Source organism: Parasphingorhabdus halotolerans (assembly GCF_012516475.1).
GTDB lineage: Bacteria > Pseudomonadota > Alphaproteobacteria > Sphingomonadales > Sphingomonadaceae > Parasphingorhabdus > Parasphingorhabdus halotolerans.
In genome coordinates this window covers 1,432,205-1,659,998 of sequence record NZ_CP051217.1, presented here as the reverse complement: position 1 = coordinate 1,659,998, position 227,794 = coordinate 1,432,205, and the positions used below count along the sequence as shown (strand labels likewise).

Sequence of the window (227,794 nt, the reverse complement as noted above, 5' to 3'; positions counted from 1 at the left end):
TTGATCTATATTGTCGCGCAACGCCTGTCAGAGCTGGTCTATGCGAACCACAACACCAGGCGCTTGCTCGCTGAAGGTGGCAAAGAATTTGGTGCGGATCATTACCAGTATTTCATTTTCCTGCACTCCGCCTGGCTTGCGATAATCTTCCTGATGGTCGATCCTCTACGGCCGATCGGCCTTGTAATGCTGGCGGTATTCATCGGCACCCAGATATTGCGGGTCTGGACGCTGGCTTCGATTGGCCGCTGGTGGACGACCCGCATCATCAGCGCGCCGCATTTTGACCGGGTAAACCGCGGACCGTATAAATTCCTCAGCCATCCCAACTACACCGTCGTTGTGCTAGAAATTGCGATCATCCCGTTGATGCTGGGTTTGCCCTGGGTCGCCTTGGTTTTCTCGATATTAAACGCAATATTGTTGCGCCACCGGATCAAAGTCGAGAATGACGTGCTGGTGCCGCGCGGGCGGTGACAAAACGTCTTCCCGTGACCGCTGATCGCGATGCAATCACCGCCCATCACCATCACCATCACCATCACCATTGCCATTATCGGCACCGAGCCTTAGTCATCTCCCTGACATCGGGGAATACACTATGACGAAGCTAGCGGCGATCCTGATCGGCCTGATTGCCTTGCTCCACATTTACATTGCGTGGTTCGGGATATTCCAGTGGGAGACACAGGGGCCGATTGCCTTTCCCGACCTTCCGCGCGATCTTTTTGAACCAACCAGAGCAATGGCCGCCAATCAGGGCGTGTATAATGCGCTGCTGGCTGCAGGGCTGATCTGGACGCTGTGCATCAAGAATGCGCTGTGGCAAAAGCGGATTGCGACCTGCTTTTTGCTATTTGTCGCGGCGGCGGGAATATTAGGTGGATACCGCGTATCGCCCGATGTAGCGATTGCGCAGGCCGGGCCGGCGGTGATTGCCTTGCTGCTGCTGTGGCTGCCCGTGCTGCGGCGGGACTAGGCGTTTGGGTTGCTGATCCATTCCTAAGTTTGTCAAAGTTGGGGCCTATGAGAGCTTTGTTTGAACTTCAGAAAGAGTCTGAACCGCTGGGCGCTATGTAGGATGCCGATATGTCACGGTCGTGGAAGTCTGGATTTTCAAAGAGCCGCACGAGATGATACCGGGGCAGGTGCATGTAGGAAAGGCCTGCCAAATTCGTCATGCTGAACTTGTTTACCCTCGCTGGTCTTGGACTCAGCATTCCATGACTTTCACACACGCCTCCGGAGATCCTGAAACAAGTTCAGGATGACGACCGTAAAATGTCACCTTTAGATTACAGCAAGTCAAATTTGCTCCAATAACAACAAATGACCACAACAGAATTTGACGCTGCGGAATATCTCGACAGCCCGGTCATGATCGCGACCTATTTGCAGGCTGCGTTTGAGGAAAATGACGCGGCGTTGTTCCGCGCGGCGCTAAACGATGTCGCGCGTGCCAAAGGCATGACTGCGATGGCCGAGGAGAGCAAGATCACGCGGCAGGCGCTTTGCTTCATCTGATTTTGGGTAATCCAGCGGACCGCTTGTGCTTGTTCGCCCGCACCGTATAGTGATCCAGCATCGCGGGAGAGGCACAATGAAATTACTGGCATCGATATGCATCGGGCTGATTGCCGCGCTGCATTTATATATCGCCTGGTTTGAGATATTTGCCTGGACCACCAGAGGCCCGGCGGTTTTTTCTGCCTTTCCTGCGGATTTGTTTGAACCGACCACGGCGATGGCGGCCAATCAGGGGCTTTATAACAGCTTCCTTGCTGCTGGCTTGATCTGGTCGCTGTTTATCAAAGACCCTATATGGCATCGCCGCGTTGCGACATGTTTTTTGTTGTTCGTCGCGATCGCCGGAATATTCGGCGCCACCACCGTATCGCCGCGCATCGCATTGGTGCAAACCGTGCCGGCGGTGATTGCGCTGGTGCTGGTTTGGTTGGGGACGGGGCATAATAAATAAGCCCCTCCTCCTTTAGGGGAGGGGGAAGGGGTGGGGCCTCTGGCCTTGATGCCATGTCTCCGGTCGGCGCTTTGATCTGGTTGCCAAGACGAAATTTCTGTTTTTATCGTAACCCAATTTCTTCGACGGCAGCCCCCACACCCCAACCCCTCCCCTGAAGAGGAGGGGCTTAAGGAGAGCAAGATCACGCTGCAGACGCCATGCTTAATTTGCTTTCGGGCGCTCGGGCCGAACGACAATATGACGCTGGAGACTTTCTTGAATATGCTGCGGGCAATGGGAGTGCGGTTGTCGGTTTTGGGGTGACATCGTCGCCCTATGAAAAATCAAGCCACTTTAATCTGATTGGGTAAACTATTCGATTTGTATCCACCTAGGACTGCCTTAACAGATAGCGCAATTTTTCTCGCAAGTTCACAAGGTACCGCATTGCCGATCTGAGAAAACACGGAAGATGTTTTGCCGCTAAATACATGCTTTGATGGGAATGTTTGAATTGTTGCCGCCTCATCAATCGTTAGCCGACGGAGTCTTCTAGGCGCTTCATGATTTGACCAGACCTTGCCGCCTTCTATTAGTTGACGATGATAGACGTCAATCCAAGGACTTAGACCACCGTAAAGTTGCTCCTCATCCACAATTGGCGTTCTATTACCGCCCATGGAGGCAGGAAGTGTCGATGCGTACCCATCGAGATTCAAGGGGCGACCTTGACCGTTGAACATCATTCCAGCGTAGGGTGATTTTCTTAGAATCGGATTCTGCGCAATCGTCACCTTTGCTTTGCAGATTCGAGGATTCGTTTTGGAGCCTGCGCGGCCGAGATGAGAAATCGCTTTACGGAGAGGTTTTGCTGGTTCTCGCTGAGTATGCAAAAAAGATTCAAAATCATCGAATGAATGATTTTGAAAACCAACAATTAACATTCTTTCTCTGGCTTGAGGAACTCCATAATCCGATGACTTCACAACAACGATATCCGTATTGTAACCAGCTGCTCTAGCTTCTCGGATTAAGCGTTCTCGTATGTGACGAAATTTTTCGAGTACCGCGAGAGCTTTCACGTTTTCAAGAATGAAAGCCTTGGGCTTTAAAATACGAAGGGCTTTCATATAGGTAAAGACAAGTTCTGAACGCGGATCATTGAGATCCATATACCCAGCCACGCTAAACCCTTGGCAAGGAGGGCCGCCAATCAACACATCGGGTGATGACAAATTTTTAAGGTCATCAATATGATCAATAATTGACCCTCTAGTAATAAACCCGTCACCAAATTTTTGATCAAAGGAGTCGCAAGCATCAATGTTTAGTTCGTTTGCCCAGACTGTTTGAAATCCAGCTTGATCAAATCCGATATCGAATCCTCCAGCACCGGAAAAAAGTGAGACGACTGACGGTGTATCCATAACTTGCCTCTTCATTTGTTCATGCTTTGTACCGAACTCTATCTCTAATAGCAAATAGATAACTGTTGTTGATTGATCAAGTTCGGCCATAACGGTAGCGAGCAAGTGCAAACATAGGAATGAAAAAGTGAAGCCAGCGGAGCGAAATCAGTTTGTTGCCGATCAATTGGAAGTACTTATTGAGCGAGTAAATGCAGGAGAAGGGCCTGCTGTGGATCGATACAAAAACGAACGGGCCGTTTTGGAGCGATTAATCCCAATTCCTACTGATGGATTTCGAGGGATCACATTGACTGCAATATTAGGGAAAATGGTTCGCGAAGACATAAATTCATCCAACGAATTCGGTTCCATACATCCGCGCGCTATTTTTGAGAGAGGCATCCGGCCGATTTTGAAAAAGTACAGCATTCCTACAGGAGCTAGTGCTCCATTAAATGTGGCCAAGAATGTGCAAGTCATTGATGAAAAGTGGGCAGAGGGTCGAAAGCCGGAAGATGCTGCATTAGCAGCAGTTGACTACATAAGGCGTATAAATAGCCACTGGGGAAACTTGGAATTTAGAGATGATCTAATTCTGATGTTCATCCAGCGATTGCTTCAATATGCCGAGGAAATCGGTCAACTTGAAGTGACATTGCAGAATTTGGACACTGTTGCTCCGATGGAGACAGGTAGCAAATTGGCCAAGTTTGCCGTTTCAACTCCAGAGGGAGGCTCGGTACCCCAATATTTGTTTGGTTTAATTTTAGCATTTCTCAGATCAACGGACACAGACTTTGAGGCTGTATTGGGAGTCAACGAAAGCGTCTTTGGTACAAATACTACTTCGAACAAACCGGCTGACATTTGGGAATCGTTGGCTAACGATGAAGCAGGAAACTATTTTGAAGTGACCTGTAAGCCAGTGGATGAGGAACGATTGGATGCTGCCGTGGAGTCCTTTGCCAAACAAGGATTGAGCAACGCTCCAATCACATTTGTATGCCGAATGCCTAACGACGCAAGTAGTCTCAAATTGACCAATGATGTTTTAGAGTATCGGGGTGCCCAGTTTCAGTTTATTGATTTTTGCAGAACGGTGGAAATCTTGTACCTCCTTCTTACCGAAACGAAAAGAATCGAAGTTATAAAAAGATTCGAAAAGTTCATTGCTGATCCGAATAGAAAAATCTTCACAAAGAAGGCCTGGTCGAAGCAATTTGGAAACAATTGATCCCCTTGACCCCCACCCGAATCCCCGCTAAGGGCCGCGCTCTTGTTGGGGCGGGTCGCATCTGACCCAGCGGGAAAGCTACATAGGCAAAACACTTGCCGTACCAAAATACGGTGAGAGTAACCCCTGCATAATGCAGGACATTCTACTATAAGGTGAAGACTTTATGCCAACGATTAATCAGCTCGTCCGTAAAGGGCGGGTGCCTCAGAAGGTGAAATCCAAAGTTCCAGCGATGGAAGCCAACCCGCAGAAACGCGGCGTTTGCACCCGGGTTTATACCACGACTCCGAAGAAACCAAACTCCGCTCTGCGTAAGGTTGCCAAGGTTCGCCTGACCAACCAGCGTGAGGTCATCAGCTATATTCCCGGTGAAGGTCACAACCTTCAGGAGCATAGTGTTGTTCTCATTCGTGGCGGCCGTGTGCGCGACCTTCCCGGTGTGCGTTACCATGTGCTGCGCGGCGTTCTTGATACGCAAGGCGTTAAAGACCGCAAGCAGAGCCGTTCGAAATATGGCGCCAAGCGTCCTAAATAAGATCAGTTTCGGAGTTATAAGATATGTCACGTCGTCGTCGTCCCGAAAAACGGGTTATCCTTCCTGATCCAAAATTCAAGGATCTGGTCCTTTCAAAATTCATGAACAACCTCATGGTGGATGGTAAGAAATCCACCGCCGAGAAAATTGTTTACGGTGCTTTTGACAGTGTTGAAGCCAAAGCGAAAAAAGATCCGCTGGAGCTTTTTCACGATGCGCTGAACAATATCAAGCCAGGCATTGAAGTGCGCAGCCGCCGTGTTGGTGGTGCGACCTATCAGGTGCCGGTTGAAGTACGTCCCGAACGTGCGCAGGCATTGGCCATCCGCTGGATGATTTCTGCAGCCCGTTCACGCAGCGAAACCACCATGGCGGCTCGTCTGTCGGGTGAAATTCTCGATGCTTCCAACAACCGCGGCAACGCGGTGAAGAAGCGGGAAGATTCGCACAAGATGGCAGAAGCCAACCGTGCGTTCGCGCATTACCGCTGGTAGAAATTGAGGTGCTCCGCACTTGATGCGGAGCCTTCACACCGATCTTGGGAAGCTCCGCATCAAGTGCGGAGCACATTGCAATCACAGGGCTGGCATTTGCTGGCCATATTAACTATAGGGCGGCGCAGAAATTAGGCCCCCGCATTTGGAGTAAAGACTATGGCACGCAGCCATCCGCTCGACAGATATCGCAATATCGGCATTATGGCCCATATTGATGCCGGTAAAACCACGACCACGGAACGCATCCTCTATTATACAGGCAAGTCCTATAAAATCGGCGAAGTGCATGATGGCGCGGCGACGATGGACTGGATGGAGCAAGAGCAAGAGCGTGGGATTACCATTACCTCTGCTGCGACCACCTGTTTCTGGCAGGCCGAAGACCGCAAGGGTCCCGAGCACCGGATCAATATTATTGATACGCCTGGTCACGTTGACTTCACGATTGAAGTTGAACGTTCGCTGCGTGTGCTCGATGGCGCGGTAGCCTGTTTTGATGGCGTTGCCGGCGTTGAGCCGCAGTCTGAAACCGTATGGCGTCAAGCTGACAAATATAAAGTGCCGCGGATGTGCTTCATTAACAAGCTCGACCGCACCGGCGCTGACTTTAAATATTGTGTGCAGTCGATCATCGATCGTCTCGGCGCGACGCCGGCTGTGCTTTATTTGCCAATCGGTATTGAATCCAGCTTGGTCGGTTTGGTCGATCTGGTGAACGAACGTTCGATCACCTGGAAGAACGAAGATCTCGGCGCAGAATATACTTATGGCGAAATTCCTGCCGACATGGCGGATGAAGCGGCTGAATATCGCGAGAAGCTGATCGAACTGGTTATCGAGCAAGATGATGATGCGATGGAAGCGTATTTTGAAGGCAAAATGCCGGATGCTGCGACCTTGAAATCGCTCATCCGTAAAGGCACTTTGAATCAGAGCTTTGTTCCGGTTCTGTGCGGTAGCGCGTTTAAGAACAAAGGCGTTCAACCTCTGCTCGACGCGGTTGTTGATTATATGCCTAGCCCGCTGGATGTTCCGGCGATTAAAGGCGTGAAGCCGGACAGCCTGGACGAAGATTCGCGTCCATCAAGCGATGAAGCGCCTTTTGCTGCCTTGGCGTTCAAAGTCATGAACGATCCGTTTGTGGGGACGCTGACCTTCTGCCGCATCTATTCCGGTAAGCTGGAAAAGGGCACGCTGCTGAACTCGGTTAAGGACAAGAAAGAAAAAGTCGGCCGTATTTTGGAAATGCACTCCAATGACCGGAAGGACATTGATGAGGCATTTGCTGGTGACATTGTTGCTCTGGCGGGTATGAAAACAACCACCACCGGCGATACGCTTTGTGCAACAGAAAGCCCGATCATATTGGAGCGGATGGAATTTCCCGAGCCAGTTATCGAACTGAGCGTGGAACCCAAAACCAAAGCGGACCAGGAGAAAATGGGCGTTGCCTTGAACCGCTTGGCCGCTGAAGATCCAAGCTTCCGGGTGACGACTGACCATGAGTCAGGGCAGACGATCATTAAAGGCATGGGCGAGCTTCACCTCGACATTCTAGTCGACCGTATGCGCCGCGAATTTAAAGTGGAAGCCAATGTTGGTGCGCCGCAGGTTGCTTACCGCGAATCACTCGGCAAAGCTGTCGAAGTTGATTACACACATAAAAAGCAATCCGGCGGTTCCGGTCAGTTTGCGCGGATCAAGTTTGAAGTGACGCCGGGCGAGCGCGGCTCCGGCATCACCTTTGAAGACGAAATCAAGGGCGGAAATATTCCCAAGGAATATATCCCGTCTGTTGAAAAAGGTATGCGTGAAACCGCTGATACCGGAAGCCTGATTGGCTTCCCGATCATCGACTTTAATATCCGCGTTTTTGACGGTGCATATCATGATGTTGATAGTTCGGCGCTGGCTTTTGAAATTGCAGCGCGCGCAGCTATGCGCGAAGCGGCCCAGAAGTCGGGCATTAAATTGCTAGAGCCTATCATGAAGGTCGAGGTTGTTACTCCGGAAGATTATCTTGGTGATGTGATCGGAGACTTGAACAGTCGTCGCGGTCAAATTCAGGGTACTGATTCTCGGGGCATCGCCCAGGTTGTGGATGCTCTGGTCCCACTCGCCAATATGTTTGGTTATGTGAACGAGCTGCGTTCCTTCAGTCAGGGCCGGGCAAATTATTCGATGCAATTCTCTCACTATGAGCAAGTGCCGAATAATGTAGCAGAGGAAATCAAGGAGAAGATGGCTTAGTCGCCGCTTTCTCATAAGATATTGCGCTTCCTTTTTGAGCATTGGGTAAGAAAATTACCCAACTGATAAAAGGGTGTTGACAGATTTGTATAGTCTCGCCAAAGCGCGGCACGGACTATCAAGACGATAGAAATTAGAGGTATTATATAATGGCAAAAGCAAAGTTTGAGCGCAACAAGCCGCACTGTAACGTTGGCACGATCGGTCATGTTGACCACGGCAAAACCACGTTGACCGCAGCGATCACGAAGGTGCTTGCTGAATCAACCGGCGGCGTCGCTGTTGACTTCGCAAATATCGATAAAGCTCCTGAAGAGCGTGAGCGCGGCATCACCATTTCAACAGCGCACGTTGAATATGAAACCGAAAACCGCCACTATGCGCACGTTGATTGCCCGGGCCACGCTGACTATGTGAAAAACATGATCACTGGTGCTGCACAGATGGACGGCGGCATTTTGGTTGTGAACGCTGCTGACGGTCCAATGCCACAAACCCGCGAGCATATCCTGCTTGCGCGTCAGGTTGGTGTTCCAGCGCTGGTTGTTTACATGAACAAGGTTGATCAGGTTGATGATGACGAGCTGATCGAGCTGGTCGAAATGGAAATCCGCGAGCTTCTCTCTTCTTACGACTTCCCCGGCGACGATATTCCTATCATCAAGGGTTCTGCTCTTGCAGCTCTTGAGGGCCGCGACGATGAAATTGGCAAGAACTCCATTCTTGAGCTGATGAAAGCTGTTGATGAAGCCATTCCTCAGCCAGAGCGTCCAGTTGACCAAGCGTTCTTGATGCCAATCGAAGATGTTTTCTCGATTTCAGGTCGCGGTACGGTTGTTACCGGTCGTGTTGAAACCGGCATTGTGAATGTTGGGGACGAATGTGAAATCGTTGGAATCAAAGATACCACGAAGACAACTGTTACCGGCGTTGAAATGTTCCGCAAGCTTCTCGACTCCGGTCAAGCTGGCGATAACATCGGCGCTCTTATTCGCGGCGTTGCTCGTGAAGAAGTTGAGCGTGGCCAGGTTCTTTGTAAGCCAGGTTCGATCACTCCTCACACCGAGTTTGACGCTGAAGTCTATGTGCTTTCCAAAGACGAGGGTGGCCGTCATACACCATTCTTTGCTAACTATCGCCCACAATTCTACTTCCGCACAACGGACGTTACCGGCGAAGTTATCCTGCCAGAAGGTACGGAAATGGTTATGCCAGGCGACAACGTAACAATCGCTGTTAAATTGATTGCACCAATCGCTATGGATCCAGGTCTTCGCTTCGCAATTCGCGAAGGTGGCCGTACTGTTGGATCAGGGGTTGTCAGCAACGTAACGAAGTAATATAGGACTGCTTCGCCGACCGGGTCATTGATTCGGTCGGCCAGTTTTTCAGCCGCTCCGGCCTTTCGCCTTAGAAAATTTAGGGCAGAATCGGGGCGGTTTATTTTTGGCTCTTTGACATTGGTACAGGTTCATGGAAACGCAGAATATTCGCATACGCTTGAAAGCATTCGATCATCGGGTTCTCGATCAGGCAACCGGCGATATCGCTGACACCGCTCGCCGCACCGGCGCGCTCATCCGTGGACCAATACCACTGCCAACGCACATTGAGAAATTCACCGTAAACCGCGGACCCCACGTCGATAAAAAATCGCGTGAGCAGTTCGAGGTGCGGACTTACAAAAGGTTGCTCGATATCGTGCAGCCCACACCGCAAACAGTCGATGCTTTGATGAAGCTTGATCTTGCTGCCGGTGTAAACGTTGAGATTAAGCTGGCTTAGGCCGATTTTGCTCCGCAAATAAAGCGGGGCGAGACATTGGGATACCTCCGGTGCCTTCTTGTGAAGGGATATGCCGGGTAAGCGTCCCCCGTCTGCTTCGCATCATTTGTGAAGCTTTTACAGCCCGGACGGGGTGATGCACGACAATTTGGGTTGGCAAGCCGGGGGGAATGGTCCCGTCGGCCTCTGTGAAGGAGACTGATCGTGCGTACAGGCGTGATCGCGAAGAAAATGGGGATGACCCGCTTGTTTCAGGAGGACGGCCAGCATGTGCCGGTTACCGTTCTTTCCTTGGAAGAATGCCAGGTTGTTGGAGCCCGCAATCAGGAACGTGATGGCTATTTTGCCGTTCAGCTTGGTGCTGGTGCCCGTAAAGCGAAAAATGTAAACAAGCCGCAACGTGAAGCTTTTGCCAAGGCAGAAGTTGAGCCAAAGGCGCGTGTTGCCGAATTCCGGGTTGATAGCGAAGATGCTTTGCTCCCCATTGGTGCAACCGTATCCGCTGACCACTTTTTGGCTGGTCAGATGGTAGATATTCAAGGTGTTACCCAAGGTAAAGGCTTTGCCGGTGCTATGAAGCGCTGGGGTTTTGGCGGTATGCGCGCAACCCACGGTGTTTCTATCTCTCACCGTGCACATGGTTCTACCGGTCAAAACCAGGATCCGGGTAAGGTCTTTAAAGGCAAGAAAATGGCCGGTCATATGGGCGCGAAAAATCGCACCCAGCAAAATCTGGAAGTTGTTCGCACCGATGCGGATCGCGGCCTGATTTTTGTTCGTGGCAGTGTGCCTGGTTCAAAGGGCGGATGGCTTCTGGTGAAGGATGCAGTGAAAGTTGCCGCTCCTGAAGGTCTGCCATTCCCTGGCGCAACGCGCGGCAACGCAGAAGAAAAACCTGCTGATGAGGCTCCGGTCGCTGCAGTAGAAGAAGAAGTTGTAACAGCTGCAGCGGAAACGCCAGCAGAAGCAGCTCCCGCTGAAACACCGGCTGCAGAAGCACCCGCTGCTTCGGATGCAGAAGGGAAGGAGGGCTAAACCATGAAACATAAGGTCATAACCCTCGACGGCGCCAAGGCCTCTGGAGCCAAAGGCGATATCGAATTGAACGATGACGTCTTCGGTCTGGAAGCGCGCGCGGACATCCTGCATCGTGTTGTCAACTGGCAGCGTGAAAAAGCCCGCGGTACGGCCCGTCCGACCCGCGAACGTAGCGATGTAGCACGTACCGGTAAAAAATATGGCAATCAAAAAGGCGGCGGTACTGCTCGTCACGGCGATCGCCGCGCTCCGATTTTTGTTGGCGGTGGTAAAGCCCATGGCGCACGCAAGAGGGATTTCAATCCTTCGCTGAACAAGCGTGTTCGTGCATTGGGTCTGAAAATGGCGCTGAGCGACAAGGCGAAGAACGACAATCTGGTCATTCTTGAAAATCTCGACGTAAAAGAAGCCAAGACGAAGGCGCTGATAGCGACAATTTCGAAACTGGGCTTTGGTAAATCTGCTCTGGTCATGGACGGCGATGCTGTGAACGAGGCTTTTTCAAAAGCATCTTCCAATATTCCGCGTCTGAACGTGATGCCAGCAGCTGGTGCCAATGTTTACGACATTTTGAACCACGAAACTCTGGTGCTGACACGCGCCGCAGTTGAAAAGCTGGAGGCGCGCTTCAATGGCTAAAAAAGAAGCAATCGACATTCGTCACTATGACGTAATTGTTGGCCCGCACATCACCGAGAAGTCTACACTTCTTAGCGAGCATAATGCAGTGGTTTTCAAAGTTGCGAACACCGCAACCAAGCCGCAGATTAAAGCCGCTATCGAGGCGCTGTTTGATGTTAAAGTCAAAGGCGTCAACACGCTGGTGCAAAAGGGCAAGACCAAGAAGTGGAAGGGTCGCCCCTATACACGCAATGATGTAAAAAAGGCTGTTGTGACTTTGGCTGAAGGCCAGACGATCGACATCACCACGGGAGTTTAAGGGACCATGGCATTAAAATCCTATAAACCGACAACCCCCGCACAGCGTGGTCTTATCCTTGTTGATAAGAGCGGCTTGTGGAAAGGCCGTCCGGTCAAAAAACTTGTCGAAGGCAAGAATAAAACCGGCGGACGTAACAACAAAGGCCATGTCACATCGCGCGGCATTGCTGGCGGCCACAAACAAAAATATCGCCTGATCGATTTCAAGCGGCGCAAATGGAACATGGCTGCCACCGTTGAGCGGCTTGAATATGATCCCAACCGTACTGCGTTCATCGCGCTTCTGAAATATGAAGATGGTGAGCTGGCCTATATCATTGCACCGCAGCGTCTCGACGTTGGTGATAGTGTGATTGCGGGCGAAAAAGTTGACGTGAAGCCTGGCAATGCCATGCTTCTGTCGCAGATGCCGGTTGGTACGATCATCCACAATGTGGAAATGAAGCCAGGCAAGGGTGGTCAGATTGCTCGCTCTGCCGGCGCTTATGTCCAGATTGTTGGTCGTGACCGCGGCATGGTTATCGTTCGCATGAAATCAGGCGAACAACGTTATTTGCGCAGCGATTGCATGGCGACAGTTGGCGCGGTTTCAAACCCCGATAACTCGAACCAGAATTTCGGTAAAGCAGGTCGTACCCGCTGGAAGGGCCGTCGTCCTTTGACACGTGGTGTGGCTAAAAACCCCGTCGATCACCCGCATGGTGGTGGTGAAGGTCGGACCTCCGGTGGTCGTCACCCGGTTACGCCTTGGGGTAAGCCAACCAAGGGTGCTCGTACCCGCAAGAATAAAACGACCGACAAGATGATTATCCGGTCGCGTCATTCCAAGAAGAAGAGGTAAGCATGGCTCGTTCCATCAAAAAAGGTCCATTTGTTGACCTCCACCTGCTGAAAAAAGCGCAGACCGCTCAGGAAGAGAATAAGCGTACACCGATCAAAACATGGTCGCGTCGTTCCACCGTTCTTCCGGATTTCGTTGGCCTGACGTTTAATGTTTATAACGGCATGAAGTTCATTCCGGTTTCCGTGAATGAAGACATGGTCGGTCACAAGCTTGGCGAGTTCGCTCCTACGCGTAACTATTATGGCCACGGCGCTGACAAAAAAGGCAAGAAATAATGGGTAAGGCATCATCACCGCGCCGCGTTGGCGACAATGAAGCTTTGGCTGTTGGCAACTCCATCCGTGGATCTGCTCAAAAGCTGAATCTTGTTGCGCAGCTTATTCGCGGCCGCAAAGCGGAAGACGCGCTGAACATTCTTTCTTTCTCCAAAAAAGCAATGGCGAAAGATGTCAGCAAAGTTTTGGCTTCGGCAATCGCGAACGCAGAAAACAACCATAATCTGGATGTGGATGCGTTGATCGTTCAGGAAGCCAGTGTCGGCAAGGGCATCACAATGAAGCGTTTCAAAGCGCGTGCACGTGGTCGCTCTGCTCAAATTCTTAAGCCATTCAGCCGCGTTCGCATTGTCGTTCGCGAGCATGAAGAAGAAGAAAAGGCGTAAACCATGGGTCAAAAGAGTAATCCTATCGGGCTTCGCCTGCAGATTAACCGGACTTGGGATAGCCGCTGGTATGCGGAAGGTTCCAACTATGGCGATCTCTTGATGGAAGACATCAAGATGCGGAAATATATTATTGAGAATCTTTCTCAGGCTGCAATTTCTAAAGTTGTGATCGAGCGTCCTGCGAAAACATGCCGCGTTTCAATCTATGCCGCTCGCCCCGGTGTTATCATCGGCAAAAAAGGCGCGGACATTGAAAAGCTGCGTCGCAAGTTGAGCGATATGTCGAACGGCGATGTGTCTTTGAATATTGTTGAAATTCGCAAGCCGGAAGTTGACGCGCAACTGGTGGCACAGGGTATTGGCGATCAGCTGATCCGACGTGTGGCATTCCGTCGCGCCATGAAGCGCGCTGTGCAGTCGGCTCTTCGTCTGGGCGCTGAAGGTATTAAAATTGTTTGTGGTGGTCGTTTGGGTGGAGCAGAAATTGCCCGCGTTGAATGGTACCGTGAAGGCCGCGTGCCGCTCCATACGCTACGCGCCAATATTGACTATGCTGAATATGAAGCGCTGACCGCTTACGGCATCATCGGCATCAAGGTCTGGATTTTCAAAGGCGAGATATTGGGTCACGACCCGATGGCTCAAGATCGGTTGATGGTGGAAGCGCAGACTTCCGGCGTTCGTCCGCATCACCAACGTTGATTTTTGAGGAATAGGTAGAGCATCATGCTGCAACCCAAGAAACATAAATTCCGCAAGGCTTTCAAAGGCCGGATAAAAGGCAATGCGCCCGGCGGTACGACACTGAACTTTGGGTCTTATGGCCTCAAAGCGATGGAGCCAGACCGGATTACCGCGCGTCAGATCGAAGCGGCTCGCCGTGCGATCACCCGTCACATCAAACGGCAAGGCCGTTTGTGGATCCGTATTTTCCCGGACGTGCCGGTTTCAAAGAAGCCCGCTGAAGTCCGTCAGGGTAAAGGTAAGGGTTCGGTTGAATATTGGGCGGCACGGGTAAAACCAGGCCGGATCATGTTTGAACTTGACGGTGTTCCCGGGCCAATTGCAGCGGTTGCTTTCGAGCGCGCAGCGATGAAGCTTCCTATCAAAACCAAAGTTGTGGCGCGTCTCGGCGACACCTCGCATCTGGAGGGTTAAGGACATGGCTGACAAAAAAAATGGCGGTAGCGCCAAGATCGAAGATATGCGGACGAAAACCGACGATCAATTGACCGCCGATCTGGGTGATTTGAAAAAAGAGGCCTTTAACCTCCGCTTTCAGGCCGCGACCAACCAGCTCGAAAAACCGAGTCGGATGCGTGAAGTCCGTCGGACTATTGCACAGATTAAAACGCTGCAGAACGAGCGTCTCGCCGCTGCGACGTCCAAAACTACCGCCAAAGAAAAGGCGTAAGGAAACAATATGCCAAAACGTATTCTAACCGGCACTGTGGTGTCAGACAAAGGCGACAAGACCGTTGTTGTTAATGTCGAGCGCAAAGTGAAGCACCCGCTGTACGGCAAAATCATGCGCCGGACGAAGAAGTATCATGCGCATGATGAAAATAACGAGATCAAGACAGGTGAAACTGTCCGGATCGAAGAAACCCGCCCGATTTCCAAGCTGAAAACCTGGAAAGTTCTGGAGCGCGTTGGTGCGGCCGCAGGCCTTGCAACGCCGACGGTTAAAGAATTGACGAAAAACGATCCTGCTGATGACAAGATCAAGGCTCCTGAAAAGCCAGCAGCCGAACCCAAGGCAGAAGAAGCAGCGGCTGAAGAAAAAGCCGAGAGTTAATGTAATGCTCCGGGCCACGTTGATTGTGGCTTGGGCGGAATGAAGAAGGAATTGGATCCATGATCCAGATGCAATCGAACCTGGAGGTCGCTGACAACAGCGGAGCCAAACGCGTACAGTGCATTAAGGTGCTCGGCGGTTCAAAACGCCGTTTTGCTGGCGTTGGTGACATTATTGTTGTGTCGATCAAAGAAGCTGCTCCGCGCGGCAAGGTCAAAAAAGGTGACGTTCACCGGGCCGTGATCGTGCGCACGAAGAAAGATATCCGCCGCAAAGACGGTTCGGTTATCCGTTTCGACAGCAATGCTGCAGTTCTGGTCAATAACGCGCAGGAGCCTATCGGCACGCGTATCTTTGGCCCGGTGGTTCGCGAGTTGCGCGCCAAGAAGCACATGAAAATCATCAGCCTTGCGCCGGAGGTACTATAATCATGGCCAATGCAAAGATTAAAAAGGGCGACACCGTTGTTGTCCTGTCCGGCAAGGACAAAGGCAAATCCGGTGAAGTGACGAAGGTCATGCCAAAAGATAGCAAAGTGATTGTCGCTGGTGCGAATGTTGCCATTCGTCACCGCAAACCGACCCAGGCCAATCCGCAAGGTGGTCTGGAACGCCGTGAAGCACCGATGCATATCAGCAAAGTGGCTTTGGCGGATCCGAAAGACGGCAAGCCAACGCGAGTTCGCTTTGAAAAGTCAAAAGACGGAAAAATGCAGCGTGTAGCTGTCAAGTCCGGGGAGAAAGTCGATGGCTGATAAATATGTAGCCCGCATGCGCAAAAAATATGACGACGACATCATCAAGGCGATGCAAGAGAAATTCAACTATTCCAACCACATGGAAGTTCCAAAGATCAGCAAAATTACGCTGAACATGGGCGTCGGTGAAGGTAGCCAGGATAAGAAAAAAACGACCAAGGCGGCTGAGGAAATGGAATTGATTGCTGGCCAGAAGCCGGTGATTACCACGGCCAAAACCTCGATCGCGACGTTCAAGTTGCGTGAAGGCATGCCGATTGGTTGTAAAGTTACCCTGCGCCGTGAGCGGATGTATGAGTTTCTTGATCGGCTGATTACAGTTGCCATGCCTCGTATCCGGGATTTCCGTGGTTTGAACCCGAAAAGCTTTGATGGTCGCGGCAACTTCGCGATGGGCCTCAAAGAGCAGATCGTTTTTCCGGAAATCGCATATGACGACATCGATGTCGTACGCGGCATGGACGTGATCGTTACGACAACGGCGAAAACCGACGACGAAGCGCGCGAACTGTTGAAACTTTTCGGTTTCCCGTTCCCGAAAGAAGAAGAAGCAGAAGCAAAAGCAGCGGCATAGGGCCGAACCATTTTACTCCGTCTCAGGCTGTTGCCGGGACACGCAAGAAAGGAAGAGAACTTAAGTCATGGCGAAACTGAGTTCCATTAATAAAAACGAACGTCGCAAGAAGCTGGTGAAGAAATATGCCGGTCGTTATGCGAAGTTGAAGGCGATGGCCAACGATCAGTCTCTTGACGAGACCGAGCGGTTGATGGCGCGCCTCAAAATGGCGGAAATCCCGCGCAACGGTAACCCAACCCGCGTGCGTAACCGCTGTGAAACCACAGGACGTCCTCGCGGCTATTACCGCAAGTTCCGTCTCTGCCGCATTGAGCTGCGCGACATGGCCAACCATGGCCTGATCCCCGGCGTAACGAAATCAAGCTGGTAAAGGGAAGATAATATGGCTTTTACCGATCCCTTGGGTGACATGCTCACCCGCATCCGCAACGGACAACAGGCACGCAAAGACAGCGTCGTAACCCCTGCGTCCAAATTGCGTGGTGCAGTTCTCGAAGTTTTGCAGCGCGAAGGTTATATTCGTGGCTACAGCGAAGAAGAGGTGAACAAACACCCTGGTCTTCGTATTGAACTGAAATATTTTGAAGGCGAGCCGGCGATCCGCCACGTAGCTCGCGTTTCAAAGCCCGGTCGCCGGATCTACAGTGGCTCTGATGAGCTGCCAACGGTTCGCAATGGCTTGGGCATCACAATCGTATCCACGCCAAAAGGTGTTTTGTCTGACGCAGAAGCGCGCCAGCAAAATGTCGGCGGCGAAGTACTGGCTGAGGTATTCTAATCATGTCCCGTATCGGAAAAAAAGCAGTAGCAATTCCTGATGGCGTAACAGCCAGCATGGAAGACGGCCTGGTCAAGGTCAAAGGACCAAAGGGCGAGCTAACGACCCCGATGGTTGATGACCTGTCCTATGAATTGGGTGATGGCGGTTTGCAGGTAACGCCTGCCAACAAGTCAAAAACTGCGCGTTCCTATTGGGGCATGCAGCGTACCCTGGTTCAAAATCTTGTCGACGGCGTCACCGAAGGCTTTACCAAAGTCCTCGAAATTACCGGCGTTGGTTATCGTGCAGCGGTTCAGGGCAAGACCCTCAACTTGCAGCTTGGTTATAGTCATGATGTGAACTTCCCTATTCCGGAAGGCATTACGATCAAGACTCCAGATCAGACCACGGTCGAGATTTCGGGTATTGATAAACAGCAGGTTGGTCAGGTTGCCGCAGAAATCCGGCGCTGGCGCAAACCCGAGCCATATAAAGGCAAGGGCATTAAATATCGCGGCGAATATGTTTTCCGCAAAGAAGGGAAGAAGAAATAGGTCATGGCCAAAATTTCTCAATTCAAACGGCGCCAGCAACGCGTTCGCAGCAAACTGCGGAAGCGCGGGCTCTCCAAGCCTCGTTTGTCCATTCATCGCACAAGCCGCCATATCTATGCGCAGGTTATTGATGATGCCGAGGGCAAAACTGTGGCTGCGGCTTCGACCATCGACAAGGCGTCTAAAGTAAAAACCGGCGCTGACAGCAAAGCGGCTGCAGATGTTGGCAAACGGGTAGCAGAAGCTGCGAAAAAAGCTGGCGTAAAAGAAGTAATTTTTGACCGTGGCGGGTTTCTGTATCACGGACGTGTGAAGGCTCTGGCCGACGCAGCACGTGAAGGCGGATTGGAGTTTTAATATGGCTGATGAGAAAACAACACCTGAAGGTGCAGCACAGCCGGGGACCACTGGTGAAGGCAATCAGCCTGAAGCAGCTGTAGCACCTGAAAATAAAACTGGCGGTCCTGAACGTCAGGGTCGCGGCGGCGATAATCGCGGTGGAAACCGTGGTGGTGGCCCAGGCGGTAACAACCGTGGCGGTAATAATCGCGGAGGCCGTGATGGCGGACGTGGTGGTCGCGGGAATAATGACGGCGGCGAAGAGCTGATCGAGAAACTGGTTCACATCAACCGTGTTTCCAAAACCGTAAAAGGCGGCAAACGCTTTGGTTTTGCTGCTCTGGTCATCGTCGGTGATGGCAAAGGCCGTGCAGGCTTCGGTAAGGGCAAGGCGCGCGAAGTGCCTGAAGCTATTACAAAAGCGACTGCAGCGGCCAAAAAAGCCATGGTTCGTGTGCCTTTGAAAGAAGGCCGGACATTGCACCATGACGGTACCGGTCGTTTTGGCGCCGGTAACGTGACCGTGCGTTCAGCGCCTCCAGGAACCGGCATTATTGCTGGTGGTCCAATGCGCGCTGTTTTTGAAAGCCTTGGTGTTGCCGATGTGGTTACCAAGTCTAACGGCACTGCTAACCCATATAACATGATCCGGGCGACCTTTGCAGCGCTTGGTGAGCAGACCAGCCCGAAAGCGGTTTCTCAGCGTCGCGGTAAGAAAGTTACCGATTTGCTGGGTCGCGGGGGTGCTTCTGAAGCAGAGGCGAAAGCCGAAGCTGCGGCTGTAACGGAGTAAGCGATATGGCTAAAGTGAAAATCAAACAGGTGGGATCACCCATCCGCCGTCCAAATGACCAGCGCAAAACGCTGATCGGTCTGGGCTTGAACAAGATGCACCGGGTTTCCGAACTGGAAGATTCACCCGAAGTACGCGGCATGATCCGCAAGGTGCATCATCTGGTAGAGGTTGTTGAAGGATAATCATCCCAATTCAACCGTGCGAATAAAAGCGAAAGCGAGTACACGACATGAAATTAAACGAACTTAGAGACAATGACGGCGCACGCAAGTCACGCATGCGCGTCGGCCGTGGTATCGGTTCCGGCAAAGGTAAGACTGCTGGACGCGGCCAAAAAGGTCAAAAATCCCGTTCCGGTGTAGCGATTAAAGGCTTTGAAGGCGGCCAGATGCCGCTTCACATGCGTCTGCCAAAGCGCGGTTTTAACAACCCGTTCGGTACCGATTATGCTGAAGTGAATCTTGGCATGATCCAGAAATTCATCGACAGCAAACGTCTCGCCAACAAAGGCACGCTTGATCACGCGGCTTTGAAAGAAGCAGGCCTGGCGCGCGGCGGCAAAGACGGTGTTCGTTTGCTGGCCAAAGGCGAGTTGACAGCCAAAATAACCATTTCGGTGGCTGGTGCTTCCAAGGCGGCGGTTGAAGCTGTTGAAAAAGCGGGCGGCAAGGTCGAAATATTGGCAGCAGGCGGCGAGCGTCGTCCTAAAGGCGAAAAGAAGGCCACTCCTTCCAAGCCTGCCGCCGAGAAAAAAGCAGCGAAAAAAGCAGCGAACAAAGCCAAAAAGAAGGCTTGAACTCGGTGACTAAAAACCCCGCCTGACTTTGATGTTAGGCGGGGTTTTTCTATTTTTTAGCCCATGTCGTGATGAGCGGTCGCGGCGAGTTGATGCCTAAGAGCCTTGTTTTTGGCGCGGCAACATCCGATATGGGACCGATGCATAGATGTGAGCTGAAACATGCTTACAAGAAGCGGGGCAAGGAAGTTTAACGATGGCATCAAGAGCCGATCAAGTCGCAGCAAATCTCAGTCTTTCCAAATTTGGCGAAGCGACTGAATTGCGTCAACGCATCTGGTTTACACTGGGCGCGCTGGTTATTTTCCGTTTGCTGAGCTTTGTTCCGCTTCCAGGTGTCGATCCCGTTGTATTGGCAGATCTGTACAAGCAGACCCAGGGCGGCGTGCTTGATATTTTCAACACCTTCTCCGGTGGTTCGCTGGAACGTATGAGCCTTATCGCCCTGGGCGTCATGCCATATATTACCGCCTCTATTGTGGTGCAATTGGCAGCAGCACTGTCTCCCACTCTCGCCGCTATCAAGAAAGACGGCGAAGCAGGCCGCAAGAAACTCAACCAATATACCCGCTATGGTACGGTTGGTCTAACCGCCGTGCAGGGTTATTTTATTGCGGTCGGGCTTGAAAGCTTTGCTTCGCAATCCGGTCTTCAAGCCGTGGTTATGCCGGGCATAGGTTTCCGCGTAGGTGCAGTTATCAGCCTTGTCGGCGGAACACTGTTCCTGATGTGGCTGGGCGAACAGATTACCAGTCGCGGTATCGGCAACGGTATCTCGCTGATCATCATGGCCGGTATTGTTGCGCAAATGCCGCGCTTTGTCGGTAACCTTATGGAAGGCAGCCGCACCGGCTCTTATGGCCCCGTACTTATTCTTGGCCTACTTGGTATGGTGATCGGATTGATCCTTTTCATCAGCTTTATGGAGCGAGCCCAGAGACGTGTGCTGATACAATATCCCAAACGCGCCACGCAAAATGGGGTGATGCAGGCGGATCGCAGCCATTTGCCGCTTAAAGTGAACACCGCTGGTGTCATCCCGCCGATTTTTGCTTCGTCGCTACTGCTGATGCCACTGACAATCAGCCAGTTTGCCGGCAACACCACCCAAGGCGAAAGTGCTTTTGGTGATTTCATCATCGCATTGAACCAATATCTCGCCCACGGCCAGCCGCTCTATATGCTGCTCTATGCATCGGGTATTGTCTTCTTCTGTTTCTTTTACACTGCGGTTGTTTTCAACCCCGAAGAGACAGCCGAGAACCTCAAGAAAAATGGTGGTTTCGTTCCCGGCATTCGTCCCGGCAAAAACACAGCCGATTATCTCGATTATGTTTTGACGCGGATCACTGTCGTTGGCGCGGCCTATCTGGCCTTCGTCTGTGTGCTTCCGGAATATGTGATGGCGCAAACCAATTTGCCGCTATTCTTCCTCGGCGGCACCAGCTTGCTGATTGTGGTCAACGTAACGGTTGATACAGTGACCCAAATCCAGAGCCATTTGCTCGCGCTGCAATATGGCGATCTGCTGAAAAAAGCGAAACTCAAGGGCGGTCGGCGCAAACGCTAGGCGAGTCATCAAAACCACCTGACACAAAAATAGGGGCAAACGCATGGACATCATCTTGTTGGGACCGCCGGGGGCTGGCAAAGGCACACAGGCTGGGCGTCTTGAAGATGAGCATGCGATGGTGCAACTCTCTACCGGCGATATGCTGCGGGCCGCTGTCAAAGCTGGTACCGAAGTGGGGCTCAAGGCCAAATCACTTATGGACGCTGGCGAGTTGGTTCCCGATGAAGTGGTTTCCGGCATTATCGGTGACAAGCTGGATGAACTTGGCCCCGATCAGGGCGTTATTTTTGATGGCTATCCGCGTACTGCGGCGCAAGCTGTGTCACTCGATGAAATCCTTTCCGCGCGTGGGCGCAAATTGTCTTATGTCATTGAACTGGCAGTCGATGAAGATGCGCTGGTGGAACGGATTACAGGCCGCTTCACCTGCGGCAATTGCGGCGCTGGCTATCACGACAAGTTCAAGCAACCTGCCCAGGAAGGCGTTTGCGATGAATGTGGCTCGACGGAATTTAAACGCCGGCCGGATGATAACGAGGAAACGGTCCGCACCCGGATGCAGGAATATCGCGGCAAAACCGCGCCGATCCTGCCAATCTACGAAAAGCGCGGCATCGTCCGCAAAGTGGACGGCATGGGCAGCATGGCGCAGGTCACCGATGCTATTGAGGCCGTGCTGAAGACATAATGTATATCGCCCGAGCGATTGAAAACTGGCCGGACGAGTTGAGCGGCTATTAGGGAATGCAGTTATCGCGCCCGGAGCAATTTTGGCCCCGAACGTGGTCGTGCCGCGCCTTGGGTTGATTGATCAGCGCCGCAGTGGCCAATAACATCAGACCGGGTTGATTTCTCATCCTTGATGCCGTTAGCTGGTAGCCGGGAACAGGGAGAAGCAAAATGATAAGAATAGTATTAGCGCTGATTGCGGCGGCTGGCTTTGCGATGCCCGCAAATGCCGAGATAACCAACACTGCGCCCAATGGCTTCACGGTGAAACATCAAGCGTCCGTCCAAGCCACTCCAGATGACATCTGGGCAAATCTGATTGCACCGTCGCGCTGGTGGAGCGGCGCGCATAGTTGGTCGGGCAATGCCGAGAACTTCTATCTGGTTCCACAAGCCGGTGGGTGTTTTTGCGAACTGATCCGCAAGACCAGTGAGGATAATATCAAATCATCCAGCGGCAGCGTTCAGCACATGCGCGTGATTTTCGTCAATAAAAATGAAACACTCCGCATGTCTGGCGCCCTCGGACCGTTGCAGGGAGAAGCGCTCTCAGGCACCCTGACGATTGAGTTAAAGCCCGATGGCGATGCAACCGTGGTGCAATTTACTTACAAAGTAGGTGGCTATATGGAGTTTCCGATGGACCAGATTGCCCCGGCGGTTGATGGCGTTATCGGTGAGCAATTGACCCGACTGGCTGCGCTTTTTGCTTCCGATATTGAGAGCGAAAGTGCAAGCGATGCTGCCCCTGCGCCTAACGAAGACGAGAATTAATATTCGTCTGAATATCAAGGCTTTACCAAATTGGAGAAATGGCTCTATTATAGATTTATAATTTGATGTGATTCGAGGAAATCATGTCAAAAAATCGGGTCCGCTGAATTTCACCTAAGGGAGTGGGGCAATGGCCGTATCCGATCATGTAGATTTAGAAACTTTTATCGGGGGCGTAAAAAAGCGCAATCCCGGACAACCAGAATTCGTGCAAGCGGTTCAGGAAGTGGCGCAGGACGTCTTTGAGTTTATCGAAGATAAAGAACAATATCACAGCGCACAGATATTACGGCGAATTGCCGAGCCCGACAGGGTTATTTCCTTCCGCGTCTGCTGGGAAGATGATAATCACAATGTTCGCGTGCAGCGCGGTTATCGCATCCAGAACAATAATGCGATTGGGCCTTATAAGGGCGGCATCCGTTTTCACCCCAGTGTAACCGAAAGCGTTCTCAAATTTCTCGCTTTTGAGCAGACCTTCAAAAACTCGCTGACCGGCTTGCCCATGGGCGGCGGAAAAGGCGGTGCAAATTTCAACCCCAAGGGTAAATCGGACGCGGAAGTCATGCGCTTCTGCCAATCATTTATGACCGAGCTCTATCGTCATATCGGCCCTGATACAGATGTTCCTGCTGGTGACATTGGCGTGGGCGGTCGTGAAATCGGCTATATGTTTGGCCAGTATAAGCGGATCACAAATCGCTGGGAGGGCGTGCTGACCGGAAAAGGCCTGGAATATGGCGGCTCTCAAATGCGGCCCGAGGCAACCGGCTATGGCGCGGTCTATTTCATGGAGAACATGCTCAAGCACAAGAAGGACGTGATTGAAGGCAAGACTGCGGTGATTTCCGGTTCCGGCAATGTGGCGACCCATGCGGCCGAGCAGATTACCAAACAGGGCGGCAAGGTGCTGACCTTGTCAGACAGCGGCGGCTTCATCCACGATCCTGATGGCATTAATCAGGAGAAGATTGATTGGATCAAGAATCTCAAGAACGTCAAGCGCGGACGGATCTCGGAATATTGTGACGAGTTCAAGGGCGCATCGTATCACGAAGGTAAGCGGCCCTGGAGCGTTGCCTGTGATTTGGCGCTGCCTTGCGCAACCCAGAATGAACTCAATGAAGACGAAGCGAAAATGCTAGTCTCCAATGGTGTGATAGCGGTGTCTGAAGGCGCGAATATGCCGACCACGCTGGAAGGTGTCCATGTGTTCCACGATGCCAAGATTATGTACGGCCCGGGCAAGGCTGCTAACGCAGGCGGCGTTGCGGTTTCGGGTCTGGAAATGAGCCAGAACGCCGAGCGGATCAGCTGGAACCATGCGCGGCTTGGCGAGATGCTGACCGAGCTGATGGAAGGCATCCACGGGAAATGCGTCGAATATGGCGATCAGGGGGATGGCTATGTTGACTATGTGAAGGGCGCGAATATCGCGGGCTTCAAGAAAGTGGCTGACGCGATGCTGGCTTACGGCGTCGTCTAAACGACAATTTTCTTGCGCAAAATAGTGCCATCGGCCACATGATTGGCCGATGGCAAAACCGATAGCAACTGCTCCGAAAAAACTCCGCCGGAAGCTCAAGCAGCCGTGTGAAATAGGCTGGTGTGAACTGGTTGATCTCCCCGATTTCGGTCAAAGAAAACTTCATGCCAAGATAGATAGCGGCGCGCGTACATCTTCCTTGCATGCCGTTAGAATTCAGCCTTTTGAAAAGAACGGAGAGGAGTGGGTCCGTTTCACTATACCGAAATCGCCGGAACACGCTGCGCAAGAGTGTGAGTCAAGGGTTTATGATCACCGGGCGATCAAAAGTTCTAATGGTAAAATCGAGCAAAGATATGTAATAGAGACATTAATAACTCTGGGCCCGCTTACCTGGGCTGGTCACATCACTCTGGCAAACAGGCAGTCCATGGCATTCCCCATGCTGATCGGTCGCCGCGCACTTCGGCGCGGTTTTCTGGTCAATTGCGGTAAACGCTGGATGCTTGGACGGCCAGACAATCGTCCATTAAAGAAAGAAAAAATATGAAAATCGCAATGCTTGCCCGGAATGCAAAACTTTACTCCCATAAGCGTCTGGTCGAGGCAGCCGAGGAACGCGGGCACACGCTGGACGTCATCAACACATTGCAATGTACGATGAATATCACATCCCACCGCCCGACGATTCTCTATCGCGGTGAGACCTTGAGCGGATATGAAGCGGTTATTCCTCGTATCGGCGCGTCCATCACCCACTACGGTCTGGCAGTATTGCGCCAGTTTGAAATGGCCGGTGTCTGGCCACTCAACGAGAGCGTCGCGATCGGTCGTTCGCGCGACAAGCTGCGTTCCATGCAAATTTTTGCCAAGCACGGTCTTGGCCTGCCGGTTACTGCATTTGCGCACGATCCCAAGCAGACTGACGAAGTGATCAAGATTGCGGGCGGTTCTCCTGTGGTTATCAAGCTGCTTGAAGGTACTCAGGGTATCGGCGTGGTGCTTGGCGAAACCCATAATTCGGCGAAATCGGTTATCGAGGCTTTTCGCGGCGTGAATGTGAACATCCTGGTGCAGGAATTTATCAAGGAAGCAGGGTCCAGCGATTTGCGTATTTTCGTGATTGGCGGCAAAGTCGTTGCGGCGATGATGCGGACCGGAGCAGAGGGCGATTTCCGCTCCAACCTGCACCGTGGTGGTTCGGCCAAAATGATCAAGATTACGCCAGAGGAACGGTCAACCGCTATCCGCGCCGCGAAGGTCATGGGTCTTAACGTGGCCGGCGTCGATATTTTGCGCGCCAATCACGGCCCGGTGATCATGGAAGTAAACAGCTCGCCAGGAATTGAAGGACTGGAAGGCGCAACGGGCCTTGATGTCGCGGGCAAAATTATCGAATTTATCGAAAAAAACGCCGTGAAGGGCAAGACCAAGACCAAAGGTAAGGGCTAAATAACCTCATCCTCGTCGAGCAGCTGGTCGCTGGTGATGGCATCTTCAATTTTTTCCAGTCTTTCACCGACCGTATCAAACACGCGTACTTGTGCGATATGCAGTAGCGCATCCCCTTGATTGACCACCGGCAGATTGCTGTGGCCGATTACAATACCGTCAATGGGGGATGTGATTTCTTCCTCACCTTCGCCAAAAATATCGCTGATATAGGCTACGGCATCCCCCACATGCACCTTAGTGCCGGACGGCGCGACGAGTCTGCAAATCCCGCCTTTGCTTGAGCGCAGCCAGAGCGTGCGGGTTGCCTGCGCTGAGGGTGCGCCGCGTTTGCCGAGCCGTTTTGTTTCTATCATCTCCAGCTTTTTGAGTACGCGCAGGATGCCGTTTACCCCGGTAAGCACCGAATATTCATCAAATCGTAGTGCTTCACCTGCTTCCATAAGGAGCATGTCAACGCCCGCCTCTCTTGCCAATGCCCGCAAGGAGCCCGGCCGCAGCTCTGCTTCGATCATGACAGGCGCGCCAAACTCAAGCGCTAGTTCTTTCAGTTCCGCATTGCCCGAAGCGATCCTGATTTGCGGCAGATTATAGCGGTGAAGGGCGGCGCTGTGAATATCAATGCCAAGCGAACAATGCCCTATAATCTCGGTTGAGAAAATATGGGCTAGCTGGGACGCGAGCGATCCCTTTTCGGCACCAGGAAAAGATCTATTGAGGTCGCGGCGGTCCGGTAGGTAGCGGCTATGGGTGATGAATCCGAACATATTGACCACCGGAACGAATATTACTGTTCCAGCCATACGCGCAGGTTTCAGTTTTTTCATAACCCGGCGGATTATCTCCGTACCGATTATTTCATCACCATGGATGGCGGCGCTGACAAAAATCGTCGGGCCAGTGCGCTTGCCATGAAATACGCGGACTTCCAGATTGGCTTGCATACCGGCAGATAGATCACTGATGGGAAGAGATATGCTGCCGACTTTCCCAGGCGCTACGGTTGTTCCACCAATTTCAAAAAGGTCATATTTATTTCTCGTGGCCATCATATCTACCCCGTGCATTCAAGCTGTCTCTATGATGGTTTTTTTGTCCGCTATGCAAGGGAAAAGCAGGGGTGGATCATTATTTGATCTTGCCTCGTAACCTGAGATTAAAACCTGCTGGTCCGCTTCCCGTGTCGGGTGCCAAATAACCGGTTGGAGTGATCCGGATGTGGGTGACTGATGCGTCCGTACTATCACCGGAGTCGATCGGAGTATAATTGAAATTCAACCCATCGGTCGAGAATGAGATAGAATCCGTAGTGCTCCCCAAAGCAATGAAACTGTAAACAAGTCCGCTTGCGGGCGAGCCCTCCTGAAATTGCACAGGCCCGAGCGTGCCGCCGCCAAAATCTGTGACCACCAATGCCATTTGCGCGGGCAAAGCTTCGGTTATAACAAGGCTGTTGTAATTGGGCGGTGCATTACCGCTGTTCTGTACCGATATCAGATATTCGACGGTGGCGCTGGGCAAAGCAAAGCCACCGCCGAGCGTATCAGTGAAGGACACACTGGTTTTGCTCACCGATATGTTCGGGCGCAAATTGGCGTGGAAGCTTCCAGAAAAAGCAATAATCGAAGCTGATTCCGAGATATGGCCGCGTTCGGTATCGCGCGATGTATCCTCATCCACGGTTAACCCGATTGTCGTGCTACTCAGGCTGCATCGACGCAGCCATCCGCCATCGCCGCCATTGTGGGAGTTTTTCTTTGCAATGACGATTGCGCTCGCACTCGTCTGGCCAAAACTGCTGGTGAAACAGCCATTGTCCCAACCCCGGATATTATTGGCGCTGTTGACCGCGCTCCATGTGATGGTGCTGCTGCTGATGTCGGGGAAGGTGCCGCTGAAACCTGCGGGAAAAGCAACCCAACCCACAGTTTCCGATGATGGTATCGGCCCGCCGCTGGTTTCGCTGCGTTCGAGAGCGACTTGAAATCCGGTTGCGCTCAGATTCTGAGTTGTTGCGGTCAAAAAAGGCTGGGAACTCTGGCTCGCCACGGTCCGTGTTTCACTATTGGCGGTCTGGATATGGGAGATGAGACTAGCTGTCCCCTGCAAAGGCGCAGAAAAGGACACCGACGCCCAACTTTCCGGGCCGGCAACGCCGCTACCATGTTGCACCGCCGAAACGCTGGCTAGTCCTGCCTCTATAATCCGGCCGTCGGGAAGGACGTGTCGACCAGGTTCAACCGCAAGATAGTGAATGGTTTCAGCAGCATGGGGACCATCAAAACTATCGGGTTCGAGGATCAGCTCGTCAAACCCGGTGGTAGACACATTTGTGATCCGTATTTTTGCTGCGTCCGAGCCGTTATTACCAAGGAGAGCAACGACAACCGGAACCGTGTCAAACGTCTGCTGGAAATTGACCCGTACCGGCAAGCTATTCGCCGACGTATCATGTGCGGTAAAACTGCCGGCCTCCAGACGCCCGGCATGTGCCGGCATAGCGAGGCAAGCCCCGACCGCGATAAGCAATGGGACCACAAGCACTTTATGTGCATTGGACAGGCAACGTCCCCACATGCCGAAAATCATATCGACATTCGGTTAATAATATTTCTATTTTTATGTTTCTCCGGGTAAAACTTGACGCCAATCTTGATCGGTCGGTATCGGGCAGACCAGCTGAAAACTGCTATTGACAGCGCGCGCGACTCTGCCTATCTGACAGTTATTCGAAATCCAACACAACCGGCAGCGCTTTCTGGGCGTCCGCTGGTTTTGTGCGTTTTGGATGTGTTTTTAACGACTTAGCGATGAGATAGAGGCCGAGAGAATCGCCCTCTGTGGAGCATGGAGAAATATATTGGCACGTATTGCCGGGGTAAATATCCCAACAAACAAGCGCGTAATTATCGCGCTAACCTATATTCACGGTATCGGGCGCACAAAAGCGGCTGAAATTGTCGAAAAATTGAAGATTGATCCGGCCCGCCGGGTTCAGGACCTGACCGATCAGGAAGTTTTGCATATTCGTGAAACCATTGACGCGGAACACACTGTTGAAGGTGATTTGCGGCGTGAAGTTGCAATGAACATCAAGCGTTTGATGGATCTGGCCTGCTATCGCGGTCTTCGTCATCGTAAAGGCCTTCCGGTTCGTGGTCAGCGTACGCATACCAATGCGCGCACCCGCAAAGGCAAGCCAAAGGCGATTGCCGGTAAGAAAAAATAGGAACTGTCTGCTGACAGTTATCTTCAAGATATTAGGTAGGAATTTATCACATGGCACGCGAACCGCAGCGCATAAAGAAAAGCGCGCGAAAAAACATCTCGGCAGGCGTAGCGCACGTCAACGCCACATTTAACAACACGATGGTCACCATCACCGATGCACAGGGCAATGCGATAAGCTGGTCTTCTGCGGGCATGATGGGCTTTAAAGGCTCCCGTAAATCGACGCCTTATGCGGCGCAGGTTGCAGCGGAAGATGCCGGTAAAAAAGCAGCTGACCACGGTGTCCGCACTCTCGAGGTGGAAGTAAAAGGTCCCGGCTCTGGTCGTGAATCCGCTCTTCGCGCGCTTCAGGCAGTCGGTTTTACCATCACATCAATCCGTGATGTTACGCCGATCCCGCATAATGGTGTCCGTCCGTCGAAACGTCGCCGGGTCTAAGCCATTTGAGTTTCCGGACCTTGGCTGGCTGGCCAAAGTCCATTTTTTGCAAATTCAGAGTGGTATCGGTCCAAACCACTCTTTGAAATCACTAGGGGAAGTCCATGACTGTCAATATGAAGAACTGGCAAGAACTGAAGAAGCCCAACGTCCTCGACATTAAACCCGGCGGTGATCCCAAGCGTAAAGCCACTTTTGTTGCTGAACCTTTGGAGCGTGGCTTCGGCCTGACAATGGGTAACGCGCTACGCCGCGTGCTCCTGTCTTCGCTGCAAGGCGCTGCGGTTACCTCGATCAAAATCGAAAATGCGCTGCATGAATTTTCATCGCTGCCCGGCGTTCGTGAAGATGTCACTGACATTGTCCTGAACATCAAGCAGATTGCGCTCAAGATGGAAGGTGAAGACGCCAAGCGTCTGCAGCTTTCCGCAACTGGACCTGCTGATGTTAAGGCGGGCGATATCGCGGTTTCTGGCGATATCGAAATCATGAACCCTGATCTGGTGATCTGCCATCTTGATGAAGGCGCATCGCTGAACATGGAACTGACAGTCAATGTTGGTAAAGGCTATGTTCCTGCGGTTGCCAATCGTCCCGCAGACGCGCCCATCGGTTTGATCCCGGTTGACTCGCTCTATTCGCCAATCCGTCAGGTGTCTTATAAAGTCGACAATGCCCGTGTTGGTCAGGAACTCGATTTTGACAAGCTCAACCTCACCATCGAAACCGATGGCACGGTCACGCCGGAAGATGCGATCGCTTATGCGGCGCGCATTCTCCAGGACCAGTTGCAGCTATTCGTGCATTTCGAAGAAGCGCTGGATGCCGTGTCCTCGCCCATCGGTATGGCAGCAACCCAAAGCCAGCAGGAAAGCGACGCGAACCAGCTCAATCGCTATCTTCTCAAGAAAGTCGACGAGTTGGAACTTTCGGTGCGTTCGGCCAACTGCCTCAAGAACGACAATATCATCTATATTGGCGATCTGGTTCAGAAAACCGAAGCCGAAATGTTGCGTACCCCTAACTTTGGTCGCAAGTCCTTGAATGAAATCAAGGAAGTGCTGTCATCAATGGGTCTGCGTCTCGGCATGGACATCCCCGGATGGCCGCCTGAAAATATCGAAGAAATGGCCAAGAAGCTTGAGCAAGAGCTTTTGGGTTAAACGGGAAACTGGCTGACCCTTTTATCAGCCTGCTACGGGGTACCTGGTACGGCCCCATAACGAACGGAGTATAGAATATGCGTCATAGAATGAAGGGCCGCCGTATGCAGCGGACCGGTGCTCACCGTCAGGCTTTGTTGAAAAACCTGTCTGCAGCACTGATCAAGCACGAACAGATCCAGACGACCTTGCCAAAGGCGAAGGAACTGCGGCCGTATATTGAAAAACTGATTACGCTGGGCAAACGCGGTGGCCTGTCCAATCGTCGCCTTGCGCACGCTCGCTTGCTTGATGAAACGCAGGAAAAGAAGATTTTTGAAGTTTTGGCGGAACGTTATGCGGATCGTAACGGTGGTTATACGCGCATCATCAAAGCCGGTTACCGCGCTTCGGATGCCGCTCCAATGGCGATTATCGAACTGGTTGACCGGGACGAAGATGCCAAGGGTCAGGATAGCGGTCCGGACCAGAATGCGGATGAGGACTTCGCTGAGGCGTAACGCGCTTCATCTGCGATACAGTTTCAATTGATAATGGAGGCTGCGGACGTTACGTTCGTGGCCTCTTTTGTTTTTGGTTTTCTTATTCGGGAATTGTAATGCGTAAGTCCATTTTCCATCTCTTGATACTCGCTCCCTTATCGGGTTTGCTAGCAGTTCCTGCATTGGCCCAGATTGAAACGCCTGCTCCCGGCAATCTCGTAACGGAAGAAACAATTTTGGCATATCCCGAAACCAAAACCGTAGATGTTGTTGATGAACTATTCGGTGAATATATCTCCGATCCTTATCGCTGGCTTGAGAACGATGTTCGCGAAAATGAAGACGTGGCGGCATGGGTCAAAGCGCAAAATGCGGTCACCAACAGTTATCTGGAGACAATCGAAGGCCGTGAAGTGCTTGCGGCATCAATGACCAAGCTGTTTGATTATGATGCGTTATCGGCGCCGACAGAGGCGGGCGGCAAATTCTTCTACGAACGCAAAAGTGGTGGCCAGAATCAGGCCGTCCTTTACGTCCGGGAAGGCAAGGACGGCAAAGAGCGCGTTTTGATTGATCCGGCGAGCTGGTCGGCAGATGGCGCGACCGCGTTGGCCGAGTGGAAACCCTCGGGCGATGGCAAGTTTCTGGTCTATGCTATCCAGGATGGCGGCTCGGACTGGCGGACTTTGAAGGTTATTGATGTCGAAAAAGGCGAAGTACTCACCGACACTGTCGAGTGGGCGAAATTTACCAATTTGGCCTGGATGCCGAAAAATACCGGCTTTTTATATTCGCGTTTTCCCAAGCCGAAAGAAGGCGGGACTTTTCAGTCGCTCAATAAAAATCAGGCGATTTATCTTCACCCGCTCGGGGCCGATCAATCGAAAGACTACAAGGTCTATGACACACCTGATCGCCCGGAACTTAATCATTCAGCGGAACTGACGTCTGACAAGGAATGGATTATCATTACCTCTTCGTCCGGTACCGATGACCGCTATGAAATGACATTGATCAAAGTGGATGCCCCCGAAATCAAACGGCAAACACTGGTGGAAGGTTTTGATTATAGCTGGAGCCTGATCGATGGCATCGGCGACACGCTATATTTCACCACAAATAAGGACGCATCACGTCTGCGGGTGGTTAAAACCGACGTGTCGAAGCTGGAAAGCCGCGATGTCATGTGCGATGGTCCTGACGCCGAAACCACGATCTGCGGGAAAGATGTTTTTGTCTTTTCTGAGGTCGTTCCCGAGCATAGCGCAACTATCGACAGTGCGGCGATCGTCGGCGATAAACTTTATGTCGACTTTATCGACGATGCCAAAAGCCGGGTGGAAGTATTTGCGCTTGATGGAACGCCAGTCGGCCTGATTGATTTGCCGGGATTGGGCACGGTGAGTGAATTGAACGGATCAGCCAAAACCGCAACCGGCTATTTTGCATTCGGCAGTTTTAACCGGCCGACGACGATTTACAGTTTCTCCGATGCAGGAAAGTCAGCGATCTGGGCAAAACCGGATTTCCCCTTTGATCCTGATACCATCGAGGTGAAACAGCAATTCTATCAAAGTAAAGATGGCACAAAGATCCCGATGTTCGTGGTTCACAAAAAAGACCTCGATCTTTCGGAAGGCGCGCCCACGCTGCTATATGGCTATGGCGGATTCAACATTTCAGTGCTCCCGCAATATAAGCCGGCGTGGATGGCGTGGATTGAGGCTGGTGGTGTCTTCGCCTCGGCTAATCTGCGCGGCGGTGGAGAATACGGCAAGGCATGGCATGATGGAGGCCGACTCCAGAACAAGCAGAATGTATTTGATGATTTTATCGCTGCGGGCGAATATCTGATCGCAGAAGGCGTCACGCCGGAGAACGGCCTTGCCATTGAAGGCCGCTCAAATGGCGGTCTGCTGGTCGGTGCGGTTATGAACCAGCGGCCTGATCTATTTGCTGCGGGTCACGCGGCGGTGGGGGTTATGGATATGCTGCGATTTGATCGCTTTACCGCCGGGCGCTATTGGGTCGATGATTACGGCTACCCCGACAAGGAGCAGGACTTTAAAACGCTGCTCAGCTATTCGCCCTACCATAATATCAAAAGCGGAACCGAATATCCGGCGCTAATGGTGACAACCGCAGATACGGATGATCGCGTCGTTCCCGGCCATAGCTTTAAATATACCGCGAGATTGCAAGCACTCGACACAGGGGATAAACCACATCTGATCCGCATCGAAACGCGGGCTGGCCATGGTAGCGGCAAGCCGACAGACAAGCTGATTGAGGAATATGCTGATATATACGCCTTTCTGGCCAAGGCAACCGGGCTTGATGTGGTGAAGTGAATTGCGCGGGATTGCTTTCTTCGTAATGTTTTCGGTGCTGGCAATCGCATCGACTCCCATTCGCGCCCAGATAACAGAAATCGTCAATCAGCGTGGGACGAAGGTAAAAGTCTGTGCGTATCGCTCTGACGACAAAAGCCTGATTCGTCCTCGCGAATGCTGGGTTCTGGGCAAGAACCAGAAGGTGAGATGGAATCGCGGTGAAGACCGCTTCGATCTGGATATCCGGATATTCGAACCCGGTGCATTTGAATTGCCAATTTGCTTCAAGCAAGAGATTCCCCATAGCTACCGGATTACAGTTGCGCCGCGGGAAACCAAAGCATGTGTGGTTGGCTATCAACGGGCCGCAGTGCCGGTGAAACAACGGGTTCAGGGTGAAAAAATACTGGTGAATCGGGCAGGAGATGATTTCTGGTATCCCGCGACCATTCTCGGTGTGACCGAAAACGGCTATCGGGTGTTACTTGCCAATGGCTTTTTGGTGGAGGCTTCAGCAGAACATCTGCTTGATGATGATATCGTTGCGGAATCGCGCGTATTCGTAAACTGGAAAAAGCAAGGCCGCTGGTATCGGGGGAGCGTGTTGTCACGCAAGGGGATCGGCTAGAAATAAAATATGATGACGGATGGACCGAAGAAACCGGTCTGGCCAATGTGCGCCTGACTTCGGAAGATATTATGAAGTTGCCACAGCCCGGGGGGAAGGGATCGTAAACTAGATCTTCTGTCATAGCTCCTTCGAAGGCGAGCAAGCTGAAGTGACGCTTTCCCGCTATAGTCCGAAAGCCTAAATACTGACACTAGTCTTAGCGGATGCGGGATCCCGCCCTGGCGGGACGATTAATCCGCACAGTCTGCTGGCGTGAACTATGTGAACTTTGGCCTCATTCCAATAAAAACCAAAAAACTCCGTTGTTCATAAAATCACCCCTTAACCTTAACAAATCCTGTCGAGCCAGTTCAGTCTCTGCTCAATGGGAATCATTCAGAAGGGCAACACAGCTCGGGAAATGGTTCTTGAGCAGTTATAAAGGAAAGTGGACATGAAGACTCTTAAAACAGCAATAGTCGGAACCGCTGCCGCAACTGCGATGGCCGTTTCAGCAACCCCGGCAACGGCCAAAGGCGGTCATAACAATGATGGGATTAGCGCAGGTGAAGTAATAGCAGGAGCTGTCGTTCTCGGCGGACTGGCTGCGATACTGACGTCGGGCAAGAATGATCGCTACAATAACAATTATGATCGCGGTTATCGCGGTGACCGCTACCAGAATTACGATTATGGCCATAACCAGCGTATCCGTCCGCGTCGAGCCGTGAACAAATGTGTTCGCGCCGCTGAAAACCGGGCGAGCCGTTGGGGCCGAGCCAACGTGACCGAAGTTCGGAAAGTTGATCGGACTCGCTATGGTTACAAAGTGAGCGGCCGGATCGCGGTACAGGATAATCGTCGCAGTCGTCACTATCGGAGCGGATATAACCGCCGCTACAGCAACTATGACACCGGCAAATTTACCTGTTATATCGAAGGCCGTCAGATTACCGATCTTCGTTTGAAAGGTCTTGGCAATTATCACTAAGATACAAACTCAAAATCATGGTTCAGCCTGGCGACAGGCTGGGCCAACTATATTTGTACTAACGCAGATTTCATATTATGATATCTGCTCTTGACAGGGGTATCGATCATGACAATGAGTAGTAAAATTGCAACAGCCACTGCGTCGCTTGCTTTGGTATTTACCGGTTTCACGCCGGCAATGGCGGCTCCAATGAATCCGAATATTGCAACTGCGACACCGTTCGAGGTGGGCGCATTGGGCTGGTCTGCGGACGTCGAGAAAGCAGAGGGCTGGCGTAGTAATCGCGGATATAGAGGTTATCGCGGATATGGGCACCGGCGTCACCGCGACCGGATTGACGGCGGTGATGTGCTTGCGGGTATTCTTATTATCGGTGGGATCGCAGCCATCGCAAGTGCTGCTTCCAAAAATAAAACGGATCGACGCTATGAAGATCGTGATACCAGAGATCGCGATTATCGCAGCGACAACCAGCGATATGATGACCGGCGCTCGGACAGCAGATCTGCTGACCGCGGTGCGGGATCGGTCGATCAGGCGATCAATGTCTGCTCCAATGCAGCAGAGCAGCGCGCGGGTAGCGATGCTAGGGTATCGGAAATTCGTTCGGTAACCAAAGACGGCAACGGCTGGCGTGTCGAAGGTGATTTGAGCAATAGTGAAGAACGGACATTTCTTTGCGGATCAACCGAAGGACGCGTGGATTTTGTTCAGCTGGGTTCGGGTGATCTGGCGTTCGCCAACTAGCTAAACGGCGGTTCTACCAAATTCCTGCCGGGTGACAGGGTGCGAAGCGCTCAGGCCCCCGTCGACCGCAATGGCTTGCCCGTTGACGTAGGATGAACGGTCGGAGGCCAGAAACAAGGCAACTTCCGCCATTTCAATAGGCGCCGCGCCGCGCCGGAGGGGATTAAGATAGCCGAGGCGATCTTCTTTTCCTTTTTCCCGCGCTTTGTCATAGATAAATTGGGTCATGCCGGTTTCGGTGATGCCGGGGCAGATGGCATTGCAACGGACATTGGATGTGGCAAATTGCTGGGCCGCGACTTTAACCAGATTGATTACACCGGCTTTGGAGGCGGAATAGGCCGGGCCGCCTGCGCCCGAACGGATGCCGGCCACACTGGCGGTACAGATGATTGATCCGCCATGACCGCTTTCGGCGATAACCTTGCCAGCATATTTGGTCGCCAGAAATGGACCGATCAGATTGACCCGCAGGACTTCTTGCCACTCAGCGACGCTGCTATTGAAAATGCCTTCAAAGCCTCCGCCAATACCTGCATTGGCAAAAAACACATGCAAGTCACCAAAGCGGGTCTCAGCCGCTTCCACCAGCATTTCGATATCACCTTCGTCGCCCGCATCGGCCTTGATGGCGATGATATTTCCATCGGATCCTTTGGCAGTTTCCTCGACATCATCAGTAATATCGCTGGCAATGACCTTTGCACCATGTTCGGCAAACAGTATCGCCGCCGCGCGGCCTATTCCGCTGCCGGCACCGGTCACTATCGCGACTTTGTCCTGAAGGTCACCCATCACTTTGCTCCTTTATGCGCCAGCGCGTTTCGCAGCTTCCCATCCAGCCTGCGCCAGCGGCGTTACCCGGTCCGACATTTCTGCTGCGGCTGAACTATTCGCGGTGCCATCCACCACGCGTTTTTGAATGCCCTGCAGAATAGCAGCAATCCGGAACAAATTATAGGCGAGATACCAATCCATTGGCGGGAGCTCGTCAATGCCGGATTTCTCGCAATAGCGCGCTATGGCTTCATCGCGGGTCGGTATACCGAGGGCCTTGACATCAAGACCCTTCAGACCGCTGCGGCCCTCCGGCTCCTGTTCATAGGCCATCAGCCAATAAGCAAAGTCGGCAATAGGATCGCCCAGCGTCGAGAGTTCCCAATCAAGCACCGCGATGACCTTTGGTTCGTCGTGCGCAAAAATCATATTGTCGAGGCGATAGTCGCCGTGGACTATCCCGAAATATTTCTGTTCCGGAATGGTTTTGGTCAACCATTCAATCAGCTGATCCATTTCCGGAATGACTTGAAGTTCGGAGAGCCGGTATTGCTGGGTCCAGCGTGAAATCTGGCGCTCGCAATAATTACCGGGTTTACCGTGCTTTTCGAGGCCAAGCTCCGCCGGGTCATAGCTGTGAAGCAAAGCCAGTGTGTCGATCATCTCGTAATAGATCGCGCGGCGTTCTTCCGGATTGCTATCGGGTAAAGTGCCGTCCCACAGCGTCCGGCCATCGGCCATGCCCATGATATAGAACATCGTGCCAATGACATTATCATCGTCGCAAAGGCCATAAGGTTTGGCGACCGGAAAGCCAGTGGGATGCAGCCCGGCAATAACGCGAAATTCGCGGTCTACGGCGTGGGCGGAAGGCAGCAGTTTTCCGAACGGTTTCTTGCGTAGAACATAGTCAGCGCCCGAGGTTTCGATTTTATATGTCGGATTGGACTGGCCACCCTTGAACTTGCTGATTTCCATCGGACCAGCAAAGCCTTCGACATTGGCCTCCATCCATTTCTGAAGACTGGCTTCGTCGAGCTTGTCCTTATCGGGCACCGCCATAGTGCCGGTCATGTCTTCTTGTGGATTCATCAAGTCCCTCGTTCCGTCTATGCGAACGTGATGACGGAGCGCGCCGCATCACCTTTTTTCATTTTCTCAAAGCCGTCATTAATCTGCTCGAGTGGAATCGTCTCTGCCACAATGCTGTCCAGATCAAGCAGTCCACGCAGATAAAAATCGACAAGACGGGGGATATCAACCGGAAAGCGATTACCGCCCATGATAGCCCCCTGCAGTTTCTTGCCCGAGAGCAAATCGATCGCACTCAGACCGACTTTGTGATCAAGCGGCATCATACCCAATATGGTGGCCGTGCCGCCGCGTTTGAGTGATCCGACCGCCAGATCACCAGAGGCCGGACGACCAACCGCTTCAATGGCATGATCAACTCCGCCGCCGGTCATTTCGATAATTTGTGCGGCGGCATCATCGGCCATCGCATCGACCACATCGGTCGCGCCCAGTTTCTTGGCCAGCTCGCGCTTTTCCGGAATGGGGTCAGCGGCAATGATCCGCCCCGCGCCAGCAATTTTTGCAGCATTAATTGTGGCCAGCCCAACACCGCCGCAGCCAACAACCGCAACGGTTTCTCCTGGCGTGACTTTGCAGGCATTGAAAATTGTGCCCGCGCCTGTCGTCACCGCGCAGCCAATGACTGCCGCCCGGTCTAGCGGCATGTCCGGGTCGATCCGGACGCATGCATTTTCGTGGATGAGCATCTGTTCTGCAAATGCGGAAAGGTTGAGCATTTGACCGACCGGCGTTCCATCTGGCCGTGATAAACGCGGTTCGCTGCCCTCTGCTCGCCGCGTATCAGCACCCAAACATAGCGACATGCGGCCGGTCACGCAAAATTCGCAATGGCCACAAAAGGCTGACAAACAGGAGATGACAGCATCGCCAACCGCGACCGTGCGCACCTCGCTCCCGATTGCCTCCACAATACCAGCCGCCTCGTGGCCCGGAATGGCCGGTAGCGGGTGCGGATAGCTGCCTTCGATAAAATGCAAATCCGAATGGCAAAGCCCGCAGGCCGCCGTTCGGATCAGCACTTCATGCGGTCCTGGCTTCGAGATGGTAACGTCTTCGATTTCGAGCGGTTTGCCCACTTCAACCAGAACTGCAGCTTTCATTATTTTATATCCTTATCGAGTAACGGCCAAATCACCGGACGAGATTTCGTCTTTCATTTTGCTGCCATCAGCTGTTTCCGCATATTTGCCATATTCCATTTTGGCGATCGTACGATTGTGCACTTCATCCGGGCCATCAGCGAGGCGCAAGGTCCGTTGATGAGCATAGGCACTGGCAAGGCCAAAGTCATTGCTAACACCGCCGCCTCCATGTGCTTGAATGGCATCATCGATAATTTTAAGCGCCATGTTGGGAGCCTGCACTTTGATCATCGCAATCTCGGCCTTGGCATATTTGTTACCGACCTTGTCCATCATGTCCGCCGCTTTGAGGCAGAGGAGACGGCTCATGTCGATATCGATACGCGCACGGGCAACGCGTTCATCCCAAATGCTATGTTCTGAAATGCGTTTGCCGAAAGCGATGCGTGATTGCAGGCGCTTGACCATTTTCTCGAGCGCTTCTTCAGCGACACCAATTGTCCGCATACAGTGATGGATGCGGCCAGGCCCGAGGCGACCTTGCGCGATTTCAAAGCCGCGGCCTTCACCCAGCAGGATGTTTGATGCCGGTACACGCACGTCCTTCATTTCGACTTCCATGTGACCATGCGGTGCATCATCATAACCAAAGACTGGCAAGTGGCGTATGATGTTCACGCCAGGTGCATCGGTGGGCATCAGGATCTGGGACTGCTGCGTATAGCGGCTGCCTTCGAACGTGGTCTTGCCCATCAAGATTGCAATTTTGCAGCGCGGATCGCCGAGGCCGGAGGACCACCATTTGCGGCCGTTGATGACATATTCATCACCATCGCGGACAATTGCGGTTTCGATGTTGGTGGCATCCGAGGAGGCAACGGCGGGTTCGGTCATCAGGAATGCCGACCGGATTTCTCCGTTCATCAGCGGGCGCAGATATTGCTCTTTCTGTTCGAGCGTGCCGTAGCGATGGAAGACTTCCATATTGCCGGTGTCGGGAGCGGAGCAGTTAAACACTTCGGATGAGAAACCAACGCGGCCCATTTCTTCGGCACAAAGCGCATATTCCATATTGGTCAGACCGGGACCTTCAAACTCGAAAACATCATCAATATGGGTAAGATTAGGATTGGCAGGGGGCATGAAGAGATTCCAGATACCCGCTTCCTTGGCTTTCTTTTTCTCTTCCTCGACAACTTGTAGGACTTTCCAACGTTCGCCCGTGCTTTCTTCTTTGTTAAAGTCAGCGACGCGGGGCCGTAGGTGATTCTCGATATGCTCGCGTACCCGATTGCGCCAATATTCCTGCTTTTCCGTAAGATCGAAGTCCATGCCCAAGTCCTTTTCTTTGTTCTTGAAATTTAACTATGCAATTTACGTATCAGAGGCGGATGGTCATTGCCACCGCGAAACTGACAGGAAAATATGTTTTATGAAACCGGCGGCCGAACCGGTAGCGCGGCCGCCTTAGCAATTTCCGCGACCCGGTCATTGTGGTCCTGCTCACCCAGCGGAAACAGGGTAAAAGTCCATGCGCCGATTAAGCCAATCACCACGGTCAGCGACGCAAAAATCCAGACCAGATTATCAACAATCGCAGGATCGACGGATCCCGGGGAGGCTTTGTCCGGGAGCTGGACCACGGCGATGATCAAGCCGGCGAACAATATACCCAGAGCCCCGACCGATTTTTGCATCAGCCACACGCCAGAAGCGAACACGCCTTCCGAGCGTTTGCCATATTCATATTCATAAGCGTCGGTGACGTCTGCCATCATCGACATCGTGAGGATCAGCACACAAATTCCGCAAGCCGTGCCCAAGATGATGAACACCAGAAAGACTGGCAACAGAAACGACGAACCAGCTTCAGGAAACAATCGGGCGAGGTAAAGCCAGTAAGGGGCGGTCCCCAATATGATCGATGCGACGACCATGAAGCAAGCTGACCGCGACTTGCCAAATCGCCGGGAGATATAGTTGACGATCAAAAAGGCGATGATCGCCGCAATGAACAAAGTGAGTGAATATATTGACAGCTCCGTCTGGCCAAACAACCAGACATGGGTCAATAGATACGGCGAAAGTGCGAAGATTATGCCCTGGTTGGTATAGGCAAACACACCAGCTAGCATTAGCAAGGCGAACGGGCGGAACTTGAACGTGCTGAATATTTCTTTCAGCGATTCCGAGGTTTGGGGCAGTTTATCGGCTTCATTATAAGCGGTTACGATCCGTTTATGGGTGCCACGCGCCGCCACCAAAACAGCAAAAGCCATCACAAATGCACCGATGATCGCGTAGGTTGTATAGCCATCTGCATTGAGCAGAGCGTCGGGATATTCCTCGGTCGGCACCAGCAAAACGGCATATGCAAAAAACATCAGCAGCAATCCGCCCGCCCAGCCAAAAAGGTAGCGATAGCGGGTTATGGCGGTGCGATCATGATAGTCCCGGGACAATTCCGGTAGCAAAGCGAGGGCCGGGACTTCGTTAAGCGATAGCGCCAGTCTTACCAGGATGGCAAAGCCAAGCAGATAGAAAAACTGCACCATCTCGCTGGCTTCCGGCGGATGCCATAGTAATAGCCAAGTTATGCAAATCGGAATCGCAGACGCATAGAGCCACGGATGGCGGCGACCGATTTTTGTTCGTGTTCTGTCGGTCAACTGACCGATGACAGGGTCAATAAAGGCATCGACAAAGAGCGCAATGGCTATCGCGAGACTGACAAGATCCGCGCGAAGCCCGATAACCTGATTATAATAGAATAGCAGGAAGGTCGCGAAGCCGTTGTCTTTAATGCCGTAAGCGATGGAACCAAAACCGTAGAGAACTTTGGTTCTGGTCGGTAGCGGGTCGGTTAAAACGCTCAACGTAAATGTTCCGGTAATATTGCATCCAACATGCCCGGCATTTCGGGATCCCAGCTTGCTTGGGTGCCCACCAGTAAACCGCCGTCAACCAGCAAATGCGTCCCAGTGATGAAACCGGCGGCATCCGAAGCGAAATAGGCGACAGCTTCGGCAATGTCGTTCGGAACACCGGGCCGCGCAACCGGCTGAGCGCCGGCAGCCGCTTGCCCGAGAACCGAATTAATCTGGGCCGCTTCTTCCTTGTTTGCGCCAACGGTGGCGGCGAAAATATTGGTCTGGATAAACCCCGGACAAATCGCATTGACTCGGATTTTATATTGCGCGAGCTCAGCGGCGGCGACTTTGGAGAGGTGCAAAACGCCCGCCTTCGCGGTCGAGTAAGCAATCGGGCCAAAACCTGCCTGAAAAGCACAAACCGACGCCGTGTTGATAATCGCCCCGCCATCGCGTTTTTTCAGATGCGGGGCGGAATGCCTGATACCCATCGCGACAGACTTGAGGAGCAACGCCATAGCGAAATCCCAGTCGTCACCGCTAATCTCGTCTATCGGGTTGCGTGAAGCACCGGCGCCCGCATTGTTGAAAACAATATCAATCCCGCCGGTTTTCTCCGCAGCATGGTCCATCAGTGCCTTGACCTGCTCTTCCTGTGTCACGTCGCACTTCTTGAAATGAAAGCCCTCTCCCAGCGTAGACATCATCGCAGAGCCTTCCGCTTCGTCGATGTCGCCCACCACGACAGTGGCCCCTTCGCGCAAAAACAGATCTACAGTGCCACGGCCGATTCCTGATGATCCGCCGGTGATAACCGCGGTTTTGCCTTCAAATCGCATCCTCATGCTCTCCTGTTTTTCTTTTCAACATAAGCGCCGGGCAATTTATGCGTCAATCGCTTGCATTATTTTTCAAACCTACCGTTACGGAATCTTGCGCTCCGTTTAACGCGCTAAAGTTTTTGTCTTTGCGATCAAGGGAATCATTGAACCACAGACCGCAAATATGATAGTCCAACTTTAATTGATCAATTAAAAGGAAATTCGTCATGTCCGATCTTGATATCTTTCGCGCAGAGACGGCAGCCTGGCTCGAAGCCAACTGCCCGCCAGAAATGCGCGCGCCCGTGGTTGATGAAAGCGATGCTTGCTGGGGCGGGCGGAATCCGACCTTCAAGCCGGGGCAGAAAGAGTGGCTGGACATCATGGCACAGAAAGGCTGGACGGTTCCCGATTGGCCGAAAGAATATGGTGGTGGCGGACTATCCCGGGCGGAAGCGAAAATCCTCGGTCAGGAAATGGCCCGTCTAAAATGTCGCTCGCCGCTATCCAGCTTTGGCATCTGGATGCTTGGCCCTGCGTTGCTGCACTTTGGCACCGAAGAGCAGAAAAAACATTTCCTCCCGCCAATCGCGCGCGGCGAAATTCGCTGGTGCCAAGGCTACTCGGAGCCAGGCTCGGGTTCTGATCTGGCTTCGCTGCAAACAAGTGCAGTTGACGCTGGAGATCACTTTGTCATCAACGGCCAGAAGATATGGACCAGCTACGCCGACAAGGCTGACTGGATTTTCTGCCTGACGCGGACCGACAAGAGCGAGAAGCACAAGGGCATTTCCTTCATGCTGTTCGACATGGCGAGCGATGGCGTAACGACCAAACCGATCGTGCTGATTTCAGGGCAGTCTGCTTTCTGCGAGACTTTCTTTGATGATGTGAAAGTGCCGAAAACTTACGGTGACGGCGTGTCATCTGTCGTATTCGAAGTTAATCGCGGCTGGGATGTCGCGAAATATCTTCTGGGACATGAGCGCAGCATGATTTCTGGTGGAGGCGCTGAAGGGGCAACTTCTCTTGGTGCCAAATTCGCTGATCAATATGGTCGCGATGAAATGGGGCGTCTCGACGATCCTATGCTTCGTGCGCAAATGGCGGAAATGGACATCGAAGTGCTGGCCTTCCGCGCGATGGCGGAGCGTTTTGGTGATACATTCAAGGCCGGTCTTTGCCATCCGGCGCAGCCAAATATGATGAAATATGCGGGTACTGAAATTAACAAACGCCGGCATGAACTGATCATGTCGGCTGGTGGCAGCGAAGTGCTGGAATGGGAAAGTGAGGCAACCAACGGCGGCCTGACCGCGCGAAGCTGGCTCAGGACCAAAGCCAATAGCATTGAAGGCGGCACCAGTGAGGTGATGCTCAACGTGGTGTCCAAGCAAATCCTGCAATTGCCGGGTGCTTGAACGAAATAGATAGCCAAAATTTCCGTACGTTTCGTGTGGTGTCACGACACATTGGGGTTAGGGATTCCCGACTTCGCTCGAAGCGAACGGGACCGAAAGACAAGGACTAGCAAATGCCGCTTTATCTAAATGACGACCAGAAAATGCTGCAAGACAGCGCCGCCGACTTTATGAGAGGCGAGGGCGATGTTGCCCACTTCCGCGAGTTCCGTGACAAGAATTGCAAGGATGGTTTCTCCCATGATCTGTGGAAAAAATTTGCGGAAATGGGTTTTACCGGGATCATGGTTTCAGAAGACGAAGGCGGCCTTGGTCTTGGCCATGTCGAAGCCGGAGTGGTGCTAGAAGAAATTGGTCGCAATCTTACGCCTTCACCGTTTTTGACGACCGCTGTTGCGGGCGTTGAGGCGCTGAACGCCGGCGGCAAAGCGCTACGGGATAAATATTTTCCCGGAATATTGTCGGGCGATAGCGTTTTGGCGCTGGCAATTGACGAGGGCGCAAAGCATCGCCCCGATCAGATCAGTATGGCGGCAACGCGTGAAGGCAATGGCTTCAAGCTCGACGGCAAGAAGCAATTTGTCGTGCAGGGCGGTTCGGCTGATACTTTAATTGTAGCAGCGCGCACCAGCGGCAGCGCTGGCGAAGATAAGGGCCTTACCCTATTTGCGGTTGATACGAACGCTGCCGGTCTTTCACGCAACAGCGTGCGTCTGGTCGATAGCGCGATGGCTGCCCATGTCGAGTTTGACGGTGTGGTTGTCGATGCCGACGCCGTGATTGGTGAAGTAGACGAGGGCGGCACGGTGTTGAAGCGCCTGCTCAATGCGGGCCGGGCTGGCTCTGCTGCGGAAACGCTTGGCGTTGGCGCTGGGGCAATGGATATTACCGTCGACTACATCAAGGGCCGCAAGCAGTTTGATAAGATCATCGCGACCTTCCAGTCATTGCAACACCGCGTTTCGCATCTCTACAGCGAGATGGAAATTGCGCGGGCGACGGTTCTCAAGGCGCAGCAAATGCTCGATGAAGGGTCATCGAAAGCCGAATTGATGGTATCGGTTGCCAAAGCCAAAGCGGGCCGGGCAACGGCGCTTTCAGTGAAAGAAGGTGTCCAGATGCACGGCGGCGTCGGTATGACCGATGAATATGACATCGGTCTCTATATGAAGCGGGACCGGGCGCTTGCCGAGTTTATGGGCGATGCCAATTATCACACTAATCTCGTTGCCGAGATGCACGGATACTAGTGGCCAGCAACCAAGGAACCTGAACAATGGATTTTAATAAACTGTTTTCGCTCGAAGGTCGTGTGGCTCTGGTCACCGGCGGACAACGCGGTATTGGCGCGATGATCACCGAAGGCTTTTTGGCGCAAGGTGCGAAAGTCTATATTTCTGGTCGCAAAGCAGACCAGGGCGAGGCCGCAGCTGCCGAGTTTGGCGAGAATTGTACCTATATTCAGGGCGATATCTCCACTGTGGAAGGCTGCAAAGCACTCGCCGCAGAAATCGCTTCGCGTGAAGAGAAGCTCGACATATTGGTGAATAATGCCGGTGTGGCGTGGGGTGAAGAATATATCAGCTTTCCCGAAAGTGGCTGGGACAAGGTGATGGACACGAACGTCAAAGGCTTGTTCTTTTTAACCCAGGCACTGCATCCGCAACTTAAGGCCGCTGCGAGCTTTGAGCAGCCGGCAAAAGTCATCAACATTGCCTCAATTGATGGACTGAAGGTAAACCCCTGGGAAACCTATAGCTATCAGGCTTCAAAGGCGGCGGTCATTCACCTGACCCGCAAAATGGCTTCCAAGCTGGTGCATGAAAATATCATCATGACCGGTATCGCGCCGGGCGCATTTGCCTCAACGATGAACAAGGCAGCGCGTGATCATGGCGATGCGGTGGCACCCGGAATTCCGGCTCGTCGGATCGGTAAGCCAGAAGATATGGCATCAGCGGCGGTATTCCTGGCCAGTTCTGCAGGAGATTATGTCATAGGCTCGACATTGCCTGTGGATGGCGGCGTGGTGAACGCGCATGCCGGTGCGGGCATTGATGCTACATAACATAGCCCGCGCTTGACGTTATCACTCCATGCTGTATTATTCAGGCAATACAGTTTGGAGTTTATTATGACCTATCGACATTTTATTGCATTGGCCGCGCTGCCATTAGTACTGTCCGCTTGTTCCAGAACAGACAGTGAGAAAGGCGCAGACGATGGCGTGGAATTCTCGGTCGATCTTGGCGGCGATGGTAGTAAAGCCGATAAAATCAAGATTGGCGGTGATGGCGAGGATAGCAAATTCTCGATCAAGGCGGATGGCTTTTCCCTGGATGTGGACCTGCCCTCAATCACGCTGGATAGCGATGATTTCGATCTTAACAATGTGGCGCTTTACCCCGGCACGAAAGTAACCGGACTTGATGTTGAAGATAAGGACGGGAAGGGCGGCAAAGTCACGCTGAGTTTTGTAGCGCCGACAGATACAAAAACGCTGACTTCCTGGTTTGAAGAAAAAATGAAGGCGGAGAGCTTTGAGGTAGCAAAAAGTTCCAATGGCCTGTCTGGCAAAACTGGTGAAGGCGATCCGTTTGATTTAACATTGGACTCGAAATCATCAAAGGAAACAGCCGGAAAGCTGACTTTCTCCGAGAGCTGATTTTTGCTCACGCAGCAACTCCTGTTACCAATGTTTACGCCTATGGCTTGATCTGTTCAGCTTGCGACTGCGCTGCTATGCTATAGTATTGGCGGTTAAACACAGAGGAGCAGGAATGATGTGGAATATTACCAGCAGGACGAAATTTGCTCTGGCAGCAGCGGTGTTTGCAGTGCCGATCAGTTTTTCTCCGATCATGGTTGCTCCAGCGATGGCGCAAAGCGGCGGTGTCAAAAGCTTGCTCGGCAATGCTTCTGATGGCGCGCTCGATAAGTTGTCCCAGCCCGGCGCTTTCTATGCAGACAAGGCGGTGAGAATATTGCTCCCCGGACCACTAAAGAAGGCGAGCAGCATACTGCGGTTCACCAGCAAAGCGGGCCTGACAACAGACATCACCAAGACGCTCAACGATGCGGCTGGCAAAGCGGCGCTGGAAGCGAAACCGATATTTCGTTCGGCAATTGACGATATGACCCTCACGGACGGCGTCGGTATCGTAACCAATGGCGAAACCGGCGGAACCGATTATTTGCGCAAGAGCGCAGGCGAGGATCTAGCGGTTAAGATCCGGCCCCTGGTGGAAAAAGCTCTGGGCGAAACCGGCGCTTATCAGCAGGTGGAGAAACTTGGTTCACTATCATCCCTTGCGTCAATGGCGGGAGCCGATATCTCGCGCGACGGGCTGACCGACAGCGTGACGCAACAAGCGCTGGACGGGATTTTTTCCTATATCGGGCTCGAAGAAGCCAAGTTTCGCAAAAATCCGCTGGATAAGGGACGGAAGCTGCTCAAGGGTATTTTCTAATAATATCAGAAATTCAGGCGCGCATTACCTGGTGAAGCGGAGTAGGATTGGTTGCAAACAATGCAACTGCTTTTACTCCGTTTTCAATTGCAACTTAACTCACTGGAAACCATTTACTCACTATAAGTTAAGCAGGAAAGTTGATGTTTGGCGGGCGTTTTTAACCAAGGAGAAACTCCATGAAAACGCTTTTCAATATCGTAGCCGCCTTTGCCGTCAGCAGCGTCGTTTTGCTGTCTTCGGTTCAGGTCTAAGCGCGAATATAAGTTACGAAAAGTTTCAGTTCCGGTGCCGCTCTCTCCTCCCGGTTGGCGCCGGAATTGCTCCGAAGGTCCGGTCCTTTCCCCATCCCCTCCCGATTGGAAAGGCCGGACCAACGGATATTATGCCGCCCCAACTTGACATAAATTGGCATAGCTATAGTTTTCCACCACAGGCGCAGTGTTTTTCCACTGCTTATTTGATGACCTGTGGATAAGTTGGTTTTTTATATTAGGTCCGACTCGGAGTCATCTGTCATAACAGATTTATCGGAAGGGCTTTGCTCACAACCGGCGACCAGTCAGCAATGACCCGTTGGGGAGAGATAAGGAACGGAAGATAATCAGGACGACCGGTTCGTTATTTGCAAGAATGATAGACTGATCTTTTGATTGATGATTGGACAGAACCAGAAAAGCAAAGGCGTAAGCTGGAGCGGATCTGCGACAGAAAATCATCAGGTGACTGGACCAATATCACGTTTGAAACCGCAGTCCCAAAGCGCAAGCGGCGGAACGGAGAACAGAAAACAGAGATATTGGCCCGGAAACCGGACACCAGAAAAGCGGAAGCGAGCTTCGCAAGAGGGTCGCAGTCCCAAATCAGGTGCAGTGGCAGCCGGAAAGCAGATTTATCTGTGGACCGACTGCCATTTTTTTTGGCATTATTACGCTGAGCGTGATGCTCATCACAACCCTCCATCGAATCATCAGCTACCCAGAATGTGCAACGTCATTCGGCGTCACGCAGATGACGTTGCACCAGACTTCAAGCCTGAATTTTTGGTAGCTTGGAGATATTCCTCTGGGGGACCCGATGGTTTTTGCGACCCAGCCATCGGGTTCTTTGGCGGGTTCTTTGGCGGGTTTTCTGGAGTGAACAAGCACCGCAATCAGGCGTAGCTGACCACTTCGAATTCGATCCCGTTCCAGTCAAAGAAGTAGAATCGCTGACCCGGATAATAATCGTCATGGTTAAATGGTTCCAATCCAGCGGCAATGACGCTTTTTTCCACTCGATCGAGATCATCGACCATCACCCCGATATGGTTCATTGGCTCGCCCTTCTGAAATGTCGGATCTGCAGCCTTTACCTCGTCATTGGAATAAAGCGCGATATATTGCGACTCAGTCCCAACGTGGATCGTGTGGCCCCCCGACATTGATGGCCCCTCCCACCGGATATGCCAGCCAAATAGCTCTTGCATAAGTTCGGCTGAGCGCAGCGGATCGCTGACGGTTATATTGACGTGTTCCAGCGCGGCGGCTGTTGTCTTGATAATCATTTTTCATTTCCTTTTTCTTGATCTTGGGTTGAGAGCCGATGGAAGAGATGGAGGCTCGATGGCCCTGAATTTTCAAGAGTTTATCTGCCGCCAGCTTTCCATGCTTGTGATTCGTACAACCTCAAGCTAAGTTGAGGTCAAGAAAATTCTGCTCTCGTCATTGCGGGCGTGACGAAGCAATCCACAGCGGCACCCGTGGCTCTGGATTGCTTCGTCGCATTTGCTCCTCGCAATGACGGCCTAACTCGAGGAATTGAGACATGCCCCAAACCAAGGCTCTCACCATCGGCGCGCTCGCTGCCCGCACCGGCCTTTCAGTCTCCGCGATTCGTTTCTACGAAGAAAAAGGTCTGGTTGAACCCTTCCGCTCCAGTGGCGGCCAACGACGGTTCCTGCGCTCCGACATCCGGCGATTGAGTTTTGTTCTGATCGCCCAGCAACTCGGGCTCAGCATCGGCGAGATTGAACGCCAACTCGCAAAACTCCCGATGGGTCGAACCCCGACACAGGCAGACTGGACGCGGATCAGCAAAGCGATGCGAAAAGTGATTGATGCACGGATCGCGGAACTGGAACGCACGCGCGACCGGCTGGATGGTTGCATCGGCTGCGGCTGTCTCAGCCTGAAGAAATGCGCGCTTTATAATCCAGAGGACCGGGCGGGGTTGAAGGGGCCGGGGCCGAGGTTGGTTTTGGGGGACTAGGCGCAACGGTAATCAACTTTTACCAGTTTGGTCAGCTCCCACCTCTTCCAAATCAATCGCCATCTGAGAACGCCGAAAACCCTTCCCCCTGAGCAGTCGTTTGAAATCCGCGACATTGTCAAAATGCTGCAATTGCCGATGATAATAGTTCACATATTCCGCCAGCGCGAGGCCGGAGGCAATGCTCGCGACAACCCGGTCAGCAAAGCCAACACTGATAGAAGTATTGAGCCACGCATAAATCGTCCAGCCCAGGGCGGTGATTGTCAGCACCAATGCTGGAGTACGGAGCCTCCGAAATATTGTCAAATGCGGGACAATATCAAAACTGGCATCAGTCAACTGCAACCACTTGGCGTGCCAATAGGCGGCCCCTATAAGCAAGAGCAGTATCATTGGCGCCATTGCGACATAGCTGACTAGGCCGAGGTTTCCGCCGGTGAACCAGAACATCATTGCGGGGATGAGGAAAGCATTGCCTGCTTCCAGCTTCCAGTAGCTCTTCAAGCGCTTTATGATACGCTGCCTGCCGCTCACTCTGCCGCCAGCAACTCTTCCGCCGCATCCAGATCAACCGATACCAGCTGACTAATCCCCCGCTCAATCATCGTCACGCCGAATAGCCGGTGCATCCGGCTCATCGTCACCGCGTTATGCGTCACGATCAGATAGCGCGTGTTGGTTTCGGCCACCATCTTGTCGAGCATATCGCAAAATCGCTCGATATTGGCATCATCCAGCGGCGCATCAACTTCGTCGAGCACGCAGATGGGAGCCGGATTGGTCAAGAATAATCCGAAGATCAGCGCGACGGCGGTCAAAGCCTGCTCGCCGCCGGAGAGCAGGGTCAGCGAGGTCAGTTTTTTGCCCGGCGGTTGCGCCATAATCTCCAGACCGGCTTCAAGCGGATCATCGCTGTCGATCAATGCGAGATGCGCTTGGCCGCCGTCAAACAGCGTCGAGAACAGTCGCTGGAAATGCTGGTCCACTTCCTTGAACGCCGCCAGCAATCGCTGTCGACCTTCTCGGTTCAGGCTTCCGATAGAGCCGCGCAACTGGTTGATCGCCTCGTTCAGCTCTCCGCTTTCCCTGGTCGATTTCTCCCACTCGGTTTCCAGCTCTTCCAGCTCGTCCGCCGCGACCAGATTCACCGGCCCGATCCGTTCGCGGCTCAGGGTGAGGCGTTCGAGTTCTGCCGATTCCAGCGATGCCTCGCCCACTGTGTCTTCGTCAAACGCCAGTTTTTCAGGCAGAAGCGGAGCCGGGCATTCAAATTTCTCAGCCGAAATCCGGCCCATTTCCACACGGCGCAAATCCTGGTTTTCAGAACGCGCTTTGGCGCCGGCGCGTTCTTCGCGCGCCTGGCTTAGTTCCTCGCTGGCCTGATTGAGTCGATCTTCGTGGTCGCGCTGGGCGAGTTCCGCTGCCTGTAGCGCGGCGTCTTTCTCGGCGACGACAGCGTTGAGTGCCTCTTGCGCCTCCTGAAGTTTTTCCACTTCAACATGGATAACGCGCGGGCGATCCGCCAGCTTCTCAACTTCTATCTCGATCTCCGCGGCGCGTTTGGTCATCTGCGCCATTCGCGTTTCGGCCTCGCCGGACCGGTCCTGCCAGGATTTGATCTGCGCCACCGCGACGGCCTTTTGCTCTTTTATGTGAGAAAGCTTCTGATCAAGGCCGGAGAGCGCTGCCTGCGACGACATGACCTGTTGCCGCGCTGCGTCGCGCTGGTTCTGCAACGCCGCGCGCGCCTGTTCCTGCGCCGCGCCATCGGGCTGGCTGGTGCGCGCTTTTTGTGCATCTTCCAATTCGGCAAGTGCCGCCGCAGTTTCCTGTTTGAGCGCCGTTTCGCGTTCGGAGAGGCTGGCTGTGCGTTTTTTTAGCCAAGCCAGGGCTTCCTCAGCTTGATCGGCTTCGCGAAGGGCCTGCCGCAATAAATCTTCCGCCTCGCGCCGCGCATTTCGTGCATCAGACAATTGCTGTTCTACCGTTGCAATAGCGTCTTGCTGCGCCTGCAGAGCGGTTTCCGCATCGGTAACTTTCGCCTGAGCCGGATCAAGCAACCGACCCAGCTCTTCCAGACGATTGATCCGCACCAAACGCTCGGCACTGGCATTGCCATCATCGCGCGCAACAAATCCGTCCCAGCGCCGGAGCGCGCCGGATTTTGTCACCAGGCGCTGACCAACGGAAAGGGATTGCCCGTTGTCGCTATCAACAACAAAAATCTGTGACAGGCGGTTGTGCAATTGTGATGGTGCCTTGACGTGATCAAGCAATGTCTCGCTGCCTGATGGCGCTCCGCCCGAAGTGACCGCATCGCTACCGCCCCAGTACCGGTCGCCATCTTCGCCGACCGCAGCCAGCAGATCGTCACCCAATGCCGCTGCCAGCGCCCGCTCATATCCGGGCGCCGCTTTCACCTGATCAATCGCCTTATGATCACTCTCGGCTTTGGAAAGCTCGCGCTCCAATGCGCCATGTTCGGAAGACAGCCCGGCCAGCTCTGCCTTTAGCGACGCCAGCGCAGACTCCGCTGCATCTCGCGCTTCACTGGCAGATGTGCGTTGTGATTCAAGTTCACCAATCTGCAAGCCGCTACCATCAGCCTGCTTTTGGGCCGTTTCGCGGGCCGCGATCGCCGCGTCACAGGCCGCTTTCAATTCCGTCTCATCACCCATCTCGGCGCGTTCCTGCGCGAGACGTTCCATCTCGTTGGCAAGCCGTGCGTGGCGAACCTCGGCTGCTTCCAGCGCCGCATTGGCGACCCTGATTTCGGCCTGGATACGCGCTTCTTCAGCCACTGCCTTGGCCAGTTCGACTTCGCTTTCGCTGGCAGCGCGCTCGGCTCTCTCGGCCTGCTTCTCAAGTTCCGGCCGTTCCGTTTCCAGATTGATGAGTTCGCCAGAGAGGCGCTTTTCGTCAGCCTCCAGACCAGATAGAGCATTGCTGGCGTCACGGGTCAGCTGATCTTCGCGGGCGTTATCATCGCTAATCCGCTGCGCCTGTGCTTGCAGGTCCAGCAACCGCGATTTCAGATTATCGCGCTCGTTTGTAAGGGTGATCAAGCGATGGCTGGACTCGCTGGCTTCATCCCGCGCGCGCTGCACGTCAGCGCGGAGCAAACCGAGCGTCCTGGCACTGTCATTTTGTGCAGCGACTGCCGATTGTTGGGCGTTTTGTGCCGTGTTGACTTTTGACTCAGCGGCTTCCGCTTCCGCTTTGGCCAAATCCGCTGCCGCCGCCGCCTCGCGCCATCTTGCAAAAATCAGGCGCGCTTCGACTGTGGTAATCTGTGCGCTCAGTTTTTTGTAGCGCTCGGCCTGCTTCGCTTGCCGCCGCAGTGCATTGGCGCGCTGTTCCATATCGCCGAGAATATCATCAAGCCGGGCGAGGTTTTTTTCCGCAGCGCGCAGCTTCTGCTCGGCGTCTTTGCGCCGCACATGCAGACCGGAAATACCAGCCGCTTCTTCGAGCATTTCCCGCCGGTCGGTCGGCTTGGAGGAAATGACGTTGCTGATTTTACCCTGGCTGACAAGTGCAGGGCTATGCGCGCCGGTCGCCGCATCTGCAAAAATCAGCGCAACATCCTTGGCGCGAACATCGGTGCCGTTTGCGCGATACGCAGACCCGGCACCGCGCTCTATTCGCCGGACGATTTCAAGCTCGCTGTCATTGTCACCAACATGGAGCGAGGACACATCGTCGGTTTCACGCTCGGCATGAAGGGCGACTTCCGCGAACTGGCGCTGGGGACGGGTTTCCGTGCCGGCAAAGATCACATCTTCCATACCGCCGCCGCGCATGGATTTGGCAGAGTTTTCTCCCATCACCCAGCGGATGGCTTCGAGCAGATTGGATTTGCCGCAGCCATTGGGCCCGACGACACCGGTCAGGCCTTTTTCAATGCGCAGTTCCGTAGGATCGACAAAGCTTTTGAAGCCCGAAAGTTTGAGCTTCTTTATTTGCATATCGTTACGCTCATTCCGTTCGTCCGGAGCCTGTCGAAGGACGCCTGCCACCCTGCTTCGACAAGCTCAGCATGAACGGGTGTTCGGAATCTGCAAATTCTATATGTCAAATCATCGCTCCCCCAAGCGAGTTGAGATTATTTGCCGTTTGCAACTAGCGCGCGCCAGCCTCTTTCAGTTTGGTTTCTATCATTGGCCAATTTGTGCCTTCAACAACTTTGCCGTTCAGCAGAAAAGTCGGCGTGCCGGAGATGTTAAAGTCTTTAACAGCCACTTGCGTATCGGCCATTAGTTTTTCAGCAGCCGCCTCATCGCTCAGGCACGCTTTGGCCTGATCAGCAGAAACACCGCGCTGCTGGAAAAAGCTTGTGAGTTCAAGCTGCTCGGCGAGCCGCACAAAACGCACGTTTGGATCGGATTTGAGAATGTCGTTGTAAGTTGCTTCGCCCATTCCCTGGGCTTTTTCAAACATAGCTGTCTGGTTGTTCAAAGCCTGTTTGGTCAATGCAAAAAATGGACCTTCGCCACCGCAACGAGACAGAATGGCCGCCGTGAGATCCAGCGGATCGCGAACAAAATTGCGTACTTCAAAGCTCACACGCCCGCTATTCACATAGTCATCGCGGATCGAATCAAACGCTTGCTCGCCAAATGTTGCGCAATGCGAACAGGTGATTGACATATATTCGACCAGCTTGATCGGCGCATCAGGGTTGCCCATCACATAGCCGCCAGCGTCGGTCTTTGCCACAACTTCAGACCATTGCTGACCGGCAGGAGCTGCAACCTCGGCGACCGCTTCGCCTGATGATGCACCCTCTGTTTCTGCCGCGCCGCCACAAGCGGTGAGAGCCATTGCAAGAGCCAATGGAGCCAAATAAGTGATTTTCTTCATGAATATTTTCCTGTTTCTGGAACTTGTTTGTCAGTGAATTTATGAGCCTGGTAGAGCTATTAGTGATTGTTGCAGCCCGGTCCAGTTGTGGACGTTGTCCATAGGCTTGCCGTTCAATACGAAGCTTGGCGTTGCCGCCAGCTTCAACGTCTCGGTCCCATATTTGGTCATGCCTAGAATCTTATCCTGAGCGCTTTTGTCTGCCAGACAGGCATTGGCCTGGCTTTTGGAAATGCCGCGTTTCTGCATGATTCCGTAAAAGCCTGCGATTGTTGCGATTTTCTTGAGCCGCTCCGGCACAGTCCCTTCGGCGAGGGATTTTTGTTGCTCTGCGGTCAGCGATTGAAAGGGTTTGATCCATGTCGATTGCGAGGTCAGAAATGCCCGATGGTTGCCGAAGAACTTGGTTCGCCCGCCACATCTGGCGAGCATCGCGGCAGACAGGTCAATCGGGTTGAGGATCAGATTGCGTACTTCAAAATTGATGTCGCCTTTTTTCAGGAAGCTGGCACGTAGCGGCGTATAGGATTGGGCCTCAAAATTCGCGCAATGGCTGCAAGTGTAGCTCATATATTCAGTCACGCTGTGCTTTGCCAGCGGATTGCCGAGCACATGCCCACCCTTGTCCGATAGGGTGACGCGTGCGGTCCAATCGGTCTGCTGGGCAGTCGCGGGGGCCGCAAAAACTATCGCCGCTCCCATCACCGCTGAAGCAAAATATGCTGCTCCGAATCTCATAACTCGTCCTTCTTGTTATCTGCTCGGGGTTTGTCACCGCCGCCAATTTTGCCAGCGATCTTGATCCCAATGCTCAATTCGTTATCCGGGCCCTGTTTAGAGGCGCTTTCAGCCTTGGCAATACCGGATGCTAGCGATTCCAGCACCCTGTTCAATTCCGGGTCACCGATATCGCGCAAATTTTCACCCAGCGCGATCGGCGCAGGCTTCAGTGATGGCGGCGGTACTACCCGTTTTTCCTTGGCTTTTTCGGCATTTACTACGCCTTGCCTGAACCGGACTTGACTCACCGCGCCGTAGCCGAAGAAGCGGTTTACGCGGTCAATTATCTCTGGTGTAATATGTTGCATCAGGGTCGCGTGAGCGCCGGAAACCAGCAGATGCAGCGTTCCGCCTTCTTTCTCGCCGCGCGGAAAGCGGATTGATTCGGGCAGGGACACATTGGCATATCGCTCGCCAACAATTTCCGGCCAGCGGCTGACCACCGAGCTTTGGATAAATCCATAACGGCGAAAAGCGGCACGGCCAATTTCCGGCATCAAATCGGAAATGCTGCGGGCTGGGCCACCTCTTGGGCGCTGATATTTCTGGTATTTTTGGGCGTATTTTTCTTTGGAGCTTTCTTGGCCATTTTTGCGGCGCGCACGGGTTTAGCGTTTTTCTCCTGCTCATCCGTGCCATTTTCCTTCGCCATAGCGAGTGTTTATGGCATGGCACGGCTATGGCAGTCGACAAGTTTGCGGTTGAAAGTACAACAATCACCGCCAAAATCAGTGCACATTATGTGGATAACGCACGGAATTTGCCCTGGCGTGTCCCGCCTCTGCGTTCAGCAGCAGGCGAACGACCCGATCCCTATCATGTCTGGCTATCGGAAGTGATGCTGCAACAGACAACCGTTGCTGCGGTAAAATCCTATTTTGAGGCGTTCACAATGCGCTGGCCAAAGGTCCAAGATCTGGCGCAGGCAAACGAGGCCGATGTTCTCGCAGCGTGGGCGGGACTTGGCTATTATGCGCGTGCCAGAAATTTGCACAAATGCGCCCGTTTTGTTGTTGAAGAACTGGACGGGAGCTTTCCTCAAAACGAGGCTGAGCTTCTCAAGCTTCCCGGTGTCGGTGCCTATACTGCTGCTGCGATTGCCGCGATTGCTTTTGGAGAGCGGGCCGTCGTGGTTGATGCCAATATCGAGCGTCTGGTCGCGCGGCTTTTTGCAATCGATACGCCGCTCCCTTCGGGCAAACTAGAGATCAAGCAAGCTATGGATAAGCTCACTCCGCAATCAGGCGCGGGTGATTTTGCTCAGGCGTGCATGGATATCGGCGCTTCTATCTGTACGGCGAAAAACCCGAAATGCATGCTGTGCCCGGTGCAATTGGAATGTCGTGCCTTGGTAGAAGGCGATGTGGAACGGTTTCCGATCAAGCCGCCCAAAAAGTCAAAACCGGTTCGCAAGGCACGCTTTTTCTGGATTGAGCGGGACGGGAAGCTATTGTTGAAACCGCGTCCGGAAAAAGGGATGCTCGCCGGGATGCGCGCGCTGCCAAGCGATGATTGGGCGGCAAAGCGAGATGGCCATGCGAAGCTTCCAATCGAAGGCAAGTGGACTATCCGCGAGAACATCGTTCAGCACAGCTTCACCCATTTTTCGCTTGAAGTGGACATGGCCGTGCTGGAAGATGACAAAATCCCTATTAACATTGGTGACAATATCTGGAATGACAGTATCTGGTGGCCGTTGGAAACAATAACAGACGCTGGCCTGCCAACGCTGTTCGCCAAAGCTGTAAAGTGGAAATTAGAGGAACTAGAATGACCCAAGAAATGACAACGCTGCCCGCATTTGATCGCCGTTCCGTATTGGGCGGGTTTGGCGTCAGCGCGCTGCTCGCCGGTATTCCGCAATCGGTTCTTGCACGGACTTTGCGTCAGGATCCTCCCACTTTTCCCGGGCTGACAAAGATCATCAATGATTATGTCGCGGAGAAGAAAGTTTCGGGCATGCTTGCTGCAATTGGTTTCGGGCAATCCGATCCACAGGTTATTGCCGCAGGCGCGCAGGCGATCGGCAGCGAAAGAATTGTCGATGTTAATACGCTGTGGCGGCTCTATTCGCAGACCAAGCCGGTGACTGGCATGGCGGTGATGATGTTGATCGAAGACGGCAAGCTGACAATGGACCAGCCGCTTTCCGACATATTACCTGAATTTGCCAATATGCAGGTGCTCATGGATCCAAATGGTCCAATTGAAGATACCGAACCGGCAAAGATCGAAATTACCATCCGGCATTTGCTGACCCATACCGCCGGCCTTGGCTATTCTATCATCAGCAAGGGGCCGATATTGAAGGCCTATCTTGCCAATGGCATTACGCCGGGCGTTGTTAGCCGGATGCCTATCCCGGGCTTTGAAGGCGGGGCGCCGACGCCCGATGCGAAGACCTTTTCCAAAAACCTTGCTTCGTTGCCGCTGGTTTACCAACCAGGCGCGAAATGGAGCTATTCGGTCAGTCTTGATCTGCTGAGCTATGTCGTCGAAGTCGCTTCCGGTTTGCCGCTCGACAAATTCCTGCAGGCGCGGATGTTCGATCCGCTGGGTATGAAAGACAGCTTCTTCCAGCTGCCTGCAGACCGCGTCGGCGATTTTGCCACTAACTATGCTCCCTTTGCCGGAGCGTTGATCCCGATCGATCCTGCTGAGACGAGTATTTATCTCGATAAGCCGGCCTTTGCTTTTGGCGGCGCTGGTATGATCAGTTCGGCGGCCGATTATGACAAGTTCCTGAAAATGCTGCTGGGTTTCGGCACAAGTGGCGGGGTAACGATAATGAAGCCTGAAACCGCGAAACTGGGTATGTCGAATTTGCTGCCCGAAGGCGCTGAAGTTAAGGGCTCGTGGGTTGTGAACCAGGGATTTGGCGCCGGCGGCCGCGTGGGCCTAGGAACGCCGCTAAGTCCAGCTGGAACATACGGCTGGGGCGGTGCTGCGGGAACGTCGGCCTTTGTTGATACCGTCCGCGGATTGCGGGCAGGGGGTTACACGCAATATATGCCATCAAACACTTACCCGTTCCAATCGGATTTCCCGAAATATGTTTACGCGGATTTGACCGGCGAAACTGTAATTGACGGCGGAAAAACCAGCTAGTGACTATTAGCCCAATTGAGACATCTGATCTAAGCGCGATTATTCCGACCTTTTCCGGCGGGACGATGGATCGGGCGGATCAGGTGCGGGTGAACCCCGAAAAACTGCGCGCAGCTTTCATGAAGCCGAATGCGAAATTATTGCAACTGGATGGTCTGAATCCGGTTTTCGATATGGATGGCAGTCTGAGTTGGGGTGCGGTGATTGACGCGTCACCTGATAATGATCTGCTGCTGCTCGGTATCGATGGCGATGTACCGCATTTCGCAGAACTTACCGGTGCCGGGGATGCTGGCCCGGCGGCGAACCCCGCGCTATGGCAAATGCTGGGCAATTTGCGCCCCAATGAAGCCGCCATTTATGCGACCGCCCGCAGCCTGGTTGACTGGCACGCACGGCATCGGTTTTGCGCACAATGTGGCAATCCCACTGGATCGCGCAAAGGCGGCTGGGCGCGCCTCTGCGGCAAGGATGAAGGTGGCTGCGGCGCAGAACATTTCCCGCGCACCGATCCGGTAACGATCATGCTGTCCGAATGCCAAGGAAAAGTATTGCTCGGCAGGCAGCCGCGCTTTCCGCCCAAAAGATTTTCTGCGCTTGCCGGTTTTGTGGAACCGGGCGAGAGCATAGAAGGTGCGGTGGCGCGGGAACTGTGGGAAGAGGCCGGGATAAAAGTGCGCGACGTGCGTTATGTTGCGAGCCAGCCGTGGCCTTTCCCGTCATCTCTGATGATCGCCTGTACCAGCGTGACTGATGATCCGGCATTGACGCTGGACGAGGACGAAATTGAAGAAGCTGCTTGGTTCTCGCTTGATGAAGTGAAAGCTGCAATGGCGGGCGACGCAAGCGCGCCTTTTATCGCGCCACCACCATTTGCGATTGCTTACAATTTGCTAAAACACTGGGTAGATGAACAGGAACGGTAAAATGGTGAAGCAGGCCGAAATTTCTTCCGACCTACTCTCTTGTTTATCGAGAACCGGACTTACATTCCCAAAATCATCTGTTCTCCGGGAACATGGCGTAACCACCATGCTGCGTTCGAAACCTGCTTGCCATCGCGGTCGATGATGGTCAGCGTTGGTGCCGCATCTGCTTGCCCACTGATTGATATGAAATCACCGTCAAAACTGGTGAATGTTGTATCAATGGGATCGCCGTAGGTCGGCGCTTGTTCGAGCAAAATGCCGACCGCAACGCGTTCACCCATGCGTACGCTGTCGTAATAATCGGAGTAGTAATGAACCCCGGCCATGTTCCGGCCAATCGCGATATTAGCCGCCAGCTTGTCGAGTTCACCCTGGATAGTCAGCGTGCCGCTAAACTTGCTATCTTGCACCAAACGGTTGCCATTGGCATTAGGCACATAAGCCAAGTCCGGGTCAAATAGCGGACGTTCGACACCGCTATCATTGCTCTCGAACATCTCGAAAAATGCCTTGATCATGGTCACGCAACCGCCGGCAACCGTGGCATGGCCAGCGCCGTAGGCGGGATGCATTGGCGATCCTTCAGGGAACGCCATCGGCAACAACAGGTTGCAATCCTTGAAATTGCTAAACGGCGTGCTGCCGCCCGCGCAATCGACCTTTCGCATATTGTTCATCGCGGTTTTATTCTGGTCCTTATTGTGCGCGATGATCGCGGTCTTGATCGCATCAGGGATTTCAGCGTGCATCGCTTCAAACGCTGCCTGCGCATCGCCCAGTTTGGCAGCCTCGCCGCACTCGATAAGAGTCATCCGTCCTCCCATCAACTCGGGTCGTGCTCGCCGGTGATAGTTGAACTTCTCTCTGCGCACCGCTTTCAGGCAGCGCGTGGCAACTTCGGTGACCAGCGAAAGAATGTGCGGCCCGCCAAAGGTGGCGAACGCTGTGCGGCGCGGTGATCCCAATCCTCCTTCACGGAAACCGGGTTCCGGAAACCCTTTGGATGCAGGAACACCCATCGCATCCATAATCAGCACTGCGTTTAGATAGGCCTCATAGAGCGCATCATAATGTACATAAGTCGCCAGATCGCGCGGTGTGGTGATGAAGCGGCGTTTGTCCTCGAACAAATCCGCACCTCTGAAGTTGGCGCCGTTTTGGACATCCAGCCAGCTTGGCCAATCGGTCATGTGATCGAGACAGGTCTTGTGCACCGTCGTGCGCTGGTCAATCGACAAGCTGCCGTATCGGACAAAACCGTCCTGAAGATCATATTCCGCCGCCTTGCCGGGATAGCTGGCAGTGCCGCCGCCCGGTCCTGCGAGAGCCGTGTTACCGACGAGCATAAATTGTGATAGATAAGGCCCGTTCAGCGCGCCTTTGGTGGAGCCACGAAAAACGGTTTCCGTGGTTAGCGCCGCGCCGAAAGGATTGTTGTCGTCCTGCGTTCGGGCATAGCGGCGATTGCGCTCGAAATTATTTAGCCCATTGGCATCGACATAGGGTGGCGTTGAAGACACTGCGCCGCTGCCGCTGAAAAATGGCATGATATTCAGTGCATCAACAACTTCCTGTCCGTTGAGCCGCGCATTCTTGTTGCCATCGCAAAGTTGCTTGGCGCTATCGCCGGCACAAATCGCAGTAAACGGGACATCGCGCAAAATCGCTAGTGCGTATACTTCTGCTACCTCAGCGGCCTTTTCTGATGATCCTATCCGCGGAGCAGGAGCCATGCCAACACTGTCTGCATCAGGCCCTTGCAGCTCGTAAACATGACCGGCGCGAGGGCTTTCCCAGCCGCGCCATTGCGGTGTGTTGCCGTTCAGCGTGCATTGATAGGTTGGCGTTCCGGCTTCAGTCGCGCGGTCGGTCGCATCGAGAACATGGTTTTCAAACAGCCCTGCATCGCTGCTGTTTATTGCCTCGACAAACGTGCGATAATCGTCGCCAAAAGAGAGAATACCAAATTGGTCATGATGTAATCCTTTGGTAAAATTGGAGGGGAATTTTGCGCTGGCAAAGTCCAGTTCCTCGCCATTGTTGCGCGAGGCGGCGTGAGGCCGGGTGCGTGATATTTCGGTTGCCTTGTCGCGCAGTTCTTTTGCTTTGCGTGCACGCTCGGTGCCGTTGGGGCAGGGTACATTATGGGGTAATTTCATTCTTACATCTCCTTAAATTCAAAGAAATGCGACCTGAAGAGCGCCCTCATTCTAGGGGGAGAGGATCAACGCTTCTGGATTTGTAAATAAGGCAAAAGCGGCGTGCTCCGATTGGATAGAATCGACACTGTAACTCCCAGAAAACTGGCGATTTCATCCTATTTTCACATTAAACGGATGAATATGCCCGAAATAATTCAGGAGCCTCTCCAGAAGAGAAAACCTCTAAGGAATTGATTTGACTGGAAATTTAATTTTGAAGGAAAAGTTGCGGCTAACGCCCGCTAAACCAGCCCTAAATTGGCAAGTTCGCCCAGCATCTCTGCGGGCATTTCCTCTGCACCCTCTGCCCCTTCACCCAGATCAGCAGGCGCATCCGCCTCTTCCAGATAACGCCAGCCCTGATGCGCGCGGCGCGGGGTTGGCTGCACTGCGATCAGCTTGGGTTCCAGCCTGATCCATTGGCGGCCTTCGCCATTATCCATAAATCCGATAAGCGGACTGCGGCCCACAAATTTCTTCTGGTGAATCCAGAATAACGAGCCGCCGCTCATTTCCTCAAACCGCTTTGGCTTATAGCGCGTGGTCAACCGCGCTTCGCCCAAGTTGGCATGAGACTCAAGCCAGCGCCTCAGGGTAGCAGGGCTTTCGCTGCGAAACGCAATTTTGGTCATATTAAGCGGCATGGCCGCTAGATGTGGGGGACGGCCGGTTTAGTCAAGCGTGGTTCTTCCGAATATAGCCAACCTGGAACCTTCTGACCCTAAAACACCAAGTTCCAGAATAAACGCAAATTACATATTGCAAATGATTATCAATATCATATTATATCACACTCACTTGTGAATCGGAGAATATGAAATGGGTATCTGGTCTGCTAACCTTGCGAACCTGGAGGTCGAAATGCCTGATCTCATGTCCTTACCAAGCGCAGAGGCACGGATAATATTGGCTTTGCGGCTGGCGATAGCTTCGCACAAACAACGGATTGATGCTCGCAAAGATATTGCGGCAAGGCTTGGCGGAAAAGCGCCAATGGGCAGGTTTTTGATTCTTATTGAGACAATAGGCCACGCCTGGCCGGATAGTTTTGGTGTTGGCCGCTGTTGCTGTCCATCGACAACGGCAGATGAGATACTGCTAATCTGCATGATACGGTACGTAGCGAATGAAGACAGGCCTAAATTTGATACATTGCTTTGTGAAATGATCGATGATTGTGGACGCGAACGGATTTACAACGATATTGGTAATTTCATTCGGTCCTATGCGGTCTAAACGCTTATGCTTTAAAGCGCTCAAAAACTATCACCGCATCACCTTTATATTCATCGCGGCGGGTTTCGGTGTAGCCAAGTTTACCGGCCAACTTGATCGAGGCTGCGTTATCGGGGTCGATAATGGACACGGTTTTTTCCGGTTTGAATTTTCGATCGAGCCAGTCATGGGCTGCTGCAGTTGCTTCAAAAGCATAACCTTTGCCTTGCCCTGCTTGGTTCATCACCCACGCGCCTTCATGAAACGGATCGAAATCCGGGCCGAGGTTACGGCGAAAATCGCTGAAACCTATTTCTCCCAGAAAATCGCCGGAATCTTTCTCGATTACAGCGAACATCCCGTAACCCATCAACTCCCAGCGGCCAAAATAGCTTAAAAACCGCATCCATGCCTCACCTTCGGTTGAGGGGACGTTACCGATATAGCGGATGACCTGCGGGTCTTGCCACATCGCGAGGCAGCCGGGAAAATCCTCTGCAATATGCGGGCGGAGCAGCAGACGTTCGGTTTCGATCATTTCACTGCCAACATCTTAGAAATTGACCAGCCCGCTGCCGACTGCGAGGGACAGGAAGGCGAGGAAGCCCATCGTATCTGTAATCATCGTGACGAAAACCGACGATGCCAGCGCCGGATCCTGATCCATCCGGTCCAGCGTTACCGGAACAAATATTCCGGCAAACCCTGCGATTACGATATTGATCAGCATTGCGACGGCGATCACGATGCCGAGGAGGGGATTGGCAAAGACCAGCCCGGTTCCAATTCCCACCAGCACCGCTATCGTTCCGCCGTTGAGTAATGCAATCCGAAACTCGCGGCCAATGATCCTGCGCGTATTGGAGCGGGTCAGTTCGTTCATGGCCAGCGCGCGGACCGAGACCGCCATGGTCTGGGTTCCCGCGTTGCCGCCGATAGAAGCCACAATCGGCATCAGCACCGCCAACGCCACCATCTGCTCAATCGCTGCGCCAAAGGTCCAGATCACAAAGCTCGCGACCAGTGCCGTTGCCAGATTGGCGATGAGCCAGCGGACACGGGCGACATAGCTGTCGCGGATCGGCTCGTTAATATCGCCTTCGCCGGCACCGGAGAGCAGCAGCACGTCTTCGCTCGCCTCGTCTTCAACAATATGGAGAATATCATCGACGGTGATCATCCCGATCAGGCGTCCGTCATCATTGATTACCGCAGCAGAGATGAGATTATATTTCTGAAAGCGCAGCGCGACTTCTTCCTGATCCATATCTGCCGGGATCAGAGTCTGCTCGCGCTTCATGATATCGGCGACCGCAATATCGCGGGGTACGCGCATTATCCAGCTGAGCTGACAGGTGCCAACCGGTTTATAGGCCGGATCCACGACGTAGATTTCCCAGAATTCCGTCGTCAGGTCGTCATTCTTGCGTAGATAATCGATCAGATCACCAACCATCATATGTTCAGGCACCGCGACAAATTCGCGCTGCATGATACGCCCGGCGGTTTCCTCTTCGTAGGTAAGCGCGCTTTCAATCGCGGCGCGGTCTTCCGGCTCCAGCTCGGCCAGAACAGCAAGTTGCTCGTGATCTTCGAGATCCTCGATGATCGCAACCGCATCATCGGTATCGAGCTGTTCGGTGAGATCGGCAATCTGCCCGGCGTCAAGAACTTCGATAAGATCCTCGCGGACATAATCGTTCATTTCGGCGAGCACATCGGCGCTGACCAGATCGCCTAACGCTTCGGCTAGCGGAGCGCGCTCGTCTTCACCAATCAGCTCAAAAAGATCGGCAATGTCAGCATTGTGCAGCGGATTGACCAGCTCTTGAGCGAGTACCGTATCGTTATTCTCAACCGCTTCGGAAACCGACCGGACAAACTCGTCGGTCAGGCGGTTGTCTTCATCCAGACTGGGTGGTGCAATATTTGCGTCGACATCGTCCATTTCGCGGGCATCAGTCATGTCATTCATGTCGCAGCCCCCTTTTTTTGCGCGTGCCCCGTCAGTGGGGCGTTTATACGATTGAGCCGTTTTGTAGTAGCTGTGCGGTCTTAATTACAATCTTTTGTAACATTTATCCAAACCAGCGGGTGATTTTTTGAAAACACCTGCCTATATCGACCTCAAGAATTCATATAACGACAACAAAGGAATTGCCGATGGCACATGAAAAAATGACCCTTCACCTTGAAACCGGTGACGTTGAAATCAAGCTGCGCGCTGATCTTGCTCCGGGGCATGTCGAGCGGATTACGACGCTGGCAGCGGATGGCTTTTATGATGGTGTGGTATTTCACCGTGTGATTGATGGCTTCATGGCGCAGGGCGGCGATCCGACCGGTACCGGTATGAGCGGTTCTGATTTGCCCGATATTGCTCAGGAATTTTCTGCGGAGCCGCATGTCGAAGGCACCTGCTCAATGGCCCGCACGATGGACCCGAATAGCGCCAACAGCCAGTTTTTCATCTGCCTCGACGACGCAGGCTTCCTGGATAATCAATATACCGTGTGGGGAGAGGTTACATCCGGCATGGAAGCCGTTCACGCGCTTCCCAAGGGTGAACCACCTGCGCAGCCTGGTGCGATCAAGAGCATTACCTTAGGATAAACTCAAACGTCAGTTTGAATTGAAAAAGGGGGCTTCTTTCGAGGCCCTTTTTTTATGACCTATGATTACAAAAAGAAATGATGGAGCGACCAAAGAAAATCTGGTTTGGTTTGAAAACGATAATCTGTAGGACAGTTGCAGACAGCAATCGAAGTGATGATCGTTCTTTGAGAAAGGGGCTAGCAAATGACCGGCATTGATGCAGCAACACTCGGCGAAGCAATCGCTATGCAGCCGCTTTGGCTGAAAAGCTGGATGTATCTACTCGGCGCAATCAATTTGGCATCAATTTTCTTCGTGCTGAAACGCGTTGACGGGAAATGGCGGCTTCGGCTTGAAGCCATTGCAATCCTGATCAGCTTTTTCGCTGCCGGGGCATTCATGGAGTGGCTTTATGCACAATATGGCTATGTGCGGTTGCTCGGCCTGGCCCATCTGATATTCTGGACGCCAGCCTATGCCTGGATTTTTCGCAAACGCAAACAGCTTGTCGCCAGCGCGCCGGTCTTTGGCAAATACATCCTCGCCTATCTTGTGATAAACGGGATTTCTCTGATCATCGATTCTATTGACGTCGTCCGCTATTTTACGGGCACCGCCTGAAACCCAAAGGAATTTTTGAATGACCGATGCCTACACTCCTCCCAAAATATGGACATGGGATACCGAAAGCGGCGGGCGCTTTGCCAATATCAACCGCCCGATTGCTGGCCCAACCAAAGACAAGAAACTGCCGGTCGGCAAGCACCCGTTCCAGCTCTATTCGCTCGGCACACCGAACGGTGTCAAAGTTACGATCATGTTCGAGGAATTGCTCGAGCTTGGAATAAGTGAAGCGGAATATGACGCTTGGTTGATTAACATCGGCGAGGGCGAGCAATTTGGCAGTGGCTTTGTTGATATCAATCCCAACAGTAAAATCCCTGCGCTGATGGACCACAGCACCAACCCCCAACCAGGTTATTTGAATCCGCTTCCATGCTGCTTTATCTCGCAGAGAAATTCGGCAAATTCCTGCCTACCGATCACCACAAGCGTGCCGAGGCAATCAACTGGCTGTTCTGGGTACAAGGCTCCGCGCCATTTCTCGGCGGCGGCTTTGGCCATTTTTATGCCTATGCGCCGGAAAAATGGGAATATCCGATCAACCGCTATGCGATGGAAGTGAAGCGGCAGATGGATGTGCTCGACAGACATCTGGCGGACAATGATTATCTGGCAGGGGATGAGTATAGCATCGCCGATATGGCAACCTTCCCATGGTATGGTGGCATGGCGCGCGGCGTTCTCTATGAAGCGGGCGAGTTTTTGCAGGTGCAGGATTATAAAAACGTCCAGCGCTGGACCAGGTTGGTCGGTGATCGTCCGGCGGCGAAACGCGGCATGATGGTCAACCGGCCGTATGGTGAACCGGAAACGCAATTGCACGAGCGTCACGATGCCAGCGACTTTGAAACCAACACGCAGGATAAACGGATTGCGCGCGGGGAAGTCGAGGCACCGGAGAAAAGCTGATGCGGCTCGACAAGCCCCGCATCGCCCCGCTTCATGACACAGAATTGAACGACGAGCATAAAGCGATGATTGGCGATCGCTTTGCCGGTCGTCCCGTGCTCAACATTTTCCGCACATTGATGAAGGCGCCAAAAGCCTTCAAGGCATTTATGTGGTGGGGCGGCTATATCCTGTCAAAGCACAACGACCTGCCAGCGCGTGAGCGGGAAATCATTATCCTGCGCGCCGGTTTTAACTGGAAATCCGGCTATGAATGGGCCCAGCATGTGGTCATCGGCAAAGATGCGGGCTTGACGGATCAAGAGGTTGAACAGATCAAGACCGGGCCTGACGCACCGGGCTGGTCGCAGTCCGAGCGCGCGATGTTACAAGCGACCGACGATCTGACCTCGGATGGCTTCGTCAGTGATGCTACATGGGCCCGGCTGAGCGATCTGACCGAGAAACAGAAAATGGATCTGGTGATGACGGTCGGGCAATATACGCAGGTCTCGATGATGTTGAACAGCTTTGGCGTGCAGCTTGACGATGGTCTGGAACTGGATCCCGATTTAAAAGCCTAGCTAGACCGGCCTAATTTCATCGATCAGGCGCAAATGATCATCGACGGATGCTTCGATGGAATATTGCATTGCAATCTCAATCATCTTTTTCGGGTCGGAGGGATTGCTGATCTTGTAAGAGATGCTCTTCGCAAAAGCTTCATCGTCATCAATGGCAACCGGTTCGTAGCCCAGATCATGCAATATGTCGTTTAATCCGCCTGCGCAGTCGGTCATAACAATGTCGCAGCCTGAGGCCAGTGCTTCCAGCGGTGCCGCCGGGAAGCCCTCCCACCGGGATGACAGCAGCAAAATATCAGAACCGGAATAGTAGGACGCAGTTTCTTGTGTGAAACCGGTAAAGCGAACCTGATCCGCAATTCCCAAACGGGATGCCAAGGCCTTTAGTACCTCTCGCAAGGGTCCATCACCCAATATCGTGAGTGTCCAGGGTATGTCGGACAATTGTGCGAGGGCGCGCAGCATCATTTCGTAGTACTTTTGCTTTACCAACCGCCCAACCGCCAGGAACAGGATTGGTACGCCCTGCTCATGTTGTTTCCGTTTGCGCCCTATTGCCAGCATTTCGTCGGTCACATAAGCGTTGCGAACGGCTTGAAATTTCTCTGAAGCTTTAGGCAAAAGCGCGCGATAGGCATCGGCATCCGCCTTGCTCAGTACCAAACACATATCTCCCAACCGTGCAGTCCATTCAAATCTTGCCTTTCGAATGGCTGCAGTCAATTCCGGCATGTTCGGATGCCGGATCGGATTGGTGATTTTCTGGATAATTGCTGTCTTATTACGGCCAGCCAATCTTCCGGCAAGCGCGATGACCAAATTACTTTGGTTTCCCGCCGACAAGATTGCCCGAGGTTTATGTTCTCGGATCATTCTGGCCAAAGCAGGAATGATCCGGAAAAGGCGAAATCCTCGACTGCCGATATTAGACGTCGGCAAGATGCGGACCTTCACTTTTCCCCTGTCGATTAGTGACGCCGTCGCGCCTTCATCTTTCACTAGCCATAGTTCAACCGGTAGGCCACGGTTTGCCATGCCATTGGCCAGCAATATGGCGACGCGGTCCAACCCCCCATCACCGGGTTCGTAGAGAAAATGAACGATCATTTGCGGCCTTCATGAAGTCGTGTTGGCGGGCCTCTAGTTTACCGCAATGTTACAGGCCAGCTTTAATGACCCAATCATGGAAAATCCGTACGGCGCGATTTTTCCTGTCCCGTTTGCGGCAAACGAACCAGTAGCTATAGGGGCTATCAATGTCATAGTCGAATAACCGCACCAAACGCGGGTCATTTGCATCCGAAAAATGACCGCCGTGCATGATGGCAACGCCCAACCCTTGGGCTGCGGCTTCGAGCATCAAGGGTCCGCTATTCATATGGTCGACGCCCGCTGGTTCGAGATCGGGCAAACCGACTGCCAATTTCCACTGATCGAACGCTTTGGTCATATCGCTGTGAACCAGAATATTATGGTTTTGCAGATCCGTTGGAGTTGTGATCGCATTCGGGCCATTTTTGAGCTCCGATGAAGCGATGGCATAAACCTTGTTGCTGTCCAGTTTTACCGAATGGAGATTTGGATCGACATGGTCTGCTATAATGATCGCCGCGTCGATAACATCGCCCAGCATATTTTCCGCATGGCTCGACGTATCCACATCAATATGCAGTTTGGGATAGAGCTTTTTAAGCTCCGGCAAGCGCGGCAACAGCCGGGTTGCGCCAAACAGCGGTAAAACGCCCAGTCGCAACCGCATGTCGCTTCCGGTAACCGTCATTTTTTCCACGGCATCGGCGATATTTTCCATCGCAGGAGCAACCGTTTCGAGCAGGATCCGACCATCCTCATTGAGAATCATTGATTGATTGCGGCGCTCGAACAGCGTCTTTCCAATATGATCTTCGAGAGACTTTATCCGTCGGCTCAGGGCGGGTGCAGAAAGGGCAAGTTCAGCGGCGGCCGCCTTGGATGAACCAAGCCGTGCCACACGAACAAAGGCTTCAAGAGCGCGAAGGGGAGGAAGACGCCGCATGATAGCGTTTCTATCGTGTCAAAATGCAGATTGTGCAACGCAAAATGTAATAATACTGGTAAAAATGGCATAATCAGTCCGATTTGGGCGTATTATGATTGCAAATTTTGCATCTGAAAATAATCTTTTCGCACTTGCAACATAAGCCATTTTCCCTCAAATAGGATGTGCCTTTCAGGCATCCTCTCCTAAAAACTTTTTAGGGCTAGTCTTTCGGGGCTAGCCCTTTTTTTTGGCCTAAATCTGCGGCCGACGCATCCGAAAAAAATTCAGGGTCGCATAAAGCCGCGCAGCTCCCTATCTTGTTAATAATGCAATAGATAGTTTGAGGAGATCCTCCCCCGTGGCTGACGCAGCAACCCCCGAAGACAAAACAACAAACGACGATCCAATGATAAAACTGCAGGTTGCCAACGCGCGACCGGAAGATAGTGGCCGCGGCTTGGCCCGATTGTCTCGGGAAAACCTTGGCAAACTCGGGTTGATCGAGGGTGACGTTGTCGAAATATCCGGCAAACGCCCTACGCCTGCACGGGCCGTTCTTCCCTATCCCGAAGATGAAGGGCTTGATTTTGCAAGGCTTGATGGCTTGCAGCGCGCAAATGCCGGTGTGGGCTCCGGGGATTTCGTCGAAATTCGCAAGGTGGATTCGAAACCAGCAAAGAAAGTGGTGTTCGCCCCGGCGCAAAAAGACCTGCGTCTGCATGGCAGCGGGAATGGCTTGAAACGAAGCTTTATGGGCCGGCCGGTAACCGCTGGTGATTTTGTTGCTACTCACGGCCAGCAGCAAGTCGATCGCGGTGATATGCCGCCCCAACTTCAGCAGATGCTTGCTGCTCCGGCATTTTCCCTGCAGCAGATCAGGTTAACCGTGGTGTCAACATCTCCCAAAGGCGTTGTTCATATCGATCAGGACACCGAGGTTGAGTTACGCCCGGAATATGAAGAAACAACCGAACACCGTCGCGCGGATGTCACATATGATGATGTTGGTGGATTGCATGAGACGATTGATCAGCTGCGCGAAATGGTCGAGCTGCCACTGCGTTACCCGCAATTATTCACCCGGCTTGGCGTTGATCCCCCGCGCGGTGTGTTGCTCCATGGCCCTCCGGGAACAGGAAAAACCCGCCTTGCCCGCGCGGTTGCGAATGAAAGCGACGCTGAATTTTTCCTGATCAACGGCCCGGAAATCATGGGGTCCGCCTACGGCGAGTCGGAGAAAAAACTCCGCGAGATTTTTGAAGAAGCGACCAAGGCTGCGCCGTCGATCCTGTTTATCGACGAGATCGACTCCATCGCGCCCAAACGTGGTCAGGTGCAAGGGGAAACCGAGAAACGTCTGGTCGCGCAACTTCTGACCCTTATGGACGGACTGGAGTCACGGCTTAATCTGGTCGTTATTGCTGCCACAAACCGGCCTGAAGCCATTGATGAGGCATTGCGCCGTCCCGGCCGGTTTGATCGTGAAATCGTTGTTGGTGTTCCTGATATAAAAGGCCGCAAAGAGATATTGGGCATCCACACGCGGGGTATGCCGCTGGAACCAGCGGTTGATTTGCAGGAGCTGGCGCGCACGACCTATGGTTTTGTCGGGGCTGATCTTGCCGCTTTGACGCGGGAAGCGGCAATAGAAGCCGTGCGACGGATCATGCCCAAGCTGGATCTGGAATCAGAAACGGTGCCGCCCGAAGTGCTTGAAGAGCTTGTCGTTCGGCGTGATGATTTTGTTGAGGCGCTTAAACGCGTGCAACCATCGGCGATGCGTGAGGTGATGGTGCAGGCACCGGACGTTCGCTGGGAAGACATTGGCGGGCTTGATGATGCGCAGATGCGCCTTAAAGAGGGCATTGAATTGCCGATGAAAAACCCGGAAGCTTTCACGCGGCTCGGAATAAGACCCGCTAAGGGATTTCTGCTCTATGGCCCTCCGGGTACGGGCAAAACCCTGCTGGCCAAAGCGGTTGCGCGCGAGGCGGAAGCGAATTTCATTGCGACCAAATCCAGCGATCTGCTTTCCAAATGGTATGGCGAGAGTGAACAGCAAATTGCCCGGCTTTTTGCCCGTGCGCGCCAGGTAGCGCCAACTATCCTGTTCATTGACGAGATTGATAGTCTGGTTCCGGCGCGTGGCGGAGGCATGGGTGAACCGCAAGTGACTGAGCGCGTGGTCAATACTATTCTTGCAGAAATGGACGGGCTTGAGGAAATGCAGTCGGTAATATTGATCGGCGCGACGAACCGTCCCGGTCTGGTTGATCCGGCATTGTTGCGGCCCGGCCGGTTTGACGAGCTCATTTACGTGCCGGTTCCGGGGAAAGCCGGTCGGCGCAGAATATTGGCCATTCATACATCAAAAATGCCGATGGCGAAGGATGTCGATCTGGATGATATTGCGGAACGAGCGGAAAGATATTCGGGCGCTGATCTTGAAGACCTTGTACGCCGGGCCGGGCTTTATGCGCTACGTGAATATGGCGGTTTGGTCGAAACCGTGTCGATGAAGCATTTCGAGAAAGCGCTAAAAGACAGTCGGGCGTCCGTCACGCCGGAAATGGAGGAGGAATACTCGAAAATGGAAAGCGAGCTGAAACAAAACGCGATGCGCGCCGAGCCTATTGGTTTTGTTTCTCCAGGCATGCTGACACCGGAACGGGGCAGCAAGCATGGTGAGTGAAAAGCAATTGCTGAGTGAAATGTTATAGCTATATCTGATCGGCCGTTAACTGCACGAGATGTCAGCTTAATCGGCCTGTAACGTCTTCCAGCCCCAGCCGAACAGAAAAAGACAGATTGCAAGTGCCAACCAGTAAGGCAGAGGCGCATATAAGGTATAGAGAAGTACGCCTATCGCAGGTGAAGCTATATATGCCGCACCACTTATACTCGCGACCATACCCGCCACCGCATTCTGCTCGGCGCGGCTAACATTGATTGACGAACCGGCGGTGAAGCCCGGGCGGAACATACCGAAGCCGAGAGACGCAAGTGCAAAGCCGATGATGATGGAATAAAGCCCGGAAGCTTCTGATAATATTGCGCAACCGACCATCGCTGTAATCATACCCCAAAGCACGCACGCGCGCGGCCCCATTTGCAGTAACGGGATGAGCCCCCATTGCGCGAGCAGTGTTGCCGCTGCGCCTGACATTAATACGATACCTGTCATCTCTATTCCGGCTGCGGGGTCGGCACGGAGCCCGAGTCGGTCGAGTACCAGAAATCCAACAACGCCAAGTGCCATCGCCTGTGCGTTGCCGCCAAGAAAGCCGGTGATGAGCCAGGGACGGATCCGCTGGTCAAGCCAGCGCAGCTGCGGTGGTTCAGGTTCGCCTTCATCATCGTCTTCATCATCGCGCCGCAAATTGGCTGATGTCGGCGCGGAGCTATAGGGTTCTGATGTCACAACTCCGCGCGCGGCGAAACCGGGATCATCATTTGGGAGTTTCAGCGCCAGTGCCACCATGACGACAATGCCTATAAAAGCAAAGGCAAACATCGGGCTGGAAAGGCCCAGCACCGGCAAAATCAAAAGCGGCGCAATTGCTGGCCCGACAACCGTACCCAAGCCGAACGAAGAGGCGATAAGCGACAATGCCTTGGTGCGGTCGGCTCGTGCTGTGCGTGCTGCAACATAGGCCTGCACAGCAGGCGGTGCGGCTGATCCGAGGCCGCCGTAGAGGCTACGGAATAAAGCGAATAATACGAACGTCCAAAGCGCACTATACCAGCCTTGCAACCCAAGGAACAACGCCAGCCCCGCGAGCGCGAATGAAGATGTGAAGCCGATCATGCCAAGTCGCATCAAGGCCTTTCGCCCGCGTTTGTCGGACATTCTCGCCCATTTGGGTGCGGTGTAAACCCACAGCAATGCCGACCAGCTAAATGCCGCGCTTACCCAAAAATCAGGGATATGGAGCTGAGTGCCGATTGTCGGCAGGATGGACTGCATGGCGGTATTGCCCGATGCGGTCACCAGCATGACCGAAAACAGCACAGTCATACGCGTGCTATCTATCGGTGTAGCCTTTGGTGTTGCAGTTTCAGGAACAGGAGAATCGGCCATCGCGTCTCTATGGCAAGTTATTTCTGCCAGTCATAGCTGCGTTCGACACGGGCGACATGGAGGGTGTAAAATTCATACCATTTGTCGCGGCCTTTTTCTCTTGTTGCCGCATGGTCCGGCTGATCGCGCCAGGCTTTCGCGCTGGAATCATCTTTCCAGTAGCTTATCGTAATTCCCAGACCATTTTCCGTGCGGGCATGGTCTTCACCAAGATAGCCGGGCTGCAATTTTGCCAGCGCGCTCATTTTGGCTGCTGCTTCCTGATAGCCAGCCTCGTCAATGGTCGTCCGTTTGGCGCAAAAAATTACTGCAATGGACCCGGCCGGATGAAGCATCATGATCATTCTTTCAATCAATCGGTTTCAACGCGCAACCGGTAAAATAATTGTCACCGGGGCTATTACACTCTAACAAGTCGGCCAGGCAATCGTCCGGAGACACTTCTTGAGTAACAGCATAGCAAAAACACCAATTTTCAGCCGAATCAAAGCGCGACTGGAGCGTTTCTTCGGCGCTTGGGGTGTCTTTTTCAAGGGTTTTATCAAGCATCCGGTAATGGTTGGATCAATCATTCCTTCGTCCGATGTCACGATCAGAAAAATGCTCGAACCGGTCAAATGGGACGAATGCGATGTGTTCGTTGAATATGGTCCCGGCGTTGGCACTTTTTGCCGCCCGATACTGGAACGAATGAAACCGGATGCGACGCTGATCGTAATCGACCTCAATCCAGACTTCATTGAATATTTGTCCAAATCCATCCGCGATAGTCGCTTCTATCCAGTGCATGGTTCCGCCGCCAATGTGCGCCAGATTATTGCTGACCTTGGTCATGAAAAAGCGGATTATATTTTGTCGGGCCTGCCTTTTTCTACCCTGCCCGACAATTTGGGACCGAAAATCGCGAGCGAAACTTATGAGGCGCTTCGTCCCGGCGGGGCATTTCTCGTGTACCAATTTGTTAAACGTGCTCGTGATTTTATGGCTCCGTATTTTGACCGGATCGATAATGGATATTCGTTCTGGAACATCTTGCCATGCCATCTTTTCTGGGGCTGGAAGCACAAATAGGCTTTATGCCGTTCGTCGAATGCAGAAGGGCGTTGGTCGAACTTGGGCGCTCAGGCTTGCGCGGCGATAGCTGTTCCAACTATTAGAGTAAATATTATCTATCTTTGAGAGGATTACCCCTGATGTCACGCTTCTCCCGCACGTTGTTTTTCGCTCTTGCTACGAGCGCCTTGACGGTTTCTGCACCGGCTTTTGCCGACAATCATAAAGCTCCGAAGCCCGCGCCGGTCAGCGAACTCGTTGACGCGGTGAATATTCCTTATGAAGAATTCACGCTGGATAACGGACTCAAGGTGCTGGTCCACACCGACCGCAAGGCACCGATTGTTGCGGTGTCTATTTGGTATGGCGTTGGTTCGGCTAATGAACCCAAAGGCAAGACCGGGTATGCGCATCTGTTCGAGCATATCATGTTCAACGGCTCTGAGAACGCGCCGGGAGATTATTTCGAGCCGTTGCGGCAAATTGGCGCGACGGATCTTAATGGCACCACCTGGCTGGATCGCACCAACTACTTCCAGACCGTTCCCAAATCGGCACTTGAAGTTGCGCTGTTCCTGGAGAGCGACCGGATGGGATATTTGCTTGGTGCAGTGACACAAGAGAAGCTCGACAATCAGATCGGTGTGGTTTCCAACGAAAAACGGCAGGGCGATAATCAACCTTATGGTTTGGTCGGCTACAAGCAAACCGAGTTGCTGTTTCCCGATAGCAGTCACCCCTATGGGCACGACACCATCGGCTCGTTGGAAGACCTGGAAGCCGCTTCCCTTGACGATATGAAAACCTGGTTTACCGACCACTATGGACCCAATAACGCGATACTGGTTCTGGCTGGCGATATTGATGCGATGGCCGCGAAGCCGCTGGTCAATAAATGGTTCGGTGCTATTCCGAGCGGCAAGCCGATCGAAAAACTTGATCCGCCTATCCCGAGCTTAGCTGCGCCGGTGTTTGAGGTGATGAAGGACAAAGTCGCTACGACGCGCATTTATCGCAACTGGGTAGTGCCTGGGCTCAATGATCCGGATTACACAAAGCTCGATGTCGGCATGGCCGTTCTGGGCGGTCTTGCAAGCTCGCGGCTTGACAATATCATGGTGCGGGAAGAGAAAAATGCGGTGGCGGTATCTGCGTTTGTGATTCCATTCGTACATGGCAGCCTGGTCAATATTCAGGCGGATGTGAAACCGGGTGAAGACGCCGATATGGTCGCCAAGCGGCTGGATGAGATTATTGCTGATTTTATCAAAACAGGCCCGACTGCTGATGAAGTGCAGCGGGTCGCCACGCGCGATGCTGCGTCCAGAATTGCCGGCCTCGAGCAGGTTGGCGGTTTTAGCGGCAAGGCCGTCGCTTTAGCAGAGGGTAAGCTCTATTCCAACGATCCGAGCCACTTCAAAAAGGAACTGCAGCGGCTGGCATCGACAACACCGGAATCGGTGACCGGAGCCATGCAGAAATGGCTGACACGGCCAGTAGTCGGCATAACCGTTGTGCCTGGAGAACGTGAAGCCTACCAAGAAGTCGGCGCAGGCAAGGGTGCGCGGACAGGAACGCTGACGGCTCCGGCTTATTATATGCAGGACGGTCAGGCCGGAACGGTCACCGCGCCAGATCGTTCTAGTCTGCCGCCCGTCGGCGAAGTCCCCAATGTTGATTTTCCCGATGTGGAAACCGCAACGCTCTCCAACGGCATCAAGGTCTATTTCGCGCGGCGCGACGCGGTACCGATGACGCGTGTGACGCTCTCGTTTGACGCAGGCACCACCGCGGATCCTGCCGATAAAATCGGATTGCAGAATTTTGTCACATCCATGCTGGAAGAGGGCACGACCAGTCTGAATTCAATCCAGATCGCCGAGCAGCAAGAGCGGCTGGGTGCCAATATTGGCGTTGGTGGCGGTCGTGACCAGACCGCCGTTAGCCTGAGTGCAGTCAATCCCAATCTGGATGCCTCGCTCGACCTGATGGCCGATATAGTCAAAAACCCTGCTTTCAAATCAGACGATATCGAGCGTATCCGGGTGCAGCAGCTGACTTCGATTGAAGCAGCCGCCAATGATCCTGGCTCAATCGCCGGTAACGCTCTGCCGCCGCTTTTATTTGGTGAAGCCCACCCTTACGGTCGCGGTTTTTCTGGCGATGGAACCAAGGAATCCGTTTCCTCCATTACCCGCGACGATTTGGTGAAATTCCACAATGGCTGGATGCGACCGGAAAACGCAACCTTGTTCGCGACGGGCAATATCGCCAGGAAGGCGCTGGTCGATAAACTGGAAATGCGTTTTGGCAAATGGAAGGGCACCGGCAAAGCAGCGCCTGCAAAAAATTTCGATGCTGCTATCCCTGCTGCCCAAGAGAAGATTGTGGTCATCCACCGCGCAAATTCTCCGCAGTCCCTTATTTATGCAGGTCAGGTCACACCGCTCAAGGGCACGGATGATCTGTTGACGCTTGACGCAGCGAATGAGGTGCTGGGAGGCAACTTCCTCTCTCGGATCAATATGGATTTGCGGGAAACAAAAGGATGGAGCTACGGTACACGCAACAGCATTTTGCGCGGCGAACATGAAGTTCCCTATCTGATGCGCGCGCCAGTACAGACTAATCAAACCGGACCCGCTGTTGCTGCCATAAAGGCGCAGGTGGTAGATTTTCTTGGCGAAAACGGCGTTACCGATGCAGAACTAAAACGCACGGTCAATGGCAACGTCCGTCAGTTGCCCGGTCAGTTTGAACGTTCGACCAGCGTGCTGGGTCAGATGCAGGAAGATGTGCAGTTTGGGCGTCCATCCAACTACGCAGAAACCGTGGCCGCGCGCTACCGGACCTTAACGGCTGAAGACCTTAACAAAGCGATGGCTGATGCGGTCGATCCAAATGGCTTTACCTGGGTAATCGTTGGCGATGCTGACAAAATCAAACCGCAACTGGAAGCGCTGGGTATGCCGATTGAATATCGCGGCTATGAAGCTAGTGACACGGATGTTAGTAAACTATCCAGCTCCAGTGATTCGGATGGCGATGAATAACATATCGTCACCATGCGGTCGGAACTAAGAAAACGAGAAGGAAAATATTATGTCTATTGATGGTACTTATACATGCGTCACCAAATCCCCTATGGGCGACCAAACCTCGGAATTCACTATTGTGACGGACGGTGATACATTTACCGGCACGAATGCTGGCGCAATGGGTGCTATGGATGTCGAAGACGGCAAGGTGGATGGCAACCACATTACCTGGACGATGAACATGACGGTCCCGATGCCAATGAAACTGGAAGGCGATGCAACAATTACCGATGGTCAACTGGCCGGTTCGGTTAAAGCGGGCGCTTTTGGTGAAATGGCAATGACCGGCACCAAAAAATAGATTTCTGAAATTAAAAAAACGGCCGCGACCCGGTTCGGGTGGCGGCCTTTTTTTTTAACGTACCAATCGATCTTTAGCGAACGACAACACTCACGGCGCGGCGGTTTTGCGCCCATGCGGATTCGTTCGAGCCAAGAGCATCCGGGCGCTCCTTGCCGTAACTCACCGTTGTCATGCGTGATGGACTGACGCCAAGCGAAGCCAGATAATTTTTCGCCGCATTGGCGCGGCGTTCGCCAAGGGCAAGGTTGTAATCCCGCGTTCCGCGCTCATCGGCATGGCCTTCAATTGTGATCCGGGCATTGGGATGTTGTGCCAGCCATTGCGCCTGGCTTTGTAAAATCACCTGATCCTGCGAATCCACATTGTAACGGTCTGTATCAAAAAGGATCCGGTCAGACATGGTGTTGGCGAGGAAATCACCCTGTGACCCGGGAGCATAGCCGGGGCCAACTGGTCCAGTAGGTCCGGTCGGTTGGGTTGTCCCAACGGGCGGCGGTGGCAGATCATCTGGTGCCTTCTTTGCGCAGCCTGCCAGCACCAGGCTGGAGGTAATCAGGAGGGGGTCGCATATTTTAACATATTTCTGCTCCTATTCTGGTTGCAATTAATTCCAGTTATAGCGACTTATCAGGTACTTGTCGCGATTCGAATGGTGAAGTCAAGTCTACGGTAATAAAGGACCCCAAGCAGGGTCCGAGCCATCGACCGGTGTCGGCAGTTTCCGTTCATTGCGGCCGGTCAAATCCACTTGCCAAATACCGGTCTGTCCACTGCCGCGCGCTGTGCGGAAGAACTGGATGACGCGGCCATTGGGTGCCCAGGTCGGCGCTTCATCCTGCCAGCTATTGGTGAGCAAACGTTCACCGCCACCGCTTGGAGTCATTACACCGATGCGGAAATTACCGGCCATTTTCGTGAAAGAGATTAAATCTCCGCGCGGGCTCCATTCCGGCGTTGCATAGCGCCCGCCGCCGAAGCTGATGCGGTTTTCATTGCCGCCATTGGCGCCCATCACATAAAGCTGCTGACTCCCGCTTCGATCGCTTTCAAACACGATCCTGCTGCCATCGGGAGAAAAGCTGCCGCCAATATCAATACCCGGCGAGAATGTCAGCCGCTGCGGTGTCCCACCGCCGGATGATACCTTGTAAATATCAGTGTTGCCGGAAATCGCCATGGAATAGAGGATCCACTTGCCATCGGGCGACCAGCGTGGAGCAAAAGTCGGGTTGGTGCTCTGGGTAATCAGTTTCTGTTGCCCGGTGCCAATCTCATAAACATAAATTCGCGGGTTCCCATCGAGAAAGCTGAGATAGACCAGTCTGCGATAGTCAGGTGAAAAGCGCGGGGTGAGTGCGGTTGCCTGACCGTTCGTGATGAACCGGTGATTGGCACCGTCGCTGTCCATGATCGCCAGACGTTTGGTGCGGTTTCCCTTCGGCCCGGTTTCGGCGATATAGGCAATGCGGCTGTCAAAAAACGGCGATTCCCCAGATAAACGCGAGTAGATGCTATCAGCGCATTTATGCGCCGCGCGCCGCCAGTCGCCGGGATCGACAACAAATCCTTGGCGGGTGAGTTCTGTTTCCAGCGCAACATCATAGAGATAACAGCCAACGGTCAATTTGCCGTCGGGATTGGCGCGTATAAAACCCTGAATCAGCGCCGAGCTATTGGTGCCCGCCCAATAGGGAAATTGCGGCGCGGTGACCTCGTCAAAACTAATGCCGCGCACTTCGTTGCGCCCCTTTGGCTTAAACAACCCACTCGAGCGCAGATCGCTGACAATGACATCGCTGATCTTGCCGCCAAGTTCTGCGGTGCTGCCAGCAGGCGTGTTGACGCTTTGCGGTGTTGGCAAGCCAGGAACCGAGATGACCAATTCATCGCCTGCGCTGTTATCGACATCGACAGTCAGCTGCGCTTTGACAGGCGCAGTGATGCCGATCAGCATGAACGATGCAGCAATCCATGAAAAAAGCCTATGGCTTGATTGGGTGCGAGTCGCGGTTATTTTTGACACTTATAGTCTCCTAAATACCTTGATACAGGACAGGCTCAATGACCTTCCATTCGTCGTAAAATTTCTCTGGGAAAGTGGTATAGGGCGCAGCAAGCCGGACAGCGGCAATAGCCCGCTCCTGATGCACACCAACTTGTGAGCGATTGCTGGCGGTTATCCCAGTAGTTGAAGCCGAAGGGCTACCAATGATTTTGCCATCACGGTCCAGTCGCGCCACTACCTTGGTGCGTAGCAATTCGGAATCTGCGCCAGATGGTGGACTCCATCGCTGTTTCACCAGTCGGTAAAGCTCACGCTGGAGCGAAGCCACGGCAGAGGCAGACGCTTTTTCAGCGCGAATATTCTGGTTCTGGCTGGTTGATGGAGCATCGGTTACGCCCTTGAGGAAATCATCTCCGAGGCGGGAGCCTTTCGGCGTCGGCTTTGGTTTTGCCGCCGGTGTCGGCTTGGCAGCAGGCGTCGGTTTAGCCGCCGGTTTGGGTTTTGGTTTTGTGGTGCTTGTTGGTTTGTCAGGCCTCCGGCGCGGTTCACTCGACGTTGGTGCAGGTTTCACCGTTGGTTTCGGTGTAGCTGCCGGAGTCGGCGGCGGTTCCGGCAGCGGCTCCGGTTCCATGAAGCTGCTTTCTTCCGGCAGGCCCAATTCTGGCGCCACACTGGTAGCGGGCGCGACCATGGCCGGATTAGGTGTCGAGCTTTCCAGCCCCACTTCATCGGCAATCATCACTTCCATTGGCTTGGGCCGAAACGCTTCATCGGGCTTGGCAATCAGGCTGAGCGATAACACACCGAACAGGGCAATATGCCCTGCCGCTGCCACTCCCAAGCCAATTTTTTCAGCCTTTTCCATATCAGCGTGTAAGTCCTAATTTGTGTCAGATGAACCTGTTGTGACTAATGACACCCGGTTAAGGCCTGCCCGATTGAGTTCGCCCATCACACCCATGATCAAGCCGTAATCCAGAGTTTTGTCGCCGCGCAGCATGATCTGGCGCGGATTTTCCGGATCCTGCGTTGCGGCTATTTCACCAAGTCGTGCAGCCAGCGCGGACTGGCTGACCTCGTCCTCACCAAGATATACCCGGCCTTCCGGATCAATTGAAATTTGCACCGGCTCCTGGTCCTGTTCCAGCGCGTTGGCACGGCTTTCCGGTAGATCCACCGGAACACCGGCAACCAGCAATGGCGCGGTAACCATGAAGATGATAAGCAGCACGAGCATCACATCAACAAATGGGGTGACGTTAATCTCTGCCATCGGCGCCCGGCCGCGTCTGCCGCCACGCCTGCCAATGCCTGATCCCATGTTCATGCCCATGCTCAGTCTCCAAGCTCCAGCTCACGGCTCAGCGTGGCGTGGAAACCATCGGCAAAACGCCCCATGCGAGCCTCAAGCTTGTTCAGGCGATGGGAGAAGCGGTTATAGGCGATGACCGCCGGAATGGCTGCAAACAGACCAATGGCGGTCGCAAAAAGCGCTTCGGCAATGCCGGGCGCAACCACCGCGAGGGAGCTATTTTGTTCGGCTGCGATGGCCGAGAAACTGCGCATGATACCCCAGACTGTGCCGAATAGACCGACAAATGGTGCAACACTGCCGACGGTTGCGAGGAAGTTCAAACGATCTGCCAGCTGGTCCACTTCATGCGCGATTGTGGCGTTCATTGCTGTCGCCAATCGTTGCCTTGTGCCATCGCGGTCAATCGGGCCGCGCGCCGTGGATCGCCGCCATTCTTTGACGCCAGCGGCAAGCACTTTTGCCATCGGCAGCGTTGATTTTCCATGACTTTCATAAAAGCTGTCAACATTGTCGGCAGAGGAAAACGCGCGCTCGAATTTCTCGGATTTGCTCTGCGTGCGTCCTATCTTGAGGGCGAAACTGACGATGATCGTCCAGGTCCAGACGCTGGCCAGTAACAGGCCGACCATCACCAGTTTAACGACGATATCAGCTTCCAGAAACAAAGCGATTGGTGAAAAATTACCGGATACGGCGTCAACAGAAAGTTGGTCTAACAAAGCAATGGTCCTCTTATTCGGGGTTATTTTGCGTCATGACGCTAGCAAATGCTTTTGTCCATGCTTGTGGATGGCGCCGAGGCCGTCCGGCGGGGGTAAGAAAGGCAGCCTGAACGCTGGCTGACGTAATTTGCCGCACACCGCACATAATCTTCTGTTCGATAATCAAGCTGGCTGCGCGCAGTTTTTGGACAGTGCTGATGACGACCAGATCATCATCCAGTTTTGCGGGAAATACATATTTGATGTCGAGATCCGTGACAGCATAAACGCCTTCCCCGCTGCCAAAGGCTTCATGCTGGTTCATTTCAAGTCCGCGCAACATATCGGAACGCGCGCGCTCCATGTAGCGCAGATAATTGGCATGATAGACAATCCCGGAGAAATCCGTGTCTTCAAAATAGACCCGGCAAGCGAAATAGTGACGGCCATCAATAAAACGCCCGTCATGCGGTTTTATGTTGTTAGGAATCTCAGGATCCGCGGTCATGGCGCGAACATTAGGCTGCTGGATTCAAAGGCGAAAGAGGGAATATAGCCCGACTTGTCAATTGGACGTGATTTTGACTCAATTGGACTAGACTACGGCCAAACAAACGCGAGGCGTAATCATCTGGCGCCAGATGGAGTTCAAGCAGCGCATCCGATACAAAGCGCGGCGGCCGGATCAATCTCCAGCCGTTTAAACGCTATCGGCTCGCCGCATTGCAAGCACCAGCCATACTCACCCCATCAAATCGTTTTAGCGCGATTTCAATCCGCGCCAGATCGCTCGTCCGCCGCCGTGCTTCGGCTTGCGCCATTTCCTGTTGCTGCATGGCGTCCATCCTGGAAAGGCGACCAACGCTTTGCTGATCGAGTTCGACTGTATTGCGCCACGATGCGGCATCGGCGTCGAGCGCTTTGAGTTCCGCTTGCCGTTCCATCAGTAACTGGTGCAGCGCCTCAATCTGTTTGGCGGAAAGCGGTTCAGTCAAAGGCCATCAGTTGGATTTTGGCGCCAATAGTTCCAGCGCCGCTGCGGTCATTGCTTCCGTTCCCAAAGTCACCGACTCCCGGGGAGCAACCTTGAAGAAGGGGGAATGATGCGATGGCACAGGCGCGCCGCCGGCTTTTTCCCGATCAAAATCGGCCTGCGGGGTTCCGCCGACAGAGAAATAGACGCCGGGGACATCGGTATTGGGAGCCACAAAATAGGCAAAATCTTCGGCACCCATGCCTTCGCGTGGTTTATTGTCGAATACCTTTTCGCCGAAACGGGCGGCGAAAACATCTTTCACCCGCTTGGTAAGGGCGGAGTCGTTGTAATTGGCCGGGGTCGATTCATGCGAGATTTTAACCTCAGGCAGCTTGTCCTCCGGCAGTCCGTTCATCCGGCCAACGTTGGTTGCAACGCGCTTGATCCCTTCGAGTAATTTGGCGCGCGTTTCTTCGTCATCCGAACGCACGGTCAGTTGCATCACAGCTTTGTCGGAAATGATATTATGCTTGAAGCCGCTGTGGAACGAACCGACGGTAATCACGCCGGGTTTGAGTGGCGCAATTTCGCGGCTGATAATCGTCTGGAGATTCATGATGATCTGCGCGCCCATCACGATCGGATCCTTGCCGCGGTGAGGTGAGGCTCCATGCGCGCCAACACCGTGGACAATGATATCGACGCTATCGGATGAACTGCTTTCAATGCCTTCACCAATAGATAGCTTGCCGGTTGGCGTGTCCGCCGAAACATGGAAAGCCATTGCAAAGTCGGGCTTGGGGAAGCGGCTATAGAGACCATCATCTATCATCAGCTTCGCGCCACCGATGCGTTCCTCAGCCGGTTGCGCGATCAACACCAGCGTCCCTTGCCATTGGTCCTTCAGCGCAGCCAATCTCCGGCCCGTGCCAATCAGCGAGGTGATGTGCACATCATGGCCACAGGCGTGCATGACCGGCTGTTCCTCGCCATCGATGCTGACCTGTTTGACTGTGGACATATAGTCGAGGCCGCTGTCTTCAACCAGAGGCAGGCCGTCCATGTCGGCGCGCAGCATCAGCGTTGGGCCATCGCCATTTTTCATCACTGCGACAACCCCGGTCCCGCCGACTTTTTCCGTCACCGTGAAGCCGGATGCCCGCCATTCCCTGGCTATGATTCCAGCTGTGCGTACTTCCTTATAGGACAGTTCCGGATTGCGGTGAAAGTCGAGAAACAGGGCTTCCAGCTTATCATCATAATCAGCAGCGATAGCGGCCTTCAGTTCCGGCGACGTCGAACTATTTTGCGCTGCAGCAGGTGACGTCCAGATCAAAGCAGTCGTAGCGGCCAAAGCCAAAAGATGTTTCACGATTCTCTCCCTATATTTTCGGTTCTTATGCTGGCCCAAGCCGGAAAGCGCAAAGCTTATTGCCTTCCGGATCACGGAAATAGGCCGCATAGAAAGCCATAGGCCCTTCATCGCCGCGAACACCGGGCGCGCCCTCGTCACTGCCGCCCAGTTCCAGGCCCTTATTGTAGAGGTTATCGACCTGCGCCCGTTCCTGCATTTGCAGTGCAATCATATTGCCATTGCCGGGTTGCGCAGTTTCGCCATTAAAAGGCTGGGTGATGGCAATGGAAGGCGTCGCCATATCCACGCCATAGAGCGTGAAGCCATTTTCTTCCATTTCCATCAGGCGTTTCGCGCCGAGCTCGCCGAGCAGCGCGTCGTAATAGGAACGCGCTTTATCAAGATCGTTGGTTCCAAGCGTTACATAACCGATCATTGCTTCATCCTCCCATATTCATTTTGCAGCAACATAGTTTATTGCCGTCAAGATCGCGGAAATAGGCTCCGTAAAAAACATCTGGCGCGCGCCATCCTGGCGCACCTTCGTCTGTTGCACCCAATTTGAGCGCACGGGCGTGAAGCTTGTCGATTTCCTCGGTACTGTCAAATTGCAGCGCGACCATCGTGCCATTGCCGAAACAGGCTTCGCCTTCATCATAGGGAGAAGTGATGCAAAGCATGGGTTGACCAGGCCCTTTGCCAAAAAATTGCCCGCCAGCTGGCGTTTTGAACAAGCGCTTCACGCCGGTGCCTTCAAAAAGCGCATCATAAAAGGCAAAGGCTTTGTCTTTGTCGTTCGTGCCGAGCATGGTGTAGGCGATCATATCTCTCTCCTCTTGGGTTCTATTGATTCGGTTTCGACATGAAACCTATCACTCGCAGAAATAGATGCAATGACCTGCGGGATCATTTTCCGGAACTTCGGTGCGAAAGAAGGCCGTGCCCTTTCCGAGCAAAGGCTGCATCCACAATCCCGATTTCAGTGAATAGGCTTCACCGCTGTGCCCCCAATAGGTCATATTGTCGCCGAACGCGTTATCCTTGCACCTCTTGTGTCGATTGCCGAGGGCAAGAACATGAACGCCCATCCCGTAGGCGCAGAAATAACCGTCCTCGCTATCTCCGTTTCCGCCGTCATAAACCCATTGGGGATCAGTCATTTTGGAAATGCTCTCGCGACTGAGAAATTCCCCGTCGTCTCGCAGAAACATCTGTCCAACTTTGGCAAGATCCACGGCGGATATTCTCAATCCACCCTGCGGACTGAAGATTGATCCGGTCTTGCCGAGTTGATAGCGGGATAAATCGCAGCTGCCGTCGCTTGTCGGCACAACCTCGCAAGCTTCCCGCTTTCCTCGCAGATCATCACGCGCAACATCACCATTAGGGCGATAGAGCGTTACAGCATGCTCTATTTCGGTATCGCGGCAGTTTATCCAGTTAAAGCAGGCATTGAGCTTCAACGGCTTAAATACTTCGCCTTGCATGATCTGGTCGAACCGCTTGCCGGTAGCAGCCTCCATAATCGCAGCGATGACCGGGAAATTGAGATTGGCGTAGGCAAAATTTTCGCCGGATCGGTGTTGGGAGTCCCACGCTTTGGGATCGCGCAATTCTTGCTCCAGCAGGGCATCCATCGGCAGAGCGTAGTTAATTCCGTCCCGCAACCCGGATTGATGTGAGAGCAGCTGTGTCAGTGTGATAGGATCATCGGGGAATGCAGGATTGCGCAGATTCCAATCAAGATAATCATTTACATCGGCATCAAGATTGAGTTGTTCTGATTCAACCAGTCGCATCACCGCCAAGGCTACAAATAATTTGGATACGGATGCAATCCGCACCGGATCATCGGGCATCAAGGCGCGTCCTGTTGTGCGGTTTGAAAACCCCTGAATGGCTGACACCGACATTGTTTTGGCCGTAAAATCGATCCGAATTGCTGCTGGTGCTCCATCGAGTTTCGAGTGTTCTTGGGCAAGACCTGTTCCGTATATACCCACCAAGCAAAGAAAAAGGCAGAAGCAATGCGCCCCTGCCTTGATCAAATTTCCAAGCGATGTGGTTTCAATCATCCAGCCGGACAATCACCAACACGTTTGCCGTTGTTCTTGGCGGTGATGTTCATTTTCATGCCGGCAGCGCCGCCATCCATTTTCATCGTCATGTCATAGCTGCTCGGTCCATATTGGCCTTCCATCGCCATGGACATTTTGCCCGGAGCGCCGCCCATATCGGTACACGCCATTTCCGAAGATATCGCGCCGCCGCTCATGTCGAATTTCTTCACTTCGCAATTGGTTTTTTCCTGTGCTGCAAAAAATTCCGCGCCAGGATTTTTGGCTTGCTCTTCGGTCATGCAAGATTTGCTGGTGGTTTTCTTGCCTTTCATACCGTCAAGCATTCCGGCTGGCGCACCTTCTGGCAGGCCTTCAATTTTAACGTCGACAATCTCGACTGTATTTTCCCACTCACCCGGCTCCAAAGTAACCTGATCCATTTCCTTCGCCACTTCTTCCGCCGTGATTATTCCATCACCATCAGCATCCGCGCCTTTGTCCGAACAACCAGTCACACCGAAAAGCAGGGCCGCTGACGCGACCGACATCAATAATTTTTGCACTGTATGAATTCCCTCGTTTTATAACCCGTACATATTGTCATAAACAGTCAAATCGGGAATGTAAATTTCTGACTTTTTCCATCTGAGACAAGGGATGACATTTGGGTGGTTTGCACCCATATTGGCTGCATGGCAAAACTGGTAATCAGAAAGGGCTTGGCGGAGCCCGATACGGATGAAAATTTTATTCCCTACAAGCCAGTTCGGCCAGAGAAATCAGAGGGCGGCAGGTCATTTGAGCTGGTAAGCGACTTTGAACCGTCGGGCGACCAGCCAACGGCAATCAAGGAACTGGTTGAAGGCATTAGCGCAGACGACAAGGATCAGGTTCTGCTTGGTGTCACCGGCTCCGGCAAAACCTTCACCATGGCCAAAATTATTGAGCACACCCAGCGGCCCGCCCTGATTCTCGCGCCGAATAAAATTCTGGCGGCCCAGCTCTATGGGGAGTTCAAGAATTTTTTCCCCAATAATGCAGTCGAATATTTTGTCAGCTATTATGATTATTACCAGCCGGAAGCTTATGTCGCCCGCTCCGACACCTATATCGAAAAGGAAAGCTCGGTAAACGAAGCGATTGACCGGATGCGGCACTCGGCAACCCGGTCTTTGCTCGAACGCGATGATGTGATTATCGTTGCCTCGGTATCCTGTCTTTACGGTATCGGCTCGGTTGAAACCTACTCGGCGATGATCTTTGATCTTGAAAAAGAACAATCGGTGGATCAGCGAGATATTATTCGCAAGCTCGTATCGTTGCAATATAAGCGCAATGACATGGCCTTTGCGCGCGGCACGTTCCGGGTGCGGGGCGATAATCTTGAGATATTCCCATCGCATTATGAAGATATGGCGTGGCGGATTTCGTTTTTTGGCGATGAAGTCGAAGAGATCGTCGAATTTGATCCGCTGACGGGCAAAAAGGGCGCGAGCCTGAACAAAGTGCGTATCTATGCAAATTCCCACCATGTGACGCCCGGGCCGACCATGAAACAGGCGATGGAAGCTATTAAGCTCGAACTCGCCGTTCGCTTGAAAGAGCTGGAGTCCGAAGGCAAGTTGCTTGAGCATCAGCGGCTCGAACAACGCACCCACTTTGACCTCGAAATGATCGCCGCAACCGGAAGTTGTGCGGGGATCGAGAATTATTCGCGCTTTCTTACCGGCCGTATGCCTGGCGAGCCGCCACCGACCTTGTTCGAGTATCTTCCTGACAACGCGCTGTTGTTCGTAGATGAAAGCCACCAGACCGTGCCACAAATCGGGGCGATGTCAAAAGGCGACCACCGCCGCAAGATTACGCTCGCCGAATATGGCTTTCGCTTGCCAAGCTGCATTGACAACCGGCCCTTGCGGTTCAATGAATGGGACGCAATGCGTCCGCAAACGGTCAGTGTATCGGCAACGCCGGGCAAATGGGAAATGGAACAGACCAGCGGCGTATTTAGCGAGCAGGTCATTCGCCCCACGGGTCTGATTGATCCCCCGGTCGAGATTAAACCTGTCGAGGACCAGGTGGATGATCTGATCAACGAATGCCGCAAGGTTACGGCGCAGGGCTATCGCACGCTGGTCACGACGCTTACCAAGCGCATGGCCGAGGATTTGACAGAGTTTATGCACGAGGCGGGGATTAAATGCCGCTATATGCATAGTGATGTCGAGACGCTGGAACGGATCGAGCTAATCCGCGATCTGCGGCTTGGCGTTTATGATGTGTTGATTGGGATCAACCTGCTGCGTGAGGGTCTCGATATTCCCGAATGTGGTCTGGTTGCGATACTAGACGCCGACAAGGAAGGCTTTCTGCGTTCTGAAACGTCGCTGATCCAGACGATTGGCCGTGCGGCACGAAATGTCGATGGACGTGTCATTCTTTACGCCGACCGCATGACCGGATCGATGGAGCGCGCCCTCAATGAAACAGGTCGCCGCCGCGAGAAACAGGAAGAATATAACAAGCTGCATGGGATCACACCGCAATCGATCAAGAAAAACATTGGCGATATCGTTGCGCATGTGGCGTCGAAAGATATGGTTACGGTGCCAATCGATGATGATACCGCGCATCTCGTCGGTCACAATCTTCGCAGCCATATCGAAAGCCTCGAAAAACGCATGCGCGATGCTGCGGCGGATCTGGAATTTGAGGAAGCAGGACGTCTGCGCGATGAAATCCGCAAACTCGAAGCAGACGAGCTTGGGCTTCCCGCTAATCTGCAAGTTGCACAACCGAAGGGCAGGGCCACCGAAGGAAGGCCGGGAACACGCAAAGGGAAATATGGGCGGACGCAGCGAAAAATGGGGTGAAAGGTGCTTGCGTGCCAATCGTTGCTATTGAGCCATCATTAAATGAGGCGTATAAGAGAGTCGGGCAAAGTTGCAAAACAGGGATACGATCAAACCGTCAAAAAGGACGCGCAATGACCCTTGCTTCCCGCCTTTTCACCAAAGCCGTTGGCCATATCAACAACGGTCTCCATAACGTTCATCCAGGCGATGTCCTGCATTATGATTTTGGTATTGGAGAGGAGATTGAGCCCGCCGAAATTGCCCACGATACTGGTATTGAGGTGACGAAAATTAACGCGCTGCTCCATCGTGAAATTGCGGTGGATGCCGATATTGATCTGCGCCTCGGTCGCTATTTCCGGCTGCCAGACGGTTACTTTCTCCGCATGCAGGTCGATTATGATTTGGAGCGGATGCATAATCTGGAGGACGAAGACTTGATCAAGATAACCCCTCGCGCGATATAAAGCGGCGAAGCGTCGATTTCGACCAACAACCTTCAGATGTAGACCAGCAACGCTGCCATTGCTTGTGCTTGGCAACGGCTGGGTTCATGCTCCGACCACAATCCAAAGGAGTAATGAAATGCGCCCATCGATATTTTTGGCATTGGCAACATCTGCATTGGCGCTCGGCGCTTGTTCGACGGACCAGGGTGAAACGGCTTCGGTATCTTCGGTGGCAGCAGTTAAAGCCGCTCCTGATTTTACCGCCGCCATAGCGGCTCCCGGACGAGAAGAGGGCGATACAAAGCTTGACGCTGGCCGGATGCCGGCAGAAGTGCTCGCGTTTATGGGGCTTGAGACCGGCGATACCGCGCTGGATATATTCGCAGGTGGCGGATATTACAGCGAGATTATGGGCGCTGCCGTTGGGCCGACGGGTTCTGTAGTGGCAGTCAATCCGCCGCAATTTGTGTCGAGTGATGCGGCCAAAGCGAAATGGGCCGGGGTTGCCGGTCGTCAACCCAATGTTTCATTGGAGCAATCGCAACTCGGCGATTATGTTCCGACGCCGAACACCTATGATTTCGCCATGCTTCATCTCATCTATCATGATCTCTATTGGGAGAGTGAGCAGTTTAAAGTGGCCCGGATGGACCCTGATGCGATTCTGGCCAGGCTTTATGCCGGGATGAAGCCCGGCGGCATAGTAGCGGTGATCGATCATGTTGGCGAAGCAGGCGATACCAGAGAGATTGTCGAGAGAACGCACCGGATCGATCCTGCGGTCGCCAAAGCAGACTTTATCAAAGCCGGGTTCGTAATGGATGCGGAGAGTGATATGTTCGCTGACCCGGACGATGATCTGAGCAAAAACGTTTTCGATCCATCCAATCGGGGGAAAACTGCCCGTTTCGTGATACGTTTCCGCAAACCAGGCTAAAGTGATCTCGCCGAATATGAACAAAACGAATCGGTGTTAACGCTGTTAACGGACCAGTTTTCCCTAAGATACTGAAACGAAATGGAAATTTGTGCAGCGCACAATAAGTCGATCTTTCGGCTCGGTCTGTCGAAGCTCAAAATCCAATTAAATTACGCAAATTTGTAATATAATTTCAAAGCGTTACGAAGAGTTACAACAGTTTACACGACTGTTCATCCGATATTCGGCTATTGAGTCCTATATAGGTTGCGTAGTTACGGCTGAAACCAAAACATGCCGGGATGGTCTCCAAGAAGATCACCCTAGTCACTTGGGCAGCATCATAATTTTATGGCGGGGAGGTCCAAATGGAGCTTGTTGTAAAAGTGAATGACCGAATTGAAACGGCAGGCGCAAAGGCGTTTGTCACCGAAAAAGCTGGACGGGCCAACGCAGTGGCATTTGATCACGCGGAGCTGCGTGCCGGGCCAACATTTGGTCACGGACTCTATCTGGTTGTGTCCGGGCCAGCGCCGAAAAACTGCGGGCAGGTAATTTTAGTGCCTTCGCTTGAACAACATAATCCAGAGTATCGGCGCATTGAGATTGTTGCCGAGCAACGCGCTCCTGCCGCCGATCATGGTTTGGCGTTGGCAGCCGATAGCTACGAGAAATCAATCCCGCTGTCCGGTTTGGCCGGTACCAAAGGTATCGAACTAATCGGTGCCAACGGCACGCAGAAATTCAGTTTGACCGGCGGCGCCTCTAGTTAGGGTCGCACGCCGTCGGAACAAGGGCGGGAGGCAGATTCGTGTTGAGTATGAACCTGTCTCCCAATCCTTAAAATGAGATTATGAGTTAACATATAGGTCCGGGTCGCCATATCCTGGAGGGCTTTCAGGGGGTTTGCAAGCCGCCGGATATTGGCTGGATCTTATGGGAGCAGGGCTGGCGCGTCAGTTGAGTATCGCGTGCCAGTCCTGCTTTTTGTTATCTGTCTGTCTGCTAAGGCTAGCTGGCATATTTTACCGAGCAGCCATAAGGGCGAGACTGCGCTACACTTACGGTTTTCCCCGCTTTGATTTCTCCGAGAGCTGCGGTCACATGGTTACGCGCTGTCCTGATGTCCGCCGGGTTAGCGGTGGGTTTGTCGTCAATGCCGCCCTGATAAACCAGCTTGCCTGAACCATCGATAATATACATGTGAGGCGTCGTTTTTGCGCCATAAGCCTTGCCGACTACACCGTTCATATCGAGCAAATAATGGCTTGCGGCCGCGCCTTGCTTCTTGGCAAGCACTTGCGCTTCGGGACCGGTCATGTGCCCCTGCTTGCCTTCTGCGCCGCTATTCACTGTCAGCCACACCACGCCCTGCTTACGCGCCGCAGCTTGTGCTGCCTGCATATTGCCGCCGCCATAATGTTTCTGGACGAACGGGCAGCCGGGGTTATGCCATTCCAGCACCACGGTCTTGCCGCGAAATTTGGAAAGCTGGACGGTCTTGCCGAACATATCGGTCAGTTTGAAATCCTGAGCGACCGCGCCGTTTTTTTGCGCGGCAGTGAGGGGAGACGCCAGCATGATAGCGGCGATAGCAATGACAGGGATGAGTTTGAGGTTTGGCATGATCCGTCTCCACTTCATTTTCGTGATGCTGTTTTAATCGGGTCGTTCACGAGATCGGTCAAAGTACCGACTGTTAGTATCTGAGGCAAGATGACCGGTTCCTGACCAGGGGCATAGTAAAGATAAAGCGGCACTCCGGCCCGGCCATGTTTCTCCAGGAAGTTGCTGATTACCGGGTCTGGACGGGTCCAGTCACCCATCAACACCGCGACATTGGCGGCGGCGAATGCATCAGCTGTTTCCTGACGCTGTACCGCAGCAGCCTCATTGGCCTTGCAGGTTATGCACCAGTCCGCCGTGAAATATGCAAATACCGGCTGGTTTGATGTCCGCAGTTCGGCGAGGCGCTCTTCGCTAAATGGCTCACTGGGGAGAGTGGTACTGGATGAATTAGCAGTTTTTTGCACCGCCATTTGCTCTTCGCCGGGCAGTGCCAAGATACCGCCAGCGAGCACAGCGATCATCACACCGGTTGTCACCCATCCGCGCGACAGGCCTTTCATTTGGCCGCCACCGAACCACCAGAGGACCAGCGTCGCGCCGAGTAAAAATAGCAGCGATAACCCCAAAGCATCCGTACCGATTTGCCGACCGAGCAGCCAGACGAGACCGATGGCGGTCAGGAACATCGGGACGGCGATAATCTTGCGGAAACTGTCCAGCCATGCGCCGGGTTTCGGCAAGCGGCTGCGAATGGCCGGTACAAAGGCGATGAGCAAGAACGGCAATGCCAGACCAACGCCCAGCCCTGCAAAAATGATCAAGGCCGCGATGGGTGGCAGAACAATGGTCGCGCCCAGCGCCGCTGCCATAAACGGACCGGTGCAGGGTGTCGCAACGAACGCTGCTAGCGCTCCCGTCCAGAATGAACCCGCTGGCCCTTCCCTGGTTGTGAGCTTGCTGCCCATGCTGATATTGGGGAGTTCAAAGAGGCCGGCAAGATTGAAACCAATTGCTGTGACAAGTGCGAGCAGCACAAATATTATGCGGGGGTCCTGCAGCTGGAATGCCCAGCCAACGGCTGCGCCGCTGGCTCTCAGGCCTAGCAATATCCCACCGAGCACAGTGGCAACCACCACGACACCGGCAGTATAGGCCAGTGCGTCGCGCCGGACGATGCCTTCATCACCGCCTGCTTTGGCCAGGCTCATCGCTTTCAGGCTAAGGATAGGAAACACACAGGGCATGAGATTGAGCAATAACCCGCCGACTATTGCTCCGCCGAGTGCAATAAGAAGCAAAGAGGCGTTAGATTGGTCGCCACCACCGGTAAAATTTCCATCACCGCCTTTAGCTACCGGTACGCCTGACATTTCGACTTCGCCGCTATCGGCCGTGAGCATAAAACCCATATGCGGACCGATTTTCAGAACGCCGTTGATTGGTTCGGCGCTATCCCCGCGCGCTGTTGTTTCGATGATCAGCAGGTCACCGTCCCTATTGACCTTCTGCGTAGCGCCATAATCAACAACGCCATCTTCCTTTATAAAGAAATACGGAGTTTCTACGGCAACTGATTTTGGCAATGGAATGGAAAGACGGAATATATCGTTTTTGACCGAAAAAGTGCCATTGCTTCCCAGCGGGCGCGGCAAATTCGCACGGTAGTCATTGAACGCGCTGTTCAACGAGACCGCTGCACCCTTGCTTACCACCTCCAGTGTGATTGAAAGTTCATCCTGTTCGGGAACACAGACTTCATCGGTGCAGGCCAGCCACTCGGATTTTACGGATATCGGAAGCGGTCCTTGCGAGACATTTTCTGCCACAACCAGATTGACCAGAACGGCGTATTCACCCTCATAAACATAATTCATAATGCCGGAAATGAGCAGAGTTTCTGGCACGGGATAGCTTGCTTTTCCGGCTGTAACGCCAGCAGGCAATGTCCAGTCAAAGCTCATGCCGATGCCCGCGTCTCCGGGATTTTCCCAATAACCATGCCACGTTGGCTTGGGCTTCATTACAAAGGCGAGCGTCACGCTACGACCGGCCTGCACCCGCTGCGATTCGGCCACGAGCGTTGCTGGAACATTTAATTCTTTGCTGCCCAGTTTATTTTGTGCATGTGCAGGCACGGCACAAGCCATGAATAAAGCAGCCAGCATCAAACTGAACGAACGCAAATCAAATGTCATAAAAAACTCACCATTTCATCTTACATGGCTTTTAGGTTATCAGAAGGTCGCTGACCATAGCGGCTATTCAATTTTGGGGATTATTCGTGCGCACATTGAAATTTGTTACAGCTTTTACAAGTCTAATTGCAATTGCCAGCGCGGCAAGTGCGGAAGATCACACCAGCATGAGTGTGGAAAAACCGAAGCTGGTGGTTGCCATCTCCGTGGATCAGTTCTCATCAGATCTTTTTGCGGAATATCGCAGCACCTTTACCGACGGCTTGAAGCGGTTGACACAAGGCGCGGTTTTTCCTTCCGGTTATCAATCGCACGCCGCAACCGAAACATGTCCCGGCCATTCAACCATTATGACCGGCGCGCACCCCGGACGGACAGGAATCATTGCCAATAACTGGATTGATCTCGACATCAAGCGCGATGACAAGACCGTCTATTGCGCGGAAGACGAGCGGGTGGAAGGCACGAGTTTTGGTGATATCACCGCTGCGACCCAAGGCGATTACGTCGCATCCGCATGGCATTTGCTGGTGCCGACTTTGGGCGAGCGATTAACGAAGATCTCGCCCAAATCGCGCAATGTGGCGGTGGCGGGAAAGGACCGGGCAGCGCTGATGATGGGCGGCAAACAAACGGACGCGATTTACTGGTTCAATGGCAAAAGTTTTGAAACCGCCAAGGGTGGATCGGTGAGCCCGGCGGTCAAATTGGTCAATGATACAATGGCCGCGACTCTGGACAAAGCGCGTCCGCCATTTGGCATTCCAGCGCAGTGTGAAGCACGCAAAGCCAAGATCGCCCATGGCGACGGTAAATCGGTTGGTGATTATGCTTTTGCCAGACCGGAAGGTGGAGCCAGCATGTTCCGCCTCTCACCGGATTATGATGGCGCTATTCTCGCGGCTGCCATGACCGTTACAAGAGACATGAAACTGGGGCAGGGCGAAGCGACGGATGTTCTTTCCGTAGGGCTGTCGGCCACCGATTATGTCGGACATGCTTTTGGCACCGAAGGTCTGGAAATGTGTATCCAGATGAGCGCGCTCGACAAACAGCTTGGCCAATTTTTCTCGGTGCTGGATCAGGCCGGCATAGATTATGTGGCCATGCTTACTGCCGATCATGGCGGTCTCGATCTGCCGGAGCGGGCAACGTTGCAGGGCATGTCTGATGCGCAGCGTGTGGATGCCAAGCTGAATGCCAAAGACATAGGCGCGGCTGTAAAAGCAAAGCTTCGGCTCTCCACCGACAAACCTTTGCTTCACGCCGATGGGCCATTTGGCGACTATTATATCGATCTCTCGTTCGACGCTGCAACCAAGGCCAAAGTGAAAACTGAGGCGATGGCGATGTTCGCCGCCCATCCGCAGGTGCACAGCGTGCTTGACGGCGCTTCACTCAAAGCGATGCCAATGCCAACCGGGCCTGTGGAAGAATGGACAGTCGCCGAGCGCACGCGCGCGTCTTTTCATCCAGATCGGTCGGGCGACTTCTTGGTGGTTCTGAAAAAGGGCGTTACGCCGATTGCCAGTACTGCGCGAGGCTATGTGGCGACGCATGGCAGCCCATGGGATTATGACCGGCGGGTGCCGATAATGTTCTGGCGCAAGGGTATGACGCCGTTTGAACAACCGCTTTCTGTAAAAACGGTCGATATCGCGCCAACACTGGGTGCACTAATCGGGTTGGATATCTCTGGTGAAGGAGTTGATGGCCGTTGTCTTGATCTCGACGCCGGGGAGCATTCAACCTGCAAGTAAGCTAGATCCTGACCTGAGTTAAACTACCGCCGCTCATAGCGCGTCAAGCCGCGGCCCAGATTGTTATTGGCGATGCGCAATTGCTCATTACTCCAGTCGGCTACAAAAAACGTGTTGCGGCTGACGCCTTTGGCCAATGATGCGCTGTTGGAATGAATGTTCAGACCGGCAGAGCTGTGATTACGGCCTTCTGCGGCCACCGCGATAAACGCACTGTAATTTTCTTTGTTTTGGCCTTGCACAAAAACATTATTGCTGATCACGCCGGTGGCTCCGGCTGGCAGGTCGATCATGTAATTGGTCGCGCGGCCCTGGGTGTCATCAAAGCTATTGCCGGTAATCGTGGCGCGGCCCGCGCGGCTTTTTACGTAGTGGCCGCCATTGCCTTTTTCAAAACGCGAGTTGGTTACTTTGAGCGATCCAAAGTCGCCGATATAGATGCTGTGCGCACAAGATAATCCGCGATCACAGCGGCCAAGGCGCTGGAAGGTGGAGCGGTCGATTACGATTTCTGCGCTGGGATCATCGGCGCTCAAGATACCCTGTTCGGAATTCCGGAACAGCGCGTTGGAGATATAAAGATCGCCTTTTTCAATACGGATACCGGCACCGTTACCATCTGGCACGCGCTGATTCTGGAAAATAATACCATCAATGGTTGCCGCTTTGCCGCGCAATACGAGCGCTGCTTTGCCTTCACAAATTCCGCCATCCAAAATGGATTTCCCGGCTACTGCAGCCTTGTAGGTAATTCGACCGGCGGTCTGCACAGCGCAATCGCCATATGCCCCGGTTGCGATAACAATCGTACCATTATTCCCGCCGATGGCTTTAACCGCCTCGCTCAACCGATAAAAACCCTTACCGGTTTCCGCGACCGTGAAAGGCGGGCCAGCGCTCTGAGCCAGGCCCGTTGAACCAATGGAAAGTGCGAGACCTGCTGCAATGAGGGTTTTGACTTTGAACGACACGATAGGAGCTCCTGAAAACAAGCGGGAATATGTGATTTTGCAATAGCCTGTGCAGAATCATCAAACAATTGGATTGTGTAGGCCGTCCCAGATGAATTCATCCTGAGCATGATAGGTTAACAGGTTAAAATCATGCCCTATTCGTTGAGATTGGGACGTAACCACTGCCGCGCTTTATCGAGCGGCACCCCGCGCCGCGTGGCATAGTCCTCAACCTGATCTTCGCTGATGCGTGCCACGCCGAAATAATCCGCGTCGGGATGCGCGAAGTAAAAGCCGGAAACCGCTGCCGTTGGTGTCATCGCAAAGCTCGTCGTCAGTTCAATGCCAGTATTGGCAGTCGCATCCAGCATTTCGAATAATATCGGTTTGAGGCTGTGATCCGGGCAGGCCGGATAGCCGGGGGCTGGTCTTATGCCCTGATATTTTTCCTGGATCAGCGCCTTGCAATCCAGATCTTCATTCGCAGCATAGCCCCATAAATCCTTGCGGACATGCTCGTGCATGCGTTCAGCAAAGGCTTCGGCAAGGCGGTCGCCCAGCGCTTTTAGCAGGATGCTGTTATAATCATCCTTGTCCATTTCAAAGCGCTGGACATGCTCTTCAATACCATGGCCTGCAGTGACGGCAAAACCGCCCATCCAGTCGTCTGATGTGTCGATATAATCAGCCAGACAATTGTTGGTTTTTCCGCCGCGTTTGCTGACCTGCTGGCGGAGCATGGGCAATGCGATTTCTTCATTTTCCGGCGACACAAGGATATCGTCACCATCGCGGCGGGCGCGCCACAGACCCGCAGCACCCTTTGCGGTCAGCCATTTCTCGCTGATAATTTTGTCGAGCATCGCTTGAGCGTCTCGGAATAGGTCGCTGGCGCTTTCGCCAACCACTTCATCGGTGAGGATGGACGGATAGGTACCCGCCAGCTCCCAGGCGCGGAAAAATGGTGTCCAGTCGATGTAATCGCGCAGATCAGCAAGATCCCAGTCTTCGTAGACGTGCAATCCGGGTTTGGCTGGAGCAGGAGCTTTTTTCGCAAAATCAAGCTTGGCTCCATTTGCGCGCGCTCGTTCTAGCGGTTCGAGCTTCTTTGCCGTCTTGCCAGCGCGCGCGATGCGCACCTGCTCATAATCTTCGCGGGTGGCGGCGATAAACGGTTCGGCTTGCGTGTCACTGACCAGTTGCGAGGCGACGCCGACAGCGCGACTTGCATCCAGCACATAGATTGTCGGCCCGGAATAGGCCGGTTCAATCCGCAGGGCAGTATGCGTCTTGGACGTGGTAGCGCCGCCAATCAGCAGAGGCGTTGTCATTTTCGCCCGTTCCATTTCTTCTGCAACCGTGACCATCTCGTCAAGCGACGGGGTGATCAGGCCGGAGAGCCCGATGATATCCGCATCATGCTCTTTCGCGGCTGCCAGGATATCCGTCCATGCTACCATGACGCCCAGATCAATGACTTCAAAGCCGTTGCACTGGAAAACCACACCAACAATATTCTTGCCAATATCGTGCACGTCGCCCTTCACGGTCGCCATGATGATTTTGCCTTTGCCCTTTGCGCCTTCTTCTTTCTCCGCCTCGATATAAGGGAAGAGGTGGGCCACAGCCTTTTTCATCACGCGGGCCGATTTCACCACTTGCGGCAGGAACATTTTGCCGGACCCGAACAAGTCGCCGACCACGTTCATGCCGTCCATGAGCGGGCCTTCGATCACTTCAATCGGACGTCCGCCGCGGTCCTTTACCGCCGCCCGCATTTCTTCAGTATCTTCAATGATATGCGCGTCAATGCCCTTGACCAGAGAGTGTTCGAGGCGTTTGTGCACTTCATAGCCGCGCCATTCCGCCGCCGCTTTCTCAGCAACCACGTCTGTTCCACGGAATTTTTCGGCAAGGGTTATCAGTCGGTCGGTCGCATCATCGCGGCGATCAAACACCACATCTTCGCAATGCTCGCGCAGCTCCGGATCGATATCATCATAAATATCCAGCTGGCCCGCATTGACGATGGCCATATCCATGCCGGCCGGGATCGCGTGATAGAGGAAGACGCTGTGCATAGCTTTGCGCACCGGTTCGTTTCCGCGGAAGCTGAATGAGAGGTTGGAGAGTCCGCCGGAGATATGAACATGCGGGCAGCGCTTTTTGATTTCGGCCGTAGCCTCAATGAAATCCAGCCCATAGCGGCGATGCTCGTCGATGCCCGTCGCAACCGCAAAGACATTGGGATCAAAGATAATATCTTCCGGCGGGAAGCCGATGCCGGTGAGCAATTTATACGCCCGCTCGCAGATTTCGATCTTGCGCTCCTTGGTATCCGCCTGACCGGTTTCATCAAACGCCATCACGACGACCGCCGCGCCATAAGCCATGCAGAGGCGCGCGTGCTTGAGAAACTCTGCCTCGCCTTCTTTCATCGAGATCGAGTTAACAATCGGTTTGCCCGAAACGCATTTTAGCCCGGCTTCAATGACCTTCCATTTGGAACTGTCAATCATCACTGGAACGCGAGCAATATCGGGTTCTGCGGCGATCAGCTTGAGGAAGGTTGTCATCGCCATTTCAGCGTCGAGCAGGCCTTCATCCATATTCACGTCGATAATCTGCGCGCCATTCTCCACCTGCTGGCGTGCGACTTCTACTGCGGCTTCATAATCATCATTGAGAATGAGTTTCTTGAACCGCGCTGAGCCGGTGACGTTGGTACGCTCGCCGATATTGACGAAATTGGTAGAGGAAGCTGTTGTCATTATTCAGATATTTCCGTTCACCTCGAGCAAAGTCGAGAGATTCTTGTGTTTGTGCAATTCGTGTCTCGACTATGCTCGAAACGAACGACAGTTTGTTCGGTTGTTTTCAGGCAGCCATAGTAAATGGTTCGAGACCCGACAATTTGGTCAGGACAGTCGCGGTCGGAATGATCCTTGGTTTCGCGCCCTCGGTCGCCTTGGCAATCGCCGCGATATGCTCAGGCGTCGTACCGCAGCATCCACCAACGATATTCACAAGTCCATCATCAAACCATTCCTGTGTAAGCGCCGCCGTCTGATCGGGTAGCTCATCATATTCGCCAAGTTCATTCGGCAAGCCCGCATTGGGATAAGCCATGATCAGGCAATCGGCTTGCTTGGCCAGCATCGCGAGGTGCGGACGCAGCTGGTCCGCGCCAAATGAGCAGTTGAGGCCAATCGTGACGGGTTTCAGATGCCGCACGGCATGCCAGAAGGCCTCAACCGTGTGACCAGATAGATTGCGACCTGACAAGTCTGTCAACGTCATCGAAATCATCAGCGGCACATCGCGCCCGCAAGCCTCAGCCGCTTCCTGCGCGGCCATCCCGGCGCATTTTGCGTTCAGCGTATCAAAGATTGTTTCGATCAACAGAAAATCAACACCGCCTTCGATTAGCGCATCACATTGTTCACGGTAAACGCCCTTCAGATAATCAAAATCAATCTCGCGATAACCGGGATCGTTGACATCAGGCGAGAGCGAGAGCGTTTTGTTGGTCGGGCCAATGGAGCCTGCGACAAAGCGTTTCTTGCCGTCTTTGGCTTCGGCCTTATCGCAAGCAGTCCGCGCAATTTCGGCTGATTTGATGTTGAGATCGCGGACCAGATGTTCGCAACTATAATCCGCCTGGCTTATCTTGGTCGAGCTAAACGTGTTGGTCTCCACAATATCCGCTCCGGCTTCCAGATAAGCCGTGTGAATGCCTTCAATAATATCCGGACGGGTCAGGCTGAGCAGGTCGTTATTGCCCTTTTGATCATCCGTCAGCTCAAGCATTCCACGATAATCGCGTTCGCCCAATCCGTGGTTTTGTATGGTCGTACCGTATCCGCCATCAAAAATCAGGATGCGTTCTGCAGCAAGCGCGTGCAGCGCTTCACGAGGACTATTCATGCACTCAACTCCTTTGATTGTGCTTCAGGTCGTTTGCCAAGCAAATGGCAGATCGCGTAACTCAACTCTGCCCGGTTGAGCGTATAGAAATGGAATTGACGTACGCCGCCAGCGTATAATTTCCGGCAAAGCTCGGCTGCGACTGTGGCTGCGATTAGCTGGCGCGCGGAAGGATGGTCATCCAGACCGTCGAACAGATCATTCATCCACGCCGGTATTTCCGCCCCGCACATTCCCGCAAACTTCCGCGTTTGCGCGACATTGGAAACGGGTAAAATTCCGGGCACTAATTCGGCATCTATACCCGCAGCACCAGCGGCATCACGAAAACGGAAAAAGGCTTCTGCGGTAAAGAAAAACTGCGTGATCGCCCGGCTGGCACCCGCATCAAGCTTGCGTTTCAGGTTATCAAGGTCCGTCTGCGGACAATTGGCTTCGGGGTGGGTTTCGGGATAGGCCGCAACGGAAATTTCAAACGGCGCAATATCTTTCAAGCCGGCGACCAACTCGGCGGCACTGGCATAGCCTTGCGGATGCGGTTCAAAGGCTTGTCCTTCTGATGGCGGGTCACCGCGCAACGCAACTATATGACGCACACCCGCTTCCCAATAGGCTGTCGCTACTTCCTTGATCTCGTCTTTGCTGGCATCAACACAAGTCAGATGGGCGGCTGCCGGAATATTGGTTTCCTTGGCGATCCGGGCCACCGTTGCATGAGTGCGTTCACGGGTAGACCCACCAGCACCATAAGTTACCGACACAAAACGTGGATTCAGGGGCTCAAGCGTAATCACGCTGTCCCACAAGGTTTGCTCCATTTTTTCCGACTTGGGCGGAAAAAACTCGAATGATACATCGGCATCACCACTTAGTCCGGCGAACAAAGGCACATCCAGTGCACGCTTTGCCTCTTCCAATTCGCTAAACCCCAGTGGCTTGTTTTGTGCATTCATGCGCTAGCTCTTTTCTGTAGATTGGGAACCAATAGGTCAGTCCCGTCGTTTGGATGAATTTTGGTCAGGCCGGTTTTTCGACCGACCCAGATTTTTACACTCAACTCGCCGCCATCCAGCGTTCTGGTCTGGATCAAGTCGAGATGCGCCGCAGTGAACCAGCGTTGCATGCTATCGTCTGAAAAACCGAGCCTGGCGTGGGCGTGCTTGCTTCTCAATTCCTCATGATCGTGAACGGCGAAATCGGCGATGACAAGTACACCATTGTGACCTAGCACCCTGGCTACTTCCAACAACACAGCTTCGGGATGCTGTGCATAGTGAAGAACCTGATGCAGAATAACGCTATCAACATTGGCATCTGGCAACGGAAGATTGTTGAAATCACCGAGCTTGAGTTCAGTCTTTGCCAGCAATTTGGAAGCGTCAGCATTTTCATTTTCGTCGAGGAGTTTAGCGCGCGCAAGCCGGAGCATTTCCGGACTCTTGTCGAGCGCTGTTATTTTTTCAGCTTTCGGACCGAAAACTTCTATCATCCGGCCGGTGCCGGTTCCAATGTCCAGTAAATGTCCGAGATTTGTATCTTTAAGCAGCGCCATCATGGCGTGCTCGACTTCCAGTTCTGCAATATGGAGGGAACGGATCGCGTCCCATTCCTCCGCATGCGCCTCAAAATAGCGCTCTGCCATTTCCGCCCGGGCTTTGCGAACCAATGACAATTGCGCTTCATCTTCAATCGCTTGTTTCGTCTTCGCCACTTTCTCCGAGCGAAAAATCCGCCTCAGAATATCCAGCTCAACCGCTTGTCCCGGACGCAAAAATACCCAGCTGCCCTCTTTGCGCCTTTCCGCCAGTCCTGCCTCGTCGAGTATCTTGATATGACGCGAAATACGGGGCTGGCTTTGATCCAATATTTGTGCGAGTTCGCCGACGGCCAACTCCATTTTGAGCAGCAAGAGTACGATTCGCAGCCGTGTCGGGTCCGCGAGAGCGCGAAAGATTGATAGAATATCGTCCATTTCAGAATCTTATATAAAGAATTCTTTATATCTGGTCAATCAATGAGATTTAAAGGGCTTGATTCCAATAAACGTTATAATTTCGGACAAGAAAATGATCTGCAACCCGGCGTAACAATGTTCGTCATTGCCTTCCGATTCTCATGTCGCTAATTACGCTGCCGCAAGCAGAATAAGAGAAAATCGTCGCTTGTGTGATTTTTTGAGGATTATAGTAAAGGGTTACCCCAATGAAAAAATTTACCACATCATTCGTAATTGCCGCCGCTCTGGGCTTGGCTGCATGTTCTGGAGCCGATAACGCTGCAGATACCGCTGAAGCTGGTGCTGAAGAAGCTGTGATGGACACGGAAGCCGCTGCTGATGAAGCAATGGACTCTGCTGAAGGCGCTGCTGATGCCATGGGCGAAGCAACCGCTGACGCGACGGGCGAAGCCACTGAAGCTGCTGCAGACGCTGCTGATTCTGCCGCAACCGCTGCAGACGCTGCTGCTAACGCCGCTAAATCCGCTGCAGGCGATGCCAAAGAAGCTGTTAAAGCTGAAGCTGGAAAAATGATCGACAAAGGCGCCGCTGCTGCAAAAAAAGCAGTTGAATAAGCCTCGCTTAAATATTTTTAAAAGGGCTGCCTTCGGGTGGCCCTTTTTTTTGCCCTGAGCGGAAAAAGACGCTTTGAATTGCGTGACGACTGCAGCTACAATCGTTTAATGATAATTAAAACACCCCGTTCCATAGCTTTGTGCGCCGCGATATCGGCAACTATGGTGCTAAGCGGATGTGGTCCGGCGCAAAACGACCCGGGCCCTGGCGGCGTTACGGTTGGAGAAGCCAAGGCCCTAGATGAGGCGGCTGAAATGTTGGATGAACGAAATGCGCCGCCGGAACCAATTGATCAGCAGACGTCAAGTCAAGCAATGGCTGAAGGCCAGCCACAGCAATAAACCGGCTCCTCGGTTAAACCTTATCTTTGATGATATCGGGCGATGGCCCGCGTAACCCCTTGCATCATTCTCATCCGTTCAGGAATAGGCGCTGTTGTGTCGCCCATCATTACGGCGACCGCATAGCGTGTGCCATCAGGGGCCGTCATTATGCCCACATCGTTGTAGCCAGTGGAGACTGCTCCGAGAACCTGACCGGTCCCGGTTTTGTGGAGAAACTCCCAACCAGATGGCACGCCCGCCTTCAACCGGTTTGGTCCACTGCGCGTGCGCTTCAAGATGGACTGTAGCAACTGGGTGGAATTTGCCGAGAGCAACTGGCCACGGGCAAGTTTATCCAGCGCATTTACGATAGAGGCCGGCGTAGCCCCGTCGATAGGATCGGCGAGATAGGCGTTGAGCGCTCTTTGCCGGGTTTCGACAGGTACATTGGCGCGCGCGGTGTAGAATTTACGCCCTTCCGAAAGGCTCTGGTTCCATTGCAAACCTGCAATTTGGCTTTGCATCAACCGTTCGCCCGGACCGAATTTAATTTGCCCAAGATTGGTGCGGCGGATGAAGGCATTGACCGCGTCGGGACCCCCCGCGTGCCGCAATAACGCATCATTTGCGGTGTTGTCGCTAGACGCCAGCGCGTTTTCCAGCAAGGTGTAGACGGTTTTGGTTACGGCGCCGCTGCGTTGCACTTCCGCCGCTAGCGGCTGGTGAAAAAGGGTTAAATCTTCGCGGCCAATCCGGATGGGGTCCGATAGCGACGCACGGCCCTGATCGATTTTGTCCAGCATAGCCATCGCCACCCAGAGTTTTGAAACGCTTTGCTGCGGAAACGCCTCGTCCGCGCGGTGGCCAATTTCCCAATTTCCGTCAATCCGTTTCACTGCGATGCCTGTTTTGCCTGGAAACGTGCGCCAAAGCTCGGCAATTTCTCGCTCCAGAGCAGGATTGGGTCGATCGCGGGAGACATCAATCACGGATTGTGGTGGCGGATTATCATATCGGGGAGGCTGTGCATCTTGCTGCCCAACTGGTCGATCATAACTTCCAGATGAGACGCAGGCGGACAAAAGGCCAGAGCAGATAAAAACGACAATTGTACGAAACTGGATCATGGACTTTGTTCTTTTCCCTGTTTTATCGTCTCAGCGTGAACCTTGCAGCCCACATCCCTGATTTGCGCTATAGCTTTACGATAGCAAGCGGCGGTGAACAGAACCAAAACGCAGCTTTGCGATGAACGATTCTAAAGCTGGGACGGAATGTTGAAGTTCCCATGAATTTGGGTCTTCGATTATTTTTTCAACCCAAAGTTGAAGCGCCGCGTTACGGAATAATCTACCAGGTTGACGACCAAGTATGACAGCGCCCACCTGGCTCTATTGAGTAGCGTTTTTCGGGACTTGTGGAGCAGTGGGGTGATTTCAGTTGACTGTTCCCGCAACTCCCTTGCCATGCAGCGGGCATGTTCGGCAAAGTGGGCATCTTCGATGCGGATCATAATCTCAACATTGATGAACAGGCTGCGTAAATCGAAATTGGCAGAGCCGAGATAGACCGCATTGTCGACGACAATCATCTTCGCGTGCAATCTTTTTGGTTGATATTCAAATATTTGCGCGCGGCGTTTTAGTAAATAGCCGTAAAGCGAGCGGCTCGCTCCTATGGTTGCGCCATTGTCGGTTTTGCCAGCCAGCAGCAGCCGACTGGAACCGCCTCTTTTAGACAAGGCTGCAATCCTGCGAAGCAAACCCTGGCCGGGCGAGAAATATGCCATTACCAGATCCAGTTGGCTTCCGGCTTCCAGATCCTTTTTTATCGACCACGCCCAATGACTAAGCCGGTTGCTTGGTCCGCCAATTAAAAGCCGGAAACGATCCCGGTTTTGGCCTTCCCGAGACTGCCAACTACGCACCAATTTCCGCAACATCCGCATATTACCGTTTTCATCGTGAACCCATTGGGAAAGAGACAGATAATATTCTGTGAGCTTTTTGACCCCCGGACCTTCGATTATGAGACCGATGTCAAGCCAACCGTTTTCATTGTGATCCTCATGTTTATCATCAGGATGCTTATCGAAATACTGATCGGCAATATTGAAGCCACCGATTATTGCTTTGCAGTCGTCAGCTATCGCCATTTTTTGGTGATTGCGGACGAAATAACTGGTTGAGAAACGGGGGCTGAAAATCGCGAATTTTCCCCCAGCTTTCCGGAAAACTTCAAAAAACTCTTTCGAGGCACCGTTGGAACCGAAGCTGTCCACCATCAATTGTGCTTCAACACCGCGTTCCATCGCTGCAACTAGACAATCACGGACAAGATCTCCGATGTCGTCTTCCTCAAACATATAGTAGTATAGTTTGAGCGAGTGTTGTGCGCCGTTGATAAGACCAAGCAATGCTTCCAGTCTTTGAGCGGCGCGATAAATCAGTTGCAATTGATTGCCGGCAACATCAAAAATATTACTATCGTCAAAGTTTCTTGCGGGTTTTCCGAGCATATTATGGAACATAGGTGGCGGCGCTGGTTGCCGCAAACTGAAAGATCATCAAGCCATTTGCCAGTCTTCTGATTTGTTGACAAAACCACGACAAAGCTCTAGCTAGACCGCTCTTTCCAGAATTTTGAGAATCAGGAGCGCCTTATGGCTCGCGTCACCGTTGAAGATTGCGTCGATAAAGTTACCAACCGTTTTGATTTGGTGCTGTTCGCGGCCCAGCGTGCGCGCCAGATTTCGGGCGGTGCTGAACTGACGATCGACCGCGACCGTGATAAAAATCCGGTCGTGTCGCTGCGTGAAATTGCAGAAGAAACCGTCAAGCCATCTGATCTGGAAGAGCAGCTTGTCCAATCTCTGCAGAAAGTGCAGATTGACGATGACGATACGCCGGATGAAATCGGTTCGATCAGCCAGTCTGCTGAAGCCCTGCGTTTAACTGCAGCGGCTCCTCCACGCAGTGCCGGTGTTTCTAACGAATATGGTCGGCGTTGATTTTTGCCGACCTGCTTCGTTGAAGCGGTAACAACAAGCTCCATCCTAATCCGGAAGGCTCCTCTGTCTGATACTCAGCCAGACCGATCGTCATGCCCTCATGACCCAGCTGGGGCTGATCGATATATGTTCCAAATATCCGGTCCCAGATCGTCAGGAAAAAACCATAGTTGCTATCCGTCTCTGCGCGGATGATGCTGTGATGCACCCGGTGCATATCGGGCGTTACGATGAACCAGCGCAGCCATTGATCGAGTTTGAGCGGGATTTTCACATTGCTGTGATTGAACATGGCAGAAGCGCTCAATAGCACTTCCAGCGCAAACACGGCCAAAACTGAAGGGCCGATGACGAAAACACAGGCTATCTTATAGACCATCGATAAAAATATCTCGAAGGGATGAAATCGCACTGCTGTTGTTACATCGAAATCGCGGTCTGCGTGATGGACCTTGTGCATATCCCAGAGAAGTGGGATTTTGTGAGTGGCGACATGCTGAATGTAAATCGCCAGATCGAGCAATAGGATTGCAACCAGAAACTCCATCCACACCGGCAGCTCGGTGAATGCAAGAAGTCCCCATTGCCGCTGAAAAGCAATTTCCGCAGCACCAATCATCAGCAGCGGCATCGCGACCCGCAGTAAAGCGGTGTCGATTATGACCATTCCGATGTTGGTGAACCAGCGGTGCGCCTTGGGCTGGGACAGCGACCGGCGCGGAAATGCCAATTCCAAGCCCGCCATTGCGGCAAAAACGCCTGTCAGAATAGCAAAGCGGATTATCGTCTCATAGTGTTCGAAGAAGACCATAGACCCTTTTCGCAGCGCTTTGCCTGTGAAGCAAGGATGCGCTTAGCATGGGAATTTTTTGACCAGGATTTCTTTCCATGCCGTCTGTACATTTATCGTTTTGCGGCGGCTTTCGGGTATTGCCCCAAAGAGCGCGAGCAATTGCTTGCTGTTCATGCTGCCGCTTTTCGCTGGTGGGCAATATAGCGGACTTCCCAATTTCTTGGCCGCCTCATTTTCTGCCTTCACCGCCGCGCCAGAAGCTTTCATCTCATTCATCACTGGCTTTAAGTCTTTAGAGAGCATCGCACCCATGCCTTTCTTCTCCAGAGCGACTGCCTTGGCGTAGAACAACTGTGCGTTCATTGAGGCAGATGCAGCGCTGGCGGAACAAAATACGGCGATTGTGACAATATAGCGAACCTTCATAAAAATACCCTTCCGATCAATATGATGGGAAGGGTATTGGTGATATTTTGATGAACCGGTTTTGAACGGATATATCAAGCGCCCTGTGGTTTGGGATCGCCAAATGGCCCTTTCTTTTTCCGGCCTGCTTTCGGGATGGATGTGCCGACAGCCGGAACCGAAGACGGCTTGATCACATCGCCGCCATCGCGTTCAAACTTGCCGGATTCGAGCAATTTGTTGATCTCGTCGCCCGATAGGGTTTCATATTCGAGCAGCGCATTGGCTAGCAAATGCAGTTGCTTTTCGTTTTTGGTTAAAACATGTTTGGCACGGTCGTATCCGGCGTCGACAATACCGCGAATTTCTGAATCGATCTTTTTCGCAGTTTCGTCAGACATATGGGCGCGCTGTGACTGGGAATAGCCGAGGAATGTCTCGCCCTGCTGCTCTTCATATTGCAGCGGACCCATTTCGTCAGACATGCCCCATTGGGTAACCATATCGCGGGCCAGTTTGGTAGCATATTGAATGTCACCAGATGCGCCGGAAGACACTTTATCATAGCCGAAGATTATTTCCTCCGCGACACGCCCACCCATCGAAACAGCAAGGTTGGCATGCATTTTGTCGCGGTGATAGCTGTAGCTGTCACGCTCCGGCAAACGCATGACCATGCCAAGCGCGCGACCACGCGGGACGATTGTGGCCTTGTGAATAGGGTCTGATGCCGGCTCGTGAACGGCAACGATAGCGTGACCGGCTTCATGATAAGCCGTCATTTTCTTCTCGTCCTCGGTCATTACCATCGAGCGGCGTTCGGAACCCATCATGACCTTGTCTTTGGCGGTTTCAAACTCATCCATCGCGACAAGCCGTTTGCCACGTCTTGCTGCCATTAATGCTGCTTCATTGACCAGATTGGCCAGATCGGCACCTGAAAAACCAGGCGTTCCGCGCGCAATTGTGCGTGCGTCAACATCGGGAGCGAGCGGCACTTTCTTCATATGAACCTGAAGAATTTTCTCGCGGCCTTCAATGTCGGGATGCGGCACCACAACCTGACGGTCAAAGCGGCCGGGACGCAGCAGGGCAGGGTCGAGAACGTCAGGGCGGTTGGTAGCAGCGATGATGATAATGCCTTCATTGGCTTCAAAACCGTCCATCTCGACAAGCAACTGGTTCAGCGTCTGCTCGCGCTCGTCGTTGCCGTTGCCAAGTCCGGCGCCGCGATGACGTCCAACAGCGTCAATCTCGTCGATGAAAACAATACAGGGAGCGTTTTTCTTGGCCTGTTCAAACATATCGCGGACACGGCTGGCACCGACGCCAACGAACATTTCAACGAAGTCCGAACCGGAGATGGTGAAGAAGGGGACACCCGCTTCGCCAGCAATAGCGCGGGCTAGCAGTGTTTTACCGGTACCGGGTGAACCAACCAGCAAAGCGCCTTTGGGAATCTGTCCGCCGAGCTTCGCAAAGCGGCTCGGGTCTTTCAGAAATTCTACTATCTCTTCCAGTTCTTCGCGCGCTTCATCAATCCCAGCGACATCCTGAAAGGTTACTTTGCCCTGTTTTTCGGTGAGCAGTTTGGCTTTTGATTTACCGAAACCCATTGCGCCGGAGCCGCTGCCTTTTTGCATTTGGCGCAAGACGAAGAACGCGACGCCCAAAATCAGCAAGAATGGCAGGGACTGGATCAACAGATATTGCCACAAGCTTGGGCTTTCTTCTGCCTTGCCGCTATATTCTACGCCTTTTTCGTCGAGCAGATTGACCAAAGTGTCATCATTGACCGGTGTGGTGGCAAATTTGTCGCCATTGGTAAGCTCGCCGGTAATCTTGTCCGGCGCGATGGCAACGCTCTTCACACTGCCTTCGGCCACTTTGGCGCGGAACGAAGAATAGCTCATTACCGAACCAGCATCAGTGCTGCTTCCAGCGCCAAACATGGACACTGTGAGCAACAGCGCAACAATAATGCCTGCCCAGATCAGCATGGATTTCATCCAGGGGTTTTCTTTTGGATCCTGTTCGTCGTTCATTTGGCACTATGTCCTATCGATAAATATACTCCACCAAAGATAAGCCTTTTCTGTCAGATGACAATATCGGGGGGCATGTTTTTGCCGATATCAGCCTGAAGTGTTCGTCATCTACGGCAAATATCTCGAAATACTAAGAATTCTGGCGTCTGGGAGCAGGACTAAAAGTCCATTGTTCGCCGCCCTGGCACAATATATTGCCGATGGTGGTCGTCTGGTTCGTGCCCAGAGCTGCTATCGTGCGTTCCAATTGCTCCCCGCGCGGTGAGAGGGCAGGGTCGCAGATATGGATGGCCTTCAAGACCAAACGGCGCTGAATTTCGTGTGGAAAGTCGGTTTTTGCCAGAACACAGCCGGTCTCTGTCTTGCTCAGGTGATCTGCAGCCAGGCCGTCTACCATCCAGTTTAACGCAACCCGCGCGTCTTCAAGCGCTGCGGCACTGTGATTGGCCAGGCTGACATCAAAACCTTCCAACCCGGCAAGAGCATTTCGCACCCGTACACGGTCAAATCCCTGATCCTGATTGGATGGATCATCAATTGGCTCTATTTCATGCGACTGCACAAATTCCACCAGCTGGTTTTTGGTTATGTCCAGCAGTGGCCTGACGATATGTCCTCGCCGGGCACGAATGGCGGACATGCCATCAAGACCGCTGCCGCGCAATATCCGCATGACCAGCGTTTCCAGTTGATCATCGGCATGGTGCGCGGTTGCGAGCCATGCAATATTGGCACGTTCCATCCAGCCGTGCAGCAGACTGTATCGCGCCTTGCGGGCCTCTGCCTGAATACTCCCGCGAATGGGGATGCGGGGGGTCAATATGCTGTGTGAAATTCCGCGCTCGGCGCATAAATTGGCAACAAACAGAGCCTCGTCGCGCGCTTCTCTGCGGAGTTGATGGTCTACCGTTGCTGCGGCTATCCGTTTTGGAAAGGCTTCGTGAGCCAGTAGTAGCAATGCCAGGCTGTCCGGTCCGCCCGATACCGCAAGCCCCAGAATATCATCATTGTTAGCAAAACCGGGCAAGAGACTGACGATAGCAGCATTGAAATGGTCTACTAGCGCCGTGTCATCCATTAGTCTGCCATTTCTATTTGCACCCAGCCGCGCTTTTGCCGCTGGCTATCCGGTCGCTGAGCCGCCCGCTGGCCTCATCGGGATAGACATCCTGAAGTTCACCCAGCACCCGGCAAGCATCCGTTTTTTTGCCAAGTTGCACGAGCGCTGTGCTGAGAAAATAGAGACTATCTGGCGCTCGTTCACCGCGGGGCATTTTTTGATAGTTCTCATAAAGAGCGACTGACGCGAGCGCGGGCTTGCCATCATCGAGATAGGCGCGGCCCAGCAGATTTTGCGAAAAGCTGGCGCGGCGATGATCGGGGTGATCCGCCGCCGCCTTTTTTAACTGGGCTTGCGCTTCCGGGAAATATTTGGCTTCCCAGAGGCGATATCCATAAATATAAGCGTCCTCGCCCGCATCTCCGGTATCGGGCATGACAATCGAAGCAACGACTTCGACGCGCTCAGGGTCAGGTGTTGCTGTTGCACTGCTTGTGCTGGCGCCTGCAGCCGGGGCGGATGAAGAAACGGACGATGAAACAGACGATGAAACAGAGGTTCCACCGGTGCTTGCGGAAGACCCGGGTGTTTCCATTGCGGCCATTTTGTCTTCAATCTGCTTCAGTCGGAAGCCATTCTGCTCCACCTGGCCGGTCAAGTCGGCCATGCTACGTTCCAGCGCATCGACGCGGGCGATTAAATCAGTCACCGCAGAGGTTGTTGTAGAGGGTGCGCTTGTCGCGGCATTTTCCGGCGCAATATCGGGCTCAAAAAACTTGGTTGATCCGCCCGGAAAAACTTTGCGCTGAACGGCACGCATTTCTTTCTCAAGCCGATCCACTCTTTTCCCAACGCCGGAATCCTGCGCATATGCGGGAATTGAGACCAGAAAACTGGATATCAGTAAGGGTAATATAGCGCGTTTCATGCGGGTGCCTCCAACTAGAACGCTATATTAACCATATATCGCCCTGAAAAGTAAATAGATTTGCTGGTGCCGCCGGGAAGCCCGCAATGTGCCGATGCTCGCGGGTATCAACTAGTTCGTATCGGAATCATCATTTCCGTTCTGCGTGGCGATCGTTCCTGCCCCTGCTCCCGCCTCGCCGCGCGCAAGCAACGCGGCTGCACTAATACCGACATCTTTTATCGTACGCTCTGCCGTGCCCAAGGCCGGTACGACTTGCCCGTCAATGGTGACTGTTAAAGCATCAGGCCTGCCGGTCAAGATCTGCGGGCCTTTGGCATCAGCAGGAACTGTGAATTTCTCGCCTGCTGCCATTTCCTTTTCAAACAGCCGTTCGCCATCTTCATCATAAATTTTTAACCAGACCTTTTCGGTTGCTGTCAGAACCACTGTGCCGGTTTGCGCAGGAGCGGGACCAGCGGCCACCTGCGGGGTGCCTGTTTGGTTCTCGTCTAATACTTCACCCGCAACATCCGTTTCGTTTATGTCCGTCGCCAGCGAGGATGGCTCCAGCACCAAAGTGCGCCAAATCAGATAACCGACAAGAACCAAGGCTCCAATTCCGGCCGCCGTAAACGCAAGCATTTTGGGTGGTATGCTAGTAGGATTAGCGGGAGAATAGCCACTGGTTTCCGGTTGATAGGCGGCGTGACCCTGTTCATCCATTTCTTCGCGCAACTGCGTCCCGATTGTGACTTCGCTTATGCCCACCGCCCGTGCGTAAGATTTGGCAAAGCCGATAGCGTAGGTGCGTCCCGGCAATGCCGCGAAATCTCCAGCCTCGATTGATTTGAGATGCCGCTGGGGAATACGCGTTGTTTTTGCTATATCTTCGATACTCAGATTTTTTTGCTCGCGCGCATGGCGCAGCATATCCCCAGAGCTATGCAAGCTCAATTCGGCTTTGCTGTCATTTAAATCATCTTCGGCCAAAATACTCTCCTACGGCCGGTTCGTAGTGCGACCCCGAACCCCTTGAAACCCCAGCAAGAGAAAAGCCACCGCGCGGGCGTAAAGTCAATGATTATCAGAGTCAATCACGAGGATAACGAGAATATGTGACGTCCGTTAACGTCTCAAAGAGAAATATCCCGATATTTTCACCGTTCCTTTAAAAGGGCAACGGTTCGTCAACCCAGATCGACGCGATGTTTTGCAGCCCATTTCCGCAGATATTCGCGGGAGTTTTCGGGGGGGCTTTCAAGATAGAGTCCAGTTGCTTGCGCACCTCATTAAGATCAACCGACCGCACCATGGCTTTGATTGGACCGACTGAAGCCGGCGTAATCGAAAGCCGTTTTACGCCCAGACCAAGCAGCGCCAACGCATCAAGAGGTCTTCCGCCCATTTCTCCGCACACGCTTAGCTCGATGCCCCGTTCTTCCGATTCCTTGATAACTCTGGCGAGAAAACGTAAAATTGCCGGGCTCAACCAGTCAAAGCGCTCCGCGAGCTTGGGATTGCTGCGGTCTGCCGCGAATAAAAATTGCGTAAGGTCATTGGTACCAATGGAAAGAAAATCCAGTCTCGGCGCCATTAAATCCAGACATTCGGCAAGCGCTGGAACTTCTAGCATTGCGCCGTAGCGGATGGATACGGGAAGTTGCTTTTTGCGAGCACGCAAATAATCGATCTGTTTCTCAAACACCGTTTTCGCTTCATCAAATTCCCAGGGTTCCGCGACCATCGGGAACATGACATTGAGCTTCTTGCCAGCCGACGCTTCCAGCAAAGCACGCGCTTGCACCTTCATCAAGGCTGCGCGCTCCAGTCCAACACGTACTGCGCGCCAACCCATCGCCGGATTTTCTTCCTTGATTATGCTGGCCTGAAAATAGGGCAGAGGTTTGTCGCCGCCTATATCGACTGTGCGGAAGATGACCGGCTTTTCGCCCGCCGCCTCCAGAACGTCGCGGTACAGCCGGGTTTGTCCGGTGCGGCTGGGCATCGTCGCTGCCACCAGGAACTGGAATTCGGTGCGGAACAGTCCGATGCCATCAGCACCGGTAAGACTGAGCATGGCGATATCATCCCGCAAGCCAGCATTGATATTCAGCGTAATCCGGGTGCCATCCTTTGTGACTGACTCTTTGTCTTTAAGCTCGGCATAATCGGCGCGCTTTTTCTGGCTGCGTTCAAGCTGCGTTTCGAATGCCTGTTCCATGGTCACGTTTGGACGTACAAAAAGAGCATTCTCGTCCACATTTAAAAGCAAGTGATCGTCGTCCCGCACCGTCTGGCGGATATTCTTGACCTGTCCGAGAATAGGAATGTTCATCGCTCTTGCTATGATTGTCACATGCGCGGTCAGTGAGCCTTCTTCCAGAACAACCCCTTTTAGTCGCCGCCTGTCATATTCTAGCAATTCCGCCGGGCCCAAATTGCGAGCGATAAGAATAGTGTCCTTGCGCAGCCCCATCGAGGCTGCCGTGCCCATTTGGCCAGACACTATTCGGAGCAAACGGTTGGCAAGATCTTCCAGATCATGCATCCGTTCCGCGAGCAAAGGATCGGAAATTTGCCGCATCCGCATACGGGTATGTTGTTGCACGCGTTCAATCGCAGCCTCGGCGGTGAGCCCGCTGTCAATCGCTTCATTGATGCGCCGGCTCCAGCCCTCATCATAAGCGAACATTTTATATGTCTCGAGCACCTCTTCATGCTCGCCGCCGACGCCGAATTCGGCTTGGCTGGTCATCTGGTCAATCTGGGCCCTCATCTTGTCAAAGGCCGAATATACGCGATGCCGTTCCGCCTCGGTATCTTCGGCTACCGTATGTTCAATCTTCACGCGCGGCTGGTGATATACCGCGTATCCGCTTGCCTTCCCCTTGACCAACTGCAGCCCGGTCAGTCGGAGTGCCCCGTCATTGTGAACCTCTGGAATGTCAACACTATGTTCGTCGATAAGGTCAGCATTGGCAATGAGCTCTGCGAGCACCATTGCTGATGTCTCGAATGCCTCTATTTCTTCGTCTGAATATTTTCGCGGTTCGATGTGCTGAGCGCATAACACGCCGACCGCTCGCTGATTCCGGATGATCGGAACACCTGCAAAACTATGGAATTTTTCTTCGCCGGTTTCAGGGCGATATTGAAAATCCGGATGGCTCGCGGCTTCATCAAGATTTAGCGTTTCGACGTTTTTTGCGATGTACCCGGTCAGCCCTTCGCCATAGGCCAGTTTTGTGACATGAACCGCCTCCTGATTAAGGCCATGAGTAGCAAAGAGTTCAAGCACACCGTCGCGCAGCAAATAGATTGAGCAAACTTCGCTGCTGACGGCTTCTGATATCCGATCCACGACTTGATTGAGTTTGGTCTGGGCATTGCCGGAAGAGGCCATGATAGCGCGCAATCCGGTTAATATACTGCGTGCCGTAACCGGAGCGGATACGGGTCTGGTGGTCGAACTCATTTCCATAGCCGAAGCCTATCAGAAACTATCTAATCAGGCGATAAGCAATAGCGGTATTCCAAAGATTTGTCGAAAGCGATCATAGATGTCGCCACTAACCTTGGCTAACGGCGAAAAACTATCGTCAAGCTTCTGCCAGCAGTTCTTCCTTCAACCGCAGTTTTTCTTTTTTCAGTTTGTGGATTTTTATCGTGTCTGGAAACGGGCGACTTTCCTCATCATTAATTTGACGGTCGAGGGCTTCGTGTTTTCCGCGCAGTGCGGTGACATGATTATGATCCATAAATCTCTCCTTGAAATGAAAACATGCTGTTTTGAAAGTTGTTGCGGGCGTCCCTTTCATTGCGGCGGCCAAAGGCATTTCGGCGCGGTTACGTTATCATGATTACAATTGTCTTGGTTTCGACATGAACCACGAATAAGGTTAAGATTACAAAATATTGGCAAACACGCAAGGGGTGATTGGGTTCAAAATGGCGATGAGCGATGAAGAGTTGCGGCAGCGCCTTGAACTGTTGAGAGTGGAGCATCGCGATTTGGATCAAGCGATTGCGGCTCTTCTGGAGTCTGGTAGCACCGATCAGCTGCGGGCAGCTCGGCTCAAAAAGCGCAAATTATTGCTGCGGGACCGGATCATTCAGATCGAGAATGCGCTGATCCCGGATATCATCGCATAGATCTGCTGCGTTGCCTTCATCTTAACTATCCGCACCGTGTCACATTGGAACAGCGTTGCATTAACCTTTTTTGATGGTGATTTTGGACTGTCATTGTGGCGCAAAAATTTGCTAAGCAGGCCCTATGACGGAAGCTAAGGCCTTGCTTACACCAAAATTGCTGGACGCGCTTTATACCGAAGCCATGGTGCTTGCGGATGAGGCGCGATCCTATTTCGAGTCCGGGCGCTTCCATGAAGATTGCGATGCTGATGCGACGCTTTCCGTATCATTCTCGTGCGAATCATTGAAAGTTACGACCCGCTTGATGCATTGTATCGCATGGCTGTTAAACCAAAAAGCCTTGCACAGCGGCGAGCTTAGCGAAGGCGAGGCCTGGAACCATGACCGTGCTTTGGGCTATGCGGCGGCAAGCGATGGTCCGATGGTTGAGCGTTTTCCGGTCGAAGCGCAGCAAATTGTAATGGCCAGCGAAGAACTGTTCCAACGCCTGCAAAGACTGTCCGCCCGGCTTGAGCGCGACATGGAAGATGAGCCCGCCGTTCTGAACATGCTTCGCCGACTGCAGAGCAGCTTTTAGACATTCCCCGATAGCCCGGAAACTATAGGGTTTGGTGATCTTGTTTGATCAGGCTGCCACCGTCTCATCCAAAGCTGGATAGTCAATATAGCCTTCAGGTCCCTGACTATACCAGGTCGGCGTGAAGTCGATCGGGTTTAGCTCGGCGCCTGTGCGGAATCGCTCCGGCAAATCGGGGTTGGTTATAAAAGTCCGGCCAAAGCTGATCGCATCGCCTTTATTCTGGGCGAGCGCTTCTGTGCCTTCTTTGTAGAAATAATCGCTGTTTAAAACCAGTGGGCCGTTGAACACAGGCCGGATATCCGGGCTAACCCTTGGCACATCCGTGTTGCCATAAGTGCCATGCGCAGGCGGTTCGCGCAGTTCGAGAAACGCGATACCGATATCGCTGAGCATTTTGGCCGCTGCCGTGAATGTTTCTACTGGCGTTGCGTCATCCGCGCCCTGGGAATCTCCATTGGGGGAGAGGCGCACCGCGACGTAATCGCCGCCCCAGACATCAACAAGCCGCTGGGTCACTTCGCCAAGCAAGCGGATACGGTTTTCGATAGGGCCGCCATATTCATCGGTCCGCAGGTTTGTACCAGACCGGATGAACTGGTCGATCAGATAGCCGTTGGCACTGTGCAATTGCACACCATCAAAACCGGCCTTTTTGGCGTTCTCGGCAGCATTGGCATAGTCGTCGAGCAAGCCAGGCATTTCGGAAATTTCCAGAGGCCGTGCCTGTTCATAGTCCTTCTTGCCTTGGTAGGTGCGGATCACGCCGGGGCCGGTCGTTGCAGAAGCAGAAACCGGTCGCTCGCCATTGTTGAAATCCGAGTGAACGAGGCGGCCCATATGCCAGAGCTGGCACATAATCCGCCCGCCAGCCTCATGCACTTGCTCGACAATCGGTTTCCATGCTTCGGTTTGTTCATCGTTCCAGATGCCAGGCGCAAACGGTGTGCCGAGGCCTTGCTGGCTGATACCAGTAGCTTCGGAAAGAATTAGCCCGGCACTCGCGCGCTGTGCATAATATTCGCCCATAATCGGTGTCGGCACATGCTGCATGGTAGAGCGGCAGCGTGTAAGGGGAGCCATGAGCATGCGGTTCGGCGCTTCAATGGCGCCAAGTTTGATGGAATCGAATAATGTGGTCACGCGGGTTCCCTTTGTGGAAGAGTTATCAGAAGTTAACTGGACAGTTAAGAGAGCGGGCGCGTCAATGCAATGCTTTGAAAGCCAATAAATATACTCTATGTTGATAGGATATCTTTCGTCCATCTCAGGAGCCTTTATGCCCACCCCATTGCCTGTTGATCCCACTCTCGATGAAGTGCGCGTCTTTTTAGCGCCGTTGCTGGCCGAGCAAGCGGCATTTGACGGCTGGAACGAAAAAGCAGTGGCTGCGGCGGCGGAGCAGGCCAGTATTGATGCGGATATGGCGCGGCTGGCTTTCAATGAGGGCGCGGTTGATATGATCGATGCCTGGTTTCAGGCGATTGATGAAGGGATGGCGGCGAAATATTCCCAAGAGCAGCTGGGTGCGATGAAAATTCGGGAACGGATTACCGCATTGGTGGAGGCGCGCTTGGAACAGATGGAGACCCAGAGAGAAGGTTTGCGGCGGGCTTTGGCAATACTGGCCGCGCCTCCAAACCTGCCCATCGCTGCCAAGCTGGGTTGGCGTGCAGCGGATAAAATGTGGCGGCTGGCGGGTGACACGGCAACCGACTATAACCACTATACTAAGCGCACTTTATTGTCGGCGGTATATGGCAGTACGATCACAGTTTTTCTGGATGACGAGAGCGAGGGCCTTGCCGATACCAAGGCGTTTCTCGGTCGCCGGATCGAGAACGTGATGCAGTTTGAAAAAGCCAAGGCCAAGCTGACGCGTCCCGGTGGCGAGCGTTTCAGCATGGCCCGGTTTATCGGGCGTTTGCGGTATCGCGGAGTTTGATTTTCGCGCTATGCCTGGCACAGATATACAATAAAAGACTCGCCAAACACAATCAATATTGATAATCAGTTGCAATAACAGATTGTCGAGTTTGTATATGCACGCACCAGTGAAATCAACCATCACCCTTGACCGGCTTTCCTTGCGGCAATGCGGGGAAGTGTTGGCTATCGACTGGACCAGCATGTCTGAAACAGAAGGCCGGAGATTGCGCGCGCTGGGGCTGGATGAGGGCGTGACGGTCGAAAAACTGCATAAAGGCATGTTCGGGTTTAATGACCCCATCGCGCTAAAGGTGGGCCGGATGATGATTGCAGTGCGCAAATCCCATGCGCAAGCGATCACGGTCGAACTGGTCCCGGTAATCGCGACAGCATAATATATGACCAAGGCAGCCCCTCTGATTGTCCTGGCGGGCAACCCCAATGCGGGCAAAAGCGCGCTGTTCAACGCGCTGACCGGGGCGCGGCAGAAAATCGCCAATTATCCCGGCGTGACAGTTGAGCGTAAATCAGGACATTTCACATTGCCGGATGGGCGACCGGCAGAGCTGGTTGATCTGCCGGGAAGCTATAGCCTTGAACCGACCAGTCCCGATGAAGAGGTAACGCGCGGCGTGATCACCGGCGAGTTTTCCGGTGAGCGCAAGCCGGACGCCATCATCATTGTGCTGGATGCCGCCAATCTCGACAATCATCTGCGCTTTGCACTGGAAGTGATTGCGCTGGGCCGACCGGTCGTTTGCGCGCTCAATATGATGGATTTGGCGGAACGCGATGGCCTGACCCTTGATCCGGAAAAACTGGAAAAGGCGCTGGGTGTGCCGGTGGTGCCGACAGTGGCCGTGCGGCGGCGTGGCCTGCAGGAACTATCGGCTGCCGTGGAAACACGGTTGGCCGCAAAGGCGACGGACGCGGATATTATCGTGTCCCAAGAACGCGATCATGGTCTGCGCAAACAGGCCAAGAAAATCGCGTCACAGGCCGTGATATCCGAAACCGCAGGCAGGCGCTGGTCTGAACGCACGGACGCAGTCCTGCTTCACCCCTTCGGTGGGCCGCTCATCCTGATGGCGATTTTATTCGTAATGTTTCAGGCGGTTTTCGCCTGGTCAGAAGCGCCTATCGGCTGGATTGAAGCGGCGAGTGCATGGGCCGCCGGCGCCGTTGAAGCCAATATGGCAGAAGGATTTTTGCGAGACTTCATCATCGAGGGGGCGATAGCTGGGGTGGGGTCCGTGGTCGTTTTCCTGCCGCAGATTTTGATCCTGTTTCTCTTTATATTGCTGCTGGAAGCCAGCGGTTATATGACCCGCGCTGCCTTCATCATGGACCGGATGATGGCAGGCGTAGGCCTGTCCGGTCGGAGCTTCATTCCGCTGTTATCCTCCTTTGCCTGCGCCATCCCGGGTATCATGGCAACGCGCAGCATCTCTGATCCCAATGACCGGCTAACCACCATATTGGTCGCGCCGCTTATGACTTGCTCGGCGCGTCTGCCGGTTTATGCGATTATCATTGGCGCGTTTATTCCTCCGACCAGCGTTGGTCCGGGTATCGGCTTGCAGGGACTGGTGCTATTCGGATTGTATCTGTTCGGTATTGTCGGCGCGATGGTCGCTGCGTTGCTGCTCCGCCGGACGGTCACCAAAGGCCCGAATAGTGGTTTTCTTATGGAGATGCCGAAATACCAGCTACCCCGCATCCGCGATGTCGCTCTGGGCCTGTGGCAGCGCGCTTATATATTCATGCGCCGGGCAGGGACGATTATTTTTGCAGCCACGGTTATCTTGTGGTTCATGCTGAGTTTCCCCAAAGTGCCGATCGACAGTCCGGTTAGCCAGGTGGATTATTCCGCTGCTGGCAGGATCGCCAATGTGATTGAACCGATTGTCACTCCCATTGGTTTCAATCGCGATATCGCACTGGCGCTTATCCCGGCCATGGCGGCGCGCGAAGTGGCTGTTGCGGCGCTGGCCACGACCTACGCGATTGATGCGCCGGATGAAGAAGCCGAAGCAAAATCGCTGACCGAGCGCCTGCAAAGCCGCTGGTCGCTGCCGACCGCTCTGGCATTCCTCGCATGGTTTGTTTTCGCGCCGCAATGCATCTCGACCATCGCTGTGACCCGCCGCGAAACCAATGGCTGGAAATGGCCGATGTTCATGCTCGCCTATCTTTTTGGTTTGGCATATCTGGCCGCAGGCATAACGTACTGGACTGCTGTCGCATTGGGGTTGTAGGACGGTCCGCATCGACTCATAATCAACGGGAATTTCAGACATGGCAGGCGGCATTAACAAGGTCATCATCGTAGGCAATTTGGGCAAGGACCCGGAAGTGCGCACGTTCAACAACGGCGGCAAAGTCTGCAATTTCAGCGTTGCGACATCGGAAAGCTGGAAAGACAAGCAGACCGGCGAGAAAAAAGAAAAGACCGAGTGGCACAATATCTCGATCTATAACGAAGGTCTTGCAGGCGTTGCGGAAAAATATCTGCGCAAGGGCAGCAAGGTCTATCTGGAAGGCAAGTTGCAGACCCGCAAATGGCAGGACCAATCGGGTAATGACCGCTACTCCACAGATATTGTTTTGCAGGGCTTTGATGCCAAGCTCGAAATGCTTGATTCGCGTGGCGGCGGACAAGGTGGTGGCTCCAACGACGGCTGGGGCGGCGGCTCTTCTGGCGGGGGCCAGGGAGGTGGTTCCAACGACGGCTGGGGCCAGACCGGTGGCGGATCAGGCGGTGGTCAGGGCGGCGGCGCATTTGACAGCGATCTGGATGATGATGTGCCGTTTTAGTTGTCGAGTATCTGGTTTTTAGCAGGTTTGTCCATCCGCAAAAGCACAATCATGTTTGAATGTCTGGAGTGCCGACAGTCCGGACTCAACCGACCCGTTCAATAATCAGATATTAGCCCAACGGTGACTTATCCAGCGTCGAACCTAATCGTCCTTCTGTACCATTTTTTCTTTGGATAATCGGCAATACATTTAACAATGCTTTCAATATTAAGTGATATAGCAACTTCAATATTTCGAATAATTGAGAAGATTGAAGCCAAATGGACAGCGAAGAAAAACGGATAGACCGTCAAATCGACTGGTTGAAAAATGCGTCGCCCGAAGATTGGCACCGCGTAGCGATTAGTTTTGATTATTATACGGGTGGGCCGATAGACCCGTTGTTCTGGATCGTCCGTCAGGATGAATGTGACAAAGCGACTGCATTGAACATTTTCTGGAAAACGCGTCCTCAAAGTTTCCTCCGTCTCTTGGCCGAGGAGCAACCGATTGATAACGAGAACCAGAATTGGAAGATGGCGCAATTCATAAGTCAAAGGCTGAACGAACATGGATTTACAAGGTCAAATATCGCGTTCGAAGCCACTTCCTATATCGAAAGTGATTACGAACAGCTTGTAAGCTATGAAGAGCAGTTAGCCCAGTCGCCTTTGAAATCCCATGAGGATATGAAACTGTCTATCAGTGGACAGAAAATTGATCTCAACGGAGAATTTGCCAAGCGCTATCCTCAGGAATTTCATAACGCAGAAATACGTGAAGAACATCTGACTGCGCTTCAAATTGATTATCTGAAAGAAGGGTCGCCAGATGACTGGCATTTGATTGCTGCCGATTGGAATTGGGATAATCGGCTGGATGTCTTATACTGGATCGTAACCCAGCCGGAATGTGACAGAGCCACAGCGCTCCTTGTCTTTTGGAAAGGCGAACCTGCGTGCTGTGATTACGAAACCGAAGAAGCAAAAATGGGCGATGACATTTATGCCGTCGCGCCGATGTTGCGGTATATTTCTGAACGTTTCAATACAACCGGATATACCCGCTCGGAAATTGAATTCAATTACCTCGTCGCCAAGGGGGCTTATACGGATTCTAGATTTGCTCCCAAAGATGAAGATAACGAGATTGGCGACGTTAAGGAAATCGTTGAACGCCAGAAAGATCTGACTGATCCCAAGGTCAAACTTCACCCGGATATGAAACTTTCAAATATCGTCGGACGAAAAGTCAGCGTTTATGGTAGCCAGAATGATTTCTATAACAAATTCCCCCTGTATTTCGATATTGACGGCTCTGAAATGGGGAGCGGTGCAGTAGTCACCGAGTCTGATTTTCAGCGCCCGATTAACGAAGCACGAAAGGATGATGGGGCGGTTTCTGTCGACGATGCTTCTGCCCGAATTAGAGCAATTCGCGATGGGACTGAACAAAAAGATGTTAATGCGGGATTGCCGGGTTTTCAATCTGAGGCGATATCGTTAATTTTCAACACGGTCTTTATCGGGATAGTTCTTGTAGCTTTTACTATTGGCGCATTATCGCGATATGGGCAGGTAATTGGCTGGCTGATCGGAGGTGGCCTGTTGCTATATTTGTCCTACAGTGCGCTATCGTGCATCCAAACGATGAAGTCGATCCTGAACTCTCATGGCTTTGGCTTTCCAAAACTGAGGGTCGCTATTTCCATGGTAACAAGCCTGTCAGTTGGTGCGGTGCTGGGATATCTTTTCCTTAACGATGTGGGCGCGTTTAGGGAAAATTATGGAATGGTAGCGGTCCTGGTGTTTGGATTTTTAGTAGTCTTGCCGACGCTCTGGTTCGCTGCCAAGCTCCTGTTTCGTATTCTTTTTAATCTAAAGTGAAATGTCGGTAAATCAGACTGACATGACGACTGAAAACACGTTAGCCGCTAATAATGAACCTACTTTAGCGGTATAGCTGAAACGAATATTTGAAAGATAAGGGATTAAGTAGACCGCACCAGTCGCTAGCAATTCTTGCAAGTCAGTGTCAGTGCGGCAGTATTAACTTGGATAACGCTCAAAGCTTATGCCCCGTCCGGTCGCGCTTTGTATCGAGATAAAATTCATTATGTGGATTGGCGGCTATCTTTACCGGCAATCGTTCTTCAACAGCAATGCCGCAGCGTTCCAAGCCTTCGACCTTCTCCGGATTATTGGTCAGTAGCTTCACATTGGCTATCCCGAGCAATTCCAGCATTCGCGCCGCAATCCCGAAATCCCTTGCATCGATCGCAAAGCCGAGCCGCTGGTTGGCATCGACGGTATCAAAACCCTGATCCTGCAACGCATAGGCGCGGAGTTTATTGATAAGCCCGATCCCGCGACCTTCCTGTCGCAGGTATAGCAACACGCCCCATTTCGCCTCGCTCATCTGGTCCAGCGCGCTGTGGAGCTGCGGGCCGCAATCGCATTTCAGGCTGCCCAGCACGTCACCGGTCAGGCATTCGCTGTGCAGGCGCACAACCGGCGTGCTGTCGTCGCGCTCGCCGACAACCAGCGCGATATGATCTGTGGCGTCCGCATCACTGCGAAAACCGTAGATATGCGCGTTTGCATTGGCTGCAACCGGCAGTTTGGCGTGGGCGCTCATGATTAATGCGCTGGAATCGGCATAGGCAGCAACGTCACTTGCCATGACCAAATCTTCGGCAGGTCCATCTGTGATGATGAAGGCGGGAAGCAGGCCGCCATGTCTTGCCAGTTCCATCGCCGCTTTGGCTGCGACCGGATTGTTCAGTGCTTCGCTGCGGAACGGTCCCTTCATCGGATGGCGCATATCGAGCACCGGATCGACAATCGCGATCACTTCCTCCGCTGTCACCGGACCATCCAGAGTGATTTGCACGGGCAGGAGCGGATCAGCGGCGGCAAGCTGGTTCAAAAGCTTTAGCGTATCCGCGCGGCTGGCAGATATGAGTAATGACACTTGGTCTTTGTCTGCCAGGGAACTGTCCAGATCGCCGGTTTCGACAGGCAGCAGGTTGAGAATCTCGCCATTTGCCTTGACCCCGATCAGCCAGCCACGGCGGAGTGCGTCAATCGCGCGGGCTGCGCGCCGCGCCGCGACCTTCTTGGCCTCGTCCTGAGGCGAGTCATTCAAAATTCAAATTCCGTAATCAATGCTGCATGATCCGATGGCTTGGTCCAGCCGCGCGAATCTTCGTGGACACTATGGCTTACCGCCTTGTCGGCCAGCTCCGGACTTGTCCAGACATGGTCGAGACGGCGGCCTTTATCGGCGGCACGCCAATCGTGCGCGCGATAGCTCCACCATGTATAGAGGCGTTCGGGGTCCGGAATGAATTTCCGCCCGATATCCACCCAGCCATGGGCATCCTGAAGTTTTTTCAAAACATCAATTTCAATCTGCGTGTGGCTAACGACATTGATCAGTTTTTTGTGGCTCCAGACATCCGCTTCCAGCGGCGCGATGTTGAAATCGCCCATTAATATTGTCGGCGTTTTCAGATCCGCTGACCAGTCAATCATGCGTTGATAATAATCGAGTTTCTGTCCGAATTTTGGATTGGCGTCGCGGTCAGGAATTTCGCCACCTGCCGGGATATATACATTTTCGATTCTAACGCCGTTATTCAGGATGGCGCCGACATGCCGTGCTTCGCCGTTATCTTGCCAGTCGTGGCGGGTATGTTCATGCAGCGGCACCCGGCTGATCATGGCCACGCCGTGATGCATCGGCTGCCCGCATAATATCTGGTGATTGTAACCCAAACGCCGGAACATCCCTTCCGGAAATTGATCATCACGCACCTTGGTTTCTTGCAGACATAATATGTCTGGTGAGACCTCGGTCAGGAAACGCTCAACAAGGTCGATACGGGCGCGGACGCTGTTAATATTCCAGCTTACGATTTTCAGGCTATCAGTCATGGCAAGCTGTCTAGCCATGCTGACAGCGAAACCCAAGTCAAAAGCCACATGATTTTTTGCAAATTTTATAGTCTTGTGAGGGCAGATTTTGAATGAAAAACCCCCACCTCCGGGGGCATTTAGGAGGTGGGGGCTAACTCGCGTTCGTCACGCATAGGATGGTCCGAAGATTGTATCATCAGGTAACAGGGGGAAAACCTGACTGCCTCATCTCATCCTGTAACCCTTATAGATCGGCGTTTCTGTCGCTTGTATGAACGGAATCCTGAATGGCATCCGCTGGTCGAACCGGGGCCTCAGTTCATCGTTTGCTGCGGCTTTTCTTGCGCGGATCGGTCCAGTTGAAGGTGCTATTGTCTACGGAACCGCCAAATTTCTGGTTCTCGAGCCTGATCGAGGTCCGGTTATTTTTCGAATCGAGCGATACCCAGCCATCCAGCACAAGGCCGGCCGGCCCCCGCGCGGATTTGGTGAAAATCATTGTAATGACACCATATTCCGGGCGTTTTGGATCGCGCACTTCAACGCTCAGGACACCGGGATTGCGAGTCGGTATGAGTTTGCCGTATTTTGACAGATCACGCTCGGGGTTGAGCAGGGCACCAAGAGGACTGTTCTTGATCGGCCAGCGCTGCACCTGGTTCACATCATAATCTATCATTGTCAAAGACTTACCATCGCCAACGATCAGCAGGTTTGCGTCCTTGCCATATTGAAAGCGAATCTTGCCCGGCTGCTTCAGGGTCAGTTTTCCTGAAAGAACCTGTCCGCTGCGGTCCGCCTGCGTAAAATTTGCGGTCATGGTGGTCATTGCGCGCAAATGGGCTGAAATCGTGTTCAGGCTGTCAGACGGACTCTGCTGGGCTGTGGCGGTGCTGCTGGCCATTAACGCCAGCGGCGCGGCGGCGAGAGCAAAAGCATATTTTAACATATTGAAAACTCCAGAATATTTGAGTTCTAAACTACAAGAACGCGATTGAACCGCACCTGAATTGACCGGCAATCGGCTAGTCAGACCCGCATCATATCACTTCACCATTCTGATCGCGCAGCACCTCGCGGCGACCAATATGGTTGGGCGGGGAAATGAAACCATCTTCTTCCATCCGGTCAATGATTCGCGCAGCGGTGTTGTAGCCGATTCGCAATTGCCTCTGGAGCCAGCTGGTTGACACCTTCTGGCTTTCAAACACAATTTGGCAGGCCTGCGCATATTGCCGGTCTTCCTTGCTGTCGCTGAGGTCCGCGCCATCAAGCGCATAGCTGCCGTCTTCGGGCTCTTCGGTGACCGCCTGAATATAATCAGGAGAGCCCTGCGCGCGCCAATGGTCGGCGACGAACCGGACCTCATCATCGGAAATAAACGGACCATGCACGCGGGTGAGCTGCTTGCCACCGGGCATGTAAAGCATATCGCCTTTGCCAAGCAGCTGCTCTGCGCCTTGCTCACCCAAGATGGTGCGGGAGTCGATTTTCGAGGTCACATGAAAGCTGATCCGGGTTGGCAGATTGGCTTTGATAACGCCGGTAATGACATCAACAGACGGACGCTGGGTTGCCATGATCAGATGGATGCCAGCAGCCCGGGCTTTTTGTGCGAGGCGCTGAATGAGGAATTCGACCTCTTTGCCGGCGGTCATCATAAGGTCGGCAAGCTCGTCGACGATGATCACGATCTGCGGCAGGACTTCAAAATCCAGCTCTTCTTCCTCGTAGATCGGGCGTGAGGTATCTGGATCATAGCCGGTCTGGACTTTGCGGCCCAGCGGCTTGCCCTTGGCTTTGGCAGCCTTCACTTTCTCGTTATAATTGGCCAGATTACGCACCGAGATGGATGACATCATCCGGTACCGTTCTTCCATCTGTTCCACCGCCCATTTGAGCGCGCGGATCGCCTTGGCGGGTTCCGTAACCACCGGGGAAAGCAGATGCGGAATATCATCGTACGTGCTGAGTTCCAGCATCTTGGGGTCGATCATGATCATTTTACACTGGTCGGGCGTGAGCCGGTACAATAGCGACACGATCATACAATTGAGCCCGACCGATTTACCCGAACCGGTGGTGCCCGCAATCAACAGATGCGGCATCGGTGCAAGATCAGCTATGACCGGATCGCCGGAAATATTCTTGCCCAAAATAATCGGCAATTGTCCGGTCTGCTCCTGAAAACTATCGCTGCCGATCATCTCATGCAGCGACACCATTTCGCGATTTGCGTTCGGCAGCTCAATGCCCATCACCGTGCGGCCCGGAATAGCTGCGACGCGGGCGGATAGCGCCGACATATTGCGCGCAATATCCTCGGCAAGCTGGATTACGCGGCTGGCTTTGATGCCGGGCGCGGGTTCAAGCTCATACATGGTGACGACAGGGCCCGGCCGTACGGCGTTGATCGTACCTTTGACGTGAAAGTCATCGAGCACCGATTCCAGCAAGCGTGCATTGCGCTCCAGCCCGGCCTTGTCGATGACGTTATTAGGTTGCGCCACCGGTGGGATTAGCAAATCAATCGAGGGCAGCGAATAGGGACCAAAAAAATCGCCTTGCTTGCCTTTGCCGAGTTCGGCTTTTTTAGGCGGCAGCGCGCGGTCACTAATTTCTGGTGGCGGCCGGTTGTCGGGTTTGACTTCCTTGCGCGGTACCGGTGTCTTCTTGGCCGCTGCGGGCGCTTGGCTTACCGATGGTTCTATTACTAGACCGCTATCAAGATCTTTCTTGCTAAACGGGTTCTTCATTTCGGGAAGTTTGAGCATCGGGCGGAAGAGGGGTTTGTCGAGGCGCAAGCTGAAATAACTCATCACCGCACCGCCGGTCAGGGTCAGCGCAATCAGCACGCCCGAGGCAATCCCGCTCCAGCTTGTTGATATTGCGCTGAGGCCAGCGGCAATCCCTTTGGCCGAGAGCATCCCGGCCAGACCGCCCCAACCGGACGGCAATTCAACCTGACTGTCCGGGAACCAGAGCGACAAAGCGGTCGCGATAAGAAAAGCGCCAAATAAACACCAGAGTAGCTGGCCCTTCCAGCCAGGCTGGGGAATATCCTTCCAGAGCCGGTTGGCGAACACCAGCATCAGGGGCAAAATCGCGAAAATCGATATACCGAGCAGCGAGAACAACAGATCGGACGCATAGGAACCGAGTATTCCCATCCAGTTATTTTCCACAGCGCCCGCCGCCGTGTTGAACGAGGGGTCGCTCAGAGAATGGCTGACAAGAGCGAGAAACAAAAAAACGGTGGCAAGCAAAAGCGCCAGAGCGCCGATGAGCGCACCGCTGCGCACAACGCTCAAACGCATCAACTCCCGCCAGTTTGCTTCATTCGCCTTGCCGGCCATTATTCTAGCTCCCACGCCTTACTCAGATCGGCGTTCACATTAACCAAATCTTCCTTTGCGCGAATCGGGGAGTCGCCGTCAAGTTTCGCGTGTTTTTTTGAAAGCTTTTATCGCCCCAAGATGCTTCCTTTTACACCATTGACCATCTATCCTGTCCGGAACTGAAATGGATATGAGGCAATATGAACAGCGATACCCTCCATAACAGCGATGTGATTATCCTTGGTGCGGGACTGGTTGGATTGACCCAGGCCCTTGCTTTCGCAGCCCATGGGCTGAAAGTTACGGTTATTGATCGGGCAGAACAAACTGACTTGGTTGATGCGCAAAACGATGCGCGGGTTTCGGCAATCAACAGCGCGAGTTGGAAAATGTTTGAAGCCTTAGGGCTGGCGGAAACGCTGGAGCCGCATGGCTGCAATATTCGTCAGATTATCATAAACGACGGCCTGAAGCCCGGAAAGCTTGATTTTACACCCGACGAAACAGACGGACCGCTAGGCGTGATGGTGCAAAATAGCGTGCTACGGCAGCTGTTGTTCGAGGCAGCGCAAGCCCATGATTTGATCGATTTGCATATGCCAGCGCAGGTAGAGATCTGTGATCGCAGCGAGCATATTGTTTCCGTTACGCTGGATAGCGGAGCATCCGTACGGGCGCCGTTATTGGTTGCCGCTGATGGACGCGGCAGCATGATGCGCGAGGAAGCAGGCATCACAATGGCACGCTGGCAATATGAGCATAGCGCGATTATCTGCACAGTTTCCCACCAGCAACCGCACGGCCATACCGCTTACGAAATATTCTATTCGGCAGGCCCGTTTGCGGTTTTGCCGATGCAGGATGCCGGTCGCGTACATCGCTCGGCGATTGTGTGGACAGTCGCGCGGGACGATGGACCAGCGCTGGCAAAGATTAACGAACGCGCCTTTGTTGCCGAACTGATGAAGAAAACCGGAGGTTTTCTCGGCGCGATGGAATTGCTCTCACCGCGTTCCACCTATCCGCTTGGTTTTCATCATAGCTCTGATCTGGTCGCCAAGCGACTGGCGCTGGTTGGCGACGCGGGTCACGGTATTCACCCGATAGCGGGGCAGGGGCTTAATCTGGGATTGCGTGATGTGGCTGCGCTCACCCAATGCGTTGTGGATGGCGCACGGACCGGGCTGGATCTTGGCGATACGCAAATATTGGCGCGCTATGACCGCTGGCGCAGCCTCGATAATCTTATGGTATCTGCAGCGACAGACATATTGACGCGACTATTTGGTTTGCCCGGTGATACGTCTTCTGCGATCCGGCGTTTCGGTATTGGCATCGTCCAGCGGATCCCGCCACTCAAAGCGCAATTCATGGCGGAGGCGCGGGGCGAAAGTGGTGATCTGCCAGCACTGTTGATGGGTGATCTGGTTTAGATTTGGACACTAGCGTCACAAACCTAGCGCGGTCCCTGACCGTCATCGACCTTGATCACCGTGCCCGTCACCACTTCTGACGAAGGTGATACCAGATAGAGCAATGTGCTGTCCATCTGCTCCGGCTGGCCCAGCCGTTTACGGGGGAAGTGGACCGAGAAGTCGCCAGCCCGATCGATCATCCCATCGCTCATATCCGTATTGAACAATCCTGGCGCGATTCCGTTAACATTGATGTGGAATCTTGCCCACTCGACCGCGAGAGCCTCGGTTACGCGCACAATGCCTGCTTTGGTGACAGAATACAGCGCCGCGCCGTTGCCGCCATATTGGGTTGCGGCGATAGAGGCGATATTGACAATCCGTCCCGACATCTTCTGCTCGATCAAAGGCCGCGCAAATTCGCAGGATAATATGTATGCGCTGCGCAAATTGGTATCCAAGACATCGTCAATCAGTTCCGTGGACATTCTGACGGCATGTTCAGCGTCTACAATACCGGCATTATTGACCAGAATATCGGGTTGGCCCAATGTTTCCGTCACCGCGGGTATGATTGCCTTGAGTTGATCGGCATCCTGCACATCCAGCGCAAACGCAGCGGCGGTCCCGCCGTCAGCGGTGATTTCACTAACCAGTTCGTCAAGCTTGTCCTTGCGCCGCGCTGTACACGCTACTTTAGCGCCGCAAGCCGCGAGAACCTTGGCAAAACGACGGCCCAGACCGGCAGATGCACCGGTGACAATTGCCGTACGGCCCGTCAGGTCAATAGAAAAATTGGGCGAAAAATTCGATGTGGTCATTATCGGGCATCCAGTGAAACAAAATGTGTGAAACTAGGTTGAGGATGCCCGATAATATTACGTCAGCGCAAGCGCCAAATTAGTTATTCAGATCATCCTCGGTAATAGGAACAATCTTGATTTCCACGCGGCGGTTGGCTGCGCGGCCTTCTTCTGTGGTGTTCGTTGCAATCGGTTGACTCTCGCCATAGCCCTTGGTTGCCAGCCGCGCCCGTTGCACGCCGCTGTTGGACAGGAAGTTGGCGACCGATTCAGCACGACGTTCCGACAATGCCTGATTATAGGCATCGGTTCCGGTGCTGTCGGTATGACCAAGCACGTCAACATAGCTTTTTTCATATTGTGACAAGGTGTTGGCAACGCTGCCGAGTGTCGTCTGGAAATTCGGCTGGATCGCGCTGCTGTCCACCGCAAAAGTTACATTGGATGGCATATTGAGGATGAGGTTGTCACCTTCACGGGTCACATCAATGCCAGTGCCAGCGGTCTGCTCACGCAGCTTCTTCTCCTGCTGGTCCATATAATAACCGATGCCCGCGCCTGCGAGGCCGCCAAGACCAGCGCCAACGATTTTCGCAGTCCTATCGTTGCGACCGCCCAAAACGTCGCCGAGCAGATAGCCGCCAACCACGCCTCCAACGCCGCCAATTGCTGCCTTGGAAATTGTTCTATTGCCCGTTTCCGGATTGGTGACACAAGCACTGGTCAATGTCAGTGCGCTCAGCGAAACTGCGGAGATCATAATTTTCTTCATATTCATAATGCGTTCCCTCTCTGTTGAATCTGATATAGATAATACGCTTTTTCAACCAGATGGTTGCCGTTAACCACAAATCAGATGAACAATGACTGACAGGAAGTTTGTCATTCTGTAAAACTTATGGCTATAGGGGCCTTTGGGCTTATTCCCTTATTTACTTGGATATTATGACACCCTTTCCCTGGTATGATGTCGCCATCATCGTTATTTTAGTTTTGATCAACGGCGTGTTCGCAATGTCCGAACTCGCGATTGTTTCTGCGCGCAAAGCGCATCTCCACAGTATGGCCGATCAGGGGAACAGGGGCGCTAAAACAGCGCTCAAGCTCGCTAGCGATCCCGGCAAATTTCTTTCGACTGTGCAAATTGGCATTACACTGATCGGTATTATCGCCGGCGCTTACTCCGGAGCCAGCCTTGGCGGCCCGGTAGCAGAGCGATTACAGGCATTGGGTCTTGCAGAAGAATGGTCGGCTACGACCGGATTTGCGCTGGTTATCGGCCTGACAACTTACGCCTCGCTGGTTATCGGTGAACTGGTTCCAAAGCAGTTTGCCCTGCGTTCGGCCGAACGGATCGCGATAATCATGGCGCCCGCCATGGATTTGTTAGCGCGAGTCGCTGCGCCATTGGTGTGGCTGCTGGATGGTACAAGCGCGATCATATTCCGCGCGCTCGGGTTGAAGCGCGACCAGATACAGCACGTCACCGCCGACGAACTCCAGATGGTTTTCGCCGAGGCGACCCGTTCCGGTGTTATCGAGGAACATGAAAGAGCCGTGATCGCCGGTGTCGTGCGCATGGCGGACCGCCCCATTCGCGAAGTCATGACCCACGAACAGAGGTGGACTGGCTGGAAATTTCCGCGACCACCGCAGAAATTCATGCCATGCTGATCGAATCGCCGCATAGCCGTCTGCCGGTTGCCGAAGGGTCTGTTGATGAAATTCGCGGTGTTGTGGTGGCGAGGGATATCGTGGCAGCGCAATTTAGCGGCCAGACGCTCGACTTGCGGGAGTTGATGCGGCCGCTGGAAAAAGTTCCTGACCAGCTGGATGCCCTCGACGCGCTCGATATTTTGCGCGAGGCCGAGGTTCCGATGATCCTGGTGCATGACGAATACGGCCATTTTGAAGGCATTGTGACCCCCAATGATCTGCTCAGTTCCATCGCCGGTGAGTTTGTTTCCGATCAGGACGAGAGAACCCAGCGCAGTGTTATCGAGCGCGCGGACGGAAGCTTGCTGGTTTCCGGCGCGATGGCGATCGATGCGCTAGCAGACCGGTTGGGCATCAAGCTGTCAGAAGATCGCGATTATGCCACTGTTGCCGGCCACGCGCTGGCGCAGCTACGCCATTTGCCTGAAGAAGGAGAAAGCTTTGAAGACCAGGGCTGGGTTTTCGAAGTTGTCGACATGGATGGGCGCAAGATCGACAAATTGATTATTCGCGCGACCAATCCCGAAATAGACTAGAAAACGCTTAGTCCAAGTCCTGACTCTAGAGCTTGCCGTATTTCTTTTCGAAGCCCGCAATATCGTCTTTCGCCAGATATTTCGCCTGATCAATCCAGGCATCGCGGGTTATGCGACCGCTGAAGCTTTCGAGGTATTGATCCACTTCGGCTATGTCTTCGGCCGTCCAGGTGGCAATCTGGTCAAAGCGCGTAACACCAAGATTGTTAAGCAACGCATCGAGTTTCGGCCCAACGCCTTTGATTAGGCGCAAGTTATCGGGTTCGCCAACGGCGGCAGCAATTTTTGGTTTGCCAGCCGGCGGGGGTGTCACGACCTCTGCAACAACCGGCTTTTTGCGCGGACGCGGTGCCGGTGCCGGGGCAGGTTTTGGAACAGCGACTGCAGCGGCAGCGGCCGGTGCATCGGGCGTTGGCGCAGGAGCAACTGGCTCAGCCGTTGATGGAAAAGCCTCACCCGCTTTCTCGAGCAAGCCATCATTGGCATCAAATCGCTCGGATACGCTGTCGTCCCGTCCTGATGCTGCCCATGCCCAAAAAGCAGTCGCAACGCCTGTCAGCAATGCGATTAGGAACAGCAGCCAATTTGCAGAAATCAGCGTGATCATGATGTAAAACCCCTATATTTCAATGTATTCAACCGATGTTTATGATAGCAACCAGTGTTGCCGACATTAGACTTCTTCGCCGTCACGGCCCCAGATAAGCCAACCGATGCCGAGCCCAATTGCAAAAGTTATGAGGAGTAGCAACAGGCTTTCGATGAGTAGTGGCATGATTTATTCTCCCTGTTGCCCGGCGGCATCATTGTTACCGCCGTTTGCCGATTTGGCCTGCACTTTAAACTCGATGCGCCGGTTTTGCGCGTCTGCAGCTGCGCCGGACCCGCTGGCCAACGGTTTTTCAGCGCCATAGCCGGTTGCCGTAATTACATCCGCTGCGATACCGCGTTCTGCCAAGCCTTTGGCTACCCGGTCGGCGCGTTCCTGCGACAGGATCTTGTTGACTCCGGCATCGCCATTATCATCGGTATGACCGCTCACTGCAATGGCCAGACCAGCGCATGGTTTGAGCGCCGCCGCCACTTCATCAAGCAATTTGTTCGAGGCCGGAGACACATAGGCGCTGCCTGACCGGAAGCTCAGCTTTTTGCCTTCAATAGTTTTATCGACGCCATCCTGACATTTGGCGATCTTTTCCTGCGTCGCAGGGTCATTGGCATTGGCCTCATCGCCCGCTGAATTTTTGCCGGAGGAAGCCGCCGCGACATTGATATCACCTGCCCAGCGCGCGCTGGATACTCCGGGAACAGCCAGTACTGCAGCCATTGCCTTTTGTTTGACGTCATCTGCAACATCACCGTCCAGGATAGCGGTGCGCGATAGTGGATCGCGGGCAAATGCCACTTTGACACCATCCATGCCCTGCGCTGTCAGTTCCGTTTGTGATTTTTGTTCCAAGCCGGAAATCAGCTTGTCACCCGTTGCAACATGCCCAACAAATGCGAGCAGCGCTGTCGCCGCCGCGCCTGTCAATATTTTGCCCCCAACATCCATGGCCATAGCTTCACCTTCATCATCGTGAATATCGTTCTACACGATTTTTCTGATTGATCGGGTAAAATGACGGAAAACTAATGGTGAGTCCAGTTGGTGTAGGCCCGGGACCATTTAAAAATACGTCCAGTTGCGGTAAAATTGTCCCCATATGAGACAATCACTTAGCAAATAGGGTTAATATTTTAACGCATTTACCGGCCTGTCGAATCAACTCTTGCCGGAACCGGGCGATCTGCTGGCAGCCAGATTGTTCAGCTTCCTGAATTCCTGCCGCCAGAAATCACCACCGCTGCCAGCCAGCCCGTCGATATTGCTGAAGTTAAATCCACCCAGATATTTATCGCCCCGTAATTTCTGGCCGAATGCCGCGACAGCAATGGCAAAAGCCATGTCGCCGCTGGGTTTTTGCGCGTTTCGCAAGTCCCGTGCAGCGATCTGCCGGCTAATCAACCGCGATGTATCACCGCCCGGCAATTTGTAGCGCAGCTTCACATTGGCCATCTCACCCTTAAAATCCGGCTGCCATTCAACCACCCGGTTTGCCGGATAGCGGCGTTCCGGCAGCCAACCGGATGATCGCGCGGGCATGATCTCGTAGAGCGCGGTCACCTGATGGCCTGCGCCAATATCGCCGGCATCGATACGGTCATTGTCAAAATCTTCCTCGGCGAGCAGGCGGTTTTCATAACCGATCAGGCGATATTCCTTCACGTGCTCGGGGTTAAACTCAATCTGGATTTTCACATCCTTGGCGATGGTGAACAGGGTCGAGCTCAGCTCTTCGCCGAGGACCTTCTGTGCCTCCATCGCGCTGTCGATATAGGCGTAATTGCCATTGCCGACATTGGCGATGCCCTCCATCAGCTCGTCGCGGGTATTGCCGCTGCCATAGCCGAGCATGGTCAGGTTTACGCCCGATTCCCGTTCTTTCGCGACGATCTTTTTCAGTTCGTCAGTGTTCGACGTGCCAACATTGAAATCACCATCCGTGGCCATGATGATCCGGTTGATACCGCCCTTGAGAAAATTCTGCCGTGCGGTCGAATAAGCAAGCTTCAGCGCATCGCCGCCCGCGGTGGAACCGCTGGCATAGAGGCAATCGACCGCCTCTTTCACATGCGCCTTGTTCGAGGTCGGCGCGAGCAACAGGCCGACGGTTCCCGAATAGACGACAATCGATACCCGGTCATCGCTGCGCAGTTCATTGGCGAGCGCGCTTAGCGTCGATTTCACCAGCGGCAATTTGTCCTGGCTGTTCATCGATCCCGAAACATCGACCAGAAACACCAGATTGGCGCGGGGCCGCTCGGCGCTGTCGACATCATAACCGCGCAGGCCGATGCGCAACAAGCGGCTGGCCTCGTTCCACGGCGTTGTCGATATATCGGTTGAAACGCTGAACGGAACGTCGCGGCTCGTTGGTCGCGGATAATCATAGCGGAAATAGTTGATCATTTCCTCTGTCCGCACAGCGGCTTGCGGCGGCATCTGGCCGTCATTCAGGAAGCGCCGGACATTGGAATAGCTGCCGGTGTCGACATCCACGGCAAAGGTTGAAACCGGTTCGTCGGCCACCCGCTTGATGCTGGCGACGTCCTTGCCATCATATTTTTCCTGGTCCTGCGGTTGCGGTTGCGGGCGCGGATAGGGGTAAGGATAAGGCGCGATCCGGCTTTCCTGCGCCACCGCGCCGCTGGCAATCGCCTTGCTGGCGGGTGCTGGCGCGATTGATGGAGGAGGTGGTGGCGGCGGCGGAGGCGGAGGCGGAGGTGGCGGAGCCATCGAAGGCTGCGTCCTGACCGCGCCCGTACGCGCACGATTGCCGCTAACGGCCTGCCGCTCATATTGCGGCCGGGCAAAAATGCTGCAATTGACTGGATTGACCACCGGTGGCCGCGCAATAGAGCGCGCATCAGCCGCAGGAGCGCTCGGCGCGCCGACCAGCCCGATCGCGGCCAGCCCGCAGAGTGCTTTTGAAAAAATATGATATTGCCGCATGACAGTCCCTCCCAATTCAACCCTGAGACCAAAGGTGCCGGAGTAAAGGTGACTGGAATGTGAACGAATGATATGTTGTTACATTTTTGGGGGCGATAGCTATTATGCTATGGGGGCCATTAAGAGATTGGGGGTTGTTTCACCTGTCGCCGTAGCTACAGACATGGAAGCCAGAACCGGGCACAAGCTTGCCCCGGCAAAACGCGGCCCGGCGCCGCAGGGAACGGCTAAGGCAAAAATATGGGTTTAGAGTTTAGGGGTTATTGCAACTGTCACCGTAATTCAAGTTTCAATTCAGCCATCTAACAACCCCTCAAGCGACTACGCCAGTTAACCTACGATTACACATTTTTTAAGACCAAATGGCGTCGCCACCTTCGCGGCCTTCAACGCCCTTGCCAAACGGTCACTAAGGAAAAACGTATCTCTGATCTGGCTATCAATCCAAATATCTGAGCCTTTTAGGGCTTCTTGCCCAATTTGCAGCATATTATCCTTCAAAATAGTCGGAGCGGCATGCCTTACAGGTGGCTCCGGATAATTTGGCGTCGGATTTCTTCCTCCGCCATAGTATGCCTGTTTAACATTCCCGAAATTAAGGCAAAACCATTTGTCTCCGATCGGTGTCTTGCGATCCTTGCGAAACACGTTTGTCGGATAAAGATTACAGCCGCCCAGATCAAACTGGCGCATCACATCAGCAACCTCGCCGGAAACTACCCAATAGCCGTAGGCGTAGAAAAGATGCGGCAAATTTTCGTAATTAGTATTTGCATCTTTTGCGACGAAGATTTCATCAGGAAAATATTCTTTGGAAAGAGCCTTACCTTGTGGATTTTCTTTTGCTGCAAGTAAGGATTTTTGCTTATTAATCTCCCCGCTTTCTGCCAAATCATGCCTGATCGGTCGCAGCATAGCCGGATTTATCATGGCATTGCTCGCCCACACGATTTCCTTACTCATGCCGGTATCTTCCTTTTTTCTAGATTACGGTGACAGTTTACTAAATACATGCCGCCCTCCCGAATTTTTGACAAAGCTGACCACCCGCAGTGCCACCGCACCGCGCCCAAACTCTATCAATTTTCCGCAAGCCACCCAAAGAATCACGCACGAACAACAAACTCCCCTGATTGCACCATGTCATCTGGAGATATTATTGCAATATCTATTCTTTGGTTTTTTGTAAAATTCGCGTTCAGGTAACTAGTGATGCATGATTTGACATTAACGGCCATGAATAAGTGAAAACTTATGCTGCCATCATTCGAATTACGGTGACAGTTTGATTACGGTGACAGTTGCAATAAACCCCAGAAATTACGGTGACAGTTGCAATAACCCCAAACTATTATCGCCCCTGCATTTGGCTCGGCTTCCCCGCATCGTTATCCTCGGCATCCCGCATCATGTCGCCCAGCGCGGGAATAGGCGCGAGAAGACATTTTTTGAAGATGGCGACTACGCGCTTTATCTCGATTTGCTGGCAGAGGCAGCGGCCATGGAAGCCAGAACCGGGCACAAGCTTGCCCCAGCAAAACGCGGCCCAGCGCCGCAGGGAAAGGCTAAGGCAAAAATATGGGTTTAGGGGTTATTGCAACTGTCACCGTAATTCAAGTTTCAATTCAGCCATCTAACAACCCCTCAAGCGACTACGCCAGTTAACCTACGATTACACATTTTTTAAGACCAAATGGCGTCGCCACCTTCGCGGCCTTCAACGCCCTTGCCAAACGGTTGCTGACGAAAAAAATATTAAATATTTTTGCATCAATCCAAATGTCAGGCCCAGATAAAGCAGAACTTCTGACAACAAGCTGCCCATCCTTCAAAATTGTTGGGGCATTCCAACGATCCGTAGTACCACTGCCGAATTTGCTGACCGCCGTTGATTCATTTCCTATAAATGCCTGCTTAACATTTCCGAAATTGAGGCAAAACCATTTGTCACCGATCGATGTCTTGCGATCCTTGCGAAACACGTTTGTCGGATAAAGATTACAGCCGCCCAGATCAAACTGGCGCATCACATCAGCAACCTCGCCGGAAACTACCCAATAGCCGTAGGCGTAGAAAAGATGCGGCAAATTTTCGTAATTAGTATTTGCATCTTTTGCGACGAAGATTTCATCAGGAAAATATTCTTTGGAAAGAGCCTTACCTTGTGGATTTTCTTTTGCTGCAAGTAAGGATTTTTGCTTATTAATCTCCCCGCTTTCTGCCAAATCATGCCTGATCGGTCGCAGCATAGCCGGATTTATCATGGCATTGCTCGCCCACACGATTTCCTTACTCATGCCGGTATCTTCCTTTTTTCTAGATTACGGTGACAGTTTACTAGGGTCCAGACCCATTAACGGGATTCCCAAAGTGATATAATTGTGATTCAATGTCTTGAGCAAGGAGGTATTGGATATGTCTGATTTCTTTTGGTTTTCGGATGAGCAGTGGGCGCGGATTGAGCCGCTTTTGCCGACGAAGACGCGCGGCATACTGCGTGTCGATGACCGGCGCGTGCTTTCGGGGATTGTCCACGCGTTACAAAGCGGCGGGCGCTGGAGTGATTGTCCGCCGGTTTATGGGCCGAAGAAGACACTCTATAACCGCTTCGTACGCTGGGCCGAGCGCGGGATATGGGAAGATATCTTCAGTGCTCTGGCTGGAGCCGAGGGCGTACCAGACAGGCTGTTCATCGACAGCAGTTGCATCAAGGTCCACCGGACTGCCGGAGGCGCAAAAGGGGGCCTTGGCCAATGGTATCGGCCAGACACGGGGCGGCCGGAACACCAAGCTCCACGCCATCTGCGATATAAAAGGAAGACCCTGTGTCCTCCTGCTAACGCCCGGGAACGTGCACGATATGAAGGTCGCCAAGCAGTGTATCGCGGCAATGCCACCGTCTGCTGAACTGGTTGGCGACAAAGGATATGACAGCAATGATCTGCGCGACTGGCTCGCCTCTCGTGGTACCACCGCCGTTATCCCGCCCAAGCGGCATCGCAAGGTCAAACTTGACTGCGATCCCGCCATCTACAAACAGCGCAATGTCGTCGAGCGCATGTTCTGCCGCTTCAAGGACTGGCGTCGTGTCGCAACACGCTTCGACCGCAATATCAAAACCTTTATGGCAACCATCGCCATAGCTGCTACCGTAATCTGGTGGCTATAATGAGTCTGGACCCTAAATACATGCCGCCCTCCCGAATTTTTGACAAAGCTGACCACCCGCAGTGCCACCGCACCGCGCCCAAACTCTATCAATTTTCCGCAAGCCACCCAAAGAATCACGCACGAACAACAAACTCCCCTGATTGCACCATGTCATCTGGAGATATTATTGCAATATCTATTCTTTGGTTTTTTGTAAAATTCGCGTTCAGGTAACTAGTGATGCATGATTTGACATTAACGGCCATGAATAAGTGAAAACTTATGCTGCCATCATTCGAATTACGGTGACAGTTTGATTACGGTGACAGTTGCAATAAACCCCAGAAATTACGGTGACAGTTGCAATAACCCCCAAACTATTATCGCCCCTGCATTTGGCTCGGCTTCCCCGCATCGTTATCCTCGGCATCCCGCATCATGTCGCCCAGCGCGGGAATAGGCGCGAGAAGACATTTTTTGAAGATGGCGACTACGCGCTTTATCTCGATTTGCTGGCAGAGGCAGCGGCCATGGAAGCCAGAACCGGGAATTACGGTGACAGTTGCAATAACCCCCAAACTCATCCTCATCCTTTTCAATTAGACATCAGTTGCAACATTCCCCGGTTTACACCTCATTGCCCCTTCTCCCTCGAGGGAGAAGGGGGTGAGAATATCGAAAAAGCGAAGTTGCGTGTGTTTGGAACACCGTGAGGATGCCCGGCTAACCTGCCCCTATAATTCGCACCCGCCCAAAGCCCTAAACCTTGACCAGCATCTTGCCCGTGTTCGCGCCGGTAAACAGCCCGATAAACGCGTCTGGTGCTTTTTCCAGCCCGTCCATCACCGTCTCGCGGCTCTTGACTTTGCCCGATGCGATCAGCTCGGCCATGCCCGCATTAAACTCGGGGACTTGCGCGGCGAAATCGGGGTAGAGGAAGCCTTCGATCTTGATCCGCAGGCCGATGATCATCGTCAGATATTGCATCGATTGGGGTTGCTGCTCGTTGTAAACGTCGATCATCCCGCAGACGGCCACCCGCGCGCGTTCGTTGGAACAGGCGAGCGCCGCATCCAGATGCTCGCCGCCGACATTGTCAAAATAGACATCGACGCCGGATTTGCCGAGTTCCTTGAGCGCAGCCCGCAATTGGGGCAATACCGGGCCGGATTTATAATCCAAGCAAGCATCCGCGCCGATTTCTTTGACCCAGGCGCATTTGTCTGCGCCGCCGGCTGACCCGATAACGGTCATGCCCTTGGCCTTGGCGATCTGGACGACGGTGGAGCCAACCGCGCCAGCGGCTGCCGATACAAAAACCGTTTCGCCTTCTTTGGCCGCGCCGACATTGAGCAGGCCAAACCAGGCGGTGCCGCCGGGCATGCCGATGATCGAGAGCCAGTGCTGATCGGGGACGCCCAGATCAGGAAGCTTGACGGGCGGCATGCCGCCTTCGGGAGGATTGCTGCCGCCAGCGACGACCGTATCGCGCCATCCCGCCATATGCAGAACTTTGCAGCCGACCGGATAATCGGCATTATTGCTTTCGGTAACTTCGCCAACAGCGCCGCCGGTCATCGCTTCACCAAGAGCAAAGGGGGGCGCATAGCTTTTCACGTCATTCATCCGCCCGCGCATATAAGGGTCGACCGAAAGCCAGCTATTGGCAATGCGAAACTCGCCTTCGCCCAGCGGCGCATCGGCTGCTTCGATCATCTGGAAATTATCCGCCACCGGGGTTCCGGTGGGGCGACTTTTGAGGGCCCATGCACGCATATTATTTTCCTTTTTCAACTGGTTCAACTTCTGCTGTAGCGGCTATTTACCAAATGCACCAACTGCCTTCTCGCAACCTGTCGCGCACCCTAACGCAAACAACCGCGCCTGTTTTCGGCCCCTATCCGCCCCTCGAAAACGCCCAAACCGCCAACTTCCGCGATTGCGACATTTGCCCAGCTCACGCTGCGCGGCACTTTTGCAACTTTTGCCGCCATTCAATCCCTCGAGGAAGCTTCCCGCTCCACTTCCCGCCAACCGATATCGCGGCGGCAAAATCCGCTGGGGAAATCGACCTTGTCGACGGCGGCATAGGCTTTGGCCTGGGCTTCGGTGACGTTTGCGCCCAGCGCGGTGACGTTTAGCACGCGCCCGCCATTGGCCACCAGATCGCGGTCCACCACAGCGGTACCGGCATGGAAAATCTTCGCGCCGACTTTCTCCGCATCGCGCAGGTTGCTTATCTTGCCGCCGGTTCCCGGGTTGTCAGGATAGCCATCTGCGGCCAAGACCACGGATAGCGCAGTTTGCGGGTTAAACACGGGTTCAGGAATTTCCCCGAGCTCGCCCAGCGACGTGGCAATCAGGATGCGGGCGAGGTGACTTTCGAGCCGCATCATTAGCACCTGACATTCCGGGTCGCCAAAACGGACATTATATTCAATCAGTTGCGGGCCGGTTTCGGTGAGCATCAGGCCGGCGAACAACACGCCATTATAGGGCGTGCCGTCTGCCGCCAGCGTATCGATGGTCGGCTGGATGATCTCGTCCATCACCTGCTGTTGCAGCGCCTTGGTCAGCACTGGAGCGGGACTATACGCGCCCATGCCACCAGTATTCGGGCCGGTATCGCCGTCACCGACGCGTTTGTGATCTTGTGCGGTGCCGAAGGGAACGACGGTGTTGCCATCGGTGATGGCAAAGAAGCTCGCTTCCTCGCCGGTCAGAAACTCCTCGATCACCACTTCTGCGCCCGCTTCGCCGAAGCTGCCGTGGAACATATCCGTAATCGCCTTGGTCGCCTGATCCCGGGTTTCGGCGATAATCACGCCTTTGCCGGCGGCAAGACCATCGGCCTTTATTACGACGGGAATCGAAAAATCATCGAGAGCGGCCAAGGCTTCATCGGCCGAAGCGGTCCTGACATAGGCGGCGGTCGGTATCCCGGCGCGTTTGCACAGGTCTTTGGTAAAACCCTTGGAGCCTTCCAGTTGCGCGGCGGCTTTATCAGGGCCGAACACCAGCAGATCGGCGGCACGAAGATAGTCGGCGATACCGTCGACCAGCGGCGCTTCTGGGCCAACCACCACCAGTTCCACCTGATTGAGCTGACAAAAGGTTACCACTGCTCCGTGATCGGTTATATCAATATCGGCGAGTTCTGCCTCCTGCGCGATGCCGGGATTGCCGGGTGCGGCGAACAGCTTCTGGGCATTTGGGGATTGCGCCAGCTTCCAGGCCAAGGCATGTTCACGGCCACCAGAGCCGAGTAACAGGATATTCATGGACGATTCCCTCTCATTAGACGCCAAACTTCTAGCGGAGACCAATCAAGGCGACAATGCCCCGCCGCTATCCGTTTCGGAAATTTCCGGATCGCTGAAGCGCGTGGTCGAGGATCGCTTTGGCTATGTGCGGATACGCGGCGAGATTTCTGGCTATAAACGCGCGGCTTCCGGCCATGTTTATCTGGCGTTGAAGGACGACAAGGCGGTTCTGGACGGCGTGATGTGGAAGGGCAATGCGGGGCGCTTGGCCTTTGCGCCCGAAGACGGAATAGAAGTGGTCGTGTCCGGCAAGCTGACTACTTATCCGGGGCGTTCCAAATATCAGGTCGTGATCGACAAGATGGAATTGGCGGGCGAAGGCGCGCTGATGCAGCTTTTCGAAAAGCTGAAAGCCAAGCTTGCCGGAGAAGGGCTGTTTGATGCGGACCGCAAGCGCGCAATTCCTTTTTTGCCAAAGACCATTGGCGTGGTGACATCGCCGACCGGATCGGTGATTCGCGACATATTGCACAGACTGGCGGATCGCTGCCCAAGCCACGTCATTGTCTGGCCGGTATTGGTGCAGGGCGAAGGTGCAGCCAAACAGATTGCGGCGGCGATTAATGGTTTCTCCAACATGCCAGAGGATGGAGCGGCAGAGCGGCCTGATCTGGTTATTGTTGCGCGGGGCGGCGGTTCGATTGAGGATTTGTGGAGTTTCAACGAGGAGGAAGTGGTGCGCGCGGTGGCCAATTGCTCCATCCCGCTGATTTCAGCAGTCGGCCATGAAACCGATACCACGTTATGTGATTTTGCCGCCGATCTGCGCGCACCAACGCCGACCGCTGCTGCCGAAATGGCGGTTCCGGTGCGTGCGGAATGGCTGGCATCGCTCTCCGAATCAAAGGCGCGGATGGCGCGTTCGGTGCAACGCGGGCTCTCGACAGCGCAGGAGCGACTGGAAGCGCAGCGCCGGCTGATGCCCGCCCTCACCGATCTGCTTCGCCCGCATCAGCAGCGGTTGGATGAGCTGTCCGAAGCGATGAAATATGCGCTGGGCCAAGCGATATCATCAGCGCGCAGCCGGTTTTCCCTGTCCGATGGCGCTTTAAAACCGGCTGTATTGCGGCGTTATCACGACCGGGCGATGGAACGACTGGAAGCGGTTAAACTGTCTCCGGCCCTGTTGACCAAACGCGTGGGCGAAGCTGCCCAGCGGCTAGATGGTCTTGCGCGCCTGCTCAATCAGGTTTCTCCAGACGGCCCCCTAAAACGTGGCTACGCACGGGTATCGTCAGCGCGAGGCCAGTTTATCGGCAGCAGGGAGGATGCGCTATTTGCAGGCGCAGTCAATCTCCACTTCCATGATGGCACAGTGGATGCCGAGATTGTCGGCGCGGCAGTCCAAACGAGTCGGCCAAGGGTGGCTCCCGATAACCCATTGGTGACCGAAAAACAGGCGTCGCAACCTGCGGCCAAGCCCAAACGAGTCAAAAAACCGGCGGATGACAGGCAACAGGATTTATTCTAGGCGCAATTTTTGTTAATTGATTCGCTACAGTTCATAAGCTGTAAATGGTCCAGGGGGTAGTTTCACGCTCATGTTAATGTCCAATCGAAACAAGGCTGCGAAGCTTCATTACATGCCCAACGGCTTCCGGCCGCTGTCCAATGGCGACCATGTGATTTGCGCGGTCTCTGGCGAGAAAATCGCCCTGGAAGAATTGCGCTACTGGAGCGTTGAAAAGCAGGAGCCCTATGCAACGGCCCAGATTTCCGCTCGCGCCCATTCGCCGGAAGGGAAATAAATATGCAGATGTTAGGCGCTGTTTCCCGTAAAAAGGTAAAACTATTACTCGGTGTCGGCATTCTTGCGGGCGTCGCTATTCCCGCTGCCAGCGTCTGGGCAGAATCCAATAGCGCGACCGACGCAAATGCGGCCGGGGAATCGGAATTTCGCCAAGCGGTAAAATTCGGTTTTTCCGGCGAGGCTATCCAGGGCGGAGTGATGATTGGCGATGCGCCTGCTGGCACACGCAGTCTGACTTTTGAGGGTGAGCCTATTCCGGTCGATGAAGACGGCAAGTTCATTATCGCGTTTAACCGCGATGCCGGGCAGGCGGCCAATTTGGTTGCAACATTGGAAAATGGCGAAACAGTGCGCAAATTCATCAATATCGCCCCGCGCAACTGGAAGATAGAGCATGTCGCAATCAACCGGCGGGCGACCACCAGCAGCGCCGCATTTCAGGCCCGGCGCGCACCGGAGCTAGCCCAGATCAATGCAGCAAGGCGCGTGGTCAGCGACAGTAAGGGCTGGAAACAGACTTTTATCTGGCCTGTCAAAGGGCGCATCTCCGGGATGTTCGGCAACCAGCGCGTCTATAATGGTGATCCAGGCAGCTATCATAGCGGCATGGATATTGCTGCGCCAAACGGTACCTATTATGTAGCCCCGGCAGACGGCGTGGTGACGCTGGCCGCATCGAGCCCGTTTACGCTTGAAGGCAATCTGCTGATGATCGACCACGGTATGGGTCTCAACAGCGCCTTCCTGCACAGCTCGGAAATATTGGTGAAACAAGGCCAGCAAGTGAAGCGCGGCGAGCCTATTGGCCGGGTCGGCTCAACCGGCAGTGCAACCGGCCCGCATCTCCATTGGTCGATGAAATGGAACCAGGCGCGGATTGATCCGATATTACTGACAGGTCCGCAGGGGTAGAACGCTCTCTACTTCTTACGAGTGCGGCCCTGTTAGTTGACTAGCCGTATGACCTTGAAGCCCCGCCCATCATTAACTTTGGCGAGGAAGCTTCCCAGTGCAGCCCGTTCAATAGTAATGCTGTCCCCGGGTTTCGGTTGCCGCATAGTGCTTCTGGGAGCATCGGTCTGCTGCCAGACAGCGCCATCTTCGAGCGTGATCAACCATTTGCCACTACGAGATGTTTTTGCACTTTTGATGACGCCATCAATCTGGGCAATATCGCTGCCTTCATCGCCATCGCCGCCGAACAGGTTTATCCGGGGCAGGGAAAGGCCGAACAACCCTTTCCGCGCTTCCCGAACTTGCTCGCGATCGGCAATGACTACCTCGTTGTTGGTCTGTGCCGTTTCAAGGGCCGCAACCTTCGCATCATAGCACGCAAGCCGAGCGCTGGCATCCGGCAGTGTTTTGCATGCGATGAGGTCGGTGTATAATGCTGGCGGTGCGGTTAGCCTTTCTTCTTTGGTCTGAGCCATTGCAGGTATAGCGAAAAGCAGCGCTGATCCCGCCAGTGCACTGGCCATTAAACTTTGTTCGCATTTTTCCCATACCATCTTAAAACTCCAAATTTGATCATTGCTCGTCGCGATTTTGCGAAACTTACCAGATCGGAACCTTTAGGCAATCGAATGTTAATGATGGCTTGCCGGAATGCGCCGACCAAAAAATACGAATCGTGCAGAGCATCATTTAGCCACCGATTTGGCGAAGCCTCACTGTGACAAAATAGTAACATTATATACAAAAACTGCCTTCGTCCATGAACAGAAGCTTTACAGCGCCGCAGCCATGTTGCATCTGCGGGCCAATTCGGTGGAAAAGTCCGTGCGTTTGGGGCGTGCTGATTTTCACCGGCTAACAACCGGGGGTTGCCCATACTGGTCAACCTCGCCAGAATAAGGGACTGGAATAAAATGAGAAAATTTACAAACCTGAAAGCGTCTGTTGCACCAATGGTGCTCGGAATCGCCATGGTTTCTGCTCCTGCATTTGCGCAGGATCAAGACGCGCAAGAAGCAGACGCTGTTGAGCAAAACACCATTATTGTTACTGGTTCGCGCATCAGCAACCCGAACCTTGAGCTGTCCAGCCCTGTTGGCGTTGTGACGTCTGAAGAGCTTGAGCTGCGTCAGACCAACACCGCTGAACAGTTCCTTCGCGAACTGCCTTCGGCAATCCCGAGTGTTGGTTCTGCTGTGAACAACGGCAACGGCGGTTCATTCTTCGTCAACCTTCGTGGTATCGGTTCGGTCCGTAACCTTGTCCTGCTTGACGGACGCCGCTTCGTTCCTGCTGACACAACCGGTCGTGTCGATCTTAACAACATTCCATTGGCTGTTATCGAACGCACCGACGTTCTGACCGGTGGTGCGACTACCACTTATGGTGCGGACGCCATTTCCGGTGTTGTCAACTTCATCACCAAGCGTGATTTTGCCGGCATCGAATTAAATGCTTCTCAGCAGATCACTGAACAAGGTGACGGTAACGTTTTCCGTACCGATTTGACCATTGGTGCCAATTTTGACGACGGACGCGGTAACGTGGTTCTGAGCGTTGGCTACCAGGATCAGGATCCTGTTCTTCAGGGCGACCGTTCTTTTGGTGCTGATAACGTTGGTTCTTTCACCGGTCGGGCATCGGGTTCTTCGAATGCCGTTCCTGCGAACATTGTTTTCAATGCGTTGCGCGACCCAACCAGCGTTTGTGACATGGCATTGTTTCCAGTTGCAGCAAACTGTCCTCTGGTTGTAGGCAGCGTAAACCCTGCCAATAACGGCCGTCGCACAACCTACAACGGTTTCGGATTTACCCCGAATATTGCTCGCCAGATCAACCAGACAGGGACCGATCTTGAGGCTTCTTTCAACCCGAACCCGTTCAACTTTAACCCGTTCAACCTTTATCAGACTCCATTTGAACGGTTTAACATCTTCGGTTCGGCGCGTTATGAGATCAACGAAAATGTTGAGCTCTACTCGCAGGCTGTTTTCTCCAAGAATACGGTTGCAACGAAAATTGCGCCAGGTGGTTCATTCTTCAACGTGTATCAGTTGAACCTGAACAACCCGACGATTCCTGAAGCAATTGCTCAGCGTTTTGGTAACGGTTTGGGATTATTTGGTGCAGCTTACACCGCTGCGCGGACCACGCCATTCGGCCCAACTTTGGCTGACGGTTCAGCTAACCCGAATTACGTAACTTTCTCGTCACAGGTCCGTCGTCGTACGGTAGAAGTCGGAACACGTGACTCCGAATATACGTCCACCTTGTTCAACCTCGTCGTGGGTGCTCGTGGTGCAATTACCGACAATATCAACTATGATATCTCGGCAACATACGGCGAGAGTGAGCGGATTCAACGCCAGAGTGGCTTTGCCCGTTTCAATCGTTTGCAGAATTCCCTGCTTTCACTGCCAAACGGTCAGTGTGTCTCCGGCAGCGGTGACGGCTGTGCGCCGATCAACCTGTTCGGCGCCGAAGGAAATCTTGGTCCTCAGGCTGCACAAGATTATGTGTTCAACCTCACACAGCAAGTGATCACCGGAACAAGCATCGCAACGGTTAACGGTAACATTACGGGTGACCTAGGGTTCGGTTTTTCCGAGACTCCAATTCAGTTTGCTGTCGGTGGTGAATATCGTGCATTTACTGCAACCCGTTTGTCTGACGAAGCTTCGCAGACACCTGGCGCGGTTGTCGGCGGCGGCGGTGCTGCTCCAGACATCAATGGTTCATATGACGTATATGATGCCTTTGGCGAACTGAGCATTCCGGTGTTTGAAGGCGAGTCTTTTGCTGAAAGCCTGACCATCGACCTGGGTGCCCGTTATTCGGATTATTCGACTGCTGGTACCGAGTTCACTTGGAAAGCTGGCGGTAGCTGGGAAGTGATTCCCGGTCTGACCTTCCGTGGTAACTACCAGCGTTCGTCACGTGCGCCGAACATTGGTGAATTGTTTACGCCAGTGTCTACCGGATTGAGCAACCTTGCCAACGATCCTTGCCAGGGTCCTGTCGCTCCAACCGGCAATCTGCTTGCTGCTTGTTTGGCCCAGCTTCCTGCCGGAAGCCCTGGTATCGCAGCGATTACAGCAGGTACGCTTGCGCCGCCTGCTGCTGGTCAGATCAACGTCACGACCGGTGGTAACCTGAACCTTGGAACGGAAACAGCAAAAACCTGGACAGTCGGCGTAGCCTTCCAGCCTGATGCTGTTCCTGGCCTCTCGGTGACCGTTGATTACTTCAACATCGACATCACAGGAGCAATTTCTGCTCCAACACCTGGTGATGCGATCGCTGCCTGTTTCAACGCACCATCTGCGGCCAATCCTTTCTGTTCGCAGCAGTTTATCTCTCGTAACCCGTTCACTGGCGGTATCGATGGTGACCCTGCTTCGACAAAAGGCTTGATTCTCCAGCAGAGCAACCTTGGTGCAATCGCGACAGATGGTATTGATCTGAGCGTTCGTTACAAAACAGACCTCACCGACATGATCGGCCTCGCGCTGTCATTCGATGGTACCTGGACGAACAGCCAGACTTTCCAGGCTTCGCCAACAAGCATCAACCGCGAGTGTGTAGGCTTCTTCTCCGTCAACTGTGGTTCACCGCAGTCTGAGTTCAGCTTCTCACAACGGACGTCGCTGACATTTGACGAAGATTACACATTGTCATTGCGCTGGCGCTACCTGAGCGGCATTGAGCAGGAACCATTGGACATCGCTGAAAACGGCGCTGCGTTCATCGGTAACTCTCCATTGTTCGGTGATGTTGACTTCACCAGAATCCCTGCGGAAAGCTACTTTGACCTTTCCTTCCAGTGGGATGTCACCGAGAACGTATTGTTCACGCTTACCGCGCAGAACCTGTTCGATAACAAGCCGACTGTTGTTGGTAACGACATTGGTTCAACATCGTTCAACAGCGGTAACACATACCCATCGTCTTATGATGCCCTGGGTCGTCGTTATGGCGCGAGCGTTAAGTTCAGTTTCTAATCTTTACGATTGGATTGAAAACAAAGAGGGCGGGCCGTTTGGTCCGCCCTTTTTCGTTGGCATCAATGCCTCGATTTGTTACCCGAGGTCCTTTCCAGGATTGGAGTATTGAGTATGAATTTTCTGCATAAATCTGTCGGAACACTCTTCTGTGCCGCGCTGTTTGTGGCTGCAACTGGTCATGCTCAAGAAACGGGCAAACCCGCTGTTGTTGCTACAGCTGCCGACGCCAAAGATAAAAAGCCGCGCAAGATAACAGATCGTCGGCATCCGGATTATATTCGCTGCCGGAGTGAGCCTATCATTGGTACTTTGGCAAAGAAGCGTCGGGTTTGCATGACAAATAAGCAGTGGGCCGCGCATATCCAGGAAGGCAATAAAAGAGCGAATGAACTTATGGATGATTTCGCTGGCGGCATGCGGACCGACGTGCCCTGAACAAGTCTGTTTTAGGAGCGGACGTTGTTCTAGGTTCTCCGGGATAAAAACCGTTTTCGGTCCGTCGAAACTTGACGAAATGGATGGGCTGATTATAAAAAAGCACTTCAGCGTCATAGCGGCGTCAAACCTCTAAGTGCAATTCCAAGTGAATTGCCTGACGCCAGAACGTTTTTCGGCCGCATTTGGAGATTTAACATGAAGATTTTTTTTCTGGCAATTGCCTCGACTGCTCTTCTTGTGGCACCCGCGCTAGCCAAAGATAAGGATGCTGTGAAAGCGACAGAAGTGGCCAAGAAGGCGGAGAAGCCGAAAAAAATCACGGACCGCAGTCATCCCGACTATATACGGTGTCGGTCAGAACCAATCATAGGGTCTCTCTCTCGAAAAAACCGCGTGTGCATGACCAATCGGGAGTGGGTTGCCTACACGCAGAAGGGCTCTGCTGAGTCCCGTGAGATGCTGGAAGGACTGCAGTCGGGAGCAAATTCTAGCAATTGATCAGTGATCGATGGATTGCCGTGGGGTGAGCATTCCGGATTTCGCAAGCAAGCGGGGTGATAGCTTCGATATCCCGACCAATATTTCTCGGAGTTGTGCCCGGTTCTGCATGTCTCGCGTTAGTCGCTGCGACTGCTGATGCTCGACAAACCGACACCATCCTTCAGCTAGCCAATTTCCTTTGTTAGAGTTAATTGTCGAAACGGCCAAACCGATAACCGACCGAAATAGTTCGGACTATGTTCGATGCAGATCTGGGTCCATTGTTGGTTCGCGGGCGAAAAAGTGTCGGGTATATATAACCGATCAGCAATGGCCGGAATTTGGCCGTTCAGGCTATCAATATACGAAGGAACCTCTTGAGTACATTCAATCAGCGACGAACAATAACGGACTGTAGCTCAAGGTTTCGCCAAGATATGAACAGCAATATTCGCGCCTTTTGACGCTTCTCATCAGATCAACTTTGAGCCGATTTCCATTTCGATGCCTTGGCTTTTCGCGACCGCTTCGGCCCAGTTTGATACCATCTCAATCTCCGCACCGTATAGCTCCTCCATTCTGTCCTGCTCCCGCCTTCGGGCGTCGGCATCAAAAATTTCTCCGCTCACCGCCTGGTCGAGTTTCGAATGACTGTTAAAGGCTGGCCCATCAAGGCACTGGCCAACCGTTTCTGCATCCATGTCCAGATTGAACAACAGGCTAAGCGCCTCCAGTGTTTCACGCCGATGCACTAGCAAACTGTCGCTATCAAGCGTCTTGACCCTGTCGCTACCGATTAGTGCGATGATCTTCGCAAAGGCTGCATGCTGCGAAAGCCATCCGATCGCAGCGACCTGCAAATCGGTGAGTTGCAGCAATTCTTCCTGCGAAAAACCGCCGATAGCGTACCCGTCTTTGAGTGTGCCAATCAGGACGTCGCGAACCCAGATGCGACCCCACATCTCCTTTTTCGCGATCGACTTGAGATAAGATTGAAGCGGAGCATAAAGCAGCAGGGCCTTGGAATCCGGCCGCGATTTTAGTGCGGGAATGGCCAAAGGTGTGCAGATATTCGATGGCTTGATAATGATTGCCTGATCATCGCCCATCGGCCTTGCCAGAAGTTTCAACGATTGATCGAGCACGGCGGCAAGTTTCCGAGGGTCTGCCCCGCGTCTGCGCCAGCCAATCATATCGTTAAGGACAACAGGCTCCTTCAACCCCATTGCAATGCCAGGCATATCAAACGCGCGGGCGAGCATCGTCGAGCAGCAATAAGCGGAATGGAAAATAAAGTGCACCGGCGCGGTCTTGATAGCAGCTTGCCCCACATTTGCGCGGTCGATAAACTCATACTGATCGACATTCGGTAAATGCTTATCGGTAATGAACGTGCAATTGCGGTGCACCTCCCTAGGGACATCGATAAATCGAAAGCCATCCGCAACTTCGTCATAGCGGTGTGCCAAATAATCCGCATTGCCGATGATTTCGGCTTGTCTTGTCACTTTGGCCATTGCTGCATTCTGCCCACTCAAGCTGCGATGTGCAAGATCAAGCTGCTACCGTTGCGACCGGCTCCATCTTCAGTGCACCGTCGCCTTCATCAATCTTGACAACACTATCATCCGGGACTTCGCCGCGCAGGATAAGGTCAGCCAGCGGGTCCTGCAGATATTTCTGGATCGCGCGTTTTAGCGGCCTTGCGCCATATACGGGATCATAACCCACGCGGCCGATCCAGCGTTTGGCAGCATCGGTCAATTCCAGTTTAATCTTGCGATCCTCGAGCAATTTTTGCACCCGCCCAACCTGAATTTCGACAATTGGCGCCATATGTTCCTCGGCAAGACGGTGGAACAGGATGATTTCGTCTAGCCGGTTTAAAAATTCGGGACGGAAATGGGCGCGGACAACGTCCATTACTTCAGGCTCAACATCCCTGACCTTCTGGCCATCCTTGAGATTAGCCATATACTGGCTGCCAAGGTTGGACGTGAGGATGATCAGCGTATTGGAAAAGTCCACCACGCGGCCCTGGCCGTCGGTCAGGCGACCATCGTCGAGTACCTGTAGCAGCACGTTGAAGACATCGCCGTGCGCCTTTTCGACCTCATCGAACAGGATGACCTGATAGGGCCGCCGCCGCACCGCTTCGGTGAGGACGCCACCCTCATCATAGCCGACATAGCCCGGAGGCGCGCCGATCAGGCGGGAAACGCTGTGCTTCTCCATAAATTCGGACATATCAATGCGGACCATCGCCTGGTCGTCATCAAACAGGAACCCGGCAAGCGCCTTGGTGAGTTCGGTTTTGCCGACGCCGGTGGGGCCGAGGAACAGGAACGAACCGAGCGGCCGATTGGGGTCTTGCAAGCCTGCGCGCGAACGGCGCACCGCAGCCGATACCGCCTCGATCGCGTCCTTCTGGCCGATCACCCGCTTGCCAATCAGGTTCTCCATATCGAGCAATTTCTCGCGCTCGCCTTCCAGCATCTTGTCGACAGGAATGCCGGTCCAGCGCGACACGACGGATGCAATATCTTCACTGACGACTTCCTCGCGGAGCATGGCTCCGTCGGTCGCGCCACTGGCTTCTTCCAGTTCCCGGGTGAGATCTGGAATTTTTCCGTAACTCAGCTCGCCCGCCTTGGCGAGATCGCCCGCGCGTTCGGCTTGCTCGAGCTCCAGTCTAGCCGCGTCAAGCTGCTCTTTCAAATGGGCTTCGGCGTGGATCTTGTCTTTCTCGCCCTGCCAGCGCGTGGTCAATTCGGCAGACTGTTCTTCGAGATCAGCCAGTTCCTTCTCGAGCGCTTCCAGTCGCGATTTGGATGCGTCGTCCGTTTCTTTCGAGAGCGCCTCGCGCTCAATTTTCAGCTGGATGATCCGCCGATCAAGATTTTCGATTTCCTCCGGTTTGGACTCCACCTCCATGCGGATGCGCGAGGCCGCTTCGTCCATTAAATCGATGGCTTTGTCGGGCAGAAAACGGTCTGAAATATAGCGATGCGACAAGGTTGCCGCGCTCACCAGTGCGCCATCGGTGATCCGCACACCATGATGCAGTTCGTATTTTTCCTTCAGGCCGCGCAAAATCGAGATGGTATCTTCCACTGTCGGTTCACCAATAGTGACAGGTTGAAAGCGCCGTTGCAGGGCAGGGTCTTTCTCGACATATTTCTGATATTCATCCAGCGTGGTTGCGCCGATGCAATGCAGTTCGCCGCGCGCCAGAGCGGGCTTGAGCAGATTGGAGGCATCCATCGAGCCTTCCGATGCTCCCGCGCCAATCAGCGTATGCATCTCGTCAATGAACAGGATGATCTCGCCATCCGCGCCGCGCACTTCATCGAGCACGCCCTTGAGCCGTTCTTCGAATTCGCCGCGATATTTTGCCCCCGCTATTAGCGAACCCATATCCAGTGCCATCAACCGGCGGTCCTTGAGACTATCGGGCACGTCGCCGTTGGCAATGCGCAGGGCAAGTCCCTCTGCAATCGCGGTTTTCCCCACGCCTGGCTCCCCGATGAGAACCGGATTATTCTTGGTCCGCCGCGCCAGAATCTGGATCGTGCGACGGATTTCCTCGTCGCGACCGATGACCGGATCCATCTTGCCGTCACGCGCCGCTTGGGTCAGATCGCGCGCATATTTTTTCATCGCGTCATAACGGTCTTCTGCTGAAGCGGTATCCGCGGTTTTCCCGCCGCGCAGTTCGTTGATTGCAGTGTTCAGCCCTTCGGAAGTCACACCGGCGTCGGTCAATGCCTTGCCGGCAGCGGTGTCCTTGGAAAGCGTGAGCGCCAGCAGCAACCGCTCGACGGTGACATAGCTGTCACCGGCTTTTTCCGCGATCTGCTCGGCCTGATCCAGCACCCGAACGGCATCATTATTCAGCCCCGGCGTCTGCTGCGCGCCACTGCCAGAAACCGCTGGAATTTTACCGAGAGCTTCGTCCACAGCAAGATGCGCTTGTTTGGCATTACCGCCAGCCCTGGTGATCAGCCCGGATGCCATGCCTTGCTCATCTTCAAGCAGCGCTTTGAGCAAATGGGCTGCGGTAATCTGCTGATGGTTCATGCGAATGGCGACGGTTTGCGCGGATTGCAGGAAGCCTTTGGCGCGGTCGGTAAATTTTTCCAAATTCATAAGCTGGTCCCGTTTTATCTCAATATCTTGTCATGAATATGGTGTTGTATACATGCAACACAACCTTCAAACATGACTTTTTCTCTTCCATTAATATGGTAAGCTGGCTCTACAGGTAAAGAGCGTGCACTATATGCCGCCGTCGGGAAGGACAAATACGTGAAATTACTGAAGCGCACCGGAATCGCTCTGCTGATTCTGATCGCCATTATCGCTGTGGGATTGGCGTTATGGGAACCCTTGACTGTCGAGACAGCAACACCGCCGTCTGCTCGAGACTACGAGGCCCGGATTGTCCGTGATGAATTTGGTGTACCGCATATTTTTGGCAAAACCGATGCCGATGTCGCTTACGGCGTGGCCTATGCCCATGCCGAAGATGATTTTGATACGCTACAGGAAGTGACCGCTATGACTCGCGGGCGGTTGGCAACGCTCAATGGAGCGGATGGCGCGCCGATTGATTATGTGGCGGCGCTGCTCGATGTGAACGGCACGGTAGAGCGCAAATATGATGATCTGCCAGCCGATGTCCGCGCGCTGCTTGAGGGCTATGCGTCGGGGCTCAATGATTATGCCGAGGAGCATCCTGAAGAGGTGAAGCTGGCAAAATTATTCCCGGTCAACGGCCCCGATATCGCGCGCAGTTTCGTCCTGCGCTCGCCATTTTTCTTCGGGCTTAATGCACCGATTGAGGCGCTGACACAGAATAAGCCGCTTTACCGAGAGGGCGGGCCAGATCTGTCATTACCAACCGACGAGAAATCCGTTCATCCGTTGAGTAAGGATAAAATCATAACGCCGGTCGGTAGCGACCCCGACGAAAATGGTTCCAACGCTTATGCCGTGGCGCCAAGCCTGTCACCAGAAGGCAAAACCCGGCTGATTTCCAATTCCCATCAACCGCTGCGCGGCAATGTCGCCTGGTATGAGTTGGTGGTGCACAGCGATGAAGGGTGGGATTTTGCCGGAGCTAATTTCCCCGGTTCGCCATTTCCATTTCTCGGGCATAATAAAAATCTTGGCTGGACCAATACCGTCAATCGCCCGGACCTGATCGATATATACGAGCTCAAGCTCAACCAGACCCGCAGCCAGTATCAATTTGATGGCGCGTGGAAACCGCTGCAGAAAAAGCGCGTGTGGCTGAAGATCAGGTTCGGCCCATTCGTCATTCCCTATCCGCAGATGGCCTATCGCTCGATCCACGGGCCGGTGGTCATGAATGAAAAAGGCGCATTTGCACTGCGCTATGCAGGCATGGATGAGCTCGATATGCTGACCCAATATTATCGGATTAACAAGGCGCAAAATTTTGAGGAATGGCAAGCGGCGATGGCTGGGCAGGGCGTGCCCGCCACCAACTTTATCTATGCCGATGCCCAGGGCAATATCGGCATGTATTATAACGCGATGTTCCCGGATCGGCCCAAGGGCTATGACTGGCGAACGGTGCTGCCCGGCAATACGTCTGCAAACCTGTGGCAGAAAACACTGCCGTTCACGCGTGTCCCGGCCAATGTAAACCCGGCTTCCGGTTATGTAATGAATGCCAATAATACGCCTTATATCGCCGCCGGGCCGGGAGATGAATTGAAGCGCGAATTTTATTCGCCGCTGCTGGGCGTGGAGGATGACGAGACCAATCGCTCGCGGCGGTCGATTGTCGTGCTGGAAAAAGCATCAGCAGACGGTAAGCTGACAGATGAAGAATTGCGCAAGATAAAATATGATACGGCCTATGAAAAAGCCGGATATTCAAGCGACTGGATGAAGCGGATTGCTGCACTTGATTTGAAAGACGCGCCGGAGCTTGCCAAAGCGCAGAAGCTGCTGGCGAATTGGGATTGGGATCTGGATGGCAAAGGCCCCGCCGATGCCTTGGCATTGATGGTGCTGCGCCCGGCCAATGCTTCGCATTATCAGCGCAAAGGCATGGCCGATCCGCGCAAGGAACTGAAATTCGTTGTGGACCATCTGACCAAATATTTTGGTCGTATCGATCCGCCGATGATGGAAGTGCTGCGGCTGCGGCAGGGCACTGTCGATCTGCCGATTGATGGCGGCAACGACACGATCCGCGCTTCAACCTTGTGGGATATTGATGACGACGGGCGGCTATCGGTGCGGCATGGCGACAGCTTCATCCAGTTTGTCGAGTGGGACAAGGCCGGGAAGGTCACTTCGCGCTCCATCCAGCCGTTCGGTTCGGCGACAACGCGGCCCCAGTCGAAGCATTATACCGATCAGATGCAGCTGTTTGTCGACAAGAAGCTGAAACCGGTGTGGTTTGATCCCAAGGATTTGGAGAAACATAAGAAGAGTGAGAAGGTGGTGCGGAGTAAGAGATGACTCCGAAGGACGCTCCGCATCAAGTGCGGAGCACGGATATGTCTTAACGCAAAATTGCTCCTTACTTGATACAGAGCACGCGCAAAAGTCGAGATGCGTAGTCGTTTGCTATTAGTTCAGTGATTTTTAGCTATTTAAAGAATCCCCAAGTCTGTGCCACAATCAACCCTATTAGGGTCGCGATCAGCGCTCCCAATCCTCCTGCTAAAATTGGATGCCTAGTGTGCCACTTCTTGTCTTCCGGCGCAGTGAGACCATCATCATATTTGTCCGCTTGATCCAATCGAGTATCCAAAATACGTCGGCATAACGCTTCAGCTGAATCATGCGCACTCGAAGAAAATCCAATTCGATTGAATACATTTTCTTCTATCATTGAGTTCATAGATTTGGAGGTATGTTTCACCTGCTCCCGGAGGTGGTTGAGCAATTTTGATCGGGCTTTTCCGGCATTTTGGAACGCAGATTAACAATCCAATTCACGGAACCAAAACCGTATCCACCGCCTCGGGCAACAATTCCGGAAAGTCGGTAATATAATGCAGCCCCCGGCTCTCCTTCCTCGCCAGCGAAGAGCGCACAATTAAATCGGCCACCTCGATCAAATTACGCAGCTCAATCAAATCCTGCGTCACCCGGAAATTGCCATAATATTCCTGCACCTCGCCGCGCAGCAGGTCGATGCGGTGCTGGGCGCGTTCCAGCCTTTTGGTTGTGCGGACGATGCCGACATAATTCCACATGAAGCGCCGGATTTCGGTCCAGGTCTGCTTGATCACTACCTCTTCGTCGCTGTCGGTGACGCGGCTTTCATCCCACGGCAGAATCGCTGGCGGCTCGGGCAGATCTTCCCAATGCGCGGCGATGTCGCGTGCGGCAGCATCGCCGAATACGAAACATTCGAGCAGGCTGTTGGAGGCGAGGCGGTTCGCGCCGTGCAGCCCGCTTTCGCTCGCTTCCCCAGCTGCATAAAGCCCCGGCAAATCGGTGCGGCCATGGAGATCAATCAAAATGCCGCCGCAGGTGTAATGCTGGGCCGGGACCACCGGGATCGGTTCCTTGGTCATATCAATGCCAAGGCCAAGGAGCTTGTCGTAGATATTGGGGAAATGATGCTTCACAAATTCGGGGTCGCGATGCGAGATATCGAGATGGACATAATCAAGGCCGAGCCGTTTGATTTCATGGTCAATGGCTCGTGCCACAATATCGCGTGGGGCGAGTTCCATCCGCTCGGGGTCAAAGCGCTGCATAAACCGTTCGCCCGCTTCGTCACCAGCATCGGCAGGCAATTTCAGATGTCCGCCTTCACCGCGCACCGCCTCGGTGATCAGGAAATTCTTGACATCCAGATTATAGAGGCAAGTGGGGTGAAACTGCATCATCTCCATATTGGAAACCCGCGCGCCAGCCCGCCACGCCATCGCAATGCCATCGCCAGTCGCGCCGCGCGGGGCGGTGCTGAACAAATAGGTCCGGCCCGCGCCCCCGCTGGCCATGATGGTCGCCCGCGATGTCAGCGTCTCGACATGGCCTGTATCATTATTAAGCGCATAAACGCCCCACACGTTATTGGAGCCATCGGGCAATTCCGCGTGGCGGTCCACAATCAGATCAATCGCCACCATGTGCGGTTTGAGCGTAATATTGGGGTGAGCCGCAGCGGTATTTTGCAGCGCCTCCTGCACCGCCCAACCTGTGGCATCATCGACATGGACAATCCGCCGGTGGCTATGTCCGCCCTCGCGGGTGAGATGAAGCGCGTCATGTTCCTCGTTAAAAGGCACACCCATATCAACCAGCCGCTCAATCGCAGCTGGCGCGTTTTCAACCACAAATTCGACTGTTTCCTTGCGGTTCAGACCCGCGCCGGCAACCATCGTATCATCGATATGATTGGCGAAGGTATCGCCTGCATCCAGCACAGCGGCAATGCCGCCTTGCGCCCAAGACGTGGAGCCGCCGGTGAGTTCGCCTTTTGCGAGAACGAGCACTTTGTGGGTCTCGGCAAGCGATATGGCGGCGGTAAGGCCCGCTGCGCCGGAGCCGACTATGATTACATCGTGGGTCATTGGAATGTATCCGTTCGTGCTGAGCTTGTCGAAGCCCTTCTCGATAAACGCATCGGTCCTTCGACAGGGTCAGGACGAACGAAAATATAGAGCGCTCCGAAACTCAAGCTGCTTTCGCTCTCGTCAAATTCAGGAATACATCTTCCAGATCCGCCTCCCGCGTTGTCACATCGACAATCTCGAAGCCCTGTTTCTGAACCGCGCGCATCACGCCGCCGGCATTTGCTTTATCCTTGTTATAAGTGATCGCCAATGTCCGCGGCCCGACGATTTCTGCTTTCTCAAATTCTTCATGAGCAAAGGTCACAACCTTGGACTCTTCGGAAATATCGCGATCCAGCGTCAGCTCGACAAGCTTTTCCCGCGCCATTTCAACCATCTCGGATGTGTCCTTGAGTGCAATCAGCTTGCCATGATTGATAATCGCTATGCGGTCGCAGAGATTTTCTGCTTCTTCGAGATAATGGGTGGTGAGAACAATCGTCACGCCAGCATTGTTAAGCTGCTGAACATATTCCCACAATTGCTGGCGCAGCTCGATATCAACGCCTGCCGTCGGCTCATCAAGCACCAATATCGGCGGCGAGTGGACCATCGCTTTGGCAACCAGCAATCTCCGCTTCATTCCGCCTGACAATGTCCGGGAATAGGCATGAGCCTTGTCTTCCAGATGGACCGCGCGGAGCAGTTCCATCGTCCGGCGGTCAGCTTTCTTGATGCCATAAAGCCCGGCAACGACTTCTAGCGATTCCGAAGGCGTGAAAAACGGATCGAACATGATCTCTTGCGGCACTATCCCGATGGACGCTTTGGCATTGCGGTGATCCTGATCAATATCAAAACCCCAGATGCTCGCTTTCCCCCCGCTCTTGCTGACCATGCCCGAAAGAATATTGATAAGTGTGGATTTGCCTGCGCCATTGGGACCAAGAAGCCCGAATATCTCACCGCGCTTCACATCAAAAGTCACGTCATCGAGTGCTTTTTTACCGCCTGCGTAAGTTTTGGAGAGATTGGAAATCGAGATAGCTGCTTCAGTCATATCGCTCCGCATAGCGGCTATATTTATCCGGTGCAAACACACCTTGGCAGCCAGACACTGGTTAACGAAAATTATCGACGATTGTCCAGAATTATTAAATTATTGACTGCTACCAAGGAGCTGAGGAACAAAGACTAGAGTTGTAATTATGAAGTTTTCACCGTCCATTGCGCTGGCTGTCTGCTTTGCTGCGTTGTCAATGCTGACCGCTGCGCCAGCATTTGCGCAATCATCGGCTGCCGATGCGTTGGCGGACGTGGTTCCGCTTAGCAGTGTGCAACGCATTGCTGATTTGCGGTTTGGCAACATTGTTGCCGGTAGCAGCGCATCGACTGTTATGGTCAATCCTTACACTCAGGCACGTTCAATAACGAGCGGCAATGCGGTGCCTGTGGGCGGCACCGTCTCGGCTGCAGAATTTCAGGTAAACGCAGGAGCGCCGCTGTTCTAACAAATCGTTCTTCCAGTTTCTGCTACCTTGGTCCGTTCGGGCGGCCCGGAAACGATGATCGTGACCAATTTTATACTGGATGGAAATGCAATTCGTTTGCTGCCGCTGTTTACATCGCTTGGCAATTTCAAGGACGGTGGGCGGCTTAATGTTGGCGCAAACCAAGTCGGCGGCGCATATTCGGGCAATTTTACGGTTACCGTCAATTATCTGTGATGGCTTTGCCAATCACTATTGTGGCTCGTAATTCTCGCGATTTAGCCTTAATTTGGCGTTCACCATCGCCATAAGCAAAAACTTCGTCGTTTCCGTTTAGTGACATGAATGTGGGACATTCAGGGGACTGGAAAATGATTAACAAGCCGTTTTTGGCGCGAGTAGCCTCGCTACCAGTCGCGCTATTTACTGTATTTACGATGCAAAGCGCGCTGGCTGCACCAGCGGACGGAGATTCGCAGGCGGAAGTCCGGACTCCGATAACGGTTGTTAAAAACAGCGATCTGGCCTTTGGCAATTTTCTTGCGGGAACGACCAATAGCGAATTCCGAATTAATGCCGTTTCGGGCGTTATGTCCAAATTGAGTGGCGATGCCGTTTCCATTGGCGGCACGATATCGCGCGCTTCCTTTACCGCGACAGGAACCCCGGGCCAGCAAGCCAATATCAGGCGATCACAAAATAGCATAAACATCGTGCGTGTTGGTGGAACCGAGACGATGCGCGTCAATGATTTCTTTTTGGGTAATGCGGGAGGTTTGCGCGACCAGATTTTGGACGCTGCCGGACAGGCCACTTATTTTGTTGGTGGAAGATTGCGTATCGGCCCAAATCAGGTGCCGGGTAATTATCGCGGTACATTCTCCGTTACGATCGATTATCCGTGACATATTGTAATTTTGCGCGATTTCGCTTCGGCTTTGGAACTTCTGCTTTGGAACAAGGCTCACAGGCCGTTAACCAATGACGGAAATATTTGTTTACACTTTTTCCGCTATTAGAGCGCGATGAAGACCAGAAGCCTTAATCCGGCGAAATTGCTCGCGGGACTGTTTATCGTGCTAGTCGCATTGACCAGCGCGCCGGCGGCCTATGCAGAAAGCACAAATGGTCAGGTCAAGACGACGCTGATCAATCCGCTAGCGCTGGTCAAAAATGCAGATCTCAAATTTGGTAACCTGATTGCAGGCACCATAGCGGGGGCAGTGACCGTAAGCCCCGCTAGTGTCCGCACTTCTACCGGCGGTGTCGTGCAGGCTGGCGGAACCATCTCCGCAGCAAGATTTCAAGGCTTCGGATTGCCCGGCACCCGCGTCCGCGTGCGTTCGCCTTCGGGAACTTATACGCTCACCCGTAGCGGTGGCGGAGCGACGATGAGATTGCGTGACCTTACCATGGAAGCGGATAATCTGATTGACCTTGGTAGAGGCAATAGCGGGCAATTTCGTATCGGTGTACCCGGCTTGTTCACTGTCCGCGTTGGCGGTACGATTGATGTCGGCGCTAACCAACTGCCGGGCAATTATGTTGGTACTTTCGAGATGGAAGTTCAATATTTCTGATATTGGATTTTCGAGAAGTTAATATCGGTTAACCAACCGGTGAAGTCCTTCTTTACCAGTCATGCAATATATCAAGCACCATGAAGACCAGAGACCAGATATTGCCGCGGCTAATTGCCGGGCTGTTCGCCGTGCTTGTCACTTTAACAAGCGCACCGGCTGCTTTCGCGCAAACGGCCACGAGTGATGCCCGCGCCGTTACTATTGGACCGCTATCGGTCGTCAAAACCGCCGATTTGCGATATGGCAATATTCTATCCGGCCCATCAAACGGTACGGTCTTTATCGACACCCGCAACGGCAATATTTCAGCAACTGGCGGCGCGACGCTCGCTGGCGGCTCGGTAAGTCGGGCCAATTTCATAGTATATGGCGGTCCTAACCAGGTCATTCAGGTATCCATTCCAGGTTCAATGAACGTGACCCATACCAACGGGACGTATACCATGCTGCTCAACCAGATGGCGATTGGCAATGGCAATCGCAATTTCGGCACGTTTGTCCGCGGATTGCTGGGTACATTGGGTATTTATAACCTCACCGTTGGTGGACGACTGCGGGTCAATGCCAGTCAGAACTCGGGAACATATACCGGTGCATTCACTATGACCGTAATTTACGAGTAAAACTCCAACCCGGTGTTCAAAATATCTATCGGCGCGCGGGAATTTATTGCACCACCGCAATAGTGTTGCTAATTCCGCCGCATGAATGACACACCTGAAATCATCCGAACATCGAAAGTCCGTAACGCTTGTGATGGCGCCAGTGATATTCCGGGCGGTGCGGCGTTAGGCCATCCACGCGTATGGCTAGAAATTGACGAAAAAGGCTATGTCGATTGCGGCTATTGCGACCGGCGCTTTTTGCTGATTGGTGGCCCCGCTGATACCAGCAGCACAGCTGACGACCCAGAATAATCTTGGATAATCTTGGTGATTATCTGACTTAGGGGGTGCGCCCCGCCAAAATCATTTCTATATGTTAGAAATGATACAAAATATTGATCCCCGCTCGTTTCTGTACCGCGCCGATGGCCTTGATCCCGAGCGCGCAAAATCTCTGGTTTCCCAATCGCTGAGCGCCTGCGATGATGGTGAGCTTTATCTGCAGTATAGCGCAGTCGAAAGCTTTGGCTTTGATGATGGGCGGCTGAAAACGGCTGATTATAGCACCGATAGCGGATTTGGCCTGCGCGGCGTGTCTGGCGAGATGACCGGATTTTCCCATAGCAACGAAATTAGCGAGGCGGCGATAAAACGGGCTGCCCAGACCCTGCAATTGCTGGATCCGGCAAAGGGCGAAGCGGCGCCTCCCCCGCGCGGCAACAATCAACATCTTTATGGTGAGGCAAATCCGCTGGAAACCATTCCTTTTGCCAAGAAGGTTGCGCTTTGTCAGGAAATTGATGCCGCCGCCCGTGCCCGCGATCCCCGTGTCGCGCAGGTATCGGTGGGATTATCAGGCAGCTGGAGCGTGATTGAAATCGTTCGCCCCGATGGTTTTGTGGCGACTGATGTGCGCCCATTGGTGCGGCTCAATGTTTCTATCGTTGCAGAGCAAAATGGCCGCCGGGAAACCGGCAGTTTCGGCATGGGTGGGCGTTATCTGTACGATCAGCTATTCGAAGAAAAGCGCTGGAACCGGGCGATTGACGAGGCCTTGGCGCAAGCCCTGGTGAATCTTGAAAGCGTGGACGCACCGGCTGGCGAACAAACCGTGCTGCTTGGCCCTGGCTGGCCGGGCATTATCTTGCACGAAGCTATCGGTCACGGTCTCGAAGGCGATTTTAATCGCAAGGGAACAAGCGCCTTTTCAGGTCGTATCGGCGAGCGCGTTGCCGCGCCGGGCGTGACCGTGGTGGACGATGGCTCGATCAAGGAGCGTCGCGGTTCGCTGAGCATTGATGATGAAGGCACCCCGACGCAGGAGAATGTGCTGATCGAGGATGGCATATTGAAATGCTACATGCAGGATCGGCTCAATGCGCGGCTCATGGGCGTTCCTGCGACCGGCAATGGTCGGCGCGAAAGCTATGCTCACGCGCCCATGCCTCGCATGACCAACACATTTATGCGCGGCGGCGATGATGATCCGGCGGAACTAATGGGCCGCGTGAAAAGCGGGATTTTTGCCAAAAGCTTTGGTGGCGGGCAGGTCGATATTGTCTCGGGCAAATTCGTCTTCTCCTGCACCGAGGCCTATAAGATTGAAAACGGTAAACTCGGCGCGCCGATTAAAGGCGCAACTTTGATCGGTGATGGACCGACGGCGCTCACCAAAGTCACCGGTATCGGCAACGACATGGCACTCGACGAAGGCATCGGCGTTTGCGGCAAGGGCGGGCAATCGGTGCCGGCCGGTGTCGGCCAGCCGACCTTGCTGGTGGACGGGTTGACGGTCGGAGGCACGGCTTGAACTCCGTCATTGCGAGGAGCAAGGCGACGCGGCAATCCAGAGCGGTGAAGGACAACCCTGGATTGCTTCGCTACGCTCGCAATGACAAATAAAATGAACTGGCCTTCTGGAATACTCACCTTCTGGTTTGATGATCTTGAGCCCAAAGACTGGTGGAACAAAAACGACACTGTCGACGTTCAAATTAAAGACCGGTTCTTCGAACTCTGGGAAGAACAAAAATCGAAAACCGCCGATACCTTTCTGGAAACACCCGAGACTGCACTCGCCGCTGTCATTCTGTTCGACCAATTCCCGCGCAATATGTTTCGCGACAGCGCCGACGCCTTTTCCACCGATCATCTGGCACAGCAGATTGCCGAGAAGGCCGTGGATCAGGGTCTGGACGAGCAACTGGCCAAAAAACAGCGACCTTTCCTTTATATGCCCTTCATGCATGCAGAAGATATTCGCTTGCAAAACAAATCAGTCGCCCTGTTTACCAAGCTGGGCAGCAACCAGAAATTTGCCAATGACCACCGCGATGCGATTGTCAAATATGGTCGTTTCCCGCACCGCAACACAATTCTTGGCCGGTCGATGCGTCCCGGCGAGCAGGAAGCGATTGATGCAGGGATGAACTGGTAGGGTGAACGTGTTGGTGAGAGGTGTTCGGGAAACCATTAGCGCGATAAAATATTGGCCGAATGTTGCGCAGTGGGCTGCTGCCATGAAAGTCGCGGTGCCAGCACTGGCTATCATAGCGGCCATGGGTTTGCTGTCGGGTTGGCTAATATGGTCACCGATCACCGATGCCTCAAATCTTGCAAAAACGGCACTTGTTTTGTTTTTTGTCCCCGCATTCGTCGAAGAATTTATTTTTCGCGGTCTATTGCTTTCGTGGTTAGCGCAATTTTGGTCCCGCTGGGCGGCTTGGATTTCAACCTTGTTATTTGTAGCCTGGCATCCCTTTCAGGCCCTCACTTTCGGGCCGCCTTGGGCTGATATTTTCCTCAATCCAAGTTTCATCTTTGCTACGTTAATTCTGGGCATTATATTGTCGCATATCCGGATCAAATCGCAATCTCTGTGGCCGTGTATCATCCTCCACTGGACCGCTGTTGTGATTTGGAAATCTCTGTTAGGAGGTCCGTTCTATTGAACGGGATAAACGACCATGGCTGAATTTTTTGATGCACTGAATGAAGACCACAAGGCGTTCATTGGCAAACAACCCATGTTTTTTGTGGCGACCGCTGCCGCCGATGGCCGGATCAATCTTTCGCCCAAAGGCTATGATGCGTTTCGTGTCCTCGGCGCTGATCGGGTAGCCTATCTGGATCTTGCCGGTTCTGGCAATGAAACCCACGCGCATATGGTGGCTGGCCAGAGCGATAAAGGCCGGGTGACGATCATGTTCAACAATTTTGAAAACCCGGCTTTGATTATGCGCCTCTATGGCAAAGGCAAGCCAGTGCTTCCGCAAGACGACGGATGGGCGGCGCTGGCGGAGCACTTTGAGATTCTTCCGGGCACGCGGCAGATTTTCGATATTCAGCTGGATAGCGTGCAGACAAGTTGCGGCTGGGGTGTGCCCCGGATGGAACTGGTGAACGAGCGCGAAACGCTGGTGAAATATCATCGGCAATCTGATCCTGACGCCTGGCTCGACAAGACGGCGGGTCGTGTCAAAAGTATTGATGGCTTGGCAACGCGCGCGACCGACCGCTATTTTGGTGTGAGTGAATAGCTTGAGCCTCGTCGAGCTTTCCCGTCATATGCATGGCATAGAGGCCGAGATCATCCGTGGGCGGCTGGAAGCGGCCGGCGTTGGCGCGGTATGTTTTGACAGTGGCGTGAATATTGTCGAGGGCGCAGGCATCGCGCTGCCAGCCCGCGTCATGGTGCTGGCGGATGACCTTGCCGAGGCAAGGGCGATTTTGGCGGAGGATGTGGCACTTGACTAATCCGCTGAAGTTATCACTGGCGCTTGGCGGCGGCGCTGGGCTTGGCTGGACCCATATTGGAGTGCTCCGGGCACTCGAGGCGTCGCCGATAGAGATCGCGGCCATTTCAGGAACGTCCATCGGCGCGATTGCCGGGGCAAGCTATGCCGCTGGCAAGCTGGACTATCTCGAAGAAACCGCCCGCACCGCCAATTTCCGGACTTTACTGCGGTTCATGGACCCGCATTTCAAGCGGGGCGCAGTAATGGGCGCGCGAAATATCGAGAAAGAGCTCGACGCCCAGCTTGGCCATCTCAATTTTGAAGATCTGGCGATCCCGGTTGCAGCTGTCGCGGCCGATTTGCGGACGGGCGATACGATCATCATGAAAACCGGCAAACTGGTTCCTGCCATTCGTGCGTCCATGTCGCTGCCTGGTATCTTCAAACCAGTGGAGCATGACGGGCGATTATTGGTCGATGGCGGAACTGCATTGCCTGTTCCTGTGTCGCCAGCGCGCGAACTGGCGCCCAATGCATTATGCCTGTCGGTCAATCTGCAAGATGATTTCATCAACCGGGTGGAGATGGCCGGCATTACTCCTGCCGGCGGCAAAGAGCCTAATAGTATCGCCATAGTGAAGGCATCGGTTGGCTTGTCGCTGCGCAATCTTGGTCGCTATTCGCTGGCACTCGATCCACCTGATTTCGCGATGTCGCCTCGCGTCGGCCATATTGATATGCAGAATTTTACCCGAGCTGACGAGTTGATTGCCATCGGCCAAAATGAAACGGAAGCGATGATCCCGAAGATCATGGAACAGATGGAAGCTTCGTTGCTTAAAAAATAGGCATTCGTGTTGCGGCGCACAAAATTTAGGCGCTCCCAGATCCAATGAATTAACAAATCGCATAGATTCCAAGTCGTTCCGTTTTTGGCATGCCCCTTGCTACGTAAATCGAGCAGATAAAATTAAGGGGCGTAATGAAATTTATCATAGCCATAATTAAGCCGTTCAAGCTCGACGATGTTCGTGAAGCGCTGACGGCAGTTGGCATTTCTGGCATGACAGTGACGGAAGTGAAAGGATTTGGTCGGCAAAAAGGCCAGACCGAAGTCTATCGCGGCGCGGAATATACCACCAACATGGTTCCAAAGCTGAAACTGGAAATTGCCTGCAGCAGCGATTTGGCTCCGCAAGCTATTGAAGCAATCCAGAGCGCGGCTGGTACGGAATCTATCGGCGACGGCAAGATTTTCACCATTGGCATGGAAGACGCCGTGCGTATTCGCACCGGCGAAACTGGCGATGTCGCCATTTAGCTGGTCCATCTAGCCGGGCCATTTAATCCTGCAATTTAATCGGGGAAGTATTTCAGTATGAAAACGATCACAAAAGTTTTGGGAACATTGGCTGCGGCCGGCAGCGCCGTTCCCGCATTTGCACAGGAGGCGGCAGAAGCCGTCGCCGCTGTGCCCAATCCTGGCAATAACGCCTGGATGATGACAGCAACAGTTTTGGTGTTGTTGATGATTTTACCGGGTCTCGCGCTATTTTATGGTGGCCTGACAAGAACCAAAAACATGCTATCCACCATGACGCAAATTGGTGCTGCGGCCTGTCTCGCCATGCTGATCTGGGTGATGTACGGATATGGTCTGGCATTTGGCCCAGAAGGCAACGCGTTTATCAGCTGGGGCAAATTCTTCCTCGCTGGCGTGGATAGCTCGAGCACGGCTGCGACTTTCACTGACGAAGTGATCTCGGAATATGTCTTTATCTCTTTCCAGATGACCTTCGCGGCCATCACGCTGGCCCTCGTATTGGGTAGCGTCGTCGAGCGGATGAAATTTTCTGCGGTGATGGTGTTTGGCGCGATCTGGCTGACAATTGTTTACTTCCCGATTGCCCATATGGTTTGGGCTGGCGGCGGGTTGCTGTTTGAGGCAGGTGCACTTGATTTTGCCGGCGGAACGGTGGTCCACATTAACGCGGGTGTTTCTGCTCTTGTTGCAGCACTCATCATTGGCAAACGGATCGGCTACCCGAAAGAGCCAATGGCTCCGCACAGCATGGTGATGACGATGATCGGCACCGGAATGCTCTGGGTTGGCTGGTTCGGCTTTAACGCTGGCTCGGCTCTCGAAGCAGACGGCAGCGCAGCTTTGGCGATGATCAACACGTTTGTTGCGACAGCAGCAGGCGGCTTGTTCTGGATGCTGATGGAACGCGTCAGCGGCCATAAGGGCTCTGCCTTGGGCTTCTGCTCCGGTGTGATCGCGGGCCTCGTCGCAGTCACCCCCGCAGCTGGCAATAGCGGGCCATTCGGCGCAATCGTGCTCGGCGCGCTTGCTTCCATCGTTTGCTTCTATTGTGTGTCGAAACTGAAACCAAAACTTGGCTATGACGACTCGCTCGACGCTTTTGGTATCCACGGCATCGGCGGCATGGTTGGCGCGATTGGCACCGGCATTGTTTATCAGCCCGTATTTGGCGGACCAGGCGATGGTTCAACCGGCATGGGCGCGCAGTTGCTGATCCAGCTGGAAGGCGTTGCAGTCACCATAGTCTGGGCGGCAATCGGAACCGCCATTGCGATCTACATCGCGAAGCTGGTCACTGGCCTGCGGGTCACCGAAGAAGTCGAACGCGAAGGCCTCGATCTCGGCGAACACGGAGAACGTGCCTATAACTATTGAACATATTTAGAGTTTGGTGTCGGCCTCCAATCCCAAATCAGGGCCGACACCACTAAAATACCGAGTTTGGTGCCAGTCAATTAGACCCTTCTCCCAAAGAACCTTTGACTGGCACCACACCTTGTTCCTCCTGCGAACAAACAACTTTACGGCCGGCGATGTGAAAGCATCCCGGCCTTTTTTTGGGAGCGTACAAGAAAGTCTGTATCCTTTTTTACAACAAATCTTTCCTGCGGTATAAAACCTCGCTAGTGGGCGCGGATGACCGCAGAAAAACCAAAGCTCATCATCCGTATGGCGGACCTGGACGATGCCGGCAAAATCGCCACCTTGTCCCGCAAGATTTACGGTAAAGGTGAAGGCTACACCGTCGAAGAAGTGCGTGGACAAATCAATAATTTCATCGATGGCCAGTTGGTCGCGGAATATGAGGGAAAGATTGTCGGGCATTGCGCGACCTTTCAGATATCCGAGAAAACCGCTCGGGCCGCGCATAGCTGGGCAGAAATCACCGGTGGGGTTTTGCTGCCCGGCATGATCCCGGTGGCGAAATTCTGTATGGCATGGAAGTCAGCGTCGACCCGGATTACCGGCGACTGCGCATCGGGCTGCGATTCTACAAAGTCCGCCGGGAGCTCTGCCAGCATCTTGGGCTGAAAGGGATCATCTTTGGTGGCAGGCTGCCGGGCTATTCACGGCGCAAACGCAAATATCCTGACCCTGCGGATTATCTGGCTGCCGTGGCCGAAAAGCAATTTCGTGATCCGGTAATTAATTTTCAGTTGAATCAGGGCTTTGTGCCGCTGGGAATATTAAAAGACTATATGCCAAGCGACAAGCCATCCGGCGGTCACGCGGTGCACATGTTCTGGGAAAACCCGCTGGCGGTTGAAGCGAAAATCGGGACACAAACGCCGCATGACCGTTTGCCGCAGTCGGTGCGTGTAGCGACTGTACAGTTTCAGATGCGCAAGATTACATCGCAGTCCGAATTTGAAGACCAGGTGGAGTATTTCATTGATGTAGCAGCAGATTATGGCGCCGATTTCGTGACATTTCCCGAGTTGTTTACGCTGCAATTGCTGTCTTTGGAAAGTGAAAAGCTGGAACCTGCACAGGCAATAGAGAAAATTGCCGAATATACCGACAGATTCAAGGAAGTGATGGAGAAACTGGCGGTTTCTTATCATATCAACATCATCGGCGGCTCCCACCCCACGCGCATGGAAAATGGCGACATTCGCAATATATCCTATGTGTTCCTGCGCAATGGCGCGATTTACACGCAGGACAAGCTGCATCCTACACCGAGCGAAGTGCGTTGGTGGAACATCAAGGGCGGCTATGGCGCGGAAGCCATTCCGACCGATTGCGGGCCGATCGGGGTCATGATTTGCTATGATAGCGAGTTTCCAGAGATGGCGCGGCATCTGGTCGACCAGGGGGCGATGATATTATTTGTTCCCTTTTGTACCGATGAGCGGCGCGGTTATTTGCGGGTGCGCTACTGCTGTCAGGCGCGTGCCGTGGAGAACCAATGCTATGTCGTGATGTCTGGCGTGGTCGGGAACTTGCCGAACGTCGAGAATATGGACATTCACTATGCTGAGAGCGCAATATTGACGCCATCCGATTTCCCGTTCGCGCGAGATGGTGTGGCGGCAGATACAGCGCCCAACACTGAAACGATTGCGCTGGCCGACCTGTCTTTGACTAACTTGCTCACCAGTAGGCAATCCGGAGCAGTGCAAAATTTGAAAGACCGCCGCTTTGATCTTTATAGGGTACTCTGGAAGGGCTAAGCTCGGCGGAGAACAGGCTTTGGGCTGCCTATGTCATTTCAATAGTTCATCAAATAGCCAACAAGCCCCAATTGGGACCTTCAATTTTCGCGGTAAGTTAACGTGCCGGAAAGATTAGGAAATCCAGAGATCCCGAGTTTTCAATTCAAATCAGCCTTGATAAAATCCGCCGCGCGTTCGCCGATCATGATGCTGGGCGCGTTCGTGTTGCCGCTGATGATTTCCGGCATTATCGAGGCGTCCGCAATATAAAGTCCTTCTAGGCCGCGAAATTTGAGGTGGGTATCGACCACGGCATCTTCATCACCGCCCATCCGGCAGGTGCCGACGGGGTGATAGACAGTGTCGGCCCGTTCGCGGATGAGCGCGTCCAGTTCGGCGTCATTGCTCATGTCAACCGGATGGCGATTGGTGGGTTTGAAGTCTGTCAGCGGCGGAGCTTCCATGATCCGCTGCATATTGCGAACACCTTTACGCAGGGTTGCGATGTCGCGGTCATCATCCAGGAAATTGGGATCAATGGCTGGCGGGGCTTGCGGATCACTGGAACCAAGCCGCACGGTGCCTTTGCTATGGGGACGCAGCACACAGGCATGGCAGCTGAACCCGTGCCCTTTCACCGCCTCGCGGCCGTGGTCTTCGAGCATTGCGGGGACGAAATGATATTGAATATCGGGAGCAGGGACATCGGGGCCGCTGCTCCAGAACCCACCCGCCTCGGCATAAGGTGTGGTCATGATGCCGGTGCGTTTCATCCTATGTTCGAGGATTGCCTTGCCCATGCGGATGGTGCCTTGCAGCGAGTCGCCTATCAGTTCCCTGGACTCTGTTTTATAGCCAGATACAAAATCGATATGGTCTTTCAGGTTCGTGCCGACCTCCGGTTTGTCGAGAACAACTTCAACGCCGTGTTCTTTGAGATGTTCGGCTGGACCAATGCCAGACAATTGCAATATATGCGGAGAACCAAACGCACCCGCCGAAAGCACAACTGCGCCGCGCGCGTGCAGTATTTCCGAACTGCGACCACGCTTGATCTGCACTCCACTAACGCGACCATCCTTTACGATCAGCTTCTCAACCAGAGATTTCGTTTTGATATCGAGGTTGGGGCGATCACGGGCAGGCTCGACATAGGCACGCGCGGCAGACCAGCGTTCGCCGCCTTTCTGGGTGACCTGATAAAGCCCCATGCCTTCCTGCTTTGCGCCGTTAAAATCATCGAGGATTGGCATCTGCAAGTTTCTTGCGGCTTCAACAAAAGCGACACTGCCGGGGTTCGGCCATTTCTGATCCGATACCGACAGCGGCCCGTCGCCGCCGTGATAGGCGTCACTGCCCCGTTCGTTGCCTTCGGATTTCTTGAAATAGGGGAGCACGTCATCATAGGACCAACCGTCGCAGCCGAGAGCCGCCCAATTATCATAATCCCATTTATTGCCGCGGATATAGACCATCGCATTGATAGCACTCGATCCGCCAAGCCCGCGCCCTCTTGGTTGATAGCCGATGCGCCCATTCAGCCCTTTTTGCGGGACGGTATCGAATTTCCAATTCGCGTTTTTGAGCAGGAACGGCATCATCCCCGGCGTCTTGACGAGGAAGTTGTTGTTCCTGCCGCCCGCTTCGATCAGGCAGACGGTGCGCTTGCCATCCTCGCTGAGCCTTCCGGCAACCGCGCTGCCAGCAGAGCCGCCGCCGATAACGATAATGTCATATTCCGCCATGTTCAGTAATCCTCTTCTGCGGGATTACTGCCTCAAATCGCTTGCGCTTTCCAATGGTTTTCGCGCCAGCCCGAAATCTTTTGTTGTAATGTTATGACAATAGCGAGCGCGAGCAGCGCCACCGCTGCGCCGCCAATCATATCGACCAGATAATGTGTACCTTCTATGGGCGTGGACAGGAGCATGGCGATGTTGAGAGCCAGTAGCGGCCAACGAAGCTGACGATGCTCCCATGCCATAACAATATAGATTATTGCGGCAGCTGTATGAAAGCTGGGTGCGCAGACAAGGCCTTGTAGTGCGCCAAGGTCAATCTCCCCTAACATGTTGCCGCGTAACAGCGGCAGTAACTGTGCCTGATAAACCCCGCTGGTCGGCATATAGGCAATGGGTTCCTGCCACAGATACGATAGCGGACCGACGGCGGGAAAGGCGAAGAACAGTGCTAGGGTTATCGTCGCTGCCAGCAAGAAGGTAACCAGAAACAACTGTGCTTTTGCCCGTTCGTCGGCCATTGCAAATGCACCAAGGAGGAGCGCCGGCGACAGATAAATATTGGCATAAGCCAGCCGACCGGCCTGCTGCAGAACGGGATGCGCTGATACAAATATATACCAGTCGTTCCAGTTGAAAAATAACAAGCTGTCCATCCGAGCCAGTTCAGCATCGACAAATCCGGTGGTCATAGCTGCTGCGGGATAGGTTGCGGTTGCACCTAGCAGGCTCAAAAATATGAAAAGGCCAAGATACTCGGAAAAATCACGAACGACCATTTGCCCACGCGATTTGGTGTTTCCAAGCGCGATACGGATTATTGCCAAAACAGCCAAAATCACAAGATAGGCGGCGTTGCTGGCTTTTAGAAAGTCGATTGTAAGCCCGGTCCAGGCCATCATTGTCATGACGATGATGGTGCTAGTTGTTAGCATCGCCATGATCCAGCTTAGGGGAACGACATTGACGGCGGCGAATTGCAATCGACCGTCCGCAGACAGATGCGTAGAAAACCCGCCGCTCATTTCCATGGCGACAAGACCCGATAAAATGACCCGGAAGCCAGTATTTTACTATGTGCCGCCGCGTCCCCCGCAACGACCCATCTCACCCGATGATACAATGTCTATCCAGTTAGCAACCCGCACGCCAGAAATGCGCGACTTTTCGAGCTAAGCTCGGTCCTCAAAATCGCCTTTGCGCGTCTTTTATTGAAAAGAACAGTTTTTAGTGAAAAGGACGGGAAAATTTATGTAACATTGGATTTACAGAATTACTTTTTGAGCGAATTCTGCCAACGCGCCCGGATCGTTTCGCTGCTCTCGCGGCTGCCATCATGACTCCATCCCGGCGGTTTGATCAGGTAGTTCAGCTTATACCGCCACGGCGCGCTCCACAGATCCTTTGCCATGCCGACCCATTCATGGAAAACCGCCCAAAAGATATTATAACCCTTCAGGTTTTTGATAATGCCATATTGTATCTGCTCTTCGTCCGTTTCGCGTTCAAACGTCCCGAACATCCTGTCCCAGATGATAAAAATCCCGGCATAGTTTTTATCCAGATAGCGCGGATTGGTCGCATGATGGACGCGGTGGTGTGAGGGGGTGTTCATCACCGCTTCGAACCAGCGCGGCATTTTATCAATCGCCTCTGTGTGGATCCAGTACTGATAGAGCAGGTTCACGCCGCCGGCGAAGGCGACCATCGCCGGGTGAAAGCCCAGCCAGAACATCGGCAGGCCGAATATCCAGGTAAGCGCAAACGTGCTGGTCCACGGCTGACGCAGCGCGGTGCCCAGATTATAATATTGGCTGCTATGATGATTGACATGCGCTGCCCAGACCCAGCGGATGCGGTGCGCGCCGCGATGGAAAATATAATAGAAAAAATCGTCGACGAAAAAGACCAGCACCCACGCCCACCATGCGGTGAGAGGCACCTCAAAAATCCGGTATTGATAAACCCAGAAGCCAGCAGCAACAGCGATACCGCCGGTCAAGGCCCCCGCAAAAACACTGCCCGTACCAAGTGTCAGCGATGTTGCCATATCCTTCACATCATATTTGATATGATCGCGATACCGGCTCGCGAAAAACTCTATCGCCACCGTCAACACAAAGAACGGAATCGCATAAAGGGTTGGATCTGGAAACTCGGGCATGATTGTGACTATTTACACCAATGTCAGTGGGAGTCTAGCCGGGAACATCCACGAAACTTGTGCTCGGCATCAAGTACGGAGCACGGCAATTATTGTCCTGCCGCTAGCACATCAACCATCGCGCGCACCGGTGTGATATCATAACCGGCGTTGCCAGCAAGACGCGCGATTTCTTCGGGAGCCATGCCGCTCTTCGCCTGCGCCAGCGACCACAGCAAAGTCGAGCGCGTGCCGGAACGGCAATAGGCGAGCGTCTTGCCCTTTGTGCTGTCCAGCGCTGCAATCATCGCATCCACTTGCGGAGCGGAAAATCCACTATGGCTGATCGGTATTGCAACATAATCCAGTCCTGCCGCTTTGGCTGCTGCTTCAATATCGGCGCTTTGCGGCGCGGCGGGATCTTCGCCATCTGGTCGGTTATTGACGATAAGTGTTACGCCCTCTGCTTTCGCGTCGTTGATTTGATCGAGCGTGATTTGCGGCGAAACGCCAATCTTGTCGTTGATTTTGCGGAACATGGACTTGGTCTCCTCTAGCGGGACAGATGAATCGGTTGCTGTTGCAGCGCTACAACCCACCGTTATGATCGAAAGCGCAATCGGTAAAAGTGCGGATCGGATTTTCATACGCTCTCCTGCTGCCTTTCCGTAACTTCGCGGATCACCTGCAAAAATGACTCGCCGTGTTTTTCCAACTTTGCCGCGCCGATCCCGGGCAATTCGCCCAATGCGGACAGGCTGCGTGGCTTAAAGCCTGTCATATCACGAAGCACGCTGTCATGGAATATCACATAAGGCGGCACGCCCAGCTCCTTGGATAGCTCCATACGCTTGGCACGCAGGGCGTCGAACAGCGGATCGCCGACCGGATTGGGAGAGGCGCCGCCACCACGACGGCTCCGGCGCTCGCGCTTGGGTGGTTCCACAATCGCGACTTCTTCATCGCCCTTCAAAATGGCTCGGGCTTCGGGGCCAAACATCAGCCCGCCATATTCATTATTGCGCAGCGCATCGCGCAGCAGCAGAGATCGCGAGACAGGTTTGATCAGCGCCGCGTCTTCATCGCTGACGATATCGAAAACCGACAGCTTGTCATGACCGCGCGCGCGAATTTTTTCGTCCTGCCGACCGGTCAGTACGGCTTCCAAATGAGTGACACCAAAGCTCTGGCCGGTACGATAAACCGCAGACAGGAATTTGCGCGCCAGTTCGGTAACATTCCGGGTGGCCGGGGCATGGAGGCAATTGTCGCAGTTGCCGCATTGCTTTGGCGGTTCTTCACCAAAATGCCTGAGCAATATGGCGCGGCGGCATCCGGCTGCTTCTACCAGCCCGCCCATGGCAGCCAGCCGGGTGCGTTCGCTATCCATGCGTTTCTCGTCGACTTCGGATAATCGCTGACGCGCGCGGGCAAAATCTTCCGCGCCCCAGAACAGATGCGCTTCTGCCGGATCGCCATCGCGTCCGGCACGGCCGGTCTCCTGATAATAAGCTTCAATGGATTTCGGCAGCCCGGCGTGGGCAACGAAACGCACGTCCGGTTTGTCGATACCCATGCCAAAAGCAATAGTGGCGACCATCACCATGTCTTCGGAGGCGACAAAATCAGCTTGGTTTTTCTGACGGATTTCTGAGTGCAATCCCGCATGATAAGCGCGGGCACTGCGACCGGTCTTGGCAATTTGGTCTGCGAGTTTTTCGGTCGCGTTGCGGGTTGGCGCATAGATGATCCCGGAGCCGGGAATGCGGTCAATCAGATCCTTGATCTGTCCGGTCAGTCCTTTGCGCGGCGAAATATTATAGCGGATGTTCGGGCGATCAAAGCCTGCAATGATAAGGCCGTTATGTTCGATTCCGAGCTGCACCAATATATCTTCGCGGGTGTGATGGTCGGCAGTAGCTGTGAGCGCCAGCCGCGGCACATCTGCGAAATGATCTAGCAGTGGTCTCAGCAGGCGATAGTCCGGACGGAAATCATGACCCCATTCAGAGACACAATGCGCTTCATCAATGGCAAACATCGAAATATTGGTTTGCTCAAGCAGTTCGCGGAAATGAGATTGCGAGGCGCGTTCTGGCGCAGCGTAAAACAAATCCAGCTCGCCTGCCTTCAGCCGCGCGATTGTCTCGGCGCGATTATCATCGGCGGAGGTGAGGGTGGCGGCGCGAATGCCAACCGCCTCGGCGCTACGCAATTGATCGTGCATCAGCGCGATCAGCGGTGAGATCACGACGACCGTGCCTTCATTGGCGATCGCGGGGAGCTGGTAACAGAGTGATTTACCCGCTCCGGTTGGCATGACGGCCAGTGTATTTTGTTTTCCCATGACGCGATCCAGAACCTGATCCTGAACCCCGCGAAAATCGCTAAAGCCGAAGGTGGATTTGAGGAGCGGGAGGAGGGCGGTGTGCATCGGCTTTGCTTAGCCAGCGCATTACAATTGCGAAACACCTAATGTGAATTTAGGCGATTTTATGCTCCGCACCTGATGCGGGGCATCCCTCGATTGCGCGCTGGCCGATGGCAGCTCCGCCTCAATTGCGGAACACATTGTTCAAATCAAGCCAGTTCCCGCTCTTCTGCCTGCCGCTTCCACATATCGGCATAAAGCCCGTTTTTGGCTAATAACGCCCGGTGGTCACCGCGTTCGGCGATCTGGCCTTTGTCGAGCACGATAATCTCGTCTGCATGGGTGATGGTGGAGAGCCGGTGCGCGATAATCAGCGTCGTTCGGCGCTCGGAGATTTTCGCCAATGTCGCCTGAATTTCGTCTTCGGTTCGGCTGTCGAGCGCCGATGTTGCTTCGTCCAGTATCAGGATCGGAGGGTTCTTTAGCAACGTCCGGGCGATGGCGACGCGCTGCTTCTCGCCGCCGGAAAGTTTGAGCCCGCGTTCACCCACCTGCGTTTTGTAACCATCCGGCAATTGTGCGATGAAGTTATCCAGCGCAGCGCCGCTTGCAGCAGTCTCCACATCGGTCTGTGTTGAACCGTCGCGGCCATAGGCGATATTATACCCGATGCTATCATTAAACAGCACGCTGTCTTGAGGCACGATGCCAATCGCGCTCCGCAGACTATTCTGGGTGACATCGGCAATATCCTGGCCGTCGATCAAAATGCGCCCACCCTGCGGATCATAGAAGCGGAACAGCAGCCGCGCGATGGTTGATTTGCCTGCGCCGGACGGCCCGACAATCGCCAGCGTTTTTCCCGATGGCACTGCAAAGCTGAGCCCTTTGAGAATTTTGCGTTCTTCATCATAGTTGAAATGCACATCATCAAACTCAACCGTGCCGTCGCTGACGTTTAGTTTCGTGGCACCTGGTTTATCAGCAATTTCCGGTTCGGTGTCGATCAGCCGGAACATGGCGTCCATATCGACAAGGCCCTGACGGATGGTGCGGTAGACCATGCCCAGCAGATCAAGAGGGCGGAACAGCTGCATCAGCAGCGCGTTAACCAGCACGAGATCGCCAACCGTCAGATCGCCCTGCTTCCAGCCGTAAACGCTGAATGCCATTGCCCCAATCATTGTCAAATTGGTGATGAACGACTGGCCAATATTGAGCAGCCCGAGAGAGTTTTCTGATTTGACCGCCGCATTGGCCCAATCCTGCATCGCCCGATTATAGCGCTCGCCCTCGCGTGCTTCGGCGGTGAAATATTTGACCGTTTCATAGTTCAATAGCGCATCAACTGATCGTCCGATCGCGCGGGTGTCCATGTCGTTCATTTCGGCGCGCAAGGCGTTGCGCCAATCGGTCACTTTGCGGGTGAAGGTGATGTAGACAACCACCATTGCAACCGTCGCTGCCACCAGTCCGAAACCGAATTTCACCTGAAAAATTATCAGCACGGCAAGCAGCTCGATGATAGTGGGCGCAATGTTGAAAAGCAGGAAATAGAGCATGATATCAATGCTCTTGGTGCCACGTTCGATAACCTTGGTGATCTCACCGGTGCGTCGCCCGAGATGGAAACGCAGCGAGAGCCTGTGCAGATGATTGAACACGTTGATGGCTAATTGCCGCGCCGCTTCCTGCCCGACTTTTTCAAACACGATATTGCGCATATTATCAAACATCACCTGCCCGAACCGCGCCAGCCCATAAGCGGCCACCAGCGCTAGCAAGACTGTGAGTTCCGTGTTCAGGCTATCACCCGCCATCCCATCAACCACGGCTTTATAGGCAAAAGGCATCGATAATATTGCGGCCTTGGCGCACAGCACCAGCAACCCCGCGATCACTATGCGGATGCGCAGTCCTGGGGCACCTTCCGGCCATAAGTACGGCAGAAAGCGTTTCAAGGTAGGAATCATTGGCGGGTCGATCTGACCCTTTGTGGAGTAATCCGGCGGCATCGCCAAGATGTAGGGATGCGGTGGCTAAAAGTCTATGCGCGCTGGCTTGGCATCAGAAACTTCCGCTGACCGTGATCCGGTAAATGAGTCCGAAATCACGGCTGCGGTCTTCGATAAACCCGATCGGGCCATCGCGGCGACCGGGAATAAATCCGCGACTGGCATCGCCGGGTTGCCCCAAAAGTTGCCCATAAACTGTCCGGGTGAAGTTCTCGCTGCGACCAAGGAGATTGCCGAGATCGGCTTTAACGGTCAATCCAAGCACATCCTTATGCTCGACAAATATCCAGGTATAGGGCGCGCCGGTCTTGAAGTTGTTGATCTGATCAAGACGCAGGAAATTCGAGAATCGGAAATCCTCGGCGCCGCCGCCCCATGCCCAATCGCTGTTTGGAATATCGTGACGCAGACTGATTTCATAGGTGAATATCTTGTCATCATTGGTCCGCCGGAAATTTCCCAGCAGCGGATCACGCACCGAGCTTTTGCGGACCTCGCCTTGAATATCCAGCTTGGCACCGGTCCAGCCGATGGAATCGAACAATATCGATGACGTTAGCGAGACACCATATCTTGTCGCCTTGGGCAGATTTCCACGGGCCTCCGTAGTGGCAGTGATCGGAATGGAATCGACAATATCGGTTATTTTCTCGCCGTAAATATTGACGGTCATTGACCCCCAGGGACCCAGCTTCTGTGTCGCCTCCAGTTCAGCGCGCCATGTTTGGGGCGGAACCAGGCCAGGGTTGCCAGCGTTGTTCGCATTGTTCGCGACATCGACTGATTCCACAAAGTCGAAAAAATTGAGCTGACCAACCTTTCGCTCCAGTTTCAGGCTGACATCCAGATCATCCTGCGGTTTCCATGAGAGTGAAACTGATCCTTTAGGCCTGATAAAAGACCGGGTCTGGCCGCGCGCACCGCTTTGGCTAATCTTGCTATATTCGCCGCCCAACGTTGCCTGCAACGTGAGTTGTTCCGAAAGCGGTCGACCGTAGCTGCCAATCAACTCACCGCGATATTCGGTAACTTTTGTGTTGCCCAAGGGTGTGACGACAGGATTGGCAAATGATGAAAACGACCCTTCGTTTTCAAGAAAATTATAAGCGCCTTCAAGGCTGATTCCCCAGTCGGTTCCACCCCCCGTTTTCCAGTTATATTCAGCACGAACAACAGATTCGCCTTCATCAACCGTCTGATCAAACTGGCTGCCGTTGGCAGGCGTGATACCATCAGTGAAAGTTTGTCCGAAAAAATTGTTGAACGGGCTATGTTCTAGGCGCTGGAGGCCGACGAGCTTTAGGCGGCCGCCACCGAGGGCAAATTCATAGTCGCCGCTAATTTCGGCATTCCATTCCCGTTCTCTACTGCTGTAAAATTCAAAAATATCAGGCTGCCCCGACTGGGTTCTCAAAGTGTCAACGCTTTCGGTGAAGTGATTGAGCCCATAAGATGCATTGAGATTGAACACTGAACCTGCATCGCTGGTGCTGGCATAAGCGGCGCTGAACTTGGGGCGGTCACCGCGCACACGGGCTATTTCGTCGCGCTCAAACAAGAGGTTACCGAACCGGTCAATGACCTGCTCGGGGCCGTCAACACCATTGCGAAATGCGTCATTCTCGATCGAAAGCGTGAACTCACCCTTGCCGAGCGGGCCGGTGATTGATGCATCTCCCGCAAACCAGTTATTGCCGGCCCGACGCCATTGTGGCCGCCAGCGGAAATTGCCGGAAATACCTTTGTTTTCATCGACCTTGGTAACGAGATTGAGAACTTGGCCCGACAAGCCCGAGATACTGAGTGTCGCGCCGTCAACAATCTCAATTCGCACGACGCTGTCTGCCGATATCCGGCGGAGTGCAATGAACGCATCAATATTCTTGCCCGAAATGCGCTGGCCATTGATCAGTACATTTTCATCAGCCTGACCCAGTCCACGTTCATCGGTGTCGCCCGTATCAATCGTAAAACCGGGTACCTGACCGACCATATCAAGGGCAGTCCGCGGATTGAATCGTTTAAATTGTTCGGCGTCGTAGATTTGTCGATCATTTTCCGAGCGTGGTTGCAGGTTGGTTGCCACTAGTTCCTGCGCCAGGACAGTTTGCGGAAGTATGCTGATGGCTATCACTGAGATCATCGCGGAGCCCGACAAAAGCGATTTCATGCTGGCCAAAATTTTTCCCCTCAAACCGCCCCAATGCGATGTTCTTTCGATGCCGCATCGCTATGGTCAATTGGTTTCACGCGATACTGGCTTTCGATAAACTACATCTGTAGTCGGATGAACAACATCATCGACAAGCTATTTAAACCACTCAATCTTAAGGTTTGTTTGAAAAAAGTACCCATGCACCGGCGCCATTGGCCAAGGTGTAGACGCAATAGAAGATCACCGCCGAGAGCATACCCATATTGGCGAAAATGAGCGCGGCGGCGAGCATGATAAACTCCAGAATATAGCTTCCGTAAGGGCCAAGAAATTTCGAGAAACTCGTTCGGGCTTCGGAAATCATCGGGTGATTGCTCTCCATCATCGCTTTGTGCATGGCGAAATTGGCGATCCCGCAAATGAAAATGATCAAAATAAACATGCACTGCGTATAGAGCAGGAAGCGATTAATGTCAGTTGCAGTTGCAAATAAATTTTGCCAGCTTGTGGCGCGTCAAGGAGATATGGTCAGATGGAATTTGCGGGCAAGACAGCGGTGATCACGGGCGGGGCTACAGGTATCGGCCTGGCGCTGGCAAAACAGATGGGACAGGCGGGCGCGCGGGTCATAATTTTTGAACCGCGAGAAGACGTGTTGCGCGAGAGCATATCGGCTTTGGAGGCGCTAGGGGTTGATGCCAAATATTTCACCGGCGATGTCACCAAACTGGAGGATGTTGAGGCGCTAGCGGATTTTGCTTGGGAACAAAATGGTCGCGCGGATATCATTGTCAATAACGCCGGTATCGGTGGTCCGCGCACGGGCATATTGGATACGGATATCGATGAAGCGCGCGCCTTGTTCGAGGTGAACTTCTTTGGCGTGTGGAATGGCATTGCGGCGTTCGGCAGGCGTTTCCGGGATGATGGTTTGCCCTCGGCCATCTATTCAACCGCTTCGGAAAACGCATTGTTCAACGCGCTCCCGGCAGGCAGTGGCGGCGCCTATGTGCCCAGCAAACATGCCGTGCTGGCGCTCATGGATGTGTTCCGGCGCGAAGGGGATGCCAATATTGAAACCGGTGTGATCATTCCCGGCTGGGTCGCTACGCCGATGACTCGCGACATGGGCATGGAGGCGGATGAATTTGCTGCGATCATTTTCAAGCAGATGCAGGCGGGTGAATATCATCTGGTCGGCCATGCCTATAATGTCGTGCGGATCGAGGAACGTCAGGCCGAGATCAGGGCAGCTTACGCCAAATATGCCCCGCGCTATGATGGTGATGATGAATATGATGTGCAGACATATGTTGAAAAAATGAAGGCGAAGCGAGACCAATAGTGGTTCATAAAAAGCTCAACTTACCCGAAAAAACCTGCCCGGTCTGCGATCGCCCGTTTGCGTGGCGCAAGAAATGGGCGCGCGATTGGGAAAATGTGATCTATTGTTCCGAGCGCTGCCGGCGAACCGGCAAAGCTAGTCAAGCTGGCGCTTTGTAACCGCTTAAATATCTCCGCGTTCCGGCGTTGCTTTAACTTTCTCCGCGAGAAATTCTAGAATGCGCTGCTTGTCTTCCCCGGCACTATGACCACCAAACCGCATCATCGCGACTCCCGCGAGCATCATCAAAAACGGAATACCGAAAAACGGCACTTTGAAACTCAAGGGCGCATCATCGCTGCCTAGCACCATGAGGCTCATCAGCATGAAAAAGCCCAGAAACCCGAACCAGAAGACCATGAAGACATTCAGGCTACGGGCTTTGCCCATCCGCGCCGTGATAAGCGTCCCGCCGCGCTCTGCCTTCATTTTGCCTTCCAGACAGGTCGAAAAATCATTGCGTATATTGTGCTTTACGACGCGCAACAAAATTTTCTCTTCGGTGCCGCCACCCATGACGCGTCCCTTGTTCTTTTCCTTCTGCGTCCACTCGCGGTCCATCTCCTTCTCGAGAATGCGGGCGAGGGGGACGGGTGCGTGAGGGGAGAAGAGTTTCATTTTGCGGGCCATTTGTCTTAAACCGTTTTCGCTTATTGATTTGACTTCGTGTTTTTAACCAGTTGGCTTCATCTCCGGTAGGAGAAGAGTTTGATATATATAATGACATTGGGCTCTCCAAAATTGGGCGAGCCTCCTACTAAGGGCATACTTAAATCATCTACTACGGACGGCATTTGTAAGCGCGGTGCTTACAAACAGCTATATCTGCTAAACCGCCTCCAGCAACCCCTCTTTCCTGATCTTCTCATGCCAAACCAATGGCGCAAGATGGTGGACGCTTTGCCCTTCGGCATCGACCGCTACCGTCACTGGCATATCCTGCACCTCAAATTCGTAGATCGCCTCCATGCCGAGGTCTTCAAAGCCGACAACTTTCGATCCCTTGATTGCACGGCTGACGAGATAGGCGCTGCCGCCGACGGCCATCAGATAGGCGCTCTTGTGCTTCTTGATCGAAGCGACGGTGTCGAGCCCGCGTTCCGCTTTGCCGACCATCGCGAGCAAGCCTTGCTCCAGCATCATATCGGTAAATTTGTCCATCCGGGTTGCGGTGGTTGGACCGGCGGGACCAACCACTTCCTCGCCAACCGGATCAACCGGGCCGACATAGTATATCACGCGCCCCTTGAAATCGACGGGTAGTTCTTCGCCAGCGTCGAGCATATCCTTGATCTTCTTGTGCGCAGCATCGCGCCCGGTGAGCATCTTGCCGTTGAGCAGCAGCCGGTCGCCATGTTTCCATGTCGCGACTTCTGCGGCATCGAGTTTGTCGAGGTGGACGCGCTTGGCCTCCGACGAAGGCGTCCAGTTGACATCTGGCCATTCGTCGAGCTTGGGTGCCTCCAGATAGGCTGGGCCGCTGCCATCCAGCGTAAAATGCGCGTGGCGGGTGGCGGCGCAATTGGGGATCATCGCGACCGGTTTACCCGCTGCGTGGCAGGGCCAGTCGTTGATTTTCACATCCAATATGGTCGATAAACCGCCGAGCCCCTGCGCGCCAATGCCCAATGCATTCACCTTGTCGAATATCTCGATCCGCATCTCTTCCATATCGTTGCGCGGGCCGCGTTGCTTGAGTTGCCCCATATCAATCGGGTCCATCAGTGATTGCTTGGCAAGCAGCACCGCGCGTTCCGCTGTGCCGCCAATACCGATGCCGAGCATTCCTGGCGGGCACCAGCCAGCACCCATCAGTGGCACCATTTCCAGCACCCAGTCGACGATATTGTCAGATGGGTTCATCATCTTGAATTTGGATTTATTTTCGGACCCGCCGCCTTTGGCCGCGACGTCTACGCTGACCTTGTCTCCGGGAACCATCTCGACGTGCAGCACACTGGGCGTATTATCCTTGGTATTGCGCCGCGTGAAGGCAGGGTCCGCCAATATGGAAGCGCGCAATTTATTCTCGGGATGCAGATAGGCGCGGCGCACGCCTTCATCGACAATCTCCTGCATCGATTGCGATGTGTCATCCAGTCGGCAATCCATGCCCCATTTGACGAACACATTCACAATGCCGGTGTCCTGACAAATCGGCCGGTGTCCCTCGGCGCACATTTTGCTATTGGTCAAAATCTGCGCAATCGCATCCTTTGCCGCCGGTGACTTCTCTGCCTCATAGGCTTTGCCCAGCGCGCGGATATAATCCATCGGATGATAGTAAGAGATAAACTGCAGCGCATCGGCAACGCTTTCAATCAGATCGGCGGTTTTGATGGTGACATTATCTGTTGCTGGCATATCTGCTCCGGGAGTCTAAAGGTCATGCGATCCGGACATTCTTTTGGCTCATATGTTGTTGTCGGGCAAGGCCTTGTGTCGAAGTGTTGAAATCAGACCTTCAGGAACATTTTGAGCGAAGGCCATTGATCCGCCACCGCTTTGCGTCCGGCATCTATCGCTGCCCTGATTTTGACAGGATTAAACTCGAGCGTGTCGGCTGCCTCGAAATCCGGTTCCGGGGCGATGATCCGCACTGGCGCGAAACTGTAGCGCGATAGCTGGGCGTCGATTGGCATCAGCGCATCGGCGATCTGGCTGGCGGGCAGACCGAAGTCGGTCAGTTTCCGAAATTGGGCTTCGCGCGCAGCAATCAGATCGTTGATCAGCATCGCATTGCCAACGTCATTGGCGGCGACTTCGCTGGTCTGGATACCGACCGACCGCAAACCGATATCGACCAGATTATCATAGGTCTTTCCTGGTTCGGGCGCAGGCGTTGGCGGTGAAGCCAATATCACCAGCAGTGCGCGAGGTTGCAATTTCATCGCGGAGCTTAACGGCGTGATGTTGCGAACCCCGCCGTCCACCCATTGTTCAATCACGCCATTGGCATCTCGCGATTGTAACGGCTGGAAAAATGGCGGCTGCGCGCTCGAAGCATAAACCCAGTCACCAATGCGCGGGTTTTTCTCGTCGACATCAATATATCGCCCGGTGGCGAGACTGACCACGCCTACGCGCAATTTGCGTTTGGCTTTGCGCAATTTGGCGGGGTCTGCGTAGTCGAGGATCTTCTGCTTGATCGCTTTGGCGTCATAGAGTGAATCCGCGCCGAATATTGCCCCGGCAACGCCAAAGGGGCGTTTTCTGTAGACATCTGTGTTGCGTTTTATCGTCAGCCATTGATCGAGCAAGCCGGGCATATCGTCCATCGCGCCGCCCAGTGCCTGGATCGCACCAGTGGAAACGCCAGCAAATATGTCGATTTTGACGCCGCGATTGGTGATAAGTTCATCGAGTACGCCAACCTGAAAGGCACCCTTGGCACCTCCACCAGATAATACAGCCGCCAGTTCATTGGACATAGGGTCTCTCCTTCACGCTGATGCCAGCGGTAATCGACCCGGAAATCCTGTAGCATAAATTATCAGCACGCGCACCTCATCTGGTGCGAAACCTATGTATTCAGTAGCTTTGTGAGGAACCGCCATCAACCTGAATGGCCGTGCCCGTCATAAAGCTGGCCGCTTCGGAGCCCAAGAAAACAGCGAGATTTGCGATTTCCTCGGGTTCGCCGATGCGCTGAAGGGGGATTTGGGACGCAAGACCGGTGGCGATTTCGGGGATTGTCTTGCCTGATGCTTCCGACTGTTGTTTCAGGATTTCGGTCACCCGATCAGTGTTGGTGAAGCCGGGGCAAACAGTATTCACCAATATGTTATCGGCCGCGACCTGATTGGCCAGAGTTTTGGCCCATCCCTGAACAGCCATGCGTATGCTGTTGGACAGGGTCAGGCCGGGAACCGGTTGTTTCACACCCGAGGATGATATGTTGACGATCCGTCCCCATTTCTGTTCCCGCATATGCGGCAGAACCAATCGCGTTGCGCGCACGACGGACATGAGCGTGAGCTGGACCGCTTTGTCCCAATCATCATCGTTAAGCTGTTCAAATAAGCCGGGGGGAGGGCCGCCTGCATTATTCACCAATATGTCGATGCCACCGAGTTGCGCGTTTACGGCCGACATAATGCGATCGATATCGGCTGCCTGCGAAACATCTCCGGCAACCGCGAAGCAACCGGGTAGCTCTGCTAAAGCTGCATCCAGATTGTCCTGCGACCGCCCGCAGATAGCGACCTGTGCGCCGGCTTCATGAAAACCTTTGGCGGTCGCGAAGCCGATGCCCTTGCTGCCGGCCATGACCAGCACTGTTTTATTCTCTAGATTTAGTTTCATATTCCGATGGTGATCGAAATGGGGCCCGATGTACATATGAAGTTTATCATTCGGTCCTATCTAATCTAATCACCATATCTGGTGTCACAAATTCTTCATGCACCCCTGTGTATGGCCTGTGTACGAATTGTGGATAAAAACATTGTAAAATTTCACACAGACTCTTGCGCTTTTCATTTGCCTTAGCAAGTCCACGCGTCGCTGCGCTGCAACATGAAATGCCTGTCGATGAAGCGATTCATTTATGCGACGAAATGAGTCATTAAAATGTCATTTACCCTCTTGCATAAATTTCTAGATCAGCCACTATAGGTTGTGGTTAGGCCTAGGGGCACACCAACAGCTTGTGTTTAACGATTGTGACGCCGACTCGGCGGTTGCCTCCCTTTGTGCCGAATCGCAAGCGATTTTTCGGATTTGAGGGCGGAAAAATAATCGCCCATCCGGACTGATAAAATGCTAGTGTCAAAGCTTCGGCCCGAGTCGAACAAGACAGGAACAAACAGTCCGGCATCAGCTCTGCGAAATCGACGGGATTTTGTGGTTTATTTTGGTGCCGGCCATCAGAGCTAGTGTCAGTGATGGTCGCAGTTTGGATTTGTTGCGTTTTTTAGGGGGCTTTAATGGAATTTAGAGATAGCCGGGACGATTCCCGGGATATGGATGATTTGGATATGGGCGCGGAAGTATTGGATACGCCAAAGAGTAAAATTGAAGATGCGGTTCCGGCGAAAGAGCCCGAAGTTAGCAAAAAAGCAGCATCCGAAGCGGCGGCTGAAAAAGCCAATGATGAAAAAGAGCTGAAAGCGGAGCGCGATAGCCATAGCGTGGAGCAGCGCCGGTTCAAGATCACGACCGACGACGCGCGGGATGATCTGCTGACCGAATTTGGCAAGGAAACATTGAAGGATCGCTACCTGCTTCCTGATGAAAGTTTTCAGGACCTGTTCGCGCGCGTGGCTGATGCCTATGCCGATGATCAGGAGCATGCGCAGCGTCTTTATGACTATATTTCCAAGCTCTGGTTCATGCCCGCAACGCCTGTGCTGTCCAACGGCGGCACCGGTCGCGGTTTGCCGATTTCCTGCTATCTCAATAGCGTTGATGATAGCCTTGGCGGCATTGTGAACACTTGGAACGAGAATGTCTGGCTCGCGTCCAAGGGCGGCGGCATCGGCACCTACTGGGGCAGCGTGCGCGGTATTGGCGAACCTGTGGGTCTTAACGGCAAGACCAGCGGCATCATCCCGTTCGTCCGCGTGATGGACAGCCTGACACTGGCGATTTCGCAAGGCAGCTTGCGGCGCGGCTCGGCGGCTTGCTATCTTGATGTTGACCATCCCGAAATTGAAGAATTCCTTGAAATCAGAAAGCCTTCTGGCGATTTTAACCGGAAAGCGCTCAATCTCCACCACGGCGTTCTGCTGACCGACGAGTTTATGGAAGCCGTGCGCGATGGCGCCGAGTTTAATCTCAAATCACCCAAGGATGGCAGCGTTCGCAGCACCGTGGATGCGCGTTCGCTCTTCCAGAAACTGGTCGAAACGCGGCTGGCAACCGGCGAGCCTTACATCATCTTCAACGACACGGTGAACCGGATGATGCCCAAGCATCACCGCGATCTGGGCTTGAAAGTATCTACCTCCAATCTTTGTTCCGAGATCACACTGCCCACGGGTCGCGATCACTTGGGCGAGGACAGGACTGCAGTGTGTTGCCTGTCCTCGCTTAACCTTGAAAAATGGGATGAGTGGAGCGGCGACAAGGAATTTATCGAGGATGTGATGCGTTTCCTCGATAACGTATTGCAGGATTATATTGACCGTGCACCGCCCGAAATGGCGCGCGCCAAATATTCTGCCGGCCGCGAGCGCAGCGTTGGTCTGGGCGTCATGGGCTATCACAGCTTCCTGCAAGCACGCGGGCTTGGTTTTGAAAGCGCGATGGCAAAATCGTGGAATATGAAGATTTTCAAGCATATTTCGGCGAAGGCGTCCGAAGCGAGTATGATGCTGGCGCACGAGCGCGGGCCTTGTCCTGATGCGGCTGACCAAGGCGTGATGGAGCGGTTTAGCTGCAAGATGGCGATTGCGCCCACCGCGTCCATCTCGATCATCTGCGGCGGCGCATCAGCCTGTATCGAGCCGATCCCGGCGAATATCTACACCCACAAAACGCTGTCCGGCAGCTTCGTGGTCAAAAACCCGCATCTGGAAAAATTGCTGCAGGAGAAATCCAAGGACAGCAACAATGTGTGGAACAGCATCCTTGAAAAAGGCGGCAGCGTCCAGCATCTGGATTTCCTCAGCACGGATGAGAAAGACACCTACAAGACCAGCTTCGAGATTGACCAGCGCTGGCTGCTCGAACTCGCCGCAGACCGCACGCCGTTTATTGATCAGGCGCAGTCGCTGAACCTGTTCATCCCGGCCGACGTCGACAAATGGGACTTGCTGATGCTCCACTTCCGCGCATGGGAACTGGGCATCAAGTCGCTCTATTATCTGCGCAGCAAATCCATCCAGCGCGCCGGCTTTGTCGGTGACACGGCGGCGACCGAAGTTACTGGCGGCATGTCAGGCGGGGTGGAGGCGGATAACACGCTGGACCCGAAAAAGGTCGAGCTGATGACGACGGCTGGCACCACGGATTATGACGAATGTCTGGCGTGTCAGTGATCGGATTTTGCCAATAGAGTAAGTTTGCCCACTGCCCCCTCCCTTTGCTCCTTTTGGGGAGGGGGTCGTTTTCTTTGAGAGTTAAAAGGAGTATATTATCCCTCTCCCTCAAGGGAGAGGGTTGCAAAGGCTTGATGAGCGGAACGCGAATTTGGCCGGCGCTGGGTGAGGGTGCTCTGCACCAGAGATGTCGAACCCCTCACCGACTTCGACTAGGCAGACAAGCTGCCAAGTCTGCGTTGCCTCTCCCCGCTGGGGAGAGGGTGAAAGTATATAGAGCGGAGAAAGAGTAAAAATGTCACTTCTGGAAGCACGCAAAACCTACAAGCCCTTTGAATATCCCTGGGCCTATGATTTCTGGAAGCGCCAGCAGCAGATTCACTGGATGCCGGAAGAAGTGCCCTTGGGCGAGGATTGCCGCGATTGGGCGCAGAAGCTGACCGATCACGAGCGCAACCTGCTCACGCAAATCTTCCGCTTCTTCACCCAGGCCGATGTCGAGGTGCAGGATTGCTATCACGACAAATATGGCCGCGTGTTCAAGCCAACCGAAATCAAGATGATGCTGACGTCATTCTCCAATATGGAAACCGTCCACATCGCCGCTTACTCGCATCTGCTCGACACCATCGGCATGCCCGAAAGCGAATATTCGATGTTCCTCGAATATGAAGCGATGAAGGACAAGCATGATTACATGGGCACATTCGGCGTCGATAATGACGAGGATATTGCCAAAACGCTGGCGATGTTCGGCGGCTTTACCGAAGGGCTTCAGCTTTTCGCCAGCTTCGCCATGCTGATGAACTTCCCGCGGTTTAACAAGATGAAGGGCATGGGGCAGATCGTCTCCTGGTCGATCCGCGATGAAAGCCTGCACTGCGAAGGCATTATCAAGATGTTCCACACCTTCTGCCAGGAACGTGATTGCCTGACCAAATCGGTCAAGGAAGATATTATCGATTGCTGCCAGAAGACTGTGCGGCTGGAAGATGCGTTTATCGATCTGGCGTTTAGCGACGGCCCGGTCACCGGCATGACCGCCAAGGAAATCAAGCGCTACATCCGCTATATTGCCGACTGGCGCCTGAACCAGCTGGGCTTCCAGCCGATCTACATGATCGAAGACCACCCGCTCCCCTGGCTCGCCCCGCTGATCAACGGCGTCGAACACGCCAACTTCTTCGAAACCCGCGCGACGGAATATTCCAAAGGCGCCACCAAGGGTGACTGGAACGAAGTCTGGAGCAGCTTCGACAAACGCAAAAGCAAAGTCGCGAACGAAGATGATACGCCGGTGGATGATGGCGAGGATATGTTTGAACAGGCGGGAGTTGCTGCGGAGTGATGCAAAAAATCAAAATGTTTCTCCCAAACGGTGGAAATCGTCTCTTGGAAATGCCAGGAATACCAGCCGTAGGAGACACAATTCATTTTTCTGATTCTAAAGGTTTAGGATCAGTAGGAGAGGCACGGTTGAAGGTTTCAAAGGTTTCTTGGTTAGGAGAAGATTCGGTTGTGGCAGTATGGAATATCCATATAGATACTGAGTTTGACAAAGACGATTGATAATCATATTGTTCTTGTTATGTTCAACGGGTAACGCGAGAACAACTAATGCAATCCATTGAATTTTGTGCAGGGGCCGGCGGACAGGCTTTGGGTCTGGAGCAGGCGGGATTTAAACATTCTGCGCTGATTGAGATTGAACCTGATTTTGCCGAAACCTTGCGACTCAATCGCCCGCAATGGGATGTGCATACGGCGGACATGAACGGTTTTGACGGCCGTCCGTTTGAAGGCATGGATTTATTTGCTGCTGGCTTGCCTTGTCCGCCGTTTTCGATGGCCGGCAAACAATTGGGCGAACGTGACGAACGCAATCTGTTCCCTGCGGCCATTCGCCTGATCGATGAAATCCGCCCCAAGGCAGTGATGATCGAAAATGTGCGCGGTTTCCTCTCTGCCGTGTTCGAGGATTATCGCGGGCAGCTCAAGAAGCAACTCCAGAAACTCGGTTACACGGTTGATTGGCGCTTGCTCAATGCTTCCGATTACGGTGTCCCGCAACTTCGTCCGAGGGTTGTGATCGTGGCCATTCGCAAAGACCTGACCGATGCGTTTGATTGGCCCACGGCGCTACCGCACAATCCGCCATCGGTTGGCGAGACGCTCTATGACCTGATGGCCGAAGGCGGCTGGCGCGGTGCGCGCAAATGGGCCAATCGCGCGAATGATATCGGCCCCACCATCGTCGGTGGTTCCAAAAAGCATGGCGGCCCCGACCTAGGCCCCACCCGCGCCCGCAAGGCATGGGCGAGCTTGGGTGTCGAAGGCAAGAGCCTGTCCAACGAAGCGCCTGAACGCGATTTTGTGGGCATGCCGCGTTTGACCGTCCGTATGGTCGCCCGCATTCAGGGCTTCCCCGATGAATGGCAATTTTATGGTAAGAAGACATCAAGCTACCGCCAAGTCGGCAACGCTTTCCCGCCTCCGGTGGCGAGGGCTGTGGCCAATAACCTGAAAATCGCGCTCTCCGTGCAAAAGCATTTCCCGGTTCGGGCGGTTGCCTGACCTGTTTCCTGATAGCGGCTATAGGCCGTTAGACAGTGATCACCAGGACTTTGCCGATCTGCAATCGCTTGAAATGGACCTGATGGTTGCCGTGGGTGGGAAACAGGCATTCGAAGAAAAGCTCCGCAGCTTTTTCCGATCCGCCATTGATGAGGTCATTGATACCGCTCGAACAGGGCGATTTTTCTTCAAGGAACTGGAGAAGACCGAGAAGACATATTTGGGGACAAAATTTGAGATATTGTTACGCGATTGGTTGAAAGTGCCAAGAGGCATTTATCTCGACCTGTTGATTGGTGAACGTGAAGTCGATGTGAAATTCACAAGTGCCGGAAAATCCGGCTGGATGATCCCGCCAGAAGCAATTGATCAGTTCTGCATACTGATGCGCGTCGATGAAACAAAAGCAAAATGCAGCTTTGGCCTCATCAAAGCGCGCCCGGAATATCTTAGAGCAGGGGCTAACCGCGATAAGAAAACATCAATCTCCGCTGCTGGCCGAGACAATATCTGGCAGATCGTCTGGGATTATGGTTACACGCCAAATTTCTGGACCATCGTGAGTGACAGCGACCGGCATGAAATTATGTCGCTAAAGGGTGGGACAAAAAGGCTCGCCATGTTGTTTGAACGATATCAGAACGTTCCTGTGTCCAGAGTGCAAATTGCGGCCGTCGCTGCACAGGATGATTTTATGAAACGAATAAGATCAAATCAGGGTGCACGGGATATTTTGAAACCCAAAGGCATCGCAATATTATATTCCGAAATTGACGGTGAACTGATGCGACGGCTTGGTTTGCGATTTGGATATAGGGAGTTTCTTTCCTATGCGCCTAAAAGTGAAACTGAAAGAGTGTTGCTTCGCACGGCAGGACATATCACTTAGTTTTGTGCTGTGACTGCATACCCGCCCGCATTTTTTCCTTATGCGCCCGATCAAAATCCTTGAGGTGGCCGTTGAATTACGGTGACAGGTGCAACAATCCCCAAACTATTACACCCTATCTTCCCTACCCATCATTCACCGTCATTGCGAGGAGCGGAGCGACGCGGCAATCCAGAGCGGTTGTGAACGACGCTCTGGATTGCCGCGCTGCGCTCGCAATGACGGGTTTTGTCGCGCCAGTGCCTTCCTTCTTCGTCATCCTGAACTTGTTTAGCTGCGCTGGTCTTCGGCTCAGGATCTCCGTCGGCAGGATGCGTTCTAGCCTCGGGGGATGCCGAAACAAGTTCGGCAAGACGGGTATAGGGTCGCGGTTTCACGTTTATTGTTCCGCATGGCGCGTAGTGGGGCGAATGCGCGTCACCGCAACCCTTCACGCACCCCAGTGCAAACAACCGCGCCTGTTTTGGGCACCCATTTGATAGCCGCAAACGCCCAAACCGCTAACAACCGCGACCCGCGCCTTTGCTGCTCTCACGCGCCGCGGCACTTTTGCAACTTTTGCTATTCATCAATCGGAATAGCATTCCCCGGTCTTGACCGTGGCGACAATGCCGTCGTCAACATAGCGGATGGTGAGCTTCGTTCCGCCGCCGGAAATATTCTGGATCATCGCGCCATAGACATTGCCGTCCGGCCGCCAGATGCAGCGGATGAAGCTGCCGACGCGCCAGTCATAGGGGCGCACCTGGCTGGCGGGGCGGGTTTCGGTGGTACCATCGTCAAAGTTTATCGTCACCTGGTTTCCCGATGCGCTGGCCACAACGCCGGGATAATAATGGCTTCCGCCGACCGCGCTGCGGGACAGCACCCATTGGCCCTGGCCGTAGGACTGTGCATAAGCCGCGCTGGAACCGGCTATTGCCAGCGCGCTGCCAGCGATTATCAAGAGCTTCTTCATTTTATTTTCCCCTCGCCTATACGCCCATTATATCACAAGCGCATTTTGTTGACCAGCCGCTGCGGTGCGACAGCGGGACTCAGTCTGCATGGGCGATAACCTGCCGCTCACCTTTCGTTCAGACTGCAGTTTGTAACAACCCGTCACGTTATAAAAACAACAATGGAAAACACCCCCCATGCGCAATATTCTGATGTCACTCGCCGCCGCTTCATTGGTGGTCCCAACCGCCACCGCCTTCGCCGATCCGCCTAACCATGCCAAGGCGCATGGCTATTACAAGGTGAAGAACAAGCACAAGAATAGATATGATGATCGCGGGCGCTATTATGAGCCACAGGCTCTGCGCCGCGATGACCGTATCTGGCGCGGGAATGATGGCCGCTATCATTGCAAACGCGACAATGGCACGACCGGATTGATTATCGGCGGTGCGGTCGGTGCTCTGCTTGGGCGGGAGCTTGATGGCGGGCGGGATCGTACTGTCGGTACATTATTGGGTGCCGCTGGCGGCGCGCTCCTTGGCCGCGAAATTGATCGCGGTGGGCTCAAGTGCCGATAAACTAAATTATGGACGGGGGGACGGCGGCACTGCGGTGACTGACTATCAAATGCACCCTGCCGCATAACCAAATATTCACCCCACCATGGTACAATACCCATCATGATCAGGAACACCACATTCGGCAAGCTGGGCAAGCGCGCGGTGCCGCGGCTTGATATTGCTATTGATGGCGGGTTGCAGACGACCGGCTATTCCGAGCAGTGCCGGGTGGAAAATGTCTCGCGGACCGGATGCCGCCTGCATCTGGAGCGCGAACCCCGTCTGGGCACCACGGTGATGATCCGCATCGAGCGGATCGAGACGCTGGGTGATGTCAGCTGGGTCAGGGATGGCCGCTGCGGCGTGACCTTTGCTGATCCGCTGAAACCCACCGAACTCGAGCGGTTGCGCTGGATCGTCAACCATGCCGAAACACACGAGAAAAACGTAGTGAATTCCGCCACCGCAATCTGGCGCTGATCGCAGAATTATGGGGAGAGTGACCCCATTTACCGCTTCCGAAAACCCTAAAACCGCTTGCGGAAACTCACCTCGACATAGCGCCCGACAGGATCGACAAAACCGCGCTGGTAATTGAGCGGTACCAGCCCGCCCGCATCGCGTATGTCCTGGATATCGTCAAAAATATTGTCGAACCGGAAGGCAATCCGGCTGCCCTTGAAAAACTTCACCTTCTCGGTCAGCGAACCGCGATCATCGAGGTTGATGAACATCCTCAGATTGAGCGTCGTCAGGTCCGAAAAGCGCAGGTCAGAGCCGCCAAGAGCGCCGCCGTCAACCCGCGTCGCGGTCTGGTGTTTGCCTTCCACGCGGAAGCCTATGCCGTTGTTAAACCAGCCGCCGCTCAGTTCAAATTCATGGCGCGGGCTGCCGCCGGAGGAGCCGATGGCTGAGCCTTTCAGCAAATCCAGCTCCTGCACGCCGGGGCGGATCAGGATGCGGTCTTCCAGGCGGATGGTGTGATAGGCGGATAGCTGCCAGCGCCCGCCGCTCGGTCTGCCGCCTGTGCCACGCGGACCGCTACCTGCTCTGGCTCCACCCGGTCCACCGCCGGGCCGCGCTTCTGCTCGGGCACCGTCAGCAGGAGGGGTGCCTTCCGGTTTTTCGGTCGAACCAGCGGCGTTATCGCCAGCGCCTTCCGGTCTGCCGCCCGCCGCACCATCCGGTCGGCCACCGCCTGCGCCACGCTCGCCACCAGGCCCGCTACCAGGCCCACCACCGGGCCCGCCACCACGCCCAAAGCCAACTCTGCCGCCGCGTTCACCAAATTGCTTGGAGAAATCGATCCCGTAACGAATGCGCTCGCTGCTAACATTGCTGTAACTCACTGGCCGCTGATCGATGGCGATCAATTGACCGCTCGCATCCCGGGTGACGCGATCCGGGAAGGCAGCCTCGATCTCTGGCGTTAGCAGGGGGAAACTGGAGGCGACATTGGTGCTGTTGTTGCGGAAATATTCGGTCAGGATAGTCAGCCCATCCAGCCATTTGGGCCGATAGTTGACCGCCAGCTTGATATCGCGACGTTTTTCGGCAAGCAGGTTCGGGTTGCCGCCGGTGGTGATCGATGCCAGCACGGATTCGCCGCGAGTGAAATCAAACACATTCACATTCGGCGTCACAATGACCGGATTACCAAGCTGGGAGATCGTCGGTGCGGCTTCCTCGCCAATGGCCGATGCGGTGAACACCAGTCCGTCCAGCGGTTCCCAGTTCAGGCCGAAGCCAAATTCGAGCAATCCGCCGAAATCCGACAATTCTGAATAGCCGATATTGCCATTGATCGAGAGCTTGCCAATCGCTTCCTCCACATCAATATTCTCGTCGGCGAGCGGAATTTCTATATTGATGCCGGTGCTCAGATTATCGCGGCCCAGATCGGTGTTGGTGACAATGCCAGCGGTAATGTCGCGGCTATTGAGGTCTTGCCGGTTGTAGCCGCCGCGGATCGTTGCGGTAATCGCGCCGGAAGGGATAGTCGCCAGCGTGCCGGCCATGGTCGCCAGACTGTTGAGTGTCTGGCTGACGGATCGCGCCTCATCCGTGCGCGGGGCGGTCAACAGCGGGCCAAAGCTTGCTGCCAGCGGATCGGCGGTTCCGGCCAATATCGCAGCTTGCAGCGCCGGGCTGTCGCTGGAACGGTCTGTTGATGTGTCCGTTTGTTCGCGGGCATAATCAGCGGTCAGCGACCAACGCCATTCCGACAGCGATCCATTGAGCGTCGCACCGAAATTGCCTGTATTAGTCAATACATTGCGTCTCAGCGGGCCAAATTCGGTAAAGTAGCGGAATAGATTATCGCCGCCGGGCAGGGTCAAAGTGCCGCCGGGGAGCCCCAATAATCGGCGGGATTGGTCATAGATGTAATTGCCGTTCACCGAGAGCGAAGTACCGCTGCTGAAGTTGCGGCTGTACACAGCGTTGATTTCGAAATTGTCCGACGGCGCGACAAGCGTCCTGAAATCACCAAGGCCAACGAGCGCACTGGCGGTATCTTGAATGATATCGCGTTCGGCTTCGGTGATCGCGGTCTTGTTCTGATATTCGACATTCACATTCATGCGGCTGTTCTCGCCGATGCTGGTAATTGTTGATTCCAGCTCAAGCTGACCCTGATCGCCGCGTGTCGGAACGCCATATTCCGCTTCTGAACTGAATCCGAAATATCCATCCTTGAGTACGAAATTGATGACCCGCTGGTCGGGCCGGTAGCCATATTGAAGGGCAAGCTCTTCCGGGAAGACCTGTACGGTTTTGATTGCTTCCGGCGGCAAATCACGGATTTCGCGAAAGCCGGAGGTGCGCTGGCCGTTGATCAGAACAATCGGCCGACCGCTACCGCGCCCGCGGCTGGATGTGGTGGAGGTCGAAAGGGCTTCCACCAGATCCTGTATCGAAGACGCCCCGTAGCTCGCAATATCTTGCTCGCTCAGTTCCTCAATCGGAGGAATATCGGAATTTACAGATCCGCGAGGACGTTCCGCGATCACCACGATTTCGTCATTTTCGTAAATGCCCTCGTCGGCCGACTGTGCGAAGACGGGGCTGGCAAGGCTGGTGGATAGAGCTGTCGCACTTGTAAGGAACAGTTTGGGGGAGGGGATTTTCATGCTGTACTCATAGGGGAGGGAGGTTTTGAAAGAACCTGTCCCGAATGCCGTGTGTACCGGGTGAGTGCAATATTTTCATTGCATCAAATTGTCGCGGTCTATCGGCGCGAAACTTCGCATGTCAGCAATATCTTCCCTTTTGCAAAAATTGGGTTTATGGCGCACCGCAACATCAAAGATTCTCAAGGAAAAAGTAAAGCCGAATGGCAAAAGAAGAGCTACTAGAAATGAAGGGAATGGTTCGCGAACTGCTCCCCAATGCGATGTTCCGGGTCGAACTGGAAAACGGTCACGAAATTTTGGGTCACACCGCAGGTAAAATGCGCAAAAACCGTATCCGTGTGCTGGTTGGTGACGAAGTGCTTTGCGAACTGACACCTTATGACCTTACCAAGGGTCGTATCACCTATCGCTTTAAATAGACTGGCTGTGCTGCTGTGACGCGGCTCGTTCTTGCATCGTCCAGTCCAAGACGTCTGGAGTTGCTTGGCCGTCTGGGCGTTACGCCAGACCGGACGATCTCTCCCGATATTGACGAAACCCCACACAAGGCAGAGCTGCCGCGTGACTATGTTCTGCGCATGGCCCTGGAAAAGGCTGTTGCGGTCAAACGTGCGGCGGATGAAATACTGATCGCAGGTGATACTACAGTGGCTGTTGGCCGCAGAATATTGGGGCAGGCAGCAGATGCTGCCGAGCAGCGCAAATTTCTTGAGCTTATCAGTGGGCGGCGTCATCACGTGATGACCTCGGTTTGTGTGATTGCTGCTGATGGCAAGCCGCGGACAAAATTATCCGATAGCATTGTGAAATTCAAACGCTTCGAAACGCGCGAGATTGAGGCTTATATCGGATCCGGTGAAGGCGATGGCAAGGCCGGTGGCTATGCTATTCAGGGCCAAGCTGAGGCCTTTGTGACATGGATGTCCGGCAGTTATAGCGGGATCATGGGGCTGCCGCTGTACGAAACGCGCAATTTGCTGATTTCATCAGGTTATCCCGTTGCTTGATTTCGACCATGGCTGATTTTCAAAACGGTTGGCTGTTTGAGGCCGGGATCGGTGAGAACCGGGCCATGCTGATTGAAAATGGCCAGTGCACAAGAATATTCATAGAGCGCGAAAGCGATATCGCTCGGGCAGGCGCCGTTGTCGATGCCAAATTCAACGACCAATGGGTCGCTGGAAAATCCGGTATCGTGGTTCTGGAAAGTGGTGAGGAAGCTTTACTGCAGCCTTTGCCGAAGGGCCTGACCGAGGGCAGTTCGATGCGCGTTGAAGTGGTGCGTGAGGCAATGGCCGAACGCGGAGGACAGATGAAACGGGCCAAGGTTAAGCCCGCTCCAGACGGCGCAATGTTGCGTTCTGGGCCGGATTTGATGGCATGGATGGAGGCTTCCGGGCAGGTTTTGAAACAGCTCCATCCGCATGATACTGATCATTTCGCAGAGCGCGGCTGGCACGAGGCGATAGAGCAGGCCGGATCCGGACGGATTGAATTTGAAGGTGGTACATTGCTGTTTTCACTCACGCCGGCGATGACGGTGATTGACGTAGATGGTCCGTTGCCGCCGTTTGAACTGGCCAAACGGGCGGCGCGAGAAGTGGCGCTGGCATTGGTCCGGCTCGATATCACGGGGAATGTCGGAGTCGATTTTCCAACATTGGAGGCCAAGGCGGAGCGCAATGCGGCTGCGGTGATATTCGATGAGCATATGACAGCGGATTGTGAACGCACGGCGATAAATGGTTTCGGTTTCATGCAGATTGTCAGCCGTAAAACGCGCGCTTCCGTGCCGGAGATTGTGCAATCAGACAAGGTGTTGACTGCCACTCTTGCGTTACTGCGCCAGGCGGAACGAAGCGGTGGCAGTGGTTCGATGGATATCAAGGTCCACCCGGCGATTGCGGCGAAATTGGCACAACGCCAGCATTGGCTGGATAAATTGGCCAAGCGCACGGGCAGGGCGGTTTCGGTGGAAGCCAGCGGAAGTATTGCAATCAATGGCGGGTCGGTGAGCTAGCGAATTTTTTCGCTGTTCTCCGGCAGCATCGCTTGCAATTGCCGTCGGCTCTATGCACAAGCCAGCCCATGACGGATATCATTCTCTATGACTATTGGCGCAGCTCGGCGAGCTACCGCGTTCGTATTGTGCTCAATCTTAAAGGCCTTGCGTATAAGGCCGTTTCGACGAGCCTCCTCGACGGCGACAATAAGGCTGCGGATTATGTTGCGCGGAATCCTCAGGGGTTCGTGCCGATGCTGTCGATGGATGGTCATGATCTCACCCAGTCGCTCGCAATAATCGACTATCTGGATGCGAAAGTGGACAATCCACCGATGGTTTCCAGCGATCCGGTGGAACGCTCCACAACCTTGGCACAAGCACTGGTGATCGCTGCGGATGTTCATCCGGTTAACAACCTGCGGATATTGAAATATCTCAAGGATGAGCTCGGGCAAGAGCAGAGCGCGATTGATCACTGGTACCGCCACTGGATTAGCGAAGGTTTCGCAGCGCTCGAAGCAATGGCACCCAAAGTCGGTTTCTTCGGCGGGGAGCAACCCAATTTAGCGGATGTCTGTCTGGTCCCGCAAATGTACAATGCACGGCGGTTTGAGACGGATTTGAGCCTCTTTCCGAAACTGGTGCTAATTGATGCGGCTTGCAATGAGCTGGAGGCTTTTCAGAAAGCTACTCCCGAACTTGTGAAACCTGAATAATGAAAAAATGGATTTTAGCGCTCCCGCTGGCGGCTGTAAGCGTGCCGGTCTGGGGGCAAGATGGCCACACAGAAGCGGACGATTCCAGCAACCAAATTGTAATAGCATGTTACAGGACGCCCGAGATCGTGGTTACCGGACTACCTCTCTCATTGGGTGACGCAGCTTATAGTACGCAAAATATCGCAATGAGCGCGGTACACCCTATTGAGAATGCCTTGCGTCAAGTTCCAAATCTGCAACAATTCCGGAGGTCTGACGCGCGATCCGCAAACCCAACCAGCCAAGGCATTACATTACGGGGCTTGGGCGGCAATGCATCATCCCGCGCCCTCTTGTTGCTTGATGGTGTTCCGCAAGCCGACCCATTTGGGGGCTGGGTTGCGTGGCCAGGATATGAATCGCTTGCCATTGGATCTGCTCGGATAGAGCGAGGCGGTGGCAGCGGTACTAATGGTGCAGGGGCCGTTGCTGGAACAATCGAACTTTTCAGCCAAAATTCTGGGAATCTCATCGAACTCGGAGCAGCTTACGGCAGCCGTAACAGCGTCGATGCTGATGTGCTCTTTGGTCGCGAACTGGGGCAGGGCCAACTGACAATTTCCGCCAGTTACGCACGCGGTGATGGCTTTATTCCGATCATCGAAAGCCAGCGTGGTTCTGTTGACCGTCCGGCGGAATATGAGCAGGCGGGTCTTGCTGTGCGCTATGTTGCGCCGATCTCTGAAAATACAGAACTACAGGCCAATGTCCGCGCGTTCACCGATGATCGTGAACGTGGCTTTGCCTTCAGCGAAAATCACAACGACGGTGCCGATGCCAGCATCCGGCTGGTCAATCGTTCTGATACTGGCTGGCAATGGTCGGCTCTTGGCTATGTCCAGATCCGCAATTTCGATGTCAGCTTTGGCGGGGTTGCCGATGATCGCAATTCGGTGAGCCGGGTGTTTGAGCAATTTAACGTGCCGTCCACCGGTCTAGGCGCGCGGTTTGAAGTGCGGCCTCCTGTCGGCGATTCCATTGAACTGCGCATCGGCGGCGATTGGCGCCGGACCGAAGGCGTGACCAATGAAAATTTCTTCTTTGCCGACAATGACACGCCGCGTCGCAGCCGCAGAGCAGGCGGCAGCACGGCGACTTATGGCGGCTTTATCGAGGCGAGTGCGCAGATTGTCGATGCGCTAATCCTGACGGGTGGTGGACGCGTTGATTTCTGGTCCATCGACAATGGATTTCGCCGCGAGATTGAACTCATCAATCCGTTTCCCGGCGCAGTGCGCAGCGATGAACAATTTGCGGGCCGCAGTGGCACAGAGTTTACCGGACGCGGCGGTTTTGCATTTAATGTAACTGACGAGCTAAAGCTGCGCGGAGCCGCTTATCTGGGCTGGCGCTTGCCGACGTTAAATGAATTATTCCGTCCGTTTCGCGTCGGTGACGATGCGACGGCAGCGAATGAACTGCTCGAGCCAGAGCGGGTGAAAGGCGTGGAACTGGGTCTGGATTGGGATAGCGGCAATGTCGCTATCGGCGTGACCGCTTTCTATAACCAACTCGATAATGCGATTGCCAATGTAACGCTGGCCAATGGTCCGGGGCTGTTTCCCGGCGTTGGTTTTGTTTCTGGCGCAGGCACCTTCAGCCAACGGCAAAATCTTGACAGCATCGAATCCAAAGGTTTGGAGATTGATACCGAGTTTGATTTGGGTGATCTCACCGATGGCCTTTCTGTCCGCGTTGCTTATTCCTACGTGAATGCCGATGTCAAAAGCTCTGGCGTGGCGACGGCCGTAAACGGACTTCGCCCTGCCCAAATCCCTAGGCATAATGCGTCGGCTTCCCTTCGCTGGGAGCAGGATAACGGAACAGGTGCGGCAGTTTCGCTGCGCTACATTGGCCAGCAGTTTGAGGATGATGTCAATATTCAGTCGCTGAACGATGCTTTCACCGTAGACGGGCGGTTGGGTTTTGCCGTTAACGATAGCTTGTTGGTCGAAACACGGCTTGAAAACCTGTTCAATGTGCGGGTAGAGGCAGGTATTAGCGGCAATAATATTATCGAAAGAACCTTCCCTCGGACGTTTTGGATTGGACTTCGCACCAAAATTGAATAAATATTACATATGAGCTCAAGTTTAGACGATTTCATTCCCTATCAACTGTCCACTGCGTCCAATGCGGTGAGCGGCTTGATTGCGGGCGAGTATAAAAGCCGTTTCGGCCTGAAAATACCGGAGTGGCGGGTTATGGCGGTGTTAGGTAGCCGCGGTGCATCGACCCAGCGCCATTTGGTTGAAGCGACATTGATGGACAAAGTCACCGTGAACCGCGCGGTCAAGGCGTTGGTAGACCGGGCATTACTTGACCGGAGCCCTAATAGTGCCGATGGCCGATCTCACCATCTGATATTGAGCGCAACCGGGCGGGAATTATATGATCAGATCATGCCGATTGCAGAAGCGATGGAAAAGAAAATAATGACGGTGCTGAGCGCCGATGAGCAAACGCAGCTTTCTTCCATGCTTGCCCGCGTCAAACAATCAGCGGATGATATTATCGCTGAATGACTGCACCCAATTTGCTATCGCCCTACGCGCCAAGTCATGCAGCGCATCGGGGAGACGAAGCCTCTATTTGGACAAATCCCGAGGGACTGAACAGCTGAGAAATCAGTCCGAAATAATAAAAAATATATTATAAAATAGAGCTTTATCACGAAATGGCCTAGCGGATGCCTGTGCGGTTCATACGACTGAGGTTTTTGCGACCCTACCTCAGTTGTATGTTTACTTCAGAACAAGTAGGTGACTATCCTCAATACGAGCCCCGCACACCAGTTTTTGACCATTATTGTAAATTGCGCGCTTACAATAAAAAGAGCGGCTTTTCAGGGCCGCTCTTTTTGATTGTGTAGTCGCTGTCTTGTTACATCATGGCATCGGAGATGGAGCAGGCTGCAGGCCCCAGGATCACGATGAACAACGTGGGCAAAATAAACAGGATCAAAGGCACTGTCATAATAGCTGGCAGACGCGCGGCTTTTTCTTCAGCGCGCATCATCCGGTCATTCCGGAATTCTGCTGACAGAACGCGCAGCGCGGATGCAAGTGGTGTACCATATTTCTCGGTCTGGATCATGGTGGTCACCACGCCCTTCACATGATCGAGATTGACGCGGTAGGCGAAATTTTCGAACGCCATGCGTCGCTCGGTCAGGAAGCCCAGTTCGATAGATGTCAACGAAAATTCATCGGCCAATTCGGGATAAGCATCGCCCAGTTCCTTGGCGACGCGGCCAAAGGCTGAGTCAACCGTAAGGCCAGCTTCCGCGCAAATAACCAAGAGGTCAATTGCGTCTGGCAAACCCTTGCGGACCAGATCGGTTCGTTTTGAGACAAGGTTGCCAACATAAATATCAGCGCCCTTATAGCCTGCCAGTGTTGCGCCAGCGAAGACCATGAACTTCTTGAAATCCGTCCATTCAGCAAGATAACCGAAGCCATATATCATCAGCGCTGCACCGCCACCCAGGATGATGGGCAGAACCATCCGGCTGAAAATGACCGCATAGGCCAAGTCTTTGGACCTGATGCCCGCTTGCGCCAGTTTTTGCTGCGCTTCCTTCAGCTGATCATCCTGAAGCACCTTGAGGTAAGACAGCATATTGCGCATCTTATCTGTCGTGTCGTTTTGCTGGACCAGCTTGGCGCGCTTCTTGGTCGTAGAAGCGGTAATACCGGCTTTGAGCTGCTCACGGCGTTCGTTAAGTGATTTGACCCGCTTAGCCATGGGATCACGAACTGTGACGGCTGCATAGAGCGCGAATAAAACCGCAACAGTCGCAACAGCTGCCAAAAGGGTTGCCACCCAAAGGACATCAATGCCTAATAATGTTGGACCGCCTGCTGTGGTCATTGTACCGACACCTTCACTTTAGATTTCAAAGCTGACCATTTTCGCCATGATGAACACGCCAATGCTCATCCATGTAAGGCCGCCAAGTCCCGCAATAATCAAACGCTCTTCATAGAAAAATCCTGCGAGATATTCTGGGTTGATGGAGTAAACCATACCAAACACGATGAAAGGCAATGAACCGACAATATAGGCCGATGCTTTTGATTCCGAGGACATGGCTTTAATTTTAAGTTTCATCTGACCGCGCAGACGCAACACGTTTGCCAGGTTGGAAAGTGTTTCTGCAAGGTTACCACCAGTTTCCCGCTGAATGGCAATGGTAATGCAGAAAAACTTAAACTCTGGTGTATCAAGACGTTTTGCGCTTTCCTGCAAGGAATCTTCCATCGTTCGGCCGATCTTGATCCGGTCCACGACTTTACCAAATTCTTCGCCGACCGGTCCGTCAATTTCTTTTGCTACAACGCCGATTGTCTCTGTAACAGGAAGGCCGGAACGCAGACCGCGCACGAGCAATTCAATAGCATCCGGGAATTTGGCAGTGAACTTGGCAACGCGGCGTTTTATAAGAAAACCTACGATTAAATGCGGCAGGCCAAATCCCAACGCGGAACCGACGAAAAGACAAAGGAAGATCGGTGCGCCTTGCAAAAATAGCAACAGTGCAACGACGGTAAAAATCCCGCCGGCAGTGTAAAAAAATTGCGAAATCGTCCATTTTTTGCCGGTTTTTTCGAGCCGGATGGCCAGGCTTTCTATCCTGGTCATATTGGCACCTGCGGGACGGTGATGCCTTTTTCGTGCGCTAACGACCTTTTTCATTTGCGCCTGCATTTTCGCATCAGCGCTATCCGAATACCGGAATTTTAAATTTTCCAGTCTCTTTGCCTGCGCTTTTGCCTGCGAAGGGCCCATTAACGCATATGCTACGAGCAGCACAAAAACTAATCCGCCAGTCGCGATTATAGCTACTTGCATCATATCCATGGTCTAATGTCCTGTCTCTCCGGAATCGGTGGCTGCATCATTCAGATGCAGGCGCGTCCGCAGTTTTCTTTTTTGAAGGAAGCAATGATTTTAGTCCGCCAAGCTTGCCCATGAGCGATTGCTTGCCCGCTTGCTCGCCGTCATCATCTTCCGAAGCCACGGCTCCTAGAATTTGTCCCGAAAGTTCAACAATTTTAGCTGCTGCTTTGCTTGATTTATTCGCTTCCACAAACGCCTGGCCCAATTTTGCCGCCTGAGCTGCAGCTTTGGGATCGGCAGGGATCATGATGTCAATTTTCCGTTCAATGGAATTTTCAAAATCCTGACGCGAGATTTCAAGATTGCTCGATTGTACTTTGTTAGCCACCACAATGACCTTACTCTGCGCCGCGTGTGATTTAAGCCATGAGAGCAACCGGATTGCATCACGAGCAGATGCCAGTGTCAATTCGGTCACAATAACCGTCGCATTGACATCGCCAAGCAGGTGCGGATAATTAATCAGCATGTCGCGCGGCAGATCGATAACGGTGCATTCAAAAGCAGCGCGGAATTCTTCCTGCAGTTGAAAGAAAGCAGTGCCATCGGTCATCATTGGTGAGTTGATAGGTGCCTCTGCCGACAGCAAAGACAATTTGTCATTTGCCTTGATCATCGCGCGTTCAATAAACAGACCATCAATGCGGCTTGGATTATCAATCGCATCAGTTAAGCCGCGGCCCGGTTCCAGATCCAGCGACAGCGCGCCGGTACCAAAATGGACATCAAGGTCGAGAAAGGCTGTTAGGCGTTCTTTTTCGCTACTCAACAACCAGGCAAGAGATGTCGCAATGGTTGATGCCCCGACACCGCCCCTTGTGCCAATGACAGCAGTTGAAACATGTGGTCTGTCACTGGCTCCATCTTCCACTTTTGGAGCGTTCAGAACCGCCTGTGCCTGGCTGAGCACATCGCGCAGTTGTTCAGGGCTAAATGGTTTTAGCAAATAGTCCTGCAAACCGCTGACGATAAGGTCACGGTACAAGCGAACGTCGTTTACCTGACCCATTGCAATCACGACGGTTCCTGGCTCGCAAACTTCAGCGAGCGAGTTTATGTCGCTAAGAGGATCGCCGGATTCGGAGAGATCAACCAGCAGGATATTCGGACTTGCGGCTACCGACAATGATTGAACAGCATTGCGCAATCCGCCTTTGTGGCACTTGTCTGCCGGCCAACCCATTTCTTCGACAACTGGGCGCAGAATGTCGAGGGTATCGTCATCGCAGAGGAATGCGGCAAACGGATCACGTCCATTTACGGCTCCACCTGGTTTCCAAGGAGCGTTCATTATTGTCCTCCAACATTTTTGTCGCGATAAGCGCGAATGGCTTTCGAAGCTTTTTCCTGATCTTCCCCGTCTGCGCTTTGTCCGCGGACAAGATCATTCGGGTCGGCCATCATGGCGGCCATGGTACTATTCGTACCGCATCCATAATTGGCGCTGGTCCGGCCCTGAAAATCGGTATGGCTACGATGGCTCCAGTCCGGACAGCCAGGCACGGACGCCGTCGCGCGAGATACGACCACTCTCATGGCTCCGGAAGGAATATAGCCTTCCGTAACAGGAGCTAGGTCACTGACCAGTAAACCGTGACGCGAAGCTATGGCTTCTACCGTGCTTCGAGCTGCGGCGCTGGAAGCATAGCTTGGATCTTCAATGGCAACACGGTCGCCGTACCCAAGATCTAATGCATCGAACCAGCCAATGAGGCGGTCTTGTTCGCTCGATGAAAGCGCACCTCCCGAAACATTTAGGTCGAGCACGAAGTTTGACCGGGTCACAACAGGCTGGCGTTCGCTATTAACCGAGCGGTTTGCGGTGGTGCTTCCACAGGCAGTGACCGAAAGCCCGAGAGCGATTACAAGTGCAGATGAAACGAAACGCATTTTGGTTCTCCTAATCGGACTTATTTGTCGAAGCTAAAGCCAGGCGCAGCGCTGCCGCTGGATTTTCCTGATTTCTTTGCAGTTTTGCCTTTTGCTGGCGGGGCCATGCTGCTGAGGGCCGGGCCACTGGCAACCGGTGGTGCGACGGTTGGTTTTGGACGGTCGGCTTCGCCGGTTGAACTTTGGCGATTCATGATGACTCGCTCAAAATCATTGGCGTGCTTGAAGCCGTCTGTCGGTAAAACGATCTTGTCATCGCTGACCGGTTTCACCAGATATGGTGTAACCACGATCATCAATTCCGTTTCATTTTTCCGGTAACCGTCTGATTTGAATAGGTTACCCAAAATAGGTACGTCGGCAAGACCAGGAGTTTTGTCGATAACCGAGTTATAGTTATTTTGCATCAGACCAGCAATCATGAAGCTCTCACCTGAACCAAGTTCTACGGTTGTTTCTGCTTCTCTCGTTGTGATCGCGGGAATTGAAAAGCCATTCAGGACCACAGCACCTTGTGATGACAACTCGGATACTTTTGGTGCCACGCGGATCGATATCCTGCCATTTGACAGCACCGTCGGCGTGTAGGTAAGGCTTACACCATATTCCTGATAGGTCACTGAAATCTCGCCCAACCCGCTTGAAACCGGGATCGGGAAACGACCGCCGGCAAGAAATGTTGCTGTTTCACCGGAAATGGTTGTCAGATTTGGTGATGCCAAGGTTGTGACCAGGCCCACGCGTTCAGACACGTCCAGCGCTGTCGCAATATCAAGACCGAACAGGCGGCCAGCCGCTTGTATGGTGTTGAGGCCGGCTCCTTGCGTGAAATTGAACGCAGTGCCGCCAGTGATGAATTGACCGGAGTTTGGATCGAAAGGCAACGAGATGGATCCTGCTGGTAAACCAAACAGGTTGGAAGCATCCAGTTGCGGCAGATTTGAAGTATCGAAATTGCCGATCGAAGCAAAATTGCGCCCCCGGTTAACACCGAATAGAAAGCCGTTGCTGGCATCGCGCGTTGTCACGTTGCCATTGATTTCCTTGGCCAGTGACCGGCTAACTTCCGCAAAACGGACTCTCAAATTTACCTGAAGTGGTGTTGCGGTTTTCAACCGGCTGACTACCCTTGTCTCTTCACCGACGTAGGCTTGAACCAAGTTTTCAGCCTCTTCTGCATCGCGAGGATCAGATATTGTACCGGTTAGCAGAACGAAATTATTCATTGTGCTCACTGTAATTTTCGAATCCGGCATCGCGAGGGAGAGCATTTGATCGACTGACGAAATTTCGGCGTTGACCGATACTTCTGCCGAATACATCACTTTTCCAGAACTGCTGGTAGCATAGAAACTTGTCTGGCCACCTTTTTTGCCGAAGATGTATATTTGACGCGGAGACCGCACCTGTACATCGGCAATCTCGTCCTGAGCTATAAAAACGTCTTCTATAGGCGCTGGCAGGGTGATCAATTTTCCACGCCCAACCGACAAACTTATGCGCGATTGCGGGTTGGAAACGGATGCCGACTGGGCGTTTACCGGACTTGCGCTGTTTGCAGCCAGAGCCAAAGCTATGGTTGCCGCAATCACAGTGCCCAACATTTTCTTTGATCGGATACCGGTTTTCGAAAAGGAAGCCGTCTGACTGCGGCTATGCTTTGTATATTCTATAGCCATGATTAATCTCCAAACTCGACGCGTTCTTGGGTGCTGCCACTAAATACCCGGACCTTTGGTCCTTCAGGCTTGTTTTTCTCGGGTATCGCTTCTGCGGGAGGAGGTGTTTTGGTTTCAAACCGTGAAATATCACCACCAGTCGAGAAAGTTGATTTGCGAGAATTTGGACGTGCTGCTAGCGATTTGATCATTCGAGCTTCTTCAGCTGGATCATCTGTTTTCGGTAGCCTGATTTCACCCGAAGCAATGGCTTCTTCCAGCTCTGCACTGCTATCGGCTAGCGACCGCAGCGATAGACTCAACGTGCCCAATGTTTGCGCAACCGAAATTTGCTCTGCGATTTTGGGAGTAGCTTCCAAAGTCACCAATTTTGCCTGTTGCGCGACGGTCTGGCCTTCTTCATCGGTCGTTGCGCTAACGCGATTGTCGGTTGCCAACACACGCAGATTGCGAATGACTGTTTCCGAAACTTTCATTTCCGGACCAGCGCCTGTGATCGACTGGGTCAGCATAAGATCGACACGGTCGCCAGGGAAAACAAATCCAGCCACGCCGGTAAGACCCGTAACGGGAATAGTCACAGCGCGCATGCCGGGGCCGAGAGCCGCTGCCAGAAAACCACGATCTCCCGGGCTTACGATAGCACCTTTGGTCAACGGCTGGCCGGCGGTTATCGCATTGCGAACGACAGTGCCGTTCAGTGCCGCAATATCGGTGCCTTCCTTCTGGAAATAAGCTTCCTCGATCAAATCTTTAGGCCAAGGCTGGAATTGGAACGCATCTGGTGTAATAATTGTGCCAACGGGAAGAGCGCGTGTTGCAACGAGCACTTCTTCGCCCATCACTTCCGCTTTCTTCGCTTCGGCTTGTGGTGCCGCAGCACCATCAAACATGTTCTTGGCCAGCAAGGCGGTAACCGCTGCAACAACCAGCGCGCCTATCAGCAAAATAAGTTTCTTCTTGTCCATGACGATTTCCGCCTCCTGAATGCCCCACCTCGAATGATCAGCTTACGATGATCGTTTGGCGGTAGATTCCTCTTTCAAGTAAAATGGTTAAAATATCGTTCGTAAATGATGCTGGAGATGACCCAGAGCCCCGAAAACGAGATCGCTACTCCGTACGGCACCTTGACTGGACCTTCGTGTTTTTGAATTTTTTTGTTTATAATCATGAAGATGGTTAACACGCCGCCAGCAATCGACATTATGACCAACATTTGAATGAGTGTCAGCCAGTGCAACCACAACGCTATTGCGGCCAGCAATTTAACGTCACCGCCGCCCATCGCGCCGAGCGCGAACATGCCAGCGAAAATTGCAAATATAATTGCGGCAATACCCAGTTGCCAAACCATATCTGGCCAAAAGCTCATGCCGCTAGCAATCCAGAAAAGCGGTGCCGCAAGCGCAATGGTTAGGTTCAGCTTGTTGGATATAGTCCGGCTTTTAATGTCGGTAATGGCTGCAACAATCAGTGCAATTGCCAAGCCGCCCCAGAGCAAGTAGATGAGTTGTTCCCCGTTCATGACGAACATCCATAAAAACAATCCCTTACTAAATCGTAACCATGATTAACCCCGTAGACATGCACCTTGGCCACCGGAGCGGCACTTGAGCCTATCGACGAACAATAATTTTGACAGACGGTCGATACCGGCAGGCGTAACAGAGCGGCCATGGCAGGCTGCAGATGGTTGGGAACTGCGCAGACTGGAATGGGGCCACCCTCAGGATATGGCGCGTGGTTCAGTGCTCTTCATGACTGGCCGCGCCGATTTCTACGAAAAATATCTTGAGACATTTCATGATTTTCACACTGCTGGATGGAATGTGACAACGGCGGATTGGCGCGGACAAGGCGGGTCCGGGCGTTGTGGAGCCCACCCCCATGTTGGCCATATCGACGATTTTTCAATCTGGGTTGCTGATCTGGCGGAGCTGTTTGCAGAGTGGCAGCTTACCCATCCGGGTCCGCATGTAATGGTTGGCCATAGCATGGGAGGGCATCTCGTCATGCGGGCACTGGCGGAACAGAAAATCCATCCCGATGCGACCATTTTATCTGCGCCGATGCTCGTGCCAGCCGGAGGCGGCATGTCAGAATGGATGGCAGAGCTAGCTGCCAAAATCATGTGCTTGGCCGGCCGTGCGCAGCGCCGGGCCTGGAAGGTAAGCGAGAAACCGCTGGAACCTGAAGTGCTGCGACAACGACTGTTGACCCATGATGCCGAGCGCTATGCTGATGAATTTTTCTGGTTTGCGAAGCGCCCTTATCTAAGGCTTGGTCCAGCAAGCTGGCGCTGGGTGGAGCGGGCTTATGCATCGGCGCGAAAATTGCGCAATCCTCTGAATTTGCGCAAAGTAAGATCACCGGTATTGTTTCTGGTGACCTCGGTTGACGAGTTGGTTGACAACGCCGCTATCGAAATAGCACATCAGCTTATACAGCATTCTGAGTTGAAGTTGTTCGGACCGGAATGTGCCCATGAAATTTTCCGTGAAGTGGATGCAGTCAGGAATGAGGCGCTTAGGGCCAGCTTTAATTTTCTTGAAAAAGTGGCTCCGCCCAAATGAATGCGAACAAGACATTCTACGATTTTGCTATCATCGGCGCAGGTATTGCCGGCGCCAGCATTGCCTCGGAGCTTGGCGGCGATGCATCGGCGCTGCTCCTCGAAGCCGAAAGTCAACCCGGCTACCATGCCACCGGGCGGTCCGCTGCATTCTGGACGGAAACTTACGGCGGCCCGCAAATCCAGCCGCTAACAACAGCGTCGCGACAGTTTCTGCAAAACCCACATGAGAGTTTTTCAGAGCGCAGTTTTTTGACGCGTCGCGGGGCGATAAATATTGGCCATGACAACCAAGCTCAACTTGCTGAAAAGTTCATGGCCGATTTCAATGGCAGCGGCGTCCGGCTCGAAAGATGGGGTGCTACCGAAATCGCGCGACACATCAGCCATTTGAAATCCGGCTGGAAACAGGCTGTTTTTGAGCCTGATTGTTTTGATATAGATGTAGCGGGATTGCATCAGGCCTATCTGGCCGATGCGCGGCGAAAAGGCGTCATGTTGCTATGCAACGCCCGGGTTGACTCTATCGTTCGGCAAGACGGGATGTGGGAATTGCAGGTCGGAGACAGCCAGTATTACGCTCGAAAGCTGGTCAACGCAGCGGGCGCGTGGGCAGATTATATTGCCGAACTGGCTGGCCTCCCCCCGCTCGGGATCAAACCGCTGCGCCGGACGATGGTTCAACTGGAAACGGACCCGCCAGCGAAAATAGACGGCGCGCTGATCGTGGCACTGGATGGCAGTTTCTATTTCAAACCCGAAACCGGCGGAAGTTACTGGCTCAGCCCACACGATGAAATTCCATCAGCGGCCGTTGATGCCGCTCCGGAAGAGCTGGATGTGGCGATTGCGATTGATCGCTTTCAATCGGTAAAGGATGTGGAGGTTAAGAAAGTTTCCCGAAAATGGGCAGGCTTGCGAAGCTTTGCGCCTGATCGCCTGCCTGTTTACGGTTTCGACCCACGCGACGAGAATTTCTTCTGGTTCGCCGGGCAGGGTGGCTTTGGTATACAAACGGCGCCTGCGGCAGCGCGTTTGACCCGATCAATATTGCTGGATCAAAGCCGCGATGAAATGGTCAATACTCTTGATGCAGCGCTATATCATCCACGACGTTTTCGGTAAAAGTGACAAGATTCCGGAAAATTTATCATTGCGTATAAGACTTTGGCACGCAATATACCCGTCCGACATCAAGAATCCCCAGAGAGGAAAACATCATGGCGCACAAATTTGAAATTTATCGGGACAAGAAAAAAGAATTTCGGGTCCGTTTCAAGCATAACAGCGAGGTGATGTTTTCTACCGAAGGCTATTCCAGCAAAGCCAGCGCGAAAAATGCGATCAAGTCGATCCTCAAGAATGGCCCAACGGCTGAGATTGAAGATAATAGCTAGAATTCAGGCCGGACAGTTGCCGCTCAGGACGAACGGTCCCCGATTGGCGACTTTATTCAAGCAACGAAGTTTTTTGCTTAGATCAACGCGCCGCCTCTGCCGCGTCGCTCGCCAGCACATCAGCGCGTTCATTGTCTGGATCGCCCGAATGGCCCTTCACCCAGGACCACTCAATCTGATGGCGCTCGACCGCTTCAAGCAGGTCCTGCCATAAGTCGGCGTTTTTAACCGGCTTTTTCGCCGCCGTGCGCCAGCCGTTTTTCTGCCAATTGAAAATCCATTTGGTGATGCCGTCTTTTACATAGGTGCTGTCGATCGAAAGCTTGACCCGGCAAGGCCGCTTAAGCGTGTTCAGCGCTTCAATCGCGGCGCGTAACTCCATTCGGTTATTTGTCGTTTCCGGTTCGCCGCCCGAAATTTCCTTTTCTTTATCGCCAAAGCGGATGAGCGCGCCCCAGCCGCCCGGTCCCGGATTTCCCTTGCATGCACCATCAGTAGCGATTTCGACATATTGCAGGTTTTTCGTAGCACTCTCGCCGGGAATCATGCGTTAAAAACTTCCGGATGCTTTTGATAATATTGCAGGCGGCGCAGAAACGCAGTGGGGTCTTTACGGGTTACAAGCGCATCAGCCGGTGTATTGATCCAGTCAAAAGCGCGCGTCAGCAAAAAACGCAATGCCGCGCCACGTGCCAGCACCGGCAACGCCTCACGTTCTTCATCGCTGATTTCAAAGCTCTTGGCATATCCGCCAAGCAGCGCGATCGAGATGTTTTTGTCAAAGCCGCTGCCATCTTCTGCAAAGCACCAGGCGGCGTGGGTTACTGCAATGTCATAAGCGCGCACGTCGGAACAGGAGAAATAAAAGTCTATCAGCCCGGTTACCTTGTCACCGAGCATCAAAACATTGTCCGGAAAGAGGTCTGCGTGGATAACCGACCACTCGAGATTGTCAGGCCAGGCGGTGTCCAGTTCATCCAGTTCTGAATAGACGATTGCGCCCAGCCCCGAAAATATCTTGTCGAGACCTTCCGATCCGCAATCTGACGCCAGCTTGCGCCAGGCGTCATGATCCATGCTGTTCGGCCGCTCAAGGCTAAAATCAACCAGCGCGCTGTGCATCTCTCCAAGCACGGCCCCTGCGGCAAAAGCCTGGGCAGGGGTCGGGGTGGTCACCGATACGCCGGAAAGAAATTTTATAAGGCAGGCGGATTTGCCACAAAGCTGCTGGATTTTCTCGCCGGATTTATCCGCGATCATTGGCGGGACGCTGCAGCCTTTGGCCGCCAGATGGTCGAGCATCGCGATAAAAAACGGCAAATCTGCAGGATCAACGCGCTTTTCGTATAGCGTGAGAATGAAGCGATCCTGCGTTGTCTCAATCATGAAATTGCTATTCTCTACACCTTCGGCAATGCCCTTGGCCGAGACCAAGGTGCCGACATCATAGCGGGTCAAAAATGCGTCAATTTCTTCTGCGCTGACCTTGGTATAAACGGCCATCAGGCAGCTTCGAGACCGCGCGGCAGTTTGAAAACCATATGTTCTTCAGTGGTCCGGATTTTCTGCTCATCGATGACGAAATATTGTTCCAGATACGAAACGACTTCCCGAACCAGAATTTCAGGAGCGGACGCACCTGCGGTGAGGCCCAATGTGCCAACACCCTTCATCCATTCCAGGTCAATTTCGTCCGCCCGCTGGATGAGATAAGCATCGGTGCCCAGGCGCTGAGCGACCTCCACCAATCGCAGGCTGTTCGAGCTATTGGGGGCGCCGATGACCAACACCAGATCGCTGGAAGCAGCTATCTGTTTAACCGCATCCTGACGATTTGAAGTTGCATAGCAAATATCTTCTCCCTTTGGCCCTACGATGCTGGGGAAACGTTCCTGTAGCGCCGCGACAATGGCGTGGGTATCATCCACCGACAGCGTTGTTTGGGTTAGAAAAGAGAGCTTGTCGGCGTCTATTGGCTTGAGCGCGGCAACATCCTCCAGCGTTTCAACAAGCGTTATCATGCTTTCGTCAACTTGGCCGAATGTTCCGATCACCTCGGGATGCCCTGCATGACCGACGAAAATAATGTGCCTCCCCGCCTCAACCTGGCGTTCGGCTTGTCGATGCACTTTGGATACTAGCGGGCAAGTGGCATCGAGATAATTGAGGCCACGTTCTGCCGCCTTATGCGGGACCGCTTTGGGTACGCCGTGGGCAGAAAAAACCACCGGAACACCGTCCGGCACTTCGTCCAGTTCCTCGACAAATATAGCGCCGAGTGTCTTGAGTTCATCAACCACATAGCGGTTGTGAACAATCTCGTGACGAACATAGACCGGCGCACCATATTTTTCGATGGCCAGTTCGACAATTTTAATAGCCCGGTCTACGCCGGCACAAAACCCGCGAGGGGCGGCTACAAGCAAGCTAATCCGCGGTTTATTTGATTTGGGGTGATTCATAAGACCCGCCATAGTGAAAAAGCGTCGCGGCGAAAAGCCCATCTGTTCATCCTGTGGACGGTTGCGCCGCCGTAAAGGCACGGATAAGGGTTTTTAAACTTGTATTATGGCGGCGCATATTGCGAATATGTGAAGCGGTCAATGCGGGATTGAGGGCTCAAGATTTAGCGACCCCGGATTGAAGATAAGGAACAGGCATGAGATTGAATGGACGTTTGAGCAAAGTGGTTTTGGCCGGACTTACAATATTGGCGGTCGCCGGTTGCTCACGGGAAGGCAAGCTGGATCTAAGTTCTGGCGTCGGTATTGCCGTGACGCGCACCGGTTGTCCTGCTGTTGCGGTGCCTGATTACACGGGTGATATGACGGTATTTGATCCTGCTAACAGCACCGCTGCAAGCGCGATCGACGTGGTCGCAAATATCACCAACGTTCGCTCGACCTGCAATAGCGAAGGTGCGAAAATCTATACCGAAGCGACATTTGATATTTATGCTGTGCGCTCGAACCCTCGCGGTGCGCGCTCGGTTACCGTGCCCTATTTCTCAACCGTTGTTCAGGGCGGAACCGCCGTTGTTGCCAAGCGAGTAAAAAATGTGACGCTGCAATTTGCCGATGGCCAATATCGCGCATCAGGATCGGGCAAGGCGGGATCATATATTGATGCCGCAGCAGCCCGATTGCCGGAAGACGTAATCGAAAAAATAACGCGCAGGCGCAAACCCGGAGATCCGGATGCAGCGCTTGATCCGTTGGCAGATCCTGCGACCAAGGCAGCCGTTGCGCGTTCGACATTTGAATTACTTATCGGATTCCAGCTGACCCAGGCGCAATTGCAATATAACGCCACGCGATAAAGTTGCTTTAAATTTTGTTCGCGCTGAGCTTGTCGACGCGCGGTTGTTCGTGCGCGACATATCCTTCGACAGGCTTAGCATGAGCAGTTAAGGACTATATCTCAGATGAATTGAGTGAAACCATGCTCTACCAGATTTTCCAGCAACATATTGATAAAGCGCTTGATACGCTGACTGCCGACGGTGTTTTACCCGCAGGGCTTGACCGCAAAAATGTTACGCTGGAGCCGCCGCGCGATCCTTCACACGGCGATCTGTCAACCAACGCCGCGATGGTACTCTCCAAAGCGGCAGGCATGAAACCGCGTGATCTGGCGGAGAAGATCGTTGAAAAACTGGCGGCTCTGGAGGATGTGAAATCCGCAGAGATGGCGGGGCCGGGGTTTATAAACCTGCGAGTTTCTGATGCCGTACTTGTTAGTGAGTTGCTTGAAATTGACAAGCTCGGCAGTGAATATGGTCGCTCCAAAAAAGGCGCTGGCATCACGGTCAATATCGAATATGTTTCCGCCAATCCCACTGGCCCCATGCATATGGGCCATTGCCGGGGTGCAGTTGTTGGCGATGCACTTGCGGATTTGCTTGAAGCAGTCGGCCACAACGTCATTCGCGAATATTATGTCAATGATGCCGGGTCGCAAGTCGATACACTCGCTCGTTCGGTCCATTTGCGTTACCGCGAAGCGCTTGGCGAAACGATCATGGAAATTCCCGAAGGGCTATATCCGGGTGATTATCTCAAGCCGGTTGGCTGGGCGCTGGCGCAGCAATATGGCGATCAATATCAGGCTGCACCGGAACAACAGTGGTTGCAGATTTTTCGCAAGGCAGCGGTGGATGGCATGATGGACATGATCCGCGCCGATCTGGCGCTGCTCGGCATAAAGCATGATGTGTTTTCATCGGAAGCCGATCTGCACGCTGCGGGCAAGGCGGAAGCCGCAGAGGCAGAGCTGCGCGCGCGTGATCTTGTTTATGACGGCGAGCTGGAACAGCCAAAGGGCAAGGTAGTTGAAGACTGGGAGCCGGTTGAATTGCCATTATTCCGCTCGACCCAATTTGGCGACGATCAGGACCGGCCGATCAAGAAATCCGATGGTAGCTGGACCTATTTTGGTGGTGATCTTGCTTATCATTTCCAAAAATCACAATCCGCCAACGAACTAATCGACATCTGGGGTGCCGACCACTCCGGCACGGTCAAGCGGATCAAGGCAGCGGTATCGGCGCTTACTGAGGGCAAGACAAAATTTGATGTGAAGCTGGTGCAGATGGTGCATTTGCTGCGCAACGGTGTGCCTGAGAAAATGTCGAAGCGCTCCGGGAATTTTGTTACGATCGCGGATATGGTGGAGGAAGTCGGCAAGGATGCCGTGCGTTTCACCATGCTGACCCGCAAAGCCGATGCGCAAATGGATTTTGATTTTGCCAAAGTCACCGAAGCATCGCGCGATAATCCGGTCTTCTATGTGCAATATGCCCACGCGCGAATTCAGTCTAATATCCGCAAAGCTGCGGATGAGGGCATCGCGCCGTCCGACAGGCATTTGGACAAGCTGGGCGCAGAAGAGTTTGACCTCGTCAAAATGGCAGCGCAGTTCCCGCGAATCGTCGAATCCGCCGCCGCGAGTCGGGAACCCCACCGGGTCGCATTCTATCTGAACGACCTCGCCGCCGCATTCCATGGCTTCTATAATTTGGGAAATGACCGGCCTGATAAGCGGATGTTAATGGTTAACGATCATGAGACTACGTCGGCTAGGCTTTTCTTAGCCAGGAATTTAGGGCAAACTATTCGTAACGGTCTGGCGTTAATGGGGGTTGAGGCCGTGGATTCTATGTAGATAGACTGAAGATTTGGGGAAATAATATGTCTGATGTAACGCGTGATAGTCTGGATCTGGACGACGAAGATCGGCTGCCTTGGCTCGAATCTGCGGATGATTATGATGGTGAAGGCGAATATTCACCAACCCGGGTAGCGCTGTTTGTTCTTGCAGGTCTGGTTTTGCTGGCTGCGATTGTTGGCGGTATTTATTGGTTGCAGAACCGCGATGGCGGTGGCCTCGATGGCGACGGACAGCTTATTGCAGCGCAGGAGGGCGACTATAAAGTGCGCCCCGACGACGCGCAGGCCAAACAATTTGAAGGCGAAGGCGATGCCAGCTTTGATGCCAGCGAAGGCAAGGATACTGCGGCCAAGCTCGGTACATCCGAGCCAGCCGAAGCGCCGGTGAAACAGGCTGCGAGCAATGACGCGGCAGCAGCTTCAGCCGAAGCACCCGGCAGCGCGATGATCCAGCTTGGCGCATTCAGCTCGGCTGGATTGGCCGATAGTTCATGGGCCGGTTTTGCGCGGCGTTTTGAAGCGATAGCGGCGATGCCGAAGAAAATCGTTCCAGGCACAGTCGAAGGCGGGACGATTTATCGCCTCAACGCGGTCGCGGCCAATGCCCAGAAGGCGCAGGAAGTTTGCAACAACCTGAAAGCGGCCGGTGAGAGCTGTCTGGTTGTTCGCTAAATTTTACTGTTCGTGCTGAGCTGATCGAAGCATAGTTCTGCGCACAATCAGTCCTTCGACAGGCTCAGGACGAACGGATTTGAGCAAAGCTGCACAAGATTTTTTCGTTTGCATAACCGTATCAATAGGGGAAGCGCTGTGGATAACGGCGCTTTCTGCTTTACCGGACTCCCGAAATTGCGCATGATCTGCATGTAAAGTTGTGCGTGAAACGGGTATATTGAGCATATGACACCAGCAGTTTTCGGTATGGCGGGATTAAGTCTGACCCCGGACGAAAAGGCGTTTTTCAAGGAAAGCGATCCGTCTGGCTATATTATTTTTGGCCGCAATATCGAGAGCAAATCGCAATTGCGCGCTCTTACTGACGAGTTGCGCGATCTGCATGGCCGCGATGATGTCGCTATCTTGATCGATCAGGAAGGCGGGCGGGTCGTTCGCATGAAAGAACCGATTTGGCCGAACTTCCCGGCGGGTGAGGTTTTTGACAAGCTTTATGATGTTGCGCCTGCCACTGCGATTGAAGCGGCGCGGATTAATGCCCAGGCTCTGGGCGAGAGCTTGCGGGAAGTGGGCATAACCGTGAATTGTTTACCGTTGCTTGATGTCCGTCAACCGGAAACGGTGGCTGCCATCGGGGACCGGGCAATGGGGAGCGAGCCGATGCAGGTGGCGGCGCTTGGACGCGCGGTTATCGACGGGCAAACCCGTGGCGGCGTGGCCAGCGTAATAAAACATATGCCGGGCCATGGCCGTGCGGTTGTCGATAGTCATTTGGAATTGCCAAGGATCTCGGCCTCAGCAGAGGAATTGGAAATTGATATCGCACCATTCCGGACGGTATCCGGCGCATCAATGGGTATGACCGCTCATATTGTCTATGAAGCTTGGGACAGCGAGCATTGTGCAAGCCTATCGCCGAAAGTCATTGAGGAGGTTATTCGCGGGCAGATCGGATTTGACGGATTGCTGTTTTCTGATGATCTCGACATGAAAGCGCTGAAAGGGGACGTCCCCAGCCGCGCGCGTGATGTCGTCAAGGCCGGCTGTGATATCGCTTTGAATTGCTGGGGCCGGATGGATGAGATGGTCGGAATTGCAGAATTATTAGGTGAAATCACTGACAAGGGCCGTGCGCGATTAAACGAAGCTATGATGGTAATCGGCGGTCGTGAAGAGGTTGAACTGGCAGAACTCGTCGACAAGCGCGATGCCTTGATCGCAGCGGCGGCGTGATGGAACCGGAAACCGAAATAGAAACTGAAGGCGAGAGCTTTTTCTTTCCGCCGGAATCAGTGGAAGAAGACAACGCGCTCACGCTCAATATTGATGGCTGGGAAGGGCCGCTTGATTTATTGCTCGCGCTTGCGCGCAATCAGAAAGTGGACCTGCGGGAAATTTCGATTCTCGAACTGGTCCAGCAATATCTCAAATATATCGCCGATGCTCAGTTTTTAAGGCTGGAGCTTGCTGCCGATTATCTGGTTATGGCCGCTTGGCTGACTTACCTAAAGTCTGGCCTGTTGCTGCCGAAAGACCCCGAAATTGATCCATCGCCGGAAGAACTGGCGCTACGTCTGCAAATGCGGCTGGAGCGGCTCAACGCTATGCGCGAGGCTGGTGCCCGGTTAATGGGCCGTGACCGCATTGGCCGCGATGTGTTTGCACGCGGCGCGCCCGAGGGCTTGAAGGTACTCAAAAACCGAGAATGGCAGGCGGGATATTATGACCTTATCTCGGCCTATTCCCGGGTAAAAATGCGCAATGCGCCCGCCGTTCATATTGTCAAACAGCGCATGGTGATGACGCTGGAGGATGCTTTGGCGCGGGTGTCGATGATGCTCGGCGAGGCGATTGACTGGATGGATATTTGTGATTTTCTGCCACGCGGCGCGCCACTGCAATTGCGCAAATCAGCGCTGGCATCGAGTTTTCTCGCAGCACTGGAATTGGCGAAACAGGGCAAATTGGTGATGGATCAAGACGAGAGTTTTGCGCCGCTTAGAATAAAGGCAGTCATAAATGGATAATGGTACCGCGACTGAAGATGAAAGTCTTTTTATCAGCAGAACTGACGATGTTGATATCGGCAGGCGCGCCGTTGAAGCGACTTTGTTCGCATCGGAAAACCCGATGACCCTTGCCGATATTAAACTCTATGTCGGCGAGGAAATCGATATCCGCCAGACATTGGTCGATCTGCAACGCGACTATCAAAATCGCGGGATTGTGCTGATAAAAACTGGAGACCGCTATCATTTTCAAACTGCGCATGATCTGTCACATCTGCTACGCCGCGAACGCGCCGAACTGCGCAAACTCAGCCGTGCGGGCATGGAGACGCTGGCGATAATCGCCTATCACGAACCGGTTAGCCGCGCCGAAATCGAGGCTATCAGAGGCGTTCAGGTCGCCAAGGGAACACTGGATGTGCTAATGGAAGCGGGATGGGTGCGCCCTGCTGGCCGACGGGAAGTTCCCGGCAGGCCATTGATTTACGCAACGACTCCGGAATTCCTGACCCATTTCGGTTTACAGACCCGAAAGGATTTGCCCGGTATAGACGATTTAAGGGCTGCTGGCTTGCTTGATCCGGTTGATCTGGCGATGGAGCGGCTGGAGCTGGAAGCGGAAGAAGAACTGGCTGACGGAGCTGCTGAAAATGCCAGCGAAGATAGCGCTGAGGACAATTTTTCCGAAGAATATGAGACTGATGATGCGGTCTTACTGGAAAACGAACACGAAAGCGCTTAAGTTAGCTGGGTAGATCAGGAGATTTTCGATGCAACCGAGTATTTGGCAGATTTTAATCGTAGCAGCATTGGTGCTGATTTTATTCGGTCGTGGCCGGATATCGGAAATGATGGGCGATGTTGGTAAAGGTATTAAGTCCTTCAAAAAGGGTATCACCGACGAGGAAGAATCGGCGTCTGCTGCCACTCCAACGGCCCGAATTGATAATAAACCCGCCGATACCGTGGATGCCGCCACAACTACCGATAAGACAGCGAGCTGACCATCTGGTCCGCTGAACAGGACCAGCTTCGGATATGTTTGACCTTTCTTTCTGGGAAATCGGGCTAATTGCCTTGGTGGCAGTTGTCGTGATTGGCCCCAAGGAACTACCAGGCGCTCTGGCGACTGCTGGCAAGTGGATGGGCAAGGCGCGCGGCATAATGGCAAATTTCCGGTCTGGCCTCGACGCTATGGTTCGTGAGGCCGAGCTTCAGGAAATGGAAAAGAAATGGGCTTCTGAAAACGAACGGATCATGCTGGAGCATCCGACTGTTGAGGGCACGCCCGCAGGTGACGAACCAAAGATGGAACCACTCGATGGCCCGCCAAACTCCCCAACCTCTGATGATACTCCAGATACGCCGCCTGCGACCGATAAGCCATGAACAAACAATCGCCGCCTGATATTGATGCCTCAATTGACGATAGCAAGGCGCCGTTGATTGAACACCTCATTGAGTTGCGACAGCGGCTGTTATGGGCTTTGGCCGCTTTTGCGGTGGCATTTGGGGTCTGCATTTTCTTCGCCGATGAAATTTTTGGGCTCCTTGTAAAACCGCTTACTGCGGCATTTCCGCCGGGCGAGGGCAAGCTAATCTACACCAAATTATATGAAGCCTTTTTTGTTGAGATAAAGGTGGCGCTGTTTGCGGCTTTTTTTGTCTCGTTTCCGGTTATTTCCAATCAACTCTGGGCGTTTGTTGCGCCGGGTCTATATGCGAAGGAAAAGCGAGCCTTTCTGCCATTCCTGATAGCAACGCCGATCCTGTTTATGGCGGGCGCGGCGCTGGCCTATTATATCGTGATGCCTACGGCCTTCCGTTTCTTTGTGGGATTCGAGGGCGAGGTTGGCGGGATGACCCAGGAAGCGTTGCCGGCAATGGGCGATTATCTCTCGCTGGTCATGCAGTTCATCTTGGCTTTTGGCGTCTGTTTCCAACTGCCTGTCCTGTTGCTGCTGCTCAACCGCGCGGGATTGGTAACGCGCGATCAGCTAAAGGGTATCCGCCGTTACATGATTGTCGCCGCTTTTGCTTTGGCAGCAATATTGACACCACCTGATGTTGTTTCACAGCTGATGCTGGGTATTCCGTTGATCATGCTATACGAAATATCATTGGCGATTATGTGGTTCACTGATCGCAAAAAAGCGGCAATGGAGACAGAATAGTTCCGTTCATCCTGGGTTTGTCGAAGGAAACCGATTGACTAACGGCGTGGTTCGACAGGCTCACCACGAACGGATTTGGTCACACCGCTAACGGCTTCAATCAATTGCATCCTGACCGGCTTTGCCAATCGATTCAATATCACGGCCTACGCCCTTCACTGTGGCACAGGCGCCAAGCAACAACAGGGAGGATATCATAACGCTTGCGATGATTTTTTGCATGTTCGAGGGTCCTAAAAGCTGAATTTTGCACTGAGACGTATATCACGACCTGCAAGCGGTACATAATCTTTCGTGAACGAAGCATGACGCCTGCCGCTTACATCAAAAATATTATTGGCGGAGGCGAGCAATGTCACGCCGCCCTCCTTGCCAAACGGTCGCCAGGCGGCGGAGGCGTTGACCATTGTGAATCCATCGGTTGCCGTTTCAAATGCGGCAACGCGGTTTTGGCTGGCCGACCATTCGATTTCGGCACGCAGATCGATACTGTCGCTATGCGCTTCTATGCCGCCCAAAAGTCGCAGCGGAGGGATACGCGGAACCGGTCCACCGCCATTTTTAATCTTTGCGCGCACATGGTCCGCAACGCCATCGATGATAAAGTCAAAACCGCCAGAGCGAGCGACAACCGCAGAAGCGGAAGCTTCAAAACCATAATAGGTCGCATCTTGCTGGATATATTGGAAAACGGGAAGGCCATCTTCCTCTGCTCCAGTTTCTGCTTCAAAAATATAATCGTTGAAGGAATTGGCATAAACGGTCGCGCTTAGCTTCACATTATCGCTATCCCAACGCGCATAAAGCTCGCCGCCAATGCTTTTCTCGGTGGTGAAATCGGGGTTGCCGATTTCAAAGGCTTGCGTTGCGATGTGCGGGCCGTTTGAGAGAAGCTCTTCGGCGGAAGGTGCGCGTTCTGATCGTGAGAGATTAGCGCCGATTTTCAGGGCGCTATCATCGGGTGCATAGGCCAGTCCTAGCGCACCTGAAATGGTATTGAAACTGCGATCGAAGTTGATGCTATTGGCGGAAATATCCGTCTGATCGACGCGAAAGGCAGCCTCGACTTCAAAATTGCCTAGATCCACTTCCTGAACCGTAAATAGTGCCCAGCTTTCAACAGAGTTTTTCGGAACGAAAGCTTCTGCGCCAATCGCGTTGAAATCGCGGGCCAAAATCTGGGTGCCGATTACACCACGCCAACCGTTTCTATCGGCTTGAATGAGCTCAGCGCGGGCTTCGATACCGGAAACCGAAAAGACGGTCCCAATCTCATCGCCTTCAAATTCGGTATGTTCATAGTCGGAATATCCGGCGCGGAAGGTCAGCTTTTCGAAGAAGCCACCAATATCAACGCCGCCGCGCAGATCGGCGCGAATTTGTTCCAATCCGATGGTGACCGGGCCTTCTTCCTCTTCTTCGCCAACTTCGTCGTCTTCGCCTTCTTCTCCGTGCGCGTGGCCGGCACCGGGTCGGGCGGGGACGCCGTAGTTCGTGTCATAATAGCTGACGGAAAAACCGATATTGCCGCCATCGGCGATATAGGCGAGTCCGGCGCCTGCTGTTTTGGTGCGGCTGGCGGTATTGGGGACGCGGCCGCTTAGCGCAGCGGCTTCGGCAAATTCTGCAGCCTCGTCGAGATTGCCTTCGGCTGTTTCCTCAGCGACTTCTTCCAATGCTTCGGCGCGTAGGGTGGGAGAGAGCACAAATCCTGGTACCCGGACATCGTCTGTATCGCGAAAGCTGCCATCGATGTGAAACACCAGATTGTCGGTGAGCGGAACATCGAGTGATCCGGCCAAGCTCCAGTCATCCGCAGCGCTGCCGTATCCGCCAACCGCATCGATATGGAGGGGCTCGCCGGGCACATCTCGGGGAATACGCTTGTCGATGACATTCACTGCGCCACCGATGGCATCGCCGCCAAACAGCAACACTGCTGGTCCGCGCAGCACTTCAACCCGCTGGGCGGTGAGGGGATCGATAGTCACGGCATGATCGACGGACGTATTGGACGCATCGAGCGAACCGATACCATCTGTCAGCACCTTTACCCGTGGCCCCTGAAAGCCGCGCAACACGGGGCGAGAGGAGCCGGGTGCAAAACTGGTTGAGGAAATGCCGGGAAGGCCAGTCAGACTGTCGCCAATTTGCCCGCGCAAATCCTGAGTCAGTTCGTCACCGGAGAGCGAAGACGTACCCGCTAATATATCGAGCTGGTCCACATAAGGAGCAGTCACCACGATCATATCATCGTCATGAAAATCATCCGATAGCCCGCGTTCGGGTTCGGTAGTCTTGGGCGCGTTCTGCGGTGCTGTCTGTGCCATTGCAGGGGAGAGGCTGAGTGCCAGAGTGGCGGAACTGACCAGGAATTTGCTATATGACATGGTTTACTCATGCTGGAGGGAATTAGTGATTGCGAGATAGGCACAATGTAATGTTATATCAATTCCTAATTTGATTGAGTCGCCAGAATGAGGCAAATTTGCTATAAGCTGCGCGATCACGAGGAGAGGATGGAGAATGGCAAACTGGAAAGAGGACGGCTATTATAGCGTTACGGCATATCTGACGGTGGATGATGCGGCAGCAGCGATTGAGTTTTACAAGGAAGCCTTTGGCGCGACCGAACATATGCGGATGCCGATGGGTGATAAAATTGGCCATGCCGATATTGTGATTGGCGATACCCATATCATGATATCGGACGAGTTTCCCGAGATGGACAAATTGGGCCCCAAGGCGCGCGGAGGATCGACGTGCAGCCTGATGATCTATGTGCCCGATGTGGATGCCGCGTTTGACAAAGCGATTGCGGCTGGCGGCGAAGTGACCCGTCCGGTGGAAGACCAGTTTTACGGTGATCGCTAAGGATGGCTCAAAGATCCGTTCGGCCATGAGTGGACGCTTTCGACGCATATTGAAGATGTTTCGCCCGAGGAAATGAATAGGCGGATGAGTGAGATGATGGCAGCGGGGTAATCATCCTGTCCCCTTGAGGGAGAAGGATGTGAAGACTTGGCAGCTTGCTGCCTAGTCGAAGCTGGATGAGGGTGTTCTGCGCTTCAGAGGGTAGGGCACCCTCATCCAACACCGCCTAATTCGCTTTGCTCATAAGGCTCCGTATCCTTCTCCATCAAGGGAGAAGATGCTTGCGCGTGCTCGATGATATTCTCATAACCACCCCATGACCTTCACCAAAAAAATCCTCCTGCTCGGTTCCGGCGAACTGGGCCGCGAATTCGTTATCTCTGCCAAACGTCTGGGCGCTTATGTGATCGCATGCGACGCCTATGAACATGCCCCTGCGATGCAAGTTGCGGACGCCAGCGAAACATTTTCGATGCTCGACGCTGACAAGCTCCGCGCCGCGATCCACAAGCACAAACCCGACCTGATCGTCCCCGAAGTCGAGGCGATCCGAACAGAGATACTCGCGGAAGTCGAGGCAGAGGGTTTCAACGTCGTCCCATCCGCTCGTGCGACGCAGCTAACGATGAACCGCGATGCGATCCGCGATGTCGCTGCGAAGGAGCTGGGCCTGACCACCTCGCGCTATCATTATGCCGAGAGTTTTAAAGAGGTCGCCAGCGCGGCGGCGGATATCGGCCTGCCGTTGGTGATCAAACCGGTTATGTCTTCCTCAGGCAAAGGGCAGAGCAAGGTTGATAGCGAGGGCGATCTGGAAGCGGCATGGAATTACGCCGTGGACAATATGCGGGGCGATCGGGCGCGGGTGATTGTCGAGCAGTTTATTGATTTCGATTATGAGATTACGCTGCTCACCGTGCGGACCAAAGACGGCGTGCTGTTCTGCCCGCCGATTGGCCACCGGCAGGAACGCGGCGATTATCAGGAAAGCTGGCAGCCTGCTTCCATGGCCGCCGCTCCGCTCGCCACCGCTCAGGATATGGCGCGCAAGGTGGTTGATAATCTGGCTGGCGACGGGCTGGGCTATGGCCTGTTCGGGGTGGAATTTTTTGTCACCAAGGCGGGCGAAGTGATATTCTCCGAACTCAGTCCCCGCCCGCATGATACCGGCATGGTGACGCTCATCGGTCAGAATTTGAGCGAGTTTGACCTGCATGCGCGTGCGATCATGGAACTCCCCATCCCGCATATCGCGCTCACCGCCCCCGCGAGTGCCAGCGCAGTGATATTGGCGGATCGGGATAGCGAGAATTTTGAATTTACCGGCGTGGCGGAAGCGCTGGCCTTGGGCGGCGAGGGTGCAGAAGTGGATGTCCGGATTTTCGGCAAACCCGTAACGCAACCCTATCGGCGGATGGCTGTGGCGCTGGCGACGGGCGGGGATGCGGATGCGGCGCGGGGGTTGACTAAGCGGGCTGCTGATGCGGTTGGGATAAAATACCGCTGATGCCCGTAATATCCCGAAAGCGGACACAAGGAACGGAGCTCATGTCCTAACCCGCTAAGTTTGCGGTTTTAAGCTGTCACTAGAATGAGACTGTCGCCATCTGTTTGCTGCGATGACGGCCCAAACCCCTTCGGCGACTAAAAAAGGGTAGGATTT

At 53.5% G+C, this 227,794-nt stretch carries 231 protein-coding genes and 6 pseudogenes (2 of these 237 cut by a window edge); 135 read left to right on the top strand and 102 right to left on the bottom strand.

Features of this window, described 5'->3' with window-relative positions; all coding sequences use genetic code 11:
- The 4 genes from HF685_RS08050 to HF685_RS08035 form a co-directional block, all read left to right on the top strand.
- Positions 1-477, top strand: the 3' portion of a protein-coding gene (locus tag HF685_RS08050; RefSeq protein WP_246218547.1) for an isoprenylcysteine carboxyl methyltransferase family protein. Its footprint begins 54 nt before the window's first position; 477 of the gene's 531 nt are visible here — the last part of the coding sequence; its start codon lies off the left edge, out of view; the stop codon is at positions 475-477.
- Between the two features lie 124 nt (positions 478-601).
- On the top strand, positions 602-979 hold the full coding sequence (locus HF685_RS08045) for a DUF1304 domain-containing protein (protein WP_168819147.1): 378 nt from the start codon (positions 602-604) through the stop codon (positions 977-979).
- A gap of 350 nt (positions 980-1,329) precedes the next feature.
- On the top strand, positions 1,330-1,524 hold the full coding sequence (locus HF685_RS08040) for an addiction module antidote protein (RefSeq protein WP_168819145.1): 195 nt from the start codon (positions 1,330-1,332) through the stop codon (positions 1,522-1,524).
- 76 nt (positions 1,525-1,600) lie between these two features.
- Positions 1,601-1,978, top strand: coding sequence for a DUF1304 domain-containing protein (locus tag HF685_RS08035; protein ID WP_168819143.1), 378 nt, complete (start codon positions 1,601-1,603; stop codon positions 1,976-1,978).
- 326 nt (positions 1,979-2,304) lie between these two features.
- Here HF685_RS08035 and HF685_RS08030 read toward each other — a convergent pair whose 3' ends face one another.
- Positions 2,305-3,477 (bottom strand): DNA cytosine methyltransferase, encoded by a 1,173-nt coding sequence (locus HF685_RS08030; RefSeq protein ID WP_168819141.1) that lies wholly within the window; start codon positions 3,475-3,477, stop codon positions 2,305-2,307.
- Positions 3,478-3,514: 37 nt separating this feature from the next.
- Between HF685_RS08030 and HF685_RS08025 the strand changes: the two genes are divergently transcribed.
- The 32 genes and pseudogenes from HF685_RS08025 (at position 3,515) to rimK (ending at position 25,552) form a co-directional block, all read left to right on the top strand.
- Positions 3,515-4,603: a hypothetical protein gene (locus tag HF685_RS08025; protein ID WP_168819139.1), complete on the top strand. Its 1,089-nt coding sequence runs from the start codon at positions 3,515-3,517 to the stop codon at positions 4,601-4,603.
- A gap of 166 nt (positions 4,604-4,769) precedes the next feature.
- Positions 4,770-5,141, top strand: coding sequence for a 30S ribosomal protein S12 (gene rpsL, locus HF685_RS08020; protein ID WP_066744956.1), 372 nt, complete (start codon positions 4,770-4,772; stop codon positions 5,139-5,141).
- Positions 5,142-5,164: 23 nt separating this feature from the next.
- On the top strand, positions 5,165-5,635 hold the full coding sequence (gene rpsG / locus HF685_RS08015) for a 30S ribosomal protein S7 (protein ID WP_168819138.1): 471 nt from the start codon (positions 5,165-5,167) through the stop codon (positions 5,633-5,635).
- Between the two features lie 159 nt (positions 5,636-5,794).
- Positions 5,795-7,888, top strand: a complete 2,094-nt coding sequence (gene fusA, locus HF685_RS08010) for an elongation factor G (RefSeq protein ID WP_168819136.1) — start codon at positions 5,795-5,797, stop codon at positions 7,886-7,888.
- Positions 7,889-8,037: 149 nt separating this feature from the next.
- Positions 8,038-9,228 (top strand): elongation factor Tu, encoded by a 1,191-nt coding sequence (gene tuf, locus HF685_RS08005; RefSeq protein WP_168819134.1) that lies wholly within the window; start codon positions 8,038-8,040, stop codon positions 9,226-9,228.
- A gap of 133 nt (positions 9,229-9,361) precedes the next feature.
- A complete protein-coding gene (gene rpsJ / locus HF685_RS08000; protein ID WP_066744965.1) occupies positions 9,362-9,673 on the top strand; it encodes a 30S ribosomal protein S10 in 312 nt (103 codons plus the stop codon).
- Positions 9,674-9,877: 204 nt separating this feature from the next.
- Positions 9,878-10,708, top strand: a complete 831-nt coding sequence (gene rplC / locus HF685_RS07995) for a 50S ribosomal protein L3 (protein ID WP_168819132.1) — start codon at positions 9,878-9,880, stop codon at positions 10,706-10,708.
- 3 nt (positions 10,709-10,711) lie between these two features.
- Positions 10,712-11,350, top strand: coding sequence for a 50S ribosomal protein L4 (rplD, locus tag HF685_RS07990; RefSeq protein WP_168819130.1), 639 nt, complete (start codon positions 10,712-10,714; stop codon positions 11,348-11,350).
- Positions 11,343-11,651, top strand: coding sequence for a 50S ribosomal protein L23 (locus tag HF685_RS07985; RefSeq protein WP_168819128.1), 309 nt, complete (start codon positions 11,343-11,345; stop codon positions 11,649-11,651). Before rplD ends, HF685_RS07985 begins: the two co-directional genes overlap by 8 nt.
- A 6-nt stretch (positions 11,652-11,657) precedes the next feature.
- Positions 11,658-12,494: a 50S ribosomal protein L2 gene (rplB, locus tag HF685_RS07980; RefSeq protein WP_168819127.1), complete on the top strand. Its 837-nt coding sequence runs from the start codon at positions 11,658-11,660 to the stop codon at positions 12,492-12,494.
- Between the two features lie 2 nt (positions 12,495-12,496).
- Positions 12,497-12,772, top strand: a complete 276-nt coding sequence (gene rpsS / locus HF685_RS07975) for a 30S ribosomal protein S19 (RefSeq protein WP_168819125.1) — start codon at positions 12,497-12,499, stop codon at positions 12,770-12,772.
- Positions 12,772-13,158, top strand: coding sequence for a 50S ribosomal protein L22 (rplV, locus tag HF685_RS07970; RefSeq protein WP_168819123.1), 387 nt, complete (start codon positions 12,772-12,774; stop codon positions 13,156-13,158). Before rpsS ends, rplV begins: the two co-directional genes overlap by 1 nt.
- 3 nt (positions 13,159-13,161) lie before the next feature.
- Positions 13,162-13,863: a 30S ribosomal protein S3 gene (rpsC, locus tag HF685_RS07965; RefSeq protein ID WP_168819121.1), complete on the top strand. Its 702-nt coding sequence runs from the start codon at positions 13,162-13,164 to the stop codon at positions 13,861-13,863.
- A gap of 24 nt (positions 13,864-13,887) precedes the next feature.
- Positions 13,888-14,319 carry a 50S ribosomal protein L16 gene (rplP, locus tag HF685_RS07960; RefSeq protein WP_168819119.1) on the top strand — a complete coding sequence of 144 codons (432 nt, stop codon included), beginning with the start codon at positions 13,888-13,890 and terminating at the stop codon, positions 14,317-14,319.
- A gap of 4 nt (positions 14,320-14,323) precedes the next feature.
- The gene (gene rpmC / locus HF685_RS07955) at positions 14,324-14,575 is read left to right on the top strand and encodes a 50S ribosomal protein L29 (RefSeq protein WP_281352755.1); all 252 of its coding nucleotides are present in this window, start codon (positions 14,324-14,326) and stop codon (positions 14,573-14,575) included.
- Positions 14,576-14,584: 9 nt separating this feature from the next.
- A pseudogene (rpsQ, locus tag HF685_RS16345) lies at positions 14,585-14,827 on the top strand (30S ribosomal protein S17); the annotation flags it as partial.
- A 191-nt stretch (positions 14,828-15,018) separates the two neighbouring features.
- The gene (gene rplN / locus HF685_RS07945) at positions 15,019-15,387 is read left to right on the top strand and encodes a 50S ribosomal protein L14 (protein WP_074204535.1); all 369 of its coding nucleotides are present in this window, start codon (positions 15,019-15,021) and stop codon (positions 15,385-15,387) included.
- Between the two features lie 2 nt (positions 15,388-15,389).
- Positions 15,390-15,713, top strand: a complete 324-nt coding sequence (gene rplX, locus HF685_RS07940) for a 50S ribosomal protein L24 (protein WP_168819115.1) — start codon at positions 15,390-15,392, stop codon at positions 15,711-15,713.
- Positions 15,706-16,290, top strand: coding sequence for a 50S ribosomal protein L5 (gene rplE / locus HF685_RS07935; RefSeq protein WP_168819113.1), 585 nt, complete (start codon positions 15,706-15,708; stop codon positions 16,288-16,290). Before rplX ends, rplE begins: the two co-directional genes overlap by 8 nt.
- A 67-nt stretch (positions 16,291-16,357) precedes the next feature.
- Positions 16,358-16,663: a 30S ribosomal protein S14 gene (rpsN, locus tag HF685_RS07930; protein WP_168819111.1), complete on the top strand. Its 306-nt coding sequence runs from the start codon at positions 16,358-16,360 to the stop codon at positions 16,661-16,663.
- 12 nt (positions 16,664-16,675) lie between these two features.
- The gene (gene rpsH / locus HF685_RS07925; RefSeq protein WP_168819109.1) at positions 16,676-17,071 is read left to right on the top strand and encodes a 30S ribosomal protein S8; all 396 of its coding nucleotides are present in this window, start codon (positions 16,676-16,678) and stop codon (positions 17,069-17,071) included.
- A 2-nt stretch (positions 17,072-17,073) separates the two neighbouring features.
- Positions 17,074-17,607 (top strand): 50S ribosomal protein L6, encoded by a 534-nt coding sequence (gene rplF / locus HF685_RS07920; RefSeq protein ID WP_168819107.1) that lies wholly within the window; start codon positions 17,074-17,076, stop codon positions 17,605-17,607.
- A 3-nt stretch (positions 17,608-17,610) separates the two neighbouring features.
- A complete protein-coding gene (gene rplR, locus HF685_RS07915; RefSeq protein WP_168819105.1) occupies positions 17,611-17,964 on the top strand; it encodes a 50S ribosomal protein L18 in 354 nt (117 codons plus the stop codon).
- A 1-nt stretch (position 17,965) separates the two neighbouring features.
- Positions 17,966-18,739: a 30S ribosomal protein S5 gene (rpsE, locus tag HF685_RS07910; protein ID WP_168819103.1), complete on the top strand. Its 774-nt coding sequence runs from the start codon at positions 17,966-17,968 to the stop codon at positions 18,737-18,739.
- Between the two features lie 5 nt (positions 18,740-18,744).
- The gene (rpmD, locus tag HF685_RS07905; protein ID WP_168819101.1) at positions 18,745-18,924 is read left to right on the top strand and encodes a 50S ribosomal protein L30; all 180 of its coding nucleotides are present in this window, start codon (positions 18,745-18,747) and stop codon (positions 18,922-18,924) included.
- 47 nt (positions 18,925-18,971) lie between these two features.
- Entirely contained in the window at positions 18,972-19,538 is a 567-nt protein-coding gene (rplO, locus tag HF685_RS07900) for a 50S ribosomal protein L15 (protein ID WP_168819099.1), read from the top strand.
- A gap of 196 nt (positions 19,539-19,734) precedes the next feature.
- Positions 19,735-21,108, top strand: coding sequence for a preprotein translocase subunit SecY (gene secY / locus HF685_RS07895; protein WP_168819098.1), 1,374 nt, complete (start codon positions 19,735-19,737; stop codon positions 21,106-21,108).
- A gap of 43 nt (positions 21,109-21,151) precedes the next feature.
- Entirely contained in the window at positions 21,152-21,799 is a 648-nt protein-coding gene (locus HF685_RS07890; protein ID WP_168819096.1) for an adenylate kinase, read from the top strand.
- A 212-nt stretch (positions 21,800-22,011) separates the two neighbouring features.
- Positions 22,012-22,614: an SRPBCC family protein gene (locus tag HF685_RS07885; protein WP_168819094.1), complete on the top strand. Its 603-nt coding sequence runs from the start codon at positions 22,012-22,014 to the stop codon at positions 22,612-22,614.
- 130 nt (positions 22,615-22,744) lie between these two features.
- The gene (gene gdhA, locus HF685_RS07880) at positions 22,745-24,100 is read left to right on the top strand and encodes an NADP-specific glutamate dehydrogenase (RefSeq protein WP_168819092.1); all 1,356 of its coding nucleotides are present in this window, start codon (positions 22,745-22,747) and stop codon (positions 24,098-24,100) included.
- Between the two features lie 49 nt (positions 24,101-24,149).
- Entirely contained in the window at positions 24,150-24,650 is a 501-nt protein-coding gene (locus HF685_RS07875) for an ATP-dependent zinc protease family protein (protein ID WP_168819091.1), read from the top strand.
- The gene (gene rimK, locus HF685_RS07870; protein ID WP_168819090.1) at positions 24,647-25,552 is read left to right on the top strand and encodes a 30S ribosomal protein S6--L-glutamate ligase; all 906 of its coding nucleotides are present in this window, start codon (positions 24,647-24,649) and stop codon (positions 25,550-25,552) included. Before HF685_RS07875 ends, rimK begins: the two co-directional genes overlap by 4 nt.
- Here rimK and HF685_RS07865 read toward each other — a convergent pair.
- Both HF685_RS07865 and HF685_RS07860 read right to left on the bottom strand, forming a co-directional pair.
- Positions 25,549-26,604 (bottom strand): succinylglutamate desuccinylase/aspartoacylase family protein, encoded by a 1,056-nt coding sequence (locus tag HF685_RS07865; RefSeq protein ID WP_246218807.1) that lies wholly within the window; start codon positions 26,602-26,604, stop codon positions 25,549-25,551. The genes rimK and HF685_RS07865 overlap by 4 nt on opposite strands.
- Before the next feature lie 76 nt (positions 26,605-26,680).
- On the bottom strand, positions 26,681-28,141 hold the full coding sequence (locus HF685_RS07860; protein ID WP_168819089.1) for an H-type lectin domain-containing protein: 1,461 nt from the start codon (positions 28,139-28,141) through the stop codon (positions 26,681-26,683).
- A gap of 271 nt (positions 28,142-28,412) precedes the next feature.
- Between HF685_RS07860 and rpsM the strand changes: the two genes are divergently transcribed.
- The 8 genes from rpsM to HF685_RS07820 all read left to right on the top strand — a co-directional run bounded on the left by rpsM (position 28,413) and on the right by HF685_RS07820 (position 35,550).
- A complete protein-coding gene (rpsM, locus tag HF685_RS07855) occupies positions 28,413-28,781 on the top strand; it encodes a 30S ribosomal protein S13 (RefSeq protein ID WP_168819088.1) in 369 nt (122 codons plus the stop codon).
- Positions 28,782-28,831: 50 nt separating this feature from the next.
- Positions 28,832-29,221 carry a 30S ribosomal protein S11 gene (gene rpsK / locus HF685_RS07850; protein WP_067198370.1) on the top strand — a complete coding sequence of 130 codons (390 nt, stop codon included), beginning with the start codon at positions 28,832-28,834 and terminating at the stop codon, positions 29,219-29,221.
- A gap of 104 nt (positions 29,222-29,325) precedes the next feature.
- Positions 29,326-30,384, top strand: a complete 1,059-nt coding sequence (locus tag HF685_RS07845) for a DNA-directed RNA polymerase subunit alpha (RefSeq protein WP_168819087.1) — start codon at positions 29,326-29,328, stop codon at positions 30,382-30,384.
- 77 nt (positions 30,385-30,461) lie between these two features.
- Positions 30,462-30,884 (top strand): 50S ribosomal protein L17, encoded by a 423-nt coding sequence (gene rplQ / locus HF685_RS07840; RefSeq protein ID WP_168819086.1) that lies wholly within the window; start codon positions 30,462-30,464, stop codon positions 30,882-30,884.
- A gap of 98 nt (positions 30,885-30,982) precedes the next feature.
- The gene (locus HF685_RS07835) at positions 30,983-33,217 is read left to right on the top strand and encodes a prolyl oligopeptidase family serine peptidase (RefSeq protein ID WP_168819085.1); all 2,235 of its coding nucleotides are present in this window, start codon (positions 30,983-30,985) and stop codon (positions 33,215-33,217) included.
- Position 33,218: 1 nt separating this feature from the next.
- A complete protein-coding gene (locus HF685_RS07830) occupies positions 33,219-33,827 on the top strand; it encodes a hypothetical protein (protein ID WP_168819084.1) in 609 nt (202 codons plus the stop codon).
- Between the two features lie 436 nt (positions 33,828-34,263).
- The gene (locus HF685_RS07825) at positions 34,264-34,800 is read left to right on the top strand and encodes a hypothetical protein (protein ID WP_168819083.1); all 537 of its coding nucleotides are present in this window, start codon (positions 34,264-34,266) and stop codon (positions 34,798-34,800) included.
- 114 nt (positions 34,801-34,914) lie between these two features.
- A complete protein-coding gene (locus tag HF685_RS07820) occupies positions 34,915-35,550 on the top strand; it encodes a hypothetical protein (protein ID WP_168819081.1) in 636 nt (211 codons plus the stop codon).
- Here the strand turns inward: HF685_RS07820 and HF685_RS07815 are convergent, their stop codons facing one another.
- The 6 genes from HF685_RS07815 to HF685_RS07790 all read right to left on the bottom strand — a co-directional run bounded on the left by HF685_RS07815 (position 35,551) and on the right by HF685_RS07790 (position 42,213).
- Complete coding sequence (locus HF685_RS07815) at positions 35,551-36,345, bottom strand: SDR family NAD(P)-dependent oxidoreductase (protein ID WP_168819079.1); 795 nt, start codon at positions 36,343-36,345, stop codon at positions 35,551-35,553.
- Between the two features lie 12 nt (positions 36,346-36,357).
- On the bottom strand, positions 36,358-37,419 hold the full coding sequence (locus HF685_RS07810; protein WP_246218823.1) for a phosphotransferase family protein: 1,062 nt from the start codon (positions 37,417-37,419) through the stop codon (positions 36,358-36,360).
- A gap of 17 nt (positions 37,420-37,436) precedes the next feature.
- On the bottom strand, positions 37,437-38,525 hold the full coding sequence (locus HF685_RS07805; RefSeq protein WP_246218822.1) for a Zn-dependent alcohol dehydrogenase: 1,089 nt from the start codon (positions 38,523-38,525) through the stop codon (positions 37,437-37,439).
- A 9-nt stretch (positions 38,526-38,534) separates the two neighbouring features.
- The gene (locus tag HF685_RS07800; RefSeq protein ID WP_168819075.1) at positions 38,535-39,836 is read right to left on the bottom strand and encodes an acyl-CoA dehydrogenase family protein; all 1,302 of its coding nucleotides are present in this window, start codon (positions 39,834-39,836) and stop codon (positions 38,535-38,537) included.
- A gap of 98 nt (positions 39,837-39,934) precedes the next feature.
- The gene (locus HF685_RS07795; RefSeq protein ID WP_168819073.1) at positions 39,935-41,380 is read right to left on the bottom strand and encodes an MFS transporter; all 1,446 of its coding nucleotides are present in this window, start codon (positions 41,378-41,380) and stop codon (positions 39,935-39,937) included.
- On the bottom strand, positions 41,377-42,213 hold the full coding sequence (locus HF685_RS07790; protein WP_168819071.1) for an SDR family NAD(P)-dependent oxidoreductase: 837 nt from the start codon (positions 42,211-42,213) through the stop codon (positions 41,377-41,379). The genes HF685_RS07795 and HF685_RS07790 overlap by 4 nt, the downstream gene beginning before the upstream one ends.
- Before the next feature lie 209 nt (positions 42,214-42,422).
- Between HF685_RS07790 and HF685_RS07785 the strand changes: the two genes are divergently transcribed.
- From HF685_RS07785 to HF685_RS07765, 5 genes are all read left to right on the top strand, one after another.
- Positions 42,423-43,616 (top strand): acyl-CoA dehydrogenase family protein, encoded by a 1,194-nt coding sequence (locus HF685_RS07785; RefSeq protein WP_168819069.1) that lies wholly within the window; start codon positions 42,423-42,425, stop codon positions 43,614-43,616.
- Between the two features lie 113 nt (positions 43,617-43,729).
- The gene (locus HF685_RS07780) at positions 43,730-44,866 is read left to right on the top strand and encodes an acyl-CoA dehydrogenase family protein (protein WP_168819067.1); all 1,137 of its coding nucleotides are present in this window, start codon (positions 43,730-43,732) and stop codon (positions 44,864-44,866) included.
- 26 nt (positions 44,867-44,892) lie between these two features.
- Complete coding sequence (locus HF685_RS07775; RefSeq protein WP_168819065.1) at positions 44,893-45,684, top strand: SDR family oxidoreductase; 792 nt, start codon at positions 44,893-44,895, stop codon at positions 45,682-45,684.
- Between the two features lie 66 nt (positions 45,685-45,750).
- A complete protein-coding gene (locus HF685_RS07770) occupies positions 45,751-46,281 on the top strand; it encodes a hypothetical protein (RefSeq protein WP_168819063.1) in 531 nt (176 codons plus the stop codon).
- Between the two features lie 115 nt (positions 46,282-46,396).
- Positions 46,397-47,086 (top strand): DUF4197 domain-containing protein, encoded by a 690-nt coding sequence (locus HF685_RS07765; protein WP_246218806.1) that lies wholly within the window; start codon positions 46,397-46,399, stop codon positions 47,084-47,086.
- Between the two features lie 1,153 nt (positions 47,087-48,239).
- On the opposite strand, the gene HF685_RS07760 is transcribed toward HF685_RS07765, so the two are convergent.
- On the bottom strand, positions 48,240-48,632 hold the full coding sequence (locus HF685_RS07760) for a VOC family protein (RefSeq protein WP_168819061.1): 393 nt from the start codon (positions 48,630-48,632) through the stop codon (positions 48,240-48,242).
- Between the two features lie 260 nt (positions 48,633-48,892).
- Between HF685_RS07760 and soxR the strand changes: the two genes are divergently transcribed.
- Complete coding sequence (gene soxR, locus HF685_RS07755; RefSeq protein ID WP_168819059.1) at positions 48,893-49,336, top strand: redox-sensitive transcriptional activator SoxR; 444 nt, start codon at positions 48,893-48,895, stop codon at positions 49,334-49,336.
- 12 nt (positions 49,337-49,348) lie between these two features.
- Here the strand turns inward: soxR and HF685_RS07750 are convergent, their stop codons facing one another.
- From HF685_RS07750 to HF685_RS07725, 6 genes are all read right to left on the bottom strand, one after another.
- Positions 49,349-49,873, bottom strand: a complete 525-nt coding sequence (locus tag HF685_RS07750; RefSeq protein WP_168819057.1) for a hypothetical protein — start codon at positions 49,871-49,873, stop codon at positions 49,349-49,351.
- Positions 49,870-53,307, bottom strand: coding sequence for a chromosome segregation protein SMC (gene smc / locus HF685_RS07745; RefSeq protein ID WP_168819055.1), 3,438 nt, complete (start codon positions 53,305-53,307; stop codon positions 49,870-49,872). The genes HF685_RS07750 and smc overlap by 4 nt, the downstream gene beginning before the upstream one ends.
- Before the next feature lie 154 nt (positions 53,308-53,461).
- The gene (locus tag HF685_RS07740; protein WP_168819053.1) at positions 53,462-54,202 is read right to left on the bottom strand and encodes a DsbA family protein; all 741 of its coding nucleotides are present in this window, start codon (positions 54,200-54,202) and stop codon (positions 53,462-53,464) included.
- A 39-nt stretch (positions 54,203-54,241) separates the two neighbouring features.
- Complete coding sequence (locus HF685_RS07735) at positions 54,242-54,940, bottom strand: thioredoxin domain-containing protein (protein ID WP_168819051.1); 699 nt, start codon at positions 54,938-54,940, stop codon at positions 54,242-54,244.
- On the bottom strand, positions 54,937-55,479 hold the full coding sequence (locus HF685_RS07730; RefSeq protein WP_168819049.1) for a DUF721 domain-containing protein: 543 nt from the start codon (positions 55,477-55,479) through the stop codon (positions 54,937-54,939). Before HF685_RS07730 ends, HF685_RS07735 begins: the two co-directional genes overlap by 4 nt.
- Positions 55,479-55,634, bottom strand: a complete 156-nt coding sequence (locus tag HF685_RS07725) for a hypothetical protein (RefSeq protein WP_168819047.1) — start codon at positions 55,632-55,634, stop codon at positions 55,479-55,481. Before HF685_RS07725 ends, HF685_RS07730 begins: the two co-directional genes overlap by 1 nt.
- Before the next feature lie 27 nt (positions 55,635-55,661).
- Between HF685_RS07725 and HF685_RS07720 the strand changes: the two genes are divergently transcribed.
- Genes HF685_RS07720 through nudC form a run of 3 tightly spaced genes read left to right on the top strand, consistent with a single transcriptional unit; the run spans position 55,662 to position 59,016 of the window.
- On the top strand, positions 55,662-56,756 hold the full coding sequence (locus HF685_RS07720) for an A/G-specific adenine glycosylase (protein ID WP_168819045.1): 1,095 nt from the start codon (positions 55,662-55,664) through the stop codon (positions 56,754-56,756).
- Entirely contained in the window at positions 56,753-58,090 is a 1,338-nt protein-coding gene (locus HF685_RS07715; RefSeq protein ID WP_168819043.1) for a serine hydrolase domain-containing protein, read from the top strand. The genes HF685_RS07720 and HF685_RS07715 overlap by 4 nt, the downstream gene beginning before the upstream one ends.
- Complete coding sequence (nudC, locus tag HF685_RS07710; RefSeq protein ID WP_343040097.1) at positions 58,090-59,016, top strand: NAD(+) diphosphatase; 927 nt, start codon at positions 58,090-58,092, stop codon at positions 59,014-59,016. The genes HF685_RS07715 and nudC overlap by 1 nt, the downstream gene beginning before the upstream one ends.
- A 59-nt stretch (positions 59,017-59,075) precedes the next feature.
- On the opposite strand, the gene HF685_RS07705 is transcribed toward nudC, so the two are convergent.
- Together HF685_RS07705 and HF685_RS07700 are read right to left on the bottom strand one after the other, a co-directional pair.
- Positions 59,076-61,178 (bottom strand): phosphatase PAP2 family protein, encoded by a 2,103-nt coding sequence (locus HF685_RS07705; protein ID WP_168819041.1) that lies wholly within the window; start codon positions 61,176-61,178, stop codon positions 59,076-59,078.
- 284 nt (positions 61,179-61,462) lie between these two features.
- On the bottom strand, positions 61,463-61,864 hold the full coding sequence (locus tag HF685_RS07700) for a DUF1489 family protein (protein WP_168819039.1): 402 nt from the start codon (positions 61,862-61,864) through the stop codon (positions 61,463-61,465).
- A gap of 217 nt (positions 61,865-62,081) precedes the next feature.
- On the opposite strand from HF685_RS07700, the gene HF685_RS07695 reads away from it, so the two are divergent.
- Positions 62,082-62,456 carry a hypothetical protein gene (locus HF685_RS07695; protein ID WP_168819037.1) on the top strand — a complete coding sequence of 125 codons (375 nt, stop codon included), beginning with the start codon at positions 62,082-62,084 and terminating at the stop codon, positions 62,454-62,456.
- 4 nt (positions 62,457-62,460) lie between these two features.
- Here the strand turns inward: HF685_RS07695 and HF685_RS07690 are convergent, their stop codons facing one another.
- Both HF685_RS07690 and mgtE read right to left on the bottom strand, forming a co-directional pair.
- Positions 62,461-62,973, bottom strand: a complete 513-nt coding sequence (locus HF685_RS07690) for a GNAT family N-acetyltransferase (protein ID WP_168819035.1) — start codon at positions 62,971-62,973, stop codon at positions 62,461-62,463.
- Between the two features lie 15 nt (positions 62,974-62,988).
- Positions 62,989-64,410, bottom strand: coding sequence for a magnesium transporter (gene mgtE / locus HF685_RS07685; RefSeq protein WP_425500180.1), 1,422 nt, complete (start codon positions 64,408-64,410; stop codon positions 62,989-62,991).
- Positions 64,411-64,598: 188 nt separating this feature from the next.
- Between mgtE and HF685_RS07680 the strand changes: the two genes are divergently transcribed.
- The 4 genes and pseudogenes from HF685_RS07680 to HF685_RS07665 all read left to right on the top strand — a co-directional run bounded on the left by HF685_RS07680 (position 64,599) and on the right by HF685_RS07665 (position 67,126).
- Positions 64,599-65,048 (top strand): peptidylprolyl isomerase, encoded by a 450-nt coding sequence (locus HF685_RS07680; protein WP_168819033.1) that lies wholly within the window; start codon positions 64,599-64,601, stop codon positions 65,046-65,048.
- Between the two features lie 186 nt (positions 65,049-65,234).
- A complete protein-coding gene (locus tag HF685_RS07675; protein WP_168819032.1) occupies positions 65,235-65,651 on the top strand; it encodes a hypothetical protein in 417 nt (138 codons plus the stop codon).
- Between the two features lie 19 nt (positions 65,652-65,670).
- Positions 65,671-66,563, top strand: a pseudogene (gene yghU, locus HF685_RS07670) (glutathione-dependent disulfide-bond oxidoreductase).
- Positions 66,563-67,126 carry a carboxymuconolactone decarboxylase family protein gene (locus tag HF685_RS07665; RefSeq protein WP_168819030.1) on the top strand — a complete coding sequence of 188 codons (564 nt, stop codon included), beginning with the start codon at positions 66,563-66,565 and terminating at the stop codon, positions 67,124-67,126. Before yghU ends, HF685_RS07665 begins: the two are co-directional and overlap by 1 nt.
- Here the strand turns inward: HF685_RS07665 and HF685_RS07660 are convergent, their stop codons facing one another.
- Both HF685_RS07660 and HF685_RS07655 read right to left on the bottom strand, forming a co-directional pair.
- The gene (locus HF685_RS07660) at positions 67,127-68,233 is read right to left on the bottom strand and encodes a glycosyltransferase (protein ID WP_168819028.1); all 1,107 of its coding nucleotides are present in this window, start codon (positions 68,231-68,233) and stop codon (positions 67,127-67,129) included.
- A gap of 49 nt (positions 68,234-68,282) precedes the next feature.
- Positions 68,283-69,161 carry a LysR substrate-binding domain-containing protein gene (locus tag HF685_RS07655; RefSeq protein WP_168819026.1) on the bottom strand — a complete coding sequence of 293 codons (879 nt, stop codon included), beginning with the start codon at positions 69,159-69,161 and terminating at the stop codon, positions 68,283-68,285.
- A gap of 391 nt (positions 69,162-69,552) precedes the next feature.
- Here HF685_RS07655 and HF685_RS07650 point away from each other — a divergent pair, with 391 nt between their 5' ends.
- A complete protein-coding gene (locus HF685_RS07650) occupies positions 69,553-71,838 on the top strand; it encodes a CDC48 family AAA ATPase (protein WP_168821383.1) in 2,286 nt (761 codons plus the stop codon).
- Positions 71,839-71,904: 66 nt separating this feature from the next.
- On the opposite strand, the gene HF685_RS07645 is transcribed toward HF685_RS07650, so the two are convergent.
- Together HF685_RS07645 and HF685_RS07640 are read right to left on the bottom strand one after the other, a co-directional pair.
- A complete protein-coding gene (locus HF685_RS07645) occupies positions 71,905-73,227 on the bottom strand; it encodes an MFS transporter (protein ID WP_246218805.1) in 1,323 nt (440 codons plus the stop codon).
- Between the two features lie 17 nt (positions 73,228-73,244).
- On the bottom strand, positions 73,245-73,565 hold the full coding sequence (locus HF685_RS07640) for an antibiotic biosynthesis monooxygenase family protein (protein WP_168819024.1): 321 nt from the start codon (positions 73,563-73,565) through the stop codon (positions 73,245-73,247).
- A gap of 106 nt (positions 73,566-73,671) precedes the next feature.
- Between HF685_RS07640 and HF685_RS07635 the strand changes: the two genes are divergently transcribed.
- From HF685_RS07635 to HF685_RS07625, 3 genes are all read left to right on the top strand, one after another.
- Positions 73,672-74,298, top strand: coding sequence for a class I SAM-dependent methyltransferase (locus tag HF685_RS07635; protein WP_246218804.1), 627 nt, complete (start codon positions 73,672-73,674; stop codon positions 74,296-74,298).
- A 122-nt stretch (positions 74,299-74,420) separates the two neighbouring features.
- A complete protein-coding gene (locus tag HF685_RS07630) occupies positions 74,421-77,333 on the top strand; it encodes a M16 family metallopeptidase (RefSeq protein WP_168819022.1) in 2,913 nt (970 codons plus the stop codon).
- A gap of 49 nt (positions 77,334-77,382) precedes the next feature.
- Entirely contained in the window at positions 77,383-77,679 is a 297-nt protein-coding gene (locus tag HF685_RS07625; protein WP_168819020.1) for a hypothetical protein, read from the top strand.
- Positions 77,680-77,752: 73 nt separating this feature from the next.
- Here HF685_RS07625 and pal read toward each other — a convergent pair whose 3' ends face one another.
- The 13 genes from pal to HF685_RS07565 all read right to left on the bottom strand — a co-directional run bounded on the left by pal (position 77,753) and on the right by HF685_RS07565 (position 86,656).
- Positions 77,753-78,253 carry a peptidoglycan-associated lipoprotein Pal gene (pal, locus tag HF685_RS07620; protein ID WP_281352832.1) on the bottom strand — a complete coding sequence of 167 codons (501 nt, stop codon included), beginning with the start codon at positions 78,251-78,253 and terminating at the stop codon, positions 77,753-77,755.
- A 93-nt stretch (positions 78,254-78,346) separates the two neighbouring features.
- Positions 78,347-79,636 carry a Tol-Pal system beta propeller repeat protein TolB gene (gene tolB, locus HF685_RS07615; protein ID WP_168821375.1) on the bottom strand — a complete coding sequence of 430 codons (1,290 nt, stop codon included), beginning with the start codon at positions 79,634-79,636 and terminating at the stop codon, positions 78,347-78,349.
- Between the two features lie 79 nt (positions 79,637-79,715).
- Positions 79,716-80,552: a cell envelope biogenesis protein TolA gene (locus HF685_RS07610; RefSeq protein ID WP_168819018.1), complete on the bottom strand. Its 837-nt coding sequence runs from the start codon at positions 80,550-80,552 to the stop codon at positions 79,716-79,718.
- Positions 80,553-80,567: 15 nt separating this feature from the next.
- On the bottom strand, positions 80,568-81,020 hold the full coding sequence (gene tolR / locus HF685_RS07605; protein WP_168819016.1) for a protein TolR: 453 nt from the start codon (positions 81,018-81,020) through the stop codon (positions 80,568-80,570).
- 2 nt (positions 81,021-81,022) lie between these two features.
- Positions 81,023-81,721: a protein TolQ gene (gene tolQ / locus HF685_RS07600; protein ID WP_246218803.1), complete on the bottom strand. Its 699-nt coding sequence runs from the start codon at positions 81,719-81,721 to the stop codon at positions 81,023-81,025.
- A 13-nt stretch (positions 81,722-81,734) separates the two neighbouring features.
- Positions 81,735-82,211 (bottom strand): YbgC/FadM family acyl-CoA thioesterase, encoded by a 477-nt coding sequence (locus HF685_RS07595; RefSeq protein WP_168819014.1) that lies wholly within the window; start codon positions 82,209-82,211, stop codon positions 81,735-81,737.
- A gap of 140 nt (positions 82,212-82,351) precedes the next feature.
- Complete coding sequence (locus HF685_RS16340; RefSeq protein WP_246218821.1) at positions 82,352-82,432, bottom strand: TraR/DksA C4-type zinc finger protein; 81 nt, start codon at positions 82,430-82,432, stop codon at positions 82,352-82,354.
- Positions 82,411-82,698 (bottom strand): hypothetical protein, encoded by a 288-nt coding sequence (locus HF685_RS07590; RefSeq protein ID WP_246218802.1) that lies wholly within the window; start codon positions 82,696-82,698, stop codon positions 82,411-82,413. Before HF685_RS07590 ends, HF685_RS16340 begins: the two co-directional genes overlap by 22 nt.
- A 6-nt stretch (positions 82,699-82,704) precedes the next feature.
- Complete coding sequence (locus HF685_RS07585) at positions 82,705-84,051, bottom strand: amidohydrolase (protein ID WP_246218801.1); 1,347 nt, start codon at positions 84,049-84,051, stop codon at positions 82,705-82,707.
- Between the two features lie 25 nt (positions 84,052-84,076).
- Entirely contained in the window at positions 84,077-84,469 is a 393-nt protein-coding gene (locus tag HF685_RS07580; RefSeq protein WP_168819010.1) for a VOC family protein, read from the bottom strand.
- Positions 84,470-84,473: 4 nt separating this feature from the next.
- Positions 84,474-84,857 (bottom strand): VOC family protein, encoded by a 384-nt coding sequence (locus HF685_RS07575; protein ID WP_168819008.1) that lies wholly within the window; start codon positions 84,855-84,857, stop codon positions 84,474-84,476.
- Positions 84,858-84,905: 48 nt separating this feature from the next.
- On the bottom strand, positions 84,906-85,946 hold the full coding sequence (locus HF685_RS07570) for a serine hydrolase domain-containing protein (protein ID WP_168819006.1): 1,041 nt from the start codon (positions 85,944-85,946) through the stop codon (positions 84,906-84,908).
- Positions 85,947-86,104: 158 nt separating this feature from the next.
- Positions 86,105-86,656, bottom strand: a complete 552-nt coding sequence (locus HF685_RS07565; RefSeq protein ID WP_168819004.1) for a DUF3617 domain-containing protein — start codon at positions 86,654-86,656, stop codon at positions 86,105-86,107.
- Positions 86,657-86,785: 129 nt separating this feature from the next.
- Here HF685_RS07565 and uvrB point away from each other — a divergent pair, with 129 nt between their 5' ends.
- The 4 genes from uvrB (at position 86,786) to HF685_RS07545 (ending at position 91,089) form a co-directional block, all read left to right on the top strand.
- Positions 86,786-88,966, top strand: a complete 2,181-nt coding sequence (uvrB, locus tag HF685_RS07560) for an excinuclease ABC subunit UvrB (RefSeq protein WP_168819002.1) — start codon at positions 86,786-86,788, stop codon at positions 88,964-88,966.
- Between the two features lie 113 nt (positions 88,967-89,079).
- On the top strand, positions 89,080-89,415 hold the full coding sequence (locus tag HF685_RS07555) for a HigA family addiction module antitoxin (RefSeq protein ID WP_168819001.1): 336 nt from the start codon (positions 89,080-89,082) through the stop codon (positions 89,413-89,415).
- Positions 89,416-89,533: 118 nt separating this feature from the next.
- Positions 89,534-90,334, top strand: coding sequence for a class I SAM-dependent methyltransferase (locus HF685_RS07550; RefSeq protein ID WP_168818999.1), 801 nt, complete (start codon positions 89,534-89,536; stop codon positions 90,332-90,334).
- A gap of 350 nt (positions 90,335-90,684) precedes the next feature.
- Positions 90,685-91,089, top strand: coding sequence for a hypothetical protein (locus tag HF685_RS07545; RefSeq protein WP_168818997.1), 405 nt, complete (start codon positions 90,685-90,687; stop codon positions 91,087-91,089).
- 238 nt (positions 91,090-91,327) lie between these two features.
- Here the strand turns inward: HF685_RS07545 and HF685_RS07540 are convergent, their stop codons facing one another.
- Complete coding sequence (locus HF685_RS07540; protein WP_168818994.1) at positions 91,328-91,942, bottom strand: redoxin domain-containing protein; 615 nt, start codon at positions 91,940-91,942, stop codon at positions 91,328-91,330.
- Positions 91,943-91,956: 14 nt separating this feature from the next.
- Positions 91,957-94,080 carry a protein-disulfide reductase DsbD family protein gene (locus HF685_RS07535; protein ID WP_168818992.1) on the bottom strand — a complete coding sequence of 708 codons (2,124 nt, stop codon included), beginning with the start codon at positions 94,078-94,080 and terminating at the stop codon, positions 91,957-91,959.
- 167 nt (positions 94,081-94,247) lie between these two features.
- Here HF685_RS07535 and HF685_RS07530 point away from each other — a divergent pair, with 167 nt between their 5' ends.
- On the top strand, positions 94,248-95,840 hold the full coding sequence (locus HF685_RS07530) for an alkaline phosphatase family protein (RefSeq protein WP_168818990.1): 1,593 nt from the start codon (positions 94,248-94,250) through the stop codon (positions 95,838-95,840).
- Between the two features lie 23 nt (positions 95,841-95,863).
- Here the strand turns inward: HF685_RS07530 and HF685_RS07525 are convergent, their stop codons facing one another.
- The 5 genes from HF685_RS07525 to HF685_RS07505 all read right to left on the bottom strand — a co-directional run bounded on the left by HF685_RS07525 (position 95,864) and on the right by HF685_RS07505 (position 102,692).
- Positions 95,864-96,811: a right-handed parallel beta-helix repeat-containing protein gene (locus HF685_RS07525; RefSeq protein ID WP_246218800.1), complete on the bottom strand. Its 948-nt coding sequence runs from the start codon at positions 96,809-96,811 to the stop codon at positions 95,864-95,866.
- Positions 96,812-96,948: 137 nt separating this feature from the next.
- Positions 96,949-99,564, bottom strand: coding sequence for a methionine synthase (gene metH, locus HF685_RS07520; RefSeq protein WP_168818989.1), 2,616 nt, complete (start codon positions 99,562-99,564; stop codon positions 96,949-96,951).
- Positions 99,565-99,670: 106 nt separating this feature from the next.
- Positions 99,671-100,720 (bottom strand): homocysteine S-methyltransferase family protein, encoded by a 1,050-nt coding sequence (locus tag HF685_RS07515; protein WP_168818988.1) that lies wholly within the window; start codon positions 100,718-100,720, stop codon positions 99,671-99,673.
- Entirely contained in the window at positions 100,717-101,673 is a 957-nt protein-coding gene (gene metF / locus HF685_RS07510; RefSeq protein WP_168818987.1) for a methylenetetrahydrofolate reductase, read from the bottom strand. The genes HF685_RS07515 and metF overlap by 4 nt, the downstream gene beginning before the upstream one ends.
- Entirely contained in the window at positions 101,670-102,692 is a 1,023-nt protein-coding gene (locus HF685_RS07505) for an ArsR/SmtB family transcription factor (RefSeq protein ID WP_168818986.1), read from the bottom strand. The genes metF and HF685_RS07505 overlap by 4 nt, the downstream gene beginning before the upstream one ends.
- Before the next feature lie 230 nt (positions 102,693-102,922).
- Between HF685_RS07505 and HF685_RS16335 the strand changes: the two genes are divergently transcribed.
- Positions 102,923-103,291: a hypothetical protein gene (locus tag HF685_RS16335; protein WP_168818985.1), complete on the top strand. Its 369-nt coding sequence runs from the start codon at positions 102,923-102,925 to the stop codon at positions 103,289-103,291.
- A gap of 36 nt (positions 103,292-103,327) precedes the next feature.
- Positions 103,328-103,633 carry a hypothetical protein gene (locus tag HF685_RS07495; RefSeq protein ID WP_168817420.1) on the top strand — a complete coding sequence of 102 codons (306 nt, stop codon included), beginning with the start codon at positions 103,328-103,330 and terminating at the stop codon, positions 103,631-103,633.
- Between the two features lie 20 nt (positions 103,634-103,653).
- On the opposite strand, the gene bla is transcribed toward HF685_RS07495, so the two are convergent.
- Both bla and HF685_RS07485 read right to left on the bottom strand, forming a co-directional pair.
- Positions 103,654-104,742 carry a class A beta-lactamase gene (bla, locus tag HF685_RS07490; RefSeq protein ID WP_168818984.1) on the bottom strand — a complete coding sequence of 363 codons (1,089 nt, stop codon included), beginning with the start codon at positions 104,740-104,742 and terminating at the stop codon, positions 103,654-103,656.
- A gap of 179 nt (positions 104,743-104,921) precedes the next feature.
- The gene (locus HF685_RS07485) at positions 104,922-106,133 is read right to left on the bottom strand and encodes a phospholipase D-like domain-containing protein (RefSeq protein ID WP_168818983.1); all 1,212 of its coding nucleotides are present in this window, start codon (positions 106,131-106,133) and stop codon (positions 104,922-104,924) included.
- 144 nt (positions 106,134-106,277) lie between these two features.
- Here HF685_RS07485 and rpoZ point away from each other — a divergent pair, with 144 nt between their 5' ends.
- On the top strand, positions 106,278-106,625 hold the full coding sequence (gene rpoZ, locus HF685_RS07480; protein ID WP_168818982.1) for a DNA-directed RNA polymerase subunit omega: 348 nt from the start codon (positions 106,278-106,280) through the stop codon (positions 106,623-106,625).
- Here rpoZ and HF685_RS07475 read toward each other — a convergent pair.
- From HF685_RS07475 to HF685_RS07440, 8 genes and pseudogenes are all read right to left on the bottom strand, one after another.
- Positions 106,603-107,436 (bottom strand): sterol desaturase family protein, encoded by an 834-nt coding sequence (locus HF685_RS07475; protein WP_168818981.1) that lies wholly within the window; start codon positions 107,434-107,436, stop codon positions 106,603-106,605. The genes rpoZ and HF685_RS07475 overlap by 23 nt on opposite strands.
- A 42-nt stretch (positions 107,437-107,478) precedes the next feature.
- Complete coding sequence (locus HF685_RS07470; protein WP_168818980.1) at positions 107,479-107,844, bottom strand: hypothetical protein; 366 nt, start codon at positions 107,842-107,844, stop codon at positions 107,479-107,481.
- Positions 107,845-107,918: 74 nt separating this feature from the next.
- A complete protein-coding gene (gene ftsH, locus HF685_RS07465) occupies positions 107,919-109,868 on the bottom strand; it encodes an ATP-dependent zinc metalloprotease FtsH (RefSeq protein ID WP_168818979.1) in 1,950 nt (649 codons plus the stop codon).
- 133 nt (positions 109,869-110,001) lie between these two features.
- The gene (gene tilS / locus HF685_RS07460) at positions 110,002-110,949 is read right to left on the bottom strand and encodes a tRNA lysidine(34) synthetase TilS (RefSeq protein ID WP_168818978.1); all 948 of its coding nucleotides are present in this window, start codon (positions 110,947-110,949) and stop codon (positions 110,002-110,004) included.
- Between the two features lie 13 nt (positions 110,950-110,962).
- Positions 110,963-111,859, bottom strand: a complete 897-nt coding sequence (locus HF685_RS07455; RefSeq protein WP_168818977.1) for a tol-pal system YbgF family protein — start codon at positions 111,857-111,859, stop codon at positions 110,963-110,965.
- Positions 111,860-111,970: 111 nt separating this feature from the next.
- On the bottom strand, positions 111,971-112,831 hold the full coding sequence (locus HF685_RS07450; protein WP_168818976.1) for a helix-turn-helix domain-containing protein: 861 nt from the start codon (positions 112,829-112,831) through the stop codon (positions 111,971-111,973).
- A 197-nt stretch (positions 112,832-113,028) separates the two neighbouring features.
- A pseudogene (gene ptsP / locus HF685_RS07445) lies at positions 113,029-115,316 on the bottom strand (phosphoenolpyruvate--protein phosphotransferase).
- 124 nt (positions 115,317-115,440) lie between these two features.
- Positions 115,441-115,599 carry a DUF465 domain-containing protein gene (locus HF685_RS07440; protein ID WP_168818975.1) on the bottom strand — a complete coding sequence of 53 codons (159 nt, stop codon included), beginning with the start codon at positions 115,597-115,599 and terminating at the stop codon, positions 115,441-115,443.
- A gap of 196 nt (positions 115,600-115,795) precedes the next feature.
- On the opposite strand from HF685_RS07440, the gene HF685_RS07435 reads away from it, so the two are divergent.
- Together HF685_RS07435 and HF685_RS07430 are read left to right on the top strand one after the other, a co-directional pair.
- A complete protein-coding gene (locus HF685_RS07435; protein WP_168821369.1) occupies positions 115,796-115,993 on the top strand; it encodes a YdcH family protein in 198 nt (65 codons plus the stop codon).
- A 124-nt stretch (positions 115,994-116,117) separates the two neighbouring features.
- Positions 116,118-116,573, top strand: a complete 456-nt coding sequence (locus tag HF685_RS07430) for a DUF1465 family protein (RefSeq protein WP_168818974.1) — start codon at positions 116,118-116,120, stop codon at positions 116,571-116,573.
- Between the two features lie 48 nt (positions 116,574-116,621).
- Here HF685_RS07430 and HF685_RS07425 read toward each other — a convergent pair whose 3' ends face one another.
- Positions 116,622-117,716, bottom strand: coding sequence for an alkene reductase (locus HF685_RS07425; protein WP_168818973.1), 1,095 nt, complete (start codon positions 117,714-117,716; stop codon positions 116,622-116,624).
- A 97-nt stretch (positions 117,717-117,813) separates the two neighbouring features.
- Here HF685_RS07425 and HF685_RS07420 point away from each other — a divergent pair, with 97 nt between their 5' ends.
- From HF685_RS07420 to HF685_RS07400, 5 genes are all read left to right on the top strand, one after another.
- Positions 117,814-118,518 carry a COQ9 family protein gene (locus HF685_RS07420; RefSeq protein WP_425500179.1) on the top strand — a complete coding sequence of 235 codons (705 nt, stop codon included), beginning with the start codon at positions 117,814-117,816 and terminating at the stop codon, positions 118,516-118,518.
- Between the two features lie 97 nt (positions 118,519-118,615).
- A complete protein-coding gene (locus HF685_RS07415; protein ID WP_168818971.1) occupies positions 118,616-118,897 on the top strand; it encodes a FeoA family protein in 282 nt (93 codons plus the stop codon).
- 3 nt (positions 118,898-118,900) lie between these two features.
- A complete protein-coding gene (gene feoB / locus HF685_RS07410; protein WP_168818970.1) occupies positions 118,901-120,760 on the top strand; it encodes a ferrous iron transporter B in 1,860 nt (619 codons plus the stop codon).
- A gap of 40 nt (positions 120,761-120,800) precedes the next feature.
- Positions 120,801-121,319: a single-stranded DNA-binding protein gene (gene ssb, locus HF685_RS07405; protein ID WP_168818969.1), complete on the top strand. Its 519-nt coding sequence runs from the start codon at positions 120,801-120,803 to the stop codon at positions 121,317-121,319.
- 263 nt (positions 121,320-121,582) lie between these two features.
- Positions 121,583-123,187, top strand: a complete 1,605-nt coding sequence (locus HF685_RS07400) for a DUF4274 domain-containing protein (RefSeq protein WP_168818968.1) — start codon at positions 121,583-121,585, stop codon at positions 123,185-123,187.
- A gap of 178 nt (positions 123,188-123,365) precedes the next feature.
- On the opposite strand, the gene ribA is transcribed toward HF685_RS07400, so the two are convergent.
- The 4 genes from ribA to HF685_RS07380 form a co-directional block, all read right to left on the bottom strand.
- A complete protein-coding gene (gene ribA, locus HF685_RS07395; RefSeq protein WP_168818967.1) occupies positions 123,366-124,448 on the bottom strand; it encodes a GTP cyclohydrolase II in 1,083 nt (360 codons plus the stop codon).
- On the bottom strand, positions 124,445-125,239 hold the full coding sequence (gene xth, locus HF685_RS07390; protein ID WP_168821367.1) for an exodeoxyribonuclease III: 795 nt from the start codon (positions 125,237-125,239) through the stop codon (positions 124,445-124,447). Before xth ends, ribA begins: the two co-directional genes overlap by 4 nt.
- A 301-nt stretch (positions 125,240-125,540) precedes the next feature.
- Positions 125,541-126,170 (bottom strand): LolA family protein, encoded by a 630-nt coding sequence (locus tag HF685_RS07385; RefSeq protein WP_168818966.1) that lies wholly within the window; start codon positions 126,168-126,170, stop codon positions 125,541-125,543.
- Positions 126,171-126,261: 91 nt separating this feature from the next.
- Positions 126,262-128,577 (bottom strand): DNA translocase FtsK, encoded by a 2,316-nt coding sequence (locus HF685_RS07380; protein ID WP_168818965.1) that lies wholly within the window; start codon positions 128,575-128,577, stop codon positions 126,262-126,264.
- Between the two features lie 182 nt (positions 128,578-128,759).
- On the opposite strand from HF685_RS07380, the gene HF685_RS07375 reads away from it, so the two are divergent.
- Positions 128,760-129,992 (top strand): UbiH/UbiF/VisC/COQ6 family ubiquinone biosynthesis hydroxylase, encoded by a 1,233-nt coding sequence (locus tag HF685_RS07375; protein WP_168818964.1) that lies wholly within the window; start codon positions 128,760-128,762, stop codon positions 129,990-129,992.
- 23 nt (positions 129,993-130,015) lie between these two features.
- Here HF685_RS07375 and HF685_RS07370 read toward each other — a convergent pair whose 3' ends face one another.
- On the bottom strand, positions 130,016-130,795 hold the full coding sequence (locus HF685_RS07370; RefSeq protein ID WP_168818963.1) for an SDR family NAD(P)-dependent oxidoreductase: 780 nt from the start codon (positions 130,793-130,795) through the stop codon (positions 130,016-130,018).
- 79 nt (positions 130,796-130,874) lie between these two features.
- Entirely contained in the window at positions 130,875-131,555 is a 681-nt protein-coding gene (locus tag HF685_RS07365) for a YiaD family glycine zipper/OmpA-like lipoprotein (RefSeq protein WP_211051437.1), read from the bottom strand.
- Between the two features lie 167 nt (positions 131,556-131,722).
- Between HF685_RS07365 and HF685_RS07360 the strand changes: the two are divergent.
- Positions 131,723-133,029, top strand: a pseudogene (locus tag HF685_RS07360) (hemolysin family protein).
- 25 nt (positions 133,030-133,054) lie between these two features.
- Here HF685_RS07360 and HF685_RS07355 read toward each other — a convergent pair.
- The 4 genes from HF685_RS07355 to HF685_RS07340 form a co-directional block, all read right to left on the bottom strand.
- Positions 133,055-133,636 carry a hypothetical protein gene (locus HF685_RS07355; RefSeq protein WP_246218799.1) on the bottom strand — a complete coding sequence of 194 codons (582 nt, stop codon included), beginning with the start codon at positions 133,634-133,636 and terminating at the stop codon, positions 133,055-133,057.
- Between the two features lie 171 nt (positions 133,637-133,807).
- On the bottom strand, positions 133,808-134,590 hold the full coding sequence (locus HF685_RS07350; protein WP_168818962.1) for an OmpA family protein: 783 nt from the start codon (positions 134,588-134,590) through the stop codon (positions 133,808-133,810).
- A 204-nt stretch (positions 134,591-134,794) separates the two neighbouring features.
- Positions 134,795-136,585: a vWA domain-containing protein gene (locus HF685_RS07345; RefSeq protein ID WP_246218798.1), complete on the bottom strand. Its 1,791-nt coding sequence runs from the start codon at positions 136,583-136,585 to the stop codon at positions 134,795-134,797.
- 330 nt (positions 136,586-136,915) lie between these two features.
- Positions 136,916-137,548 (bottom strand): hypothetical protein, encoded by a 633-nt coding sequence (locus tag HF685_RS07340; RefSeq protein WP_168818961.1) that lies wholly within the window; start codon positions 137,546-137,548, stop codon positions 136,916-136,918.
- A 403-nt stretch (positions 137,549-137,951) separates the two neighbouring features.
- Here HF685_RS07340 and HF685_RS16100 point away from each other — a divergent pair, with 403 nt between their 5' ends.
- Positions 137,952-138,173 carry a hypothetical protein gene (locus tag HF685_RS16100; protein ID WP_211051435.1) on the top strand — a complete coding sequence of 74 codons (222 nt, stop codon included), beginning with the start codon at positions 137,952-137,954 and terminating at the stop codon, positions 138,171-138,173.
- Positions 138,174-138,246: 73 nt separating this feature from the next.
- On the opposite strand, the gene HF685_RS07330 is transcribed toward HF685_RS16100, so the two are convergent.
- Positions 138,247-138,882, bottom strand: coding sequence for an imm11 family protein (locus tag HF685_RS07330; RefSeq protein WP_168818960.1), 636 nt, complete (start codon positions 138,880-138,882; stop codon positions 138,247-138,249).
- Between the two features lie 118 nt (positions 138,883-139,000).
- Here HF685_RS07330 and HF685_RS07325 point away from each other — a divergent pair.
- Together HF685_RS07325 and HF685_RS16095 are read left to right on the top strand one after the other, a co-directional pair.
- Positions 139,001-139,754 (top strand): IS5 family transposase gene (locus HF685_RS07325; RefSeq protein WP_168818399.1). Its coding sequence is split into 2 segments (ribosomal slippage): positions 139,001-139,332 and positions 139,331-139,754, totalling 756 coding nucleotides; the frame shifts between segments, so codons are not numbered across the junction.
- Positions 139,755-140,130: 376 nt separating this feature from the next.
- Positions 140,131-140,448: a hypothetical protein gene (locus HF685_RS16095; RefSeq protein ID WP_211051432.1), complete on the top strand. Its 318-nt coding sequence runs from the start codon at positions 140,131-140,133 to the stop codon at positions 140,446-140,448.
- A 46-nt stretch (positions 140,449-140,494) separates the two neighbouring features.
- Here HF685_RS16095 and HF685_RS07315 read toward each other — a convergent pair whose 3' ends face one another.
- Together HF685_RS07315 and purD are read right to left on the bottom strand one after the other, a co-directional pair.
- Complete coding sequence (locus tag HF685_RS07315; protein WP_168818958.1) at positions 140,495-141,511, bottom strand: NADP-dependent oxidoreductase; 1,017 nt, start codon at positions 141,509-141,511, stop codon at positions 140,495-140,497.
- Positions 141,512-141,729: 218 nt separating this feature from the next.
- Entirely contained in the window at positions 141,730-143,016 is a 1,287-nt protein-coding gene (gene purD / locus HF685_RS07310) for a phosphoribosylamine--glycine ligase (RefSeq protein ID WP_168818957.1), read from the bottom strand.
- On the opposite strand from purD, the gene xseA reads away from it, so the two are divergent.
- The 3 genes from xseA (at position 143,015) to HF685_RS07295 (ending at position 145,720) form a co-directional block, all read left to right on the top strand.
- Entirely contained in the window at positions 143,015-144,529 is a 1,515-nt protein-coding gene (gene xseA, locus HF685_RS07305; protein WP_168818956.1) for an exodeoxyribonuclease VII large subunit, read from the top strand. The genes purD and xseA overlap by 2 nt on opposite strands.
- A 70-nt stretch (positions 144,530-144,599) precedes the next feature.
- Positions 144,600-144,806 (top strand): DUF2093 domain-containing protein, encoded by a 207-nt coding sequence (locus HF685_RS07300; protein WP_168818955.1) that lies wholly within the window; start codon positions 144,600-144,602, stop codon positions 144,804-144,806.
- A gap of 2 nt (positions 144,807-144,808) precedes the next feature.
- Positions 144,809-145,720 (top strand): M23 family metallopeptidase, encoded by a 912-nt coding sequence (locus tag HF685_RS07295; RefSeq protein ID WP_246218797.1) that lies wholly within the window; start codon positions 144,809-144,811, stop codon positions 145,718-145,720.
- Between the two features lie 32 nt (positions 145,721-145,752).
- Here HF685_RS07295 and HF685_RS07290 read toward each other — a convergent pair whose 3' ends face one another.
- The gene (locus HF685_RS07290) at positions 145,753-146,238 is read right to left on the bottom strand and encodes a hypothetical protein (RefSeq protein WP_211051430.1); all 486 of its coding nucleotides are present in this window, start codon (positions 146,236-146,238) and stop codon (positions 145,753-145,755) included.
- Positions 146,239-146,676: 438 nt separating this feature from the next.
- On the opposite strand from HF685_RS07290, the gene HF685_RS07285 reads away from it, so the two are divergent.
- From HF685_RS07285 to HF685_RS07275, 3 genes are all read left to right on the top strand, one after another.
- Complete coding sequence (locus HF685_RS07285) at positions 146,677-149,763, top strand: TonB-dependent receptor domain-containing protein (protein ID WP_168818953.1); 3,087 nt, start codon at positions 146,677-146,679, stop codon at positions 149,761-149,763.
- 75 nt (positions 149,764-149,838) lie between these two features.
- Positions 149,839-150,201, top strand: a complete 363-nt coding sequence (locus HF685_RS07280) for a hypothetical protein (protein ID WP_211051426.1) — start codon at positions 149,839-149,841, stop codon at positions 150,199-150,201.
- Between the two features lie 198 nt (positions 150,202-150,399).
- Complete coding sequence (locus HF685_RS07275; protein ID WP_168818951.1) at positions 150,400-150,702, top strand: hypothetical protein; 303 nt, start codon at positions 150,400-150,402, stop codon at positions 150,700-150,702.
- Positions 150,703-151,157: 455 nt separating this feature from the next.
- Here the strand turns inward: HF685_RS07275 and HF685_RS07270 are convergent, their stop codons facing one another.
- Positions 151,158-152,201 carry a hypothetical protein gene (locus tag HF685_RS07270; RefSeq protein ID WP_168818950.1) on the bottom strand — a complete coding sequence of 348 codons (1,044 nt, stop codon included), beginning with the start codon at positions 152,199-152,201 and terminating at the stop codon, positions 151,158-151,160.
- A gap of 37 nt (positions 152,202-152,238) precedes the next feature.
- On the bottom strand, positions 152,239-154,833 hold the full coding sequence (gene clpB, locus HF685_RS07265) for an ATP-dependent chaperone ClpB (protein ID WP_168818949.1): 2,595 nt from the start codon (positions 154,831-154,833) through the stop codon (positions 152,239-152,241).
- Positions 154,834-154,992: 159 nt separating this feature from the next.
- Between clpB and HF685_RS07260 the strand changes: the two genes are divergently transcribed.
- On the top strand, positions 154,993-157,185 hold the full coding sequence (locus HF685_RS07260; protein ID WP_246218796.1) for an acylase: 2,193 nt from the start codon (positions 154,993-154,995) through the stop codon (positions 157,183-157,185).
- A gap of 130 nt (positions 157,186-157,315) precedes the next feature.
- On the opposite strand, the gene HF685_RS07255 is transcribed toward HF685_RS07260, so the two are convergent.
- The 3 genes from HF685_RS07255 to HF685_RS07245 all read right to left on the bottom strand — a co-directional run bounded on the left by HF685_RS07255 (position 157,316) and on the right by HF685_RS07245 (position 160,299).
- The gene (locus HF685_RS07255) at positions 157,316-157,591 is read right to left on the bottom strand and encodes a hypothetical protein (protein ID WP_211051424.1); all 276 of its coding nucleotides are present in this window, start codon (positions 157,589-157,591) and stop codon (positions 157,316-157,318) included.
- A 73-nt stretch (positions 157,592-157,664) separates the two neighbouring features.
- Positions 157,665-159,257, bottom strand: a complete 1,593-nt coding sequence (gene nadB, locus HF685_RS07250; protein ID WP_168818947.1) for an L-aspartate oxidase — start codon at positions 159,255-159,257, stop codon at positions 157,665-157,667.
- A 103-nt stretch (positions 159,258-159,360) separates the two neighbouring features.
- Positions 159,361-160,299 carry an ABC transporter ATP-binding protein gene (locus tag HF685_RS07245; protein WP_168818946.1) on the bottom strand — a complete coding sequence of 313 codons (939 nt, stop codon included), beginning with the start codon at positions 160,297-160,299 and terminating at the stop codon, positions 159,361-159,363.
- A 148-nt stretch (positions 160,300-160,447) separates the two neighbouring features.
- Here HF685_RS07245 and HF685_RS16330 point away from each other — a divergent pair.
- The 15 genes and pseudogenes from HF685_RS16330 to HF685_RS07170 all read left to right on the top strand — a co-directional run.
- Positions 160,448-160,966 (top strand): annotated as a pseudogene (locus HF685_RS16330) (DUF4402 domain-containing protein).
- A 134-nt stretch (positions 160,967-161,100) separates the two neighbouring features.
- Positions 161,101-161,634 carry a DUF4402 domain-containing protein gene (locus HF685_RS07230; protein WP_168818943.1) on the top strand — a complete coding sequence of 178 codons (534 nt, stop codon included), beginning with the start codon at positions 161,101-161,103 and terminating at the stop codon, positions 161,632-161,634.
- A 120-nt stretch (positions 161,635-161,754) separates the two neighbouring features.
- Positions 161,755-162,309 (top strand): DUF4402 domain-containing protein, encoded by a 555-nt coding sequence (locus tag HF685_RS07225; RefSeq protein ID WP_168818942.1) that lies wholly within the window; start codon positions 161,755-161,757, stop codon positions 162,307-162,309.
- A gap of 80 nt (positions 162,310-162,389) precedes the next feature.
- Positions 162,390-162,935 carry a DUF4402 domain-containing protein gene (locus HF685_RS07220; RefSeq protein WP_168818941.1) on the top strand — a complete coding sequence of 182 codons (546 nt, stop codon included), beginning with the start codon at positions 162,390-162,392 and terminating at the stop codon, positions 162,933-162,935.
- Between the two features lie 81 nt (positions 162,936-163,016).
- Positions 163,017-163,229, top strand: a complete 213-nt coding sequence (locus tag HF685_RS07215) for a zinc-finger domain-containing protein (RefSeq protein ID WP_168818940.1) — start codon at positions 163,017-163,019, stop codon at positions 163,227-163,229.
- Between the two features lie 70 nt (positions 163,230-163,299).
- On the top strand, positions 163,300-164,727 hold the full coding sequence (tldD, locus tag HF685_RS07210) for a metalloprotease TldD (protein WP_168821355.1): 1,428 nt from the start codon (positions 163,300-163,302) through the stop codon (positions 164,725-164,727).
- 93 nt (positions 164,728-164,820) lie between these two features.
- Complete coding sequence (locus tag HF685_RS07205) at positions 164,821-165,354, top strand: DUF924 family protein (RefSeq protein ID WP_246218795.1); 534 nt, start codon at positions 164,821-164,823, stop codon at positions 165,352-165,354.
- 82 nt (positions 165,355-165,436) lie between these two features.
- A complete protein-coding gene (locus tag HF685_RS16710) occupies positions 165,437-165,868 on the top strand; it encodes a CPBP family glutamic-type intramembrane protease (RefSeq protein WP_425500184.1) in 432 nt (143 codons plus the stop codon).
- A gap of 15 nt (positions 165,869-165,883) precedes the next feature.
- Complete coding sequence (locus HF685_RS07195) at positions 165,884-166,456, top strand: pyridoxamine 5'-phosphate oxidase family protein (protein WP_168818937.1); 573 nt, start codon at positions 165,884-165,886, stop codon at positions 166,454-166,456.
- Entirely contained in the window at positions 166,449-166,673 is a 225-nt protein-coding gene (locus tag HF685_RS07190) for a putative signal transducing protein (RefSeq protein ID WP_246218794.1), read from the top strand. The genes HF685_RS07195 and HF685_RS07190 overlap by 8 nt, the downstream gene beginning before the upstream one ends.
- Positions 166,666-167,502, top strand: coding sequence for a patatin-like phospholipase family protein (locus HF685_RS07185; RefSeq protein WP_168818936.1), 837 nt, complete (start codon positions 166,666-166,668; stop codon positions 167,500-167,502). The genes HF685_RS07190 and HF685_RS07185 overlap by 8 nt, the downstream gene beginning before the upstream one ends.
- A gap of 134 nt (positions 167,503-167,636) precedes the next feature.
- The gene (locus HF685_RS07180) at positions 167,637-167,975 is read left to right on the top strand and encodes a P-II family nitrogen regulator (RefSeq protein WP_168818935.1); all 339 of its coding nucleotides are present in this window, start codon (positions 167,637-167,639) and stop codon (positions 167,973-167,975) included.
- Positions 167,976-168,032: 57 nt separating this feature from the next.
- Positions 168,033-169,352 (top strand): ammonium transporter, encoded by a 1,320-nt coding sequence (locus HF685_RS07175; RefSeq protein ID WP_168818934.1) that lies wholly within the window; start codon positions 168,033-168,035, stop codon positions 169,350-169,352.
- Positions 169,353-169,613: 261 nt separating this feature from the next.
- Entirely contained in the window at positions 169,614-170,009 is a 396-nt protein-coding gene (locus HF685_RS16325; protein WP_246218793.1) for a hypothetical protein, read from the top strand.
- Positions 170,010-170,185: 176 nt separating this feature from the next.
- Positions 170,186-171,154: pseudogene (locus tag HF685_RS07170) on the top strand (carbon-nitrogen hydrolase family protein); the annotation flags it as partial.
- 140 nt (positions 171,155-171,294) lie between these two features.
- On the opposite strand, the gene HF685_RS07165 reads toward HF685_RS07170, so the two are convergent.
- From HF685_RS07165 to HF685_RS07135, 7 genes are all read right to left on the bottom strand, one after another.
- Positions 171,295-172,881, bottom strand: a complete 1,587-nt coding sequence (locus tag HF685_RS07165; RefSeq protein WP_168818933.1) for a GMC family oxidoreductase — start codon at positions 172,879-172,881, stop codon at positions 171,295-171,297.
- A 32-nt stretch (positions 172,882-172,913) separates the two neighbouring features.
- Entirely contained in the window at positions 172,914-173,816 is a 903-nt protein-coding gene (locus tag HF685_RS07160) for a phosphatase PAP2 family protein (RefSeq protein ID WP_211051421.1), read from the bottom strand.
- A gap of 332 nt (positions 173,817-174,148) precedes the next feature.
- Positions 174,149-175,039, bottom strand: coding sequence for a sterol desaturase family protein (locus HF685_RS07155; protein ID WP_168818931.1), 891 nt, complete (start codon positions 175,037-175,039; stop codon positions 174,149-174,151).
- An 89-nt stretch (positions 175,040-175,128) separates the two neighbouring features.
- Positions 175,129-175,665, bottom strand: a complete 537-nt coding sequence (locus HF685_RS07150; protein WP_343040095.1) for a protein tyrosine phosphatase family protein — start codon at positions 175,663-175,665, stop codon at positions 175,129-175,131.
- On the bottom strand, positions 175,662-177,452 hold the full coding sequence (recQ, locus tag HF685_RS07145; RefSeq protein WP_168818930.1) for a DNA helicase RecQ: 1,791 nt from the start codon (positions 177,450-177,452) through the stop codon (positions 175,662-175,664). Before recQ ends, HF685_RS07150 begins: the two co-directional genes overlap by 4 nt.
- A gap of 146 nt (positions 177,453-177,598) precedes the next feature.
- Entirely contained in the window at positions 177,599-179,404 is a 1,806-nt protein-coding gene (locus HF685_RS07140) for an ABCB family ABC transporter ATP-binding protein/permease (protein ID WP_168818929.1), read from the bottom strand.
- A gap of 52 nt (positions 179,405-179,456) precedes the next feature.
- Complete coding sequence (locus HF685_RS07135; RefSeq protein ID WP_211051418.1) at positions 179,457-181,547, bottom strand: TonB-dependent receptor plug domain-containing protein; 2,091 nt, start codon at positions 181,545-181,547, stop codon at positions 179,457-179,459.
- Between HF685_RS07135 and HF685_RS07130 the strand changes: the two genes are divergently transcribed.
- Positions 181,528-181,674, top strand: a complete 147-nt coding sequence (locus tag HF685_RS07130) for a hypothetical protein (RefSeq protein ID WP_168818927.1) — start codon at positions 181,528-181,530, stop codon at positions 181,672-181,674. The two genes, HF685_RS07135 and HF685_RS07130, sit on opposite strands and share 20 nt — an antisense overlap.
- 57 nt (positions 181,675-181,731) lie before the next feature.
- Here the strand turns inward: HF685_RS07130 and HF685_RS07125 are convergent, their stop codons facing one another.
- Positions 181,732-182,001 (bottom strand): hypothetical protein, encoded by a 270-nt coding sequence (locus tag HF685_RS07125; protein WP_168818926.1) that lies wholly within the window; start codon positions 181,999-182,001, stop codon positions 181,732-181,734.
- Between the two features lie 90 nt (positions 182,002-182,091).
- Between HF685_RS07125 and HF685_RS07120 the strand changes: the two genes are divergently transcribed.
- On the top strand, positions 182,092-182,904 hold the full coding sequence (locus tag HF685_RS07120) for an SDR family NAD(P)-dependent oxidoreductase (RefSeq protein ID WP_168818925.1): 813 nt from the start codon (positions 182,092-182,094) through the stop codon (positions 182,902-182,904).
- Entirely contained in the window at positions 182,901-183,062 is a 162-nt protein-coding gene (locus HF685_RS07115) for a DUF2256 domain-containing protein (protein ID WP_425500183.1), read from the top strand. The genes HF685_RS07120 and HF685_RS07115 overlap by 4 nt, the downstream gene beginning before the upstream one ends.
- A gap of 4 nt (positions 183,063-183,066) precedes the next feature.
- On the opposite strand, the gene HF685_RS07110 is transcribed toward HF685_RS07115, so the two are convergent.
- The 4 genes from HF685_RS07110 to HF685_RS07095 all read right to left on the bottom strand — a co-directional run bounded on the left by HF685_RS07110 (position 183,067) and on the right by HF685_RS07095 (position 187,248).
- Positions 183,067-183,561, bottom strand: a complete 495-nt coding sequence (locus HF685_RS07110) for a hypothetical protein (protein WP_168818923.1) — start codon at positions 183,559-183,561, stop codon at positions 183,067-183,069.
- A 210-nt stretch (positions 183,562-183,771) separates the two neighbouring features.
- A complete protein-coding gene (locus HF685_RS07105; RefSeq protein WP_168818922.1) occupies positions 183,772-185,307 on the bottom strand; it encodes a fumarate hydratase in 1,536 nt (511 codons plus the stop codon).
- A 92-nt stretch (positions 185,308-185,399) separates the two neighbouring features.
- Positions 185,400-186,374, bottom strand: a complete 975-nt coding sequence (locus tag HF685_RS07100; RefSeq protein WP_168818921.1) for a patatin-like phospholipase family protein — start codon at positions 186,372-186,374, stop codon at positions 185,400-185,402.
- Positions 186,375-186,474: 100 nt separating this feature from the next.
- Positions 186,475-187,248: an SDR family oxidoreductase gene (locus tag HF685_RS07095; protein WP_168818920.1), complete on the bottom strand. Its 774-nt coding sequence runs from the start codon at positions 187,246-187,248 to the stop codon at positions 186,475-186,477.
- Positions 187,249-187,922: 674 nt separating this feature from the next.
- Between HF685_RS07095 and HF685_RS07090 the strand changes: the two genes are divergently transcribed.
- The 5 genes from HF685_RS07090 (at position 187,923) to HF685_RS07070 (ending at position 193,389) form a co-directional block, all read left to right on the top strand.
- Positions 187,923-189,926: a ribonucleoside-diphosphate reductase subunit alpha gene (locus tag HF685_RS07090; protein ID WP_168821348.1), complete on the top strand. Its 2,004-nt coding sequence runs from the start codon at positions 187,923-187,925 to the stop codon at positions 189,924-189,926.
- 295 nt (positions 189,927-190,221) lie between these two features.
- A complete protein-coding gene (locus HF685_RS07085) occupies positions 190,222-191,274 on the top strand; it encodes a ribonucleotide-diphosphate reductase subunit beta (protein ID WP_168818919.1) in 1,053 nt (350 codons plus the stop codon).
- Positions 191,274-191,495 carry a hypothetical protein gene (locus HF685_RS07080; protein WP_168818918.1) on the top strand — a complete coding sequence of 74 codons (222 nt, stop codon included), beginning with the start codon at positions 191,274-191,276 and terminating at the stop codon, positions 191,493-191,495. Before HF685_RS07085 ends, HF685_RS07080 begins: the two co-directional genes overlap by 1 nt.
- 48 nt (positions 191,496-191,543) lie before the next feature.
- Positions 191,544-192,500 (top strand): DNA cytosine methyltransferase, encoded by a 957-nt coding sequence (locus HF685_RS07075; protein ID WP_168818917.1) that lies wholly within the window; start codon positions 191,544-191,546, stop codon positions 192,498-192,500.
- Positions 192,493-193,389, top strand: a complete 897-nt coding sequence (locus HF685_RS07070; protein WP_168818916.1) for a NaeI family type II restriction endonuclease — start codon at positions 192,493-192,495, stop codon at positions 193,387-193,389. Before HF685_RS07075 ends, HF685_RS07070 begins: the two co-directional genes overlap by 8 nt.
- A 124-nt stretch (positions 193,390-193,513) precedes the next feature.
- On the opposite strand, the gene HF685_RS16565 is transcribed toward HF685_RS07070, so the two are convergent.
- On the bottom strand, positions 193,514-193,648 hold the full coding sequence (locus HF685_RS16565; protein WP_281352828.1) for a hypothetical protein: 135 nt from the start codon (positions 193,646-193,648) through the stop codon (positions 193,514-193,516).
- A 309-nt stretch (positions 193,649-193,957) separates the two neighbouring features.
- Complete coding sequence (locus HF685_RS07065) at positions 193,958-194,347, bottom strand: tudor domain-containing protein (RefSeq protein ID WP_168818915.1); 390 nt, start codon at positions 194,345-194,347, stop codon at positions 193,958-193,960.
- 178 nt (positions 194,348-194,525) lie between these two features.
- On the opposite strand from HF685_RS07065, the gene HF685_RS07060 reads away from it, so the two are divergent.
- Positions 194,526-194,909 carry a glycine zipper 2TM domain-containing protein gene (locus tag HF685_RS07060; protein WP_168818914.1) on the top strand — a complete coding sequence of 128 codons (384 nt, stop codon included), beginning with the start codon at positions 194,526-194,528 and terminating at the stop codon, positions 194,907-194,909.
- Between the two features lie 102 nt (positions 194,910-195,011).
- On the top strand, positions 195,012-195,371 hold the full coding sequence (locus HF685_RS07055) for a PilZ domain-containing protein (protein WP_168818913.1): 360 nt from the start codon (positions 195,012-195,014) through the stop codon (positions 195,369-195,371).
- 47 nt (positions 195,372-195,418) lie between these two features.
- Here HF685_RS07055 and HF685_RS07050 read toward each other — a convergent pair whose 3' ends face one another.
- Positions 195,419-198,022 carry a TonB-dependent receptor plug domain-containing protein gene (locus HF685_RS07050; protein WP_168818912.1) on the bottom strand — a complete coding sequence of 868 codons (2,604 nt, stop codon included), beginning with the start codon at positions 198,020-198,022 and terminating at the stop codon, positions 195,419-195,421.
- 60 nt (positions 198,023-198,082) lie between these two features.
- On the opposite strand from HF685_RS07050, the gene HF685_RS07045 reads away from it, so the two are divergent.
- From HF685_RS07045 to HF685_RS07015, 7 genes are all read left to right on the top strand, one after another.
- Complete coding sequence (locus HF685_RS07045) at positions 198,083-198,247, top strand: hypothetical protein (RefSeq protein ID WP_168818911.1); 165 nt, start codon at positions 198,083-198,085, stop codon at positions 198,245-198,247.
- Positions 198,226-198,444, top strand: coding sequence for a translation initiation factor IF-1 (gene infA / locus HF685_RS07040; protein WP_168818910.1), 219 nt, complete (start codon positions 198,226-198,228; stop codon positions 198,442-198,444). Before HF685_RS07045 ends, infA begins: the two co-directional genes overlap by 22 nt.
- Before the next feature lie 15 nt (positions 198,445-198,459).
- Positions 198,460-199,032, top strand: coding sequence for a Maf family protein (locus tag HF685_RS07035; protein ID WP_168818909.1), 573 nt, complete (start codon positions 198,460-198,462; stop codon positions 199,030-199,032).
- An 8-nt stretch (positions 199,033-199,040) separates the two neighbouring features.
- Positions 199,041-200,045, top strand: coding sequence for a ribonuclease E/G (locus HF685_RS07030; RefSeq protein ID WP_168818908.1), 1,005 nt, complete (start codon positions 199,041-199,043; stop codon positions 200,043-200,045).
- A 68-nt stretch (positions 200,046-200,113) separates the two neighbouring features.
- Complete coding sequence (gene maiA / locus HF685_RS07025; RefSeq protein WP_168818907.1) at positions 200,114-200,746, top strand: maleylacetoacetate isomerase; 633 nt, start codon at positions 200,114-200,116, stop codon at positions 200,744-200,746.
- Positions 200,746-202,860, top strand: coding sequence for a TonB-dependent receptor (locus HF685_RS07020; RefSeq protein ID WP_168818906.1), 2,115 nt, complete (start codon positions 200,746-200,748; stop codon positions 202,858-202,860). Before maiA ends, HF685_RS07020 begins: the two co-directional genes overlap by 1 nt.
- A 9-nt stretch (positions 202,861-202,869) precedes the next feature.
- Positions 202,870-203,313 carry a MarR family winged helix-turn-helix transcriptional regulator gene (locus tag HF685_RS07015; RefSeq protein ID WP_168818905.1) on the top strand — a complete coding sequence of 148 codons (444 nt, stop codon included), beginning with the start codon at positions 202,870-202,872 and terminating at the stop codon, positions 203,311-203,313.
- A 358-nt stretch (positions 203,314-203,671) separates the two neighbouring features.
- Here HF685_RS07015 and HF685_RS07010 read toward each other — a convergent pair whose 3' ends face one another.
- The 7 genes from HF685_RS07010 to HF685_RS06980 all read right to left on the bottom strand — a co-directional run bounded on the left by HF685_RS07010 (position 203,672) and on the right by HF685_RS06980 (position 210,787).
- Complete coding sequence (locus HF685_RS07010; RefSeq protein ID WP_168818904.1) at positions 203,672-204,661, bottom strand: type II secretion system F family protein; 990 nt, start codon at positions 204,659-204,661, stop codon at positions 203,672-203,674.
- A gap of 18 nt (positions 204,662-204,679) precedes the next feature.
- Positions 204,680-205,651, bottom strand: coding sequence for a type II secretion system F family protein (locus HF685_RS07005; protein ID WP_168818903.1), 972 nt, complete (start codon positions 205,649-205,651; stop codon positions 204,680-204,682).
- 37 nt (positions 205,652-205,688) lie between these two features.
- The gene (locus tag HF685_RS07000; protein WP_168818902.1) at positions 205,689-206,981 is read right to left on the bottom strand and encodes a pilus assembly protein CpaE; all 1,293 of its coding nucleotides are present in this window, start codon (positions 206,979-206,981) and stop codon (positions 205,689-205,691) included.
- Entirely contained in the window at positions 206,981-207,580 is a 600-nt protein-coding gene (locus tag HF685_RS06995) for a CpaD family pilus assembly protein (RefSeq protein ID WP_168818901.1), read from the bottom strand. The genes HF685_RS07000 and HF685_RS06995 overlap by 1 nt, the downstream gene beginning before the upstream one ends.
- A 20-nt stretch (positions 207,581-207,600) precedes the next feature.
- Positions 207,601-209,259, bottom strand: coding sequence for a type II and III secretion system protein family protein (locus tag HF685_RS06990; protein WP_246218791.1), 1,659 nt, complete (start codon positions 209,257-209,259; stop codon positions 207,601-207,603).
- Between the two features lie 2 nt (positions 209,260-209,261).
- A complete protein-coding gene (gene cpaB / locus HF685_RS06985) occupies positions 209,262-210,227 on the bottom strand; it encodes a Flp pilus assembly protein CpaB (RefSeq protein WP_168818900.1) in 966 nt (321 codons plus the stop codon).
- A gap of 74 nt (positions 210,228-210,301) precedes the next feature.
- Positions 210,302-210,787, bottom strand: coding sequence for an A24 family peptidase (locus HF685_RS06980; protein ID WP_168818899.1), 486 nt, complete (start codon positions 210,785-210,787; stop codon positions 210,302-210,304).
- Positions 210,788-210,872: 85 nt separating this feature from the next.
- On the opposite strand from HF685_RS06980, the gene HF685_RS06975 reads away from it, so the two are divergent.
- From HF685_RS06975 to HF685_RS06965, 3 genes are all read left to right on the top strand, one after another.
- Positions 210,873-211,835 carry an alpha/beta fold hydrolase gene (locus HF685_RS06975; RefSeq protein ID WP_168818898.1) on the top strand — a complete coding sequence of 321 codons (963 nt, stop codon included), beginning with the start codon at positions 210,873-210,875 and terminating at the stop codon, positions 211,833-211,835.
- Complete coding sequence (locus HF685_RS06970; protein ID WP_168818897.1) at positions 211,832-212,959, top strand: NAD(P)/FAD-dependent oxidoreductase; 1,128 nt, start codon at positions 211,832-211,834, stop codon at positions 212,957-212,959. Before HF685_RS06975 ends, HF685_RS06970 begins: the two co-directional genes overlap by 4 nt.
- Before the next feature lie 95 nt (positions 212,960-213,054).
- Positions 213,055-213,231, top strand: coding sequence for a YegP family protein (locus HF685_RS06965; protein ID WP_168818896.1), 177 nt, complete (start codon positions 213,055-213,057; stop codon positions 213,229-213,231).
- A gap of 82 nt (positions 213,232-213,313) precedes the next feature.
- Here the strand turns inward: HF685_RS06965 and rnhA are convergent, their stop codons facing one another.
- From rnhA to ispH, 3 genes are read right to left on the bottom strand one after another with little or no spacing between them, the layout of a single operon-like run.
- Entirely contained in the window at positions 213,314-213,778 is a 465-nt protein-coding gene (gene rnhA / locus HF685_RS06960; RefSeq protein WP_168818895.1) for a ribonuclease HI, read from the bottom strand.
- Positions 213,775-214,734, bottom strand: a complete 960-nt coding sequence (gene thrB / locus HF685_RS06955; protein ID WP_168818894.1) for a homoserine kinase — start codon at positions 214,732-214,734, stop codon at positions 213,775-213,777. Before thrB ends, rnhA begins: the two co-directional genes overlap by 4 nt.
- Positions 214,734-215,693, bottom strand: coding sequence for a 4-hydroxy-3-methylbut-2-enyl diphosphate reductase (ispH, locus tag HF685_RS06950; protein WP_168818893.1), 960 nt, complete (start codon positions 215,691-215,693; stop codon positions 214,734-214,736). The genes thrB and ispH overlap by 1 nt, the downstream gene beginning before the upstream one ends.
- Positions 215,694-215,890: 197 nt before the next feature.
- On the opposite strand from ispH, the gene HF685_RS06945 reads away from it, so the two are divergent.
- The 9 genes from HF685_RS06945 (at position 215,891) to tatC (ending at position 223,257) form a co-directional block, all read left to right on the top strand.
- On the top strand, positions 215,891-216,550 hold the full coding sequence (locus tag HF685_RS06945; RefSeq protein ID WP_168818892.1) for a hypothetical protein: 660 nt from the start codon (positions 215,891-215,893) through the stop codon (positions 216,548-216,550).
- Positions 216,551-216,672: 122 nt separating this feature from the next.
- Positions 216,673-218,394: an arginine--tRNA ligase gene (argS, locus tag HF685_RS06940; protein ID WP_168821343.1), complete on the top strand. Its 1,722-nt coding sequence runs from the start codon at positions 216,673-216,675 to the stop codon at positions 218,392-218,394.
- 26 nt (positions 218,395-218,420) lie between these two features.
- Complete coding sequence (locus HF685_RS06935) at positions 218,421-219,071, top strand: SPOR domain-containing protein (RefSeq protein ID WP_168818891.1); 651 nt, start codon at positions 218,421-218,423, stop codon at positions 219,069-219,071.
- Positions 219,072-219,299: 228 nt separating this feature from the next.
- On the top strand, positions 219,300-220,307 hold the full coding sequence (gene nagZ, locus HF685_RS06930; protein ID WP_168818890.1) for a beta-N-acetylhexosaminidase: 1,008 nt from the start codon (positions 219,300-219,302) through the stop codon (positions 220,305-220,307).
- Positions 220,307-221,101 (top strand): segregation and condensation protein A, encoded by a 795-nt coding sequence (locus tag HF685_RS06925; RefSeq protein WP_168818889.1) that lies wholly within the window; start codon positions 220,307-220,309, stop codon positions 221,099-221,101. Before nagZ ends, HF685_RS06925 begins: the two co-directional genes overlap by 1 nt.
- Before the next feature lie 103 nt (positions 221,102-221,204).
- Positions 221,205-221,825 carry an SMC-Scp complex subunit ScpB gene (scpB, locus tag HF685_RS06920; RefSeq protein WP_246218820.1) on the top strand — a complete coding sequence of 207 codons (621 nt, stop codon included), beginning with the start codon at positions 221,205-221,207 and terminating at the stop codon, positions 221,823-221,825.
- Positions 221,826-221,853: 28 nt separating this feature from the next.
- A complete protein-coding gene (locus HF685_RS06915) occupies positions 221,854-222,087 on the top strand; it encodes a twin-arginine translocase TatA/TatE family subunit (RefSeq protein WP_168818887.1) in 234 nt (77 codons plus the stop codon).
- Positions 222,088-222,121: 34 nt separating this feature from the next.
- Positions 222,122-222,472: a Sec-independent protein translocase protein TatB gene (gene tatB, locus HF685_RS06910; protein ID WP_168818886.1), complete on the top strand. Its 351-nt coding sequence runs from the start codon at positions 222,122-222,124 to the stop codon at positions 222,470-222,472.
- Complete coding sequence (tatC, locus tag HF685_RS06905; RefSeq protein WP_211051415.1) at positions 222,469-223,257, top strand: twin-arginine translocase subunit TatC; 789 nt, start codon at positions 222,469-222,471, stop codon at positions 223,255-223,257. The genes tatB and tatC overlap by 4 nt, the downstream gene beginning before the upstream one ends.
- A gap of 96 nt (positions 223,258-223,353) precedes the next feature.
- Here tatC and HF685_RS06900 read toward each other — a convergent pair whose 3' ends face one another.
- Together HF685_RS06900 and HF685_RS06895 are read right to left on the bottom strand one after the other, a co-directional pair.
- Positions 223,354-223,455 (bottom strand): entericidin A/B family lipoprotein, encoded by a 102-nt coding sequence (locus HF685_RS06900; RefSeq protein ID WP_425500182.1) that lies wholly within the window; start codon positions 223,453-223,455, stop codon positions 223,354-223,356.
- Between the two features lie 35 nt (positions 223,456-223,490).
- Positions 223,491-225,647, bottom strand: a complete 2,157-nt coding sequence (locus HF685_RS06895) for a TonB-dependent receptor (RefSeq protein WP_168818884.1) — start codon at positions 225,645-225,647, stop codon at positions 223,491-223,493.
- A gap of 136 nt (positions 225,648-225,783) precedes the next feature.
- Here HF685_RS06895 and HF685_RS06890 point away from each other — a divergent pair, with 136 nt between their 5' ends.
- Positions 225,784-226,131 carry a VOC family protein gene (locus HF685_RS06890; protein ID WP_246218790.1) on the top strand — a complete coding sequence of 116 codons (348 nt, stop codon included), beginning with the start codon at positions 225,784-225,786 and terminating at the stop codon, positions 226,129-226,131.
- 316 nt (positions 226,132-226,447) lie between these two features.
- Positions 226,448-227,638 (top strand): formate-dependent phosphoribosylglycinamide formyltransferase, encoded by a 1,191-nt coding sequence (gene purT / locus HF685_RS06885; protein ID WP_168818883.1) that lies wholly within the window; start codon positions 226,448-226,450, stop codon positions 227,636-227,638.
- 54 nt (positions 227,639-227,692) lie between these two features.
- On the opposite strand, the gene HF685_RS06880 is transcribed toward purT, so the two are convergent.
- Positions 227,693-227,794, bottom strand: the final stretch of a protein-coding gene (locus HF685_RS06880) for a hypothetical protein (protein WP_168818882.1). 138 nt of this gene lie beyond the right edge of the window; the window shows 102 of its 240 coding nt (coding positions 139-240); its start codon lies beyond the right edge, outside the window; the stop codon is at positions 227,693-227,695.

Excerpts from the sequence above, each read along its gene's own strand:
- HF685_RS07800 (WP_168819075.1), bottom strand. The coding sequence starts at position 39,836 with ATGGACTTCGATCTTACGGAAAAGCAGGAATATTGGCGCAATCGGGTA.
- HF685_RS07365 (WP_211051437.1), bottom strand. The coding sequence starts at position 131,555 with ATGAATATGAAGAAAATTATGATCTCCGCAGTTTCGCTGAGCGCACTG.
- HF685_RS07385 (WP_168818966.1), bottom strand. The coding sequence starts at position 126,170 with ATGTTAAAATATGCTTTTGCTCTCGCCGCCGCGCCGCTGGCGTTAATG.
- HF685_RS07100 (WP_168818921.1), bottom strand. The coding sequence starts at position 186,374 with ATGTCCAATGAACTGGCGGCTGTATTATCTGGTGGAGGTGCCAAGGGT.
- HF685_RS07730 (WP_168819049.1), bottom strand. The coding sequence starts at position 55,479 with ATGCCGGAAATTGGCCGTGCCGCTTTTCGCCGTTATGGATTTATCCAA.
- HF685_RS06925 (WP_168818889.1), top strand. The coding sequence starts at position 220,307 with ATGGAACCGGAAACCGAAATAGAAACTGAAGGCGAGAGCTTTTTCTTT.
- HF685_RS07675 (WP_168819032.1), top strand. The coding sequence starts at position 65,235 with ATGACCGGCATTGATGCAGCAACACTCGGCGAAGCAATCGCTATGCAG.
- HF685_RS07665 (WP_168819030.1), top strand. The coding sequence starts at position 66,563 with ATGCGGCTCGACAAGCCCCGCATCGCCCCGCTTCATGACACAGAATTG.
- HF685_RS07985 (WP_168819128.1), top strand. The coding sequence starts at position 11,343 with ATGGCTAAAAAAGAAGCAATCGACATTCGTCACTATGACGTAATTGTT.
- HF685_RS07860 (WP_168819089.1), bottom strand. The coding sequence starts at position 28,141 with ATGATTTTCGGCATGTGGGGACGTTGCCTGTCCAATGCACATAAAGTG.
- rpmC (WP_281352755.1), top strand. The coding sequence starts at position 14,324 with ATGGCTGACAAAAAAAATGGCGGTAGCGCCAAGATCGAAGATATGCGG.
- HF685_RS07890 (WP_168819096.1), top strand. The coding sequence starts at position 21,152 with ATGGACATCATCTTGTTGGGACCGCCGGGGGCTGGCAAAGGCACACAG.
- HF685_RS07370 (WP_168818963.1), bottom strand. The coding sequence starts at position 130,795 with ATGACCACATCGAATTTTTCGCCCAATTTTTCTATTGACCTGACGGGC.
- HF685_RS07050 (WP_168818912.1), bottom strand. The coding sequence starts at position 198,022 with ATGAAAATCCCCTCCCCCAAACTGTTCCTTACAAGTGCGACAGCTCTA.
- HF685_RS07515 (WP_168818988.1), bottom strand. The coding sequence starts at position 100,720 with ATGAATAGTCCTCGTGAAGCGCTGCACGCGCTTGCTGCAGAACGCATC.
- HF685_RS07660 (WP_168819028.1), bottom strand. The coding sequence starts at position 68,233 with ATGATCGTTCATTTTCTCTACGAACCCGGTGATGGGGGGTTGGACCGC.
- HF685_RS07055 (WP_168818913.1), top strand. The coding sequence starts at position 195,012 with ATGATCAGGAACACCACATTCGGCAAGCTGGGCAAGCGCGCGGTGCCG.
- HF685_RS07000 (WP_168818902.1), bottom strand. The coding sequence starts at position 206,981 with ATGAACGCTCCTTGGAAACCAGGTGGAGCCGTAAATGGACGTGATCCG.
- HF685_RS07165 (WP_168818933.1), bottom strand. The coding sequence starts at position 172,881 with ATGGCGGAATATGACATTATCGTTATCGGCGGCGGCTCTGCTGGCAGC.
- rplP (WP_168819119.1), top strand. The coding sequence starts at position 13,888 with ATGCTGCAACCCAAGAAACATAAATTCCGCAAGGCTTTCAAAGGCCGG.
- HF685_RS16710 (WP_425500184.1), top strand. The coding sequence starts at position 165,437 with ATGAAAGTCGCGGTGCCAGCACTGGCTATCATAGCGGCCATGGGTTTG.
- HF685_RS07175 (WP_168818934.1), top strand. The coding sequence starts at position 168,033 with ATGAAAACGATCACAAAAGTTTTGGGAACATTGGCTGCGGCCGGCAGC.
- HF685_RS07680 (WP_168819033.1), top strand. The coding sequence starts at position 64,599 with ATGGCACATGAAAAAATGACCCTTCACCTTGAAACCGGTGACGTTGAA.
- HF685_RS07330 (WP_168818960.1), bottom strand. The coding sequence starts at position 138,882 with ATGAGTAAGGAAATCGTGTGGGCGAGCAATGCCATGATAAATCCGGCT.
- HF685_RS06895 (WP_168818884.1), bottom strand. The coding sequence starts at position 225,647 with ATGTCATATAGCAAATTCCTGGTCAGTTCCGCCACTCTGGCACTCAGC.
- metH (WP_168818989.1), bottom strand. The coding sequence starts at position 99,564 with ATGACAACAGCTTCCTCTACCAATTTCGTCAATATCGGCGAGCGTACC.
- rplR (WP_168819105.1), top strand. The coding sequence starts at position 17,611 with ATGGCCAAAATTTCTCAATTCAAACGGCGCCAGCAACGCGTTCGCAGC.
- rpsJ (WP_066744965.1), top strand. The coding sequence starts at position 9,362 with ATGGAAACGCAGAATATTCGCATACGCTTGAAAGCATTCGATCATCGG.
- HF685_RS06945 (WP_168818892.1), top strand. The coding sequence starts at position 215,891 with ATGAGATTGAATGGACGTTTGAGCAAAGTGGTTTTGGCCGGACTTACA.
- rpsN (WP_168819111.1), top strand. The coding sequence starts at position 16,358 with ATGGCGAAACTGAGTTCCATTAATAAAAACGAACGTCGCAAGAAGCTG.
- HF685_RS07085 (WP_168818919.1), top strand. The coding sequence starts at position 190,222 with ATGTCACTTCTGGAAGCACGCAAAACCTACAAGCCCTTTGAATATCCC.
- HF685_RS07575 (WP_168819008.1), bottom strand. The coding sequence starts at position 84,857 with ATGATCGCCTACACCATGCTCGGCACGAACGACAAAGACAAAGCCTTT.
- HF685_RS07430 (WP_168818974.1), top strand. The coding sequence starts at position 116,118 with ATGACGGAAGCTAAGGCCTTGCTTACACCAAAATTGCTGGACGCGCTT.
- HF685_RS06915 (WP_168818887.1), top strand. The coding sequence starts at position 221,854 with ATGCAACCGAGTATTTGGCAGATTTTAATCGTAGCAGCATTGGTGCTG.
- HF685_RS07440 (WP_168818975.1), bottom strand. The coding sequence starts at position 115,599 with ATGGATCATAATCATGTCACCGCACTGCGCGGAAAACACGAAGCCCTC.
- tilS (WP_168818978.1), bottom strand. The coding sequence starts at position 110,949 with ATGGATGACACGGCGCTAGTAGACCATTTCAATGCTGCTATCGTCAGT.
- rpsL (WP_066744956.1), top strand. The coding sequence starts at position 4,770 with ATGCCAACGATTAATCAGCTCGTCCGTAAAGGGCGGGTGCCTCAGAAG.
- HF685_RS07400 (WP_168818968.1), top strand. The coding sequence starts at position 121,583 with ATGGACAGCGAAGAAAAACGGATAGACCGTCAAATCGACTGGTTGAAA.
- HF685_RS07530 (WP_168818990.1), top strand. The coding sequence starts at position 94,248 with ATGAGTGTGGAAAAACCGAAGCTGGTGGTTGCCATCTCCGTGGATCAG.
- HF685_RS07505 (WP_168818986.1), bottom strand. The coding sequence starts at position 102,692 with ATGGACGATATTCTATCAATCTTTCGCGCTCTCGCGGACCCGACACGG.
- HF685_RS07700 (WP_168819039.1), bottom strand. The coding sequence starts at position 61,864 with ATGCCGCTTAATATGACCAAAATTGCGTTTCGCAGCGAAAGCCCTGCT.
- HF685_RS07110 (WP_168818923.1), bottom strand. The coding sequence starts at position 183,561 with ATGAAACTCTTCTCCCCTCACGCACCCGTCCCCCTCGCCCGCATTCTC.
- HF685_RS07790 (WP_168819071.1), bottom strand. The coding sequence starts at position 42,213 with ATGCGATTTGAAGGCAAAACCGCGGTTATCACCGGCGGATCATCAGGA.
- HF685_RS07010 (WP_168818904.1), bottom strand. The coding sequence starts at position 204,661 with ATGACCACAGCAGGCGGTCCAACATTATTAGGCATTGATGTCCTTTGG.
- HF685_RS06980 (WP_168818899.1), bottom strand. The coding sequence starts at position 210,787 with ATGAACGGGGAACAACTCATCTACTTGCTCTGGGGCGGCTTGGCAATT.
- argS (WP_168821343.1), top strand. The coding sequence starts at position 216,673 with ATGCTCTACCAGATTTTCCAGCAACATATTGATAAAGCGCTTGATACG.
- HF685_RS07570 (WP_168819006.1), bottom strand. The coding sequence starts at position 85,946 with ATGTCGGTGTCAGCCATTCAGGGGTTTTCAAACCGCACAACAGGACGC.
- HF685_RS16565 (WP_281352828.1), bottom strand. The coding sequence starts at position 193,648 with ATGACGAAGAAGGAAGGCACTGGCGCGACAAAACCCGTCATTGCGAGC.
- infA (WP_168818910.1), top strand. The coding sequence starts at position 198,226 with ATGGCAAAAGAAGAGCTACTAGAAATGAAGGGAATGGTTCGCGAACTG.
- HF685_RS07655 (WP_168819026.1), bottom strand. The coding sequence starts at position 69,161 with ATGCGGCGTCTTCCTCCCCTTCGCGCTCTTGAAGCCTTTGTTCGTGTG.
- soxR (WP_168819059.1), top strand. The coding sequence starts at position 48,893 with ATGCCCCAAACCAAGGCTCTCACCATCGGCGCGCTCGCTGCCCGCACC.
- HF685_RS07625 (WP_168819020.1), top strand. The coding sequence starts at position 77,383 with ATGTCTATTGATGGTACTTATACATGCGTCACCAAATCCCCTATGGGC.
- HF685_RS07705 (WP_168819041.1), bottom strand. The coding sequence starts at position 61,178 with ATGAAATTACCCCATAATGTACCCTGCCCCAACGGCACCGAGCGTGCA.
- HF685_RS07285 (WP_168818953.1), top strand. The coding sequence starts at position 146,677 with ATGAGAAAATTTACAAACCTGAAAGCGTCTGTTGCACCAATGGTGCTC.
- HF685_RS07005 (WP_168818903.1), bottom strand. The coding sequence starts at position 205,651 with ATGGATATGATGCAAGTAGCTATAATCGCGACTGGCGGATTAGTTTTT.
- HF685_RS07155 (WP_168818931.1), bottom strand. The coding sequence starts at position 175,039 with ATGCCCGAGTTTCCAGATCCAACCCTTTATGCGATTCCGTTCTTTGTG.
- ssb (WP_168818969.1), top strand. The coding sequence starts at position 120,801 with ATGGCAGGCGGCATTAACAAGGTCATCATCGTAGGCAATTTGGGCAAG.
- HF685_RS07770 (WP_168819063.1), top strand. The coding sequence starts at position 45,751 with ATGACCTATCGACATTTTATTGCATTGGCCGCGCTGCCATTAGTACTG.
- feoB (WP_168818970.1), top strand. The coding sequence starts at position 118,901 with ATGACCAAGGCAGCCCCTCTGATTGTCCTGGCGGGCAACCCCAATGCG.
- HF685_RS07415 (WP_168818971.1), top strand. The coding sequence starts at position 118,616 with ATGCACGCACCAGTGAAATCAACCATCACCCTTGACCGGCTTTCCTTG.
- rpoZ (WP_168818982.1), top strand. The coding sequence starts at position 106,278 with ATGGCTCGCGTCACCGTTGAAGATTGCGTCGATAAAGTTACCAACCGT.
- secY (WP_168819098.1), top strand. The coding sequence starts at position 19,735 with ATGGCATCAAGAGCCGATCAAGTCGCAGCAAATCTCAGTCTTTCCAAA.
- HF685_RS07180 (WP_168818935.1), top strand. The coding sequence starts at position 167,637 with ATGAAATTTATCATAGCCATAATTAAGCCGTTCAAGCTCGACGATGTT.
- HF685_RS07820 (WP_168819081.1), top strand. The coding sequence starts at position 34,915 with ATGAGTAGTAAAATTGCAACAGCCACTGCGTCGCTTGCTTTGGTATTT.
- HF685_RS07075 (WP_168818917.1), top strand. The coding sequence starts at position 191,544 with ATGCAATCCATTGAATTTTGTGCAGGGGCCGGCGGACAGGCTTTGGGT.
- rplN (WP_074204535.1), top strand. The coding sequence starts at position 15,019 with ATGATCCAGATGCAATCGAACCTGGAGGTCGCTGACAACAGCGGAGCC.
- mgtE (WP_425500180.1), bottom strand. The coding sequence starts at position 64,410 with ATGAATGACATGACTGATGCCCGCGAAATGGACGATGTCGACGCAAAT.
- scpB (WP_246218820.1), top strand. The coding sequence starts at position 221,205 with ATGACCCTTGCCGATATTAAACTCTATGTCGGCGAGGAAATCGATATC.
- HF685_RS07270 (WP_168818950.1), bottom strand. The coding sequence starts at position 152,201 with ATGGCCAAAGTGACAAGACAAGCCGAAATCATCGGCAATGCGGATTAT.
- HF685_RS07470 (WP_168818980.1), bottom strand. The coding sequence starts at position 107,844 with ATGAAGGTTCGCTATATTGTCACAATCGCCGTATTTTGTTCCGCCAGC.
- HF685_RS07885 (WP_168819094.1), top strand. The coding sequence starts at position 22,012 with ATGATAAGAATAGTATTAGCGCTGATTGCGGCGGCTGGCTTTGCGATG.
- rplB (WP_168819127.1), top strand. The coding sequence starts at position 11,658 with ATGGCATTAAAATCCTATAAACCGACAACCCCCGCACAGCGTGGTCTT.
- HF685_RS07810 (WP_246218823.1), bottom strand. The coding sequence starts at position 37,419 with ATGAATCCACAAGAAGACATGACCGGCACTATGGCGGTGCCCGATAAG.
- HF685_RS07845 (WP_168819087.1), top strand. The coding sequence starts at position 29,326 with ATGACTGTCAATATGAAGAACTGGCAAGAACTGAAGAAGCCCAACGTC.
- HF685_RS07865 (WP_246218807.1), bottom strand. The coding sequence starts at position 26,604 with ATGATGGCCACGAGAAATAAATATGACCTTTTTGAAATTGGTGGAACA.
- rimK (WP_168819090.1), top strand. The coding sequence starts at position 24,647 with ATGAAAATCGCAATGCTTGCCCGGAATGCAAAACTTTACTCCCATAAG.
- rpsS (WP_168819125.1), top strand. The coding sequence starts at position 12,497 with ATGGCTCGTTCCATCAAAAAAGGTCCATTTGTTGACCTCCACCTGCTG.
- HF685_RS07105 (WP_168818922.1), bottom strand. The coding sequence starts at position 185,307 with ATGCCAGCAACAGATAATGTCACCATCAAAACCGCCGATCTGATTGAA.
- HF685_RS06990 (WP_246218791.1), bottom strand. The coding sequence starts at position 209,259 with ATGGCTATAGAATATACAAAGCATAGCCGCAGTCAGACGGCTTCCTTT.
- rpsK (WP_067198370.1), top strand. The coding sequence starts at position 28,832 with ATGGCACGCGAACCGCAGCGCATAAAGAAAAGCGCGCGAAAAAACATC.
- HF685_RS06995 (WP_168818901.1), bottom strand. The coding sequence starts at position 207,580 with ATGCGTTTCGTTTCATCTGCACTTGTAATCGCTCTCGGGCTTTCGGTC.
- HF685_RS07420 (WP_425500179.1), top strand. The coding sequence starts at position 117,814 with ATGTTGATAGGATATCTTTCGTCCATCTCAGGAGCCTTTATGCCCACC.
- gdhA (WP_168819092.1), top strand. The coding sequence starts at position 22,745 with ATGGCCGTATCCGATCATGTAGATTTAGAAACTTTTATCGGGGGCGTA.
- rnhA (WP_168818895.1), bottom strand. The coding sequence starts at position 213,778 with ATGATTCCCGGCGAGAGTGCTACGAAAAACCTGCAATATGTCGAAATC.
- HF685_RS07875 (WP_168819091.1), top strand. The coding sequence starts at position 24,150 with ATGGCAAAACCGATAGCAACTGCTCCGAAAAAACTCCGCCGGAAGCTC.
- HF685_RS07550 (WP_168818999.1), top strand. The coding sequence starts at position 89,534 with ATGCGCCCATCGATATTTTTGGCATTGGCAACATCTGCATTGGCGCTC.
- HF685_RS07630 (WP_168819022.1), top strand. The coding sequence starts at position 74,421 with ATGTCACGCTTCTCCCGCACGTTGTTTTTCGCTCTTGCTACGAGCGCC.
- purT (WP_168818883.1), top strand. The coding sequence starts at position 226,448 with ATGACCTTCACCAAAAAAATCCTCCTGCTCGGTTCCGGCGAACTGGGC.
- recQ (WP_168818930.1), bottom strand. The coding sequence starts at position 177,452 with ATGCACACCGCCCTCCTCCCGCTCCTCAAATCCACCTTCGGCTTTAGC.
- HF685_RS07020 (WP_168818906.1), top strand. The coding sequence starts at position 200,746 with ATGAAAAAATGGATTTTAGCGCTCCCGCTGGCGGCTGTAAGCGTGCCG.
- HF685_RS07205 (WP_246218795.1), top strand. The coding sequence starts at position 164,821 with ATGAACTGGCCTTCTGGAATACTCACCTTCTGGTTTGATGATCTTGAG.
- HF685_RS08035 (WP_168819143.1), top strand. The coding sequence starts at position 1,601 with ATGAAATTACTGGCATCGATATGCATCGGGCTGATTGCCGCGCTGCAT.
- rpsE (WP_168819103.1), top strand. The coding sequence starts at position 17,966 with ATGGCTGATGAGAAAACAACACCTGAAGGTGCAGCACAGCCGGGGACC.
- HF685_RS07640 (WP_168819024.1), bottom strand. The coding sequence starts at position 73,565 with ATGATGCTTCATCCGGCCGGGTCCATTGCAGTAATTTTTTGCGCCAAA.
- HF685_RS07315 (WP_168818958.1), bottom strand. The coding sequence starts at position 141,511 with ATGCGTGCATGGGCCCTCAAAAGTCGCCCCACCGGAACCCCGGTGGCG.
- metF (WP_168818987.1), bottom strand. The coding sequence starts at position 101,673 with ATGAATGCACAAAACAAGCCACTGGGGTTTAGCGAATTGGAAGAGGCA.
- HF685_RS07290 (WP_211051430.1), bottom strand. The coding sequence starts at position 146,238 with ATGGCTCAGACCAAAGAAGAAAGGCTAACCGCACCGCCAGCATTATAC.
- HF685_RS07835 (WP_168819085.1), top strand. The coding sequence starts at position 30,983 with ATGCGTAAGTCCATTTTCCATCTCTTGATACTCGCTCCCTTATCGGGT.
- HF685_RS07540 (WP_168818994.1), bottom strand. The coding sequence starts at position 91,942 with ATGCCAAACCTCAAACTCATCCCTGTCATTGCTATCGCCGCTATCATG.
- HF685_RS06965 (WP_168818896.1), top strand. The coding sequence starts at position 213,055 with ATGGCGCACAAATTTGAAATTTATCGGGACAAGAAAAAAGAATTTCGG.
- HF685_RS07160 (WP_211051421.1), bottom strand. The coding sequence starts at position 173,816 with ATGGCGATGCTAACAACTAGCACCATCATCGTCATGACAATGATGGCC.
- HF685_RS07610 (WP_168819018.1), bottom strand. The coding sequence starts at position 80,552 with ATGGAAAAGGCTGAAAAAATTGGCTTGGGAGTGGCAGCGGCAGGGCAT.
- xth (WP_168821367.1), bottom strand. The coding sequence starts at position 125,239 with ATGACTGATAGCCTGAAAATCGTAAGCTGGAATATTAACAGCGTCCGC.
- uvrB (WP_168819002.1), top strand. The coding sequence starts at position 86,786 with ATGGCAAAACTGGTAATCAGAAAGGGCTTGGCGGAGCCCGATACGGAT.
- HF685_RS07245 (WP_168818946.1), bottom strand. The coding sequence starts at position 160,299 with ATGACTGAAGCAGCTATCTCGATTTCCAATCTCTCCAAAACTTACGCA.
- rplV (WP_168819123.1), top strand. The coding sequence starts at position 12,772 with ATGGGTAAGGCATCATCACCGCGCCGCGTTGGCGACAATGAAGCTTTG.
- tuf (WP_168819134.1), top strand. The coding sequence starts at position 8,038 with ATGGCAAAAGCAAAGTTTGAGCGCAACAAGCCGCACTGTAACGTTGGC.
- HF685_RS07455 (WP_168818977.1), bottom strand. The coding sequence starts at position 111,859 with ATGAAACGCGCTATATTACCCTTACTGATATCCAGTTTTCTGGTCTCA.
- HF685_RS07715 (WP_168819043.1), top strand. The coding sequence starts at position 56,753 with ATGACCCAAGAAATGACAACGCTGCCCGCATTTGATCGCCGTTCCGTA.
- HF685_RS07295 (WP_246218797.1), top strand. The coding sequence starts at position 144,809 with ATGCAGATGTTAGGCGCTGTTTCCCGTAAAAAGGTAAAACTATTACTC.
- rplX (WP_168819115.1), top strand. The coding sequence starts at position 15,390 with ATGGCCAATGCAAAGATTAAAAAGGGCGACACCGTTGTTGTCCTGTCC.
- HF685_RS07230 (WP_168818943.1), top strand. The coding sequence starts at position 161,101 with ATGATTAACAAGCCGTTTTTGGCGCGAGTAGCCTCGCTACCAGTCGCG.
- HF685_RS07355 (WP_246218799.1), bottom strand. The coding sequence starts at position 133,636 with ATGATCACGCTGATTTCTGCAAATTGGCTGCTGTTCCTAATCGCATTG.
- HF685_RS07225 (WP_168818942.1), top strand. The coding sequence starts at position 161,755 with ATGAAGACCAGAAGCCTTAATCCGGCGAAATTGCTCGCGGGACTGTTT.
- HF685_RS07195 (WP_168818937.1), top strand. The coding sequence starts at position 165,884 with ATGGCTGAATTTTTTGATGCACTGAATGAAGACCACAAGGCGTTCATT.
- HF685_RS06935 (WP_168818891.1), top strand. The coding sequence starts at position 218,421 with ATGTCTGATGTAACGCGTGATAGTCTGGATCTGGACGACGAAGATCGG.
- HF685_RS07215 (WP_168818940.1), top strand. The coding sequence starts at position 163,017 with ATGAATGACACACCTGAAATCATCCGAACATCGAAAGTCCGTAACGCT.
- HF685_RS06970 (WP_168818897.1), top strand. The coding sequence starts at position 211,832 with ATGAATGCGAACAAGACATTCTACGATTTTGCTATCATCGGCGCAGGT.
- HF685_RS07435 (WP_168821369.1), top strand. The coding sequence starts at position 115,796 with ATGAGCGATGAAGAGTTGCGGCAGCGCCTTGAACTGTTGAGAGTGGAG.
- rplF (WP_168819107.1), top strand. The coding sequence starts at position 17,074 with ATGTCCCGTATCGGAAAAAAAGCAGTAGCAATTCCTGATGGCGTAACA.
- HF685_RS08040 (WP_168819145.1), top strand. The coding sequence starts at position 1,330 with ATGACCACAACAGAATTTGACGCTGCGGAATATCTCGACAGCCCGGTC.
- HF685_RS07535 (WP_168818992.1), bottom strand. The coding sequence starts at position 94,080 with ATGACATTTGATTTGCGTTCGTTCAGTTTGATGCTGGCTGCTTTATTC.
- HF685_RS07780 (WP_168819067.1), top strand. The coding sequence starts at position 43,730 with ATGCCGCTTTATCTAAATGACGACCAGAAAATGCTGCAAGACAGCGCC.
- HF685_RS07125 (WP_168818926.1), bottom strand. The coding sequence starts at position 182,001 with ATGTTTATTTTGATCATTTTCATTTGCGGGATCGCCAATTTCGCCATG.
- HF685_RS07095 (WP_168818920.1), bottom strand. The coding sequence starts at position 187,248 with ATGAAACTAAATCTAGAGAATAAAACAGTGCTGGTCATGGCCGGCAGC.
- rplQ (WP_168819086.1), top strand. The coding sequence starts at position 30,462 with ATGCGTCATAGAATGAAGGGCCGCCGTATGCAGCGGACCGGTGCTCAC.
- HF685_RS16325 (WP_246218793.1), top strand. The coding sequence starts at position 169,614 with ATGACCGCAGAAAAACCAAAGCTCATCATCCGTATGGCGGACCTGGAC.
- HF685_RS07220 (WP_168818941.1), top strand. The coding sequence starts at position 162,390 with ATGAAGACCAGAGACCAGATATTGCCGCGGCTAATTGCCGGGCTGTTC.
- HF685_RS07825 (WP_168819083.1), top strand. The coding sequence starts at position 34,264 with ATGAAGACTCTTAAAACAGCAATAGTCGGAACCGCTGCCGCAACTGCG.
- HF685_RS07580 (WP_168819010.1), bottom strand. The coding sequence starts at position 84,469 with ATGATCGGTTATGTAACGCTTGGAACCAACGATCTTGATAAAGCGCGT.
- HF685_RS07030 (WP_168818908.1), top strand. The coding sequence starts at position 199,041 with ATGGCTGATTTTCAAAACGGTTGGCTGTTTGAGGCCGGGATCGGTGAG.
- HF685_RS07815 (WP_168819079.1), bottom strand. The coding sequence starts at position 36,345 with ATGGGTGACCTTCAGGACAAAGTCGCGATAGTGACCGGTGCCGGCAGC.
- HF685_RS07080 (WP_168818918.1), top strand. The coding sequence starts at position 191,274 with ATGCAAAAAATCAAAATGTTTCTCCCAAACGGTGGAAATCGTCTCTTG.
- HF685_RS07350 (WP_168818962.1), bottom strand. The coding sequence starts at position 134,590 with ATGGCCATGGATGTTGGGGGCAAAATATTGACAGGCGCGGCGGCGACA.
- HF685_RS07345 (WP_246218798.1), bottom strand. The coding sequence starts at position 136,585 with ATGCGGCAATATCATATTTTTTCAAAAGCACTCTGCGGGCTGGCCGCG.
- rpsH (WP_168819109.1), top strand. The coding sequence starts at position 16,676 with ATGGCTTTTACCGATCCCTTGGGTGACATGCTCACCCGCATCCGCAAC.
- HF685_RS07475 (WP_168818981.1), bottom strand. The coding sequence starts at position 107,436 with ATGGTCTTCTTCGAACACTATGAGACGATAATCCGCTTTGCTATTCTG.
- HF685_RS07645 (WP_246218805.1), bottom strand. The coding sequence starts at position 73,227 with ATGGCCGATTCTCCTGTTCCTGAAACTGCAACACCAAAGGCTACACCG.
- tolB (WP_168821375.1), bottom strand. The coding sequence starts at position 79,636 with ATGCTGATCGGCATCACTGCGCCTGTCAAAGCGCAGCTGACTGTCGAT.
- nadB (WP_168818947.1), bottom strand. The coding sequence starts at position 159,257 with ATGACCCACGATGTAATCATAGTCGGCTCCGGCGCAGCGGGCCTTACC.
- rpsC (WP_168819121.1), top strand. The coding sequence starts at position 13,162 with ATGGGTCAAAAGAGTAATCCTATCGGGCTTCGCCTGCAGATTAACCGG.
- HF685_RS07725 (WP_168819047.1), bottom strand. The coding sequence starts at position 55,634 with ATGGCGAAGGAAAATGGCACGGATGAGCAGGAGAAAAACGCTAAACCC.
- HF685_RS06900 (WP_425500182.1), bottom strand. The coding sequence starts at position 223,455 with ATGATATCCTCCCTGTTGTTGCTTGGCGCCTGTGCCACAGTGAAGGGC.
- HF685_RS07740 (WP_168819053.1), bottom strand. The coding sequence starts at position 54,202 with ATGAAGAAAATCACTTATTTGGCTCCATTGGCTCTTGCAATGGCTCTC.
- HF685_RS08045 (WP_168819147.1), top strand. The coding sequence starts at position 602 with ATGACGAAGCTAGCGGCGATCCTGATCGGCCTGATTGCCTTGCTCCAC.
- rpmD (WP_168819101.1), top strand. The coding sequence starts at position 18,745 with ATGGCTAAAGTGAAAATCAAACAGGTGGGATCACCCATCCGCCGTCCA.
- HF685_RS07120 (WP_168818925.1), top strand. The coding sequence starts at position 182,092 with ATGGAATTTGCGGGCAAGACAGCGGTGATCACGGGCGGGGCTACAGGT.
- rplO (WP_168819099.1), top strand. The coding sequence starts at position 18,972 with ATGAAATTAAACGAACTTAGAGACAATGACGGCGCACGCAAGTCACGC.
- ftsH (WP_168818979.1), bottom strand. The coding sequence starts at position 109,868 with ATGAACGACGAACAGGATCCAAAAGAAAACCCCTGGATGAAATCCATG.
- HF685_RS07380 (WP_168818965.1), bottom strand. The coding sequence starts at position 128,577 with ATGGCCGGCAAGGCGAATGAAGCAAACTGGCGGGAGTTGATGCGTTTG.
- HF685_RS07015 (WP_168818905.1), top strand. The coding sequence starts at position 202,870 with ATGAGCTCAAGTTTAGACGATTTCATTCCCTATCAACTGTCCACTGCG.
- smc (WP_168819055.1), bottom strand. The coding sequence starts at position 53,307 with ATGCAAATAAAGAAGCTCAAACTTTCGGGCTTCAAAAGCTTTGTCGAT.
- maiA (WP_168818907.1), top strand. The coding sequence starts at position 200,114 with ATGACGGATATCATTCTCTATGACTATTGGCGCAGCTCGGCGAGCTAC.
- HF685_RS07135 (WP_211051418.1), bottom strand. The coding sequence starts at position 181,547 with ATGATCTCAGTGATAGCCATCAGCATACTTCCGCAAACTGTCCTGGCG.
- HF685_RS07650 (WP_168821383.1), top strand. The coding sequence starts at position 69,553 with ATGATAAAACTGCAGGTTGCCAACGCGCGACCGGAAGATAGTGGCCGC.
- HF685_RS07150 (WP_343040095.1), bottom strand. The coding sequence starts at position 175,665 with ATGAAAATCCGATCCGCACTTTTACCGATTGCGCTTTCGATCATAACG.
- ispH (WP_168818893.1), bottom strand. The coding sequence starts at position 215,693 with ATGAATCACCCCAAATCAAATAAACCGCGGATTAGCTTGCTTGTAGCC.
- nagZ (WP_168818890.1), top strand. The coding sequence starts at position 219,300 with ATGACACCAGCAGTTTTCGGTATGGCGGGATTAAGTCTGACCCCGGAC.
- fusA (WP_168819136.1), top strand. The coding sequence starts at position 5,795 with ATGGCACGCAGCCATCCGCTCGACAGATATCGCAATATCGGCATTATG.
- tatC (WP_211051415.1), top strand. The coding sequence starts at position 222,469 with ATGAACAAACAATCGCCGCCTGATATTGATGCCTCAATTGACGATAGC.
- rpsG (WP_168819138.1), top strand. The coding sequence starts at position 5,165 with ATGTCACGTCGTCGTCGTCCCGAAAAACGGGTTATCCTTCCTGATCCA.
- HF685_RS07545 (WP_168818997.1), top strand. The coding sequence starts at position 90,685 with ATGGAGCTTGTTGTAAAAGTGAATGACCGAATTGAAACGGCAGGCGCA.
- HF685_RS07130 (WP_168818927.1), top strand. The coding sequence starts at position 181,528 with ATGGCTATCACTGAGATCATCGCGGAGCCCGACAAAAGCGATTTCATG.
- HF685_RS07375 (WP_168818964.1), top strand. The coding sequence starts at position 128,760 with ATGAACAGCGATACCCTCCATAACAGCGATGTGATTATCCTTGGTGCG.
- bla (WP_168818984.1), bottom strand. The coding sequence starts at position 104,742 with ATGATCCAGTTTCGTACAATTGTCGTTTTTATCTGCTCTGGCCTTTTG.
- HF685_RS07775 (WP_168819065.1), top strand. The coding sequence starts at position 44,893 with ATGGATTTTAATAAACTGTTTTCGCTCGAAGGTCGTGTGGCTCTGGTC.
- HF685_RS07060 (WP_168818914.1), top strand. The coding sequence starts at position 194,526 with ATGCGCAATATTCTGATGTCACTCGCCGCCGCTTCATTGGTGGTCCCA.
- HF685_RS07765 (WP_246218806.1), top strand. The coding sequence starts at position 46,397 with ATGATGTGGAATATTACCAGCAGGACGAAATTTGCTCTGGCAGCAGCG.
- tldD (WP_168821355.1), top strand. The coding sequence starts at position 163,300 with ATGATACAAAATATTGATCCCCGCTCGTTTCTGTACCGCGCCGATGGC.
- HF685_RS07760 (WP_168819061.1), bottom strand. The coding sequence starts at position 48,632 with ATGATTATCAAGACAACAGCCGCCGCGCTGGAACACGTCAATATAACC.
- HF685_RS07690 (WP_168819035.1), bottom strand. The coding sequence starts at position 62,973 with ATGATCGAAACCGAACGTCTGCTGCTCCGCCCGCATATTGCAGAGGAT.
- HF685_RS06890 (WP_246218790.1), top strand. The coding sequence starts at position 225,784 with ATGGCAAACTGGAAAGAGGACGGCTATTATAGCGTTACGGCATATCTG.
- cpaB (WP_168818900.1), bottom strand. The coding sequence starts at position 210,227 with ATGGACAAGAAGAAACTTATTTTGCTGATAGGCGCGCTGGTTGTTGCA.
- clpB (WP_168818949.1), bottom strand. The coding sequence starts at position 154,833 with ATGAATTTGGAAAAATTTACCGACCGCGCCAAAGGCTTCCTGCAATCC.
- HF685_RS07340 (WP_168818961.1), bottom strand. The coding sequence starts at position 137,548 with ATGAGTAAGGAAATCGTGTGGGCGAGCAATGCCATGATAAATCCGGCT.
- HF685_RS07090 (WP_168821348.1), top strand. The coding sequence starts at position 187,923 with ATGGGCGCGGAAGTATTGGATACGCCAAAGAGTAAAATTGAAGATGCG.
- HF685_RS07300 (WP_168818955.1), top strand. The coding sequence starts at position 144,600 with ATGTTAATGTCCAATCGAAACAAGGCTGCGAAGCTTCATTACATGCCC.
- rplD (WP_168819130.1), top strand. The coding sequence starts at position 10,712 with ATGAAACATAAGGTCATAACCCTCGACGGCGCCAAGGCCTCTGGAGCC.
- HF685_RS07695 (WP_168819037.1), top strand. The coding sequence starts at position 62,082 with ATGCCTGATCTCATGTCCTTACCAAGCGCAGAGGCACGGATAATATTG.
- purD (WP_168818957.1), bottom strand. The coding sequence starts at position 143,016 with ATGAATATCCTGTTACTCGGCTCTGGTGGCCGTGAACATGCCTTGGCC.
- HF685_RS07555 (WP_168819001.1), top strand. The coding sequence starts at position 89,080 with ATGACCCTTGCTTCCCGCCTTTTCACCAAAGCCGTTGGCCATATCAAC.
- tatB (WP_168818886.1), top strand. The coding sequence starts at position 222,122 with ATGTTTGACCTTTCTTTCTGGGAAATCGGGCTAATTGCCTTGGTGGCA.
- HF685_RS07275 (WP_168818951.1), top strand. The coding sequence starts at position 150,400 with ATGAAGATTTTTTTTCTGGCAATTGCCTCGACTGCTCTTCTTGTGGCA.
- HF685_RS07735 (WP_168819051.1), bottom strand. The coding sequence starts at position 54,940 with ATGAGATTCGGAGCAGCATATTTTGCTTCAGCGGTGATGGGAGCGGCG.
- HF685_RS08030 (WP_168819141.1), bottom strand. The coding sequence starts at position 3,477 with ATGGCCGAACTTGATCAATCAACAACAGTTATCTATTTGCTATTAGAG.
- HF685_RS07065 (WP_168818915.1), bottom strand. The coding sequence starts at position 194,347 with ATGAAGAAGCTCTTGATAATCGCTGGCAGCGCGCTGGCAATAGCCGGT.
- HF685_RS07485 (WP_168818983.1), bottom strand. The coding sequence starts at position 106,133 with ATGCTCGGAAAACCCGCAAGAAACTTTGACGATAGTAATATTTTTGAT.
- HF685_RS07595 (WP_168819014.1), bottom strand. The coding sequence starts at position 82,211 with ATGACCGCGGATCCTGAGATTCCTAACAACATAAAACCGCATGACGGG.
- tolR (WP_168819016.1), bottom strand. The coding sequence starts at position 81,020 with ATGGGCATGAACATGGGATCAGGCATTGGCAGGCGTGGCGGCAGACGC.
- HF685_RS07140 (WP_168818929.1), bottom strand. The coding sequence starts at position 179,404 with ATGCCGCCGGATTACTCCACAAAGGGTCAGATCGACCCGCCAATGATT.
- HF685_RS16335 (WP_168818985.1), top strand. The coding sequence starts at position 102,923 with ATGAAAAAATTTACCACATCATTCGTAATTGCCGCCGCTCTGGGCTTG.
- rplE (WP_168819113.1), top strand. The coding sequence starts at position 15,706 with ATGGCTGATAAATATGTAGCCCGCATGCGCAAAAAATATGACGACGAC.
- thrB (WP_168818894.1), bottom strand. The coding sequence starts at position 214,734 with ATGGCCGTTTATACCAAGGTCAGCGCAGAAGAAATTGACGCATTTTTG.
- xseA (WP_168818956.1), top strand. The coding sequence starts at position 143,015 with ATGGACGATTCCCTCTCATTAGACGCCAAACTTCTAGCGGAGACCAAT.
- HF685_RS07785 (WP_168819069.1), top strand. The coding sequence starts at position 42,423 with ATGTCCGATCTTGATATCTTTCGCGCAGAGACGGCAGCCTGGCTCGAA.
- HF685_RS07720 (WP_168819045.1), top strand. The coding sequence starts at position 55,662 with ATGGCAGTCGACAAGTTTGCGGTTGAAAGTACAACAATCACCGCCAAA.